Below are 219,427 nucleotides of genomic sequence, written 5' to 3' on the forward strand. Positions count from 1 at the left end.
CCTGCAATTGCCAGGCTGCGACGTGAACGTGACGCGCGCTTTTCCGCGGGTTGTGGACGCTGAACTCATCGCGGATTGCACGGCGGTTGGTTTTGCGATGGACGACCTCGACGTTCCCATTCGCTTCAACGGTGCGCAACGCGACCGCGCGGTCGTCGTCATCGGCAGCGGCGGCGCGGCCTACAACACCATCGAGGAAGTGCAGCGGCAAATCGCCTCGGTCGTCTTCCGACCAGAGGTCAAGAACCGCGGCTGGCCCGAGACGCGTTCCAATTTCAAGATCTTTGAGACCAGCACATTGACGTTGAATGGGTTGCGGAACGTGGTCAGGGAGGTGGTGGCCGCCGCGTCCGAGCCCATCGATCCCACTGAGGCGCCGCTGAAGGCGGCGGCGATGAAGGAGTCCCTGTTCGGCGCGGTCGACGCCGTCTTCGCCAACTTGGTTTCGGCGCGATGGACGGTGAGGCCGAACGACGAGCGGCAGTTCAAGATCTTTCAGGACATCCGCGCGCTGTTGTCCGGCGATCTCGCCCAGCCCATCTACAGTGAGGAGATCGCGCGCGAGCTCGGCCTTTCCGTCCGCACCTTGCATGATGTCGTCCGCCGCTATCGCGGCATGAGCCTGCACCGTTACCTGCGCCTGCGGCGGCTGTGGTTGGTCCGCCAGCGGCTATTGGCGGGCGCCGATAGCGTCAAGGCCGTCGCGCTGGCCTTCGGCTTCTGGCATCTCAGCGATTTCTCCAGAAGCTATCGCGACCGGTTCGGCGAGGCGCCGTCGGAAACGCTGGAGCGCGGACGCAGGCGCTAGCACGACAAATGCGTTGGGGCCGGACTCCGGTTTTGTGCTAGCCTTCAGCCATGAGCAATCGCATCCTCGTCCTCTACGGTTCCTACCGTTCCGACCGCATGGGCATCCGCCTTGCGAATTTTGTCATCAATCGCCTGCGCGAGCGCGGCGAGGATGTCGAGTTCATCGACGCCAAGGCGATCGGCCTGCCGATGCTCGACCGCATGTACAAGGAATATCCCAAGGGCGCCGCGCCCGAGGCGCTGGAGAAGCTGGCCGGGCAGATCCGCGGCGCGGACGGTTTTGTCTTCGTCACCGGAGAATACAATTGGGGCATTCAGCCCGGATTGAAGAACCTGACCGACCATTTCCTCGAAGAATGGTTCTGGCGTCCGGCCGCGATCGTCAGCTACTCCGCCGGCCGCCTGTCCGGCGCGCGCGCCTCGACCGCCTGGCACGGCACGCTGTCGGAAATGGGCATGGTGGTGGTGTCGAGCACCATCGGCGTCGGCCCGATCGCGCAGACGCTGTCGGCGGATTCCGAGCCGATCGGCGAGGGCGGCAAGGCGCTGGAGCGTTCGTTCCCGCGCTTTGCCGACGACCTCGCCTGGTGGATCGAGGCGGCCAAGGCGCAGCGGGCGCGCAAGGCGCCGCCTTATTGAGTTTGCGCGAGCGGCAGCGTCAGGCGGCCCTGACCTCGCCGAGGAAGCGGTCGAACTGTCCGGCGAGATCGCGCGACTGCGTCGAGAGCTGCTCGGCCGCGCCCAGCACTTCCCGTGCGGCAGCTCCCGTGTCGTCGGCGGCGCGCTGCACGCCTGAGATGTTGGTGTTCACTTCCTGGGTGCCGCGGGCGGCTTCCTGCACGCTGCGGGCGATCTCCTTGGTCGCCGAACCCTGTTCCTCGATCGCCGCGGCAATCGCGGTGCCGATCTGGTCGATCTCGGCGATGACGTCGGCGACGTTGCGGATCGCGGCCACGGTCTCGTCGCTCGCAGACTGGATCGCCGTGATCTGCTCGGAGATTTCGGTCGTGGCCTTGGCGGTCTGCCCGGCCAGCGACTTCACTTCGGAGGCGACCACGGCAAAGCCGCGGCCGGCGTCGCCGGCGCGGGCGGCCTCGATGGTCGCGTTCAGCGCCAGCAGATTGGTCTGCTCGGCGATGCTCTGGATCAGGGTGACGACGTCGCCGATCTTCTGCGCGCCCTCGGCGAGCGTACGTGCCGTGTCGCCGGTGCGGCGGGCGTTGTCGACGGCGCGGGCCGCGATCTCGGTGCTTTGTGCGACCTGACGGCCGATCTCGGAGATCGAGGAGGTCAACTCCTCGGTCGCGCTCGCGACCGTCTGCACGTTGCTGGAGGTCTGCTCGGAGGCCGCGGCGACGACCGCGGCCTGGCTGTTGGTCTGGGCCGCGGTCGAGGTCATCGACTGCGCCGTGCTTTCCATGGTGGAGGAGGCTTTCGAAAGCCCGCCGACGAGCTCGGTGACCTTGGCTTCGAACGCGCGGGTGAGCTCGTCGAGCGCCTGCGCGCGGCGCATCTTGCCGTCGTTCTCGGCCTGCTTCTCGGCGGCGAGCCGGTCGGCCCGGATCATGTTGTCCTTGAACACCTGCACGGCCGCGGCCATCGCCCCGATCTCGTCGGAGCGCTCGGCGCCGGGGATCTCCTCGGCAACGTTGCCTTCGGCAAGCCGCGACATCCGCGTGGTCAGGCCGACGATGGGCGCGCAGACGCGGCGGCGCACTGTCACGACGAGGCCGATGCTGGCGATCAGCACGGCGACAAGGCCGAGGAGCGCGACAGTGAAGCTGGTGCGCGCAGCCGAGGAGGCGCCCGCCAGGATCTGCTCCGCATTGTCGTAAAGCGCGTCGCGGACCTCGATGATGGTGCCGAGGCCGCGCTGCGTCGCGGCGTAATAGGTGTCCATGTCGTGTTCGTACTTGCCGCTGATCGCACCGTCCTTCACCAGCTTGAGCTCGCGGCCGAACTCCTCGATATAGACCGCGTTGAACTTCTCCAGCGCAGCGGCGACGTTCGCCGGCGTTGCCGGATTGCCGCGCAATTCCAGCAACGCCATCACGATCTGGTCGTTGCGGCCCTGCGAGCGGCTGATCTCGGCCTTCTCGGTGTCCGTCGCCGGTTTCTTGCCCCCGACGAGGTTCTTGTGCAGGCTGGAGTTGAAGCCGCCGACGTCGCGCAGCGTCATCGCGATGTTGGCATAGCTCGCCTGCCGGTAGGCGTCGCCGTTGAGGATCGCCATGCGGCGGACCTGCTCGTTGAGCAGCGCGGTCACGGCGCCGTTGAGCACGGCGTTGTCGGCGACGATCTTCTTGGCGGCGTCCTTGCGCGCGTCCGCCGGTCCCGCGAGCGCCTTGTCGATGGCCTCGCGCAGCGCGGTGAATTTCGAATTGATGCCGTCGATGTTGTTGCCAGTGGTGGCGCCGTCGTCGAACGGGCCGGGAAGGTCCTTGCGCAACGCGTTCATCCGGTCGCGGGCGCCGTCGGTCTGCTTGCGCAGCTTGTCCTGCTCGGCGAGCAGCGCCGGGTCCACCGTCGCCGGTCCATAGAGGATGTTGGTCGAAAAGCCGCGCTCGGGGTTGAGATAGCGCGGGATGTCGCCGACGGCGCGGACGATCGCGAGCCGCCCCTGTGCTTCGGTGATCCGCTCCATCGTCTGATATTTCGTCACGGCGACGTAGACGGCGAGGCCGCCGCCGACGGTCGAGAGCGAGACGATGGCGGTGGTCAGGAGCGTTCCGATTTTCATGTTCTGTCCGGCAATTGGCGCGGGGAGAATTATTTTCCACGGACGATAGGTCGCCCGTGTTAATCCCGGGTTTACGCTGCTTGCCGCCGCGCGAGCTCAGCTGGACGGCTGATCGAGCTTTGCGAGGATCTCCAGCGTCGCGCCGTCGCGCTCGCCGGCGAAGTACCGGGCAAGCGCTTCATTGAAAATGGGATCATCGGACACCGCGCCGAACAGCGTCATCGAGGAGCGGAATTTGGCGTCGTCAGGCGCGCCGAGGATCGCGTTGATGGTCCGCCCCTGAACGGCGAGCACGAGCCTGGTGCACGCGATCAGGCGCGGGCCAAGGACAGGGTGGGCGAGATAGGCCTCGGCCTCCGCGCGCGAGCCGATGGCGTAGCGCTGCGCCATGGCGCTGAAGCCGAGGCCGGCGACCTGCGGGAAAATGAACCACATCCAGTGGCTCTGCTTCCGGCCCCGGGACAGCTCCCCGGTCACGGTGGGATAGACCGGGTTTTGGGCCTGGACGAACCGGTCTAGATCGAAAGGAGCGGTCATTGGATACCTTGGGGGTGCCTTGACGGCCGTGATTATGCCTAACTTTTGGCTCCCAATGTGGTAGCTGGTATAGAGAGTCTCCGGGTGGGGGTGGGTCTCCCCGGGGGTCGATTTGGGGATCTGATGGTTTCCGACACCGCAAGAGCCGAGAGGCTGTTGTCGCGCCGCCGTATCGGGCGGGCCGAGACGATTCTGCTGTCTCTGGCCGCTGTTGCGCTGTCGCTCGGTGCCGCCGCCTGGGTCGCCGATATGGGCGATTCGACCCCGCTGGTTTCCGCCGCGCTACCGCCGGCCAATGCCCCTTCCTTCGAGGACCGTTTTGCTTCGGCATCTGGCAGCGCGCCCGCCCGCGAGCTCGGCCTGCGGACGCTGGAGCGCTCTGCCCTGAATGCGGTCCAGCTCAAGCTGCGCGATGCCAAGGCGATGCTGGCCCAGAAACTCCAGGGCGACGACTGGCGCTCGACCCTGACCGAAGATGACCGGACGGCGGTTGACGAGAGGCGGCCCTCGGAGCGTGCCGACGCGGTCCCGATGCCGCGTTCGCGGCCGGTGCAGGCGGACTTCTCGGCCCAGATCGCGTCCAGCCAGGCCTATGCCGACACCACCCCCAGGGTCGACAACCGCAACTTCTTCGAAAAATTCACCGACAAGATCAAGCTGGCCTCGCTGACCCCCGGCGATGGCCTGTTCAGCAAGGCGCCGGATCTCGCCGCCCTCGGCTATGATTCGCGCACGGCGGTCTACGACATCTCGGCCAAGGCGCTTTACCTGCCGAGCGGCCTCGCGCTGGAAGCGCATTCGGGCATGGGCGCGCTGATGGACGACCCCCAGCATGTGGACCAGCGCATGGTGGGCGCGACCCCGCCGGCGACCTACGATCTGAAGCCGCGCGAAAAGCTGTTCCACGGCATCCGCGCGCTGCGCTTGACGCCCGCCGAGGGCACCAGCGCGCTCGGCCGCGTCGGCCTTCTCACCCACAGCTACATGCTCGGGCCGCGCGGCGATTCCAACGGCTGCGTCTCGATCAAGGACTATGAGCGCTTCCTCAAGGCCTACGACAACGGCGAGTTCAACCGCCTGGTCGTGGTGCCGAGCCTGAGAGGATCGGCGACCGCGTCACAGCGCGGCAGCACCGACTCCTGATATTTGCCTGCCGCGGCGGGGCTGCCGTTTCCCCTTCGTTAAGCCGTCCTTGTCCAGAAGCAGCCCATGAGTGATCCCCAGAATTCCGAGACCCCGCTGCGTACGACGTTCAAGATCAAGCTGAACGGTGACACGCTGGCGATCGCGACCGTCGGCCAGGCCTATCAATTCCTCACCAACTTCAAGTCGGTCGAGTGGATGGAATTCCGCACGCTGCACGAGGAAGCCATCTCGGCCCTGGAAGGCGCCGCCGGCAACGCCATGCTCGCGGTGCAGGCGACCAACGCCGTGCGCGCGCTGTTCGTCAGCGCGAAGCTGCTCTGAGACAGCCGTTACTCCCCTCCAATCGTCGAACCCGCTCCCGAATGCCTGCGACGAAGGCGTGGCGCGCTTCTGCGCCGAGGAACGGGATCGCATGAATATCGCAGACTTCATTGCCGGCGTTGATCGCGCCCGCGCGGAGCAACCGACGCTCGCAGCGCTCGAGGCATTCGAAAAATCCATCGGCTGCCGCTTGCCGGACGAGTATCGCCAGTTCCTGATGGTCTGCGCCGGCGGCTATTTCCAGGGCTCTGCCGAGTTCAACTGGCCGCAAGGGCACTGGGCCGGCGCGGTCCAGGAGGTGCTGGGATTGCGGCGCGATGAATGCTCGCTGGTCCAGACGCGTCAGACTCCGCAATGGCCGACCGTCGATGAACTCCTCTGGATCATGAGCGACCACGGCGGCAACCCGATCTGCATGACGATCGACAAGGCGCATTTCGGCAAGATCTGGTTCATCGATCACGAGATCGCCGAATACGAGAAGCCCTGGACGCTTGCCGAGGCGATGTCGAACGAATGGGGCTACGTGCTGCCGCTCGCACCGACATTCGGCGATTTCGTCGCCGGAATGTATGAGCAGGCTGAGGCCTCGTGAGAATCTGCTCGTGTCCCGGACAAGCCGCAACGCTTACAGCGCTGCGGCGCAGAGCCGGGACCCAGATGGCCACTCGGCATGGCGGATGGATGGGCCCCGGCTCAGCAGCGCATCGCGCTCGACGATGCTTCGCATCGCGAGGGAGACGCTGCGCTGCGTCCGGGGCACGAGAGGAAGCAGGACGATCAGGGCCTGCCGTCGCCATGCCCATCGTCGTCATCATGGAAGTCGTGGTCGCCGCCCGGCCTGAAGCCGGGGTCGATGCAGGCGAAATTGCCGGCATCGTTGGTCATGCCGCTGCCCTTGTAGGCTGCAATCTTCGGATAGACGCATAGCGGCCTCGTGCCGCTGGCCGGGAAGTTCATGGCAATGCGCGGATCAAAAAGTCCGCCGGTCGGGTAGGGCGAGGTGGCGTTGGTATTGGTCGCGACAATGCGTTCAGGCGCGATGCCTTTCTCGACCCAGTCGGTGATGGCCTTGACCTCGTTCTGCGCGAAGCTCGCGGTGGCCGCACCGCCGCCGCAATGGGCCATGTTCGGCACCATGAACAGCCGCGCGAAGTCGGTCGCGCGCCCGTTCATGCGCCTGTCCATGTTGCGATACCAGCGGGCGATGGCAGCGCCGGAGAAAATGCCGTCATTGACGGAGGAGGAGACGATCAGCTTGCCGCCGCGCGCCCTGAACGGCCGCAGGTCGGTCGAGACCGCGGCCATGAAGTCCATGCTGCTTTCAGGATAGGCTTGCGTCTTCGCGAAGATCTTCGGCGCGTCGGTGTCGAAGTTGAAGCGGAACACGAAGGCTTCCTGGCCGTTCGGCCCGTTGACGGGCGTGACGACGGGCGGGGTCTGGAAGATCATCGGGATCGCGCCCGCGCCGAGCGTCAGGTTGATCGCGGTGTTGACGTTCGGCACCGGCGCGGTGACGACGTTCCATAGTTGCCAGCCCGCGCCGGGCGCGGTGGGCGGCGTCCAGATGCCGGCATCCCAGAACCAGTTCGAATAGAGCCGTTGGCCGCGGGAATTGACCGGCCCGGCATAGATTTTCTTCAGCGCGTCCACCTGTGCGCCGGTCAGGCACGTGCCGCCATACGGCGTGCTGCCGTGCGAACCGGTGCCGCAGGTGTAGCTGGCGAGCGCCGGATACACCTTCTTCGCCGTGCAGGCGTGATAATTGTCGACGATGCCGTCGACCAGCCCGTCGAGCGCGTCGCAGGCGCTCAGGATCGCGGCCGAGGCCACCTGGAGATCCTGCACCGGAAACGTGTCGGGAATGAAGGGCTGTCCGTTGACGTCCTTGCTGGTGGCGAGCGTGCCGAGCACCTGCTCGTTCCAGGCTTCCGCAAGGGCCGCCTGTGGCAGATTGAAGCCGGGATTTTGCGAGATCACGCCGTCGAACAGCCAGGGGAAGCGCTGCGACGCCATCATGGCGTCACGTCCGCCGTTCGAGCAGCCCATGATGTAGGAATAGACGGTGTCGAGGCCGTAGTAATAGGAGATGATCTGCTTCGAGATCGTCGCGGTCTTTTCGATGCCGTTGTAGCCGTAGTCCCGGCGCGCCTGGGCGTCGATCGCGAAATGCGCGGAGCCTCCGGCATTGGCATCGTCGTCCTGATGTCCGCCGACCGGATTGCTGGCGTTGTCTTCATGCCCGCCGTCGTCGGCGGCCACGGCCCAGCCCTGACCGAGCTCGACGCCGGCGGCGCCCTGCGGATCGGCCTGGAGGCTGCCGTCGGTGCCGCCGCCGCCCATCATCTCGAAACGGCCATGCCAGGTATCGGGCAGGTTGAGCGCGAAGCCGATCCCGTAAGTGAAATGATCGGGGTCCTGCGTCGAGACGCGCTTGTTGATGATGCCGATCACGTTGCAGTAGCCCGCCTTCTGGGTCGCGCTCAGGATCTGCGTGTTCGGCAGCGTGAGGCCGGTGAGGGCCGTGCAGGATGCGCGCGGGGCAACACCACTCGGCGGCAGGCCGTGGGCCATTGCCTGCGGGCCGAAAGCCGTCCAGCCGGCAACAATGGTCGAGGCGAGAAGTAACCGTTTCATGTCATGCCCTCCAGCTTGATGATTGTCGAAAGCAGCGGTCGTCCACGCGACATCGTGCGGCGCCGGCCGTTGCGGCAGGCGTCGTCAAGGCTGCAAGCGATGTCGCTGTCGGTCGGGACGTCCTGGTCGTCGGGAGGCCGGGGAGCTTCGCGATGCGGATCGCAGCGCGCGGAACGCAATGCGCCGACGGCCGCAATCGTGTCGCCGCGATGCGCGATGGCATGCGGATCGTCGCCGTTCCCTGATGCAGGCACCGACGTTAGCTCCCCTGAAGCCTGCTCGTGCGACGGCAGGTTTTCTTGATCCTTAGGCAAGCGATGTTGCCGTGTCAACATGACGCAACACGCGAGTCCGCGGTGCAACCTGTCGTAGAAGCTGCATCGGCAAGGCGCGACGCCGCGCGGCTTCTCGATCCCGGTCCGCTGCGATAGACTTGGCGTTCGAATCCCGGACCACCGGGCGGATGCCGCCGCGCCGGCTTGTGAAAGATGGTCGTCGATGGAGCCGGAGAAGGCTGGCGTCAGGAAGCGATCCCCGAAGGGAGCGTCGCGCAGGGCGCAGGTTGCAAAGCCGTCGCGATCCGCCTCGCGTGCCGCGCCGGCCGGAAAGCCCGCCCGGCCAAAGCTGCTTGCCTCGGACGATCTGTCCCGTTCACTCGGCTATCGCATCCGGCGGGCCCAGCTCTGGGTGTTCAGGGATGTCAGCCGGCGGCTGGCCGCCTTCGACATCAGTCCGGCGCAGTTCTCCGTGTTGTCGGTGATCGAAGCCAATCCCGGCGTCAATCAGCTTGCCATCGCGCAATCCTTGTCGATCGAGCGGGCGGGGCTCGGGCGGCTGGTGGATCATCTGGAGCGGCGCGGCCTGGTGCAGCGTTCGGCCTCCGCCGTCAACCGCCGCTACTACGTGCTGTATGTGACCCAGACCGGCGCCGCGCTCCTCGGCCGCTTGCGGCCGTCGATCGCCGAAAGCGAGAAGACCCTCGCCGCCAAGATCGGGCCGCGCGCGTACAAGGAATTGCAGCGAGCGCTGTCGATCTTCCTCCAGGACACTTGATCCGGAACACCTTGAACTCGGCGGCGGGAACGGGCAAACGGTCTGCGAAGACCGTGGCCCAGGCCATCCATTTGAAGCCTTGCTTTAGGGAGAGACCCCATCATGAAACGCCGTACATTCCTCAAGGGTGGCGCGGTCGCCGGCGCGACGACGCTGGTTGCTGCACCTGCGATCGCGCAAGGCGCGCCCGAGATCAAATGGCGCCTGACCTCGAGCTTCCCGAAATCGCTCGACACGATCTACGGCACGGCGCAGACCTTCGCGAAATACGTCGCTGACGCCACCGACAACAAATTCCAGATCCAGACCTTTGCGGCCGGTGAGCTCGTCCCCGGTTTGCAGGCGCTCGACGCCGTCAGCGCGGCCTCCGTCGAGATGGCGCAGACGCCGCTCTACTTCTACATCGGCAAGGAGCCGGCGCTGGCCTATGCCACCGGCGCGCCGTTCGGCATGAACCATCGCCATCAGGAGTCCTGGTGGTATTTCGGCGGCGGCGCCGATCTCGCCAACGAGGCGCTGAAGCCGTTCAAGGCGCATGCGATCCTCTGCGGCAACTCCGGCACCCAGATGGGCGGCTGGTTCCGCAAGGAGATCAAGACCGTCGACGATCTCAAGGGCCTCAAATTCCGCATCGCCGGCATGGGCGGCCATGTGCTGGCGCGCCTCGGCATCGTGCCGCAGCAGCTCGCCGGCGGCGACGTCTATTCGGCCCTGGAGAAGGGCTCGATCGACGCCGCCGAATTCGTCGGTCCCTATGACGACGAGAAGCTCGGCTTCCAGAAGGTGGCCAAATACTACTACTTCCCCGGCTGGTGGGAAGGCGGCGCCATGCTGCACATGATCGTCAATGACGAGAAGTGGGCTTCGCTGCCCAAGCACTACCAGGCCATCGTCAACCAGGCCGCCTCTGCGGCCGGCGCCTGGATGCTCGAGAAGTACGACAGCGTGAACCCGGCGGCGCTGAAGCGGCTGATCGCCAACGGCGCCGAGCTGAAGGCGTTCCCGCAGCCGGTGCTGGAGGCTTGCTACAACGCCACCCAGGAGCACCTGAACGAGCTCGCGGCCAAGAGCGACCTGTTCAAGCGGACCAAGGAGAGCCACGACGCGTATATGAAGGAGCTGCTGTTCTACACGCAGATCGCGGAAAACTTCTACGACAACTATTTGCTCAGCAAGATGCGCAACAAGACCTGATTGCAGCAAGAGGGCGCGGTGTTTTCAGGCGTGATCCGAAGGACACTGTCATTCCGGGGCGCGCCTCTTGGCGGGAGCTAAGATGCGCAATTGCGCATCTGAGAATCCATTTCACCGCGTGTCTTGCCGCCCGATGGATTCCGGGCTCGCGACTTCGTCGCGCCCCGGAATGACGGCGGAGGGAGCGGTCTACGCCGCGCCCAGCCCGAGCTTTGCGTAGATGCGCCGCGCATAGGCACCGAACGCATCCGTTGTCTTGAGCGGAAGGTCGCGCGGGAAGGGCAGGTCGATCGGGAAGTAGTCGGCCATCTTCGCCGGGCCCGCGGTCAGCACGGCGCAATGCGAGGACAGGAACACCGCTTCCTGGATCGAATGCGTGACGAAGATGATGGTCTTGCCGCTCTCGCGCCAGATCCGCAGCATCTCCAGGTTCATCTGCTCGCGCGTCAAGGCGTCCAGCGCGCCGAACGGCTCGTCCATCAGGATCAGCTTGGGATCGTGGATGAAGGCCCGCGCGATGGCGGTGCGCTGCTGCATGCCGCCTGACAGCTGCTGCGGATATTTCTGCTCGTAGCCGGCAAGCCCGACCAGATTGAGCAGATCGCGCGCCCGCTCGCGCGCGGCTTTCATCGGTAGCCCCACGATCTCGGCCGGCAGCAGCACGTTGTCCAGGATCGTGCGCCATTTCAGCAGCAGCGCCTGCTGGAATACCATGCCGATGTCGCGGGTCGGATCGAACGGGCTTCTGGCGCTGCCAATCTTCACGGTGCCGCCGTCGGCGCCGTGCAGGCCGGCCAGAATCTTCATCACCGTGGTCTTGCCGCAGCCGGACGGGCCGACCAGCGAGACCAGCTCGCCTTCCTTCACGTCCATGGTGACGTCGGAGACGGCGAGAAACTCCGCGCCGCCGCTGCGGTAGACTTTCCGGACGCCGCGCAGGCTGATGAAGGGCTCGTCCGTCATGCCAGCCATTTGCTGAGGTTGGCGGCCACGAAGTCATCGTCGCTGAGGTCGGCGTGCTCGCGGCAGACGCGGTCGATCTCCTCCTTTTGGCCGGGGCTGAGGCCCTCGGCAGGATCGAGGCACCACAGCCCCTGCATCAGGTCCTGACGCCGCAGGATCTCGTGGCAGCCGGCGATGCAGCCGTGGAAATTGTTGGCGACGTCGAAGAAGGCGCTGTTGCAATCGGTGACGCGGGCATCGAGCGCGAGCAGGTCGGCCGGCACGCTGTCCTTGTGCCGCGCCGCCTTGCAGCGCTCGAATTGCCCGATCGCGCTCGCCGTCCAGACCGACCAATGGCCGAGCAGTCCGCCCTTGAAATAGGTGCGCGTGGTGACGCCGTTGTCGCGCAGGTCGAACGGCAGCATGAGATCGAGCAGGATATGGTCATCATTGCCGGTGTAGAGCGCGACGCGGTCGAGCGCACCCGCGGCTGCGACGCCGCGCAGCACGTCGAGCGTGCGGTAGCGGTTGAACGGCGCGATCTTGATCGCGATCACATTGTCGATCGAGGCAAAGCGTTGCCAGAATTGGCTCGACAGGATGACGCCGCCGACGGCCGGCTGGAGATAGAAGCCGACCAACGGAATTTCGGCGGCGACCGCGGTGCAGTGCGCGATAATCTCGTCCTCGGAGGCGCTCTTCATCGCGGCGAGGCTGAGCAGGCCGGCGTGATAGCCGATGTCGCGCGCGGTGCGCGCTTCAGTGGTTGCCTGCCTGGTCGGACCGGCAAGTCCCGCGACCATCGCCAGCGGACGCCTGGTCCAGCTCGCCGCGGTCTCGGCGGCGAGCTCCAGCACGGGACGATAGAGGCCGACGTCGCGGATCGCGAACTGCGTCGTATGCACGCCGACCGCAAGGCCGCCGGCGCCGGCGTCGATGTAGTAGCGCGTCAGCGCGCGCTGATGCGTCTTGTCGAGCTTTCGCTCGGCGGTGAGCGCAAGAGGGTGCGCCGGCAGCACGGTGCCGTCGGCGATCAGCCTGCGAACGTCGGCATTGATCTGGCTGTGGTGCATGATGTCCTATCCAAATTCAGGGCCGGCGACGGCGAATGGCATTTCCTCGCCCGCGGCGGTGGCGGGGCCGAAGCGCATGCGCTGGAACGGGCGTTCGACGGTCCAGCCCGAAGCGGTCAATCCCTCCAGGAACGCGCCTTGCGAGGCGACGGCGTCGAGCAGGAGGGGGCGGGTCTCGGATCGCGCGATCGCCTGGACCAGGGCCAGCGCTTCGACGGCATGATCTGCGAACAAGGGACCGATGTGGCGCGCGGTTCTGCCGTCGCGGACCAGCGCGATGCATCCATTCGAAGCGACGATACGCGAGCCGAAGCGCTGTGCGAAGGCGGTCAGGAGGGCGGTCCGGTCGAAACCGGTGACCCGCCGGTCCCGCGCACAAAGCGCGTCAAGCGTCGCGGCCGAAGGCGGTCGCGCCGACGCTTGCGCTGAATTGACCAATTTCAGCCGCCGTAATTGCAGGGTCGGCGTGAAGCCGAGCGGCCCGTACACGGCAGCACCGTCGGGGGTCGCGTCGAGCCAGCTGGTCAGGCCGTTCCTGCGCGCCGTCTCCAGGCAGGCGTCGACGAGGCGCGTCGCAAGGCCACGGCGGCGATGCGTGCCTGATACGAGCACCATGCCGATCCAGGCGTTGCTGCCGGAATAGGGCAGCAGTGCCGCTGTCGCGACCAGCCGCATGCCATCGCGAATGCCGAACACGACGCCGTCGCGCAGGAAAATGCGCCAGTCCTCTTCGGTCTGGTTCCAGTGCGCCTCGACCGACAGCACGAGCCCGGCGATGGCATCGTTCACGCCGAGCTTGATGATGGGCGGGGTGTCAGTAGCGGCCATCGCGCACCTCGTATTTGGTGGGCTTGCCGAGGCTCGGCATGGCGCGGGACACCCAGTCGGCGGTCCAGGCAATCAACTGCTCGGTGTCGACGACCGGCAGGCCGAATAGCTCGACCGCCTGCGAGGTGTCGGTCAGCCACGCCGTGGGCTCCTCCTCGCCGGTCAGCATCGGGGCGCGGCCGAACCTTGCGCCGAATTTCGCCGCGAGATCGCGCACCGCCAGGATCTCGTGGCCGCTGACATTGATCGGCGAGGTCGGCGCCGTGCAATGGGCGAGGCAGCGCAGCGCCTGCGCGGACGCATCGCCCTGCCAGATGAAATTGACATGGCCCAGGCTGACGTCGATCGGCGTGCCGGTGAGGACCTTGGTGGCGATGTCGTGCAGCACGCCATAGCGCATGTCGATCGCGTAATTGAGCCGGAACAGCCGGCCCGGCGTCGAAAACTTGCGCGAAAAATACTCGAACATGCGCTCGCGGCCGACGCAGGACTGGGCGTATTCGCCGGGCGGATTTGGCGCCATGTCCTCGGTCGCGCCTTTGCCGTCGACCGGCACGAAGGGATAGACGCAGCCGGTCGAGAACGCCACGATCCGCGACGACGGAAAGGCCTGCGCGACAAGGGCCGGGACATGCGCGTTCATCGCCCATGTCAGCGACAGATCGCCCTCGGCGCCGAACTTGCGGCCGGCCATGAAGACGATGTTGGGCGCCTTCGGCAGCGCGTTGATCGCGGCCTCGTCGAGCAGGTCGCAATTGATCGTCTCGACGCCGCGCCGATGCAGCCAGTCCTTGACGCCCGCCTCGCTGAAGCGCGCGACGCCGATGACGCGGCGATCCGGCGCGGCGGCTTTGGCGAGCCCCGCCAGCGTCGGGCCCATCTTGCCGGCGACGCCGAGGATCATGATGTCGCCCTCGACCTTGTTGAGGTCGTCGATCAGCGCCTGGGTCGGCCGGCACAGGAGATCGTCGAGCGCGGCGATGTCAGGAATGGTCTTCGGCAGCGTCTGGCGGGTGAGGAGCATCGGTCGGTCCTTGGTCAGTCAGGTTTTCCGTTTTCAGGTCTGCCGTTATCAAGTCTGTCTTGCATCGCCGACCACGAACATGCGCTCGAGGGCGAGCACGAGGCCGTAGAGGGCGACGCCGAGCAGCGTCAGCAGCACCACGGCCATCACCATCGCGGGCGTGTCGAGCGAGGACTGCACCTGGATCATGAGGTAGCCGAGCCCGCGCTCGGAGGCGATGAACTCGCCGACGATGGCGCCGGCGACCGCCAGGATGGCGCCGACCTTCATGCCGGAGAACACGTAAGGCAGCGATCCCGGCAGCTGGATCTTGCGGAACAGCGTCCAGCGCGAGCCGCGCAGCGATTTGACGAGATCGAGCAGATCCGGTTCGACCTCGCGCAGGCCGCGGGCGGTGGTGAGCAGGATCGGGAAGAAGCAGATGCTGAAGGCAATCAGGATGTTCGGCACGATGCCGTAGGAGAACCAGACGATCAGAAGCGGGCCGAGCGCAACCTTCGGGATCATGTTCAGCGTCACGAACAGCGGCAGCAGCACCATGCTGACCAGCGGCGCCCAGCTGAAGATCACCGCGAGGGTGACGCCGACGAATGCGCCGAGTGCGAAGCCGCCGAGGATCTCGATCGCCGTCACCAGCGTGTTGGCGCCCCAGGCGTAGCTCGCGGTTCCCAGCGTCTGCACGGTCGCGAGCGGGGAGGGCAGGATGAATTTCGGCACGTGGAAGGCATCGACCGCGACCTGCCACAGCACGAGCACGGCGAGGTGCACGATCAGGATGATCGCAAAGCTGCGGGCCGGGCCTGCTCCGTCACCTGCCACCTTTCGCCCCCCGTTGTTCGCGGCCTCTCCGTCACGACGGCAAGCCTAACCGTCCCCGGGGCAAGTTTCAACCATCTGGTTGATTATGGCCGGAGCGACTGGAGCACCAGGTCGACGACATGCCTGCGCCGGGCACGGCGCTGGGCGCGGCTCGACAGGTCCTTGCCGAAGATCGCCGACAGCGTCGGCGTGTTGGAGAAGAAGAAGTAGCTGAGGCCCGCGATGGAGATGTAAAGCTGGACGGGGTCGATCCCTTTCCGGAAAAGTCCGCAACGCACGCCCTCATGGAGGATGTGGGAGACGCTTTTCACCAGCGGGGAATGCATCGCCTCCAGTCGCGTGGAACCGCGGACATGGCGGGCGCCGCCGCGGTTCTCGTCGTTCAGAAGCACGATGAAATCAGGGTTTGCCGCCAGGTGGTCGAACGAGGCTTCGATCAGCCGGCGGATCGCCTTGTCGGGCGGCAGGCCTTCCAGATTGAGCCTGCGCTCCTGCTCGCGGATGTCCTCATAGACCCATTCGAGCACGGCGAGGTAGAGCGCGTCCTTGTCGCCGAAGTAGTGGTAGACGAGCTGCTTGTTGACGCCGGCGCGCTCGGCGATCTCGTCGACGCGGGCGCCCGCAAGGCCGTGCCGGGCGAACTCCAGGCGCGCCGCGGTCAGCAGCTTCTTGCGGGTGGCGACCGGGTCGCGCCGCTGCGGCACGGTGTCGCCAGATCGTTTTGCGGGCATTTCCAACCAAACAGTTGACAAGTGGAGGGCGGGCTTGTTGCATTGGTAGCCTCACATGGGGAGAGCGACAAGCCGGGTCGCGGCAATGAGGAGACAAGCGATGAAGCGTTTGCAGGCGGCGGTTGTGACCCTGATGCTCGGCTTGGCGGGCATGCCCGCGAACGCGGGCGAGGCGGTGAACCTGATCCTGAACTGGACGCCCACGGCCGACCATTCGCCCTATTATTACGCGAAGGCGCAGGGCTGGTACGAGAAGGCCGGCATCGACCTCACCATCGAGACCGGCAAGGGCTCCGGCGTCTCCGCCGCCAAGGTCGGCTCGGGCGGCTCGCCGTTCGGCGTCGCCGACCTCGCCACCATGCTGGTGGCGAAGAGCAAGGGCGCCGACACGGTCGCGGTGATGAGCGTCTATGCCAACACCGGCCAGACCTTCTACTGGCTGAAGAGCTACGGCGTGAACGGGGTGAAGGATTTCGCCGGCCACAAGATCGGCAATCCGCCCGGGGACGCCTCGCGCGTGATGTGGCCGGCCTTCGCCAAGGCTGCAGGCCTTGCGCCTGATGCGGTCGGCTTCGTCAATATCGGGCCCACCGCGAAGGTCGCGGCGCTGAAGAGCCACACCGTCGACATCATCAGCGACTTCTACAACGAGCACGATGTGAAGGCGATCGAGTTCGGCCAGGACCTCGGCTATGTCAACTGGAAGGACATCGGGCTCAACCCTTACGGCAACTCGCTGATCGTCAACGGTGCTTACTTGCAGAAGAACCCGAAGGTGGTCGAGGATTTCGTTCGCGTCACGCAGAAGGCTTTTGCGGCCTGCGTCGCCGACGTCACCCCGTGCCTGAAGGCGCTGCTCAACCAGGTCTCCGGCCTCGACAAGGAGAACCAGGAGCGCCAGTGGGAGCGCATCAAGTTCCTGATGACGGACGAGTTCACGACGACGAAGAGCCTCGGCTGGATCGACGGCGAGCGCATGAAGAAGGACTACGAACTGGTCCAGACCTATCTCGGCATGGAGAAGCCGTTCGACGTGACGACGGCGTTCACGACCAAGATGCTGGATCCCGCCATCAAGATGGATGCGAGCAAGGTGAAGAAGTAGGGGGTAGGGGGGCTTCCGTATCGTCGTCCTGGCGAAAGCCAGGACCTCCGCGCGAGCGCTCGCGCTCGTCGCGATTACCCCAAGACGTTGTTTGGCGAAGACTCGTCGTTCGGTACTCCCACCGTCCGTAATCGATGGATTCCGCGGTATGGGTCCTGGCCTTCGCCAGGACGACACCGGAGGTCACGGCGGCTGTCCCGTGCGGACGAGCCGCCCAAGACCCACACCCAACTCACGTAACCCCGCGGAGAAATTAACCAGCCGTTAACCACATCCGCCGCATCGTTAACCATTCAATAACAGGGAACGAGTCGGCCGATGGAGGCTGCAGCAAAAGTCCAACGCCAAATGGTGCGCCTGCGCGGGCGCTCCTACGTGGCCTTCGTGTTCGTGCCGACGGTTCCGATCCTGGACTGGCTCCAGGAGATCGACGCCACCATCGCCCGTTCGCCGGGCTTCTTCGCCGGCCGGCCCGTGGTGATCGACCTGTCCTCGGTCGATCTCAGCCAGTCCGGCATCAATCATCTGCTCACCAGCCTTCAGGACCGCAACATCCGCGTGCTCGGGATCGAGGGCGTGGAGGAGGGCCGGCTGACCCCCATGATGCCGCCGCTGCTTTCGGGCGGGCGCAGCTGCGTGGTCGAGCCGAGCGCGCCGAAGAAGGTCGAGAAGGCGGAGGCCAAGCCAACCTCGCTCCTGCTCGAAAACCCCGTGCGCTCGGGCCAGACCGTGATCTTCCCCGAAGGCGACGTCACCATTCTCGGCTCCGTCGGCTCCGGCGCCGAGGTCGTCGCCGGCGGCTCCATCCACGTCTACGGCGCGCTGCGCGGCCGGGCCATGGCGGGGGTTAACGGGCACACGAGCGCCCGCATCTATTGCCAGAAGATCGAGGCCGAACTGCTTGCAATTGATGGGTTTTACCAGACTGCGGACGACATCGATGCCGCCTTGCGCGGCAAGCCGGCGCAGGCCTGGCTGCAGGGGAATACCATGCGAATTACAGCACTGAACTGACCAGCAAAGGAGACATTTCAGATGAGTAAGGTACTGGTCGTGACATCAGGCAAGGGCGGGGTCGGCAAGACCACGACGACCGCCGCGCTGGGGGCTGCCCTGGCGCAGCGCGGCGACAAGGTCGTCGTCGTCGATTTCGACGTCGGCCTGCGCAATCTCGATCTCGTCATGGGCGCCGAACGCCGCGTGGTGTTCGACCTCATCAACGTGGTGCAGGGGGTGGCAAAGCTGCCGCAGGCGCTGATCCGCGACAAGCGGCTGGAGAATCTCTGGCTGCTGCCGGCCTCGCAGACCCGCGACAAGGACGCGTTGACGGAAGAGGGCGTCGGCAAGGTCATCGACGATTTGCGCGGCCGCTTCGACTGGGTGATCTGCGACAGCCCGGCCGGCATCGAGCGCGGCGCCTCCATGGCGATGCGGTTCGCGGACGAAGCCGTCATCGTCACCAATCCGGAAGTGTCCTCGGTGCGCGATTCCGATCGCATCATCGGCATGCTCGATTCCAAGACGGTGCGGGCCGAGAAGGGCGAGCGGGTCGAGAAGCACATTCTCATCACCCGCTATGATGCCTCCCGCGCGGCGCGCGGCGAGATGTTGACCATCGACGACATCCTCGAAATCCTGGCAACGCCCTTGCTCGGCATCATTCCCGAGAGCCAGGACGTGTTGAAGGCCTCCAACGTCGGCACGCCGGTGACGCTGTCGAACGCGGACGGCGCACCCGCACGGGCCTATATCGATGCGGCGCGGCGGCTGTGCGGCGAGACCGTCGCCATGCAGGTGCCGTCGGAGCGCAAGGGCTTCATGGATCGTCTGCTGCGACGGAGGGCTGCATGAGCATGGGTCTGCTCCGACTTCTCCGCGGCAACAAGGCTTCTGCACCCGTCGCACGCGAACGGTTGCAGATTCTGCTCGCGCATGAACGCGGAATGCGCGGCCAGCCCGACCTGCTCGGCGTGCTGCGTGAGGAAATTCTCGCCGTCGTGTCCAAGCACGTCACGCTGGATCCGACCAAGGTCATCGTGCGGCTCGAGCGCGGCGACGAGGTGTCGACCCTGGAGGTCGATATCGAGGTGCCAAACGATCTCGAGCGCAAGCGCGTGGCGGTCGCGTAGGGGACGCGGCCGACGACATCAGGTTTTGGGGTGGGTGAGAAGGCGGTCCGCCGGGCATGGCGGGCCGCCTTTTATCGTTGCTGGGGTGATCGGAACGAGACCCGCGACTTGATCGTTGTAGGAAATCCGCGGCTCCACCAAGCGTGCATCGCGGTTTCATCACACGGGCGAGCACCCATGATGTCGGAGCTCCAGGTCCACACCGTGGCACGCCAGATGCTCGAACGGCACGGCTTTGCTGCGATTGCGAAGGCCGCCGAGCAGGCCCAGGCCTGCGAGGGCCGCGGCGAGGCCGATGAGGCCAAGGAATGGCGTCACATCGAGGATGCCATGAAGGTCATACGTGGGCCGCACCAGAGCTGACCATGGGGAACGGGAACAGTCAGCGCTCCTCGTGATCGGCTCCCTGTGCCGGGGCGCGATGTTGCGTCTGCGGCTGGCCGCGCTCGTTCGTTTCCTTGCAGGAAAGCTGCTCCCACGAACCGTCGGGCGCCTGCTGATAGGCGCTACAGGACGACGAGGAGGTCGATTTGTCCTCGCCCTTCTGGGCGTCGGTATTCTTCGCAAAGGCCGGGGCGGTCAGCACGGCACTGATCGCGAGGGCGCCGGCGAAGACGAAATGAGCCATCCGCATAGGGATCTCCTGTTCGAAGAAGCCCGCATGCTGGCGAGGATTGTGACGATTATTGGCCGCGGCGGCGGTTCCGCCGCGGTGTGCTTAACGCTCTAGCCGCCCTTGCTACGGATCAGGCCGGCGAGGTTGGTCTTCTGGGCTTCGCACCAGCCGGGCATGCCGAGGCGGCGCTGGTCCATATCGGTCGCCTGCGTCGCCACCGCGACCTCGGCCATCAGCTCGTCGTCCTGCTTCTCGCCCATCTTGCCGCCGGTATGCATCCAGGCGATCGCCTTGCGCACCTTCTCGGTGGTGCCGTCGGGCAGCTGCATCTGCTGCGCCTTCTGCACGAGGTCCTGATAGACGAGATCCGTGTTGGGGCACTCGACCTTGGCGGCGAAGGCCTGCAAGACCATCGTCACATAGGTCGAGCGTGGCGGCGCGTCGCCCGCCTGTGCCGGCGCGGCAAGCAGCAAAAGGCCCGTCATCAGAAAACCATAGCGCATCCTTGGTACCTCCTCGATTTTTTTGGGAGGCTAGCGTCCGGCGCGCCGCTCCGCAATGGCGCCGGGACGCAATTGTCGCGCCTCCGTGCGGTGCGCTAAATTGGCTGCTCCCGGACCCGGAGAGCGACATGAGCCTGTTCAGCGCGCCGTTCGATCCCGCAACCGACACGGCGCTCGTCACCGGCGCGGGCAACGGCATCGGCCGCGCGATCGCGCAGGCGCTGGTCGGCGAGGGCGTCCGGACCGTGTTCGCCGACGTGAGTGCGGAGCGGGTCAGTGCCGCGATCGGCGCGAGCGAGAGGCCTGGACACGCGGTGCCCTGGGTCGGCGATCTTGCGAAGCTCGACGCCTGCGATGCGCTGCTTGCCGCCTCACACGCCGCGCTGGGCGAGGTGACGCATTTCGTGCATAGCGCTTCGCCGCCGCGACGCGAGGCCGATCATGCGCTCGCGGTGGATCGCAGGACCTGGCAGCAGATGCACGCCGTCAACCTCGATGCGGGTTTTCACCTGGCGCGCGAGATCGCCAAGCGGCTGATCGCGGCGAAGCGGCCCGGCTCGTTCCTGTTCCTCACCTCGCTGCATGCAGGCACGCCGCGCAACCTGCCGCATTACTCGACGGCGAAGGCGGGGATGGCGATGCTGGTGAAGGAGCTGGCGAAGACGTTCGGACGCCACAACATTCGCGTCAACGCGCTGGCGCCCGGTGCGATCGCTGCCGGCGGTTTCGTCGCGGATGCCTCGCTGGCGCGGCACATCCCGCTCGGGCGTCTGGGCGAGGCGAAAGACCTCGCACCGATGGCGCTCGCGGTGCTGTCGAACAAGCTCTCCGCTTACGTCACCGGCGCGGCCTTCGTCGTCGACGGCGGATTGTCGCTGACGAACTGGTTCGAGGCGCCGGTGCTGGAGTAGCTTAGCGCTGCCAGGCCGGCACGGGATCGAGCGGCGTGCGATAGAGCTCGTTGTGATCGCGGTCGGTGACGCGCACCGCGCAACCCTTTTGCTGAAGCTCCGGCTTCACCTGCGACAGCTCATTGGCCAGTTGGTGGGCGCGATCGGAGGCGACCTCGATATCCTCGAGGATGATTCCGCCCTGGTTCTTGAACTCTTCACCAACCACAAGATCGAAGTAGTAGTAAGGCATCCGAATTCCCCGGTGTTACGACCCAAGTCTCGACGACAAGTCTGGAAAACAAGTCTTCAACGGAAGTCTCAACACATCCCGGATGGTACCACTGAGTCGATCTTTATCGAATGAATGAAGCGCGCAATCTCTGTGCTTATGGCGCAGAAATGATGTGCAGCATGCAGGCGCGTTAAGATTTTATTAAATATGTCAGCGTGATCATGAGGCATGGAATTGCAACAGAACCGGGCTCCGGGAACCGGCAGTTGCAAGAGAAGGCCGTCGGCATAGATCCCGACGGCCTTTTCTCTCTTGGCCTATTCGTTTGTCGTAAGACGATCGAAGCATCGATCTCCGTAGTCGCCCGGACTCAACGCATCGCATCGAGTCGGACAGCTTGCAGCGACGTTGCGTGACCGATGCTGTGCGATCGCCCGGCGTTGGTCTAGAGCCTTTCCCGTTCCGATGGAATCGGAACGGGAAAGGCTCTAGATTCTTGTTTTGACGCGTTTTCTTTACGCGAACGGGTATCCACTTCGCTCGCAAACGCTCTAGCGCAGCGGCATTGGCGGACGCACGACGGGTCCATCGTCATCGGCAACGGCTTGTGTCGTGGCGGCCGGCGCGACCGGCGGTGGGACCGCGGCAGCCTGTGACGGCGGCGGCGGAGACGCGACCGGTGCGGGCGAATACGCCGGCATGTAGGTCTGCGTCACGGCCGGCTTCGGCTTGCGAACCGGTGGAGCCGGAGGCCGCGGCGGTAGCGCGGAAACGCGCGCGCGTGGATCGACCGGCATCGTCGCAGCCATCGGCTTCGGTGCGGACGGCTTCGCCATCTCGCGCGCCATCTGCTCCTGTCCGGCCTTCAACTCGGCGATGTTGGCCTTGAGTTGCTCGATCTGCTGGGCCATCGCGGCAAGATCCCGCGTCATCGATTGCACCGACTGAGCTGTTTCGGACGGCGCTGCTGCGGGCACGGCCGCAGACGCCGACTGAGTCGCTGCCGGCGTCGGGGATTGGTCGGCTGTTTGATCGGTTGCAGCTTCCGCCGCGGGCGGGGCGGACTGCGCAGCGGCGACCGGCGCCGTCTGTGACGTCGAAGGCATCAGCGACGCCAATACGGGTTTCCAGTCGGCGAGCATTTGCCTCGCCACGTCGCCGTGCCTCTCCCAGGCGATGGTGGCAGCCGCGCTGCCGCCCGCGAACAGAAACGTGAGGAAGGCGCCGCGCAGCCATTTGCCGGCGGAGGATCGCTTCTGCCGGCCGTGACCATCGCCGGCGGTTACGCGCACCGCGGTGTCGACCGAGGGCGCCGCCGGCTGCGGCTCCACAACAGGGCTGAACTTCGGCTCCGGATTGATTCTGGGCCCGGGCGCGAATTTCGGCTCCGGACGCGGCGTGATGTCAGGCGCCAGCGCGGGGGCAGCGCCGACGGGGCGCGAGGCCAGCACGATATCCGGCGAGATCTGAACCGCGTCGTGCGGATCGTTGTCCTTGACCGTGTCCTTCACGATCTCATCGACGATTTGCTTGCTGTTCAGCATCGCGAGCATCGCAGCTCCTTTGAAGCCTTCGTCGTCCGCATTGGCGCGAGCCGATCTGTTGAGGTGAGCCCCATCCCAAGTCTGATGACGCACGAGTCCAGCCGGGTTTGACCAAAGCAAGGCGAGGGGATGGAGATGATGCGACGGTCTTCTGCCGTTTGTGGTGATGGAACTCCGCCGGAAAAACACGCGGACGTGTTCCGCATTGCCTTGTTTTCAGCACGATTTGGGCAATATCTGACGCTGCTGGGGGTGCTGCTATCCGCTATCGGGGGGGCCGGCGGTGCCAAGATCTGTTCTCGCTCTTTTCGTTGTTGCCATGCTGCCGCTCGGCGGCTGCATGCAGACGACGCTTTCGCCATCCACGGATGCGAGCATGACGCCGCGCGACCGGCAGTTGCTCGCGCATACGCCATACGCTCAGGCGAACGTGCCCGAGCAATATCTCCGTCATATCGTCGATTACCAGCGCAAGGAGCAGCCGGGCACGATCCTGGTCGATACCGATGCGCGCTACCTCTATTTCGTGCTGCCCGAGGGCAAGGCGATCCGCTACGGCGTCGCGGTCGGCGAGGAGGCCATGGCCTTCTCGGGCGTCGCGCGCGTCGGCCGCCTGGCGGAATGGCCCGATTGGGTTCCGACAGCGGACATTCAGGCACGGCTTGGGCCGTATCCGGCGCGCGTCGCCGGCGGTCCCGCCAATCCGCTGGGCGCACGCGGCATCTATCTCTTTGTCGGCAACAAGGACACGCTCTACCGCATCCACGGCACCAACCAGCCCGAATATATCGGGCAGGCGATCTCGTCAGGCTGTATCCGGATGCGCAACGAGGACGTGATCGATCTCTACGACCGGGTGAAGCTCAATTCGATGGTCGTGGTGCTGCCGCCCGGGCAGAACGCGCAGGTCGAGACGGGCACGCGCTGGCGCGGGTGACCAGCGCGTCGCGGCGCTGATCGGAGCTGCCGCTCGGGCCCTACTCCCCGGGCCGTGCGATGCGCCATTGCAGCGTCGTGGCGTTGCCGTTGGCATCGCCCGGCGCCTTGTCGGCGGGTGACGTGTAGAGGGGGCGATAGCGGTATGCCCACATCCTGCTGCCGTCGTTGCGGCTGATCACGGTGAAGTCGCCGACGGCCTTGGCGTCGGCCGTTGCGGCAAGCGGAACCCAGCTTTCGGCGCACTTGCCGTTGCAGTTCGACGTCCTGCCGGTGGTGTCGCGCTCGTAATAGTAGAGCGTCATGCCCTTGGGATCGACGAGCTTGGGACCCTGCTTGGTGATGACCACCTTCGCCGGCGCGGTCGTCGCCTCGGGCTTGGGCGGAGGAGGGGTATCGCCGCCGCCATGGCCGTTTGCGAGCGCATGGCCGGTCGAGAGCGCAATGGCCGCGGCCGCAATGAGGAACCTGAACATCCGAAACTCCCGAACGGCAAAGTTAATCGCGCGTTAAGCGCCGAATGGGGCTGACGGTAGCAGCCGAAGGTTAGTTCCTGGTTTCGCGGCGCTGCGACAATTACGGGCATGAATGCGGCTTAGGCCTGCACATCGCGGAGCGGGGCGCGGCTGAGCTCGTTGCCGGCAGCGATCGCCTTGCGCATCAGACGCATCAGCTCCTCGCCTTCCCTGGCGCTGAGGCCGCGCAGCATGATGCGCTGTGCGGACTCGACCGCCGGCGTGATCTTGCGCAGCGTGCGCCGGCCTTCGTCGGTGACCTCGAGCTCGCGGGCGCGGCGGTCGCGGCTCGAGGCGCGGCGCTCCGCCAGCCCCTTCTGCACGAGGCGATCGATCACGCCGGTGATGGTGGTGCGGTCATAGGCGATCAACCCTGCGAGCGTCACCTGGTCGAGCCCCGGATTGGCCTTGATGGTCGCGAGCGCGGCGTATTGCACCGGCGTGAGGTCGAAGCCGGCATCCCCGACCTCGGCCAGGAAGACCGCGACCGCGATCTGCTGGAAGCGGCGCGCCAGATGACCGGGCATGTCGTTGTTGTCTTTCACCGAATTCTCCTGAGGTCACAGGGAGGGCGGGATCCGTTGACAAGTATACTGATAGTCAGCATACTGAGCAATATCGAAGAAGACGTTGACGGGAGAGGTGCTCATGCAATTCCATCTCAATGGATTTCAGCCGGGCGACCCTGAAATCGCCGATCCCGCTGAACGCGTTCAGGCCCCCGGTGCAGCGGGCGGCGTGCCCGACGAGGTCGACGTCCTCATCGTCGGCTGTGGGCCCGCAGGCCTGACGCTCGCGGCCCAGCTTGCCCAATTTCCTGACATCAAGACCTGCATCGTCGAGCAGAAGCCGGGCCGGCTGTCGGTCGGCCAGGCCGACGGCATCGCCTGCCGCACCATGGAGATGTTCCACGCTTTTGGCTTTAGCGAGCGCGTGCTGAAGGAAGCCTATTGGGTCAACGAGACGACGTTCTGGAAGCCGGACGAACGGCGGCCCGAGACCATCGTCCGCAGCGGCCGGGTGCAGGACGTGGAGGACGGGCTGTCGGAATTCCCGCACGTTATCCTCAACCAGGCGCGCATCCATGACGGCTTTCTCGACGTCATGCGCAAATCGCCGGCCAAGCTCGAGCCCTATTACAGCCGCCGCTTGCTCGACCTCCAGGTCGATCCGGCCGCGGGGCCTGCCGACCATGCCGTGACCGTGCGCCTCGAACGCGTCGACGCCGAAAACGAGGGCAAGGTCGAGACGATCAGGGCGCGCTATGTCGTCGGCTGCGACGGCGCGCGCAGCACCGTGCGCAAGTCGATCGGCCGCGAACTGCACGGCGATTCCGCCAACCACGCCTGGGGCGTGATGGACGTGCTGGCGGTGACCGATTTTCCGGACATCCGCTTCAAGGCCCTGATCCAGTCGGCGAAGGACGGCAGCCTGCTGATCATTCCGCGCGAAGGCGGCTACATGGTGCGCATCTATGTCGAGCTCGCCAAGCTCGACGTCGGCGAGCGCGTCGCCAGCCGCAACATCACCGCCGATGACGTGATCGCCAAGGCGCAGCGGATCCTGAAACCGCATACGCTTGACGTGAGGGAGATCGCCTGGTGGTCGGTCTACGAGATCGGCCAGCGCCTGACCGACAAGTTCGACGACGTGCCGGAAGCCGAGACCGCGACCCGCCTGCCGCGCATCTTCATCGCCGGCGATGCCTGCCATACCCACAGCCCGAAGGCGGGGCAGGGTATGAACGTCTCGATGCAGGATGCCTTCAATCTCGGCTGGAAGCTCGCCGCCGTGCTCCGCAAACAGAGTGCGCCAAGCCTGCTGCATTCCTATTCGGCGGAGCGCCAGGCCGTCGCGAAAGAGCTGATCGACTTCGACCGCGAATGGTCGGGGATTCTGGCCTCTGCGGCCAAGGCCGGTGGCGCCGATGCCGCCATGACGCAGGACTATTTTGTCCGGCACGGCCGCTATACGGCCGGCACCGCGACGCATTACACGCCCTCGGTCCTCACGGGGGCTTTGTCCCATCAGCATCTTGCGGAAGGCCTCGTGATCGGCAAGCGCTTCCATTCCGCGCCGGTGATCCGGCTGGCGGACGCAAAGCCCGTTCATCTCGGCCACGCGGCGCAGGCCGACGGACGCTTCCGCATCTATGCATTTTCCGGCGCGGAGAATCCGGCGGCGGCCGGCTCCGCCATTCGTGCATTGTGCAATTTTCTCACCGAGGCAGGGGAATCGCCGGTGAGACGATATACCCCGGGAGGCGCCGACATCGACGCCGTGATCGATCTGCGCGCGGTGTTTCAGCAAGATCATCGCGAGCTTGCGATCGAGGCGATGCCACCGCTGCTGCTGCCGCGCAAAGGCCGCTACGGTTTGCTCGACTACGAAAAGATGTTCTGTCCGGATCTCAAGAGCGGTCACGACGTGTTTGCGATGCGCGGCATCGATCGGAGCGCCGGCTGCATGGTCGTGGTGCGGCCGGATCAATACGTCGCGAACGTGCTGCCGCTCGACGATCTTGCCGGGCTCGCGTCGTACTTTGACGGGCTCATGCTGCCGGTGAACTGACGTTCGCCGCGTTGCGCTCCTCGTGCCGATGAACGGCGGATGAATATTGAACTCCGCGCGCATTCAATCTTTCGGCTGATGCGGCAGCTCTAGGAGGAACGCTCGTTCCTCCTGCGCGTTCCGACTCGCAGAGGAGGAATACGCCATGAGACTCAGAAGCATCTTGGTTGCAGCGTTGCTGCTCGCCCCGACGGCCGCGCTGGCCGCGCCGGGCATCGTCACCGTCTCGACCGGCTTGCGCGCCGGGCCGGGCTCGGGATTCCCCGTGGTCGATCGCATCCCCGAGGGCGCCCGCGTCAACATCCACGGCTGCCTGCGCGGCAATGCCTGGTGCGACGTGAGCTTCTCCGACGATCGCGGCTGGGTGTCGTCGCAATATCTCGAATATCTCTACCGCAATCACTATGTCTATCTCCCCGACTATGTCGACGAGATCGACGTGCCCGTCGTGCCCTTCGTGCTGAGCTCGTACTGGTCGAGCTATTATCAGGGGCGACCCTGGTATCGCCGCCATGCCTACTGGAATAATTACTGGAGCTCGCACGAGCGCTTCGCGACGCGGATGACGATTGATCCGAGTGCGGCCCGTATCGGCCGTGCGGCGACGCGCGATGCGGCGATCGCACTGGGGCGCAATGGCGCGAATGCGAAGGGCGCCGCCGCGATCTCCGGACGCGATGCCGTGACGGCACGGCATGACGCAGCTATCGCCAAGCGCGACGCTGCGGTTGCGGCCGACCGGACTCGCGTCGGGCGAAGCGATCGCCTGGTGAATGCGCGGACGACGGTGCAGCAGAACCGCAACCCGCGCGATGCGCAGGCGCGCATGATGCACGAGCATGCGGCGAGCCGTGCCGCAACGCGCGCGCAGCCGATAACGCATGCGCAGCCGATGGCGCGTGCTCATGAAGCTCCGCGCGTGTCCGCCGCGCCTGCGGCCCGGCCCGCGATGCCGCATGTAGCGCAGCCGAACGTCAGCCATGGCGCGCCGATGAATGCCCATGCGCAGATGCCGGCGCCGCGCGCGGCAGCACCTGCGATGCCGCATCCGGGCGGCGGTGCTCAGCACATCAATGCCGCCCCGCGTGGTGGCGCGCCGGCCGGTGGTCCCGGTGGCGGTCACGAGAAGCACTAACGTCATTGCGAAAGCCCGGCCCTCGCGCCGGGCTTTCTGTTAGTCGGGTTCCCTGCGCGTACAATTTAAGAAAGTTCTTCGCGGGCAGATTTCATCGATCGTAATATGTCTACCCAAAGCTGTAAGCATCCACTCGGGGCAGCGGGGCACGGGAGGATGACGATGAGACAGAGCCAGGCGGAGACGCGCCGCCAAAATGTCGCGAAGCGGTCCATGACGAAAGAGGTCAAGCAGTTGACCGGCTTGATCGCAACACTGCGCGAGTCGCTCGAAAGCATCCACAAGCAGCGGGCGAACGCCAAACTCTCCGGCGCCGAGATGGGTCTTCTCGACGAACGGCGCAACAATCTGCTGCTTACGATCGCGGCCCTGGACGATCGCCTGTCGGCGGTGCAGGGACTGATCGATCTCGGCCGTCCGCACATCATCCGCGTCCATTAGCGGAGTTCGGAGGTGGCGCGATCGGTTCCGTTGCCGATGTGACGGGCCGGCCCCCAGTTGCCGAACGCGGCACGCGTTCGATCCGGTCACCCGGCTGCGGGTGCGCCGGTGCAATGCTGCCTGCGGACGGCACCAAATTGCCATGCTCCCGGCGAATTGCCGCCAAAGCCCGCTGCCACGAGGGAGCGGGTGCAGGGGCAACGCAAGGGGACACGCATTGGCCTACAAAATGATCGCAGAACGCGACAACGAGAAGTACAGTTTCGCCCGCGAGAGCCGCCTGCTCATCGTGGCGAAGGCAAGGGTGTGGGCGAGCGAGGGGTGGCGGGTCGTCATTACCGATCAGGACGGCAAGGCCTACGCGCCGCCCGAATTCGATCAATTGCTGGCGGCGTGACCGCAAGACTGGGCTAGGGGACGACATTTGACTTCGCACTTTCGGCCAGGGCGCGACCTGATCGCGCCCCTGATGATTCTCGCAGCCGCCGCCGCACTGACGGCGACGGTCGCTTCCGCTCAAAATCTCGATGCCGGCAAGTCGGCCGAAAAGCTGTTTGCCGATGGTTGCGCGACCTGCCACCGGAGCCCGCGCGGTCTTGCCAAGGGGCGCTTCAGCCTGACGCTGTCATGGTTCCTGAAGGACCACTACGCAACCAGCTCTGACTCCGCCAAGGCGCTCGCCGCGTATCTGGAGTCCGTCGATGCGCCGCCACCGCGAGCCGCGGCCAAGCCCGGCGCAAAATCCTCCCGATCCGCGCCGCGTCCGCCCAAGCCAGTGACAAGCCAGTAGCCAGCGCCGACAAAAAGGTCGCTATCCGCGCCGATAGGTCTGCGCGATCAGCCGGCCGTGCACGGCGCGCAGCTCGGCGTTCATGCGCGTCTGTCCGGTCGTGACATAGGACAGCCAGGCGCCGTCGGCGGCGAGGCGCACGACATGGAGCTCCGGCGTGCCGTCGGTCGCGCGATGCCGCTTCAGGCGTGCCTTCATCCAGTCGTTCCAGAGCCGGCGCAGTGACGGATCGGTGACGACCACCATGCTCAGCGCCGCCCAGGGCGTGGTGAAGCCGAACGCCTTGCCGATGAACACCGCATTGACATAGGCGCGCGTAAAGCTGCCGCGCGGCTTGGGATCGGTTTCGATTGCGGCGTCGATCTCGGCATCGACGCGGGCGAGCAGATCGGCGAACAGGCCCTCGATCAGCGCCTGCTTGCTGCCGAAGTGATGAAACAGGCCGCCCTTGGTGACGCCGGCCGCCGCCGCCACGGCCTGCACCGTGATGCCGGAGACGCCATGGTCCGTGGCAATGGCCGCAGCGTGGTCGAGCAGGGCGCGCCGCACCTGCTCGGGCTGCTTGGCGCGGCTATAGGCGCTGGCCGGCATCAGTGCACCGTCGTCTCCGAGAACAGGTTGATGATGACGACGCCGGATACGATCAACCCGATGCCGACGAACGCCGCGGCGTCGAGCATCTGGCGGAACAGCACGAAGGAGACGGTGGCGGTCAGGATGATGCCGACCCCGCCCCAGATCGCATAGGCGATGCTCAGGGGGATCACCCGGATCGCGACCGACAGCGCGTAGAACGAGGCGACGTAGAACAGGACCATGGCGAGCGTCGGCCACGGCCGCGTGAACTGTGCGGATTGCTGCAGGAAGGCGGACGCGATGACCTCGGAGATGATGGCGAGGGCAAGCGCGGTGTAGGCATTGAAGGCGGAGGTCATGGCGGGCTCGGGCGTAGCGCAGGAAAGATACCGCGCGGTAGGTATGTTTAGCACGTGGAACATCGCTCTTGCCGGTAGCTGCTATCACATGTGAGTGACGAGGGTGCGACACGGACGCGGACGTGATGTTCCGCGGTCTGTCGCCGATGACGCGAAGCCGCCGCGCGATGAATCGCGCAGCGGCTCAATGGCATCGCGGCGGCTCGACGTGGCGTCAGTTGATCCGCACGGAGAGTTCGACATCCTCGGCAAAGGCCGTGGAGATGTAGCCGCTGCCGGGCATGCGCACGCGCGCGAGATAGTCGGGGCTGTCGTCGGCATTGTCGGCGACGATGATCGCGCCCGGCTTGAGATGGCCCTCGACCAGATCCAGGATCTCAGGGTAGAGCGCCTTGGCGCTGTCGAGCAGCACGAGATCGATCGTGTCAGGGAGATCGGCCTTGAGCGTCTTCAGCGCATCCCCTTCGCGGATTTCGACGAGATCGAGCAGCCCGCCGGCCGAGAGGTTGTCGCGTGCCCGCGCTGCCTTGGACGGCTCGAACTCGCTGGTGATGAGACGGCCGCCGCCATTGTCGCGCAGGCCCGCGGCGAGGTGCAGGGTCGAGATGCCGAAGGAGGTGCCGAACTCGACGATCGTTCTGGCGCGGGAGCTGCGCGCCAGCATGTAGAGCAGGGCGCCGGTCTCGCGGGATACCGCGAGCGGGACGTCCTTCAGGCGTCCGTAGAGGTCGGCGTAATCGGTCTTGCTTCGCATCATCCGCGCCCGGTCGGCGTCGGACAAATCGGCGACGGCTGCGAGCGTTGCGCCCCGTGTTGCCTCGGCCTCGAGGAACAGGCGGTCCAGCAGCGGCGCAAGCGATGTGATGGTTGGGGTGGTCATTCGTTGCCTCCAGGGTTCGCGAAGAAGCGCGTGCTTGCGCGAAGACTGAAATACGACTAATTCGTCGCATTTCCTATTCGCATTCCCCAGGCGCGCCATGGCCGATCGTCGAAGCCGTTCAATTTCCTCGCGAAAGCAGCCGCAACAGGCCCGCTCCACGGGGCTTGTGGCGGCCATTCTGGATGCGGCTGTTCAGGTCCTGGCGAAGGAGGGCGCGCAGCGTTTCACGACGGCGCGGGTGGCCGAGCGGGCCGGGGTGAGCGTCGGATCGCTCTATCAATATTTTCCGAACAAGGCGGCGATCCTGTTCCGCCTCCAGAGCGACGAGTGGCAACGCACGAGCGAGCTCTTGCGCGGCATCCTCGCCGACCGGACGAAGCCGCCATCGGCGCGGCTGCGCGCGCTGGTCCACGCTTTCATTCGCTCCGAGTGCGAGGAGGCTGCGATCCGCACGGCGCTCAGCGACGCCGCGCCGCTCTATCGCGATGCGCCCGAGGCACACGATGCGCGGGCCGCCGGCAAGGGCATCGTCGCGGCCTTCATGCGGGAGGCGCTGCCCAAGACATCGGATGCGACGCGCGCTCTCGCCGGCGAACTGATCACGACGACGCTGAGCGAGGTCGGCAAGCGCTTCTCGGAGACGCCGCGCAGCGCGGCGGAGATCGCGCGCCATGCCGAGGGGCTCGCCGACATGTTCTGCGCCTATCTCGGCGAGCTGGCACGGCGCCGAGATCATTCCTGACATCCGCGTTTGCACCCCAATATCGTTTCGGATTTCGCCGGATGACGAGGTAGCCTCGCAACATCTTTCGTCCAGCCATCGAGCGCCGCGCCATGCATGTCCTCCGTCCCCAATTCCGCATCGAGGAGCAGCGCGCGCTGGAATTCGCTGGGCAGCGCGGCTTCGGCGTGATCGTTGCGGCGGATGAGCGCGGCCCGCGCGCCTCGCACGTGCCGTTCGTGCTGGATCAGCGCGACGGGCAAGTCATCGTGCAGATGCATCTCACCGCAAAGAATCCGCTCGTGCCGCTCGCGGACGGTACCAGGCGTTTCCTGCTGATCGTTGCCGGCGACGATGCCTACATCTCCAACGACTGGTATTCCTCGCGCGACAACGTCTCGACCTGGCTCTACGAGGCGGTGCACCTGTCAGGCGTGGCGCGTCTGCGCGGGCTCGACGAGAACCGCGGGCACGGCGATGCGCTGCTCGCGGTCGCCGAGGCGCGGTTGCCGAAGCAGCCCTGGGACCTCGCGCAGATGGAGCCGGACAAGCGCGAGAGCATGTTGGCTGCGATCCGCGTCATCGATCTCGTGGTGGACCAAATCGAGGGGCAGGCCAAGCTTAACCAGCACAAGAGCGATGCGGACCATGTCGCGGTCTCCGACCACCTGGCGAGGTCGGAGGAGACCGGGCACCGGCGGCTGGCGCGGAAGATGCAGGAGCTGCGGCCGGAGCTTGGGTATGAGAGGCCCTAGACTTGTCGCCCGGATGGAGTGCAGCGAAATCCGGGGGGCTAACCGCGCGGCGCCAGTCCCGGGTTACGCTGCGCTCCATCCGGGCTGCGCTTGCTACCCTTGCCTCGCTCGGCATTTAACCTTACGGACCGCCCCATGCTCGTCATCTCCATTCAAAGCCAGGTGGTCCACGGCCATGTCGGCAACAGCGCGGCCGCCTATGCCATGCAGGCGGAGGGCGTGAACGTCGCGGCGGTGCCGACGACGTTGCTGTCGAACCATCCACGCTATCCGAGCCTGCGCGGGCGGGTGCTGGAGACCGAGCTCGTCGCCGATCTCCTGAAAGGCGTGGAGGAGCGCGATCTCGTCGACGAGGCCGCGGTGCTCGTCACCGGCTATCTCGGTTCGCCCGGCAATGCCGCCGTTGTCGCCGATTTCGTCGAGCGCGCCTTGAACCGCAATTCCAAGCTCGTCTATCTCTGCGATCCCGTGATCGGGGATGACGGCCGCGTCTATGTCGCCGACGGCATTCTGGACGTGGTGCGGCACCGCCTGCTGCCGGCGGCGAACCTGACCACGCCGAACCAGTTCGAGCTCGAGCTGCTCTCGGGCATCACGATCGCGGACGCGCTGGACTTGCGCGCGGCGTGCGTGGCGCTGGCGGGGACCGGCCGCATCGACGTCGTCGCCACCGGTTGCACACTCGCGGATACGCCGGACGGGCAGGTGGAGACGATCCTCTGCGCCGACGGGCAATTGTCGCGCTTTGCGACGCCGCGCCTGTCGATCCGCCCCTATGGCACCGGCGATCTCCTCTCCGGCCTGATCGCGGCGCATCTCGCCAAGGGAAAGGCGATGGAGGCGGCGGTGCGGCTCGCGGTCGAGACCATCTTTGCCGTGCTGGTGCGTACGCAGGAAGCGGGATCAGCCGAGATGCGTCTCGTGCCGCTGCCGACGCGGAAGCCGTAACGGTTCAGGTCGCCCGCTTGCCGGCCGATTGCGCCGACTTCTGCGGCTTCGCCTTCTCACGCGCGGCCTGTGCCTTTGGCGGCTTGGCGCTGGCCATAGCCCGCATCTTCTTCGGCCTGGCGTTGGCGGCTTCCCTGCGGTCCGCCGAGCCGCGCTTCGATACATATTCCGCGCCGTCGACCGGGCCGACATGTGGCGGATCGCGGCCGAGATAGGGCCTGCCGATGCCGAGCGCCTTGCCGTTGGCATCGACCCATTTCCACAGCACCTCGGTCGAGACCCAGCGCTGCGCGCGGTTGTTGCCGGCGGTCGAGACGATGTCGGCGGCCATGCCGTGGCCGTAGCCGCCGCGCGTGCTGCCGCCATGATAGGAGCGGTCTGAGGCGGCCTTCAGGCCGCTCGCGATCGACTGGCGATAGTCGTCGCGAAACGCGCTGGTGATCCCCGGCGAGAGGCCGGCGGCTTCCGCCGCGAGCAGCGTGCGGAACAGCTTGCGCTTAAAACTCTTGTCCATGCCGCCGATGACGTAATCCATCATCGTCATGCCGGCGTGCTCGGCCGCCTTCGGATCCTTCCAGCCGAAGTCCTCGTCGACCAGCTTCGTGAAGCTGCGCATCACCGTGACCATCTTGCCCCTGCGCTTGACGGTGACGGCGCGGCGCTCCTCGACCTTGATCGAATCCTCCTTGGGAGTGCGCTGGTAGAGCGCCCAGAGATAGCGGTCGATGCAGGCATCCATCACGAAGCATTCGTCGAGCACGGCGACGGTGTCGGCGGACGGCGAGGCCTTGCTCTCGGTTGCGGCCGGCCCGGTCGCGATCGCCGCGGGCGACAGCGCGTCGGTCGCCACGATCTCGGTGGGATCGGCGGATGCGAGCTTGACGGGCTCCTGCACCGGTACGGCCTCGCTGACGACGGGCGCCGGCTCGGGCAAGATCTGCGGCGCGGGCGGCGTGCTCGGCAAGATCAGCGCGGGATCGGCCGAAGCGAGCTTGATGGCGGGGGCGGGCACTTCGAGCACTGCTGCTTCAGCGCTTGCCGGCTCGGGGGCTTGAGCCACCGCTGCGGCGATGTCGGCGGTCAGCGCGATGCCATCTTCGATGGTCGCAGCGCGCGGGACGTCGGCGAGGTCGAGGCGGCCGAGATCCTTTGCGCGTGAGACGGTGGCTGCATTGGCGCCGCTGTTCTCGATGAGGGCAGGGGCATAGGCGGACAGAGAGAGCGCCAGCCAGCCGGCCATGACGGCCGAGGGGCATGCGACTGCCACCAGAAGAGACCGCCGATCGTCCATGATCCCTGCCTCCAAACGGTTCTGTTCGAACGCGTCTCGTCGAACAGTCTTGCACAGAAAGGCACGCAGCGCGTCGATTGTTCGGAGGACGGTGTGGCGGCGCAATGGCGCAAATGGCTTGGAACGGGCTTTTCGAGCAGGTGTTGCGAAGATGCAACGCGGGTTCCCTTGCGGTTCCGGGGCTTTGGAGCAGGAAAAAGGCCTGCAAATGCTGCTTTCATTGTCGTCAAATTGAGCCGGCTGAATTCACTCAATCTTGGATTGCGGTCTGGCATTCCTCTCGCACCGGTAACGTCCGGTATTCGCTGGGAAGGACACGAGCTTTGAAATTGAAATGCCTGTTGGCCGACTTTGCCGCCGATGAATCCGGCGCCACCGCGATCGAATACGGCCTGATCGCAGCGGGGATCGCGCTTGCGATCATCGAGATCATCTACGCGCTCGGCACCAATCTCGTTGCGAAGCTGCAAGCGCTGGCGACCGCGTTGAAATAAGTTATCCGTCATGCTGACGCGCGAGGCGTGCGGCGTCCGGCCCGCGCTTCGTGACGATCATGATGCGCCCCCTCTGACAGGGCCGGGTAGGCTCGTCTGTGCGCATCGTCTGGACGCGGTGTTTTCGCTGCAACCTTGCGGCAGCTTGCGCGTTGGTGCGGCCATGACGCATTCCTCGCTTCGTCCCATGGACGCCTTCGACCCCACCGAGCCCGCCATCCTGCACGATCTTCTCTCCGACAGGATCATCACCTGGACCGCCGAACAGGCGGATGATTATCGGCGGGCCAGCCGGCCGCGCGACGATGGAACCGTGGCCTGGAAGGCCTATGTCTTCGACGGCTGGGGCAATGTGCTCGGTGGCTGAGCAGCGCCTATAAAGGCGCCATGTCGCGGCCGGCGGGGATTCGGCCAAGGCCTTGTGCGCATTAAACATATCGCCATGCGCCAAGCGCGTTGTTGCAATGCGGCGGTGTATGTCGCAATGCAGCAAATCAGGTTTAGATGTGCTCCGAAACTTCCTCCTGGAGCATCATCAATGAACAAGAAGACTCTGTCGATCGCAATCGCTGCCCTGACTCTTGCGGGCTCGACTGCCACCTTCGCCGCCGAGCTGCCGGCCTATGAGGCCAACGGTTTCCCGGTCTCCCCGTTGCAGGTTCGCGTGCTCGGTGCCGCGCATGTCGAGCAGCAGGCCTCGGCGCCCGCCACCAGCGTGACGGCGCTTCAGGCCAGCGTTCTGTCGCCGCGCAAGGTGAAGACCGCGACCGTGGGCAGCGCCCGCTAAGCTTCATGCGACAGGCACGGTGCGTGCGCATCGTGCCGCTGTCGCGTGCATGAATTCGCAACCGTCGGGTTTCAGAATTTTCCGCGTCACGTTGGAACCGCGCTCCTGCATGAGCGCGGTTTTTCTTTGCGTGCGCGGATCGAGAAGCCGGCGCCGCAAAAGAATCGCGCGATGGTTCATTGTGTACGGCGGTTCAAGACGAGTGTGATCTCCTTAATACTTGTTTCGGAGATCGCGGCGCCTGATGCGCGCGCCGCATATTGAGCGGCCAATTCTGGAATCATACTGGAGGCCGTTTCATGCCGGTTGCGCAAAAAGCCGTTGTTGCCAGCACCTCGCCGCGTGAGTTTATCATCAGGCATCTCGCGCTGTTCGCGGCCGCCGCGCTGTTCGTGTTCGTGCTGAGCCTGACCTACGGCCTCGATCTCAGCCCCGGGTTTTTCTGATAGTCGCGATTTGGCGACACCCCGGTGCCTGGAAGACGTGTTCATCGCGTGACGCCGAGCGTATCGCCACCGTGGCCGCATCCGCGAGGTGCGCGAATACATGGACACGCGCAAGGGATGGCGGATGGTGTTCGGTGAGGCGGCATGATGAGCTGCTGCGGGAATCTTCGCGTCTCCGCCGCGTGCCAGACCTGCAACCGCGTGGGTTGAGCGGATGAGCGCGCTGACATAAGGCTTGCCGATGGATCAGCGGACGAGCGGCGCTGACGCTCTCATTCAGAAGAACGACGCGGCGCCGGCGCTTCTCGGCGTCGTCTGCGGCCTGTCGGCGGCGCTGTTCTGGGCGCTCGGCTTTGCCGGCACGCGGCACGGGCTGAAGGTCGGCTTCACGCCGGTCGATCTGCTGGTGCATCGCTACGTCTGGTCGGGCATCGTGTTCCTGCCGCTGGTAGCCCGCGCCGGGATCTCCGATCTCTGCGGTATCGGCTGGGGCAGGGGCCTTGCGCTGATGGTGCTTGGCGGCCCCGTGATGTCGCTGATCTCCTACACCGGCTTCCTGTTCGTGCCGCTCGGCCATGGCAGCGTGATCCAGCCGTCCTCCGCGACGCTCGGCGGCCTGCTGCTCGCCGCCATGTTCCTCAAAGAGAAGATCTCCGCCTCGCGCCTTGCCGGTGCCATCGTCATCGTCGGCGGCCTCGGCGTGATCGGCGCCGAATCGATCGGCCATATCGGCGCCGACGGCGTGCAGGGCGATCTGATCTTCGTGCTGACCGGATTGATGTTCGCGGGCTTTGGCGCGCTGCTGCGCCACTGGCGCGTCTCCGCCGTCTCGGCGGCACTCGTCATCAACGTGCTGTCGCTGCTCCTGCTGCCGGCCTATCCCCTGACCGGCGGGCCCGCCCGCGTCGCTGCGATCGGCGTGACGGAGAATGCGATCCAGGCGCTGGCGCAGGGCGTGCTCGCGGGGCCGGCTGCGCTCTATCTTTTCGCCGTCTCGGTCCAGCGGCTCGGCGTCGCCCGCGCGGCGGTGTTCCCGGCCTGCGTGCCGGCGCTGACGCTGCTCACCGGCTGGCTCCTGCTCGGCGAGCCGCCGACGATGTTGCAGACTGCGGGCCTCGTGACGGTGCTGTGCGGGTTTTATCTGGCGCAACGGCAGCGGTGAACGCATCTGCGTAAGCCGAATGGAGCGCAAGCGAAATCCGGGGCTGGACGTGCGGCACTATCCCTGATTGCGCGACGCTCCATCCCGGCTACGCTCCCGGGCAAGCCGTAACTTGACGAGCCCGCCATGACCTTGCTGCTCAACATCGACGTCCCCGACGTCGCCGCCGCCACGAATTTCTATACCGAAGCGTTCGGGCTGACGGTCGGCCGCCGCTTCGGCGCCGACTTCGTCGAGCTGTTGGGCTGGCCGGCGCCGGTGTACCTGCTGACCAAGCAGGCCGGCACGTTGGGCGCCGGCGAGGACCGCCGCCGCTACGAGCGGCACTGGACGCCGCTGCATGTCGACGTCGTCGTTGACGATGTCGATGCCGCCGTCGCGCGCGCGGTGCGCGCCGGTGCCGTGCTCGAAGCGCCCGCGCGCGATGCGCCGTATGGACGGATCGCGATGCTGGCCGATCCGTTCGGGCACGGGTTTTGTCTGCTGGCGTTCAGCGCGAAGGGATATGACGCGCTGCTGGGCGCGTAGCGCTAGGCCTTCTTCACGAACTCCGACTTCAAATTCATCGCGCCGATGCCGTCGATCTTGCAGGCGATGTTGTGGCCGTCGGTGGCATCCTGGAGGCGGATGTTGCGGACCTTGGTGCCGCCCTTGACGACGGAGGAGGAGCCCTTGACCTTGAGGTCCTTCATCACGATGACGCTGTCGCCATCGGTCAGCACGTTGCCATGGGCATCGCGCACGCCCGCCTCCTGCGGCGCATCCGCCGCAGCGCCGGCCGTAGCGCTCCATTCATGGGCGCATTCCGGGCAGACCCAGAGATCGCGGTCCTGATAGGCGTGCTCCGACTGGCAGTTCGGGCATTTCATGGCGTCGGGCATGGCAGGTCTCGTCGCGGGTGGCGTTGCGCGGCGCACCGTAGGGGCGGAACCGGAGAATGCAAGGGAAAGCTGGGGCGTGCGCGGGCAGGCGGCTGCCTACCGGTGCGATGTCACCGAAACAGCGCGACGAAGATGACGTAGAGCCAGCCCAGGATGCCGTGGATGATTGCCCACAAGATCGAATGGTTGTTGGTGTAAGAGATCGCGATGGCGAGCGCCGAGCCGAAGCCGACGCCGTATTTCGCGCCCTCGACGCGGACGCCGTAATAGCGGTTGCCGTTCATGGTGATATCTCCCCGATCGTGGAATGGGCGCAAGCGTATGCGATGTCCGTCATCTTCGCGATGGGCATCGCGTCACCCATCCTGTGAGACCATGATTCCGTCAATGCCGGCCGCCGTGACTTGAGGTGCATCAACCCCATTGCGCGAGCCGCTCACTATCCTTCTCGAGGAAGATCTGCGGAGGGCGCGATGGACGATCTGATCAGACGAAAAATCCAGACCTTGCTGGACCAGCACCGCACCATGCGGATCGCGACGCTGCGGCCGGACGGCTGGCCGCAGGTGACCACCGTCGGCTACGCGAACGAAGGCTTCACCATCTATTTCCTGTGCGGCATCGACAGCCAGAAGGCGCAAAACCTGTCGCGGGACGATCGGGTCTCGCTTGCGATCGATGACGACCCGGCGCAGGTGATGGAGATCACCGGCGTGTCCATGGCGGCGCGGGCCCGAATCCTGACCGATCCGGCCGAAGCCGAGAAGGCGATCGGCCTGCTGATGGCACGCTATCCGGAACAGAAGGCCACCGGCCTCGCCGTGCCGAAACCGTCCGAGGTTCGCCTGATCGCGCTGACGCCGACGGTGATCTCGCTGCTCGACTATTCCAAGGGATTTGGCCACACCGACCTTGTGGCGTGCTGAGGGAGTTGCCCTGCCGGGATCCGCTCTCTTGATGCAGGTCAACCTGGTCTGCTCGCACCGACCTACGCTTCGAGTTACGCAGCAATGGCGAGGTGAAACCATGTCGCGCAGCGTTCGAATCTATATCGGTCTCGGCCTCCTGATCCTGTTGTCGTTGCTGTTTCTGTTCAGCGTCGTCCACACGGCCGCGGGGGCATCGAGGCCTTCCTCACGCACGGCAGAGGAAGGACATCGCCTGGCGCAGGCGTGGTGCCAGACGTGCCACGCCGTGGAGCCGCACATGGCCGGATTCTTCGACCTGGCTCCGAGCTTCCAGGCCATCGCCGACCGGAAAGGAACGACCGCGCTGTCGCTCAAGGTGTTCTGGCGGACCAGCCACCAGAACATGCCCAATCTGGTGATCTCGCCGGAGCAGGCCGAGGCGCTGTCGAGCTACATTCTGAGCCTGAGAGGCGATTGAGCGCGCTCCCGGCAAAAATGTTGAAAACAACCCCATGCACAGTAGAAATTGCCAGCGATTTCAATGGTTCTGAAATGCCGAAGTGAATTTGACCCGTCGGGCAAGACAGGGGTATGATGGCACGGTGGGCAGGTGCGGCGGCTGAGGGCTCGCAGCCCGCCGCGAACCACCACGCGTCCACGAGCCCGCCGCGCGAACCGCAACTAGGACAGGTTGAGCGCCGATGACATCGATTATCGCTGCGTGCCGCGCCCGCAATTGGGAAAAAATGGCAGAGCTGAGGCTGTCAACGGCAGATCGGGTTAGGAGGCCGCTTACCCACGGAATACACTGATCGCCGTTTGGGGTTCGGGGTCATGTATTGGGAGGGACTGATCATGGCAAGTGTTGAACAATTGCGCAGACGGGACGGGGTGAACCTGGTCCAACTCGAGGCGGACATTGCATCGGTCCGCGCGGGAAGCTCGATCGCTTCAATTGCTCTTCCTGATTACGTCGAGCACACCGAGGGGGTCACGCGGGTCGGCGCGCTCAGTGCAGAGGCGGTGGTTCGCGACTACGAGTCCGCTGCAAAGGAGATCGAGGCCATGGGCGCCGAGCTGATCGACGCCGCGCAAAAATGCGAGGCGCTGACAGCCCAGGTCCACGATGCCATTGCCTTCATGCGCGAGACGGCGGCGGGGTATCGTGAAGAGGGGCGGAAGATCTTCAGGCGCATCGAGGAATGCGCGCTGTTCACGGAAGACGTCCGCAGGACCTGCGAAGAGGTCAAGCGCAGGATGAAGGACGTCTCGGTCGGCGAGGCCCCCGATCCGGATGAGGAGCTCGCAATGCCAGAGCGCGAGCTGACCGGGATCGCGTCCAAGGTGTCGGTGTGCGAGGTCCGGTGAGGCGGGCGTAGAGCGTCGTTCGCAGGATGGGTCGAGCGCCTGCGCTCGCCCGTCCTGCGAGCTCGCTAACGGCCTACCAATCCGGATCGCCGTAAGGGTCGGCCATATAGGGCGGCGGCATCCAGGGGCCGCGCGGCGGCGGCCTGGGCCGCCGAGGTGCGGCCGCCTGCACGTGCGGCCGTGCAGGCGCGGCCGTATCGTTGTTCACCACGCTCCGCACGACGGGTTTCGCGGCTGCAGGCGTGGACGAAGCCATCAGTTGCGTTTGTAGCGCCTGGACCTGCGCGGCGAGGCGCGCATTGTCCGCCGCATCCTTCTCCTGAGCCGCCTTGAGCCGTTGAATGGTGTCGGCCTGCTCGCGCAGCGTCTGCTCGTTGCGGCTTTTCAGTTGCTCGAGCTTTCCGTTGATGCTCGCAAGCTCGCTCGTGATGGTCTTGAGCGATTGCGCAAGATCGGACGATGACTGGTCAGGCGGTGTGGCGCCAGGACTCGGAACGCCAGGTGTTGGAGCGCCAGGCGTTGGAGCAGCGCTTTGCGTTTCCTTGCCGGGCGGCGGTGCGGGCACCGGACTGGGTTCATCCGCCGCCGCCAGGTGCAGTGCCGTCGGCCGCGCCGGAGTTTCAACCGCGGCCGTTTGCCGGGGCTGACTGGCCGGCGGAGCCCATCGCGCCATGATCGACTTGCTGATCGACCTGGCCTCATCACGATATTGCGAAGCGAAGGCGGCACCGAGAATGCCGATCGCCAGCACGAGGCCAACCAAAGCGCGCAGCATGGTCCGATCTCCTTTCAGGCCTTGATCGCGAACGTTGCGATCCGGCGCCTTGTCCTTAGGGGGCTCGGCTGCTGTCGTACCGGCGCTGGCTTGCGAGGTCCGCAGGGCCTCGCCGCCGTGTTCCATTCCGGAAACCAGCCGGTCCAGCCGCGCAAGGTCTTCATTGGCACTCTTGATCTGGTCGTAGGCCCGCGCCAGTCCGCCATCGGCGCGCACCTCGCCCGGCTTGTGGGCATCGGGCTTCTGGACATCAGGTTTGGGGTCGTTCGCTTCAGGCATCGATGCGCGCTCCATCCGGTCGGGCGTTCATGGGAGTGCGGCAGTCCGATCGTCGGAAGGATAGGCCTCACATTTGTCCAACACAACGCGCGTGCGAAGGAGAAATTATGGCGGGCCACGGTTGCTGAAACAGCCGTGCTCCCCCGGGATTCCCTGCGACGTGCTATGCTGTCGGGGGAGGAAGCGCCATGAGGGTCCCCACCGCGATACTCGCCCTGCTTCTTTCAAGTCCGGCCGCCGCCCAGGAGTGCCAGACATGCGCGATGGCCGACGCCTGCATGAAGGAGTACGTCAAGACGACGTCGGAGGCGCAAAGGGCGACCAGGCAGGGCATCCGGGATTGGAAGCAGAATCTGGACAAAAAGGCCTCTGCAGAACTGTCCAGCAGGGGCATACTCGCATTGCAAGACGCCATGGAGGCACAAGTTCGGACGGAGCTGGAGCGCCTGAAGGAGTGCCTGGCGAAGATCAGGTAGGGCGGGGCGCAAAGGAGGATCCGATGAAATCGCTTCTGCTGCTCACCGCGAGCGGTCCGCTGCTCATTCTCACCTCGCACCAATCCCTGAACGACCAAAAGCTCCTTGGGGTGCTCAGGCAAAAAGGTATTGGCAAGTTCGTCGCGTTCGAGGTTCCCTTGTCGCTCGCCAGGGAGCGCTACGGCGGGCACTTTCACGCGGTCGAAAGCAATCTGCACGAGACCGATGATTTGAGAGTGCTCGACTTCAACGGCCAGCGGGTCTTTCAGCTCTTTCATTTCGAAGAGCTCGGTTCACCGATGCTGATCGAATCCTCGTGATCCGGTTTTGTCTCGCGGCATGATCCGCTTCGAAAGACCCATCGTCCCGTTGCGGCGGCGAAAGCGATGGGTTGAGCAGGGCTGTTGTCACGATGAACAACCGTTCAGGGGAACGGGCGCTGGTTCATTTCGTTGCATTGGGAGGGCATGTTGAGAGGAGGACGACATGAAAGCAAAGATCATTGCGCTCTCTGCTGCCGCTCTCGTGGCGACGGCGCCAGCCGTGTTTGCTCAGGGTGTGTCGAGCAAGGCGCCAGGTCAGGAGATGCAGCAAATGGGGTCCAAGACAGGCGAGCCGGGCGCTTCCAGCTACGCTCCCGGACATAAGAAGCGTCACGCGATGCGCCACGCGAAGGCCTCGAAGACCACCAGCCCCGCCGCGACGAACGCCGCTCCAGGCCAAACGACCGGCGCGAGCACGCGGCCGACCACCGGCACGAGCACAAAGCGAGCGTACTGAAGTCCAGAGGGGACTGAAGTCCAGGCACTGACGGGACCCAACGGCACGTCGAACGTGGGACAGGTTGGGCCCCCCGGCGAAACCCGTCATGCCGAATGATGGGTATCGCTTCCGCCTTCGCTCGCTGAGCTATGGTGGGACAGGTCCGGCTTCGCTCGCCGAGCCGGGCGTCGGCAAGACAAGTCCGGCTTCGCTGGTCGGGCGAGCGGTGGACGCGGCTTGTTTCGCAACCTGTCAGGCGCCGCAGCTTGCGAACCCGCCTGTTCAGGTGTTGTGAGCGGCAGCCGAGGGCCGCCAGGGCCGAGAGCGTCATTCATGCAAGTCGAATTCGCTTGCCTTGCCTTGAGTCCTTTTGCACTCTCGTCGCAAGGAGGCCAACGCATGAAGAAAATGACCGTCGCGTGCGCTCTTGGAACGGCGCTGGTGCTGTGCAATCTCGGGATATCGGGTGCTGAAGCCCGGGCGCGGAAGGCGCAAGTCGTCCGTGCACCGCAAGAGAGGCTCATCGTCACGGCGCCCGTGCTGAGGCCAACGCCGTGGGATTACAATGTCATTCCCCGCTATCGTTATCGCCCTGAAGACGACCGGGTCGATCCCTACGGCCCGCCGATGGTGTCGTCGTATGTTCGCTATGAGGGGTGGCGGTGGCCGTACTGGTGGTGAATAGTTCGCAGTTCGTAGGATGGGTAGAGCGAAGCGAAACCCATCAATAGCCGTCGCGGAATGATGGGTTTCGCAAGGGCTCTACCCATCCTACGGACTAACCGTCTACGGACTAACCGTCGCCATCCGCCGCCAGCCGCAGAAACTGCCGCTTCATTGCGTTGACCCTCGCGACATAGCCCGCGACAAGGTGATCGCCGCAGCGCTCGCCAGCGATCATCTGAAACTTGCGGCGCGCATAGGCCGTGGCGGGACCTGCGCCGCAGAGATGGATGAAGGCAGCCAGATCCTGCTTCTGCTCGCGACTTGCCTTCACATCGCCCGCGAGACTGAGCACCATGGCCACCTGGCGGTCCAGGTACACCGATGCCAGCTCGATGGCGTGGCTCGGGATCGCGCGGATGTAGAAGGACGTAGACCCGCAGCCGGTCTCCGTGACCGCGTTGCCGTGGACACAGAACCGCGCGGCTTCAGCCAGGGCCGGATCGGTCATCTGGAAGAGGCCGACGGCGCTGGAGGCGGGCCGGTAGATCGCGAGTGGATTGAGGCTCAATCGCCAGCGCCAGTAAGTGCGCGCCACCGGATTGCCAGAACTCTCGACCTGCGCCAGCGCGGCCAGCAATTCGGGCGTGATCGTCGCGGTGGAAAAGGCGCGGAAGAGGGGGGCGTATTGCCGCCAGGTCTCGGCCGGCTCCTTGTCGAGGGAATTGCCGACGAGGACGAACAGCTCGGTCGGCTTGCGGATGACGTGATAGGCGATGTTCAGAAGCGCGAGGGCGGCAAGCAGGATCGCCGCGCTGCTTGCGATGCGAACCGCCCGCGGTGCGCGCGCGAACGTCTTGCGCACCCACCGTGCGGCCCGTCGGACGTTGCGAAGGCGAGGGAGGAGGCTCTTGCTCTTTCTTGGCATGGGTCTTGTGGGGAGCGGGTAGGACGGGTTGAGCCTTGCGTCGCGCAAGTCAGGTACATAGCCGAAATCGGTGTGGTTCTCGCTGATGCCGATGAAGGTAAGCGTGACAGCTTCACTGTCCCGTCATGACCTCGGCAGCCAGATCGCGGCCCGCATTGTTCTAAATCAACAAACCCATTCATTGGCGACTTACGCTGACGAACCGTTCCAGTCCAGGAGGGAGTGTGGTCATGTCGCGCCGAACCATCGTTTCGCTTACCGCATCCGTCATCATTGGCACCGCCTGCATCGTGACTGTTTCGACCGACGCCTTCGCGTATCGAAGAGGCGTTGGGGTTGGTCGCGCTGGTGTCTATCACGGCGGTGTCTATCGCGGTGGCGTCTATCGTGGTGCAGCCGTGCGCCGTGGAGTTGCCGTGGGCGTCGGAGCTGCTGCGGTTGGTGCTGCTGCTTACGGGGCTTACGGAGCCTACGGAGGCTATCGCCGCTGCGGCTACGAACCTTACCCCCCTTGCTACTAGCCGGTCTTGGCGCAGCGGTCACCGAGTAACCGGTTGAGCCGGGCTTGGTGGCGGTGACAGTGCATTCAATCTAAGTTGGTGGGCCGGTTAAGTGCACCGTCACCGTAGTCGCAGACATTCTGGAGCCGACAATCAATAGCGGCCGCCGTTGCCCTTTTGCTGCGTGATCCAATCCGACAATGTTTTCGGTGTCGATTTCGGAGTCCGGCCCAGTGATGCCTTCGGATTGCCGCGGACGCCTTTCGCCGGACTGGCGCGCGGTGCTTCCGTTTCGTTGACGCTCTTCAAGGCAGCAGTCGATGTCTCTGCGGCTTCCTTCTCGAGGCGCAGCTTTTTCAATCGCGCCATCTTGATGCGCTCTGCCTCGACTCCGGGTCCTTCGGACAGCAGCGGCTTGTGTTGAGCAAGCTCGGCCGGGACCAGGACACCGATAATGGTTGTCTCACCGAGCGCCTTGCAGGCTTCGAGCCGATGCAGTCCCTCGACCAGAACGAGGCGGTCTCCGTCGAGCCGAACGGAAATGGGGGCCTGTTGTCCGATGTCCAGAATACTTTCCGCGATCTCCCCGACGATCTCGGGCTTGATAGCTTTCTTCTGCTTCGTGGGAACGAAGATCTTCTCGATCGGGAAGCTCTCCGGTTTGGGCATAACTCGACTCCGCTTCTACCGGGCCCGTCGGAACCCATGCCGGTGGGTTGGGAGTTTAGGAGGGAAGAGCTCGACCGCAAAGGCTATTTCGGCGGTAGAGCATTGATGAGCATCGAAGCCGGAACCAATCTGCGATTACGGCGACAATACACTTAATTGACGCCGCCCACCAAGCGCGAGCCGAAGCCGCAGATCGGCGGGACGGAGCGAGTGAATTTAGTGCACTGTCACCGTAATTTGGATCACGTAGGATGGGTAGAGCGTAGCGAAACCCATCGAAAAAAGTCATACCGCAATTGTGAATTGCTCCACAGACGGCGGCCGTCCAGTCTGTTTATCTGCCGCCAACCGGCCCCTCGTGCGCGCGTTTGGCCTTGCGCATCTGGCGCCTTCGTTCTTCGAAATTTCTGGGTGATCGCTATGGGCGTTTTTTATCGCACGGCCATGCTTTGCAGCTGGTTCATCGAGTCCACCATGAGCGGGTGTACCGAGAGATTTCGCGTGCGCTGAACAAGGCGCACAGAGATTTTCCCGAGGCCCCGCCGGTGACGGACGGGGCTTTTTCATGTTCGCAATCTGCCCATTCCGCCCGGCGGAGCCTTCGCGAGAAGGAGGCAGGGTCATGTGGGAGTATTTTGGACCCGATTTCGCTTTCGACGTGGTGAAAGGAATGGTCGCCGGAATAGCCTCAATGGCATTTCAGGTCGTGGCACCACGAACCTTTCGTGCCGCAAAGCAGTTTCGCGCGTGCTGGGTTGCGAGGAAGGCGGCGAGGCGAGCTGCGAGACGGGCACGCCGCAATGCGGTGGCCAATGATGAGCGGTGAGGAGCGAGTGGCCCGGATGGAGGTTGTGGGGCATCCGGGCTACGCTTGCGGGAACCTCACGCAGATGGAGCGGGCAAAACGCGAGTCAGCGCAAGAGCGATCCGACGCATTAAGCGGATGAGGTTGCTGAAATGAGAAGGGCGGCCTTTCGGCCGCCCTTTGCATATGTCTGGATCTAACGATCCTCGAGACGTTCTACCCCCTCACGAACACCCCGTCGTGCTTCCGCAAGTATCGCACTTCATGCAGGTGCCATTCCGCACCAGCGTGAAGTTGCCGCACTCCGAGCACATCTCGCCTTCGTAGCCCTTGGCCTTGGCTTCCGCGCGGCGCTCGGCCTTGGAGGGCACCAGGGTCTGCGCGGTGCCGGACTTGCTCCACTGGAGGGCTTCGAGCTTCTCCGTCGGAGAGAGGTCGTGGCTCACTTCCTGCTTCAGCGCGACCGCGCCTTCCAGGACGTCGCCGACCCGGGCGCTCGCGCCGTGGGAGGCCAGCGCCGTGACCTTGCTGCCGCCTGATGGCGCGCTGTCGTTGCCTTGCGCGACCGCGGCGGAGCCGCCGCGCATCACGACGAGGTTGTCGGTGCGGGAGCGGGTGAGGCCGCGCGACACGAGCTTGGAGGCGTGGTGGCCCTCGTCCGGCTCCTTGCCTTCCTCTACGCCCTTGCCGAGCGCGTCGAAGTTCGACTCGGTCGGGTCGACATGGGCGAGATCGAAGCGCGACATGTAGCTCACCGCCAGCTCGCGGAAGACGTAGTCGAGGATCGAGGTCGCGTACTTGATGCTGTCGTTGCCCTGCACGGGGCCCGCCGGCTCGAAGCGGGTGAAGGTGAAGGCGTCGACATATTCGTCGAGCGGCACGCCGTACTGGAGACCCAGCGACACCGCGATGGCGAAGTTGTTGATGAAGGAGCGGAGCGCCGCGCCTTCCTTGTGCATGTCGATGAAGATCTCGCCGAGACGGCCGTCGTCATACTCGCCGGTACGGAGATAGACCTTATGCCCGCCGACGACCGCCTTCTGGGTGTAGCCCTTGCGGCGATCCGGCATCTTCTCGCGCTCGCGCATCACGATGATGCGCTCGACCAGCTTCTCGACGATCTTTTCCGAGACCTGGGCGGTGCGCGCCGCCATCGGCTTGTCGTAGAGCGTCTCCACCGCATCGTCCTCGTCCTCATCGTCGGCGATGAGCTGCGAGTTGAGCGGCTGGCTGAGCTTGGAGCCGTCGCGATAGAGCGCGTTGGCCTTCAGCGCGAGCTTCCACGACAGCATGTAGGCGGACTTGCAGTCCTCCACCGTGGCGTCGTTCGGCATGTTGATGGTCTTGGAGATCGCGCCCGAGATGAAGGGCTGGGCGGCTGCCATCATGCGGATGTGGCTCTCGACCGACAGGTAACGCTTGCCGATCTTGCCGCAGGGGTTGGCGCAGTCGAACACCGGATAGTGCTCGGCCTTGAGGTGCGGGGCACCTTCCACCGTCATCGCGCCGCAGATGTGGACGTTGGCCGCCTCGATCTCGCGCTTGGTGAAGCCGACGGCCTGGAGCAGGTCGAAGCCGGGGGCCGCGATCGCCTCGGCGCCGATGCCGAGCTGGTCGCGGATGAAGTCTTCGCCAAAGGTCCACTTGTTGAAGGCGAACTTGATGTCGAAGGCGGTCGGCAGGGCCTTCTCGACTTTGGCGATGGCTTCATCGGTGAAGCCCTTGGCCTTCAGCGTCGAGGCGTTGATGCCCGGCGCGTTCGACAGCGAGCCGTGGCCGACGGCGTAGGCTTCCATCTCCGCGATCTCGCTCTCGCGATAGCCGAGCGCGCGCAGCGCCGCGGGGACCGCGCGGTTGATGATCTTGAAGTAGCCGCCGCCGGCGAGCTTCTTGAACTTCACCAGCGCGAAGTCGGGCTCGATGCCGGTGGTGTCGCAATCCATGACGAGGCCGATCGTGCCGGTCGGCGCGATGACCGTGGTCTGGGCGTTGCGATAGCCGTGCTTCTCGCCGAGCTCGAGCGCCGCATCCCAGGCCGCCTGCGCGTGGCTGACGAGGTCGGCCTGCGGGCAGGCGACGAGGTCGAGCGGCACCGGGTTGACGCTGAGCGCCTCGTAGCCGTTGGACTGGCCGTGGGCGGCGCGGCGGTGGTTGCGGATCACGCGCAGCATGTGCGCGGCGTTCTTCTTGTAGCCGGGGAAGGTGCCGAGCTCGGCGGCGATCTCCGCCGAGGTCTTGTAGGTGATGCCGGTCATGACAGCGGTCAGCGCGCCGCAGAGCGCACGGCCTTCCTTGCTGTCATAGGGCAGGCCCATGGTCATGAGCAGGCCGCCGATGTTGGCGTAGCCGAGGCCGAGCGTGCGGAACTCGTAGGAGAGCTCGGCGATCGCCTTCGACGGGAACTGCGCCATCATCACGGAGATTTCGAGCACGACGGTCCAGAGCCGGCAGAGATGCTCGTAGCCCTCGACGTCGAAGTGCTTGGTGGCGACGTCGTAGAACGTCAGCAGGTTGGCGGAGGCGAGGTTGCACGCCGTGTCGTCCAGGAACATGTATTCCGAGCACGGATTGGAGGCGCGGATGTCGCCGGACGCCTTGCAGGTGTGCCAGTCGTTCATGGTGGTGTTGAAGTGCAGGCCGGGGTCGGCCGACGCCCAGGCGGCGTAGCCGATCTTCTCCCAGAGGTCGCGCGCCTTCAGCGTCTTCGTCACCTTCTTGGAGGTGCGGGCGTTCAGATTCCAGTCGCCGTCCGTTTCCACGGCCCGCAGGAAGTCGTCCTTGAGCGAGACCGAGTTGTTGGAGTTCTGGCCGGAGACGGTGAGATAGGCTTCCGAATCCCAGTCGGTGTCGTAGACGTCGAACTGGATGTCCTTGTAGCCCTGCTTGGCGAACTGGATGACGCGCTTGATGTAGTTGTCGGGCACCAGCGAGCGACGAGCCAGCTTGATTTCCCGGCGCAGGGCAGGGTTCTTCTCAGGGTCGAAGCAGTCGTCGCCCGAACCTTCGCAGTTCACGCAGGCCTTGAGCACCGCCTTGAGGTGCTTCTGGTTGATCTTGGAGCCGGTGACGAGAGCTGCGACCTTCTGCTCCTCCTTCACCTTCCAGTCGATATAGGTCTCGATGTCGGGGTGATCGACGTCGACCACGACCATCTTGGCCGCGCGGCGCGTCGTGCCGCCCGACTTGATCGCGCCGGCGGCGCGGTCGCCGATCTTGAGGAAGCTCATCAGGCCGGACGAGCGGCCGCCGCCGGAGAGCTTCTCGCCTTCGCCGCGCAGGCGCGAGAAGTTGGAGCCGGTGCCGGAGCCGTATTTGAACAGGCGCGCCTCGCGGACCCAGAGGTCCATGATGCCGCCCTCGTTGACGAGGTCGTCACCGACGCCCTGGATGAAGCAGGCGTGCGGCTGCGGATGCTCGTAGGCCGATTTGGACTTGGTCAGCTTGCCGGTGAAGGGGTCGACGTAATAGTGGCCCTGGCCGGGACCGTCGATGCCATAGGCCCAGTGCAGGCCGGTGTTGAACCATTGCGGCGAGTTCGGCGCGACCATCTGCATGGCGAGCATGTAGCGGAGCTCGTCGTAGAAGGCCTGGGCGTCCTCGTCGTTGGTGAAATAGCCGCCCTTCCAGCCCCAATAGGTCCAGCAGCCAGCGAGGCGGTCGAACACCTGCTTGGCGCTGAGCTCGCTGACATAGCGCTCCTTCTCGGGCAGCTGGCTAAGAGCTTCCGTGTCGGGCACGGAGCGCCACAGGAAGGAGGGGACGGATTCCTCCTCGACCTTCTTCAGGCGCGCGGCAACGCCGGCCTTGCGGAAATACTTCTGGGCGAGGACGTCGGAGGCGACCTGCGACCACTCGGTCGGCACCTCGACATTATCAAGCTTGAACACGACCGAGCCGTCGGGATTGCGAATCTCCGACGTGGTCAGCCGGAAATCGATCCCGGCGTAAGGTGACTGTCCCGTGGTGGTGTGCCGCCGCTCAATCCGCATGGTCTTGCCCCGTCCTTATCTTTGACCGAACCGCCTCCGTTCAGGCAGCCGGGTCGACATTTCGCTTCGCGATTCCTCCCGGGCCGTCCGGCCTTAAGGCTTCGCAGTTCAGCCGGTGGATCCGGCCCAGTTTCTCCCGGCGCGGCTTCTCGATGCGTGCATCGATCACCCGCCGGCATGTCCACGCTCATCCGCCCCAACGGGATGCGCGCGACATGCGTTCAACGCCCCACAACGTCACAACTTCTATCGATGCCATCCGAGCCTGTTGCCGGCCCGTTCTGGCGCCCGAAAAGTCCGCTTACCGCGGGCAGACAAGCCCTCATCCCGCTGCCTTTGGCTGGCTTGGCGGAGTGACGATTTGCGAGACCCTTTGGGGGAGTGCCGGCGGGACGCAAACTCACTCGCGCCGAACGGACCGAAAGCTAGGACTCTCCGTTGCGCCCGTCAAGAACTAGTGCGAGTTCCTGAATCAAATACTAAATATGGTGGATTGCGGGGGATAACAGGGGGCAAGCCCGCGCCTGTTGTGGAGGCAAGTATCAGTGAGTCCTCAGGGATTCCCAACTGAAAAAATTTGTGTCCGGTGGTGATCGGAACCCTTCACCCCGCTCTTCACAGGGCAGGTATATTTTTGGCCGGCGGGGTTGCGCCAGCAGGACTCACGTAGCCTTACGGAAGGTGAGGGCAGGCATGCCCGCCGAGGTGGTGGTGGGGGGCGCGAATCCGCGCCAAGCTGACCTCGATTTTGCCGGGTACCCCACATGCTTGATTCGACTCGGCCGGTGCTGCGACCGCGCATCGCCCCGGCCGGCCTGATGTTCCTTGCCATCACCTCGATCGGCTGGGGCTTCAACTGGCCGGTGACGAAATTCCTGCTCGCCGAGCTGCCGCCGCTGACCTTGCGCGGGGTGACCGGCGTGCTCGGGGCTGGTCTGCTAGCCGCCCTTGCCCTGGTCCGCGGCGACAGCCTGAAGGTGCCGCGCGAGATCTGGCCGCGGCTGCTGACCGCCGCCGTCCTCAACGTCACCGGCTGGATGGTGCTGATGGGCCTGGCGCTGCTCTGGCTGCCCGCCAGCGAGGCCGCGCTGATCGCCTACACCATGCCGGTCTGGGCCTCGATCATCGCCTGGCCGGTGCTGGGCGAGCGGCCGACCGTTCTGCGCACGCTGGGGCTGGTGATGGCCTTCGTGGGCCTCGCCTCGATCATGGGCGGCAACGGCATTGCCGCCAGCACGGCGAAGCTGCCAGGCATCATCATGGCGCTGTTCGGCGCGCTCGGCTTTGCCCTGGGCACCGTGTTCTCGAAAAAGTACCCGATCCGCCTGCCGCCGATCACGGCCGCGGCCTGGCAGATCGGGATCGGCTGCCTGCCGATCTCGATCGTCGGTCTGCTGATCGAGACCTCGCATCTGGAGCTGGTGACGCCGGTCGGCTGGTGGCTCCTGGTCTATTCGACCGTGGTGCAGTTCTGCATCGCCTATGTGAGCTGGTTCGCCGCGCTGGCCCGCCTGCCGGCCTCGGTTGCCGCGATCGGGACCATGGCCGTGCCGGTCATCGGCGTCGTGGCCTCGGCGATCGCGCTGCACGAGCCGCTCGGGCCGGGGCAGATCGCGGCGCTGGTCTTCACGCTCGCAGCCGTGGTGCTGGCGACGCGCTAGATTCTTGTTTGACGCGTTTTCTTTACGCGAACCGGTATCCACTTCGCTTGAAAACGCTTTAGCCCGCCATCCCGCCGCCGACCAGCGCCTTCCGGATCATCTCGGCGAGCTGGTTGCGGCGGTAGGGTTTTGTCAGCAGCAGCACGCCGTCGTCGAGCTTGCCGTGGTGGACGATGGCGTTGTCGGTGTAGCCGGAGGTGTAGAGCACCTTCAGGCCCGGCCGCCGCCTGGCCACTTCCTCGGCGAGCTCGCGCCCGCTCATGCCGCCGGGGATGACGACGTCGGTGAAGAGGAGATCGAAGGCCTGCCCGGCCTCGATCAATAGCAGCGCGGCGCGGCTGTCGGGCGCGGCAACCGTCTGGTAGCCGAGGCTCTGCAATTGCGCGGTGACGAAGTTGCGCACCAGCGGATCGTCCTCGACCACGAAAATGATCTCGGCGCCGCCTTCGGCCTGAGGCGCGACGGTCGCGGCCACTTCCGCCATGCCTTCGCCCGGCGGCAGATAGAGCTTGATCGTGGTGCCGTGGCCTTCCTCGCTGTAGATCTTGATGTTGCCGCCGGACTGCTTGACGAAGCCGTAGACCATGGAGAGGCCGAGGCCACTTCCCTTGCCGACCTCCTTGGTGGTGAAGAACGGCTCGAACGCCTTCTCCTGGATGTCCAGCGGCATGCCGGTGCCGGTGTCGCTGACCGCGAGCATGACGTAGGGGCCGGGCACCACGTCCGCATTGGCCTGCGCATAGGCCTCGTCGAGCACGACGCGGTGGGTCTCCAGCAGCAGCTTGCCGCCGTTCGGCATGGCGTCGCGGGCGTTGATCGCCATGTTGAGCACGGCATTGGTGAGCCGGGACGGATCGATGTGCGCGGTCATCGGCCCCTGTTCCAGCACGGTCTCGATCTGGATCTGCTCGCCGAGGGTGGGGCGCAGGAGTTTTGCGATGTCCGTGATCGCGGCGTTGATCTCGACGTTGCGCGGCTGGAGCGGCTGCCGGCGTGCGAAGGCGAGCAGGTGCTGGATCAGCTCGGCGCAGCGCTCGGCGGCATCGTCGATCAGGCGCGCCACGCGCTGGAGCTGGGGCTGCTCCTTCAGGCTCGCCACCAGCGTCTCGGTATTTCCCGAGATCACCGTCAGCATGTTGTTGAAGTCGTGCGCGACACCGCCGGTCAGCTTGCCGATCGCATCCAGCTTCTGCGACTGCTGCAATTGCCGCTCGGTCTCGCGCGAGGTGGTCGCATCGTGATAGACCAGCACGGCGCCCGAGATTTCGCCTTGTCCGTCCCGCATCGGACGGCCGCTGATCATGAGGTGGCGCACCTGATTGCCGCTGTGGGGGCGGACGATCATCTCCAGGTCTTCGAACTCCTCGCCGTGCAGCACACGCACGGAAGGCAGCTCCTCGGCCTTCATCGGTGTGACGCCGTCGCCATGAAAGACGTCCGACAGCACCCGCAGACTGCTCAGGTTCATGCCGGTGCGGTGCAGCAGCATGCGCTCCGCGGCCGGATTGGACAGAAGAACGTTGCTGTCGACGTCGATGACCAGCACCGCCTCCGCCATGCTGCGAAAAGTGCTCTGGAGCACGTTGACGGACAGGCGGAGCTCGTCATGCGCGGTGACCAGATGTTCGGTGCGTTCGGCCACCGCCGCCTCGAGTTGCTCCTTGGCGGCGGTGGTCTCCAGCAGCGTGCTCTTGAGCGCGCCCTCGGTGCGCCGGCTCTCGCGCATCACCATCACCACCAGCAGCAGGATCACGAGCGCGCCGGCGACATCGATGCCGAGCAGCACGATGCCGGTGCGACGCGAATCCTGGGAGCGCGCGGCGAGCAATCGTTCTTGCTCTGCGCTCAGACGGTCGAGATTGCCCATCACCGTGTCCATCAGGCCGCGGCCCTCGGCCTTGCCGTTGAGCGCGGCAATGCCGGCCTGGTCATTCATGGCGCGCAGGCGCATCGCCTCGGCAGCGATCTCGACCCGGCGCAGCGCCAGCGGCTCGGTGCCCTCCAGCAGCGTGACCTGATCGGGGTTGTCGCCCACGCCGCGCTTGAGGTCGGCGAGTGCCGGCGCGATCTGGGCATGCACCGCCTGGAATTCGTCGCTGAAGGCCGGGCTGCGATAGATCTCGTAGCCGCGCGCGGCGCTCTCGGCGCGGCGCATCAGGACGCGCAGATCGGAGATCTTCTTCTGGACCTGGACGGTACGGCTGACCCACGCCGAGTCGGACCGCGACTTGACGTCGAGGCCGATCGAGGCGGCGGTGATGATCAGGAGGATTGCAAGTCCAGCACCGAGAATGACGCGCTGCGTTGGAATCAAGGGGCTTCTTTCTTGTCCTTCGGCTGTGCGCTCTCGCCCGCGAGACATTCCCGGATTGTCGTCAGCAGCGCTTCCGGCGTGAACGGCTTGCGCAGGCAACGCGTTGCGCCGAGCTCCAGCGCCATGCGGAGGAAATCGGGAGAGGGCGAGGCCGACGATGCAAAGGCGTAACCGGACATCGCGATCAGCGGGATCGCCGGCGCGCGCTCGTGAAAGATGCGGATGGATTCGAAGCCGCGCATATGCGGCATGAAGATGTCGACCAGCATCACGTGATACGTCTGCGCTTCCAGCGCAGCCAGTCCCGCTTCACCGCCGTCGGCCAGCGTAACGTCGAAGCCCTGACGTTGGAGAAGGACCTCGATGGTCGCGCCGACCATCGGATCGTCATCTACCACGAGAATACGCGGCATGACCTTTCCCAGTAGATCGAAGTCCCCGCATTGGTGATATCCGCGAATCGTGGGTCGGGTCAATTTTGGATTGGATCAGGGTAGATATGCACGGTGCGGTGAATAAAGGTCCGTTTGCGTCGACTTGTACATATCGTCGCGGGAACAGGTGCACGCGCAACTGGTGAAAGCGGAGCACACGCGAAAACGGCGCCGCATCACTGCGACGCCGTTTCTGTCAAGCATTGTAGTTGCGCTTACGGGCAGGGATGACGCAGGCCGTCATAACCGAGATAGGTGCCCGACGCCGGGTCGTAGGAGCGGTAGCGCTGCGCGCAGTAGCCCGCGGAATCGCCGCCGCTGTCGGGAACGACCGCCACCGACGGCTCGTCGTAGTAGCTGTCGTCGCCGTAGTAGTAGGGATCGTTGTAATACCCGCCGCCATAATAGGCGTATGAGCCGAGGCCGCCGATAGCAGCACCTGCCGCGAAACCGGGCCAGAACCCGCCGCGATGATGATGACGCCAGCCGCCGTTCCAATTGCCGCCACCGCCCTGCCAGTTGCTGCCGGCGGCTGCGAAGTTGCGGCCACCGCCACCGCTGAACGACGGAGCAGTGCCGAGGCCGGGACGCGCCACTGCACCAGCCGCAAAATTGCCGCCGCCACCGCCGATCCGTGGACCGGCGCTGAAGCCGCCCCCGCCCATTCGGGCGCCGCCGCCCCCGCCGCCGAAGTGAGCGCCGCCGCCACCGCCGAAGTGAGCACCGCCCCCGCCGCCGAAATGGCCACCGCCACGGCCCTGCGCGAAGCTCGGTGTCGCCATCGGAAGGACCAGCGCCAGGGCTGCCGCCGCGCCTAGAACTCTCAGACTGTTCATGTTCAAACTCCTTTTCCAGGGAGCAAACCCCTTGAAAGGGCGGAGGTTCCTGGATTCACGCGGGTGTGCGCGTGTGAAGGGGAGATTTTCACGCGGTCGCTGTACCCGGCATGAACGGATCGCGTCAGCTTTGCGGCGGCGCTGCCGCGCTCCGACGTTCGCGTGGGGCACGGCCGCAGCCGCCGAACTGGACATTTCCGTGACCGGATGGCATCAGGACCCGACGAAGCAGGGCCCTTGCCGCATGAAACAGTTCTTCCTCAAGTTTTTCACCTGGTGGAGTGGCCAGACGTTTGGCACCCAGCTCTGGACCAAGCGATACGGCGAACTGGTCGGTCAGGACGAGCAGGGCAATCTCTATTATCGCACCCGCGGCGGGGCGATCGACCCGACGCTCGGCTTCGAGCGGCGCTGGGTGATCTATAACGGCTATGCGGAAGCGAGCCGGATCCCGCCGTCCTGGCACGGCTGGATCCATCACGTCGTCGACGTGCCGCCGACGCAGGACAACTACCAGCCGCGCGAGTGGGAAAAGCCGCACCAGCCGAATCTCACGGGCACGGCCAACGCCTACCGCCCCTCGGGCTCGACGCTCGCCGGCGGCAAGCGGCCGAAGGCGACCGGCGACTATCAGCCCTGGACCCCCGGCTAGGCTTCCAGCCTTCGTCGAATCGACATCTTCGGATTGGATGCAGGCGCATCCGGCTGATCCCGCTGTGGACAACGGGAACAGCGGGGATGCCGGCTGCGCGGCCGTTGTGTTCGCGCCGGCGATGCGGCTCAATGGTCCCATCTTACGGAGATGGGAGACCATCGCGTTCGGTTCGGGCAACAGTTCGCGACTGTCCCGAAATGCAGCGGCCGCCGACCAGGACTCGATCGGGAGATAGGCCCCCGGTCTGGAAGTTCCGAAATCGCCCGATGAAATGTGCAGCCGCCGTAAGACAGGAAAGGCCGCTTGGGAAACCGAGCGGCCTTTTTCTGTTGGGATGAGTTGCGCGTCCGGGACACGAGACTGATTGCGTGGAATCAGATGACCCGTTCAGCCGCGCGTTTGACCGCCTCGAGGCGGCGGGCCTGATTTGCGGCGCCGCGCTCTCTCAGCAGGGCCAGCACCTCGGCGGGCGCGGTGTCGGGCGAGCCGGACGTGAACGGCGGGGCGGGGTTGTATTCGATCTGGAGCTGGATCGCTTCCGCCGTGGTGCGGTCGACCAGGATCGACACCAGCGTCAGCGCGAAATCGATCCCGGCGGTGACGCCGCCGCCGGTGACGCGGTTGCGGTCGATGCAGACGCGCGTCTTGGTCGGCGTTGCGCCGAACTGGCCGAGCATTTCCATCGCGCTCCAATGGGTGGCGGCGCGGTAGCCCTTGAGCAGGCCGGCGGCGCCGAGCACCAGCGCCCCCGTGCAGACCGAGGTGACGTACCTGGCGCCTTCGGCCTGCCTGCGCAGGAAATCCAGCACCTCTTCGTCATTGAGCAGATCGTTGGTGCCGCCGCCGCCGGGCACGCAGATCACGTCGAGCTGCGGGCAGTCGGCGAATGTCGTGGTGGGCGTCAATGTCAGCACGGAATCGCTCGGCACCGGCTCGATCCGCTTCCAGATCAGATGCAGCTTGGCGCCGGGAACGGCGGAGAACACCTGCAAGGGGCCGGTGAAGTCGAGCTGGGTGACGCGCGGAAACACCAGAAGTCCGATCTGGAGCGGGGACGACATTGGGAGATCCTCCAATCATGGGCTTGACGCGGGCACACTGGCATGATGCCCTTCTGTCCAAAATGGCATAATTCCCTCAATTTCGGACATAACCATGATCGGCATTCTGATCTTCCCGGATTTCCAGTTGCTCGATGCGGCGGGCCCGATCTCGGTGTTCGAGGTCGCAGCACGCTGCGCCGGCAAGCCGCTTGCGCTGCGGGTGCTGGCGATGAATGCGGGGCCGGTGCGCAGCTCCTCGGGCGTCGAGATGATGGCGCGTGATTTCAAATCGGCGAACGCCATCACGACACTCGTCATCGCGGGCGGTGCGGGTGTGGCGGATGCCGCGCGCTGCGAGGTCACGCGTGCCTTCGTGCAGCGGCTGGCGCGGCGCGGCGTTCGGGTCGCCAGCGTCTGCTCGGGCGCCTATGTACTCGCCGAAGCGGGTCTGCTCGACGGACGCCGCGCCACCACGCATTGGGGCCGCACACGCGATTTCGTCGCGCGCTATCCCAAGGTGAAGTTCGAGCCGGACCAGATCTTTACCCGCGACGGCAATGTGTGGACGTCGGCAGGCATCACGGCGGGCATCGACCTCGCGCTGGCGATGGTCACGGAGGACCATGGCGAGGAGATCGCGCAGGCGGCCGCGCGCCAGCTCGTGCTCTATCATCGCCGCAGCGGCGGCCAGTCGCAATTCTCATCGCTGCTGGAGTTGAAGGCGCCGAACGGCCGGTTCGGTGCGCTGTTGTCCTGGGCCCGCGAAAATCTCGACGCGCCGCTCACGGTGGAAGAGCTCGCCGATCGCGCCGGCATGAGTGCGCGGCACTTTGCCCGCGCCTTTGCCGCCGAGACCGGCACGACGCCGTCGAAGGCGATCGAGCGGCTGCGGATCGAGGTCGCGCGCGAGCGCGTGCAATCCTCGCGCGAGGCGATCGAGCTCGTTGCGGAGGCGACCGGATTCCGCGACCCCGAACGGATGCGGCGCGCCTTCATCCGCGCGTTCGGCCAGCCGCCCCAGGCGTTGCGGCGCGCGGCGCGGGCGGGGTAGGTGGTGTGCTCGTAAATGTGCCGCGCGCGTGCGTGATAGCGAGGTCCGCGTTGCCACGAAAGCGGACGTCGACAATGCGCAAAGCGAATGTCCGCCTTCAGATGGGCAGGAGTACGATTTCCGAATACAGCCTGTCGAGCTCGCCGTCGGCGATCAACGGGGAACGGAAGCACGTGATCATCGGGAGCATCATGCCTCGTGGTGGGACCGGAAAGATTCGCGCCTCCGCGACGAGCGCCACCGTTCGCTGCCGGCGCAAGATCGCCAGCTTGACGCGCTCGAGATGCCGCAACAACAGAACCGGCGCACTACAATGCAGAATGTCCGAATAGGGGATTTTGAGCGGCAGAAACCGTGCCAGTCGTCCCAATCGACTTGCTGCAAGACGCTGATCGCGGCGCTTCACCACGAGATAGGCGTAATCAGGCCCGTCGACGACGATGAGCTGCAGGCAATCATACGCCGCGTGATCGTCGAAGATTTGCCTTTGGTGGCTGGTCAGTCTCTCGCGGACCACGGCCGGATCGAAGCTGATCATCGGCCGGGTCGAGCCGAACAAGGTCGCGGCCTGTAGCAATGGCGGTATGGCGATGCGCTGCGAGTCCAGCGGTTTGAAACGCTGTGCGATGAGGGCGGCCCAAGACGACGGCTGTGGAGTGAAGCACGTGTATGTGGCGTTCGCGTCATCCAGCATTGATGCGAGCAGCGCCATGCCCCAGCCGCGGTACTGCGCGCGTACAACCCAAGAGGACAGATTGCAGACGAGGACTGCCTCCTCGTTCACCTGCCGCCGGGCAGCAACTGCCCCGATGAATCCAACCAAGGCGTTGCCGTCGAAAAGCATGAAGCCGCGGGTGTGATCCGACCAGCCATGATCGAACAGACGGCGCCATCTCGTGGCATCGATGCCCGCCCCGCGAAACGATTCCTCAAGAAAGCGGCAGACCGGCTCCACGTCCTCCGGACCGAGGGCACGGACGTGCAGGCCCGACCGGCCAAGCTGCTGGGCCGTCATTGCCTCCGCGCCGGAGAGGACCGCGATCAGGCCTTCGATCGACGGCGCCCGCAGAAAGGCCGAAAGTGGCACCGGATGCCCTGCATAGCTCTCGATCTCCAGGAGCAGGCTGACTATGGCCAGCGAGTCCGCGCCGAGGTCCAGAAGATTATCGGACCAGCCGATGGGAGCCAGGTCCAGCACGCGCTGGCAGATCGCCTGCAGGTCTTTCCGCAGCTGCTCAACGTCTGGGAGCACTCCACAGACGGGGGGCGGCTCCCGAGACACACTGGCGGTCGGAGGCGCTCGCAGAACCGGATGGTTGGCAATGGCCTCAAGGCATTCGGCATTCTGCAGGGCGTCGCGATTCCGTACAGGGCGGCCGTTCACCGCATCCCGCGCTGCGATTTCGGACCGCTTGCCGTTAAAGGTGACAGGAAGCGCGTCGACCTGTGCGATACGCGCCGGCACGAAGGCCGGCGAGCCGCAGCGTGCAAGCTCGGAGCGGATGTGCTTGGCGAGAGCGCTGTCGAGCACCACGCCTTCGCGCAACACGAGCAACAAAACCATGCGTGTGCCGCCTGGCTCGTCTTCCGCTTGCTGCTCGACCGCCATCGCCTCGACGATCCCGCCGACGTCATCGAGGATGCGGTAGATCTCCGCGGTCCCTATGCGGATGCCGCGCACGTTGAGGACGCCGTCTGAACGACCATGCAAGCGCCAGCCCCCATGAGGCGTGGCCTCGATCAGATCGCCATGGGTCCAATAGCCGGGGTTCTGAGCAAAGTAGGCGGCGTGGAAGCGGGTGCCGTCGGCATCGCCGTGAAAGCCGAGGGGCCGCGAGGGGAAAGGGTTGGCGCAGACCAATTCGCCTATCTCCGCCTGCGGATCGTCAGGCGGCGGCAGCGAGCGGACATCGAGGCCGAGGCTGCGGCACTGTGCCTCGCCGCGATGGACCGGCAGATTCGGATTGCCAAGGACGAAGCAGCCGATGATGTCCGTGCCGCCTGAGATCGACTGCAGCGGCATCGACGGCTTCACTTTGCTGCTGACCCAGTCGTACTGGCGGGGATAGAGGATCGAGCCGGTCGAGAGCATGGTGCGCAGGGCAGAAAGGTCGAGCACCCGCCCTGGGGAGAAACCCTTCTCCTCGCAGAAGTGCAGATAGGCGGGATTGGTGCCGAACACGGTCACACGTTCCTCGGCAACAATCCGCCAGAACGTGTCCGCCGCTGCGAGCGGCCCGTCGTAGAGGACAATCTCGACGCCGGACGCCAGCGCCGAGAGCTGCCAGTTCCACATCATCCAACCGCAGGAGGTTTGGAAGAACAGCCTGTCGCCGTGGCTGAGATCACAGTGCAACCGGTGCTCCTTCAGATGCTCCAGTAAGGTGCCCCCGGCGCCGTGCTGAATGCATTTTGGCGGGCCCGTGGTGCCCGAAGAGAACATCGTGAACAGCAGATGGTTGAACGGGTGACGAGGCCAGCCTGGCCCAATCTCGCCACCATCATCATCACCGAGCAGATCGGCAAGCCTGTGCAGAGGTGCCGTCCCCTCATCGACGTCCAGCGAGCCATCGTCCAGCGCAATGATCGCCGCGAGGCTCGGCAGGCCGGCCGCCGTTTCGAGGACGCGCTCGGCGACCGGAATTCCCGCATCCCATCGCTCCGCTCGAAGGCAGCCGAAGAGCACCACGGCCTCGAGAGGGGCGAACCGCGCCAGGATAGCGGGTACGCCCATCTCCGGCGCGCAGCTGGCAAAAGTCCCGCCAATCGCGGCGGTCGCCAGACAGGCAATGACCGCCTCGGCATTGTTGCGTGCGATTGCCACGACGTGGTCGCCGCGGCGCACACCGAGCCGCTGCAACGACTTTGCCAATCGATCAACCGCGACGCGCAACGCGCCACGCGTGAACCGGTCGCGGCTGCCGTCAGCGTGGCAGGCTGTCAGGACCGGCTGGCCGGGACTGCCGGCGAGGAGGCACTCGCCGTAGTTGAGACGAAGATCCGGGAAGAAGCGCGCGGTCTCGCAGGCATCGCCGACGCAGACGGGCTCGGCTGCACCGTCCCGCGGCACGTCGGACCACTCAAGGAAGAGACGCCAGAAGCTGTGGAAATCCTCCACCGAGAAGCGGTCCATCGCAGCGTGATCGCTCAGCCGCTGCCCCGTTCGGGCCTCACACCATTGGCCGAAAGCAGTGAGCTGAGAATGTGCGATGCCATGAGCATCGGGACGGAACACGACTTCCTCCAAACCCGCCTCTGGGTGGCACGCGACGACCAAGCCGCAGGCAACGTTGGATAGCGTTCGCATCGCTCGGGGAGAATCATCCTCCGGGGTTATGTGGCGGATTGACGCATGTTGGCGGGAGTACCCCGCCTGAGCGCCAGCGAGCGTAAGCCGCCACTCCTTGATGGCCGCTCTGGGGCACAGGGTGTGAAGTTCCGAGAGTGGGACCGCCTGTCCCGTTCACCCTCGAAAGCAGACATCCCCGGATCTATGAGCACACGCCTAGGTCGGGCTATCTGCAGCTGCCCGGCCGGAGGTACCTGCGTGTGCCGTCAGCCGGCGCGCGATCGGCGTCAGCAGGTAGGGCGCAAGATGAATTGGAAACTGCGTGAGCGCGAAGTAGAGCCAGGTTGTGGCCGGCAGTGCGCCCGCGGTCGCGGCCAGCATCAGCCCGAGATTGCGCTGTGACACCATCAGGCCGATCGCGAAGGCGCGCTCATAGCCGACGCGGCGGAAGATCAGCGTCGTGACGGTGAGCAGGGTGAAATAGACCGCGAAGGCGAGCAGCGCGACACCGATCGTGAACAGGGGGGCGGCGAGGAAGTCGGTTGCGACGTCGCCCATCACCGCCGAGGCGAACACCAGCAGGATGACGATGTTGATGCCGTCGATCGGACGCTTGTGGCGCTGGATCGTCTCGGTGCCGAACAAGCGGCGGATGACGGTCGCGGCCAGCAGCGACGCCGCGAGAATTCCGAGCAGCTTCAGGCCGAGCGTGAGCGGCGAGATGCTGAGCATGCCGCCGAGGAAGAGGCTCGCGAACAACGAGGCCGTGAAAGGCACCAGCGCGGTGGCGGTCACCAGCGCGACCAGGGGAAGCGTCGCATCGAGACCCATGAGCGCTGCGAGCGCCGGGGCGGCCATCATGGGCGAGGCCATGCCCTGCAGCATCAGCGCGAGGAAGAGGCCGGGCGAGCTTCTGTCGAGCCCGCTTACATGTGCGAGCAGCCCGACGATCAGCGGCACGCCGATCGTGGTCCAGGCCGTGGCGGCCGCGACCAGGGCCGGCCGGCGCAGATGTCCGTAGAGCGCCGCCAGGTCGACCCGCATGAAGGAGATGCAGAGCAGAAGGAAGATCGCTTCGGTGACGTAGGGGCGCAGCAGCGCGCCGAGCGGCGGCACCGCAACCGCGATGAAGGCGATGGCCGCCACGGCGCGCGTGCCCTGGTCGCCGAGCCATGTCAGCCCGCGCAGGGGAATGGCGAAGATCGTTTGAAGATTGGAAGCCATGCGCAACGGCGTCGTCAGCCCAATCCCTTCAACCACGCGCCGATCTCGCTGACCGCGACATTGGCCTCTCGCAACAACTTGCCCATGGTGAAGAAGCCATGGAATTGGCCGGGAAAGTGCTTGTAGGTCACGCTGACGCCGGCCTGCTTCAGGCTCGCGGCATATTCGTCGCCTTCGTCGCGCAGGGGATCGGCGCCGGCGGTCAGCACATAGGCCGGCGGCAGGCCGGCAAGGTTTTCCGCGCGCGCAGGCGAGGCGCGCCAGTCGTGGATGTCGGCGGTGCCGTTGAGGTAATGGTCACGGAACCACCGGATCACCGAATGGGTCAGCAGCACGCTGGTCTCGGGCTCGCTGTGGGAGCCGTGCGTCATGGCGAAATCGACGGCCGGGTAGATGAGGATCTGGCCGGCGATCGCGGGGCCGTTGCCATCGCGCGCAGCGAGCGCGACGACCGCGGCGAGATTGCCGCCGGCGCTGTCGCCGCCGATCGAGAGACGGGAGGCGTCGATGCCGAGCTCGCGCGCATTCGCGGCAACCCATTTGGTCGCGGCGATTGCATCATCGGCCGCGGCGGGAAATTTGTGCTCGGGCGCGAGGCGATAGTCGACCGAGATCACGATCAGCGCGGCTTCGACGGCAAGCTGGCGGCAGACGACGTCATGGGAGTCGAGATCGCCGATCACCCAGCCGCCGCCATGGAAGAACACCAGCGCCGGCGACAGGCCGTCGTGCCGGCGCGGGTCCTTCGGCACGTAGATGCGGGCCGGGATGGTGCCGTGCGGCGCCGGGATCGCCAGCGGAGCAACGCGGGCAAGTTCGGGCGGCTCGGGGTTGGTGGCAAAGCGCGCCTGGGCGTAATAGGCGCGCGCTTCCGCTGCGGTCAGGGTCTCGTAGGCGGGGCGGCCGGCCTCCTGGAAGGCCATGTAGACGGCGGCGGCATCGGGATCGAGCACAACGGGCATGGGGGGAGCGACCTTGGGGCTTCTGTTTATCGTTGGACGGCATGTTCGGGGGGCGGGACCTGCCTCGGCCCCCAGGGAAGGGTCGTCCGACTATCCCATTCGGCCGGTGGTCTGGCCAGCCGGGGCCGGGCAGGGCAGGGATGCCGCCCTTTCCCCGCCGTATTCGGCGTGTTAACCGGATGGCCTGCGAGCGGCGGTATCCCCTGTAGAATGTCCAGCAAGCCCGATTCGCTGTTGAAGCCGCGCGAGAAGATGGTTCGAACCCTTACCCTGACAGGTCTTGCGGCGCTTCTTGCCGCCACTGCGCTCACGGCTGCGACGCCCTCACAGGCGCAGATCGGCACGATCTTCTCCGATCCGCCGCCGCTGCGGCCGCCCGGCAGCATTCCGCGCGGACAGCCGCAGCCGCAGGTGCCCGACGACGACGAGGAGGTCCCCGAGCTGCCGCCGCAGGGCCGCGTGCTGCCATCGCGTCCGTTGGCGCCGCCGCCCGGACGTCAGGGCAATGTCATGCCGGGGCCGGTCGAGACCCAGCCTTTGGCGCCGCCGCCAGGCTCCACCGTCGCTCCGCCGAACCAGCCGCCGCCCGTGGCGGTCGCGCCGCCAGGCGCCCCCCAGCCGGGCGCGCCCGGTCAGCGCCAGCCCCAGCAGAAGGGCGGGCCGGGCGGTGCCGTGCCGCAGACGCCGGCGAGCCTGCAGCCGGGCGACGAGGTCGTGACCGAGCCGCCGGCCCAGAAGATCGTGAACAAGAAGGCGACCTTCTCCGGCCTCGACAAGATCACCGGACGTATCATCAATTTCGACGAGGATATCGGCGAGACCGTCCAGTTCGGCGCGCTGCGCGTCAAGACCGATGCCTGCTACACCAGGCCGGCGACGGAAGCCGCCAACACCGACGCCTTCGTCGAGGTCGACGAGATCACCTTGCAGGGCGAGGTGAAGCGGATCTTCTCGGGCTGGATGTACGCGGCAAGCCCCGGCCTGCACGGCGTCGAGCATCCGATCTACGACATCTGGCTGACCGACTGCAAAGAGCCGCAGCAGACCATTGCGACGGCTGCATCGGATCCCGCGACCAAGCCGGCTGCGCCGCCGCCGCCCGCGCAGAAGAAGGCCGCGCCCAAGCAGGCCGTGCAGCAGCGTCCGCCGCAGCCATTGCCGCCGATCCAGCAGCAGCAACCGGCACCGCCGCCGCCCCCGCCACCGGAGCAGCGGCCAGGCCTGTTCGGTATCCCCGGATTCGGCCGCTAAGCCGGCTATCGACTATTGCCGCGAGGCGATGATCTCGAGCGCGCGAGCGCCGGGGATCGCCTCGCCGGGCGAGAGCTTGAGGAAATCGCCGGGCTCGCCCGCCAGCGCCTTGTCGAGCAGCGCGGTGTAGCGCCGCCGCGGAATCTCGACCGCACCGAAGTTCTTCAGATGCTCTGTGACATATTGCGTGTCGAGCAGCTCGAAACCGCCATGGATGAGCCGCGCGACCAGGTGCACCAGCGCGACCTTCGAGGCATCGCGCGCGGTGTGAAACATGCTCTCGCCGAAGAAGGCGCGTCCCAGGCTCACGCCGTAGAGTCCGCCGACGAGGTCGTCGCCCTGCCAGGCCTCGACGCTGTGGCAATGGCCGAGCTCGAACAGGCCGCCATAGAGGTCGCGGATGCGCTTGTTGATCCAGGTGTCCTCGCGCCCGGCCTGCGGCGCGGCGCAGCCGGCAATCGTGGCCTTGAACGCGGTGTTGACGGTCACGCGAAACCCATCCGAGCGCACGGTGCGCGCGAGCCGCGAGGCCACGCGGAATCCGCCGAGCGGGATGACGCCGCGCAATTCCGGCTCGACCCAGAACAGGGTCGGATCGTCGGCGCTCTCGGCCATCGGAAAGATGCCGCAGGCATAGGCGCGCAGCAGCACGGCCGGCGTAATTTCAGACGAAGCGGAGTCGCGCGAAGTCATGGTGCGACAATAGCAGGATCGCAATGCGGTTGCGATGGGGGCGCGGGTCAGCTCGCGGCGGCGCTGTTGCTCTTGCCGGGCGCGACGGGCACGCGGGGGAACCTCAGCAAGATGCGGGTTCCGCTGTGGGCGGGATCGCGCTCGACCGAGGCGTCGAGCTTGGTGGCCATGGCCGCGACGATGCGCTGGCCCATGCCGGTGGAGCGCGGATCGGCCTTGACGTTGTCGCCGACGCCGTCATCGGCAATCGCCAGCAGCAGATTCTCGTCCTGCAGGGTCAGCTCGACATGGATCGGGCCGGCCCCGTCGGGATAGGCGTATTTCACCGCGTTCATCACTAGCTCGTTGACGATGATGCCGACGGCGACCGCGCGGTCCGGATCGATCTCGATCGGCTCGGCCTTCAGCGTCAGGCGCGACATCCGGTTACCTTCGGCCGAACGGCGCAGGTCCTCGAGCAGCGAGTCCAGGTACTGGTTCAGGACGACGCTCTTGAGGTCCTGCGAGGTGTAGAGGCGGCGGTGCACCTGCGCGACCGCGGCGACGCGGCCCATCGCGTTGGTCAGCGCGGCCTTGACCTCTTCCTGCCCGGCGGAGCTCGCCTGAAGATGCAGCAGCGAGGCGATGATCTGGAGCGAATTGCCGACGCGGTGATTGACCTCGCGCAGCAGCATCTCGCGCTCGGCGGCGAGCGCGGCATAGCGGTCGCGCGAGGCGTGGATCTCGGCTTCGGCCTCCTCGCGCGCATTCTGCAATTCGGCCTGGCGCAGCGCGCCCTCCGCCGCGACGTGAAGCAGGGGGATGAAGTCGCCCTTGACGTCCTTGACGAGGTAATCGGCCGCGCCCGCCTTCAGCGCGGTGACCGCGATGCTGGAATCCTGCGAGGCGGTGACGAACACCACGGGTGGGGCGCCCGGGATCGCCATGATCTGCTCCAGCGTCTCGAGGCCGTCGAGACCCGGCATGTACTGGTCGAGCGCAACGACGTCGATGCCGCTTTCGATGCTGTCCTGGGCGCCGGCGCGGCGGATGTGCTCGAGGCCTTCCTCGCCGCTCGCGGCATGAACGACCCTGTAGCCGCGCCGCGTCAGGCCGCGGTCGACCAGGCGCGCGAGCGCGTCGTCGTCGTCGATATACAGCAGTGTCGGCGTTCTCTGGTTCATGTGGCGGCGGGCGGGACCTGGATGACCGAGAAGAACAGCCCGAGTTGCCGGATGGCGTTGGCGAAATTCTCGTAGTTGACGGGTTTGGTGATGTAGACGTTGCAGCCGAGCTCGTAGCAGCGCTTGATCTCCTGGGAGTCGTCTGTGGTCGTGAGGACGACTACGGGCGATGCCTTGAGATGACTGTTTTCCTTGATCTGCTTCAAAATGTCGATCCCGCTCATGTCGGGCAGGTTGAGGTCGAGCAGGATCAGGAGGGCATTTCCCTTCTGGGAAAGCCCGCTGCCGTCGGCGCCGAACAGGTGTCTCATCGCGTCGGTGCCGTTGCCGAACGGGATGATCTCGTTGTTGACGCCGGAGCGACGGATGTTGCGCTCGATCAGCCGGGCGTGCCCCTCGTCGTCCTCGATCATGATGATGGTAACAGGCTGCGTCATCGATCTACGTTCCGGTTGCTGGCGTTCCAGGCGACGGGCAGCGTGATCGTGAATGTGCTGCCCGCGTTCAGTTCCGACGATACCGACATGGTGCCGCCGAGACGGCGCACAAGTGCACGCACATGTGCAAGACCTATGCCCTGTCCGGGCTTGTCCTGGGTTCCCGCGCGCCGGAACAGGTCGAAAATCCGCTGATGATCTTTTGGATCGATGCCGCGGCCGTTGTCGCTGATCTCGAAGATAGCGTAGCCGAGCTTGGTGCGCCCGCGAATTCTGATCTCTCCGGGCTCCCCGCTCTTGAGATATTTGATCGCGTTGTCGATCAGATTGGAGAATATCTGCTCCAGCGCAAGGCGGTCGCTGACGATATTCGGCAGGGGCGCGATGTGGATCTCGGCCTGCGCTTCCACCGCCTGATGCGCCAGTGTCGACACGATGGCCTCGACAAACTCGCGGATGTCGATCTTCTCCGGCTGGAATTCGCGCCGGCCCTCGCGGGTGAGGTTGAGGATCGCCGAGATCAGCCGGTCCATCTTGGCGATCGACGATTTGATGAAGCCGAGCGCCTCGGAGAAGTCCGCTGAAAGCTGCTGGTCGGGGCCTTCGAGCGCGATCTCGCCGGGGGCCAGGGGTGGCCCGTCGGCCGGGACGCGGGTAAGGCTGCCGATGCGGCGGAAAATGTCGCCGCCGAGTTCTTCGAGTTCGCTGGTGAAGCCCATGATGTTGACGAGCGGCGAGCGCAAATCGTGGCTGACGATATAGGCAAAGCGCTGGATTTCGTTGTTGGCTTCGCGCAGGTCTGCCGTACGCTCGTCGACGACGGTCTCCAGGTTGACGTTGGCATCGCGCAGGCGCATTTCGGCCTCGTCACGGGCGCGGGCCGAGCGCCGCACCAGCCAGATCGAGATCAGGGCCAGCACCACGACGAGGCCGGAGCCGATGCCGGTCATCGACGCGGCCAGCGTCTGGCTCTGGTCGGAGTTGGCGGTGCGAATCCGGAACAGTCGTTCCTCTTCGCGGGTCATCGCGTTGGCCAGGTTGCTGATCGTGGTTGTGGTGTTGCCGGCGGCGGCCTCGCGGATCAGCGCCGTGGCCTTGTCGGGTTGACCCTGCTTCACGAAATTCATCTCGCGCGAGAACTGGTCGAGCCGGGTCTCAATCGCCGCGCTCAGCTTCTCGATGCTGTCGCGTTGCGCCGGATTGTCGCCGATCTGCCGCGTGAGCTTGTCGAGCGCCGGAATGATCGCTGCGACGGCCTTCTCGTGATCCGACTGGAAATCCGGTCCCTGCGTCAGGAGAAAGCCGCGGGCGCTGCTCTCGGCGCGTCGGACTTCGAGCAGCAGGGTGTTGATCTGGTTCTCCACCTCGATGGTGTGGACGACCGATTTGCTGTCTTCCCGCGCCTTGTTGACGAGATAGACGGAGCCGGCGCTGATCACGGTCAGCACCAGAAGGCCCGCAGCGAACAGCAGGATCTGCCAAAATGCGCGCCGCCGCTGCGCCTCAGCGGTCACGACGGTCTCGCCCTGTTACGCCGGTGGAGTTCAAAACGCCCCCTTGGAACTGCCCAACCGTCCAGAACGCGATTGGGGCGAGAGGGTTCCACGGGGCGGGAAGACTATTTCGCAGCGGGTTCCGCCTTGCCGGCCAGGTACTGCTCCAGCCAGTGGATGTGGTAGTCGCCGTTGATGATGTCGTCTTCGCGCACCAGCGCGCGGAACAGCGGCAGCGTGGTCTCGATGCCTTCGACCACCATTTCGTCCAGCGCCCGGCGCAGCCGCATCAGGCATTCGGCGCGCGTCTTGCCGTGCACGATCAGCTTGCCGACGAGCGAGTCGTAATAAGGCGGGATCGTGTAGCCTTGGTAGACGGCGGAATCGATCCGGACGCCGAGGCCCCCGGGCGGATGATATTGCAGGATCCGGCCGGGCGAGGGGCGGAAGGTCACCGGATTTTCGGCGTTGATGCGGCATTCGATCGCGTGGCCGATGACCTGGACTTCCTCCTGCCTCGCCGGCAGCTCGCCGCCGGCGGCGATGCGGATCTGCTCCAGCACGAGGTCGATGTCGGTGATGCTCTCGGTGACGGGATGCTCGACCTGGATGCGGGTGTTCATCTCGATGAAGTAGAACTCGCCGTCCTCGAACAGGAACTCGATGGTGCCGACGCCGAGATATTTCATCTCGCGCATTGCTTTCGCGCAGGTCTCGCCGATCTTGGCGCGCGCGGCGGCGGAGAGGACGGGCGAGGGGCCTTCCTCCCAGACCTTCTGGTGGCGGCGCTGCAGCGAGCAATCGCGCTCGCCGAGATGGATTGCGCCGCCGCGGCCGTCGCCGAGGATCTGGATCTCGATATGGCGCGGCTTCTGGAGATATTTTTCGAGGTAGACGGACGCATCGCCGAAGGCGGATTTGGCCTCATTGGCCGCCGTCGACAGCGCCATCAGGAGGTCGGCCTCGCTGTGCGCGACCTTCATGCCGCGGCCACCGCCGCCCGCCGCCGCCTTCACCAGCACCGGGAAGCCGATCTTCCTGGCGATCCCCAGCGCATCGTCGTCGGGACCGACCGCGCCATCGGAGCCGGGCACCACGGGGATGCCGAGTTTCTTGGCGGTTTTCTTGGCCTCGATCTTGTCGCCCATCAGGCGGATATGCTCGGCCTTGGGGCCGATGAAATGCAGATTGTGCTCGGAGAGGATTTCCGCGAAGCGCGCGTTCTCTGACAGGAAGCCGTAGCCGGGATGCACGGCGTCCGCCCCGGTGATCTCGCAGGCCGCGAGCAGCGCGGGCACATTGAGATAGCTGTCCTTGGACGGCGGCGGTCCGATGCACACGCTCTCATCCGACAGGCGCACATGCATGGCGTCGGCGTCGGCGGTGGAGTGCACGGCGACGGTCGCGATCCCGAGCTCCTTGCAGGCCCTGAGGATGCGAAGGGCGATCTCGCCGCGATTGGCTATGAGGATCTTGTCGAACATGGTGTCCTTAAGGGACTGGCGCGCGAAATGCGACGGGGGCAGCTGAGCTGCCCTGGCCGTTACTCAATGATGACGAGCGGCTCACCGAACTCGACCGGCTGGCCGTCCTCGACCAGGATCTGCGTCACCGTGCCGGCGCGCAACGAGGGGATCTGGTTCATGGTCTTCATGGCTTCGATGATCAGCAGCGTCTGACCGACCGAGACCTTGCTGCCGACCTCGATGAACGGCTTGGCGCCGGGCTCCGGCGCCCAGTAGGCGGTGCCGACCATCGGCGAGGTGACGGCGCCGGGATGCTTCGACAGGTCGGCCGCCGCGGCAACAGCGGGCGCGGCCGTGGCCACCGGCAGGCCGGCGGCAGCGGCAGCGACCGGCATCGGCATGGTCGCGGCAACGCTGATGTTGCGGGCGACGCGCAGGCGCAGGCCCGCGCGCTCGATCTCGATCTCGGTGAGGCTGGTCTCATCGAGCAGCAGGGCGAGCTCGCGGACGAGCGCGGAATCCTCGCTGGAAAACTTTGCGGCTGCTTTGTCGTCTGGCTGGCGCGCCATGTTCTTGATCCGAATGTTCTGTGTGGGGAGGGAGCGTCAGGCTTTGGGCTTGAGGCCGAGCTTGGCGGCAAGGCCCTGGATGGCGAGGCGGTAGCCCTCGATGCCGAAACCGCAGAGCGAGGCGAAGGCCGCGCGCGCGGTGTAGGAGTGATGACGGAAGCTCTCGCGGGCGTGGATGTTGGTCACGTGCACTTCGACCGTCGGGATCTGCACAGCGAGCAGCGCATCGTGCAGGGCGATCGAGGTGTGCGAATAGCCGCCGGCATTGATGATGATGCCCTTCATCTTGCGCGCATGCGCTTCGTGGATGAAGTCGATCAACTCGCCCTCGCGGTTGGATTGACGGCAGTCGGCCTTGAGACCGAATGATGCCGCCGTCTCCCGGCACAGCGCCTCGACGTCGGCCAAGGTCGCGTGACCATACTTTTCGGGCTCGCGCGTCCCCAACATGTTGAGGTTCGGCCCGTTGAGAACGAGGATCGTGTCGGTTGCTGGTTCGGCCATTCCAATCCCGCAAGAGGTGTTTCGGCGTGGCGGGGTTATAGGTAACAAAGCGCCCTAGGGGAAGCCTTGAAGGACCTCCCAGAGGCCTTCAGGCACCTCATCCGGGGTGCAAAAACCTGTGCGGAAGCTACGGAAATTGCTTGTTAACCAGTCAAAAGCATGGCTGTCGGCCGAACGCAAAGGGGCGGGCATCGCTGCCCGCCCCTGAGGTTGCCGTCATCCGGCCTTAGACGTCGAGGATCGCGACGATCTCATAGGTATTCGGATCGATGATCACGATCTGCTCGCGGACCAGCACGTAGCGGTAGCTGCGCCACTCCGGATAGATCGACACGACGCGGGACGGCAGGGCATGCAGCTCGATACCCTCGCGCGGCACGCGGGTGCCGACCGCGATCGAGAAGTTCACGTTGGTCACGGGGGCCACGCGCTCCTCGCGGATCACGGACGTGATCTGGGTCCGCTGCTCGGTCGAGAGCTTGGCGGCAGCGCCGGCCTGGCCGACCGTCGTCGAGGACGAGGTCGAGCTCTTGCCCTCGGCCTTCATGTCGGTCGAGGTGCCCGAGCCTGGGCGGTTCTCGGCATTGCTCTTGGTGGACGTGCCGGCCTTGTTGTCCTCAGCCTTCATGTCCTTGTGGTCCTTGGCGCCGGACTTGGTCGTATCCTGGCTCATGCTCTTGGACTTGTCCTGCTGCGACTTGTCCATCTGACCCTGCGCGCGTTCGTCGGTACGCTGGCCCTTGGTCGCGCCGGCCTTGTCCTCGGCGGCGTTCTTGTGCATCGCGCCGCCCGGGCGCTCGTCCTTCATCGCGCCGGGCGACTTGTCTTCCGCGGCCGCACCCGGCTTCGAGGCGCTGGCGCCGCCAGCCTGACCGACGGTGCCCTTTTCCTTCGTCACGGAGTCCTTGCCCGTGGCGCCGCGCTCGGCCGCACCGCCCGACGGCTGTGTTTGCTGCGCGGGCTGCGCGCCGGCGCCGCCGCTCTCGCGGTTCATGGTGCCCTGTGCGTTCGCCAGTCCGGTGCCGGCGACGAGTGCAAGCGCGGCAACAGAGATCATAAAGCGGTTCAACATTTAGATTCTCCTCACGTGTTTATTTGCGTCATTGCCCGCGCCAACAACGAAAGGAGATATCGGTTGTTCCGGAACATCGGCGGTTCCGCGGCATTTGTTTGTTGAACGCCGGATGAATGATTGTGCCGGATCGCGCCATTGTTTGGCGCAGCAAAAAGGCCGGCTTTTCAGCCGGCCTCGTTGCGTGCGTGAGTTGTGAAGCGCGTGATCAGCAGGTTGCCTTGCCGCAGCGGGCAACGCCGATCTTCTCCTTGAGGCCTTCGAGACCGATGGCGCCAATCACGATCTGCTTGCCGATCACGTAGCTCGGCGTGCCGTTCATGCCCATCGCCTCGGCGAGCTTGAAGTTCTCCTCGATGGTGGCGCGCACCTCGGGGCTGGCGAGATCCTTCTCGATTTTCGCGGTGTCGAGTCCGGCCTCCTTGGCCGCCTGCAGCGCGCGTGCCTTGTCGGCCGCGCCGCGGCCGCCGAGCAGCTTCTGGTGGAAGTCGAGATATTTCTTGCCGGTGGGATCCTGCATGCGCACGGCGACGGCGACCTGGGCGGCCTCGACGGAGCCCTGGCTCAGCACGGGAAACTCCTTCAGTACGACCTTCAGCTTCGGATCGCTCTTCATGAGATCGAGCATGTCGCCCATCGCGCGTTTGCAGTAGCCGCAATTGTAGTCGAAGAACTCGACGAAGGTGACGTCGCCCTCCTTGTTGCCGAGCACGACCTGGCGCGGCGAGTTGAAGATCGCGTCCGCGTTCTGCGCGATGCTGGCCTCGTGCTTCTGGGTTTCCGCCGCGGCCTGGCGCTTGCTGAGCTCGGTCATCGCCTCCTCGAGCACCTCGGGATGGGTGACGAGGTAGTTCTTGATGATCGCCTCGATGTCGGTGCGCTGGGCATCGGAGAAGCTGTCGGCCGACGCGGGCGCGGCTGCGCCGAACATGGCGAGCGCAAACAGCGCGGGAGCAAGCAGACGCAGCGAAGGCATAGGCAAATCCTCTTATCCAAAGCAGGTTTCGGAAAACGTCCCGGCGGGCTCAAGGCTCGGTGTCGTGACGTCGTGGTGTCTGGCGTCGTTCTGGCTAGTTGCGCGGCGGCTTGGCTGCCACGATGTCGTCGGCCTTGACCCATCCGGGCGTGCCGACGGCGAAACGGGTTTTCGCGCGCGTGGCGAGCTCGCGGGCGGTCTTGTTGTCGCCGCGCAAGTAGGCGGCCTGCGCCGACGCGAGATCCGCCTCGGCATAATCTCCCTTCCGGCCATAGGCCATCGCGAGCTGGGTATAGCCGAGCGGCGCCTCGGGCTCCCGCGCCACCGCGGCGCGGAGAATCCGAACGGCATCGTCGGTGTAGGCCTTATTATCGGTTCCAACCAGAGCCTGCCCAAGTAACATCTCGATGAGGGGCGAGTTGCTCGATAGCGCGACGGCCTTGCGCAGGGCAGGGATCGCCTCGGCCGGCTTGCCGCTCTCGAGCAGGGCCTGGCCGCGCACCTCGTAGAAGTACGGGTTGTTCGGCTGGACCTGGATCAGTGCGTCGATCTGGGCGAGCGCGCTGCGCAGATCGCCGTGCAGATAGGTGCTGATGGCGCGGGCATAGCGTGCCGGCAAGCTGTCGTTGGTCTGGGGATAGCGACGGTACACCGTCTCCGGCCGCTCCATGAAGGCGGAGATCTTGGCGCGCACCATATCGTGGCGGAGCTGGAGTGCGGGATCGTCCTTCTTGTCCCAATAGGGGCTGGAGCTGGCGAACTCCTGGAGCGAGGCGACGCGTTCGGCGGGCATCGGGTGCGACTGGAGATAGGGATCGGCGCCGCGCGCTGCGAACAGGCTCTCGCTGGTGAAGCGCTTGAACGTCTCGTACATGCCCTTCGGCGACTGCTGGGTCGCGGTCAGGAATTTCACGCCGGCGCGGTCGGCGTTCTCCTCCTGCTGGCGCTGATAGGACAACAGCGTGCGGCGGATCATCTCCTGCGGTCCGGCGATCGCGGCCGCGCCGGCATTGGCGAGGCCGTTGTTGCCGGCGTTGCCGCCGCGGGCGCTGCCTGCGGCGATCGCGCCGGCGCCGAGCAGCATCGCGATGATCATCTGGGTCTGGGCGCTGGCGAGCTGCTCGCGCAGCTTGGACAGATGGCCGCCGGCCAGATGCCCGGTCTCGTGCGCGAGCACGCCGATGATCTGGTTCGGCGTTTCCGATTGGAGGATCGCGCCGTAATTGACGAAGATGCGGCGGCCGTCCGCGACGAACGCGTTGAACGAGCCGTCGTTGATGATCACCATCTGGATGTTCTGCTTCTCCAGACCGGCGGCGCGCAGGATCGGGCGGGTATATTCGCGCAGCAACTGCTCGGTCTCGGTGTCGCGCAGGACCGGCGGGCCCTTCTGCTGTGCCTGCGCCGCCGGGAGCGGCAGCAAAGCGATCGCCGCGGCGGTGACGACGGCGGTGAGGGCGGAGGCCTTTTTGCGCAATGCGATCTGGAGCAACATCAAGCGGTCTTGGTCAAGCGGTCTTGGCAAGAGATCTTGGCAAGCAGTTTCGTGATTGGTTTTGGCGATTGGCGGCGGACCGGATACGCGATATGGCCTATGAGCCTTACCCCTTATGAGCCGTACAATGCGGCCAGTCTGGGGCGCAAGCGCCCCGTTTCCCGGACCGGACGGGCCGGTCCGCCAGCGAAATAGCAGAAATCGATGCACGATGCGACATTGAGGAACCGGTTGGGGCAGTGGCTCGAGCCCTCCCGCCGTAGCGATGTTCCCCCGTTCATGGTCATGGACGTGATGGCCGCGGCGGCCCGAATCGAGGCCGCCGGGGGCCATGTCATCCATATGGAGGTCGGCCAGCCCGCGGCCGGCGCGCCGAAGACCGCGATTGCGGCCGCTCACGCGGCGCTCGAGGCGGGACGGATCGATTATACCTCCGCGCTCGGCATCCCCAGCCTGCGCGAGCGCATCGCGCGGCACTATCGCGATGCCCATGGCTGTGACGTCAGCGCCGAGCGGATCGTGGTGACGACGGGCTCCTCGGGCGGCTTCATCCTCGCCTTCCTGTCGATGTTCGAGCCTGGCGACCGCGTCGCCGTGACGGTGCCGGGCTATCCGCCGTACCGCCACATCCTCACCGCGCTCGGCTGCGAGCCGGTGCTGATCGAGACCACGAACGAGACGCGTCACGCGCTCACCGGCGAGGCGCTGCTTGCCGCCCATCGCAAGGCGCCGCTGAAGGGTGTGCTGGTCGGCAGCCCCGCCAATCCGACGGGAACGATGATGTCCCGCGAGGCGCTGTCCGGCCTGATCGCGGCGGCCGAAGACGCCAAGATCCGCTTCATCTCGGACGAGATCTATCACGGGCTCGACTATGCGTTTCCGGCGGTGACGGCGGCGGCGCTGTCGGACCACGCACTCGTGATCAACTCGTTCTCGAAGTATTTTTGCATGACGGGCTGGCGCGTCGGCTGGATGGTCGTGCCGGAGATCCTGGTGCGGCCGATCGAGCGGCTGCAGCAGAACCTGTCGATTTCGGTGCCGTCGCTGTCGCAGATCGCGGCCGAGGCCGCCTTCGACGGCGCGGCCGAAATGGAGGAGATCAAGCACGGCTATCAGGAAAACCGGCGCATCCTGATCGAGGGATTGCCCAAGGCCGGCCTCACCAGGTTCCTGCCGGCCGACGGCGCCTTCTATCTCTATGCCGATGTCTCGGACTTCACCTCCGACAGTTTCGAGTTCGCCAAGCAGATGCTGGAACAGGCCCATGTCGCGGCAACGCCGGGCCTCGATTTCGATCCCATCCATGGCCGCTCGTTCATCCGGTTCTCTTATGCGCGTTCGGCGGCGGAGATGCGGGAGGCAGTTGACCGGATCGCTCACTGGCTTAAATAGCCGCCAGTTTTCGCCCACCTCCGGAGTTCATCTTGACTGACCGATCCGTCCCGTCCGCTGCTGCACCGCATTCTCCTCTCGCCGCATTGATGTGGCCAACCCGGCCGGGTGAAACCGTGGGTGCACTGCGCGCCTTCGTACTGGTCGCACTCGGCACGGCGCTGCTGGCGCTGTCGGCCAAGGTGAACCTGCCGCTGCCTTACGTGCCCATGACATTGCAGACGCTGGTGGTGCTGATGATCGGTGCCGCCTATGGCTGGCGCCTTGGCAGCGCAACCATGATCGCCTACCTCGCCGAGGGCGCGCTAGGCCTGCCGGTATTCGCAGGTCCCGTGGGTGGAATTGCGCCGCTGGTCGGCCCGACCGCCGGCTATCTGTTCGGCTTCATCGCTGCGGCCTTCGTGACCGGCTGGCTCGCCGAGCGCGGCTGGGATCGCAGCGTGGTGCTGCTGTTTGCCGCGATGGCCGTCGGCCATATCGTCATTCTGGCCGCCGGGTTCGGCTGGCTGGCCTTTGGCCTCGGCCTTGGCGCGTCCAAGGCCTGGCAGGTCGGCCTGGCGCCGTTCATCGCGGCCTCGCTGGTCAAGAACGCGCTGGGCGCGACGCTGATGCCGGCGGCTCGCCGGATTGTCGATCGCCGCGGGTAAAGCGCGCAAGTACGAGCAGTTCCAATTGACAGGGCCGGCCAAGTTGATCTTGGCTGGCCCGGCGTTTCGAGGGGGAGTGAAACAATGACAACGACAACGATGGCGGGGACGCCGGTCGCGCCGGCCGCTGCCAAGCCGTGGTACAAGGTTCTTTACGTCCAAGTGCTGATCGCCATCGTGCTCGGCGCCATCGTCGGCTGGCTCTGGCCGACGGTTGCCACCAACGACTGGATCAAGGCGCTCGGCGACGGCTTCATCAAGCTGATCAAGATGGTGATCGCCCCGATCATCTTCTGCACCGTTGTCTCGGGCATCGCCCACATCCAGGACGCCAAGAAGGTCGGACGCATCGGCGTCAAGGCGCTGGTCTATTTCGAGGTCGTCTCGACCTTCGCCCTGGTGATCGGACTCATTATCGGCAACCTGGTGAGGCCGGGCGCGGGCTTCGGCAATGCGGCGGCAAACGAGGCGGCCGTTGCGACCTACGCCAAGCAGGCAGCCGGCCAGAAGTCCGTCGACTTCGTGCTGCACATCATTCCGGACACCGTGGTCGGCGCCTTTGCCCAAGGCGAGATCCTCCAGGTGCTGCTGTTCTCGGTGCTGTTCGGCTTCGCGATCATGAGCCTCGGTGAGCGCGGCCACACGATCCGCTCGTTCATCGACGATGCCGCGCACGCGGTGTTCGGCGTCATCTCCATCGTGATGCGCGCGGCGCCGATCGGTGCGTTCGGCGCGATGGCCTACACCATCGGCAAGTTCGGCACCGGTGCGATCCTCAATTTGATCGGGCTGATCGCGACCTTCTACGTCACGGCCGCGCTGTTCGTGTTCGTCGTGCTCGGCATCATCGCGCGCCTGGCCGGCTTCTCGATCTTCAAGTTCCTGGCCTACATCAAGGACGAGCTCCTGATCGTGCTCGGCACCTCGTCGTCGGAAAGCGCGCTGCCATCCTTGATGGAGAAGCTGGAACGGCTCGGCTGCTCCAAGTCGGTGGTCGGCCTCGTGGTGCCCACGGGCTACTCGTTCAATCTGGACGGTACCAACATCTACATGACGCTGGCGACGCTGTTCATCGCGCAGGCACTCGGTTTCGATCTCTCCTTCGGTCAGCAGCTCACGATCCTGGTCGTGGCGATGCTGACGTCGAAGGGCGCCTCCGGCATCACCGGCGCGGGCTTCATCACGCTGGCCGCGACGCTTGCCGTGGTCGACCCGCGCCTCGTGCCGGGCATGGCGATCGTGCTCGGCATCGACAAGTTCATGAGCGAATGCCGCGCGCTGACCAATCTCTGCGGCAACGGCGTGGCCTGCGTGATCGTCGCCTGGTGGGAGGGTGAGCTCGACCGCGACAAGCTCAACGCGGGGCTGAGCCGGCAGATCGATCCGACCGACATGGAAACGGCGATCACGACGGACTGATCCGCAGGCTGCCGACGGCGGCGCTGAGCGCCGTCAGGCCTGGAAATAATAGGGCTGGTCGAGATCCTCGATCAGCCCTTTTTCTTGCGGCGCCCAGCCGAGCAGGGCGCGCGTCTTCGCGCTCGAGGCCGGAACGTCGATGGCGGCAAATCGCGCGAACCAGCCGAAATGCTGCTCGGCTTCATCAGTGGATTTCGAGACCACGGGCACGCCGAGCCGTTTGCCGATCACCTCCGCGATCACCTTGAACGGCACGCCGTCCTCGGCGATCGCGTGATAGCGGCGAGCGGATGCACCGTGCTCCAGCGCGAGCCGATAGACGCGTGCGGCGTCGACGCGATGGGCGGCTGGCCAACGGTTCATGCCGTCGCCGATATAGGCTGCGACTCCTTTCTCGCGGGCGATCGCGATCAGGTGCGGCACAAAACCGTGATCACCCTCGCCATGGGTCGTGGGCGGCAACCGCACGATGCCGGCGCGGACGCCGCGTTCCCTGAGATCCTCGGCGGTCGCTTCCGAGACGCGCGGAAAGTGGCGGGCCGCCGCATCGTCCTCGGTCGCGAGCCGCCCGGGCGCAAGCAATGCCACGCCCGACGTGACGATGAGCGGACGCTCGGAGCCCTTCAGCGCCTCGCCGAGCGCGAGGATCGCGCGGCGGTCGAGCTCGCAATTGTCTGCGAATTTCGAGAAGTCGTGGTTGAAGGCGAGGTGGAGCACGCCATCGGAGGCGGCCGCACCGCTGCGCAGGGAGGTGTGGTCCTCCAGCGAGCCGCGATGGACCTCGGCTCCCAATGCGGTGACGGCGGCCGCTCCTTCATCCGTCCGGGCAAGACCGGTGACGCTGTGGCCGGCGGCGATCAGGTCCCGAACGACGGCGGAGCCGACGAAGCCGGTGGCGCCAGTGACGAATACACGCATGAGCAGTCTCCAGGGATCGGAAGAGGGTTGGTGGAGAGGACCATCTACGCTAGGATTATCCGGGTAAAGTAGTGACCTTATCGGGGTATAATAGCTAACAGGATGAGCGAAACCGCTTCGGCCGAAAACCTGCTCGGGGCCTATCTGAAGGATCGCCGCACTCGGCTGGATGCGGCCGCGTTCGGCCTCAGCGGCAGCCGCAGGCGCACGCCCGGGCTGCGGCGTGAGGAGGTGGCGCAGCGCGCCAATATCAGTCCGACCTGGTACACTTGGCTGGAGCAGGGTCGGGGCGGGGCCCCATCGGCCGACGTGCTCGACCGCATCTCCCGCGCCCTGATGCTGACTGATGTCGAGCGCGAGCATCTGTTCCTGATCGGCCTCGGCCGCCCGCCCGAGGTGCGCTACCAGGCGAGCGAAGGCGTCTCACCGCGGCTGCAGCGCGTGCTGGATGCACTCGCATTCAGCCCGGCGCTGGTGCGGACCGCGACCTGGGATGTCGTCGCCTGGAATCGCGCCGCGACCGCCGTGCTGACGGACTATGGCGCGATCCCGCCGGGACAGCGCAATATCCTGCGCTTCATCTTCTGCGATCCGCGCGTGCGTGCCGCGCAGTACGATTGGGACAGTGTGGCCCGCTTCGTGGTGGCGGCGTTTCGGGCGGACGCCGCCCGCGCGGGCGCGGTCTCGCATGTCGCCGATTTCGTCGACGAGCTCTGCCGCACCAGTCCCGAGTTCGCGGCGCTCTGGCGCGACAACGACGTGCGCCATCATGGCGATGGCACCAAGCGGCTGCGGCATCCCGTTCACGGCACCATGTCGTTCGAATATTCGAGCTTCAATGTCGAGGGCCGCTCCGATCTCAGCATGATCGTCTACAATCCGGCGACGCCTGAGGATGCCGACCGCATCAGGACGCTGCTGGCCGAGCGCGCCGACTGATGGAATTGCCGCCTCGCGCGTTGCATCTGGCCGCTGCCGCGCATCTCAGTCGCGCTCGCCCTGCGCGCCGCGACGCCGGCAGCTAGAACCGCTCCGGCCGGTACGGCGTCGGATCGATTGCCGGCGTCTCGCCGCTCATCATCTCGGCGAGCAGGCGCCCGGTCGCAGGGCCCAGCGTAAAGCCCTGGTGGCCGTGGCCGAAATTCATCCAGAGGCCGGGGTGAAGCGGGGCGCGGCCGAGCACCGGCAGCATGTCGGGCGTGCAGGGGCGGGTGCCGAACCACGGATCGGGCTCGACGCGTTTGCCGAGGTCGATCAGCTCCCGCGCAGAGGCTTCGGCGCTGGCGAGCTGCACCGGCGTTGCAAGCGCGTCGGGGCTCGTGAGCTCCGCGCCCGTGGTGATGCGGATGCCCTTGGCCATCGGCCCCATGGCGTAGCCACCGGCCTTGTCGATCAGCGGCAGGTCGAGCGAAGCGCCGCCGCTGTAGTGCATGTGGTAGCCGCGCTTGCGCACCAGCGGAATGCGATAGCCGAATTTGTACAACAGATCGGGCGACCACGGCCCGAGTGTCACGACGGCCGTCGCGGCATCGATGCGTCCCTGATCGGTATTGACCGACCAGCCGGCTGCAGTCTGCTGCAGCGACTGCGCATCACCGAGCACGATCCTGCCGCCGAGACGCTCGAACAGCTCGGCATAGGCTGTGACCAGCGCGCCGGGATCGGACACGGTCCAGGTGTCGAGCCAATGGATCGCGCCCGGAAGATCGTCGCGCAGGACCGGCTCGGCCTTGGCGAGCTCGCTGCCCGAGAGCACACGAAAGTTCACGCCGAACTCGTGCTGGTCTTCTTCGGCTGCCTTGATCGAGAGATCCAATGCAGCGGCGTCGCGATACAGCGCCCGGTAGCCGGCGCGGCGAATGAGATTGTCGGCGTGGGCCTCGCGAATGAGAATGTCGTGCTCTGCCGTCGCATAGGCGATCAGCCTGGCCCAGGCGTCGATCGCCTCACGATGCCGCTTCGGCGCCGAATGCCACCAGTAGCGGAGCAGGGGCTCGATATGGAGATGCAGCGACGACAGGCTGTAGCGCACGTCGTTGGTGCGGCCGGTCGCGATCTTCAGGAGCGAGGCGAGGTCGCGCGGCATCGGATAGGGGCGGACGGCTTCCGCCTGGATCATCCCGGCATTGCCGTAGCTGGTCTCGCGGCCCGGCTCCCTGCGGTCGACGAGCGTGACGGTCCAGCCGCGCTGCCGCAGGTGCAGCGCCGCGCTCACGCCGATCATGCCGCCGCCGAGAACGATCGCGCTTTGCATGGGCAGAATGCTCCTGTCAGGCCGGTTGTGGTACGAGCTTCGGCTGCGTGCTGATGGTTGCCGCGACCACGACCGACAACGCCGTCATCGCCACCAGGAAGCCGAAGGCGGCATCGAACGATCCGGTTCCGGTCACGATGAAGCCGATCGCGACGGGGGCGACGAAGCCCGCGCTCTGGCCGCCGAGATTGACCATGCCGACGCCCGATCCGATCTGGTCGTCGCGGAGCAGTTTGGTCGGAAGCGCAATCACCGAGGCCAGCACGAAGGATTTGAAGAAGTAGACCAGCGACTGGAACGCGATCAGCATCGTGATCGTCTCCGACTTGTACATGGCGTAGAGGAAGATGCCGGTCAATGCGGAGCTGCCGATCAGCAGGTATTTTTCGCGCTCGGAGAAGAACGTCGTCATCACCCAGCCGCCCATCGCGGTCGCGATCGTCGCCATCACGAACGGGATCGGCGCCAGGACGCCGACGGTCTTGAGGTCGAGCCCGCGCTGTTGGAGCAGGTAGAGCGGCATCCAGGAATCCAGGCCCTTGTTGACGCAGCTGAGACCAAACCACACCACCATCAACTGCCACAGCAACGGCTTCTTCATGAGCTCGCGCATCGGCGCGCGGCTTTCGGCCTTCACTGGCGCGCCTGCATCAGCCTTGCCCGGGCGTCCCAGATAGGGGACGAAGACGAAATAAACTACCGCGAAGACGATGCCCGCGATGCCGATGGCGTTGAAGGCATGGCGCCAGCCGAGCCAGAGGATCAGCGGCGCCATGATCAGCGGCGCGACCATGCTGCCGGCGTAGTTGGACGACAGCAGCAGTCCCGACATCTTCGGCCGGCTATCCTTCTTGAACACTTCCGCGACGGCGCGGATGCTCGCCGGCGGAAAGCCGCCCTCGGCGATGCCGAAGATGAAGCGGATCGCGATCAGCGAGGTCAGCGACCAGGCAAGGCTCGTGAACGCCGTGAACAGCGACCACATCACGATGGTGACGATCACCACATATTTCGAGCCGAAGCGGTCGGAGAGCCATCCGCCCGGCACCTGCATCGCGGCATAACCGAGGAAGAATGCGCTGATGACGATGCCGAGATCGGCGGCCTGCAGATTGAAGTCCTTGCCGATCTGCGCCAGCGCCAGCGAGATCGCCGCGCGGTCGATGTAGGAGATGCAGTAGGCGATGTAGAGCAGGACGAAGGCAATGACGCTGGTTTTCCTCGGCAGTTCCGTCATGCTCGTCTCCGTTGCGCCGGCGGTGCATCCAGGGCTGGTGTCGGGTTATTCCCAGGTGAGGAAACCGGGCGCGGCCGACAGCGGCGGCGCTGCGGCGAGCCGCGCCAGGTCGGGCACCGGCCGGCACAATTGCGCATCGCCCGCGAACGCGGCCTCGATGCTCGCGGCGACCGAAAGCACGATGGCGTCGCCGCCGCGCGGGCCGACGATCTGGAGACCGAACGGCAGGCCGGCTTCATCGAGGCCGAGCGGAATGCTGATCGCGGGGTGGCCGGGAAGCGTCACGGCGTAAGCGAGCGCGAGCCAGTGGAAATAGGATTTGGTCGGCACGCCGTCGATCTCGGCGGGATAGAGCTCCGACCAGGGGCGCGGGCTCAGCGTAATGGTCGGACTGATCAGCACATCGCAAGTTTCAAAGAAGGTCTGGTAGGCGCGATAGATCCGCGTCTGCGTCGTGGCGGCGCGCCCATGATCCTCGAGCGTGTAGCTCAGGCCTTCCTCGACATTGGCGCGGACATTCGGGCCGAGCATCTCGGGGCGCTCTTTGTAGTTCTTGCCGTGCATCGCCAGAAACAGGCCGGCGCGCAGAACCGCGAACGCGTCGTCGGCGCCGGAGCAATCCGGCGTCGCCTCGCGGCAGTCGGCGAACAGCGGCGCAAGCCTCGCCACACGATCGCGGAATACGCGACGGATGGCCTGCTCGGTCGGGGCGAAGCCAAAGTCCTCCGTGAAGGCGAGGCGCAGCTTGCCAAGGTCCGCGGGACGCGGTGCGGCCCAGCGTTCGGCGCGACTGCGCACCGGCTCGCCGGGCAGCGTATAGGCCAGGGGATCGCGGACATCGTCGCTCGCCATCACCGACAGCATCAGCGCGGTGTCGGCGACATTGCGCGCCATCGGTCCGTCGGTCGACAGGTTCGACCAGCCGAAGGCGCGCTTCTCGCTGGCCACGAGACCGTAGGACGGGCGCATGCCGACGATGCCGGAGAAGCCGGCCGGATTGCGCAAGGAGCCGCCGGTGTCCGAGCCCGAGGCGAGCGGCGCCATGCCACAGGCGAGCGCCACCGCCGAGCCACCGGAGGAGCCGGCTGCCGAGCGCATGGGATCGAAGGGATTGCCGGTTGCGCCGAACACCGGATTGCGGGTGTTGCCGCCGGCCGCCCATTCCGGCGTGTTGGTCTTGCCGAAGATGATGGCGCCGGCTGCGCGCAGCCGCGCGACCGAGCCCTGGTCGGCGACCGGTACATTGTCGCGCAACAGGGGGCTGCCATAGGTGGAGCGCAGCCCGGCAGTGTCCTGGGTGTCCTTGATCAGCACCGGAAGGCCGTGCAGTGCGCCGCGATCCTCGCCGCGCAGGATGGCGGCTTCGGCCTTTTTCGCGGCGGTACGTGCGCCCGGCTCGTCCAGCGTCACGACGGCATTCACGGCAGGATTGATGGTGGCGATGCGCGACAGGCAGGCCTCCAGCAGCTCGACGGGCGAGATCGCCCGCGCGGCCAGCAGGCGGCGCAGCTCAACGGCGCTGGAATCGCAAAGTCCGGACAATGCCAATCCCCTTTCAAATTATGAAAACAATTTAGCATATCGGAAAGTGAAGGCGACGCACCAATAATCGTCAAAGCGGGGCATTTCGTGCCAAAATGCTGGCGCTGCTGCCCAACGGGTCGTCAAATGGGCCCCTCAAGGGGCGTCTTGGCCGAAAAGATTAGACGGATAGGCCAACAATATTTCCATCGCCGTGGTAGGATTGCTGCATGAGCGAGATAACGACGCCCGAAGGTGCCAATTCCCAGCTCGGCCAATGCCTCAAGGCGGCCCGTCAGGCTCGTGGCCTGACGCTCAAGCAGGTCGCGGAGCGCACCGGCATGGCGCTGTCGACCCTGTCCAAGGTCGAGAACGGCCTGATGTCGCTGACCTACGACAAGCTGCTCCAGCTCACCTCCGGCCTGAAGATGGAGATCGCCGAGCTGTTCAATCCAGCCGTCGCGGCGCCTGTGCAGGGCCGGCCGGTCACCGCGCGGCGGAGCATCAGCCGGGCCGGGCAGGGGCAGGTGATCACCACGAAATTCTACACCTACACCTATCAATGCACCGATCTGATCGGCAAACGCATGGTGCCGATCGTGGCCGAGGTTCGCGCGCGCTCGCTGGAGGAGTTCGGCCCGCTGTTGCGCCATGGCGGCGAGGAGTATTTCCTGGTGACGAGCGGACGCGTCGCCGTCCACACCGAGTTTTACGCGCCTGAGATCCTCGGTGAGGGCGACGGCATCTATCTCGACAGCACCATGGGCCACGCCTACCTCAACGCCGGCGAGGCAGCTTCCGCAAAAGGCGTTTGCCTCTGCACCAGCGAGGCGCCCGATCTCTACGACCAGCTCCGCCAGATCGCCTCGCGCGATGTGGCGCCGCTCGGTAATGACGAGCTGCCCCCATAGCGGATTGGCTAGCGGTGCAACGAAAAACGCCCGGCTTGGCCGGGCGTTTTTTATTCTATGTCCGACTTTATTCGCCGCCGCCGAAACGGCGGGACCACCAGCCGGCGCGGCGTGGGGCGGCCGGCGTTTCGCTTGCCGCTTCCGGTGCGGGCGCAGGTGCCGGCGCGGGCGGCGCGACCGGCTCGCTCGCCTGCGCAACAGGCGCTGCGGGCTCGCTTGGGCTGCTCGACAGGAAGCTCACCTTTTCCCGGACGGTGGAGCGCCGCCGCGCGGCCTTCTCGTCAGCGGGCTCTTCTTCCGCCGTTACGACAGCAGGAGCTGGCTCCGGCTGAGCCGGCACCTCGGCCTGCACTTCGGCACGCGGCTCAGGCGGCGCGATTTGCGGCTCGGCGGTGTGCTCGGCCTGCGCGATCGAAGGCGCAGCCTCGCCGCCAAAGCCGTCGAAATCGGCCACCGCTTCGGTAGCTTCCGATGGTGATTGGGTGCCGAGCTCGTCGCCGATGGAGCCGGCAAGACCTTCCTCGCTGCCCCCACGCCGACGGCGTCCGCCTCTGCGACCACGCCGGCGTCGGCGCTCACCGCCGCCCTGCTGCTCGCCACGGGCTGCCTGTTCCTCGCCTTCCTCGCCGTCCTGCTCGGACTCGGCGTCTTCTTCGGACTCGCCAGCGACCATTGCCGGCTCGGGAAGCGTGGGCGCGCTATCCTCGCGCAACTCGCCGTCGCGCTGGCCACCGCGGCCGCGCCGACGACGGCGGCGCTTGCGGCGCTGACCGTCCTGCTCGGGGGCCGCCTCGCCGGCAGCCTGCTCTTCAGTGAGACCTTCGGTCTCCTCGGACTCGATCTCGGATTCCAGCTCCGGATCGAACTCCTCGTCGTCATAGGCCTCTTCAACCACCGGGGGCGGGCTTGCCGCGGCCTGCGCCGCGAGCAGCGCCTTGGCGGCTTCGAGCGTATGCACCTGCTCGCCGCGATCGATGAGGTAGGCCTGCGGTCCGCTGACGCTCGGGTCGGCGATGACCGCCAGGGTGACCTTGAAGCCGTTTTCGAGGTCGCGCAGATGGCCGCGCTTGTGGTTCAGCACGTAGAGCGCGACGTCGGTGCGGGTACGGACCACGAGATTGTGGGTCGCGCCCTTCATCAGGATCTCTTCGAGGCCGCGCAGCAGCTGGAGCGCAACCGAGGACACCGAGCGGACATGGCCGGTGCCGCCGCAATGCGGGCAGGGATCGGTCGAGGATTCCAGCACGCTGGCACGAATGCGCTGGCGCGACATCTCGAGCAGGCCGAAATGCGAGATGCGTCCGACCTGGATGCGTGCGCGGTCCTGCCTGAGGCAATCGGACAGCTTGCGCTCGACCGCCCGGTTGTTGCGCTTCTCGTCCATGTCGATGAAGTCGATGACGATCAGGCCGGCGAGGTCGCGCAGGCGGAGCTGGCGGGCGACCTCTTCGGCCGCTTCCAGATTGGTCTTGAGCGCGGTGTCCTCGATATGGTGCTCGCGCGTCGATCGCCCGGAGTTGACGTCGATCGAGACCAGCGCCTCGGTCTGGTTGATCACGATGTAGCCGCCGGAGCGCAGCTGCACGGTCGGCGAGAACATCGCGTCCAACTGGCTTTCGACGCCCATGCGCGAGAATAGCGGCTGGCCGTCGCGATACTGCTTCACCGCGCTGACGTTGGCGGGCATCAGCATCTTCATGAAGTCGCGCGCTTCGCGGTAGCCGGATTCGCCGGCAACCGAGATCTCGTCGATCTCCTTGTTGTAGAGGTCGCGCAGCGAGCGCTTGATCAGCGAGCCTTCCTCATAGACGAGGGTCGGGGCCTGCGACTTCAGCGTCAGGTCGCGCACCGTCTCCCACATCCGGATCAGGTATTCGAAGTCGCGCTTGATCTCGGGCTTGGTGCGGGCGGCGCCGGCTGTGCGCAGGATGATGCCCATGCCCTCGGGCACGTCGAGATCCTGCACCACTTCCTTCAGACGCGAGCGGTCCTGGGCGCTGGTGATCTTGCGGCTGATGCCGCCGCCGCGCGCGGTGTTCGGCATCAGCACGGCGTAGCGGCCGGCGAGCGACAGATAGGTCGTCAGCGCCGCGCCCTTGTTGCCGCGCTCTTCCTTGACGACCTGCACCAGCATCACCTGGCGGCGCTTGATGACTTCCTGGATCTTGTACTGGCGGCGCGGACGGAAGGTGCGCTCCGGCACTTCCTCCATCACGTCGTCGCCGCCGACGGATTCGACGACTTCCTCTTCGGCTTCCTCGCCGTCGTCATCCTCGTCGTCGTCGTCCTCGGCCGCCGCGTCAGCGTCGTGATGCGGAGCTTCGGTGCTTTCGCCGGCAGCGTACACGGCATCAGCCGGTTCAGCGGCGGCGGTTACGGCTTCGGCCAGAGCCTCTGCGTGCGCTTCGGAGGTCGCCTCCTGCGGTTCGGCAACGGCCTCGGTCGCGACCACCGGTTCGGCGCCAAAGGCCGCGACAGGCGCGGGCGTCTCGTCGGCATGATCGTGGTCGTGATGATCGTGCCCGCCGTCATGACCATGGTCGTCATGATCGTGAGCGTGATCGGGATGATGGTCGTCGTGCGCGTGTTCATGGTGATCATGATCGTGGTGATCATGTTCGTGGTGATCATGGGCATCGTGCTCGCCGTGATGCTCCGCGTCGGCGTGCAGATGCTCGCCCTCTTGCGGAGCGCCCTCGGCGTGCTCAGGCAGGATCTGGCCCTCGACCGGCTGCGCCGCGGGATCGGCGCCGGCGTCGAGGCCTTCGACGATGTCGCTGCGGACGCGTTCGCCGTGACCGCGGCGGCGGGCGTTGCGGTGACGCGAGCGGCGGCGGCCGTGCGAGCGGTTCTCGCTCTCTTCCTCGGCTTCGCGATGGGCCTGTTCCTCGGCCTCGATCAGCGCCTGCCGGTCGGCAACCGGGATCTGGTAGTAGTCGGGATGGATTTCGCTGAAGGCGAGGAAGCCGTGGCGGTTGCCGCCATATTCGACGAACGCGGCCTGGAGCGAGGGTTCGACCCTGGTGACCTTGGCGAGGTAGATATTCCCGCGCAGTTGCTTGCGTTGCGCGGTCTCGAAATCAAACTCTTCGACGCGATTGCCGCGGACCACGACGACCCGGGTCTCCTCCGGGTGGGTGGCATCGATCAACATCTTGTTGGGCATGTCTTAACTCTTGACGGCGGCGGGCGCGATTCACCGTGGGCGCGTATCGCGCCGCCGGGAGACGCGACGGTCCACCTGATTCGGGGGTGAGGGGAAGGCCGAAACGCCGTCTCTCGCGCCTTGCCGGACCGGAAGCCTCAGGGCCGTGGCGGCGCGCGGGATTATCACTCCGCAGCGTCGCGAATGGTCCTTCAGAATTCGTCGGCACAGTCTGGCGCATCAAGCGTCGGCCCGTATGAAACATTGGGCGGCGGGGCCGCCCCTCAATCAGTTGCTGCTGGCCAGGCATGGCGCGAGCGCGCTCGCCTTGGGGATCACGAACCGCTCCCTTGGGATCAAGGGACCGGGTAATGGGTTACGTCGCTGTCCGAACCGTCCCGGAAAAGTGGTGCCCGGGAACCGTCCGCCGCCGGGGCTTGGCCCGCTCCACCTCGCTGCCGCGCACCGCGCTGGTCTTAGAGGAGAACGGAAAACGCTGGAATTCCCAAACCTTGAGAGTTCCGGCGCTGCACCGGGAGGCTGAATGCGACACAACCGAAAATATCGGCCGTCAGCATTCCGTACATACGAGGAATGGGCCATCCGTGCAAGGGAGCGTCGCACGGCGGTCACAGTCAGCGAGTTTCGCGCGCCTGTCATTAAGGATCGATTAACCCTGTGGTTCTATTGCGTTAAACAAGCTGCTCGGAGGCACGAAATCGGTGGCGAGCCGCGCAAAACAAAGAGTCCTGCTGGGATGGGTGCTTCTGTGCGCCGCGGCATTGCCATATGCTGATTCCTCCCGCCTGAGCGCCGCGGAAAGCCAGCCGCAACCCTCTGTTGCGGTAGCGAATTTTCCAATCGCCTCGGCCGCCCGGCTGGCTGGCGACGGCAAGCAGACCCGCTTCATCCTCGACATCGACCGGACCGTCAGCTTCCGCGCCGTCACGCTCGCCGACCCGTACCGGGTGGTGGTGGACGTGCCCCAGGTCAATTTTCAGCTGCCCGCGGGGACCGGGTCCGGCGGGCGGGGACTGGTCAAGGCCTTCCGCTACGGGCTCGTCATGCCCGGCGGCTCGCGAATCGTGTTCGACCTGACGGGGCCGGCCAAGATCGCCAATTCCTACGTATTGGAGGCGGCCAACGGCCAGCCGGCCCGGCTCGTGCTCGAGCTAGAGGAGGTCGACCGCGCCGCCTTCGTGCAATCGCTCGCCCCGGAAAACCGCCCCGAGCTGCGGCCCGCGATCGCCGATGCGCCGCCCGCCACGGTCCCCGCGACGGCGGGCCCGGAAACGGCGCAGCAGAAGGCCGATGGCCGGCCGATCGTGGTGATCGATCCCGGCCATGGCGGCATCGACAACGGCACGCAGTCGAGCGGCGAGAGCGAGAAGAACCTGGTGCTGGCCTTTGGCCTGGCGCTGCGCGACCGGCTGGAAAAGGCCGGCAAATACCGTGTCGTGATGACGCGCAACGACGACACGTTCATCCCGCTCAATGACCGGGTCAAAGTCGCCCGCAACATCAAGGCGGCGCTGTTCGTCTCGATTCATGCCGATGCGCTGCCGCGCGCCGAGGGGGATGCCCAGGGCGCCACCATCTATACGCTGTCCGACAAGGCGTCCGACGCCGAGGCCCAGCGTCTGGCGGACGCGGAAAACCGCGCGGACGCGATCGCCGGCTTCAATCTCGCGGAGGAGCCCACCGACGTCGCGGACATCCTGATCGATCTGACGCAGCGGGAAACCCGCACGTTTTCAAACCGTTTTGCGCATGTGCTGATGGGCGAAATGAAGTCGACTGTGCGGATGCACAAGCATCCGCTGAAATCGGCCGGTTTCCGGGTGCTGAAGGCACCCGACGTGCCGTCGGTGCTGGTCGAGATCGGTTATGTCTCCAATAAGGGCGATCTCGAGCATCTGGTCTCCGAGGGATGGCGATCCCGTGCCGTGGGCGCGATGGCGCAAGCCATCGACGGGTTCCTGGCCAAGCGGCTGGCGACCGCCGGATCGTCGAATTGACGACCGGGGGGCGTCGAATTGAGAGAATTGACAAAGGGTTTTTCCGTCCCGCCGCAAAAGCCCTAGTTTGGCCACAGCGGGCGATTTATAAAAACGCCGCAGGGGGTTCCGGAATCGGCGAGAATCCCGTTCGGCGAGCGTCTTAGGTCCGGCCCTGACGTAATTGAGTAGGCCGGTGAATGCGCGACGTGAGGTTGGCGCCTGTTTTTGAGCGCCAAGGGGCTGATACTGGGCTGATCCAGAGTTTGAACGGATAAACAGATAATGCGCTTGCTGGTGCGGTTCATGGGCTTCCTGTTCGCCGCGGGAACGGTGGTGTTCCTTGTCGGTGTCGGGGCCGTGGCAGGCCTGATCTGGCATTTCTCCAAGGACTTGCCGGACTACTCTCAGCTTCAGGATTACGAGCCGCCGGTGATGACGCGTGTGCACGCGGTCGACGGGTCGCTGCTCGGCGAGTACGCCAAGGAGCGACGGCTGTATCTGCCGATCCAGGCCGTGCCCAAGCTCGTGATCAACGCGTTCCTCGCGGCCGAGGACAAGAATTTCTATGAGCACGGCGGCATCGACTACACCGGCATGGCGCGCGCAGGTCTGGTCTATATCCAGAACTACGGCTCCAACCGGCGTCCGCAGGGCGCCTCCACCATCACCCAGCAGGTCGCCAAGAACTTCCTTCTGACCAACGAGGTCTCCTTCGCCCGCAAGATCAAGGAAGCCTTGCTGGCGATGCGGATCGAGAAGACCTACTCGAAGGACAAGATCCTCGAGCTGTATCTGAACGAGATCTATCTGGGCCTCGGTGCCTACGGCATCGCGGCCGCCTCGCTGGTCTATTTCGACAAGTCGGTGAACGAGCTGACGGTGGCGGAGGCCTCCTATCTGGCCGCGCTGCCGAAGATGCCGGCGACCCTGCATCCGGTGCGTAACCGCGACCGCGCCATCGAGCGCCGCAACTATGTGATCGACCGCCTCCAGGAGAACGGCTGGATCAAGCAGGCCGACGCCGACAAGGCGCGCAAGGAGCCGCTGGCCGTCACCAACCGGTCCAACGGCGCCCACACCTTCGCCGGCGAATATTTCGCCGAGGAAGTCCGCCGCGACATCTTCGAGCGCTACGGCGAGAAGAAGCTTTACGAGGGCGGTCTGTCTGTCCGCACCACGCTCGATCCGAAGATCCAGGTGATGGCGCGCAAGACCATGGTCGCCGGCCTCGTCAACTATGACGAGCAGCAGGGCTATCGCGGCGCCATGAGCAAGCTCGATATTTCGGGCGATTGGGGCGTGAAGCTCGCCGAGATCAAGTCGCTCTCCGACATCTCGCCGTGGCGCATGGCGGTGGTGCTGGAGACCAGCGACCAGTCGGCGCGCATCGGATTCCAGCCGAGCCGCGAGCTCGGCGGCGCCGTCAGCAAGCAGCGCGAAACCGGCCTGATCACGCTCGACGGCATCAAATGGGCAAGGGCGGCGACCGGCCCTGCGAAGGGCAGGGCGGCAACGGCGGTGTCGCAGGTGCTCCAGCCCGGCGACGTGATCTACGCCGATCCGCTCTACAAGGACGGCAACCCGGTCGAGGGACAGTACCGGCTGCGCCAGATCCCCGAAGTGTCGGGCGCGATGGTGGTGATGGACCCCTGGACCGGCCGCGTGCTCGCGATGGTCGGCGGCTTCTCGTTCGACCAGAGCCAGTTCAACCGCGCCACCCAGGCCTACCGGCAGCCGGGCTCGTCGTTCAAGCCGATCGTCTATTCGGCCGCGCTGGACAACGGCTATACGCCCTCGACCGTGGTGCTCGACGCGCCGATCGAAATCGACCAGGGCCAGGGCGCCGGCGTATGGCGGCCGGAAAACTTCTCCTCGGGCAAGTTCCAGGGGCCGGTGACGCTGCGCAACGCGCTGCGGCAGTCGCTCAACACCGTGACGGTGCGCCTCGCGCAGGACATCGGCATGCCGCTGATCGGCGAATATGCCCGCCGCTTCGGCGTCTATGACGAGCTGCCGAACTATCTCTCCTACGCGCTCGGCGCCGGCGAGACGACAGCGATGCGCATGGTCACGGCGTACTCGATGCTCGCCAATGGCGGTCGCCGCGTGAAGCCGACGCTGATCGACCGTATCCAGGATCGCTACGGCCGCACCATCTTCAAGCACGACCAGCGCGAATGTCGCGGCTGCGACGCGCCGGGCGGCTGGAAGAACCAGAACGAGCCGCAGCTGATCGACCGCCGCGAGCAGGTGCTGGATTCCATGACCGCCTACCAGATCACCGAGCTGATGGAGGGCGTGGTCCAGGCCGGTACCGCGACCGTGGTCAAGGAGGTCGGCAAGCCGATCGCCGGCAAGACCGGTACGACCAACGAGGCCAAGGACGCCTGGTTCGTCGGCTTCTCGCCCGACGTCGCCGTCGCCATCTATATGGGCTACGACAAGCCGCGTGCGCTCGGCAAAGGCAACGCTGCGACCGGCGGCCATCTGGCTGCTCCCATCGCGCGCGATTTCCTCAAGCTCGCGCTCGCCGACAAGCCGGCGGTGCCGTTCAAGGTGCCGGCCGGCATCAAGCTCGTGCGCGTCGTCGCCAAGACCGGCATGCGCGCCGGCCCGGGTGAGACCGGCGGCACCATCCTCGAAGCCTTCAAGCCGGGCACGGCGCCGCCGGACAATTATTCGGTCATCGGCGTTGCCGACGCCGACGGACGCGGCGGCGTGCCGGCGTCGCAGCAGCAGCAGCCGGATTCCGGCTTCTTCATGCGGCCGGGCACCGGCGGGCTGTACTAAGGCTTAGGACAAGGCAGACGTTTGTCGCGGCGGCGGTTGCGCTTTGCAGCCGTCGCCGCTACATCCCGATCTTGAATTGCACGCGGAACCAATTCCGCGAGACACGAGAACGACATGCGCGCCGAAATCGAACGGTTGGTAGAAGAGATCAAGCAGTCAGTCGGGCTGCTGAGGAGGCATCTTTGACGTCGAGAAATCGACGGCGCGCCTCGCTGAGCTGAACAAGCTCGCAGAAGATCCCAACCTCTGGAACGATCCCCAGAAGGCCCAGAAGCTGATGCAGGAGCGGACCTCGCTGGAGGATTCGCTGTCGGGCATCGGCAAGGTCGAGCAGGAGCTCGAAGACGACATCGGCATGATCGAGCTCGGCGAAGCCGAGGGCGATGACGGCGTCGTCGCCGAAGCCGAAGCTGCGCTGAAGGCTCTGAAGAAGGAAGTCGCGCGGCGCGAGCTCGAGGCGCTGCTGTCGGGCGAAGCCGACCGCTTCGATTCCTATCTCGAGGTCCACGCCGGCGCCGGCGGCACCGAAAGCCAGGACTGGGCGCAGATGCTGCTGCGCATGTACACGCGCTGGGCGGAGACGCACGGCTTCAAGGTCGAGTATCTCGAAGAGTCCGAGGGCGAAGAAGCCGGCATCAAGTCGGCGACGATCCAGGTCTCGGGCCACAATGCCTATGGCTGGCTGAAGACCGAGGCGGGCGTGCATCGTCTGGTGCGCATCTCGCCGTTCGATTCCAACGCGCGGCGGCACACGTCGTTCTCCAGCGTGCAGGTGTTCCCGGTCATCGACGACAGCATCAAGATCGACATCAAGGAATCCGACGTCCGCGTCGATACCATGCGGTCGGGCGGCGCCGGCGGCCAGCACGTCAACAAGACCGAATCCGCGGTGCGCCTGACGCATATCCCGACCGGTGTCGCGGTGGTCTGCCAGGCCGGCCGCTCGCAGCACAAGAACCGGGCGCAGGCCTGGGACATGCTGCGCGCGCGGTTGTACGAAATGGAGTTGAAGAAGCGCGAGGAGAAGGCCGCCGCCGACCAGGCCGCCAAGACCGATATCGGCTGGGGCCACCAGATCCGCTCCTACGTGCTGCAGCCCTATCAGATGGTGAAGGATCTGCGCACGGGCGTGCAGACCTCCGACACCTCGGGCGTGCTCAACGGCGAACTCGACGACTTCATGGCCGCGACGCTGGCGCAGCGCGCCTTCGGAACCACCGGCGCTGACATCGAGGATGTGGACTAGCCATGCCCCGCGTCGCCTTCATCGGGCTTGGACGGATGGGCCATGGCATGGCCGGCCGCTATCTCGATGCCGGCTTCACGGTGACGCTGTGGAATCGCAGCAAGACAAAAGCGGAAGACCTGATCGCGCGCGGCGCGCATTGGGCGACCTCGCCTGAGGATGCCGCGATCGATGCCGATGCGGTCGTGACCATGGTCGCCGACGACGAGGCCTCGCGCGCGGTCTGGCTGGGGCCGAAGGGCGCGGCCAAGACGGCGAAGGCCGGCACCATCGCGATCGAATGCTCCACCGTCTCCTATGACCACGCGCGCGAGATGGGCCGCGAACTCAACGCGCGCGGGCTGATCTACATCGATTGTCCCGTGACGGGATTGCCGGATGCCGCGGCCGCCGGAAAGCTGACCTTGCTGGTCGGGGCTGATGCCGCCGACCTCGAACGCGCGCGGCCCTATCTCGAACCGATCGGCTCGACCATCCGCCATTTCGGCGCGGTCGGCTCCGGCACGGTCTACAAGCTCATCAACAATCTGATGGGCGCGATCCAGATTGCCGGACTCGCCGAAGGGCTCGCGATCGCCGAGCAGGCCGGGCTCGACATGACCCTGGTGCTGGAATCGATTCAGGCCGGCGTTGCTGCGAGCCCGCAGGTCCAGCGTCATTCCAAGCGCATGGTCGCCCGCGACTTCAGCGGCGCGACCTTCACCTCGGCGCTGCGGCACAAGGATGCCGCCTACGCCGTGAAGCTCGCCGAGAGCCTGCTCGCCGACAAGCCGCTGGTGGCGCGCGCGGCGGTCGAATCCTATGCGCGGGCGAAAGCTGCGATGCCTGATGACGACGAAGGCAAGATGATCGAGCTGGTGTCGCGGCCGAAGAAGCCGTCTTAGCCGGCCGCATCAATATGGGGCAGCCTCGTTCAGAACGCGGTCTCGGCATTGCCCTCGTCATCGCCGCTGCGATTGCCTGGAGCACCGCGCCGTTCTTCACCCGGCTGCTGCCGTTCGATCCCTGGACCATTCTGTTCTGGCGCGGTGTGTTCGCAGGCAGTCTGATCAGCGTGTTTCTCGTCGCGATGCAGGGCCGCGCCGCCCTGTGGCAATTGGTCGTGCCGGGGAGGGGCAGCCTGCTCGTCGCGTCACTGTCTGCGCTCGGCATGATCTCGTTCATTCCCGCTCTTCAGATGACCAACGTCATGAACGTCGCGGTGCTGATCGCAACCCAGCCCTTCGTCGCCGCCGCGCTGGCATGGCTTTGGCTCGGCGAAGCCGCGACGTGGCGCACGCTGATTGCGAGCCTGATTGCCTTCGCCGGAGTCGTCATCACGGTCGGCGGCGTGCAGGCCGGTGCCGATCTCGGTGGTCTTGCACTGAGTTGCCTCATGGTGCTCGCAATCTCCTCCATGACAGTTGTGATCCGACGTCATCGCCAGACATCGATGGTGGCGGCGGCAGCATTGTCGAATTTCATGGGCAGTCTTGTCAGCCTCCCGTTCGCCCATGACATCGCCCACGTCGGCGGCAACAACCTCGCAATCCTCGCAATGTTCGGCTGCCTTCAGGTCGCGCTCGGCCTGACGTTCTACATGCTCGGCTCGCGCCTGCTGCCGTCGGGGCAGGCCTCCCTGATCGCGACGCTGGAAACGCCGCTGATGCCGTTCTGGATCTGGGTGGCTTTCCGGGAGGTGCCCGCCGTGCATGCGCTCATTGGCGGCGCCCTGGTGATCGGGGCGGTGGTTGCCGATATCGCGGGGGATGCACGCAAACGCCGATCCTCCTGAGCGGCGTCTACTCGGAAATCGGGTGGCAAAGCGCGTCGCGCCATACTAGGCGGAGGTCAACTGCCGATGTGAGACGCCATGCCCCCGAACGACAACCGGATCGATGCGCGAGACTGGTCGCTGCTCGCCGTGCTCTCGATCCTCTGGGGCGGCTCGTTCTTCTTCAACGGCGCGGGCTTGCGGGAATTGCCGCCGCTCACCCTGGTGTTCCTGCGCGTCGCGCTGGGTGCGGCCGTTCTCTTGCCGCTGCTCCATGTTCAAGGCATCAGCTTTCCCAAGGGCACGTTGGGCTGGAAGCCGTTCTTCGTGATCGGGCTGCTCAACAACGTCATCCCGTTCTCGCTGATCGTGATCGGCCAGACCATCATTCCCAGCGGGCTGGCCTCCATCCTGAATGCCACCACGCCGCTGTTCACGGTGACCGTCATGGCGATGGCGGGCGAGGAAGCCCTGCAGATGCGGCGGGTCGCCGGCGTGGTTCTGGGCGTCGTCGGCGTGGTCATCCTGCGCGGATGGGGCATCGAGACGCGGCCGGGGCAGGGGTTCGGCATTCTGCTCTGCCTCGGTGGCGCGTGCAGCTATGGCTTTGCGGCGCTGGCGGCGCGGCGGTTGTTGAAGGACTCAGCTCCGCTGGGAACGGCGACTTTTCAACTGATGGCGTCCACGGTGATGATGGCGGTCGTCGCCGCCGTCATGGAACAGCCATGGCATCTGCCGGCGCCGGGCCTTACAACCTGGCTCGCGGTGCTTGGACTTGCCGGCTTGTCGACGGCGCTCGCCTACATCGTCTTCTTTCAGATCCTGCGCCGCTCGGGCGCGACCAATGTCATGCTGGTGACGCTGCTCATTCCCGTCACCGCCATTCTGCTAGGATGGCTGGTGCTGGGCGAGCCGATCTCCATGCGCGAGATCGCGGGCGCCATCGTCATTGGCAGCGCGTTGCTCGTGATCGACGGGCGCGCTCTAAGGATGTTGCAGCGCGTCGCGTAAGTTCCTGCTCTACCGTTTCACCTCGCGGAAAATCGCGGCGCTTGCCAGCGGCAAGCCACCTTGCGACACTCTCCGCAAAACAAGACTACAAAATACAGGGGAGAGAACGATGCCGGGTCGTCGCAAGAGCCTTGCTGCCCTCGCCATGCTTGCTGCCGGAGTGCTGGCCACGACACCGGCCTCGGCGCAGAAGAAATACGACCCCGGCGCCAGCGACACCGACATCAAGATCGGCAACATCATGCCCTATAGCGGGCCGGCGTCCTCCTATGGCGTGATCGGCAAGACCGAGGCCGCGTTCTTCAGGATGATCAACGACCAGGGCGGCATCAACGGCCGCAAGATCAACTTCATCAGCTATGACGACGCCTATTCGCCGCCGAAGGCGATCGAGCAGGCGCGCAAGCTGGTCGAGAGCGACGAGGTTTTGTTGATCTTCCAGCCGCTCGGCACACCCTCGAACTCCGCGATCATGAAATATATGAACGCCAAGAAGGTGCCGCAGCTCTTCGTCGCGTCCGGCGGCACCAAGTTCGGCGATCCCAGGAACTTTCCCTGGACGATGGGCTTCCAGCCGAATTACCAGAGCGAGGGCCGGATCTACGCCAAATACATCCGCGATAACTTTCCGAACGGCAAGATCGCGGTGTTCTGGCAGAACGACGACGCCGGCAAGGACCAGTTCAAGGGTCTGAAGGACGGGCTCGGCGACAAGGCCGGCATGATCATCGCCGACAAGTCCTATGAGGTCAGCGATCCCTCGATCGACTCGCAGATCGTCGCGCTGCATGATTCCGGCGCGGATATCTTCTTCTCGTGGGCGGCGCCGAAAGGGTCGGCGCAGGCGATCCGCAAGGTCGGCGAGCTCGGCTGGAAGCCAAAATTCTTCCTGGCCAACACCGCGACCTCGGTTGCCTCAGTGCTCAAGCCCGCCGGGCTCGACTATTCCAAGGATATCATCTCGACCGTCTATCTGAAGGACCCGACCGATCCGACCTGGGACAAGGACCCGGCGGTGGTGAAGTGGCGCGAATTCATGGACAAATATTATCCCGATGGCGACAAGGCCAACTCCAACAACATCTACGGCTACGTGCAGGCCGAGGCGATGGCGCAGGTCCTGAAGCAGTGCGGCGACAATCTCACCCGCGAGAACGTCATGAAGCAGGCCGCGAACCTGAAGGATTTCCACACCGACCTGATGCTGCCGGGCATCATGGTCAACACCTCGCCCGATGATTACTTCCCGATCGAGCAGATGCAGTTGATGCGCTTCAACGGGCAGGCCTGGGAGCTGTTCGGCGACGTCATCACCGGCGAAGTCGGCCACGAGCGCAGCCCATAGTCACGGCCGGCTGCGGGCCTGAACCTTTAGGACCATGCCCCCGGCCACGCCGACGCCCAGCACATACATCCATCCCTCGTGGAAATCGAACAGATGCGAGTTCAATAGCGAGCTCGCGATGTTCTGCGCGACGACCGCAAGGCCGATCCAGGCGGCAAGCCCTTCGCCCAGGAACAGGCGAAGCTGCGCGATCCACATCGCGTAGAGCAGGACGACGCCCAAGAGGCCCCATTGCACCGCGACGTTGAGGGTCTGGTTGTGCGGATTGCTGACGATCTCCGCGTCGAGGCTGCTCTCGCCCGTGGCGGCGCGTTCGAACTGACGCTTGATCGCGCCGGTGCCATGGCCGATCAGAGGGGCTTCGGTAAAGGCATGAAGTGACTTGCGCCAATAGGTCAGCCGCTGGGCGGTCGAGGCGCGGCTGATGTCCTCATGGCCGTGGCGATATTCGACGGCGATGTCGGTAATGCGCTGGCGCAGATAGGACGAGGTCGTCCAGGCGAGCGCGCTCGCGGCGACCGCGCCCGCGAGCAGGACCAGCGCTGCCCGCCGGCTCAGATGCTTCCAGGCGAACAGGGCCAGCAGCACCGGGATGTAGAGCAGCGCCGTGCGGGCCGAGGCCACGAACACCATGTTGGTCGCGAACAGCAGGATCAATGCGAGGCAGGCGGTCGCCGCGATCGCGCGCCCGCTGCGCCAGAACGTGAGCGCGGGCAGTGCAAGTGCCAAGGCGCAGAGCGTGAATTCCTGGCTCTGGTCGATGTAGTTCTTGACGGGAACGCCTGCCGACGCCGTCGCGGCGATCTTCCAGGCCGGATTGAGCAGCGCGACCCAGGAGAATGCCGCCAGCAGCGCGCAGGAGGCGAGAAAAGCAAGGCAAACCTGGAAGCCGCGCTCGGACCGGCTGAAATGGTAGAGCAGCGGCGGAATCAGCACGAGCTTTGCGACCGGCTTGATCGCATGCAGCCGGGCGGGCCAGGCGCCGTCCGACCACAGCACGCCGAGGAGTGCGAGCAGCAGGAGTGCGAACGGCAGGGCAAACGGCGGCCGGGTGAGCTCGCGCGCATAGTCGTGCCAGTTGACGGTCGGGGTGACCGCCAGCAGCCACAGCCCGACGAAGATCGAAGGTGCAGTTGTGGACCACGGCAGCGATGCCGCGATCAGGATGACGAGCACATCTGCCGCCCGGAGCAGCGCGGCCGAGTTGCGCCAGCTCTGCCATCCTTTCTGGCCGCCTTGCCGATCGGCAGGCCCGGACCACGCAGCGGATTCGGCCGTCATCCGTACGATGCGAGCGGTGTGGCGACGAGGCTTTCCGTGCGCATCTCGCGCCCGAGGAAATCGCGGGCCTGGGTCTCATAGCCAAAGCGTTCGGCAAGCTCGTGGCGCCTCGCGCGGATCTTGCCGCGCCACTCCTCCTGCCGCGTCAGCACGCGGGTGACGGAGGCGGCGATCGAGTCGGTCGAGAACGGGTCGAAATAATCGGCGAGCTCGCCCGCGACTTCGCGGAACACTGCGATATCCGAGCACAGCACCGGCGTGTTCGCGGCCAGCGCCTCGATGATCGGCACGCCAAAGCCTTCGGCAAGGCTCGGCATGATCAGGCCATGCGCCTCCGCGATCAGGGCGGCCTTCTCGTGCTCGTCGACATAGCCGGCGAAGCGGACGTTCGGCGGGAGGTTGCGCATCCGGCTGATCTCGCCGGCATAGCCGATCACGACGAGATCGGCCTGGGGCACACCACGGAAGGCACGGATGACGGCGGCGACGTTCTTGCGCGGCTCGTTCGAGACGATGACGACGAAGCTCGGCCGCCCCGGACGCCCCGACGGGGCTGGGAGGTGCAGGACATCCGGGGCGTCGAACCGGGTGCGGGGATACACGACCCGCGCCGGTAGGTGCGCAAATTGCGGCAACAGTTCCCTGAACCGCATCATGCTGTAGTTCGAAACGAAGGCGAGCTCGTCGGCCTGGCGCAGGCTGGTGCGGATTCGCGCCAGGAACTGCCGCGTGGCGATGTCGCTGAGCTTGAGATCGGTGAGCGGCAACAGGTCGTGGACGACGCAGATCACCTTGGCGTCCGGCCTGCGCTTGATCGTCACGCGGGTCGGGGTGTCCACGACGATCACGTCGTAGTCGCGCGCATCTATCCGCGGCGGCGGCAGCAGGAAGAAGGCCGAGGAATCCTGATAGTTGAAGAATCCGGGCTCGAGCTGAAAGTCGCCGAACAGTTCGAGGTGGCTCAGATCCGGCGGAATGTATTCGAGCGCGGCGGGCCGGTTCTCGATCAGTCGCGCGTTCAGGCTGCGCAGGCCGATCGCGCGCAGGAGGCAGAGCATATTGTCCCGCGACAGCAACATGCCGCCCCTTTGGCGGAGCCAGTCGAATTTGCGGCGCGTGCCGCTGAGCGTCACCGGCCCGCTCACGTTGATCTCGTCAAGGAAGCGATAAAGCGCCAGCAGCTCGATGTTGCGCGCCTGCGCCGCGAACAGCTTTGTGCGTCGCTCGCGCCGGCACAGTTTGCGGTAGCGCTTCGAGGTCTCGACCAACAGCGTGAGTTCGTGGCCCTCCGAGGCGAGCGAACGCACCAACTCCCGGGTGAAATGGAAGATGCCGCGCTTGTGGTTTGGTTGTCCGAGCGACTCGGAGACGACCAGGATGTTCTGTTTCATGCGCGTTTCTCGCGGAGCTCGAAAGAGTGCGTTGCCGGCGGCTCGACCGTGACGGTCGAGGCGATGCGGCCGTGATCGAGGTTGATGATGCTGGTGCAGGTGCGGCGCAGCAGCGGCTGGTCGTGCGAGGCGATGATTACGATCGCCGCCTGCGACACCATGTGCAGCAGCCGCTCCTGTGCTTTCTCCGCAAAGTGCTCGTCGACCACGCTGAGCCATTCGTCGAGCAGCAGGATGTCGGCCGGAAAGGCCGTCGCGGTCGCAAACAACACCCGCATCAGCATTCCCGAGGAGAACATCCGCAGCGGCAGCCGCTGCATGCGCGCCTCGAGCTCGGTGAAAGCCCAGATATCGTCGATCACGGCGCGGGTCGGCTTGCGGCCGCTGATCCGCAGCAGCAGCGCGATGTTGTCCTCGGCCACGAAATCCAGGTTGACCCCGGCGTTGAGGCCGAGCAGGGGCACGACGTTGCCCTGGAGCGAGACGCTGCCGCTGCTCGGCGGATAGACGCCGGCGATCAGTCGCAGGAGCGTCGACTTGCCGGAGCCGTTGGGACCGGCAAGCCCGATGCGGCTGCCTGCTTCGGCCTTGATCGTGACATTGTCGACGGCGCGGATGATCCGCATCTCGCCCGGCTCGCGGATGATGTGCCCGAGCAGCCGCCGCTTCAGTGAGAAGTCGTAGGCGCCGTAGAGCGGATAGTCGAGACTGACGTTGCGAAGGTTGATCGAGACCATGCGTCAGATCCAGAATGCGGCTTTGCGCAGGTGGACCAGCGTCAGCACGCTCGCAAAGACCAGGAGCGCCAGCGCGACGAGGACGTAGACGATGCTGACCGGATCGACAGCGCCGCCCGCCAGCGGCTCGCGCCACACCGCGAACAGATGCGTCAGCGGATTGAGCCGCATCACCGTCGAGCGGTGGTTGATCATGTCCGACGACCAGATCACGGGCGAAGCGAGAAAGGCGAGCATCAGGGTGGATTCGATGATCGGCTTGAGGTCGCGATAGCGCGTCGCCATGGCGCCGAGAACGAGGCTCAGGGCGAAGGTGCAGGCCACGAACAGCATCAGACCGGGCAGTGCCGCCAGCGCGTGAGAGAGGTCGTGGGGCGAGAGGAGGAGCCACAGCACCAGCGGAACACAGGCGTTGTGGAGTGCGAACAGCGCCTGGCGGAAGGTGCATTGCAGGAGGAAGATGACGGGCGGCAGCGCGCGGTCGCGGATCAGGCTCGCGGAGTTCTGGAGCGCCGTAGTCGCATCGAGTACCACGCCGTTAAGGAAGGTCCAGGCCGTCATCGACAGCGCCAGCATCGGCAGGCGTGTCATCATGTTGCCATTCGACATCTGGCCGATCACCGAGCCGAGCACGGCGACCACGATCGCCATCTGCAGTGACATCCAGAACGGGCCGAGCAGCGAGCGGACGTAGCGGTGCCGCATGTCGGACCAGGCCAGCGCCGCCGCGATCCGGACCGTGTCCAGCCAGCCGGTCGCTTGCGGCGGCTCGGAGATTGCCGATCGCTCCTCGCTCGGGGCGGCGACAGCGTCGCGGTAGACAGTCTCCATGCGCTGCTTGAAGGCCGTGGCCGAATAGCGGGTGAGGGCGCGCGTGCGCGCCGCAAGTCCCATGCTGCGGCGGCGCTCGGGGTTGCGGATCAGGGTGTCGATCGCCTCACCCAGTTTCTCGGCATCGCCGGGCGGAACGGTGATCGCCTCCATGCCGTGGCGGGCGACGTGCGGCACCGCCGTGTCGAGCGCCGTGTTCACGACCGGCCGGCCGGCGGCCATGGCCTCGAGCTGGACAAGGCCGAAGGTCTCGGCATTGGTCACCGACGGCATCACGAAGACGTCGGCCAGGCACATCAGCTTGATGCGTTCGCAATCGTCCACCGAGCCGAGCAGGCGGACGCGGTCACCGAGGCCGAGCTCCTGGATCAGTTGCTCGAGCCGCGGCCGTTCGACACCTTCACCGATGATCCAGGTCTCGAAATTGTGCGCCGCCGCGGCGCGGATCAGCACGTCGAAGCCCTTGTAGGGCACCAGCCGGCCGCAGGCGAGCACAAGCCGGCCGCGATCATTGACATGGTGCGGCTCGATCTTCGGCCAGTCGTAACCCGTGATGTCGATGCCGAACGGCACGACATGGCATTTGTCCTCGAATTCGCGCAGCAGCGGCGTGTTGTCGACCAGCACGTGGTCCGAGACGATGATCGCCTTGGCGCGACGCAGCGTTCGCCGCATCAGGGGTTCGATGAACCAGCGCAGGCCGGCATGGGTGACGATGTCGGCGTGCCAATGCACCACCAGCGGCCGCTTGGCGCCAAATCCGAAGGCGAAGACGAGGTCGGCGAGCGGGAAGGGGGCGTGAAGCGCGAGCAAGTCGTGCTCGGCGATCTTGCGCCATAGCCGCCAGGGATAGGTGGGAGCCGCGGGCAGCGACAGCACGTTGCCGAACGAGCGGACGCGCTCGACCGGAATGTCGTTGACGACGATCTCGCGCCGCTCGGCCGATTGCGAACAGACCAGCACGGCGGAGGCGAAAGCGTCCTTCAGGCTGGCGCAGATGTCGCGGATCACCGTGAGCGTGCCGCCGAACAGGTCGGGATAGTAGATCTTGAAGATGTGCAGCACCGACGGACGGCGCGGGGACTCGCTGATGTGATGCATGGCAGCGGTCAGCCTGCGAGTAGCGCGGCAACGAACGGTGCGGCCAGCACCGAGATGAAGATGACGCCGCGCAGAAGCGCCGGCAGCATCGGTTCGATGACGCCGCGCCCCCGATCGGGGGCCGGCATAGCACGCAGCGAAATGAAATTGCGGACCAAGCGGTCAGCCATGGGTGTGAGTCCCTTTACGTCGCGCCCTCAGTGGCGTCTCGTATATGTGGGAAAATTTACCACGTCAATTGGAGAGTGGAAAAAAGTGGGATTGTGTCCCACGTGATGCATCGGTACAATTCAGACATGAATGCCAAGTCCGGGTCCAAGGCGGCTGACAAGTCGAGCGCGCCACAGCCGAATGCTGCGGGGAAGCTGCACGCTCCGCTGGCGCGGCTGCTGCGCCCGCTCGTGCGGCTGTGCATCCGCAGCGGCATGACCTTTCCGGCGCTGGCGCAATTGCTTCGCGAGCTTTTCGTCAACGTCGCCGAGCACGATTTCGCGCTGGAAGGAAAAGAGCAGACCGACAGCCGCGTCAGCCTGCTCACCGGCATTCACCGCAAGGAGGTGGCGCGGCTGCGCGGCGCCGGCACGCCCGTGCACGAGGCGCCGGCGGCCGTGTCGCTGACGAGCGCCGTGATCGCGCGCTGGCTCGCCGCGCCGGAGTTCACCGACGCGAAAGGCGAGCCGCTCGCGCTGCCGCGTACGGCCGAGGGCGATGCGCCGTCGTTCGAGCAGCTCGTCGCCTCCGTCACCAAGGACGTGCGCCCGCGTGCGGTGCTCGACGAATGGGTCGACCGCAAGCTCGTCACCATCAACGAGGCTGACGAGATCGAGCTGGTCGAGGCCGCCTTCGTTCCGAGCGGCGAGGACGACAGCAAATGGCACTATCTCGGCCGCAACCTGCACGACCACATCGCGGCCGCCGCGCAGAACGTCTCAGGCGCCGCGCCGCGCTTCCTCGAACGCGCAGTGCACTACAACAACATCTCGCCGAAGCTGGCGCGGCGCCTCGAGGCGCGCTCGCGCGAACTCGCCATGGACGCGCTGAAGACCGCCAACCGCGAAGCCAACCGCGCGCTCGCCAAGGACAAGGGCGGCGACGCCCGCTGGAATTTCGGCATCTACATCTATTGCGAGGACGCCGACGAAGAGGGCGAGGCCAAGGAAAACGCTAAGGAAAGCGCCAAGGATAGCGGCAAAGAAGGCGGTTCTTCATGAGCCGGGCGCCGCTCATCTCCCGCCGTCTGCTGCTGACGGGATTCTGGCTCGCCGGCACGGCCATTGCCCACGCGCAGGTCAGGCGCGGCACCGATCAGGGCATCGGCGGCACCGGGATCACGCGAGGCGATGATCACGGCATCGGCGGCACCGGCATCGTCGGCGTGATCCAGCGCTTCGGCAGTATCTACGTCAATGGCGAGCGCATCACCTATGCGAGCGACGTTCCGGTCCGAATCGACGGCGAGGCGGCCAGCGCCAATTCGCTGCGCATCGGCCAGCTTGCGCGCGTGGTCGCGACCCGTCGGGCCGACGGCACGCTGGTCACGCGCAGCATCGCGATCGCGAGCGAGGTCTCGGGTCCGATCGAACAGGTGAAGGGCAACGAGCTGACGGTGCTCGGTCAGAAGATCGTCACCAGCGGCAAGGAGAGCAAGCTCCATGCGGGCGCGCAGGTCGCGGTCTACGGCTTGCGCCGTACCGACGGCGTCATCGTCGCAAGCCTGGTCGAGCCGCGACGCGATGCGGCTGCGCGCGTCACGGGCCTGGTCGAGCGCGGCCCTCATGGTCTGCATATCGGCGGGCTGAGGCTGAACGGTGTCGATCCCTTGCTCGTCGGCCACCGCGTCCAGATCGAAGGCAGCGCAAACCAGGGCGCGATGCAGGCCGCGCGCACCCGTATCGATGATTTTTCGGATCTCGTCGGCGCAAGCCGCCTGTCGATCGAGGCCTATGTGCAGCGGATGGGCGCAAACCTCCAGCTCGGCTCCGGGCTCGTCGCCCGTGACGGCTCGCGTTTCGGGCCCGCGGCCGGCGAAGCCCGCATGGTGGTCAACGGCGCGTTCGATCGCGCGCGCGGCCTTCAGGTCGACTCCGCACAGGCTGTCGGCCAATTCCCGAGATCGCCGCCGCAGGGGCCGGGTGGTGCCGGCAATCCCAACCGGTCGCCCGGCGGCTCTATCATGCATCCGGATCGCGGCGCCGTGACTCCGGGCGGCGGCCAGCCCGGCGCCCCCGGTGCGCCTGCGCCGGGATCGAGCCCCGGTCCGGCGCCCGGCTCTGCACCGACAGGACCGAGCGGTCCGTCAGGCCCCGGCGGTCTTGGCTCGCCCACTGGTCCCATGGGCCCCGGCGGGTCCATGGGACCTGGCGGTGGAACGGGTGGTGGCGGTTTTGGTGGTCCCGGAGGCGGGATGGGCGGTGGCCGGCGCTAAAGGAACCCAGGTGGAGCGCATGGTGCGGCGAGCCGTGCTTCATCATAGGGCGGCGCGCGGCTCGCCGTTCGTTCCGAGTCCGGCCGCATCGAGTTTCACCGCGTCGTCGCCCGTCGCCGCGGAATGGTCGGCCGCAAGCAGAATGTAGAACGCCGGCACCACGAACAGGGTGAACAACGTTCCAATCGAAAGTCCCGAGGCGATGACCAGCCCCATGTTGAAGCGTGAGGCTGCGCCCGCACCGGTAGCGGTGATCAATGGCATCACGCCGATCACCATGGCCGCTGTCGTCATCAGGATCGGGCGCAGCCGGATCGCGGTTGCTTCGATGACCGCATCGCGCTTGGAGCGGCCGGCATGCTGCAGCTCGTTGGCGAACTCGACGATGAGAATGCCGTGCTTGCTGATCAGCCCCATCAGCGTCACGAGGCCGACCTCGGTGTAGATATTGAGGCTCGCGCCCTTGATTCCCAGCATGATGAAGATCAGCGCGCCCGCGATCGACATCGGTACCGAGACCAGGATGATCAGGGGATCACGGAAACTCTCGAACTGCGCCGACAGCGCCAGGAAGATGATGATCAGGGCAAACCCGAAGGTGGCGGCGAATCCGGATGATTCCTGGATGAACTGCCGTGACTGACCGCCATAGTCGATGGTGTAGCCCTTGGGCAGGGTCCGGTCCGCGATCTCCTTCAGCGTCGCGAGCGCTTCGCCGGTGATCACACCGGGCATGGCCACGCCGGAAATGGTGGCGGCATTGACCTGCTGGAAATGGTTCAACGATTGCGGAACGGTGGTCGTCTTGAGCGACGCCACCGTCGACAGCGGAACAGACGTGCCGTCCGAGGTCTTGATGTAGTAGTTCAGCACCTGATCGGCGTTCAGTCGCTGGCGCTGCTCGACCTGGGGAATGACCTTGTAGGAGCGGCCGTCCAGGCCGAAATAGTTGACATACCCGCCGCCCAGCATGTTGCCGAGCGCACCGCCGACGTCACTGAGCTTCAACCCGAGCTGAGCGGTCTTTTCGCGATCGATCAGCACCGTGGTTTGCGGCTGGTCCACCTTCAGGTCGTTGTCGAGGAAGATGAACTTGCCGCTCTTCAGGGCCTCGGCGGTGAACGCTTTCGCGACGCCGTCGAGCCGGTCGAACGGGTCCGTGGTCTGGATCACGAACTGGATCGGAAGGCCGCTCGCCCCGGGCAGCGGCGGCAGCTGGAACGCCACGATCTTGGCGCCGGCAACCCCCGCCATCTCCTGCTGAAGCACCGGCTGCAGTTCCGCCGCAGTCTTGTCGCGTTTGTCCCAGGGTTTCAGGACCCATCCCGCGATCGAGCTGCCGGTGAGATCGAGCTGAAACACGCCCGCCGTTTCGGCATAGGCGGAAATGCGCCGGTAGACCTCGGCGGAATACAGCAGCTTCTGCTGAAGTGTTGCGTTCGGTGCCAGCGTTGACTGCATCAGGATCGCGCCCTGGTCCTCCTCCGGCGCTAACTCGTTCTTTGAGTTCGAATAAAGCCAGTAGATGCTGCTCAAGACCAGGGCAGCGAATACGACCGTGACCGGAATTGTTGTCAGGCTGCCGGCAAGTAGGCGCCGATATCGATGCTGCAACGTCTCCATGCGTGCATCGATGAAGCCGACGATGCGGTCGTTGAGCGTCGGCTTGCCGGTGTTCGCCGGCTTCAGGATGAAGGCGCAGCACATCGGCGTCAGCGTCAACGCAATGACGGCCGACACGGCAACGGCACCGGCAAGGGTGAAGGCGAACTCGGTGAACAGCGCACCGGTCAAGCCGCCCTGGAAGCCGATCGGCACGTAGACCGCGATCAGCACGATGGTCATGGCCACGATCGGACCCGCAAGCTCGCGCGCGGCCATGATCGCCGCCTGCAACGGCTTCGTACCCTCGGCCAGATGCCGGTTGACGTTCTCGACGACGATGATGGCGTCGTCGACCACGAGGCCGATCGCGAGCACCAGCGCCAGCAGCGTCAGGAGGTTGATCGAGAAGCCTAGCGCCAGCAGCATCGTGAAGGTGCCGACCAGCGACAGCGGTATGGCGATCACCGGAATCAGCACCGAACGCCACGATCCGAGAAACAGGAAGACGACCACGGTGACGATCAGAAGCGCTTCGAGCAGGGTATGGATCACCTCGTCGATCGAGCTGTTCACGAAATCGGTGGAGTCGTAGATGATCTCGGAGTTCAGCCCCTCCGGCTGCTGCGCCTTGATGTCGGGATAGACGGCACGGACGCCTTTGATGACGTCGAGAAGGTTGGCGTTTGGCGCCACCTGGATGCCGATATAGACCGCGCGCTTGCCGTTGAAGCCGACCGACGAGTCGTAATCCTCGGAGCCCAGCGTAACGTTCGCCACGTCGGACAGCTTGACGTTGGAAGCGCCGGCCTGCTTGACGACGAGGTCGCGAAACTCCTGCAACGACTTCAGGTTGGTCGCGGCCGTCAAATTGACCTGCACCATCTGGCCCTTGGTGGTGCCGAGCCCGGCGATGTAGTCGTTGCTGGACAGCGCGGTCGATACGTCGGATGCGGTCAGCCCGTAGGCGGCAAGCTTGATCGGATCGAGCCAGGCGCGCAGCGCGAAGGTCTTGTTGCCGAGCAGCTCCGCGGTCTGCACGCCGGATACGGCCTGCAGCTTGGGCTGCACCACGCGGATCAGGTAGTCGGTGATCTGGTTCGGCGCCAGCACGTCGCTGCTGAAGCCGAGATACATGGCGTCGATGGTCTGGCCGACCTTGACCGTCAGCACCGGCTGCTGGACGCCGCTCGGCAGCTGATTGAGCACCGAGTTCACCTTGGTGTTGATCTCGGTCAGCGCCTTGCCGGAGTCGAAGTTCAGCCGCAGGTTGACGGTGATGGTGGAGGTGCTGGGCTGGCTGGTCGACGTCATGTAGTCGATGCCATTGGCCTGGGCGATGGCGTTTTCCAGCGGCGTGGTGATGAACCCGGCAACGACCGCCGGATCGGCGCCGTAGTACGTCGTCGTCACGGTGACGATCGCGTTCTGGGTTCGCGGATATTGCAGGATCGGCAGCGAGGTCATCGACTTCAGACCCAGCACCAGGATCATCAGGCTGACGACGATCGCAAGCACCGGCCGGCGAATGAAGATGTCGGTAAAGGACACGTTCTCGTTCCTCACTGATCGGCAGGTGCCGGATTGGGATCGTTCGCCAGGGGAATGGAGTTGTCGACTTTCAGCAGGGTGCCGTTGCGCAGCTTGACCTGGCCCGCGGTGACGACGGTTGCGCCCTGATCGAGACCCGAGATCACCGCCACCTGATCGCCACGGGTGGCGCCGGTCTTGATGAAGGTCTGGCGGGCTATCAAACCCTGCTTGTCCGGTGCGTCGCTCTTGACGGCGAGGAATACCGACTCTCCATAGGTGTTGTAGACGATGGCGGTCTGCGGCAGCGTGAGATAGCTCGTGGGGTGTCCGACACGGACATCGATCCGCGCGAACATGCCGGGCAGGAGCTTGCGATCCGTATTGTCGAAAATCGCGCGGACCTGAACGTTGCGGCTGGCCTGATCGACCTTGGAATTGAACGCCTGCACCACGCCCTTGAAGCTGCGGTCCGGAAAGGCGTCGATGCGAGCGGTGACCTCCTGTCCGACTTTGACCTGGTCGAGTGCCTGTTGCGGCAGCGTGAAGTCGACAAAGAGCCGGTCGAGCGCCTGTAGCGTGACGATGGTGGTGCCCGCGGTCAGATACTGGCCAACATCGACCTGACGCACGCCGAGACGCCCGGCAAAAGGTGCCTTCAGCGTCTTTTGGTCCATGAGCGCCTGCTGCTGGGCGACCAGCGCCAGCGCGTTGCGCTCGTTCACGACATCGCTGTCGACCGTCGCCTGGCTGACCGCATTGATCTTCAGCTGACCCTGGTCGCGCCGCAACGTGATGGCGTAGCCGTCGGCGGTGGCCTGCAACGACTGCAGCTTGGCGACGTCGTCCTGCTTGCGCAGGTCGAGCAACACGTCACCGGCGCCGACATCCTTGCCGGATTCGAAATGAATGCCGTCCACGATGCCTGACTGTTGCAGCGACAGATCGGCGCCGTTCACCGCGCGAAACGTGCCGATGGCGGTCAATGCGGATTGCCAGTCGCTGAGCTGCGCGGCGGTCGTCGACACCGTCTGCGGGGGATCGGCGAGCGCGGCCATGGCCTGTTTGATCATGCCGGCGCGGAAGCTGACGAACCAGGCGAGGGCGGCGAACACCGCACCGACGACACACAACATGATAATCATGCGCTTCAACATGGCTTCGGGCTTTCGCATCAGTTGGCGGGCGGGGTCGGCTGAGCCGGCAGGGCCCCCGCGGGGGTGAATATCGCGGCAACGCCCGCGGGCTTTACTTCGGAGGCGGGGGACTCATCGACGCGATTCCACCAGCCGCCGCCGAGTGCCTGGTACAGCGAGACGGTGTCGGCATAGCGCGAGGCCTGCGCCTTCACGCGGTTGATGCGCGCGGTCAGCAGCGTCTGTTCGGCGTTGATGACGGAGATGAACGTGGTGGAGCCGGCCTTGAACTGGGCCTGCGACATCTTCAGGCTCTCCGCGGCGGTCTTCTCCGCCTCGATCTGGGCCTTCAGCAGATCAGCATCCGACTGGATGGCGCGGAGCGCGTCGGCGACATTCTGGAACGCGGTGATCACGGTCGAGCGATATTGCGCGCCTTTCTGCTCCAGTGCAGCGACCTTGGACTCCTTGGTGTGGAACAGCGAGCCGGCATCGAAGATCGGGCCGGTGACACTTGCCGCCACGCTCCAGGCCGCCGATTGCGGGCCGTAGAGTCCCGACAGCGCCAGCGCAGAGCTGCCGCCCGAAGCTGACAGCGTCACGTTCGGCAGCATGTTGGCCGTGGCAACACCGACATTCGCGCTGGCCTGATGCATCTGGCTTTCGGCAGCTCGGATGTCCGGACGCTGCCGCACCAGCAGCGACGGTACGCTGACCGGCAGATCGCGCGGCAGGCGCAGGTTTGCCAGCGGCACGGCCTCGCCTCTGTCCTGGCTCGGCAGTCTGCCGAGATACGCCATCAGCTGGTTGCGATTTTGCGCGCGCGACTTTTGCAGCGGCGGCAGCGTCGCAAGCGTCTGCGCCAGCTGGGCCTTCTGAGTCAGGACATCGCTGTTGGCGACGGCGCCGAGGGCAAACTGCTGTTCGAGCAACGCGACCAGCTGACGCTGACCGTCGATCTGTTCCTGGGTCACGCGAATCTGCGCCGCGTAGGACGCATCGCTGATCGCGGTCGTCACGACGTTTGCCGTCAATGAGAGATAGGTCGCCTCGAGCTGGAAGCGCTCATAGTCCGCATTGGCGAGATCCGCCTCGATCCCGCGCGCTTTGCCACCGAAGATGTCCGGCGTGAACGAAACCGGGACCGAGGTCTTGTAGAGGGTGTACAGCGATGACGGTCCGGTCTGCCCGGACTGTGCCAGCGGCACTTGGCTGCGCGTCGCACTGCCTTCCCCGGTGATCGACGGCATCAGGGCGCTGGTGTCTGCCGCCGCAACTTCGCGAGCCTGGCGCAGCGCCGCTTGCGCCGCGGCAAGGTCCGGATGGTTGTCGATTGCTTCCCGGACGAAGGCTTCGATCTGCCGTGAGCGAAACACCTGCCACCAGACCGCCGGCACGTCCGCGCCGTTCACGATCCGCTGTGCCGTTCCGCCAGGCCCGTCTGCGCCCTTGGTCGCGGAGAATCCGCCCGCAGTGTAGCCGCTGACCGGCGGGGCGTCCGGCGCCTCGAAATTCGGGCCGACGGCACAGCCGGCGAGCGCGATCGCGGCTTGGGCTAACGGTATTATGGCGCCTCTACGGAGGAATGTTCTGAACGGCATCCAAGGCTCATATCGAAACTGAACCGTTCAGTACTTGACCGAGCAAGCAGGTGTTGTCAATGGTACTGAACTGTTTAGTTTTGTTGTGTACCGTAAAGAAGTTTTGCTACCTGTGTCGTGCTCAGGGCGTCTCTTTAGTTCTTTCAAGCTGTTGAGACGCAGCCATTGTGCGCGTTGACGCCTACGACACCGATTCGCGAGCCGACGGAGAGTCACCCTTGATCGAAACGATCGCCCATCCTGTTCACGAGAAGGAGAGCGCACCAGCGGGCCGCAAGATGGACATCGTCACCCGAGCGGCGTGGCAGCTTTTTCTCGAGCAGGGCTTTTCCGCAACCAGTATGGACGCCATCGCGAAAGCCGCCGGCGTGTCGAAGGCCACGCTCTACGCGTATTTCCCGAGCAAGGAGGCTTTGTTCGCCTCGCTGATCGTGGCGGAGTGCGAGAGCCTGCAACGCGATTTGCCGGTGCCCAAACTGTCCGCCGGACTGTCTGAGGCGCTGCGGGATTTCGCCAGGCAATACCTCCACACCTTCATCCATCGAAAGGACGTTGCCTTCGTCCGCATCATCGCCAACGAGAGCGGTCGGTTTCCCGTGCTCGCCCGGCTCTTCTATGAAAGCGGACCCGAGGCGACGATTCGGCGGCTCGCTCAATTCCTCGAAGAAGCCAGGGCTGCGAAGGTCTTGGAGTTTGACGATCCGATGGAAGCCGCCAATCAATTCCTGAGCCTGGTCCGCGGCGAACTACCGCTGCTGATTGTACTGGGCCTCAGCGATCTCACGGAGGAGGCGATCGAGCAGGAGATCGAAGCAGGACTCAAATTCTTCCTGAAGGCGTGTCAGCCTCGCGCCTGAAGCGCTCACGAATGTTCAATGAGGGCAGGGGCGCGTTCTAGCCCGCACTGAGACGCACGCCCGCGCGCAGGAACTTCTGCGGGTCGACCGCTTCGCCGTCGATGCGGGTTTCGTAGTGCAGATGTGGACCGGTGGAACGGCCGGTCGAGCCGACGAGACCGACGACCTGGCCGATCTTCACGATCTCGCCGACCTTGACGTTGATCTCGGAGAGATGGCCGTAGCGGGTCGCAAGTCCGTTGCCGTGGTCGACCTCGATCATGCGGCCATAGCCCCCGGACCAGCCGGCCGAGACCACCTTGCCGTTGGCGGTGACGCGGACCGGATCGCCCGTGGCGGCACGGAAGTCGAGGCCGGTATGCATCGCAGGCCGACCCAGGAATGGATCGCTGCGCACGCCGAATCCGGAGGTGAACTCGACCTCGCCGATGACGGGCTTGCGATAGGGCACCAGTGCCAGCGTGCGATTGAGGCGATCCATCTCGGCGCGGGTGACGTTGATGCGATTGAGCTGCTTCTCGAACGGCCCGGCATTGGCCGTCAGCTTGACGGGCACGAACGGCCCACCCATCGCGGTCCGCGGCACGGCGGCTTCGAGACTGGCGAGGTTCAGGCCGAGATCGCTGACCACGCCGCGCATCCGGCGCATGCGCGAATCCATGCCGTCCTCGACGGCGCTGAGCGCCGCCATCTGACGACGCTCGACCTGATCGAGCGAGGTGGTGAGGCGGACCAGGACATTGTCGAAACCCTGGTTCTTGGCGAACTGATTGGCCTGTGGGGCCATGACCGCCGGCGCGCGCGACTCGAGCCGCGCTTCGCGATCCGGCGGCGCCACGAAGATCACGGTGTCGCTGATCGGCGACGGCTTTGGCGTGCCCTGCGTTGTGCTCTGGCCGGCGTCGCCACGCTGCGGGGTCGAACGGGGAATCGAGCCTGTCACGTCAGGCATGGCCCCGAGCGCCGTGGCCCGGGACTCCAGCGCCGTCTGGCGCTTCATGATCTGGTCGAGCTTCTGGTCGAACTGTTCCTGGTCGAGCAGCTGCCGGCTGGTGGTGCGATCGACCTTGGCGCGCAGCTCGGCGATGCGGTCCTCATAGGCGTACTGCATCTCAGCCTGGCGGGCGATCAGCCGGGTCAGGACATCGTCGCGAAAGGCAAAGTAGGTGGCAGTCGCGGCCGACCAGAGTCCGAGCAGCACGACCGTGCCGACCACGATCCAGAACACCACGGGCCCGAAGCGCACCTGCTTGCCGGCATGGACGATGGTGTAAGCGTCGTCGGTCGCGGGCAGGGGAATCGCAATTGCCGCTGCTGCGGCGGCCGGACGGCGATGGAGGGCCCGTCCGTGGTCGTGAGGATGATGTTGGGGGTACTGCGAGTATTGGGCAGAACTTTTCGACATCGGCACTCCCGCGCCGGTCGGATGAGTCCGTACGGCCTAATTGCCGCAGCAATCTGGGCCGGTCATGGTTAATTTTCCGGAAACGGGAGCAGTCGTATTTAAAGGTCTGGTTAAGGACTTGTTGCCGCTTCCAGCACCTGGTCGGCATGGCCGTCGACCCGGACGTTACGCCAGATCCTGGCCACCTTGCCGTCGCTTCCGATCAGCACCGTGGTGCGAAGAATCCCGAGGAAGCTCTTGCCATACATGGATTTTTCGCCCCAGGCGCCATACGCCTCCAGCATCTCGTGCTTCTCGTCCGAGATCAGTGGAATGCCGAGGCTGTGCTTGTCGCGGAATTTCTCCTGGGCCTTTAACGAATCCGCGGAAATACCGATCACGGCCGTCCCGGCCGCGGCGAAGGCGTCGGCCAGGCGCGTGAAGTCGATGGCCTCCCTGGTGCAGCCGGGCGTATCGGCGCGGGGGTAGAAGAACAGGACGAGCTTCCGGCCGGCATAATCCGACAGCGTGACCGCGCCGCCGCCGTCGCGGGGCAGGCGGAAGGCTGGGGCCTTCTGCCCCTCGGCCAGGACCTGCCTGGCCGCAGACGCAGGGGCCGATCTGGAGGAATTTAACTGTTTCGATGCGGCGCCATGCGATGCTGCTTTTGCTATGCTCCCGGTTGATTTGCTCGCCGGTGTCCGCTGTGTTTTCGCGGACTTTGTTTGAGTCGCTGCCCGGGTTTTCGAGGCCTTCTTTTTTGCCGCTGTCGTGCCGGAGGGCGTTTTGGACGATTTCTTTTGGGATTTCTTGGACATACGCCTTCCTTTCGACGCTTTCGGCGGGTCAACCAAAGCGGTATTGCAGCTCTCGTCCGGTGTACCGGACTCGCGCCCTCGGCTGGGCAAGTCTGACGACGCCGGAGTATGGTTACAAGGAATTCCACGCACCACCCCACTGCTCGTTGAACGCGCTCCCGGGGCGAAATGACGAACAGCAGGAATATTCGAGGTATGGCGGCAACGCCGGCGCAGGGGCGTTCGCTCCCGGTCGACGGCTGCGGTCCCGGCGGCGCTCAATCCCACGATGGGCGCCTGTATCGAGAGGCAATGGCAAGGAATAAGTCGCCCCAGGATTACAATCGGGATTTCGATCGGCGCGGCGGTCATTCGGAGCCGCAGGAATGGGACGATGCCGACTGGGACCCGGATCAGGAAGCGGCGGCGGGCTATCGTGCGCGCCGGCTGTTGTCGCGTTCCAATTCGGGCTTCCATCGCTTCGGTGACGGGTTTGGGGCGGTGCGCCGCTGGCTGGCGGCCGATCGCTGGCTGAAGCGGCTGGCTATCGTCGTCGGCGCCCTGGCCGTCATCTTCGTCGGGTGTTTCGGCGCGCTGTGGTGGCGGCTCGGGACCGGTCCGATCAATCTCGACATCGCAACGCCCTGGCTTGCAGCGGCGATCGAGGACAACATCGGCCACGGCAACACCGTGGAGGTCGGCGGCACGCAGATCGAGCGGGCCGGGCGGATTCGTATCGCCGTGCGCATCCGCGACATCGTCGTTCGCGACCACGACCATGCCATCGTCGCCACCGCGCCGAAGGCCGAGGTCAAGCTGTCGGGTGCGGGTCTGCTGATGGGGCACCTGCGCGCCGAAAGCCTCAATCTCGTCGACGCCGAGCTTGCGATCCGCATCGCGCCCGACGGGACCGTCACGGTGTCGGCCGGTGATACCGCAAAACCGCTGGCAACCGGCGTGGCCTCCAAGAAGGATGCCGGCCTGCCGCCGACATTCCCGCGCAACGGTGTCCCGCCGCCGCCGTTCGCGACCGCGCCTGCAAGCCCCGACGCATCCCAGGCGGCACCTCAGGCGACTGCGCAGAGCGGCATTCTCCAGGGCCTCGACTGGCTCGACAGCCTGAGCATGACCGGCCTCGACGGCCAGAACCTCAACGAGATCGGTCTGAAGAACGGCAATCTGATCGTCGACGATCAGCAGCGCGGCAGCAAATGGACGTTCGAGAACATCACGCTCAGCCTGCGCCGGCCGAGCCGCGGCGGCGTCGCGCTCAGCCTCGGCGAGGAGGGCGCGCGTCCATGGTCGCTGCGTGCCACGATCGGTCCCGCCGAGAACGGCGTGCGCTCGGTCGACATCCGCGCCGACAAGGTTTCCACCGCCAACATCCTGCTGGCGCTACGGGTCAAGGATCTCACCTATACCGCCGACCTGCCGCTGACCGGCGAGCTCAAGGGCGAGCTCGGCCGCGACGGCGTGCCGACCTTCTTCCGCGGCAAGATCACGGTCGGCGCGGGCAACATCATCGACACCGACACGCCCGATTATCCGATGGCGATCGACTCGGCCGAGATCAATGTCGAGTGGGACTCCAATCGGCGCGTGCTGGTCGCACCGTTCAAGATTCTCTCGGGTGCGAACCGCCTGACGCTGCTGGCGCATCTGGAGCCGCCCAACGGCAGCATCAACGACTGGCAGCTCGGCTTCAGCGGCGGCTCGATCCTCCTGGGCGGCATCGACAACGAGCCGCCGCTCGTCTTCAACCGCATTGCGATCGGTCTTCGCTTCGATACCGACCACAAGCGCCTCCTGCTGACGCAGGCCGATATCAGCAATGGCGAGATCGGCGTCGCCGGCACCGGCGCCATCGACTATTCCGGCGAGCCGCGGCTCACGCTGGGCTTTGCGGGAACGCCGATGTCGGCTTCCGCGCTCAAGCGGATGTGGCCGACGCTCGTCGTTCCGGAATTGCGCGAATGGGTGATCGAGCGGATCGAGCGCGGCACGCTCCAGCGCATCGAGATCGGCGTCAATTCGCCGACCAGGAACCTTCCACGGAAGGGCCCGCCCATTCCCGACGACGGCCTCTCGGTCAACATCGTGGCGAGCGGCGTCGCGGTCCGCCCGGTGGACGGCATGCCTGTCGTGCACGATGCCGATTTGAAGGCGCGCGTGACCGGGCGCACCGCCACCGTGAGCATCGGGCAGGGCATTGCCGACACGCCCGCCGGCCGCAAGGTCACGATCTCCGACTTCGTCTTCGAGGTGCCGGACATGGCACCCAAACCCTCGCCCTCGCGCACCAGGTTTCGCGTCGACGGACCCGTGCCTGCGGCGGCCGAAATGCTCGCCAATGACCGGCTGAGCGATCTGTCGGCGACCGTCGTCGATCCCAACACCAGCAAGGGAACGTTCTCGGCGAACATCCAGCTCGGCTTGCCGGTCAAGGGCGAGCTGACCAAGGCCGACACCACCTACGCCGTCACCGCCGATCTCAACGGCTTTGCCGCCGACAAGCTGGTGATGAACCAGAAGCTGGAGGCCAACAATCTGAAGATCGTCGCGAGCAACCAGGGCTACCAGGTCAAGGGCGACGTCAAGATCAACGGGCAGGCGGCCTCGCTCGACTATCGCAAGCAGGCCGAGGGCGATGCCGACGTCCGCCTGCAGGCGACGCTGGACGATGCGAGCCGCGCGCGTCTCGGCTTCGATCTCAGCCCGGCCGTCAGTGGCTCGTTGCCGATCAAGCTCTCGGGCAAGATCGCGGGCGGCGCGGACCAGACCACCAAGCTCGGCGTCGAGGCCGACTTGACCTCGGTCAAGCTCGACAACATCCTGCCTGGCTGGGTCAAGCTGCCGGGCAAGTCGGGCAAGGCCAGCTTCAAGGTGGTGCCGACCGCGCAATCGACGCGCTTCGAGGACATCGTCATCGAAGGCGGCGGCGCCTCGATCAAGGGCTCGCTCGAGGTCGACCCGAACGGCGACCTCATGAACGCGAACTTCCCGATCTACGCGCCATCCGACGGCGACAAGGCGTCGTTGAAGGTCGAGCGCAGCCAGGACGGCGTGGTGCGCGGCACGATGCGCGGCGACGTGTTCGACGGCCGCGGTTTCCTGAAGTCGGCGATCTCAGGCAATTCCAAGGACGATGCCAAGAGCAAGATGAAGAACGTCGATTTCGACATCGACGTGAAGCTCGGCGCCGTCGCCGGATTCAACGGCGAGGCGATGCGCAGCGTCGATGCCAAGATGTCGCGGCGCAGCGGCGCCGTCAAAGCCTTCACGCTGAGCGGCAAGATCGGCCGCGATACGCCGGTGGCGGCCGATCTGCGCGGCGGCCGCGCCCAGGGTGCCCGCGAGGTGATCTATCTCCAGACCAACGATGCCGGCGCGCTGCTGCGCTTCACCGACACCACCAACAAGGTCTTCGGCGGCCAGATGGTGGTGGCGATGGAGCCGCCGACGTCAGAGCCTACGACCAGGGAAGGCCTGATCAATGTGCGCGACTTCACGGTCAAGGGAATGGATCAGCTCGATCGCGTGGCGGCGGGCGGTCCCAATGGCGCGCAGAGCGGCGTGTCCTTCACGGCGCTGCGAGCGGAGTTCACCCGGCAGAACGGCGCGCTCACGATCCGCGACGGCGTCGTCAAGGGACCGATGATCGGCGGCACCATCGAAGGCTCGATCGACTATCCCGGCAACCAGGTCTGCATGAGCGGCACCTTCGTGCCGATGTACGGCGTCAACAACATCTTCGGCCAGATCCCGTTGTTCGGCATCTTCCTCGGCGGCGGCAACAACGAGGGATTGATTGGCGTGACCTATGAGGTCGTCGGCACGCCGGCCGCGCCCGTGATGCGCGTCAATCCAATCTCGGCGATGGCGCCCGGCCTGTTCCGCAAGATATTCGAATTCAACACCGGCAAGCAGAACACGCCGTTCGACGAGCAGTTGCCGTCGGCACAATCCGGCGACAGCCCGACGGGGTCAGCAAGACCGCTGTCGAGCGGTTGCAGCCTCGCGCGGCGCTAGCGACAAGCTTGAATAGCTCGTTATGCCCGGGACAAGCCCGGCCATGACGAATGCGGAGGTTTAGGCGTCCGGAAACTTACGCCGCGCGCACGCCTGCCAGGAAGGTGCCGACTTCGCCCGAGAGCTGCTCGGCCTGCTTGGAGAGGCTGCTGGCCGCCGCGAGCACCATGCCGGCGGCGTTGCCGGTCTCGTTCGCCGCGGTGCTGACGCCGCCGATATTGGTGGTGACCTCCTTGGTCGCCTCCGCGGTCTGCGAGACGCTGCGCGCGATCTCGGCGGTGGCGGCGCCTTGCTCCTCGATGGCCGCGCCGATCGAGGTGGCGATCCGGCTGACTTCCTCGATGGTGGCGGTGATGCCGCCGATGGCGTCCACGGCCTCCTTGGTCGCGCCCTGGATCTGGGCGATCTTGTCGCCGATCTCGCGGGTGGCCTCGGCGGTCTGGCTTGCGAGCGACTTCACCTCGGAGGCGACGACGGCAAAGCCGCGGCCGGCTTCACCGGCGCGCGCGGCCTCGATGGTGGCGTTGAGCGCGAGCAGATTGGTCTGCGCCGCGATGCTGGAGATCAGCTCGGCGACATGCTCGATCTGCTGAGCACCGTCCGAGAGTGCGCGGACGATGGTGTCGGTGCGGCGGGCGTTGTCCACGGCGCGGCCGGTGACCTCGGCCGATTGCGCGACCTGGCGGCTGATCTCGGTGATCGAGGAGGAGAGCTCCTCGGCGGCGGCCGCGACGGTCTGGACGCGCTGGCTGGCTTCGGTGGCGGCCGAGCCGACCAATGCGGCGCGGCGGTTGGTGCCTTCGGCGGTGGACGACATCGACTTGGCGGTGGTCTCGAGTTCACCGGAGCCCGAGGCCATCAGGCCGACGAGCTGGCCGACGGACGCATCGAAGCGGTCGGCGAGTGCGATCAGGGCGTCGCGCTTCTCCTGCTCGCTGCGGGTCTTGGCGGCGACCTGCTCGGCCTCGAGGTTGCGCGCCGTGAGCGCGGTCTGCCGGAGCACTTCGAGCGTCTCGGCCATGCGGCCGATCTCGTCGCCGCGGCCGGTCTCCTCGACCGGCTTGTCGATGGCGCCTTCGGAAATCGCCTGCATGCGGTTCTTCTGGCGGTCGAGCGCGCCGAGCACGTCGCGGGCGATCAGCCAGGACAGCGTCGCCATCAGCAGCATCAGGCCGACGCCGATGACGGCGAGCTCCAGCGTCAGCGCGCGCACGTCGGCATCGATATCGTCGACATAGAGGCCGTAGCTGATGGTCACGTTCCAGGGCGCGAACTTGCGCGCGAACACGGTCTTGCGGACCGGCTCGGTCTGGCCGGGGCGGGGATAGAGATAGGAGGTCACGCCGCCCGGCGCGGCCTGGTCGGCAGCCTTGAGGATGGCGTCGGCGATCAGCACGCCATTGGAGTCCTTGGCGCCCGTGATCTTGCCTTCGAGCTGCTGATTGGCGCCGTTCACCATCAGGGACGTGTCCTGATTGTAGACCACCGGATAGCCCTGGCCGCTATTGAAGCTCATGCGACGGCCGCGCTGGTGGAACAGGGCCTTGGCCTCGGCCTGCGTCAGCTTGCCGGCGGTCACCTCGTCCTGGAGCGATTGCGCGTAGTTGTAGAGGAGCTCCACCGCGGTCCGCATCTGCTGGACGCGGTCCTCCATCATGCGGCTCTTGCTGAGAACGGTCGATACCCCGATGATGGCCGTGACAGTGAGCGCCGCGAGGCAGACCATGCTGGCCAGCTTGGTGCGGATCTTCAGATGACTCAGCAGCTTCATCGCAGCCTCTACGGAATGGTTATTATTGCTCGCATCGGTAGCATGAAGTTCTTACCAATCATGAATGGAGGCATGCGGCGGCCTGCCGCGCGGAACGGCATTCGCAGGCTTGTGCGCAACCGTGCAGGCAAACCGCCACGCGCCGGGAGGCACCGGTTCATGCGCTGGAAAAAATCGATCTTGGACTTTGGTGGCTACAGAGCCTGGCAGGACCTGCAATGAATCGATTCGTTCATCGCATCATCATGTCCGTGCTGCTCGTCGCGGCCCTCGTTCTCATCTGGAACGTGCTGGGAGCGCGCTAGGACGGCACCGGCAGATCTGCGGGTGCCGTCCTGCTTGCGGATTGATCCGCGGGCGCGTCAGCGCCGGGCGTAGGCCTCGCCGGATGCGTCGCTCTCCTTGCCCATGACGGCATCGACGCTGATCGAGCCGCCCCCGGCTGCCGAGAGATAGAGGCAGGCGAAGCAGAACAGGATCGCGGCGGTACCGCCATTGAGCAGTGGCAGGAACACCGGCGAGCCGGTCTTGAGCATGTGGCCCATGAAGTAGGCGAAGGCCATTTCGCCCGACAGGATGAACGCCGTGATCCGCGTGAACAGGCCGAGCATCAGGGCCGCGCCGAGCACCAGCTCAAGCGCGCCGGCCGCGTAGATCAGCGGCGGAATGTCGGCGAAGTAGGGAAGCGCCGGAAACTTGAACAGTTTTGCGACGCCGTACTGGAACAGCAGCAGTCCGGTGACGAAACGAAACAGGCTCAGCAGAGCCGGTTGATAGCGAGAGAGATAGTTGAAGTTCATGATTTGCGCCCTTCCATCCACAATTCCCAAGCGACTTGAATCGCATTCGGTTCCACCCTGCAAGCTGTAGGCGCGGAATCCGCGCTGACTTTTTCGTCATGTCGGACAAAACGCCGTAAAGCGCGGCGAGTTCGGATTATTCGCGGGTGGCCATGTCGCGCGAGCCCGTAATTTCCCGGTGGCGCGGAGGGGTGCAGGTTACCTCGGACATACCTACCGCCGCAAGGCGGGGACAACCAGGAATGGAATCATCCCGAGCACCACACTCGCAAGTGCGAAGGCGAGCAACGCGTTGTAGCCGTGGGTCGCGTCGTGGATCAGGCCACCGCTCCAGGAGCCGAACGCCGAGCCCAGCCCGCTGCCGATCGAAATGGTGCCGTAGATCGTGCCGACCCGCTTGCCCTGAAAGATCCGCATCGCGGTCGCGCTGATCAGCGGGCCGCGCGAGCCCATCATGCTGCCGAAGCAGACGACGAATCCGCTGAGCACCAGGATGTTGGGGACGTATTGCAGCAGCCAGAGCAGGGCGATGCCGAGGATCGAGATCGCGTAGCTCAACAGCACGGAAGGCCTGCGCCCGATCAGGCCGTCGAGCGCGGAGACCCCCAACATGCCGAACACAAGCACGACGCCGGAGAAGCCCCAGGCCGTCGCGGCCTGGAGCGGCGGGAAGCCTGCGTCGATCAGATAGGCCACGATCTGCGCGGCGATCGCGTACATGCCGACGGCGGTGAAGAAGAAGGTCGAGAACAGCGCCCAGAAGGCGTGATGGCGCATCGCGCCGAGAAGCGTCCAGCCGTTGTCGATGAAGTCAGGATCGGTCCTCTTCACCACATGCGGCGAGCCCGTGGCGAACAGCCGCCACGGCAGCAGCAGCAGCGGCACCAGCAGGCCCAATGCTGCAAAGCCGAACAGCTGGTAGGTGCCGCGCCAGCCGAGATGGTCGATCAGCAGTTGCGAGGCCGGCAGTAGCGCCAGCACGCCGCCGCCCATGGCCGAATACACCACCGACATCGCGGTCGGGAGGCGCGGCCCGAACCAGCGACCGAGCAGGATCGAGTTCGGCACGATGCCGATGAAGGCGACGCCGATGCCGACACAGAGGCCGATCGAGAGCTGGAACTGCCACAGGTGCTGTGCGTGCGCCGCAACCAGGAATGCCGCGCCGAGCAGCGATAGCCCGAGCGCATAGACGATGCGCGGTCCGGAATGATCGAACAGCCGTCCGACGAAGGGGGCGGTGAGGCCGCTGGCGAGCCATGTGAGCGAATAGACCGAGACGATCTGTGCGCGGTCCCAGCCAAAGCTTTCCGAGATCGGCTTCAGGAATACCGTAAAACTGTCGCCGAGCCCACGGCCCAGCACGGCCAACGTGAAGCAGAGTGCGAGCACGGTGAGTGCGACGCGCACGGCGCCTTCCGGCGTCGCCGCGACGCCATCCTTGCGCGATTCCCTGGGCGTCTTCTGATCCATTGCCGGTCAGGGAGCGCGCTTCGGCGCGCCCTGACAAGCAGCGAAAAGCTCATACGCCTATGCAGGCTTGATGAGGATGTGCTTCTTCTTGCCGAACGACAGCTTGATCACGCCCTCAGGCGTCAGATGGGCCGCCGAGAGCGCCATCTTGTCGTCGGTGACGGGTTCGTCGTTGACGCGCAGGCCGCCGCCCTTGATCTGGCGCCGCGCCTCACCGTTGGAGGCAACGAGGCCCGCCTTGACGAAGGCGTTGAGCACGCCGAAGCCGGCGTCGAGCTCGCCGCGCGGAATTTCCACCGTTGGCAGACTTTCGGCGAGCGCGCCTTCCTCGAAGGTGCGGCGCGCGGTTTCAGCCGCCTCATTCGCTGCGTCACGGCCGTGCAAGAGCGCGGTCGCCTCGGTGGCGAGCACCTTCTTGGCCTCGTTGATCTCCGAGCCGCCGAGCGCCTCGAGCTTGCCGATCTCGCTCATCGGCAGCGTCGTGAACAGCTTCAGGAATTTGCCGACGTCGGCGTCCTCGGTGTTGCGCCAGTACTGCCAGAAGTCGTACGGCGAGAACTGGTCGGCGTTGAGCCACACCGCGCCTTGCGCGGTCTTGCCCATCTTGGCGCCGGAGGCCGTCGTCAGCAGCGGCGTCGTCAGCGCGAACAACTGGTGCGTGCCCATGCGGCGGCCGAGGTCGACGCCCATGATGATGTTGCCCCACTGGTCCGAGCCGCCCATCTGCAATTTGCAGCCGGTGCGCTTGGCGAGCTCGACGAAGTCGTAGGCCTGGCAGACCATGTAGTTGAACTCGATGAAGCTCATCTCCTGCTCGCGCTCGAGGCGCAGCCGGACGGAGTCCATGGTCAGCATGCGGTTGACCGAAAAGTGCCGGCCGACGTCGCGCAGCATCTCGATCCAGTTCAGCTTGGTCAGCCACTCCGCATTGTCGAGCATGATGGCGTCGCTCTTGCCGTCGCCGTAACGCAGCACCTTTGCGAACACGCCGCGGATCGATTCCTTGTTGGCCTCGATCTCGGCGACGGTGCGCATCGCACGCGTCTCGTCCTTGCCGGAGGGATCGCCGACCATGGTGGTGCCGCCGCCCATCAGGGTGATCGGCTTGTTGCCGGACTGCTGGAGCCAGTGCAGCATCATCATGGTCAGGTAGTTGCCGATATGCAGCGAGCGGGCGGTGCAATCGTAGCCGACATAGGCGGTGGCCTCGCCCTTGGCGGCGAGCGCGTCCAGCCCCTCGAAATCGGAGCATTGATGGATGAATCCACGTTCCTGCAGGATATTGAGGAAATCCGATTTAAATGCAGTCATCTGTCGGCGTGCCTGACAATTCTTGGTTTACTGTTTCGGGAGCAATTTAACGGTCTTCCGTGGGAACTCGATGGCTGCCCGCCACTTGGCGCTGTGGCATTATAAGATGTGTCCCTCTGGCACAAGATCGGCATGCCAGAGGGGTATTGAGGACGCTGATCCATGATGTTGACGGCACTCGGTTTGATGAGCGGCACCTCGCTGGACGGGGTCGATGTCGCGCTGATCGAAACCGACGGAAAGCAAGTGAAGGCGTTCGGTCCGTCCGGCTACCGGCCCTACAGCCCGGTCGAGCGCAACCTGCTGCGCCAGGCGCTGAGCGAGGCCGTGCACCTGACGCGGCGCGATGCCCGGCCGGGGATACTGGCCGAGGCCGAACGCGCAGTGACGCAGGCGCATGCCGAAGCCGTCGCCGCCTTCGTGGCCCAGAACCGGATGAGGCCGGAGGACATCGACATCGTCGGCTTTCACGGCCAGACCGTGCTGCATCGGCCCGAGAAGCGGCTGACGGTGCAGATCGGCGACGCGCCGGCGCTGGCCAGGGCGATCCATATCCCCGTGATGCACGACTTCCGCGCCGCCGACGTCGAGGCCGGCGGGCAGGGCGCGCCCTTCGTGCCGGTCTACCACCGGGCGCTGGCGCAATCGCTCGAGCGCGAAGGGCCGATCGTCGTGGTCAATATCGGCGGCGTCTCGAACATCACCTATATCGACGGCAACGACACGTTGATCGCCTGCGATACCGGGCCCGGCAACGCGCTGCTCGACGATTTCATGTACCGCACCATGAACCAGGCGTTCGACACGGAGGGCAAGTTCGCCGCGCTCGGCAAGGCGGATGAGGCCTGGATCGCGCGGGCGCTGGAATTACCGTTCTTCGCGCTGCCGCCGCCAAAATCGCTCGACCGTAACGATTTTGCCGCGCTGAAACTTGGCGACGTGCCGCCGGCCGACGGCGCCGCGACGCTGACAGCTTTCACCGCGGCCGCCATCGCCCGCATCATTCCGCTGCTGCCGCGGCGGCCGCGAAGCTGGATCGTCTGCGGCGGCGGCGCCCGCAACCTCACCATGCTGCGGATGTTGCGGGAGCGGGTGGGGTCGGCCACCGTCGAGGCCGCCGAGGCCCTCGGATGGGCCTCCGACGCCATCGAGGCCCAAGCGTTCGGCTTCCTCGCCGCGCGTGGGCTGAAGGGCCTGCCGCTGTCCTATCCGGCTACCACGGGCGTGCCGATGCCGATGACGGGCGGGGTGATCGCGCGGCCCTGAGGTCCAGGCCTTAAAAACAAGGTCGGTTAATGCAAGTGCATGTATCTTGACGGATAGATGCAAATGCATCTATTGTGGGTGCAGTTGCATCCAACCGCCGGGATTGGCCATGACCGCTTCGCTCAAACTGATCAGCCACAAGCTTTGCCCCTATGTGCAGCGCGCGGTGATCGCGCTCAAAGAGAAGGGCGTGCCGTTCGAGCGCGTCGACATCGATCTCGCCAACAAGCCCGACTGGTTTCTCAAACTGTCGCCGCTCGGCAAGGTGCCGGTGCTGGTGGTGACGACCGACAAGGGCGAGGTCGCGCTGTTCGAGAGCAACGTGATCTGCGAATACATCGAGGAGACGCAAGCGGGCGCGAAGCTGCATCCGGCGGATGCGCTGAGCCGTGCCGAGCACCGCGCCTGGATGGAGTTCGGTTCGGCGATCCTCGGCGATCTCTGGGGGCTGGAGACGACGACCGATCCCGCGACGTTCGAGAGCAAGCGTCAGGCGCTTGCCGCGAAGTTCGCACGGGTTGAGGCTGCGCTCGGCACAGGTCCGTTCTTCGCCGGCGCGCAGTTCAGCCTGGTCGATGCGGTGTTCGCCCCGATCTTCCGCTATTTCGACGTGTTCGACGACCTGACCGAGCTCGGCATCTTCAGGGATGTGCCGAAGGTGCGGGCGTGGCGGACTGAGCTTACGAAGCGTCCGAGCGTGCGGAGCGCGGTCGGAGCGGACTATCCGCAATTGCTCCGCGCCTTCCTCGTGCGCCACGACGCGCACCTGCTCAAGCTCGCGGCCTGAGCCCGCACCGATGTCACCATCATTGGCCTGGCTCATGCTGGTGATCGCCGGCGTGCTCGATGTCGGCTGGGCGATCTCGATGAAATATGCGGAAGGCTACACGCGGCCGGGCTGGAGCATCGCGTCGCTCGCGCTGCTCGCGGCCTTCGTGTTCCTGCTCGGACGCGCGCTGAAGGTGCTCGAGGTCGGCGTCGCCTATTCGGTCTGGACCGGCATTGGTGCTGCCGGCACCTTCGTCATGGGCGTGGTGCTGTTCGGCGAGACCCTGAGTGCAATGAAGATCGCCGGTATCGTGCTGGTGCTGACAGGGATCGCCGCGCTGAAGCTGGCCTAGAGCTCCGCGGCCATCCTCGCCAGCGTCGCGATCGTATTCATGTTACGCGCGGTGCCGGTTTTCGCGGCGGGGATGACGAGCTTCGATGTCCCCATGCCGTCGCCATAGTGGACGTAGATCTCGCGGCAGCCGAGGCGCAGCTCCTCGTTCTTCTGGCCGCGAATCCCGGACAGCGCATCCGCGGGCGGAGCCTTGTCGAGGAAGATCGCAACCGTGCGGTTGGGCGCGGCTTTCGGAAAGGGATTGTCGGTCGCGACTTGCGCCATTTCGGCGGCGCTGCGCACAAGCACGCCAACCGGCGCACCGGCGTAGGCATGGAGGCGCTGTTCGAGTGCGCTCTTGATCGCAGCTTCTGATTTGCGGCTGGTGAAGACGACGTTGCCGCTGGCGATATAGGTGCGCACGGCGGCAAAGCCGAGATCCTCACACATCGCCTTGAGCTCGCTCATCGCCAGCTTGCCGGTGCCGCCGACATTCACGGCACGCAGCAAGGCGACGAACGAGCCCATTTGGGGCCTCAGCGCACGTTCGCCAGACGCATGTCCAGATAGGCCGTGATGGTTTCCATCAGCGGCTCGAGCTTGGCGTCGAAGAAGTGGTTGGCGCCGGGGATGACCTGCTGGTCGATCACGATGCCCTTCTGCGTCTTCAGCTTCTCGACCAGCGTGTTGACGTCCTTGGGCGGCACCACCGCGTCCTTCTCGCCATGCACGATCAGGCCCGAGGACGGGCAGGGCGCGAGGAAGGAGAAGTCATAGAGGTTGGCGGGCGGCGCGATCGAGATGAAGCCCTCGACCTCGGGACGGCGCATCAGGAGCTGCATGCCGATCCAGGCGCCGAAGGAGAAGCCGGCGACCCAGCAGGCACGCGCTTCGGGGTTGATGGTCTGCGCCCAGTCGAGCGCTGCCGCCGCATCCGACAATTCGCCGGTGCCATGGTCGAACGAGCCCTGGCTGCGGCCGACGCCGCGGAAATTGAAGCGCAGCACCGAAAAGCCGCGGTGCGCGAAAGCGTAGTAGCACTGGTACACGATCTGATGGTTCATCGTGCCGTGAAACTGCGGATGCGGATGCAGGATCATCGCGATCGGCGCGTTCTTCTGCTTGGCCGGGTGGTAGCGGCCTTCGAGACGGCCGGCGGGGCCGGCGAAAATAACTTCAGGCATCGATGATCTCTTGGTTGATTCCGTGGAGAAGCGGTCCTTGGCAATCAACCGATTGTGGCCTCATCGACAGTGATGCCGACGAAAGCGCGAATGGAAGGAAGCGGTGGCGCCCTCGGATGATGCGCGAGCGGCGCGCGGTGAACTGACGCGCGCGTTCTAACATGAGGCGTGGGTCAAAAAGCAAGCATCTTCGACATATCGCAATGGGCTCAAGAGCTTAACCTGTCGTCCGCATGTCACGCCAACAGCGGCCGAGATCGAACAAGGTGATGACGAGGAGCGCCATTGCGCCGACAACCAATTGGAATCACGATTGTTTATCGGCTGTCGGGCGCCTCCGGAGGCGATTCACGCAAGGCGGTGCGGTCTCCGAGCGAGGCGACCGCGGGCCGGTAGCGGCGGCTGCCTCCCAGCGTCTGCCCGGTGTCGAAGGTGAGCTCGAAATCCCCTGACGGCTTGAACTCCACGCCACGCACCCGGTCGAGATTGGCGAGCCTTGTCCGGTGAACGCGCACGATGGCGAAGCGGGCGAGGTCGCTTTCGGTCGCGGCGAGCGTGCCGCGGATCAGGCGCTGGGTGCCGTCGGCGAGGCTGTATTCGATGTAATTGCCGGCGGAGGCGACCCACAGGATGTCGCGCGGTGCGACGCGAATACGGCTGGCGCCGTCCCGGAGCCAGATCAAACCGGGGGGCGGCTGCTCCAGTGGAGCGGCAGGCATAAACATCGCCGCGCGCGCGGCCTTCCTCAGCTCTCGTCGGCTTTCGATCAGCCAGAGTGTTGCTCCGAGCAGCGAAGCGGTCACGGCATCCTTGCGGAACTCGTACAGGATCACCGCGAGCGAGAAATGGAAGTCGTAGGCGCTTCCCGCGAGCCCGAGCGCGAGCTTCCGGACCCAGACCATTCCGGTGATGTGGAGGGCCGAGAAGCCGAGCAGGGCGACCGCAGCGATTCCGATGCGTATCGCCAGCCCCCGTGGCTGGCGCATGCGCCGGACGGCCAGCACTAGGATCGGCACCAGCAGCAGGATGACGATGATGCTCGACAGTTCCCAGAACAGTCGCCGGCCAATGTCATAGCTGTCGCCGCGCCAGGCGGCGTCCTGCGCGCCGGAGAGTGCATTGACGATTCCGATGGCGAACGCGACGGCCGCGATCGCACCGAAAATCGTCCAATCGCCGCCGCTGATCCCGCCGCGCCAACCGCTTGTCCCGGGCGCCGACGCCTCGTCCCCGCGCGCCCGGTCCTGATCCCAAACCGTCTCGACGCGCTTCGTTTCGGGGGCATTTTGGCCGTCAGCCATGGCCCGAAAACCGCGTTTGTCGTCCCGTGAAGGAGCAGAACACCATGTCAACACCGCAGCAAATTTCGATCTCGGAACGGCGCATCGATCTGGATTGGGTGCGGATTTTAGCCTTCGGGCTGTTGATCTTCTACCACGTCGGCATGCTCTACGTGTCGTGGGGATTTCACATCAAGAGCCTGCATCGGCTGACCTGGCTCGAGCCCGTAATGCTATTCCTCAATCCCTGGCGGCTGTCGTTGCTGTTCCTGGTCTCCGGGGTCGCCAGCCGCTTCATGCTGGGAAAGTACCGGCTCGCCGCCTTCGCCCGCGCGCGGTCGGCGCGGCTCTTGATCCCGCTGATCTTCGGCGTGCTCGTGATCGTGCCGCCGCAATCCTACCTCCAGATCGTCGAGAGCCTCGGCTATCCAGAAGGCTTCGTCGATTTTTACATCCGGCACTACCTCGCGTTCAGCTCGCAATTCTGTCCGAACCCCTGCATCGTACAGCCGACCTGGAACCATCTCTGGTTCGTGGTCTATCTCTGGATCTACACCATGGTCTTGGTCGGCGTGCTGGCGTTGTGGCCGGCAGCCGCGGATTGGATCGGCGAGAGGGTGGCGGCCGCGCTCGCCGGACCATGGCTGCTGTTGCTGCCGTGCCTGCTGTTTGCAGCTTGGCGGCTGTTTCTCTCGCCAATCTTCCCGTCGACCCATGCGCTGTTCGGCGACTGGTACAATCACGCAGACTATGCGACCGCGTTTCTGATCGGCTTCCTGCTCGCGCGCGAGAACAGCATCTGGCGCGACATCGAGCGGCAACGGTGGGTGGCGCTGACGCTTGCAGCCGCCTGCTTCGCCGCCTCCGCCCTCGTTTATGCCGGCTTGTTCCCGCGGTCGCCGATGCTGAGCTGGTTCGCCGGCTCGGTCTATGGCTGCTACCAATGGCTGGCGATGGCGGCGGTGCTCGGCTTTGCCCGACGCCATTTGACGGCCGACAGCCCCGTGCGCCGCTATCTGACCGATGCGATCTTTCCCTATTACATCGTACATCAGACCGCGATTATCGTGATTGCGCACGCGCTGCGGGACAGCGGGCTGTCAGCCGGAAGCGAGGCCGTGATCGTGATTGCCGGTACCGCGCTCACGTGTTTGGTCAGCTACGAGATCGCGCGCCGGATCGCCTGGCTACGGCCGCTGTTCGGATTGCGAATGGAGTCCCGTTCCGCGGCGGGGATTGCGCGGCAACAGCCGGCCTGATCTGCGACGGCTCGCGATTGGCGCGATGATAAAAGGTGCTAAGAGGGCGCCATGCCAAGCCGCGTCTATCTCGACTGGAATGCGACCACGCCGCTGCGCCCCGAGGCGCGGGCGGCGATGGTCGCTGCCTTCGACCTGATCGGCAATCCGTCCTCGGTTCATGCCGAGGGGCGACAGGCGCGGCGGCTGGTCGAGGAGGCTCGCGTCACGCTTGCCGCGGCGGTGGGGGCGTTGCCGCGGAACGTCGTCTTCACCTCCGCTGGAACCGAGGCCAATGCGCTGGCGCTGTCGCCCGGTCTGCGGGGGCCATCCGGCGGCCCGGTCGAGCGGCTTCTGGTCTCCGCCGTTGAGCATGCCTCGGTGCTGGCGGGTGGCCGGTTCCCGGCGGACAAGGTCGGTCATATCAACGTGACCCGCGCCGGCGTGGTCGATCTCGACCACCTCAGGGCGCTGCTGAAGGACGGCCCGCCGGCGCTGGTCTCGATCATGGCGGCCAACAACGAGACCGGCGCGCTCCAGCCGGTTGCGGAAGCCGCCCGGATCGTTCACGAGGCCGGGGGCCTCCTGCATGTCGACGCGATCCAGGCGCTGGGCAAAATTCCGTTCAATATTAATGCGGTAGGTGCGGACCTTGCGACGTTTTCTGCACACAAGATCGGCGGTCCCAAGGGCATCGGGGCGCTGGTCGAGGCCGAAGGGCTCGCTGGCCTGGAGCCGGTGCTGCGCGGCGGCGGGCAGGAGCTGAACCGGCGCGCGGGAACCGAGAATGTCGCGGGCATTGCCGGCTTCGGCGCGGCCGTGAAGACTGCGCTTCAGGCTTTTCCGGAGGATGCAAAGCGGATGGCAAGCCTCAGAGATCGCTTGGAAAATGGCATCCGGGCGATTGCTGGAGCGACGATCTTCTCTGACGACACCGAGCGGTTACCAAATACCATTCTGTTCACCGCCCACGGCCTGAAGGCCGAAACCGCGGTGATCGGCTTCGACCTCGAAGGCATCGCTGTTTCCTCCGGCTCCGCCTGTTCCTCGGGCAAGGTCCAGCCGTCCCACGTGCTGTCCGCCATGGGATTCGATCCAGCCGTGGCCCAGGGAGCGGTGCGCCTCAGTCTGGGCTGGTCTACAGAACCGGACGACATCAATAGGGCGTTAGAGGCTTGGCGAAAGCTCGGTAATACCCTACTTAGAGACTAAGCGACGAAACACGGCTTGAATGGTTCTAAGCGCGTGCTTTCGGCCAGAAAACATCGTAATACTCGTTCGAGTTTGATCCACCGCGGTCCTTGAAACCGCGAGCGGAGGATAGAATGCCAGCCGTGCAAGAGACGGTCGAGCGCGTGAAGCGCATCGACGTCGATCAGTATCGTTATGGGTTTGAGACCCTGATCGAGTCCGACAAGGCCCCCAAGGGGTTGTCGGAAGAGACCGTCAAGTTCATCTCCGAAAAGAAGAACGAACCCGCCTGGATGCTCCGGTGGCGGCTCGAGGCCTATCGGCGCTGGCTGACCATGACCGAGCCGACCTGGGCGCGCGTCGACTATCCCAAGATCGATTTCCAGGACCTCTATTACTATTCGGCGCCGAAGCCGAAGAAGTCGATCACCTCGCTCGACGAGATCGATCCGGAGATCCTGAAGACCTACGAGAAGCTCGGCATTCCCCTGCGGGAAGTCGCCATGCTCGAAGGCGTCGAGCCGAAGGTGGGCGAGGAAGACCCGGCCCGGCGCAAGATCGCGGTCGATGCGGTGTTCGATTCGGTCTCGGTCGCCACCACCTTCAAGGCGGAGCTGAAGAAGGCCGGCGTGATCTTCATGCCGATCTCGGAGGCGATCCGCGAGCATCCCGAGCTGGTGCAAAAGTATCTCGGCTCGGTGGTTCCGACCTCAGACAATTTCTACGCGACGCTGAACTCGGCGGTGTTCTCCGACGGCTCGTTCGTCTACGTGCCGCCGGGCGTGCGCTGCCCGATGGAGCTGTCGACCTATTTCCGCATCAACGAGCGCAACACCGGCCAGTTCGAGCGCACGCTGATCATCGCCGACAAGGGCTCCTACGTCTCCTATCTCGAGGGCTGCACCGCGCCGCAGCGCGACGAGAACCAGCTGCATGCCGCCGTGGTCGAGCTCGTCGCGCACGATGACGCCGAGATCAAATATTCGACGGTGCAGAACTGGTATCCCGGCAATTCGGAAGGCAAGGGCGGCATCTACAATTTCGTCACCAAGCGTGGCGACTGCCGCGGCGACCGCTCCAAGATCTCCTGGACCCAGGTCGAGACCGGCTCCGCCATCACCTGGAAATATCCGAGCTGCATCCTGCGCGGCGACAATTCCAGCGGCGAATTCTACTCGATCGCGATCTCGAACGGCTTCCAGCAGGTCGATTCGGGCACCAAGATGATCCATCTCGGCAAGAACACATCGAGCCGCATCATCTCCAAGGGCATCGCGGCGGGCAAATCGCAGAACACCTATCGCGGCCTCGTGACCGCGCACCGGAAAGCCACCGGCGCGCGCAACTTCACGGCCTGCGATTCGCTGCTGATCGGCGACAAATGCGGCGCGCACACCGTGCCGTATATCGAGGCGAAGAACTCCTCGGCGACGTTCGAGCACGAGGCCACGACCTCGAAGATCTCCGAGGACGTGCTGTTCTACTGCATCCAGCGCGGCCTTTCGCAAGAGGAAGCCGTCGGCCTCGTCGTCAACGGCTTCGTCAAGGACGTGCTCCAGCAGCTCCCGATGGAGTTCGCGGTGGAAGCGCAGAAGCTGATCTCGATCTCGCTGGAAGGGTCGGTCGGTTAACACCGACCCTCGCGGTGCGCTTCGGCGCTCCATGCATCATTTGAATAGACTGGACACCAAAATGGCTTTGCTTGAAGTGAAAGACCTGCAGGTTCGCGTCGAGGAGCGTGAGATCCTCCACGGGCTGACGCTGACCGTGAACGAAGGCGAGGTGCACGCGATCATGGGGCCGAACGGCTCCGGCAAGTCGACGCTCTCCCACGTCATCGCCGGCAAGCCCGGTTATGAAGTCACCGGCGGCCAGATCCTGTTCAAGGGCGAGGACCTCCTGGAGATGGCCCCGGACGAGCGCGCCGCGAAGGGCGTGTTCCTGGCGTTCCAGTATCCGGTGGAAATCCCCGGCGTCGCCACCATGACCTTCCTGCGCACCGCGCTGAACGCGCAGCGCAAGGCGCGCGGCGAGAGCGAATATTCGACCCCGGACTTCCTGAAGAAGGTCCGCGAAGTCTCGAAGTCGCTGAACATCCCGCAGGACATGCTCAAGCGCGGCGTCAATGTCGGCTTCTCCGGCGGCGAGAAGAAGCGCAACGAGGTGCTTCAGATGGCGCTGTTCGAGCCGAGCCTGTGCATTCTCGACGAGATGGATTCCGGCCTCGACATCGACGCGCTGCGGATTGCGGCCGACGGCGTCAACGCGCTGCGCGCGCCCAAGCGCGCGATGGTCGTCATCACCCATTATCAGCGGCTGCTGAACTACATCGTGCCTGATTTCGTGCACGTGATGTCGAAGGGCCGCGTCGTGAAGAGCGGCGGCAAGGAGCTGGCGCTGGAGCTGGAAGATTCCGGCTACGCCCAGTTCGAGGACGCGTAAGGATTGTTGGAGATGAACGTTGCTGTGGCAAAGACCGGAAACGGCCGCGCGGTGAGCGATCTCTTCGCCAGCGCCGAAGGCCGCCTGCCTGGTTCGCCGGCGGTCGTAGCAGTGCGCCGCGAGGCGTTCGAGACCTATGAGCGTCTCGGCCTGCCGCACCGCCGGATCGAGGAATGGAAATACACCGACCTGCGCGCGCTGGTCGGCGAGGTGTTGCCGCTTGCGGCTGCGCCCGATGCGGCCGCGCTGAAACGCGCTGCGGACGCCGTGAAGGCGCACGCGATCGAAGGCGCGCGCAAGCTGGTGCTGGTCGATGGCGTGTTCGCGGCCGACCTTTCCGACGTCAAGGCGCTTGCCTCCGAGGTAGGCTTCAAGACGCTCCGGGAGACGCTGGAGAAGGATGCCGCTCTCCTGAAGACGGCGTCCACCGACGCCGTGATCGCGCTGAACGCAGCGCTGGCGACCGACGGCGTCGTGCTGTCGATTGCCGATGGCGCGCAGCTGTCCGCGCCGATCCAGATCATTCATATCGCGACTGCGGCTTCCGCTTCGGCCTTCACCCGCTCGCAGGTCGCGGTCGGGAATGGCGCGCGCGCCACCATCATCGAAAGCTTCGTTGCGGCCGGTGCAAAGGCCTACCAGGTCAGCGACGCCGTGATCGTGACGATCGGCGACAACGCCGACGTCGCGCATATCCGCCTGATGGACGACGCGCCTGACGCGGTGAACATCACCTCGCAATTCGTCACCGTCGGCGCCAACACCAAGGTCAATTTCTTCAACATGACCAGCGGCGCCGCCGTCAGCCGCCTCCAGGGCTTCATCACGCTGGCGGGCGAGGGCAGCGATCTCGCGATCAATGGCGTGAACCTGTTGCAGAAGACCGAGCATGGCGACACCACGCTGGTGGTGGACCATGCCGTGCCGAATTGCGTCAGCCGCGAGATCTTCCGCGCCGTGATCGACGACCGCGCCCATTCGGTGTTCCAGGGCCGCATCATCGTCCGTCCCGACGCGCAGAAGACCGACGGCAAGATGATGACGCGGGCGCTGCTGCTCTCGGACGAAGCCGAGGCCGACAACAAGCCCGAGCTCGAGATCTTTGCCGACGACGTCTCCTGCGGCCACGGCGCCACCGCCGGCGCGCTGGACGACAGCCTGCTGTTCTATCTGAAGGCGCGCGGCCTGCCTGAGAAGCAGGCCCAGGCGCTGCTGATCCAGGCCTTCGTGGGCGAGGCGATCGAGCAGATCGCCGATGACGGCTTGCGCGAGCACGTGATCGGCATTGCCGAGCGCTGGCTGGAGCGGCGGTCATGAGCACGCATCCGGCAGTCAGGAACGGCTCCTACGACGTCGCCCGCGTCCGCCAGGATTTCCCGGCGCTGGCCATGCAGGTCTACGGCAAACCGCTGGTCTATCTCGACAACGCCGCCTCCGCGCAGAAGCCGCAAGTCGTGCTCGACCGCATGACGCAGGCCTATACGAGCGAATACGCCAACGTGCATCGCGGCCTGCATTACCTCGCCAACGCCGCGACCGAAGCCTATGAGGGCGGCCGCACCAAGGTCGCGCAGTTCATCAACGCCGGCCGCACCGAAGAGGTGATCTTCACCCGCAACGCGACGGAGGCCATCAACCTGGTCGCCTCGTCCTGGGGCGGGCCGAACATCAATGAGGGCGACGAGATCGTCATCTCGATCATGGAGCACCACTCCAACATCGTGCCCTGGCATTTCCTCAGGGAAAGACAGGGCGCGGTGATCAAATGGTCGCCGGTCGACGACGAGGGCAATTTCCTCATCGAGGAGTTCGAGAAGCTCCTGACGGCGAAGACCAAGCTGGTTGCGATCACGCAGATGTCGAACGCGCTCGGTACCATCGTCCCGATCAAGGACGTCGTGAAGATCGCCCACGCCCGCGGCATCCCCGTGCTGGTCGACGGCAGCCAGGGCGCGGTGCATATGCCCGTCGATGTCCAGGATCTCGGCTGCGACTTCTACGTCTTCACCGGCCACAAGGTCTACGGCCCGACCGGCATCGGCGTGCTCTGGGCCAAGTACGACCATCTCGTCGCGATGCGCCCCTATAACGGCGGCGGCGAGATGATCCGCGAGGTCTCGCGCGATGTCGTCACCTACGGCGATCCCCCGCACAAGTTCGAGGCCGGCACACCCGCGATCGTCGAGGCCGTCGGCCTTGGCGCCGCGATCGACTACGTCAATTCGATCGGCAAGGAGCGCATCGCCGCGCACGAGCACGATCTCGTCACCTACGCCCAGGAGAAGCTGCGCGAGATCAACTCGCTGCGGCTGATCGGCACCGCCCGCGGCAAGGGCCCGGTGATCTCCTTCGAGCTCAAGGGCGCGCATGCCCACGACGTCGCCACCGTGATCGACCGCCAGGGCATCGCGGTGCGCGCCGGCACCCATTGCGTGATGCCGCTTTTAGAGCGGTTCAACGTGACGGCTACATGCCGGGCCTCGTTCGGCATGTATAATACGCGGGAAGAAGTCGATCATCTGGCACAGGCGCTTTTGAAGGCGCGGGATTTGTTCGCATGAGTGACACGGCCGAAATCAAAGCCAATCCGATGGAAACCCGGTCGGCGCTGCCGCCGGAGGAAACCGAGCGGCTGACCACCGAGATCATCGCGGGCCTCAAGACCGTGTTCGATCCGGAGATTCCGGCCGACATCTACGAGCTCGGCCTGATCTACAAGGTCGAGATCAAGGACGACCGCTCCGTCGACGTTCAGATGACGCTGACGACGCCGAACTGCCCCGCTGCCGGCGAGTTGCCGACCATGGTCGAAAATGCGGTCGCCAGCGTCCCCGGCGTCGGCGTGGTCGACGTCAAGGTCGTCTGGGAGCCGCCCTGGACGCCCGAACGCATGAGCGACGAGGCCCGCCTCGTGCTCAACATGTGGTGACGCGTACGTTCTGCTTTTCATTCCTGGCATTGAATTTGCTCCGCAACGGACCACATCACTGACATGACACAGGCAACACCAGCATCCTCCACTCCGAAGCCGCGGCGGCCGCGCCCGCAGGTGATGCGGCTGACGGATGCCGCCGCCCAGCGCATCAGCGAGCTGACCCAGCGCGCCGATTCCGAGATCGTCGGCCTGCGCGTCGGTGTGAAGAACGGCGGCTGCGCCGGTCAGTCCTACACCGTCGAGTACGCCCATGATGTCCGCCCGACCGACGAGGTCGTCGAGGACAAGGGCGTCAAGATCCTGGTCGATCCCAAGGCCGTCCTGTTCCTGCTCGGCACCGAGATGGACTACAAGGCCGACAAGATGCAGGCCCAGTTCGTCTTCAACAACCCCAACCAGGTCTCCGCCTGCGGCTGCGGCGAATCGGTCGAGCTGCGGCCGGCCAAGATCGACGGGTAGGCCCGGCTCTCTCGTTTCACTCCGCCGTCGTCCTGGCGAAAGCCAGGACCCATACCGCGTGATCTCTCGATTGTGGGAAGTGCCGGTGCCGCGTAGCGTGACTTCGAGTCTTCGCTAAACTCCTCCCTGGGGTAATGGGTCCTGGCTCCCGTGCGCAATTGCGCACTAGGCCAGGACGACGATGAGGAGAGGGGGGCCATGGACCGCGAATTCCTGATCGACCTGTTCGCCGATTTCGGCCCCGTCACCATCCGCAAGATGTTCTCCGGCTACGGCATCTCCGCCGACGGCACCAACTTCGCGCTCGCCCTGCGCGCGGGTCTGTTCTTGCGTGCCGACGAAGTGACCATCCCGGACTTCGAGACAGAAGGCTCAAAGCCGTTCCAGTACTCGACCCGCGCCAAGACCGTGACGGTCAACTCCTACTGGGAGCTGCCCGCGCGCTTGTTCGACGATTCCCAGGAGCTTGCGCAATGGGCGAGGGCGGCGCTCGCCGCCGCCCAGCGCGCCAAGGTGAAGAAGCGACCCAAGGGCAAGAAGGCGTCGAAGAAGGTCGCGCCGAAGAAGCCCGTTGCGAGGAAGCGGCCAATCAAGAAAGCGGTTCGTGGGGTGGGCAAAGCGAAGCGTGCCCACCGTTGAGGTGCTGGTGCGGAGAGACATGGTAGGCACGGCGCTGCGCGCCTTTGCCCACCCCTACACGACTTCACTCCACCGCTTTGGTCAGGCCTACCCGCATATCCTTGGCCGTGAAGACGCAGGCGCCATCGGCAAGCATCCGGCCGTCGGCAATTCCGAGCACCAGCTTGCCGCGCCGGACCATGCGCATGGCGACCTCGTAGCGCACGCGTTGCGCGGTCGGTGTGATCTCGCCCGTACATTCCACCTCGCCGACGCCGATGGCGCGGCCTTTGCCCGGTGAGCCCGACCAGCCGAGCCAATAGCCGATCATCTGCCACATGGCGTCGAGCCCGAGAGAGGACGGCATCAGCGGATCGCCGCGAAAGTGGCAGTCGAAGAACCAATGGCCCGGTACAATGTCGAGCTCGCCGACGATATGGCCCTTGCCGAACTCGCCGCCGTCCAGGCTGATCTCGGAGATGCGGTCCATCATCAGCATCGGCGGTGCCGGCAATTGCGCATTGCCGGGACCGAAATAGCCGCCTTCGCTCGACCTCAGCAGCTCGTCCCTGGTGTAGGACGGTTGCGGCGTGTGGAAATCATGAGGGTTGGGCAAGACGACATGTCCTCGCGTCAGGCGCGTTGAGCCAGCGCGGAAGATGTCGCCCGTCAGGAAAGAATGTCAAGCGCGCGCGGTTCAGCGCGGTGCTTCCGTCACGCCACCCGGCTGTGCGTCTCCACCGCGAATTCCGGATCCGCTTCGCAGATCACGCGGTTGCGGCCGTTGCGCTTGGCGGCGTAGAGGCAGGCATCGGCGCGTTCGATCAGCGCGTCGGTGTCGTCGCCCGGCTTGAGCATGGAGACGCCGACGGAGATGGTGACGCGGCCGAGAATCTCGCCGGTGGACTTCTTCTTCAACTCCTTCGCCATCACGGCGCGGCGGATGTGGTCGGCGACCGTGAGGGCCTGGCGCAGCGCGGTGTTGGGCAGCAGGACGGCGAACTCCTCGCCGCCATAGCGCGCGGTGATGTCCTGGCCCTTGATGGTCTGCTTCATGGACAGACCGACCAGGCGCAGCACCTGGTCGCCGGTGAGATGGCCGTAGGAATCGTTGAACGACTTGAAGTGGTCGATGTCGAACAGCAGCAGCGACAGCGGCTCGCCTGATGCGAGCGCACTCTGAACGGCCATGCCGATCATGCGATCGAAATATTTGCGGTTGCCGAGGCCCGTGAGCGGGTCGGTCAGGCTCTCGGCACGGATCGCCTCCAGGCTCTGCTGGAGATTGCTGATCTCGTTCCTGGACAGCGTCAGCCGGTCTTCCAGCGCCTTGTTGGTCTCGCGCATCTCGCTGGTCGAGCGCACCAGCGTCTCGACGATCGCCTTGATCTGCTCGCGGCTCTTGGCCGACGACAGCCTTTCGGTCGCGTCCGACAGGCTGGCGTCGTAGGAGCCGGTCATGCCGAGCGCATCGCCGAGAACCTTCATCACGTCATCGATCTCGCCGATGACGCGCGCGCCGACCTTGTCGATGCGGTCGGTGGTCTTGATGTGGGAGAGATAGGTCTCGTAGATCTGCTCGAGATCGGCTTCGGTCAGCTTGCCGTGGCGGGCCAGCGTCTCGTTGATGATCTTGTTGAGCGGTGCGTTGTAGCCGGTCGCGTAGACGTACCAGATCTCGTAATTGCGGGGAATTGCTGTCTGCCGAAGCGATCGAATCTGACCGAGCGCCACCTCGGCGAACGCTATCGTGCGTTCGTGTTCGTCGAGCACCTTGACCACGGAACATACCCCACGGCGGCCAATGCATCGTCGACCGCAGCAATGCTTAAATTATGTTCGTAGGCTAACGGACGATCGTGAACGACCCGTAAATATACGTTCACGAATGCGTCTGAAAACGTGTGCGGCGCTCTGTCTCAACCAACCTGAAACGCGTCGCGCTTCAGGCGCCGGCGGGGGAGCGGACCGGGCGCAACAGAAACGCCGGAAGGTGGGAATGATCGCCCGGCTCGGTGTCGGCCTCGCGCTGGCGGCGCGGTTCGGGACGGCCGATCGACGGCACATGCGACGCATTGGCCTGCGGGCGCGAGCCGTGACGCGGCTCGGGTGATGGCCTGGCTTCGCGCGGAGGTCTCGGCTCGCGTGCGGGCCTCGCCTCGGGGGCGGGGCGTGCTTCGGCTGAAGGCCGCGCCTCGCGCGGCTCGTGGCTGCGCTCACGGTCGCGGCCGCGTTGCGGCTTGCCGCGTCCGCCGCGTGAACGTTCGCGGCCGCGCTGCTCGCGCGGACGGTCGGTCGCATCGCCGGCTTCTGCGTGGACTTCGTAGTCGCCTTCAGCGCGCGGAATGCTCTGGCCGATCAGCTTTTCGATCGCAACCATCGACTTCTGGTCGAGCGGCGTGACGATCGAGATCGCCGTACCGCTGCGGCCGGCGCGGCCGGTGCGGCCGACGCGATGGACGTAGTCGTCGGGATGGTGAGGGACGTCGAAATTGAAGACGTGGCTGACCTCGGGGATGTCGAGGCCGCGGGCGGCGACGTCGGAGGCGACCAGCAACGGCAGCTCACCCTTGCGGAACTGCTCGAGTGCGGCCATGCGGGCCGGCTGGTCCATGTCGCCGTGCAGCGCGCCGACGCTGAAGCCGTGCTTCTGGAGCGATTTGTGAACGATCGCGACTTCGCGCTTGCGATTGCAGAAGATGATCGCGTTCTTGAGATCCTTCGCCTCGCGCAGCAGGCGGCGGAGCAGTTCGCGCTTTTCATGCGCCTCGCGCCCGGCCGGGACCTGGGACTGCGTGACGGTGACGGCGGTGGTGGCGGGCTTGGAGACTTCGACCTTCTGCGGGTTGTGCAGGAAGGTCTCGGTGATGCGCCGGATTTCCGGCGGCATGGTCGCGGTGAAGAACAGGGTCTGCCGCGTGAACGGGACGAGCTTGCAGATGCGCTCGATGTCGGGAATGAAGCCCATGTCCAGCATGCGGTCGGCTTCGTCGATGACGAGCAGTTCCACGCCGGTGAGCAGCAGGCCGCCGCGCTCGGTGTGGTCGAGCAGGCGGCCCGGGGTTGCGATCAGCACGTCGACACCGCGCGTCAGCTTGGCATCCTGGTCGCCGAACGAGACGCCGCCGATCAGCAGGGCGACGTTGAGCTTCTGGCCGGCGCCGTAGCGATCAAAATTCTCTTTGACCTGTGCCGCGAGCTCGCGGGTTGGCTCCAGGATCAGGGTGCGCGGCATGCGCGCCCGGGCTCTGCCCTTTTCGAGGATGGTGAGCATCGGCAGCACGAAGGCCGCGGTCTTGCCGGTGCCGGTCTGGGCGATGCCGAGGACGTCCTTGCGTGCGAGGACGTGAGGGATCGCCTGTTCCTGAATGGGGGTGGGGGTGGTGTAACCGGTGGCCGCCACTGCGGCGAGGACTTTTTCGGATAGTCCGAGATTTGAAAAGGACATTGAGCCTCTGGTCGAAACCGCCGTTCGGAATCGAGGGTAATAAGGCTGGTCGCGTTCCACCCCGAAACGGCGCGCTCTCTAGGAAGCTGGGGGTGCTGACTCACGCGAACAAAGCGCAAGGCTCAGGAATCGCTCTTCGATCCGAGCTGCGTCGCCCCGGAACATAGGCGGGAATTGGCCAAAGTCAATGGAGCAGGCGCGGGAAGGCCCTAAAAACCCTGAGGTTTTACCCAAATAGCGGGCCCGGCTGGGGTTTTTCGCCTCGGCCATTGGCCGGGCGGAGGCGGCGCCTAATGCCCCTCTGGGACCCGGGCCCGGAAGTCGCCGGGGGCCATGCCATAGGCGGCGTTGAAGACCCGGTAATAGGTCGCCAGGCTCTCGAAGCCGCAGGAGGTCGCGATGTCGGCGATCAACCGCTCCGGCGCCTCGCGCAGCAGGCGGCGGCTTCTCTTCAGGCGCTCGTTGGTCACGGTCTGCGAGAAGCTTTTCTCCGCGGCTTCGAACAGCATGTGCAGGTGACGCACGGAAACGCCGAGCAGGTCGGCCACCATCGACGGCGCCAGGTCCGGGTTTTGCAGGTGGCGCGCGATCAGGCGCCGCGCCTGCGAGAGACGGGCGGTCCGCAGCGCAGCCTGTCCGAGCCGGCTGCCGGGGCGCACGATGCCGCGCTCGATCAGCGCCAGATGGGCCAGCGCTTGAACCAAGGAGGTCTGGACAAGGGAGGTCGCATCGGCAGCACTGTCATCGCCAGCGGCGGCCTCGCCGAGATCGGCAAAGCAGGCCGCGAGCAGGGGCGCCAGCGCATGGTCATTGAAGGTCTTCGGCGTGAGTTCGCGGATGCGCCTGTCCTGCGCCGGGATGCGGCTCACCGGGATCTTCAGGATGCGCAGGTGGAAGCCCCCGGCGCCGAGTGGCGCGGTGCGATAGGGCAGGTCGGTATGGCTGGTGGCGAAGCTGCCATTGGCGATCGCGAAGTCGGATCCGCGCATGCCGCCGAACCAGCCGCCGCTGCCGAGCTGCTGATAGACGCAGATGCTGTCGCCGGGTGTGTAGGCGATGTCCGAGGTGCTGCGCTCGACCGTGTAGTGCGAGGCCTTCAGCTCGACGAGACCGCCAGCGCCGAGCTGGCGCAGTGAGAATTCGCCGAAGAAGTCCGCGCGCCGTTCGCGCTCGAGCTCGGCGGTGACGCCGAACAGGCCCTTGGCGCGCACCTCGCGCCAATAGTCGAAGCGCTCCTGCGGCTCGACCTCGTCAGTGCACCAGCGATACACGATAGCCCCTCGTCCGCGAACGGAATTGCGCCTAAGAGAAAGCAGATTCCAGCTGTTCTTGCCATAGGCCCAGACGATGGAACCGGTGGCTGTGCCGGTTGAACCGCCGCTATGGCTGGACCGACTATGACAACAACGGCCGAAGGTCGACAATGGACTGTACGAGGGGCGCCGGCGGTAAGCCGTCCTGCAACGGGAATTTTTCGATGACGCGTCGGCTTTTCAGAATTCTGGTGACCCTTGGCCTCGCGGCGAGCCTTGGCGGCTTCGCGCTTCCTGCTTGTGCCGAGAAGCGCGTCGCGCTCGTCGTCGGCAACAACGACTACAGGAACGTCCCGAAACTGCTCAAGGCGGTCAACGACGCCCGCACCATGGGCGACACGCTGAAGCAGCTCGGCTTCTCGGTGATGGTCGCGGAGAACCAGAGCCGGCAGCAATTCTCCGAGACGCTGCTCGCGTTCGACCGGGCGATCGAGCCCGGCGACACCGCCTTCTTTTTCTATGCCGGCCACGGTTTCGAGATCGCGGGCCAGAACTACCTGCTGCCGACCGACGTGCCGGCGGCGACGGAAGGGCAGGAAGAGCTGGTGCGCGACGCCTCCATCCTGGCGGACCGCATCGTCGAGCGCCTTCAAAACAAGAAGGCGCGGACCTCGATCCTGGTGTTCGACGCTTGCCGCAACAATCCGTTCGAGCGCAAAGGGACCCGCGCGGTCGCCGGCGGCGGGCTCGCGCCGATGATGCAGCTGCCCGAAGGCGTGTTCTCCGTGTTCTCGGCCGGTCCCCGCCAGACCGCGCTCGATCGCCTCTCCAACGACGACGCCGATCCCAATTCGGTGTTCACGCGCACCTTCGCCAAGGAGCTGCTGCAACCCGGCGAGAACCTCGTGCAGGTGGCGCAGCGCACCCGCCGTCTCGTCAGCGAAATGGCCGACACCGTCAAGCACAGGCAGGTGCCGGTCTATTTCGACCAGATGGTCGACGACGTCTTCTTGAGCGGTATCGCGAAAGACGCGGCTGCGCGGCCGGCCGATCCGCCGGCGCAGAAGCTTGCGGCGCTGCCGCCGGTGTCGGTGCCGCGCGTGCAGAAGGAGGAAACCACCAACGCGCCGATCGCGAGCTTCTCGCGCCACAATGGCGGCTGGAGCGTGGTGTTCTCCTTCGCCGATCCGACGCTCGGCATTTCCTGGCGCATGGCCGGCAATGGCGATTTCCGCGAGACCGGATTCATCGACACGCTCGATCCGCGCACGCGCAAGCGGATGCCGAACCCGTCGATCGAATTGCCGCCGGATGCACAGGCCGGCACCATCGAGGTCCGCTATGTCGATCAGTCGGGCGACATGCAGGGCCCGTTCCCGATCAGGTTCGATCCCGAGGCCGCGCTGATCCGCGACCAGCGCAAGATCCTCGACATGACCGCGACGAGCTGGCTGTCATTCCGCGAGTTCAACGGGCTGCTCGTCTACTACACGCACCTTGTGTCCTACCGCTGCGCCATCCGCGAGGTGCGCATCGGCATCGACACCGCGGTACCCAACCAGGTGCTGAAGATGCCGGGGTGTGACATGCGCGACCCCAGCGCGATCACCGCCGGCATGCCGCTCTACATGAAGCTCGCTCCGGCCACGCAGTTCGTCTCGGTGGAGCTGACCTATCGCGACGGCAGCGTATCGGAGATCAAGAGTTTTCGCGCGGCGAACCGCAGCAACAACTGAGGTGTCGCGCAGGCGGCGTCCGCCGCCGCTACGCGCGGCGCTTCCTGATGCGGCGCTTGATGGACTCGACGGCTTCGATCAAGGGGGGAGCGAGCGAGAAGAGCGCGCCCATCGCGATCGAAATGATGACGTGGCGAAGCAGGAGCTTCTCCGGCTCCTCGAACGGATAGCCGTTCTGGTCGATGGGCACCGGCGCAAGCGTGCCGGTCTGCCGCCGATGCGACTTCCGCGGCGGGATCATGATCACGACGAAAAGCACGTTGATCAGGATCCAGACGCCGAGCAGTATGAGGATAGTCCGCACCGCAATTTCCTGAAAGAAATCGAAATTCGTTGCAACGCTAACGGGCATTCACAGCTGCGGCAAATTAAACTTGCTTGCTGCACCGCACAGAAAACTTAAGTCGTAAATGAGGGGCGGCCTTGAACCCGAGTTCCTCCGTAAAAGTCCGGTGTTGCATCGTCGGCGGCGGACCCGCCGGCATGATGCTCGGCTATCTCCTGGGGCGCGCGGGCATCGACGTCGTGGTGCTGGAGAAGCATGCGGATTTCTTTCGCGACTTTCGCGGCGACACCGTGCATCCATCGACGCTCCAGGTGATGGATGAGCTCGGCCTGATCGACGGTTTCCTGAAGCTGCCGCACCAGCGCTTGCAGAAGATGGACGGCCTGTTCGGCGGTACGCCGGTGCGCATCGCCGATCTGAGCCGGCTGAACACGAAGTACCCGTTCATCGCCTTCATGCCGCAATGGGACTTCCTGAACTTCCTGCGCGAGGCCGGCAAGCGCTTCGCCTCGCTCAGGGTGATGATGAACACGGAAGCCGTCGACCTGATCCGCCGCGGTGAGACGTTCGCCGGCGTGCGGGCAAAGACGCCGGAGGGACCGATCGACATCGAGGCGGATCTCACCATCGCCTGCGACGGCCGGCATTCGACGGTGCGCGAGCGCGCCGGTCTCGAGGTCGTGGAAATCGGCGCACCGATGGACGTGCTGTGGTTTCGCGCCGGCCGCAAGGCGGACGAGACGGAAAGTGTGTTCGCTCGCGTCGAGCCCGGCAAGATGATGATCACCTTCGACCGCGGCGACTATTGGCAATGCGCCTACGTCATCGCCAAGGGGCAGCACGATGCGGTGAAGGCGAGGGGATTGCAGGCGCTGCTCGACGACGTCGTGCGCATGGCGCCGATCCTCCGAAGCGGCATTGCCGACGTGAAGAGCTTCGACGACATCAAGCTGCTCACCGTCGCGATCAACCGCCTGGCGCGCTGGACGCGGCCGGGCCTGCTTCTCATCGGCGACGCCGCGCATGCGATGTCGCCGGTCGGCGGCGTCGGCGTCAATCTCGCCGTGCAGGATGCGGTCGCGACCGCCAACCTGCTCGCGGACAAGCTTCAGCACGGCTGCCCGTCCGAGGATGAGCTCGACGCCGTGCGCCGCCGGCGCGAGTTCCCGGTGAAGATGACGCAAGCCATGCAGGTGATCGTGCAGAACAACATCATCAGCGGCGCCCTGCAGGGCGGCGACCGGCCGTTGAAGGTGCCGCTGATCGTGCGCCTGATCACCGCGCTGCCATGGCTCCAGGGCATCCCGGCGCGCCTGATCGCGCTCGGCGTGCGGCCCGAGCACGTTCAGTCCAAGGCCGCGCCGGCATCGTAGCGCTGTAATCGGGTAGGGATAATTTCGCGTTAAATCGCGCGCGGCGCGTTGCGGGCGTGCAACAGCGCAGACGGATTCAAGCACCGCAACCTGCCAATCCGGCGTCTTAACTTTGTTGATTCAAATTTGAGTAAGACCTGCATGTGAGCGTGCGCCCATCAAAGGACACGGGGTGTACCATGCGTAAAAAATTGATTGCCGCCTTCGCCTGCACGACCGCGCTGGTTTCGACCGGCGCTGCCGCCGCCGATCTCGGTGCGCGCTACACGAAGGCGCCCGCCTATGTCGAGCCGCTGTTCAACTGGACCGGTTTCTATGTCGGCGGCCACATCGGTGGCGCCTGGACCAACGAGCAGTTCATCAACAACGGGACGGGCGCGGCGTTCGGCGATTTGCTCCCGGGAGAGGGTTATCGTCAGCGCGGCTCCGGCATCATGGGCGGCGCCCAGATCGGCTACAACTGGCAGGCCAACAACTATGTGTTCGGCATGGAAGGCACCATCTCCGGCCTCGACAATAAGGGCACCGTCGTGAACACCGCGTTCGCCCCGGCGAACGACGTGTTCTCCTGGCGTGCCAATGTGCTGACGACGGTCGTCGGTCGCGCGGGCTTTGCCGTGCAGAACAACCTCTTCTACATCAAGGGCGGCTACGCGGGCGTCAACAATCGGCTCTCGGTCACCGACCCCGTTGTGACGGCTACAGGCGGCCAGACTCACTGGGCCAATGGCTGGACCGTCGGCGCCGGCTGGGAATACGGCGTCACCCGCAACTGGATCGTCGGCCTCGAGTACAACTACGCGGCCTTCGGCAGCCAGACCTATCAGCTCGGCGGCCTCGCGGGCAACTACACCTTCGATGCCAAGCCGCGCGACATCCAGTGGGCCGTCGTGCGCGCGAGCTACAAGTTCGACGCGCCGGCCATCGCGCGCTACTGAGCAACGAACGACCAAGCAGCAAAAAAGACGATCACTGACAAATTCAAAGCCCCGGCATTGCCGGGGCTCTTTTTTTCGTGCAGCGAGCGTGCGTCTTAGGCCATCACCGAGAACCCGCCGTCAACGGGGATCGCGGTGCCCGTGACGAAGTTCGAGGCGGGTGAGGCGAGGAACACCGCGATGCCGGCGAAGTCGTCGATCTCGCCCCAGCGCCCCGCAGGCGTCCGCGCCAGCACGCGCTCGTGCAGGCCCGACACCTGCTGCCGCGCGCCGCGGGTGAGGTCGGTGTCGATCCAGCCCGGCAGGATGGCGTTGACCTGGATGTTGTCGGGCGCCCAGGCATTGGCGCAGGCGCGCGTGTATTGCACGATGCCGCCCTTGCTCGCCGCGTAAGCCGTCGCGAAGCTGGCGCCGAAGATCGACATCATCGAGCCGATGTTGATCACCTTGCCGTTGCCGGACGCCTTCAGCGCCGGATAGGCCAGCTTCGAGCACACGAAGGCGCTGGTGAGGTTGGTATCGATCACCTTGTTCCACTCGTCGAGCTCGAGCTCGTGCGGCGGCTTGCGGATGCTCATGCCGGCATTGTTGATGAGGATGTCGATGCGGCCGAACTCCTTGACGACGCGGTCGATCATGGCTGCGACCGCCGCCTGGTCGGTCACGTCGGTGGTGACGGCGATTGCCTTCACGCCGCGCTGTCTGAGATCGGCAACGGCGGTGGCCGACTTGGTTTCGTTGCGCCCGACCACGGCGATATTGGCGCCGGCATCGGCGAGCCCGTGCGCGAGGCCGAGCCCGATGCCGCCATTGCCTCCTGTGACGATCGCGACCTTGCCGCGGAGATCGAACCGGCTGGATGTCATGCTTTCACTTCCTGGTTTCTTCTATTGGTTGCTTTGCCAGATCAGGACCAGCCCGAACCCGGCCATGGCAGCACCATGGCCGGCCCATTGCAGCTGGTTGACCATGAAGCTCGATCGCGGCCAGGGAACGGTGCCCGTGCCCTGTCCGATCCAGAGCAGCCCGACGGCGAGGACAAACAGGCCTGCGATCAGCAGAAATCTGCGCATGCATTCCTCCCCGTTGGTCTGGTTCCGCCGCGGCCTAAGGCATGAACGACTGCCGCGGCCACGAAAACTTGGGCGCACAGTAACCGTAGCTGCGGTTCGGATACAACGGCGGCGCTCGCACAAGCGTCCGGCGTAAGCGGGAGCCACGGCGATGCGCGCTGCTCGGGGTAGGGCGATCACCAATACGGACCGGGCGGAGATCGAAGTCAGCTCGCCTGCGCCTGCAAGTCGCTGAAGGCGGTCGTCGGCCGCCGGCATTCCCGCAACGAAAAAGCCCCGGACGATGCCGGGGCTTTGACGTCTGAACTTGCGTTCGGATCAGTACTTGGCGACGACCGGGCCGGTCCAGTTGAAGCGGTAGACCAGCGAGGTCGAAACCGTCTGGTTCCAGCTGTTGGCGCGGATGCTGTTGACCAGCGGAACGTTGCCGGCGTCGAGCAGCTCGGTCTGGGTCTTGGCATTGTAGAAGGCCGAGCGATATTCGGTCTTCATGAACCAGCCGGGCGAGGTGATGCCGAAGATATTCAGGCTGTTCTCGACGCCGCCACCGATGAACCAGCCGTTGCGGTTGTAGCTGGCGAGATGAGCGCCGACGGGCACGCCCGCGAGGTCCGTGAAGTTGGTCTGGCCGAAGTGAGCGCCTGAGTAACCGCCATTGACGTAGGAGAGAACGTTCGGGGCGACCAGCCAGCCGAGGCGAACGCCCGCGGCCCAGGAGTCTTCCAGCTTCTGGTTGCCGGTGATGCCGAAGATCGGATCCTGAATGGTGGCGCGGATGCTGCCGAACTGACCGTCGGCGAACACACCGGCGACCCAAGTGCCGCTGAACTGCCAGTCGTAGCCGAGACCGACGGTGCCGAACCAGCCCGAGCCACCCTGGCGTTGGGTGATCGTCAGCGGGGTGCCCGTGACAGTATCAACCACGCTCTGGTCAGCGTTCGACAGGCCACCGCCGCCACCGCCGAAGATGTAGAAGCCGGTCCAGTTGGCAACCGGAGCCGCCATCGGAGCCTTCACGTAGGGACGCGCCGCGAGATCAGCCGCCGAGGCCGAACCGGTCATCGCCGCAACCGCGGTCAGAGCCAGCAAAATCTTCTTCATGATAAAATCCCCAACCTTGGTCTGTAGCAGGCGCGAGCGCACTGAAGTTCGTGTCATCTGATGCCCGGACTATAGACGCTTTCCGCCGAAATGCTGTTGCGTGGCAGGCACAGTCGCCGGAAAACGCCCGCCGGCCGGCCCCGGGGAGGATGACGTTAGACTTACAAAAAGAGATGTAATTTCAGTGCGTTATGTGGATTCTCGAATTCCTGGCCCGGGTAAGATTTCGTTAGCAAACTCAGCCTTGTCCGAAGCGGAGGTAGTCCTGCCTCGGCCTTGGTGCCGGTGAGTCGCGGGCCGAGTCGCGGGCCGGTGCGCGGCGTGGAGCGGCGGCGTCCGGCATGAAGTGCCGGGACGAGGGCGGTATCGTCTCCACAAATGAAAAAGCCCCGGACTTGAGCCGGGGCTTTTCGACGGGACCGCGCGAGGTCAGACGTCGAGCAGATCCTCGTTCGCGAATTCGGCCTTGTCCGAAATGAAGGCAAACCGCGCCTCGGCTTTGGTGCCCATCAGACGTTCCACCGAATCGGCGGTGGTGTCGCGATCATCCGCCAGCAGGACCACCTTCAGCATGGTCCGCTTGGCCGGATCCATGGTGGTCTCCTTGAGCTGCGCCGGCATCATTTCGCCGAGGCCTTTGAAGCGGTTCACCTCGACCTTGGCGTTGGCGTTGAACTCGCTCTTGATCAGCGCCTCCTTGTGCGCGTCATCGCGGGCGTAGACCGACTTCGAGCCGTGGGTGAGCTTGTAGAGCGGCGGCACCGCGAGGAAGAGGTGGCCCTCGTCGATCAGCCGCGGCATCTGCCGGTAGAAGAAGGTGATCAGCAGCGAGGCGATATGGGCGCCGTCGACGTCGGCGTCGGTCATGATGATGATGCGCTGATAGCGCAGATCCTCTTCGCGATATTGCGCGAGCGTGCCGCAGCCGATCGCCTGCACGAGGTCGGAAAGCTGGGCGTTCGCCGTCAGCTTGTCCTTGCCGGCAGAAGCGACGTTGAGGATCTTGCCGCGCAGCGGCAGCACGGCCTGGGTCTTGCGGTCGCGTGCCTGCTTGGCGCTGCCGCCGGCCGAGTCGCCCTCGACGATGAACAGTTCGGAACCTTCGGTGCCGGCGTCGCTGCAGTCGGCGAGCTTGCCGGGCAGGCGCAGCTTCTTGCCCGCGGTTTTCCGCGCGGTCTCCTTCTCCTGGCGGCGGCGCAGGCGCTCCTCGGCGCGGTCGATCACGAAGTCGAGCAGCTTGTTGGCCTGGTTCGGATTGCCCGACAGCCAATGGTCGAACGGATCCTTCATTGCCTGCTCGACGATGCGTTGCGCTTCGGCGGTAGCGAGCCGATCCTTGGTCTGGCCCTGGAATTCAGGCTCGCGCACGAACACCGAGAGCATCACCGCCGCACCCACCATCACGTCTTCCGACGTGATGGACGAGGCGCGCTTGCCCTGGCCGACGCGCTCGGCGTGATCCTTCAGGCCGCGCAGCAGCGCGCTCCGCAGGCCGGATTCATGCGTGCCGCCATCGGGCGTCGGCACCGTGTTGGTGTAGGACGAGAGGAAGCCGTCGGCATCCGCGGTCCAGGCGACCGCCCATTCGCAGGCGCCATGCGCGCCGTTGCGGCCCGACTTGCCGGAGAAGATGTCGGGATGCACCAGCGTGTCGGCGTGGATCGCGGCGGCGAGATAATCCTTCAGGCCGCCGGGGAAGTGGAAAGTCGCTTCCGCCGGCACGTCGTCGATGCCCTTGAGCAGTTCGGGCGCGCAGTTCCAGCGGATCTCGACGCCGCCGAACAGATAGGCCTTTGAACGCGTCATCTTGAACAGGCGCTGCGGCTTGAACGCGGCCTTGGCGCCGAAGATGTCGGTATCGGGCTTGAAGCGCACGCGCGTGCCGCGGCGGTTGTTGATCTTGCCGAGATCCTCGAGCTTGCCCTTGGGGTGCCCGCGCTCGAACGTCATGCGGTAGAGTTTCTGGCTGCGCGCGACCTCGACCTCGAGAAGGGAGGAGAGGGCGTTCACGACGGAGATGCCGACGCCGTGCAGGCCGCCCGAGGTCTCGTAGACCTTGCTGTCGAACTTGCCGCCCGAATGCAGTGTGCACATGATGACTTCGAGCGCCGACTTCTTCGGAAACTTCGGGTGCGGATCGATCGGGATGCCGCGGCCGTTGTCGGTGACGGTGAGAAAGCCGTCCGCGCTGAGCTCGACGCCGATGAAGGTCGCGTGCCCGGCGAGCGCCTCGTCCATCGAGTTGTCGATGACTTCGGCGAACAGGTGATGCAGCGCCTTCTCGTCAGTTCCGCCGATATACATGCCGGGTCGGCGCCGCACCGGTTCCAGGCCTTCGAGCACCTCGATGTCGGCCGCGGTGTAGTCGGCTTCCGCGCCGCCCGCGCGTGGCGACGCCTTGGCGGCGGCGCGGGGCTTCGGCTCGTTGCCGCCGAAAAAGTCGTCTTTTGCTTTTGGTTTCAACTGCTTGGACATGAATTTTGATGTGTTTTGAGGGCCGCGCGGGCGGCGAATCGGTTCGGGCGACTATGACACGGCTGGCCTGGAAAGGTCACCGCAGGGCCGGCGGGGGCTGGGGTTGGGAGCTAATCCCGGCGATTTTACGCCGCGGGCCGCTCTGTTCCCGGCAATTTGACGGTGAGGTCGACGCTCAGCCGGGTTTTGTGACTTGATGTCACACAAGTCCCTGGCTTACCAGTCTTTTTCACTGAGCAGGACCTTGAGACGGGGCGGGAAGGCTATTCTGGCATGGAGCAGTTTGCGCACGCACTGGCCGACTTCGTGCGTGCTCACGAGGCTTGGGCGGCTCCGATCGTGTTCCTGCTGGCGTTCGGGGAGTCGCTCGCCTTCATCTCGCTGCTCATTCCGGCCTGGGGCGCACTGGTGGCGATCGGCGCGCTGATCGGGGTCAGCGGCATCAGCTTCTATCCGGTGTGGATTGCCGGCGGCCTCGGCGCGGCGCTCGGCGACTGGGTCTCCTACTGGTTCGGCTATCGCTACAAGGAGCATGTCGCGCAGATGTGGCCGCTCTCGCGCTATCCGGAACTTCTGCCCAGGGGTGAGGCCTTCGTGCGGAGCTGGGGCGTGCCCAGCATCTTCATCGGCCGGTTCTTCGGCCCCTTGCGCGCGTCCGTGCCGCTTGCTGCCGGCATTTTCGAGATGCCCTATTGGAGCTTCCAGGCCGCCAATTTCGTCTCGGCGCTGGTCTGGTCGGCGGCGCTGCTGCTGTTCGGCGACGTGATCGCGAAGATCATGGAATGGATCTGGCGCGTGATCTGACGCCTGAACCTTGACGGGAACCGGATCTGGCCCTATAGCCCCGCGCCATGATCAACGCCGCGACCATCCTGTTCGCCCGTCGCCGCCGCCGCTCTTTAGCGGTTTGGGCGGTCGATCGCGTTTGAGATCATCGTCTTTGCCGCTGGACCCGATCCGCGGCATTCTTTCTCCTGTCAGCGCGATCTGATCCGGCGGCCCCCCAAGGAGGCCCAGCAGGAGACCACGATGTACACCCCACCTTTTTTCAAGCAGGACCGCGCCGCGAGCCTGAAATTCGCTGAGGAGCGCGGCTTCGGCACGATGTGCGCCTTCGACGGCCACAGGCCGGTCGCCTCGCCGCTGCCGTTCTACCTGACCTATGCCGCCGACGGCACGCCGCAGGCCGCCTTTCATGTCGCCCGTCACAATCCGCTGCTAAAGCTTGCGGACGGCGCGACCTCCTGGCTGCTCGTGGTCAACGGCCCCGATGCCTATGTATCGCCGGACTGGTACGTCTCGCCGGACCAGGTGCCGACATGGCTCTACCAGTCGGTGCATCTGACCGGGTCGGTGCGGCTGCTGTCGGATGACGAGCTGTCGGTGCAGATCGATACGCTCAGCGACAAGTTCGAGAGCTGGCTCTTGCCGAAGAAGCCGTGGACGTCGGGCAAGATGACGGCGGGCCGGCTCGAGGCAATGAAGAAGGGGATCGTGGGCCTGATCATGACGGTTGAAGAGGTCGAAGGCAGCTTCAAGCTCAACCAGCACAAATCGGACGCTGACTATACGGCGATCGCCAACGCGCTCGGTGCGCAACCCGCCGCCGACGCGAGGGAGATCGCGCAACTGATGCAGGACGTGAGGCCGGAAGCCTTCGCGGCCGAAACCAACAAGCTCGAAAGGAGCGTGCCATGAGCCTTACTGATACCAAACAGGCCCCGAAGGCGGGCGCTGCGACCAAGCCCGCCACCGTCTTCGTCGACGGCGGCTCCGGCACCACCGGGCTCGGCATCAACGAGCGGCTGAAGCTCCAGAGCGATGTCGCGGTGAAGACGATCGCCGACGACAAGCGCAAGGATCCCGCGGTGAAGAAGGCGCTGATGGAGGAGGTCGATCTCGTCATCCTCTGCCTGCCCGACGAGGCCGCCAAGGAGACGGTTGCGCTCATCGACAGCATGGGGCCGTCGGGCCCGAAGGTGCTGGACGCCTCGACCGCCTACCGGGTTGCGCCCGACTGGGCCTACGGCTTTCCGGAACTGACGCCGGATCAGCCCGCCAAGATCAAGGCCGCGAAGAAGGTCTCCAATCCCGGCTGCTATCCGACCGGCGCGATCGCGCTCTTGCGGCCGATCGTCGATGCCGGGCTGTTGCCATCAGACTATCCCGTCACGGTGAACGCGGTGAGCGGCTATTCCGGCGGCGGCAAGTCGATGATCGCGAGCTTCGAAGACGGCAGCGCGCCGTCCTTCGAGCTCTACGGCCTCGGCTTCGAGCACAAGCATCTGCCGGAGATGCAGCTCTATTCGAACCTGACGCGGCGGCCGATCTTCATTCCCTCGGTCGGCAACTACCGGCAGGGCATGCTGGTCTCGGTGCCGCTCCAGCTCGACACGCTGCCGGGCAAGCCCAGCGGTGCCGATCTCCAGGCCGCGCTGGCGAAACGCTACGCCGGCTCGAAATACGTCTCGGTGATGCCGCTCCAGAACGAGGCGAGCAAGGGCGGCCGGCTCGAGCCGGAGGCGCTGAACGAGACCAACATGCTCGAGCTCTACGTCTTCGCCAGCGACAAATATCACCAGGCCGTGCTGGTCGCCCGGCTCGACAATCTCGGCAAGGGTGCCTCGGGCGCGGCCGTGCAGAACATGCGGCTGATGCTGGGCCTGCCGGAGGCGTAGCGGCAAGGCTCTCTCTCCACCGTCGCCGCGAGCGAAGCGAAGCAATCCAGAATCTTTCCGCGGCGACAGTCTGGATTGCTTCGCGCCTCGCCATGACGCCGGGAATGCTCGGCAGCAAGATACGCGGCTGCCGGGGCCCTTCGTGTCGGGCCAAAACTCAGCGCAAAATCACGTCCGCCGGAAACGGCCGAACAGGACGGCCGGCACAGACATTGTCACGCGCCACCACCGCGTCGTGGTGAGACTTTTCGATTTCACCGAGCGAGCGGCTGGAGATGTCGCACGCCTCCTGATGGTCTTGCGCGTAGCCGTGCAGGGAACTCCAGGCGAGCGATGCGCGGATGTAAGCGTTACAGCGGTCCGGCATCAATCCACGGTTCATCGGCTTGGTGGCTTCGATGGCTTCGCTGCGCAGGCGCATCAGTTCGGAGCATTGCGCCTGCACCTCGCCGCCAAATCCGGCGAGCGCGATCATCGCGATGGCTGAAAGAAGGGTCCGCATCCGGAATCCTCGCTTCGGCTGCCTCAGCCCGCGTGACAATATCGCAGATCGCAGGGGCCTGCGCCTGCTTTTCGGATGCTCAAAGCACCTTGAAGATCGCCAGCGCCAGCACGGCCTGCGCGAGGAAGCCGACGGTGAAGGCGAGGGTGCGGAACACCGGGATTCCCATCGCGTAGACGATCAGATGTGCGACGCGCGACCAGAAATAGACCGCGCAAGCGAGCACGGTCCATTTCGACGAATAGTCGATCGCGTTCAGGATCAGCACCAGCGGTGCGAAGATCACGAGATTTTCCACGGCGTTGTCATGCGCGAACATGAGTCGCGTCGCCCAGGGCGATTGCGGCTTGTCGCTGCGGGAGGGGTTTGCCATGGCGCCCGACAGCCCGCGAACCTGGCAGCGGTCGAGGATGTAGGGGACCCACAGGATGCCAGTGAAAATCACCGTCAGTGTCAGCCAGAACAATTCACGCGTCATAACCCGGTCCCCTCATTCATCACTGTGCTGAAGGCGAGCTTATACAAGCGCAGGAGATTCCGCTATGCGCGAACCCTGACATAGCTGCCGGGTGCATCCTCGATCGGGGGGAGCGCCTCGCTGCCGACTGCGCGCGCCGGGACCTCCTCGGGGTCGAGCTCGCCGAGCCATTGCCGCCAGTCGGGCCACCACGAGCCCTTGTGCTCGACCGCGCCCTTCATCCACTCGGCGACGTTGACGTCCTTGATGTTGTCGTTGGTCCAGTACTGGTACTTGTTCGAGGCGGGCGGGTTGACGACACCGGCGATGTGGCCCGAGCCGGACAGCACGTATTTCACCGGGCCGCCGAAGAATTGCGAGCCGTACAGCACCGACTCGGCCGGCGCGATGTGGTCCTCGCGGGTGGCGAGGTTGTAGACGGGCACCTTGACCTTGGAGAGATCGAGCAGCGTGTTGTCGAGCACCATCGTGCCCGTGGACAGCCGGTTCTCCAGATAGCAATTGCGCAGGTAGTAGGAATGGTTCGACGCGGTCATGCGCGTCGCATCCGAATTCCAGTGCAACAGGTCGAACGCGCTCGGCTGCTGGCCCTTCAGGTAATTGCTGACGACGTAGGACCAGATCAAATCGTTGGAGCGCAACATGTTGAAGGCCATCGCCATCTTCGAGCCTTCGAGCACGCCGGCGGTCTTCATGTCGTGCTCGAGCGATGCGATCTGATCCTCATCGACGAACACGAGGAGATCGCCGGCATGGGTGAAGTCCACCTGTGCCGCGAAGAACGTCGCCGAGCTCACGCGCTGGCGGCGCTTCTCGGCGAGCCAGGCCAGCGTGGTCGCGAGCATCGTGCCGCCGACGCAATAGCCGGCGGTGTGCACCTTCATCTCGCCGGTGACCTTCTCGATCACGTCCATCGCGGTGAGCGGGCCTTCCTTCATGTAGTCTTCCCAGCTCTTGTTACCGAGCCGCTTGTCGGGATTGACCCATGAGATCACGAACACGGTGATGCCCTGGTCGACGCACCACTTGATGTAGGATTTCTCCGGCTTGAGATCGAGAATGTAGAACTTGTTGATCCAGGGCGGCACGATCAGGAGCGGGGTGCGCAGCACGTTCTCCGTGGTCGGAGAATACTGGATGAGCTGCATCATCTCGTTCTGGTAGATCACCTTGCCCGGCGTCGTCGCCATGTTGACGCCGACGACGAGATTGTCCGGGTTGGACTGGCGGATCTTCAGCATGCCCTTGCCGGCCGCGATGTCCTCGGCCAGCATCTTCAGGCCGCGCGCCAGATTCTCGCCGCTGCTCGCCACCGTCTCGCGCAGCACTTCCGGATTAGTCAGCACGAAGTTCGAGGGCGACAGCGCGTTGGTGACCTGCTGGACGTAGAACTCGGCCTTGCGGCGGGTCTGCGGGTCGAGCCCCTCGGCGTCACGCACCAGCTCCTGCGCCCATTTGGTCGTGAGCAGATAGAGCTGCATCACAAAATCGAAGAACTGGTTCGACTTCCATTCCGGATCGGCGAAACGCTTGTCGCGCGGCGAGGGTGCAATCGCGGGCGGGGCGTCCTGGCCGGCCATGCGGCGCGCCGCCGCGCCCCAGAGGTCGAGATAGTCCTTGGCGAGCTTGGTCTGGAGATCGGACGAGCGCGAGGTGTCCGACAGCCAGTATTCGGCGACCGATGTGAAGGCCTTGACGACTTCGGCAAGCTCGGCCGGCGGACGGTCCTGCACCTCGCCGCTCTCGCGCGGCTTGAGGAAGGCGGCCAGCGCCTTGCCGCCGCTCTCCATCGCCCGCGCGACATTCATCGCGAAGGCTTCCGCATCGAACTTCGTCTCGGGTTTGGGCGTGTCGGTCGTGGCCATACTCATGGGCAGAACAGTAACGATTCATTCCGTATTCGTCACCGCGAAGCTCGCATGTTTGACGTTAAACACTCTCGAAGATGTGTTGCACTGCGACAAATTTTCTTGGTTCCGTCACAATCGAGCCGCACCGCTCGGTTTGGTAGTGCCGGGGTGTTTTCTCGCTCGGACCATTTGGGCAGCAATGGTTTGAGCTTGGGCGTGGTCTTGGGTAAGGTTGCCCGGGGCCGTGCTTTGGGACGAGTAGGGGATTTTCCCAAGTGTTGGCGTTGAGGGACCTGCAAAAGTCGCTGCTGATCTGCGGCGCGCTGCTGAGCGTGGCGTTCGCGCTGGGCGGCTGCTCGAGTCAGCTCGCGGATATGACGCCTGCGGATGCGCAGGCGCATTCCAGGGAGCCCGGCACCTATTTGCCGGTGCATGATCTGCCGCCGGAGCGCGATCAGGCGGTCATCCCGCCGGACCAGCGCGCCAAGATCGAGGCCGAGCTTGCCGCCGCGCGCGACCGCCAGGCGGTCGCCGCCAAGGATGCCAAATGAGGCGGTGCAAGGTAATCGCTGGCGCGACCGCCTTGGCGTGCTAAAAAGACCTCAGTTCAGCCGAGAGTCAGGGCGAACGACTTCAGCCCCCGTCGTCGGAAGTTGCTCTAAACGTTTGATTTTGAGCAATTTTTGCGAAGGGGGCGAGCGCGTCTCCGAACGGCCGTTCTAGCCTGTCGATTCTGTCCTGACCGGGTGCCCGGAGCCCAGAGAGCCATGGAAGAGTTTTACCGCATCCGCCGCCTTCCGCCTTACGTGTTCGAGCAGGTCAACCGGGCCAAGGCGGCCGCGCGGAACGCCGGCGCCGACATCATCGACCTCGGCATGGGCAATCCGGACCTGCCGGCTCCGCCGCACGTGCTGGAGAAGCTCAAGGAGACGCTCGGCAAGCCGCGCACCGACCGCTACTCGGCCTCCCGAGGCATCCCCGGCCTGCGCCGGGCCCAGGCCGGCTACTACGCCCGCCGCTTCGGCGTGAAGCTCAATCCCGACACCCAGGTGGTGGCGACGCTGGGCTCGAAGGAGGGCTTCGCCAACGTGGCGCAGGCGATCACCGCGCCGGGCGACGTCATCCTGTGCCCCAACCCGAGCTACCCGATTCACGCCTTCGGCTTCCTGATGGCGGGCGGCGTGATCCGCTCGGTACCCTCCGAGCCGACGCCGCAGTTCTTCGAGGCGGTGGAACGGGCGATCGTGCATTCGATCCCCAAGCCCCTGGCGCTCGTCGTCTGCTATCCCTCGAACCCGACCGCCTATGTCGCGAGCCTCGACTTCTACAAGGACCTTGTGGCCTTCGCGAAGAAGCACGAGATCCTGATCCTGTCCGATCTCGCCTATGCCGAGGTCTATTTCGACGAGAACAACCCGCCGCCCTCGGTGCTCCAGGTGCCGGGCGCGATGGACGTCACCGTCGAGTTCACCTCGATGTCGAAGACCTATTCGATGGCCGGCTGGCGCATGGGCTTTGCGGTCGGCAATGAGCGCGTGATCGCGGCGCTCGCCCGCGTCAAATCCTATCTCGATTACGGCGCCTTCACGCCGGTTCAGGTCGCCGCGACCGCGGCGCTGAACGGCCCCGACGATTGCATCAAGGAGATGCGCGACACCTACCGCAAGCGCCGCGATGCGCTGGTGGAGTCGTTCGGCCGCGCCGGCTGGGAGATTCCGCCGCCGGAGGCCTCGATGTTCGCCTGGGTGCCGCTGCCGGAAGCGTTCCGCAGCGTCGGCAGCATGCAGTTCGCGACCCTGATGGTGGAGAAATCCGGCGTCGCGGTGTCGCCCGGCGTCGGCTTCGGCGAGCATGGTGAAGGATATGTCCGCATCGCCATGGTGGAAAACGAGCAACGGATCAGGCAAGCCGCGCGCGGCGTGCGCCGCTTCCTTGAAAGCGGCATCGAAACGTTGCACAACGTCGTTCCGCTCGCCAATCGGCGCTAATTCTCTTCGACAGGTTTTCGATAAGCATCATGGTCGCACCCCTGAAAGTGGGCATAGCGGGGCTCGGCACCGTGGGTGCCGAAGTTGTCCGTTTGATTGAAACGCAGGGACGCGTGCTCGCGGGCCGCAGCGGCCGCGGCATCCGCGTCGTCGCCGTCACCGCGCGCTCGAAGGCCAAGAAGCGCGCTGTCGACCTGCGCGGCGTCGAATGGGTGAAGGATCCGATGGCGCTCGCCACCCATCCGGAGGTCGATTGCTTCGTCGAGCTGATGGGCGGCGCCGGCGATCCCGCGCTCTCCGCGGTCGAGGCTGCGCTCAATGCCGGCAAGTCCGTCGTCACCGCCAACAAGGCGCTGCTGGCCAAGCATGGCCTCAAGCTCGCCAAGGCCGCCGAAAAGCACGGCGGCGCGCTGAATTTCGAGGCAGCGGTCGGCGCCGCGATTCCCGTCATCAAGACGCTGCGCGAGGGCTTGGCGGGAACCGGCATCAACCGCGTCTACGGCATCCTCAACGGCACCTGCAATTACATCCTGACGCGGATGGAGCAGGAGGGCCTGTCGTTTGCCGAATGCCTCAAGGACGCGCAGCGGCTGGGCTATGCCGAGGCCAATCCGTCCTTCGACGTTGACGGCCACGACACCGCGCAAAAACTCGCCATTCTCGCCAGCCTCGCTTTCGGCACGAAAGTTGCTCAAAGCGCGGTGTATGTCGAAGGTATCTCCTCCATCGCGCCGGAAGATCTGCGCGCGGCCGCCGATCTCGGCTACCGCGTCAAGCTGCTCGGCGTTGCCGTTCGCACCGCCAAGGGCATCGAGCAGCGCGTGCACCCGACCATGGTTCCAAAATCCTCCTCGATTGCGCAGGTGATGGGTGTCACCAATGCGGTCACGATCGATGGCGAGGGCATTCCGCCGATCACGCTGGTCGGCCCCGGTGCAGGCGGTGCCGCGACCGCATCCGCCGTTGTCGCCGACATCGCCGACGTCGCGCGCGGCATCCGCGCCAATCCGTTCGGCCGGCCGATCTCGCATTTGCGCGACACCAAAAAGGCGCCGATGGAGCGCCACGAGGGCGGCTACTACATCCGCCTTTTGGCGCGCGATTTCCCGGGCACTGCGGCGGCAATCGCGACCCGGCTGGCAGAACAGAAGATTTCGATCGAGTCGATCGTGCAGCGTCATCCCAATGGCGGCGCTCCGGCGGCAAACGGCAAGGCGGTCCCCGTGCCCGTCATCCTGATCACCTATGCGACGCACGAGGACGCGGTGCGCCGCGCGCTCGCCGCCGTGCAGCGCGACAAGGTGATCAGCGGACGGCCGCAGGTGATCCGGATCGAGAAGAACTAGAGCATGCTCCAGACCCGGTGAGCCGCGCCCGCGCAAAAGTGTGAAGCGGTTTTCCGGAAAGAGCAGGCTCAAGCAATGACACGGTTCGAACGAACTGTGGGTGTTACGAGTTGATGCGGGCGGAGATTTCCGTCCAGAACCGTTTCGAAGGAGTTAGCCGATGTCGACCCATATTTCAGTCCCGCCGCACGCGTTGCTCGAGCGCATCCTCACGCTGGAGATCGTGCGGGTGACCGAGCGGGCGGCGGTGTCTTCGGCGCGGCTGCGCGGCCACGGCAACGAGAAGGCGGCCGACCAGGCCGCCGTGGACGCGATGCGGCGCGAGCTCAACAAGCTGCCGATCGAGGGCACCATCGTGATCGGCGAGGGCGAGCGCGACGAGGCGCCGATGCTGTTCATCGGCGAGAAGGTTGGCATGAATGCCGGCCCGCAGGTGGACATCGCGGTCGACCCGCTCGAAGGCACCACGCTGTGCGCCAAGAACATGCCGGGCTCGATCGCCACCATGGCGATGGCCGACGGCGGCACGCTGCTGCACGCTCCCGACGTCTACATGCAGAAGCTTGCGATCGGACCGGGCTACGACAAGGGCATCGTCGATCTCGATGCGAGCCCGGCTGACAACGTCCGCCGCCTCGCCAAGGCCAAGGGTGTCCAACCGGACGGCATCACCGTTCTCGTGCTCGACCGCCCGCGCCATGCCAGCATCATCGAGAGCGTGCGCTCGACCGGCGCGGCGGTGCGCCTCATCACCGACGGCGACGTCGCCGGCGTGATCCATTGCGCCGATCCCGACAACACCGGCGTCGACATGTATCTCGGCACCGGCGGTGCGCCGGAAGGCGTGCTCGCGGCCGTGGCGCTGCGCTGCATCGGCGGCCAGATGCAGTGCCGCCTCATCCTCGATTCCGACGAGAAGCGCGAGCGCGCCGCCAAGATGGGCGTCAACGATCCCAAGATGATCTACGGCATCGAGGACATGGCGCGCGGCGACTGCCTGTTCGCCGCCACCGGCGTCACCACGGGCTCGCTGCTGTCGGGCGTCAAGTTCCGCAAGGACGGCGTGATCGAGACCGAGACGGTGGTGATGCGCTCCGTCACCGGCACCGTGCGCTACATCAAGGCCGAGCACCGCGAGCTGGCGAAGTTCCACCTGGACTGACGTTGGCCGTCATTCCGGGGCGAACGGGACCGCGCGAAGCGCGGCCCGGAGAACCCGGAATCTCGCGCCGACAACCTCTGGATTCCGGGTTCGCGCTCCGCGCGCCCCGGAATGACAAAGACAAAAGCAAAAAGAGGAAGCGCCCATGTCCGATCTCTCCGCCGTCAAAGCCCTGGTCTTCGACGTGTTCGGCACCGTCGTCGACTGGCGCACCAGCCTGATCACCGACTTCATGTGGTGGAGCAGGCAGCGCGGCATCAGCGCCGACTGGACCGCCCTGGTGGACGGCTGGCGCGGCATGTACATGGCCTCGATGGACGACGTGCGCAAACATCCCGAGCGCGGCTATGTCATGCTCGACGATCTACACCGCCGCTCGCTGGAAAAGCTGGTCGCGCAATTCTCGATCAAGGGCCTCACCGAAGCCGATCTCGATTACCTCACCAAGGGCTGGCATCGCCTGCATCCCTGGCCCGACAGCGTCGCCGGCCTGACGCGGCTGAAGTCGAAATTCGTCATCTCGCCGCTGTCGAACGGCAACGTCGCGCTGCTCACCAACATGGCGAAGTTCGCCGGCCTGCCGTGGGACCTCGTCATGTCGGCCGAGCTGTTCGAGCACTACAAGCCCGATCCCGAGACCTATCTCGGCGCCGCGCGCCTGCTCGGCCTCAAGCCGGGCGAGGTGATGATGGTCGCCGCCCACAACGGCGATCTCGCCGCCGCGCAGAACAACGGCCTGAAGACCGCGTTCGTGGCGCGGCCGACGGAGTACGGGCCGTTGCAGAAGGTCGACTTCGAAGCCACCGGCAACTGGGACATCGTCGCCAAGGATTTCGGCGGGATCGCCGACAGGCTCGGCTGCTGACATCTTGCGCCGAAGCGCCTTGGCCCGCGCACTACTTCGCGATCGGCGTTGTCAACTCGGTATCGGCGGTGTCCACCACGAAGACGGCCAGCAGCTTCGCCGGCTCGGTGTCGCTGGCGTTGGTGCTGACGGCATGGCGATCGCCGGGCTTCTCGGAGAAGTTCTCTCCCTTGTGAAAGACCTTGGCGGGCTCGTCATTGACCTGGCTGCGTATCGCCCCTTCCAGCACCGTGGCATAGATGAACGCGGAGCGTGCGTGGGTGTGGGCCGGTGAGGAGCCTCCGGGACCATACTCGACCAGCACGCCCTTCATGCTCTTGCCGGGAGCATTCGGCAGGACCTGGTCAAACACGACAGTCACCTTGGCCGACTTCGCAGCCGGCTGCGTCTCGGCTGCCTGGGCCGCCAGGACGAATGCGGCGTAAGCCGCCGTTGCGATCAGCAATCTGCGCATGGGATTTCCTTCATTGCCGTGGTTGCAGCGACCTTGGGATCGCGGATCCTCAAGCCGTCGCGAGCCATTTTGCGAGCGGCGTCTTCCCGAGCCGCGCCTCGCCGAGCGGGACCAGCGAGGTGTCCTCGATGGGGGCGCCGTAATATCCTGCCTTGGCGTCTCCCACCACCGGGCGGCTGTCGCCCGATGCTTTCAGGCGGCGCGCGACGAACTCGTTGAAGGGAGCTTTTTCCGGTCCCGCGATATCGATCGTGCCGTTGAGCGGCCGTCCCGTCGCGACCTCCGCGAGGGAAGCAACCACGTCGTCGGATGCGATCGGCTGAAACGACGCCGATGGCACGACGATCTTGCCGTCAATCGCTCCCGCTTCGCCGATGGCCCCGAGGAATTCAAAAAACTGCGTGGCGCGAACGATCGAGTAGGGGACCGGAGATGCCTTGACGATGGTCTCCTGCGCGAGCTTGGCACGAAAATAGGCGATGTCGGGCGAGCGATCGGTTCCCACGATCGACAGCGCGACATGATGCTTGACGGCTGCTGCGGCCTCGGTCGCGGCGAGGTTCTGGCTCGAACGCTGGAAGAATTCCAGCACGGCGGCGGGCTCCCAGGACGGCGCGTTGGCGACGTCGACCACGACATCCGCGCCTGCCAGCGCGGCAGCGAGGCCTTCCCCGGTCACGGCGTTCACGCCTGTTTTTGGAGAGGCCGCTATGACCTCGTGGCCTTGCTGCTTGAGTTTCGACACGAGCTTGGATCCAATCAATCCGCTGCCGCCGATCACGACGATCTTCATGGCATGTCTCCTGAGCATTTTGCGAGCGTGAGCGGCGTCAGGCCAAAGGGGCGTCACGAGCTCTCGTCGACGAAAGTGATGCGAGGGGACTCTTATCCGAGCAGTGAGGCGAGCTCTTGCCTGGAACGGGCCTGCCTTGCCGAAAAATGCTCCAGAAGTGTCGTTGCGACGCGACAGGAACCGGTCAGGGATCATTCACCTCTGTCGGTCAGATCAAGCGAACGGCCCGGGCCACACATGCGCGACCCGGGCTTGGTATCACCGGCTACAACGTCATCTGCATCGGTTCGGGATAGTAGTGGAACCCGTCACCCGCCTTGGCGACGTGGCCGTAGCCGGGCCAGGCGAAGTGATAGGACATCACGGGCGTCTTGTTGGCCGCGAGCATGGTGAGCAGCTTGACGCGCGACTCGGCTGCCTGCTTCGGGTCGGTGTCGTAGGAGAATTCCATCCGCGGCCGCTCCAGCAGCAGCACGGAATGGTGCGAGAGGTCGCCGAGGAAGGCGAAGGACTTGCCGGCCGAGGAGACCATGAAGATGGTGTGGCCGACGGTGTGGCCGGGCGCGGAGATGGCCTGCACGCCGGGCAGGAATTCCTGGCCGTCCCTGAAGAACACGATGCGGTCGCGGACCGGCAGCAGGTTCTTGCGGGCGTGCACGACGAAGTCCTTTGCCGGGCTCCCCATCTTGCCTTCATCGGTCCAGAAGTCGAAATCGGTCTGGGAGATGTAGATCTGCGCGTTCGGAAACAGCGGCTTGTTGTTGGCATCCACGATGCCGCCGATGTGATCGATATGCGCGTGCGAGCAGACCACGGCATCGATGTCCTCCGGCTTGATACCGGCCTCCATCATGCTCTTCTGCTGCCGGCCGGTGGTGGGGCCGAACATCTTGGAGCTGCCCATGCCGGTGTCGAACAGGATGAGCTTGTCGCCGGTGTTCACGATCGGCGAGTTCTGCTCGAGCACGACATTGTCCGGCGACAGGAAATTGTCGGCGAGCATCTTCTTCACCTCTTCCTTGGAAACGCCGGTGAAGGTGCCGGAGGGATCGCCGAGCGGCAGCGGTCCGTCGGAGACGACGGTCACTTCGGCGTCGCCGAGAATGAAGCGGTGCCAATAGGGAGTCTGGGTGCCGAGCTTGGGAGCGCGTGCCATCGCACTGCTGCCGAGCATTGCGCTGGCGCCAAGGCCGGCGCCGAGTGCGAGCAGGGATCGACGTGAGACATCGAGTGTCATTCGTTTCCTCCATTCTTCTTTTGAGCTGCGCGATTGTCTCGCGCGTTGTGTTCGGCCTGAGGCCAGCGGTGGAATGCTGCGCCGGTTCAGACAAGCTAGCAAGTGGAATTGATTTGCGGGTCAGCGCGGCTTGTCAAAGTGCGCGATGCAATTCCGGCGCGCGACAAAAGACACCGGTTGCCGACGTTGCTTTCGTCAGCACGATCCAGCCACGCGGTGCCGCAATGCAATCAATGATTGTGTCGCGATTGTGTCTCCTGACCGCCCGACGCGGCAGGACTGCAAGAATCTTTTCGCGTCACGACGGCACGCGTCCGCATAGGCCGTGTTCGCCATCGGGCTTCACTCGGCTACTCCCCGGCCTAGCCATGGGCAACGCCGAAAGCGCAGGGAATAGGCCGGGCGTGATCTCACGCGATCCGCAGCGCGAGGTCGCTTGCTTCCGTTTCGGCAAAGCCGGCCTGCAGGACCTCTTCGCGCTTGTGGCGGAGATGCGCACGCAGGATGTGGGAGAGGCCGGCGCCGTCGCGCCGCTGCAGCGCGTTCAGGATCGCCTCGTGCTCCTTCACGGCGAACGCCCAGCGCTGCGGCGTCATCGGCGTGACGTAGCGCGCGCGGCGGATGCGCGCCGTCACGGAGGCGTAGAGCCCGGTCAGTGCGGGATTTCCGGCTGCGGCGACGATGGCTTCGTGGATGGCGCGGTTGCCGCGGTAGTACTGGATCAGGTCGCCCTTGCGATAATGCCGAACCATGTCCGTGTGCGCAGCGGCGATCTCGTCGATCTCGGCGTCGCTGATCCGCTCGCAGGCGAGCTCGCCGGCAAGCGCTTCGAGCCCCTGGCAGACTTCGAACAGGTCGCGCATGTCCTTGTCGGTCAGCTTCGCCGCGCGCGAGCCGCGATGAGGCAGGAGCTGCACGAGACCTTCGGCGGCGAGCACCTTGAGCGCTTCCCGCAGCGGCGTGCGCGAGATCTGGAGCCGGTCGCACAGCTCGCGCTCGGGAATCCGCGCGCCCGGCGGGATTTCGCCGTCGAGCAGGATGGCGCGGATGCGGCCGACGACCTCCTCATGAAGCATGGCAGGCGGCTCCAATTTGAATGCAAAAACGCAGTAATCGGTCGAAATATGCAAGTTCCAGCTTGCTAATCGCAGATTCTGCATTCAAAAATGTAAAAAACAAGAGGGCATGAGGAAATGGACCACGCTGCGGAGGCGGACGACCTCGTTTTTGAACGTCAGGACGGCATCGGGCGGATCACCTTCAACCGTCCGCAGGCGCGCAATGCCTTCACCTTCGCCATGTACGAACGGCTCGCGGCGATCTGCGAAGAGGCCGACCGCGATCATTCCCTCAAGGTGCTGGTGCTGCGCGGGGCCGGCGACAAGGCCTTCGCCTCCGGCACCGACATCAACCAGTTCCGCGAGTTCAAGACGCCGCAGGACGCGATCGACTACGAGAACCGCATCGACCGCGTGCTCACCACGCTCGAGCAGTGCCGGGTCCCGACCATCGCCGCGATTAACGGGTTCTGCACCGGCGGCGGGGCGGGCATCGCCGCGGCCTGCGACCTGCGCATCGGCACGAACAGCGCCAAAATCGGATTTCCGATCGCCCGGACGCTCGGCAACTGCCTGTCGATGTCCAATGTCAGCCGTCTCACCGCGCTCATCGGCGCTGCGCGCGTCAAGGATCTGATCTTCACCGCGCGCCTCATTGACGCCGCTGAAGCCGCCAGCGTCGGGCTGCTCGGCGAGGTCGTCGAGGATATCGCGGCCCTGGACAGGCGTGCCGACGAGGTCGCTCGCCTGCTGGCCAGCCACGCGCCGCTGACGCTGACCGCGACCAAGCAGGCGGTGGCGCGCCTGCAAAGGCGGCTGACCCGGGACGAGGGGGAAGACCTCATCCTGATGTGCTACACGAGCCAGGATTTTCGCGAAGGGCTCGATGCTTTCCTCAACAAGCGCGCGCCGCAATGGCGCGGCCAATAGGACGGGCCGATGCAAAGCGATCGATCGCAATCCACCTCTCGCCGTTCGGGACCGCTTGCCGGCCTCAAGGTCATCGATCTCACCCATGTCATGGCGGGGCCGACCTGCACCTTGATGCTCGCCGACATGGGCGCGGACGTCATCAAGATCGAGAAATGGCCGAACGGCGACGACACCCGCCATTCGGTGCCGCCCAAGATCGGCGATGAGGCGGCCTCCTTCCTGATGATGAACCGCAACAAGCGCGGCATCGTGCTGGACCTCAAGACCGATGGCGGCAAGAAGGTGCTGCGGCGGCTGATCGCGGACGCCGACGTGCTGGTCGAGAATTTCGCGCCGGGCGCCATGGAGCGCCTCGGCTTCGGCTATGAAGACCTGCACAAGCAGTATCCATCGCTGATCTACTGCTCGCTGTCCGGCTTCGGCCGCACCGGCCCCTACAAGCACCGCCGCGGTTTTGACCTCGTCGCGCAGGCGATGAGCGGCATCATGAGCTTTACCGGCGAACGCCCGGATGGTCCGCCCGTCAAATGCGGCCCGCCGCTGTCCGACATCACCGCCGGCCTGCTCGCGAGCATGGGTATCCTTGCCGCCTATACGCATCGGCTCAAGACTGGCGAAGGGCAGTGGGTCGAGACCTCGCTTTACGAGGCGGCCCTGGTGCAGACCTACTGGCAGTCCACGATCGCGCTGGCCGCGGGCACCGCGCCGCGCGCGATGGGCTCGGCGCATCCGCTCAACGCGCCGTACCAGGCCTTCGAGGCCTCGGACGGCTGGCTGGTGGTCGGCGGCGCCAACAAGAAGCATTGGCTGTTGATGCTGGAGGCGCTCGGTGCCAGCGAGCTCGCCTCCGATCCGCGCTTCGTCACGGGGGCCGACCGCATGGCGCATCTGAAGGAGCTCGAGGCCGTCCTGAGCGAGCGCTTCCGCACCCGGTCGCGGGTGCATTGGCTTGCGGCACTCGATGAGAAGGGCGTGCCGTGCGGCCCCGTGCACGACATGCTGGAGGCGCTCAGCGATCCGCAGACGCTGGCGCGCGAGATGGTCGTCGAGGTCGAGCATTCCACGCTCGGTCCCGTGAAGACGATCGGGCTTCCGGTCAAGTTTTCGGAGACCCCAGGCAAAGTGCTCTCGGGCGCCCCGGTCTACGGTGAGCATACCCGCGAGGTGCTGGCCGAACATGGGTTCGACCAGAAGCAGATCGAAGCGCTCGAGCAAGAAGGCGCAATCGTTTCAGCCGCAGACAGACGCGAGGAACGCGTCGCCTGACCGGTTCGATACAACAAATAAAACAGAACATAAGAGCTGGAGGAAATCATGGGTCGGACGTCAACACTTCTGCTTTCCGCAGCCGCGACCGTGCTCGCCGGCACGGTCCCGGCGTTTGCGGCCTGGCAACCGCAAAAGCCGATCGAGTTCGTGGCCACCGCCGGACCGGGCGGCGGCACCGACAATCTCGCCCGTGCGGTGCAGAACATCGTCACCAAGTACAAGCTGACGGAGCAGCCCATCGTCGTCGTCAACAAGGGCGGCGGCAGCGGCGCCGAAGGTTATGTCTACGGCAAGGCGTCCGCAGGCGATCCCTACAAGGTGATCTTCGGAACGTCGAACGCCTGGCAGCAGCCGCTCGTCTCCAAGGTCGCCTTCAACTACACCGATCTCACCCCGATCGCGGCGATGGCGCAGGACGAGTTCCTGCTGTGGGTCAAGCAGGATGCGCCCTACAAGACGGCGGGGGACTATCTGAAGGCGGCCGCATCGGGCGAATTCAAGATGGGCGGCGCGCAGTCGAAGGACACCGACGAGGTGCTGACCCGCATGATCGAGAAGGCCGGCAAGGTCAAGCTGACCTACATCCCCTTCAAGAGCGGCGCCGAGACCGCCGTGCAGCTCGCCGGCGGACACCTCGACTCCCACGTCAACAATCCCAGCGAGAGCCTCGGGCAATGGCGTGGCGGCACGCAGCGACCGCTTTGCGTTTTCAGCCCGAAACGGCTGCCGCAGGGTCCCAAGGTCACCGCGACTGAAGGCTGGAGCGACGTTCCGACCTGCGCCGAGCAGGGGCTCGACATCAAGCAATATGAGCAGCCGCGGACGGTGTGGCTGCCCGGCAAGGTCACGCCGGATCAGGCCGCGTTCTATGTCGACCTCATGAAGAAGGTGCAGGCGACGCCGGAATGGAAGGACTACATCGAGAAGACCTCCCAGGTCGACACGTTCCTGACCGGCGCCGAGCTCGACAAGTTCATCAAGGAGGACCTTGAGCACGTCAAGCAGGTTGCGGGCGAGCAGGGCTGGCTGGTCAAGTGAGGCGACCATCGTGCCACAATCTCCACTGTCGTCCCGGCGAACGGCGGGACCCACACCGCGTGATCTATCGTGGAGCGTTGGTGGTGGTACCGACTTGGCTTCCAGGCCTCGTCAAACTTCTCCCTGGGGTTATGGGTCCTGGCTTTCGCCGGGACGACACTTGATGGCTTGGAAGACGCGTGCGTCATTCACTGGCCGTGGCACGCCGCTCGAACGGAGCTCTCGATGATCTCACGCCGCGCGCTTGAGCTTGCGACCGCTATCCTCACCGGCAGCTTTGGTGTGGCCGTCGTCGTCTCCAGCCTCGACAACGGCATCGGCTGGTCGAGCGCGGGCGTGGATGCCGGCACGTTCCCGTTCCTGACCGGAATCATCATCGTGCTCGGAAGCCTCTACAATCTGGTGAGAGGTCTTCTGCCGGCGACGACGCTCGCAAGCGTTCCCATCGCGATCACACCGCTCGAGCTGCGCCGGCTTGCCGGCCTGTTCGTGCCGGCCGCGATCTTCGTTGCCGCGATCCCGCTGGTCGGGATGTACATCGCCTCAAGCCTGTACGTCTTCGCCGTGCTGGCGATCCCGAGGCACCAATCCGTGCCACGCGCGCTGGCGATGGCGGCGGCAACGGCGCTCGCGCTCTACGTCGTGTTCGAGCGCATGTTCCAGGTCAGCCTGCCGCATGGCGCGCTCGCCGCCGCGTTCGGCATCTGACGGAGAGGCCGATGGACAATCTTGGGGAACTCCTGCACGGCTTCACCATCGCGATCACCGTGCCGCATCTGCTGCTGATGGCGGTCGGCGTGCTGCTCGGCATTCTCGTCGGCGTGCTGCCGGGGCTGGGCGCGCCGAACGGGGTGTCGCTGCTCTTGCCGCTGACCTTCGGCATGCAGCCGGTGTCGGCGATCATCCTGCTCTCCAGCATGTACTGGGGCGCGCTGTTCGGCGGCTCGGTGACCTCGATCCTGTTCAACATTCCCGGCGAGCCGTCCTCTGTCGCAACCACCTTCGACGGCTATCCGATGGCGCGCGACGGCCGGCCGACGACGGCACTCGCGACCGCCTTCGGGTCGGCTGCGTTCGGCGCGCTGGTCGGTGTCATCCTGATCACCTTCCTCGCATCCTGGGTGGCGCAGGTCGCGCTCGCCTTCGGGCCAGCGGAATATTTTGCGGTCTATTTCCTGGCCTTTGCAAGTTTCGTCGGCATGGGCGGGGCGGCCCCGATCAAGACCGTCGTGGCGCTCGCGATCGGCTTTGCGATCGCCGCCATCGGCATCGACACCGTCTCGGGCAGCGTCCGGCTGACCATGGGCATCGACGAGCTGGTCAAAGGGGTGAACTTCGTCGTCGCGGTGATGGGTCTGTTCGGCATCGGCGAACTGCTGGTTGCCGTCGAGGAGGAATTCCATGCCCGCGCCGTCTCCTCGAAGATCGATTGGCGCGAGGTGTTTCGCGCAGTCGGCCGCCTGCCGCGGCATAGCGTTGCGCTGCTGCGGAGCGCCGCGATCGGGTGCTGGATGGGGATCACGCCGGGCGGCCCGACCGCCGCATCCTTCATGAGCTACGGCATCGCCCGCCGCTTCTCGCGCCGCGGCCGATATTTCGGCACCGGCGAGGTCGAAGGCATCATCTCGCCGGAGACGGCCGATCATGCCGCGGGCACCAGCGCGCTGCTGCCGATGCTCTCGCTCGGCATTCCAGGCTCGGCGACCGCGGCCGTCATGATGGGCGGGCTCATGATCTGGGGCCTCAATCCAGGGCCGATGCTGTTCGTCGACCAGAAGGATTTTGTCTGGGGCCTGATCGCCTCGATGTATGTCGGCAACATCGTCGCGGTTGCGCTGGTGCTGCTGACCGTTCCGGTCTTCGCCGCCTTGATGCGAATCCCGTTCGTGGTCATCGCGCCCCTGATCGTGATCATCTGCGTCGTCGGCGCCTATTCGGTGTCGAACTCCTATCTCGACGTGGTGATGATGCTCGGCTTCGGAATCGTCGGCTATCTCTTCAAGAAGCTGTTCTATCCGCTGGCGCCGCTGGTGCTCGCGATCGTCATCGGCGACAAGGCCGAGGATGCGTTCCGGCAGTCGATGCTGATGTCGAAGGGATCGCTCGGGATCTTCTTTGCGAACAAGCTGGTGACGTGCCTGATCGTGGCCGGCATCGCGCTGCTGCTGCTTCCGCTCGCGTTGCAGCTCGCGCGTTTGCTGCGCAAGCCCACGCCATCCGACAGGAATGAGACGACAGCTCAGGAGAAGGTGATCATATGACCGCAAAGCCGCTCATTGCACTGGCGATGGGAGATCCCGCCGGCATCAGCCCGGAGCTGACGGCGAAGCTCGTGGTGGAGGGCGACATCCGCGCGAGCTGCCGGCTCGTGGTGATCGGCGACCGCCGCATCTTCGACGAGGGCGCGCACGTTGCGGGCGTCAAGCCGGACCTGACCATGGTGGAGCAGGGGGCCGACCTTCGATCGGCGCAGGGCGACGCGCTGTTTGTCGATCTTCGCCACCTCGATCCCAGGGACGTCGAGCCGAAGACCGCGACGCTTGCCGGCGGAAAATTCGCGCTGACCAATTACCGGCACGCGCTCGAACTCGGCCGCGACGGCCGCGTCGATGCGGTCTGCTTCACCCCCTTCAATAAGCAGGCGATGCGCCTTGCCCGCGCCGAGTATGACGACGAGATCGCGTTTTCCGCGGAGGTGGTCGGCCTCAAGACGCCGGCCAGCGAGTTCAACGTGCTGGACCGGCTCTGGAACGCGCGGGTCACGTCCCACATCCCGCTTAGGGATGTGGCTGCAAAGCTGTCCAGCGAACGCATCCACCGCGCGCTGAAACTGACCGATGCTTGCATGCGCAACGCCGGCTTCGCGCGCCCGCGCATCGCGGTTGCGGGTCTCAATCCTCACGCCGGCGACGGCGGCAATTTCGGCCGCGAGGAGATCGACATGATTGAGCCGGTGGTCGCGGCCGGCCAGCGCGAGGGCATCGCGGCGGAGGGGCCGTTCCCGGCCGACACCGTGTTCCTGCGCGCCAAGGGCGGCGCCTTCGATGCGGTGCTGACGATGTATCATGACCAGGGTCAGATCGCGATGAAGCTGATGGGCTTCGATCGCGGCGTGACCTTGCTCGGCGGCTTTCCATTCCCGATCTGCACGCCCGCGCACGGCACCGCCTACGACATCGCAGGCCAGGGCATCGCATCGATCGGCGCCAGCCGCGCCGCGCTGCTGCTCGCGGCGGAGATGGCCGGGCGCCGTGCTGGGTGATCGACCACGGGCACTAGCTCGTCGGCTGCGCCAGTCGCCCTCGGGAAAAACTAGAAACTTCCGTGGTCGCTCCGAGTTGCCAATTCGGTGAATGTCTCCATCCCGGAGCTGGCACATGGGCGATCGCGGGTCGCGAAGGACGATGATGAGCGCCCGGTCGGTCGATCGCGCCCGGGTATTCTGCATCGTTCTGATCCTTGTTCTGGCGGCAGCACCCGCGTTCGCGGCCGAGATCAGCCCGGCCGTCATCGAGTCCGCCGAGCCATCGAAGAAGACTCTCTCGAACGAAAAGCCGACTCCGGCGGGCGTGCGGTTGCAAGTGCTTCTGGACAGGGCGCATTTCTCGCCCGGCGAGATCGACGGCAGGTTCGGGGAGAATGCGAAGAAGGCGCTACGCGCCTATGCGGAAGCCCGGCAGTTGCCGGGCTCGGAGGCTCCGACGGAGGAGGTTTGGAAGGCGCTGCGGGCGGACGAGCGGCCGGTCACGCTGACCTACACAATCACCGAGCGGGACGTGGCGGGTCCTTTCCTGAACAAGCTGCCGTCGAAGATGGAGGACATGAAGGACATCCCGAAGCTCGGCTTCACCAGTCCGCGCGAAGCCCTGGCCGAGAAATTTCACATGAGCGAGCAGCTCCTGGCGGCGCTCAATCCCGGGCGTCGTTTTGATCGCGCCGGCGACACCATCGTCGTGGTGGACACTGCCAGTGCGGGGGAGGGTGCGCCTGCGAAGGCAGACAGGGTCGAGGTCGACAAGGTCAGGCAGACCGTCAAACTGTTCGACAAGTCGAATGCGCTGATCGGATTTTATCCGGCGACTGTGGGAAGCGAGGACAAGCCGTCGCCCTCAGGCACGCTCAAGGTCACCGAAGTCAGCAAGAATCCGCTCTATCGCTACAATCCCGCCTATCACTTCAAGGGCGTCCGTTCGCGCAAGCCCTTTACCATCAAGCCAGGTCCGAACAATCCGGTTGGAACGGTGTGGATCAACTTGTCCGCCGAAGGCTACGGCATTCACGGCACGCCTTCGCCGGACAAGATTTCCAAAGCGGAATCTCACGGCTGCGTGCGTCTCACCAATTGGGACGCCGAACGCGTCGCTGCGAGCGTCGCGAAAGGCACGCCGGTCGCCTTTGTGGAGGGCGCCAAGTGAGGGGCGCTCACACGGCGGTCGTCGGCCCAAGGCAACGAGCGCGTTTTCGGATTTCGGAATAGTCGCATAATGCCACTGTTTTGCCCGACGCGTCAAAACAGCTTGAGCTGCAGGAAAAACACCAATGAAAACAACGCCCGGCTACTGTGTATGGGGTTGTTTTGCGATTTTTTATCGAGCGGACGGATCCTGGCCTCAGGCTCCGCAGATGATCACGCCATACCAGCCGAGGCCGCGATAGGTCTCGTAGCCGGGTGTCGCATGGAACGCGATCATCGTGCCCGAGCGGTCGTGATAGAAGCCGGAGCGCTGGCCGTTCAGCGACAGCGAGATGCGCTCGCTCAAAATGCCATGGCCGTCGGAGGCCGCGATCACGCGGAAATTGGAGTCGACCAGCAGCACGCGCGCCTTGTCGCTGTCGCCGACGCGCACGCCCTGGACGATGGCGCGGGCCTGCGGCTCCCAGTCGAAATGGATGGCGAGCACGCCGATCGGCGAGCCGTTGGCCTGGCCGCCGGCGCGGACGCTGGCGCAATAGGTCGCGACCTGCGCGTTGCCGAGCAGCGGCTGGTTCTCGACGTCGCCGGCGACATAGTCGTCGCCGGAGCGCAAGGTCCGCGCCTCGCGAAACCATTTGGTGTGGGCGATGTTCTGGCCGACGACGCGAAAGCGGTCGGCGCGGCCATTGGCGATGACGTTGCCGTCGAGGTCGCAGAGCCAGAGGTCGAGATAGACGGTGTAGGCGCCGAGGATGACGCCGAGGCGCTGCGAGGTGTAGGTGACTGCCGCCGGAGCAGGCGAGGCCGCGCAATCGACCACGGCGGAGTCGGTGGCCCACCAGCGCACGTCGCAGGTGCGCTCATAGAGGTTGCGGTCGATCAGTTCGACCGCATTGAGCGACAGGTCGACCATGCGCTCGCCGCGCGAGCGCTGGCTCATGCGGTCGATCGAGGCGACGAGATCCCCGGTGCGTTTCGTCAATTGGGTTTCGAGCTCGCGCGCGATGGTCTCGACCTGTTGGCCGACGCCGCGCACCTCCTGCGCCACCACTGCGAAGCCCGCGCCTTGCGCGCCGGCGCGCGAGCTCTCGATCAGCGCGTTCAGCGCCAGCATCTTCATCTGGTTGGTGATCTGCTGGATCGCCTTGGTCTTGTCGACCGCGATCTGGTTGACCTCCGCGGTGAGGCGGTTGATCAGCGCGGAAATGTCGGAATCATCTTCAGCGGGTTCGGCGGCAATCGGCTTGGCTTTCAGACCCAGCGCAGCAGACATCGGGGAGTTCCCTTGGCAATGAGGCCTGATCTGCAATGAACCCGGAACAATCGCTTACAGATCGAATACGATTCTTTTTCGAGGATTCCGCCTAACGCCTGCTTAATTTGCTGTTCGGTGGAATGCCCAAATGATAGTCACTCCGGCCCGTCGGCTGGCCATCCACCGCTTTGTGCAGCCCGGCCGTTGCAAATCGCCGGGGTTTCCTGGCCAATCCCCTTAAGCCAGTGACCGGGCGCCTCGCGTGTTCGCCCGAACCTCGAGTTCCCAACAGATTGCCGCTCGTCATGACGCCGCCCGCCACCGCCTTGCCCGTCGAAGCGCCCCAGGCGTTCCTGGGGGTGACGCGCTCGCTCACCGACAAGCTCTGGCGCGACCGGCTGGACGCCCGCGGGGCGGCCCAGGCGCTCGCCATTGTGCAGCGGCACCAGTTGCCGGAACTGCTGGCGCGGGTTCTGGCGGGGCGCGGGGTCGATATCGACGCGGTGCCGGACTTCCTGGACCCGACCATCCGCAAGCTCATGCCGGACCCCTTCACGGTGACGGAGATGGAGGCCGCCGCAAAGCGCATCGCCGATGCCGCGGCGAAGGGCGAGAAGGTCGCGATCTTCGGCGACTACGATGTGGATGGCGCGACGTCGGCGGCGCTGCTGGCCTGGCACCTGCGCCATTGCGGGCTCGATCCGCTGATCCACATTCCCGACCGGATCTTCGAGGGCTACGGGCCCAATACCGAAGCCGTGCGCGGGCTGGCCGCGAAGGGCGCCACGCTGCTCGTCACCGTCGATTGCGGCACCACGAGCATCGAGCCGCTGGCTGAGGCCAAGCGCCTCGGCATGTCCGTGGTCGTGATCGATCACCACCAGGCCGGGACGGAGCTGCCGCTGGTCGACGCACTGGTCAATCCGAACCGGCTCGACGATCTCTCGGGCCTTGGCCATCTCGCCGCGGTCGGTCTCGTGCTGGTGACGCTGGTCGCGGTCAATCGCGAATTGCGCCAACGCGGCTTCTGGAATGCGGAGATGCCCGAGCCCGATCTGCTCGGCATGCTGCATCACGTCGCGCTCGGCACGGTCGCCGATGTCGCGCCATTGATCGGACTCAACCGCGCCTTCGTCGCCAAGGGGCTGATCGCGATGCGGCGGCGCGATCATGTCGGCCACACCGCGCTGATGGACGTGGCGCGGCTCAACGGCCCGCCGGAGGCCTGGCATCTCGGCTTCATGCTGGGGCCGCGGGTCAATGCCGGCGGCCGGATCGGCCGCGCCGATCTCGGCGTGCGGCTCTTGCTCGAAGGCGACAGCGTCGAAGCCGCGCGGATCGCGGCTGAACTCGATCGCCTCAACACCGAACGCCGTGTCATCGAGCAGGCCGCGGAAGCGCAAGCCGAGGCCGAGGCGCTGGCCTCGATCGGACTGGAGGACAAGCTCGGCGTCATCGTCACGGCGTCCGAAGGCTGGCACCCCGGCGTGGTTGGCCTCGTCGCTTCCCGTCTGAAGGAGAAGTTTTCGCGGCCCGCCTTTGCGATTGCACTCGAGCCCGGCGGCATCGGCACCGGCTCGGGCCGCTCGATCGCCGGCGTCGACATCGGCAAGGCGGTGCGGCAGGCGGTCTCCGACGGCATCCTGCTCAAAGGCGGCGGCCATGCGATGGCCGCGGGCGTGACGCTGCGCAAGGAGAAGCTCGCCGAATTCCGCGCCTATCTTGAAAATGCGCTGGCGCGCGACGTCGCGGAGGCGCGCCACGTCAACGAGCTCTATATCGACGGCGCCGTCTCTGCGCGCGCAGTGACGACGGAGCTTGCGGCGACGCTCAACCGCGCAGGGCCCTTTGGCAGCGGCAATCCGGAAGCCGTGCTGGCGCTGCCGGCGCATCAGCTCGTCTATGCCGATGAGGTCGGCCAGGCGCATCTGCGTTTGCGCTTCAAGTCCGGCGATGGCGCCATCGTCAACGGGATCGCCTTCCGTTCGGTCGGACAAAAACTCGGCAACGCGTTGGTCGCCAATCGCGGTCAGCAATTGCATGTCGCGGGATCGTTGTCGGTCGACCGCTATCAGGGCGCCGAGCGTGTGCAGTTCCGCGTCATCGACGTCGCGCTACCGGACCAGGGGCCATCCGTGATTAAGTAGCGGCCTCAAACAACAAGAAAAGGGAGTGAACATGGCAGGGCAGGTTGAGGGCAAGGTCGCGCTGGTGACGGGCGGCGCCTCCGGCATCGGCGAGGCGATCGTCGAGCTGTTCGCGCGCGAGGGCGCCACCGTCATCGCAACCGACGTCGACGAGTTGCGCGGCCCCGAGCTCGCCAAGCGCATCACAAAGGCCGGCGGCAAGGCGATCTTCCTGGAGCAGGACGTCAGCAGCGAGGAACGCTGGATCGAGATCGTCGCCGAGATCGCCAAGCGCTACGGCCAGCTCGACATCATGGTCTCCAATGCCGGCATCGGCATTGCCGTGCCCTCGATCGTCGACATGACGCTCGGTGACTGGCGCAAGCAGAACGCGATCAACCTCGACGGCGTGTTTCTCTCGGTCAAGCATTGCCTGCCTTTGATGCGCAAGACCGGCGGCGGCTCGATCGTCATGATGTCCTCGCTCGCGGGCCTGCGTGGTGCGCCCGGGCTGTCGGCCTATTCGCTGACCAAAGGCGGCGTGCGGCTGTTTGCGAAATCGATCGCGATGGAGTGCGCGGCCGTGGGTGATGGCATTCGCGTCAATTCCGTTCATCCCGGCATCATCGACACCCCGATCTGGGGCAAGATCCCGACGGGGGCGACCGGCAACCAGGGCAATGCGCCGATCGATCCGGAAGAACGGGCCCGGGTCGTCACGCCGCTTGCCCGTGCCGGGCAGGCCGCGGAGATTGCCTCCGGCGTGCTGTATCTGGCGTCAGATGCCTCGCGTTACGTTACCGGCAGCGAGCTCGTGATCGACGGCGGTATGAACGCCGGCGGCGTGCCGCGGCGGCAATAAGCCGCCGCGCGGGCTGCGAAGGGCAGGGTGGCGCCCGCGGGGGCTGACGCGCAGGCGTCGGCCCTGTACAAGGCGGGCAGCTCTCGACCGACAAAGGTGTCCTTCGCCATGGCGCACAGCCTTCACTCCTCGTCATCCACGCCGGCGCCATTCCGCTCGAACCGGCCGGACCTCGCCACCGACGCGATCCGCACCGCGCGCGAGGATCTCGCCGCCTGCTTCCGCATGGCCGCGCGCAACGGTTTTGAGGAGGGCATCTGCAACCACTTCTCGGCCGTGGTGCCGGGCCACGACGACCTGTTCCTCGTCAACCCCTACGGCTACGCCTTCCGCGAGCTGACCGCGTCAAAGCTCTTGATATGCGACTTCCACGGCAACGTGCTCGACGGCGAGGGCGTACCCGAGGCGACGGCGTTCTACATCCACGCCGAGATGCACAAGCGCCTGCCGCGCGCCAAGGTCGCGTTCCACACCCACATGCCCTACGCCACCGCGCTGTCGATGACCGAGGGCGATCCCCTGATCTGGGCCGGCCAGACCGCGCTGAAATTCTACGGCCGCACCGCGGTCGACCGCGACTACAACGGCCTTGCGCTCGACAACCGCGAAGGCGCGCGGATCGCATCCGCCGTCGGCGATGCCGACATCGTCTTCATGAAGCATCACGGCGTGATGGTGCTGGCGCCGACCATCGCGGAAGCCTGGGACGATCTCTACTACCTCGAGCGCGCCGCCGAGGTGCAGGTGCTGGCGATGTCGACGGGGCGCAAGGTGTTGCCCGTCGATCCCGCGATTGCGGCCGAGACCTACAAGCAGATGCGCGAGGGCGATTCCGAATCCGCGCGGTTACACCTGGCTGCGATCCGTAGACAGCTTGATGCCGAGGAGCCGCAGTACAGGCACTGAGGCAGGGGGCGCGTCACCCACAGTGTCATTCCGGGGCGCGCCACTTGGCGCGAGCCCGGAATCCATTTTTCTGCGTCGCTTGCTGCACGATGGATTCCGGGTTCGCGCTTCGCGCGCCCCGGAATGACCAGCTCCTACGACCCCTGCCGCAGCCGCGCCAGCACCTTCAGCCCGCCATAGCCGTCCGCCGGCGTGATCCCCGCGCGTTGCTGGAAATCCTTGATCGCCTTCATGGTGTCGTTGCCGACGCGGCCGTCGGTGCCGCCGGTGTCGAACCCGGCCTTGGTCAGCCGCGTCTGCATCTCCTGCACTTCGGCCAGCGTCAGCGCGCGCTCGGAGCCGGGGAAGGGCTGGATGAAAGGCGGTGCGCCGAGGCAGCGGTCGCCGAGATGGCAGATCGCCAGCGCATAGTTCATCGAGGGATTGTAGCTCTTCACCGAGTAGAAATTGGGCCCCAGCAAGAAGGTCGGTCCGCCTGCGACCGGCGTCCAGATCTGTGCGGTCGCGGAGGCTTGCGGAAACGGCTGGCCGTCGGCGCGGGTGACGCCGGCGGCCTGCCATGCCGCATAGGTGCGGCCGCCGCTCATGTCGCCGGATGCGCGCACCTCGTAGCCCCAATGCTCGCCGCGGCGCCACTTGCCGCGATTGACGAGGTACTTTGCCGTCGAGCCCAGCGCGTCGTCGGGCTTGCCGAATGGCGACACCTTGCCGTCGCCGTCATAGTCGATGCCGACATTGAGCCAGACTTCGGGCATCCATTGCGAATGCCCCATCGCATCGGCCCAGGAGCCCTTCATCTCCTCCGGCGTGCTCCAGCCCTTGTCGACGATGCGCAGCGCGTTGATCAGCTCGGTCTCCCAATAGGCCTTGCGGCGCGGCTCGTTCCAGGCGAGCGCGGCGAGCGAGGGAAACACCGGCGTCATGTGGTTCTGCTGCACCAGCGGATCGCCATAAGCGGACTCGACGCCCCACAGCGCCAGCAGCGTGCCGCGCTCGACGCCGAAGTCGCGCTCGATGCGCGCGAGCAGGGCCTCGTTGTTCTTCAGCGCGATCTTGCCGTTGATGATGCGCCAGTCGGAGACGCGGCGGTTGATGTATTGCCAGACCTGCTCGTGGAATTCGGGCTGGTTGCGCATCTGCTTGAACACGCTCATGTCGGGCTCGACCCGCGCCATTGCTCGCTGCCAGGTCGCGGCCGAAATGCCTTTCGCCATTGCGCGTGCGCGAAAAGACTCGCGCCATTCGTCGAAGCCTGGCGGCGTGGCGAGGGCGTAGGTGGGTGACGCGGCGAAGGCTGCCGCGCCGAGCGCGGATTTCAGCAAGGTGCGGCGGGTGGGCGAGGAATCAGCTTGTTTCATGGACACATTGTAGCGGGAAACAAGGCTCCTGTGAGCCGGTTCCTGGAACGTAGGGAACAGGCGCCCCGCCGCACGTTCCCCGATTTTTCGGTCAGCCGCTTTACGGTCGGTTCGCTCTTGTCATGCAGAATGCGCGCATGCGGGAGCTGTTCGACATCATCCGTGCCAATCCCTGGCCGTTCGGCGCAGGGCTGTTCGTCGTGATCCTGATGATCATTGCGGAAAACTTTGGCCGAGGCATTCAGGGCGATGGCGCCGTCGGCGACTTGTCGGATGCCGATGGCGGCGACGGAGGCTTCGGCGACCAGGGCTAGTCCCGGCGCGGTCTAGTCGTCCTGCAAATCGGCCGCGATTCCGGCGAGCCAGCGCCGGACCGTTGTTTCCGCCTTGCTATCCAGATTCCGGGCGATGCGCTTCTCCAGCGCGATTACCCGATCCCGGCAAGCCTTGAGCAGCGTCGCGCCGCGCGGCGTCAGCGTCCATTGCTGGATGCGGCCGTGGACGGGATGAGGCGTCATCGCAATCGCGCCGTCGCGTTCGAGGTTGCGGATGATGACGCCGACCGTCTGCGGCGTCAGGAAGGTGAGGCGGGCGACGTCGGCGCCCGACAGGCCTGGATAGGCGTTCAGCATTGTCAGCACGGCAAATTGCGGCGAGGTCACGCCGAGATCGGCGAGCGTCCGTTCCATCGTCAGGCGGACCGCGGCATGGGCCTGGCGCAGCAGATAGCCGAGATAGCCTTGCTCGCCGCGTTTGCCTTCCCCCGGGGCGGGCACGCGGACCGCACTCCCGTCGGAAGCGGCGGAGGCCTTCCGCGGGCTTTTCGATCTTGTGAAGTCAGCGGCCTTGCGCGGCATATAAGAGCTCTTATACAGTATAAGTACTCTTACAATAACATGAGGTGCACGGCAATGTCACACGCCCGCAGCGAATATGAGGATTTCAAGCGGATCGCGCCCGATGCGTATGATCTGGTGCTGGCGCTGGGCCAGGCTGCGGCCAAGGCCGGCCTCGACAAGCAGCTTCTCGAGCTGGTCAAGTTGCGCGCCTCGCAGATCAACGGCTGCGCCTTCTGCGTGCAGCATCATATCCTGCTCTCGGAGCGCATCGGCGTGCCCGTGGACAAGCTCAATCTGGTCGCGGTCTGGCGCGAGGCACCGATCTACTCGGCGCGCGAGCGTGCGGCATTGGCCTGGACCGAAGCCCTGACCTTCCTGCCCGACGGCGTCAGCGACGAGGTCTACGCGGAAGTGACCAGCGAATTCTCCGAGTCCGAGCTGATGTACCTGACCTCGGCGGTCGCCTCGATCAACGTCTGGAACCGGTTTGGCGCGGCCTATCGCTGGACGCCGGCGAAGCGGCCGGTCGCAACGAATGCCGCCGCATCCTGATTGCCATCAGGGAAAAAGGGGAGGTTGTCATGACAGCAATGAGTCTGGCCACCACGCAACGCCCGGTGCCGTCGCGTTCAATGGCGCTGGCCGTTGTCGGCGGGCTCGCCTGCGCACTCGCGATCGGCAAGGCGCTGCCGCTGACGATGGAGACCGTATCCGGCGCGCTCGCGCCGCTCTGCGCGACAGCCGCGGAGAGTTCGCCGCTCGACAAGGTCGAGCCGATCGGCTCCTATGCATTGCCGAATGTGCCGGGCAAGCGCGTGACCATCGTGCGCGTTTTCTACGGCCCCGGCGGATTTACGCGGCCGCATCGCCACGCGGGCTCGGTGACCGCCTACGTCACCAAGGGCGAGATCCGCTCCCAGCTCGGTGGCGGCCCGGTCGAGACGTTTGGCGTCGGCCAGTCCTTCTTCGAGCCGCCCGGCGCGACGCATCTGGTGTCGACGAATGCCAGCGCCACGCAGCCGGCGGAATTGATCGCGGTGTTCGTGGCGGACGAGGGCGCGCAGCTAACGACGTTTCTGGACTAGTTCGTAGCCCGGGCGAGCGAAGCGACACCCGGGAACAGTTGTCGTGAACATCCCGGATGTCGCTTCGCGCATCCCGACTATACGATCGGCGTGCTCCGCGATCTCGTCAGCCACCATACGACGCCGGATCGGGATTGTCGGACGGGTGCTCGAACGACTTCTTCATCGACACCGGCATCGGCACGTGGAAGTTCAGGCCGCGCGGCGGCACCGGCTCCATGAACCATTTGTTGTAGATCTTCTCGATCTCCGGGCTCTTGTAGAGTTTTGCCGTGGCACGATCGACCACGGCCTTGAACTGTGCGTCGTCCTTGCGCAGCATGATGCCGTAGGGCTCCGGATCGGAGAAGGCGCCGGAGCTGATGGCGTAGAGCGACGGATCCTTCGCTGAGGCGATCATGGCCGCGAGCTGGATGTCGTCCATGACGAAGGCCTCGGCCCGGTCAGTCTCGACCATCAGGAACGCCTCGGGGACGTCCTTTGCATTCATGACGTTGATCCCGAGCGCGCGCGCGGCGTTGGCCTTGTTGAGCTGGGTGATGTTGGTGGTGCCCGCGACCGAGACGACGGCCTTGCCCTTGAGGTCATCGACCTGATCGAGCTTCGAAGCCTTCTTCGACACGAAGCGGCTCGCCGTGAGGAAATGCGTGTTGGTGAACCACACCTGCTTCTGGCGGTCGGCGTTATTGGTCGTCGAGCCGCATTCGAGGTCGATGGTGCCGTTCGCCATCAGTGGAATGCGGTTGGACGAGGTGACGAGGTTCTCGTTGACCGCGAGCTTGTCCAGCTTCAACTCGGCCTTGATCTCCTCGACGATCTTCATGCAGATGTCGATGGCGTAGCCGACGGTCTTCTGCTTCTCGTCGATATAGCTGAAGGGCACTGCACTGTCGCGCACCCCGAGCGTGATCGCGCCGGTCTCCTTGATCTTCTTCAGCGTACCGGTCAATTCCTGCGCATGAGCCGGCACGGCGAATGCGACGGCCACGATGACCGCCGTGGTCAGACAACGCATGTGCTTCCCTTTCTCCAGTTTGCTTGCCGGAAGCCAAGCAATTCTGGGGCCAGAGAAGGCCGGGTCGTTCGGGGAGGTCGGGACGCCGATCCGCTTAAGCCTCGTGCGCCGAAAGGGGCGTCATGAGATCGTCATCGAGGCGCGCCGCGCGGTGAGGCGCGAGTTGCCTCAATTCTCCTCGCTGCTCGAGCCCTCGCGCTGATCCGGCTTGATCACGTCCTCAGGCAGCGCATGTGCCACAGGCTGCGGGCCGCCCGCGATCTCCGGGCCGACCTCGCGGCCGCGGGCACGGATCAGCCGCTCATAGGCGGAGACCAGCGTGACGTAGGGGCTGACCCAGATCCAGCCGTCGCGGGTGAACACCTGGACGTCGAAATGCAGATGCATCGACGTGCCGGCGGGATGGTCGAGATAGTTCGAGACCACGCCGATCTTCTCGCCTTCGGTCACGATGCGGCCGTTGAGCACGCCGTCGGCGTTCATCACCTGCGGGTTCATGTGCATGTAGCGGAAGCGCATGTGCTCGGTGCGGCTGTTGATCTCGAGCGTCGCGGCCTGGTCCTTGGATGCGCGGATCACGATGGCGTCGCGCACGGCGACGACGGCGCGCTGCTTGGGATCGCAGGGGGCGCGACCTTCGCCGGGCGGCGGGCACTCGGCGGCGCGGATGTCCTCGCCCTGGTGGCCGTAACCGCCGCCGCATTGCCCGACTTCGAAGCTGCGGGACTCGCAGAAATTGTCGCGCCAGGGGTAGGCCGTCGGACTCTCGTTCTTGTCGCGCCTGCCGTAGGATTGCGAGCGCACGAAGGCGGGCGCCTTCTCCAGCGGGAAGCGGATCTGCGCATAGGCCATCACGTCCGGATGGCCGCTCTTGTTGCGGTAGCCGGTGTTCGGGATGATGTCGCCGCTCGGCCGGTAGCTGAAATCGGCCGAGCGCCCTGAAGGACGATCGATGATGTCGGAGGCAACGTCCATCAGCGGCCGCATGCGCTGGCCGCCGGCGACGCGCAGCGCCTTCAGGAAGCGTTCGGCAACCGGATAGGCCTCCTTGCAGGCAAGCCGCCGCGGTTTTGCGACACTGTCCAGGCACTGGATGGAGACGACATAGGCGACGCCGAACCGAGTGAAGGCGTAGCGCACATAGCCTTCGCGGATGAACCTGCGCAGGTCCGGATAATGGGCTGCAAGCGGCTTGACCGGCTCACCCTTGCCGCCGGCGGGATCGGCGATGTCATAGAGCAGCGCAGAGCCCGTGATCTGCACCTCGACGGGTCTTGCGAAGACACGCGTCGGCATGCCGTCACCGGCGCCGGGTTCGAGCGAGAAGCTCGCGCTATATCCGGCGGGGCCGGCGTCGAACATATCGACGGGGTTGAAATCAGCCTGATAGCGCGACAGCGACAGGCTCGGCGGCGCGCCGTTGCGCTGGGCCTCGCGATAGGCGCCGGCGTCGAACGGCAGCAGCACGGGCACGGAGCTGCGGGCAATGCCGGTGAAGAATTGGGAGGAGATTGCGTTGAGCTGCACCAGCGCCGGCATCGCGCGCGGATCGTAGCGCGGCACGGAACGGCGAGGCACGAAGATGAAATCGTCCGCGGCCCGGGGGTGGCTGTTGATCTCGGTGCGGAGCTGGTCGAGCGCTGCGCGCCAATCGACGCGCAGGGCCGTGAGCGAGGGGCTGCGGAATTCGTCCGCAGCGAGCGGAGTGGCGGTGAGGAGCGACAGCGACGCCAAAAGAAGCGAGACGAAGCGGAAACTCTTCCTATCCACTGTCTCGCCCCCCGGCGGCACCTGTTCCGATCCTCGATCCCTGGCTTAGTCCTTGGCGCGCTCGGAGTAGGAGCCGTCTTCGGTCATCACCACGATGCGGGTGCCGACGGCGATGTGCGGCGGCACGGTGGTGCGGATGCCGTTGGAAAGCACCGCGGGCTTGTAGGAAGACGAGGCGGTCTGGCCCTTGGTCACCGGCTCGGTCTCCACCACTTCCAGCGTCACGCGCTGCGGCAGCGCGAGCGAGACCACGTTGACGTCGTGGGTCGACAGCTTGACGGTCATGTCTGGCTGAAGATAGGCGGCCGCGTCGCCGACCACGTCCTTGGAGACCTGGACCTGGTCGTAGGTCTCAGGGTTCATGAAGTGGTAGCCGTCACCGTCTTCATAGAGGAAGGTGAAGTTGCGCTCTTCGATCGTCGCCTTTTCGACCTGGTCGGTGGTCTTGTAGCGCTCGGAGATCTTTACCCCGTCCGAGATTCGGCGCATTTCGATCTGGCTGACCGGGGTGCCCTTGCCGGGATGGATGTTCTCGGCGCTCACGACGACATAGAGCTTGCCGTCTTGCTCGATCACGTTGCCCTTGCGAATAGAACTGGCGATGACTCTCAAAGCTGTATTTCCTGCTTGCTTGGCCCGGCTCCGGCCAGGACGTGGTCAAATTGATGGGGGACTTGGGGCCTCAAATCAGACCTCGGCGCCCGTTTCGGGCCGCAACATACTGATTTTGCCGTTGGATGCCAGCACTTTGCTGATGGCTGGGGTGGTCGGTTAATGGCTGGGGACAAGCCGATTTCGCCGTTCTGGTCGCCCGAGCGCCACCTCGACCGGCGGCCGTTCCTCCAGGCGAGGGGAGCCGTGACCGGGGCTTTACGGGGCTTTTTCGCCGAGCAGGGCTTCATGGAGGTCGAAACCTCCGTTCTTCAGGTCTCCCCGGGCAATGAGACCCATCTGCACGCCCCCCGGACCGAGATCGTGCGGCCCGACGGCAGCCGGGCCAGCCGCTACCTGCGGACCTCCCCGGAATTTGCCTGCAAGAAGCTGCTGGCGGCCGGCGAGCCCCGAATCTTCGAGTTCGCCCGGGTGTTCCGTGACCGCGAGCGCGGCGACCTGCATCTGCCCGAATTCACCATGCTGGAATGGTACCGGGCCGGTGCGCCTTATGACGCCATCATGGCCGACACCGTCGTGGTCATCGCCCGCGCGGCGCAGGCGACCGGGATCGGGACCTTCTCCTTCCGCGGCCGGACCGCCGATCCCTTCGCCGAGCCGGAACTCCTGACGGTCGCAGGCGCCTTTGAACGGTTCGCCGGCATCGATCTGCTGTCGACAATCTCGGGTGACGAGGGTAACCGTGCCGCGCTCGCCCAAATGGCTGGCGGCAAGATCCGCGTGGCCGGGGACGACACCTGGTCGGACATCTTCAGCAAGGTTCTGGTCGAGCATGTTGAGCCGCATCTGGGACAGGGGCGTTTGACCATTCTGTTCGAATACCCATCTCCCGAGGCGGCACTGGCGCGCGTGAAGGCCGGCGATCCCAGGGTCGCCGAACGGTTCGAGGTCTATGCCTGCGGCGTCGAACTCGCCAACGGTTTTGGCGAACTGACCGACGCCGAAGAGCAGCGCCGGCGCTTCACCGAATCGATGGCGGAGAAGCAGCGCCGCTATGGCGAAGCCTATCCGCTGGACGAGGACTTTCTGGCCGCGGTCGCCGCAATGCCGGAGGCGAGCGGCGTCGCGCTCGGCTTCGACCGGCTGGTGATGCTGGCCAGCGGCGCAACGCGGATTGATCAGGTGGTGTGGACGCCGCCCGCAAATGAAACGCTGAGTGAAACATGACGAAGACCAATCTTGCACGCACCTTGCGCGAGCCGGCCGAGCTCGTGGCCGAGCACCTCGCGCCTGCCGCGGCGCTGCCCGCACTGGAGCGCGTTGCCGCGCGCTATGCGGTCGCGATCACGCCGGCGCTGGTCGAGCTGATCGACACATCCGATCCTGACGATCCCATCGCCCGCCAGTTCGTGCCGACCGCCGCGGAGCTCGAGATGCAGCCGGGCGAGAGCGCCGATCCGATCGGAGATCACCCGCATTCGCCGGTCCCGGGCATCGTGCACCGCTATCCCGATCGCGTGCTGTTCAAGCTCGTTCACGTCTGCGCGGTCTATTGCCGCTTCTGCTTCCGCCGCGAGATGGTCGGCCCCGGCAAGGACAACGCGCTCTCGGACAGCGCTTATTGTGCTGCCATTGATTACATCCGCGCGCACGACGAGATCTGGGAGGTGATCCTGACCGGCGGCGATCCCCTCATGCTGTCGCCGCGCCGCATGAGCGAGATCATGGCCGATCTCGCCGGCATCGATCACGTCAAGATCATCCGCCTTCACACCCGCGTGCCCGTCGCCGACCCCGCGCGCGTCAGCGACGAGATGGTCGCAGCGCTGAAGGTTGCGGGCGCGACCACCTGGGTTGCGCTGCATGCCAATCATGCACGCGAGCTCACGGAAGGCGCCCGCGCAGCCTGCGCGCGGCTCGTCGATGCCGGGATTCCCATGGTCAGCCAGTCCGTGCTCTTGCGCGGCGTCAATGACAACGTCACGGCCTTGTCGGATTTGATGCGAGCTTTCGTCGAATGCCGGATCAAGCCGTACTATCTGCATCACGGCGATCTCGCACCGGGCACTGCGCATCTGCGCACCACGCTGGCGGAGGGGCAGGAGCTGATGCGGCAGCTGCGCGGACGGGTGTCAGGACTTTGTCAGCCTGACTACGTCATCGACATTCCCGGGGGTGCCGGCAAGTCGCCGGTGGGGCCGAACTATGTGTTGGCGGCACAAAATACCGCACCCGACGCACGTGAAGCGGCGACGGAAACGCGCTATCGTATCGTGGACTATTGCGGGGACGTTCATCTCTATCCGCCCGAGACGTGAGTGGTGACGGAGTGGACGCCGGTTTGAGCATGGAGGAACGGAAATGAAGAGGATCATCGTGGCCGTGTCGCTCGTGATCTTGCTCGGCGGCGCGGCAGTGGCGCAGACCGGCAGCAAGGGATCGACCACCACGTCGGGACCGTCGGCGGGCAATTTGCCGCCTGCACCCGTCGGTCATCGGCAGCCGCGCGCCGGCGACGTGCCGAACGAGAAGAATTTGAGCGACCCGAACGATCCCCTCAGCAAGGAAAACCAGGCGCTCGACAAGAAGATCAAGAGCATCTGCCGCGGCTGCTAGGCCGCGTCGGTGCGGGCAGGGCGCGACAGCTCGCGCCGCCCGCGTTTGCTTTGGCCTTACGCCGAGCGCTCGTGCAGCCCCGCGCGCTGGGCGTTGCGCCGGATTTCGACCGCATCGGCGAGCTGCTCGAGCACAGTTGCCGTGGTCGCCCAGTCGATACAGCCGTCCGTGATGCTCTGGCCGTAGGTGAGCGGCTTGCCCGGAACCACGTCCTGGCGCCCGGCGACGAGATTGCTCTCGATCATCACACCCATGATGCGGCTCTCGCCACCGGAAATCTGGCCGGCAATGTCGGCCATGACCAGCGGCTGGTTCTCCGGCTTCTTGCTCGAATTGGCGTGGCTCGCATCCACCATCACCAGCGGCGCGACGCCGGATTTCGCCAGCTCGTTGCAGGCCGCCGCGACGCTTGCCGCATCGTAGTTCGGCGTGCTGCCGCCGCGCAGGATGATGTGGCAGTCCTCGTTGCCCGCGGTCGAGGCGATCGCCGAGCGGCCGAGCTTGGTCACCGCCATGAAATGATGCGGATGCGAGGCCGACTTCACTGCGTCCGCCGCGATCCGCACATTGCCATCGGTGCCGTTCTTGAAGCCGACCGGGCAGGACAGCCCGGAGGCCAGCTCGCGATGGATCTGGCTCTCGGTCGTGCGCGCGCCGATCGCGGCCCAGGACACGAGGTCGGCGATGTATTGCGGCGTCGTCATGTCCAGGAATTCGGCGCCGGCCGGGAGGCCGAGATTGTTCACCGCTGACAGCACGTTGCGCGCCAGCCGCAGGCCCTTGTTGATGTCGAAGCTGCCGTCGAGATCGGGGTCGTTGATCAGGCCCTTCCAGCCGACGGTGGTGCGCGGCTTCTCGAAATAGACCCGCATTACGATCTCGAGCTGGTCGGCGAGGTCCTCGCGCAGTTTTGTGAGACGCTCAGCGTAGTCGAGCGCGGCCCGGGGATCATGCACCGAGCACGGGCCGACCACCACCAGCAGGCGGTCGTCCTGGCCGGTGAGGATGGCATGGATGGCGTTGCGCGCCGCCATCACCACACGCGTTGCGGTGAGTGTGCGCGGGACCTCTCGCATCACCTCATCCGGCGTGCTCAGCTCTTTCAGTTCACGGATACGAAGATCGTCAGTCGTGCTCAGCACGGCGGGCTCCTGCTTGTTTGAACCTGCCGGCCAATAAAAAAGCCGCCAGGTCTGGCGGCTGTTCGGACGTTTGCTTCAATATTTCAGATTGAGCGCGATCCTCCTGCCGCCAGCGAGCTGTCGTAGCTAAAGTACCAAAAATAGCTGGTGGCAACGGTGATCATGGCAGGCCATATAGCGTGCCATTGGCGGGTTGTCACCCCCCAATCGGCTTGGCGGGCGACGAGACCCCTCAGGTGTTGCTGTTGCGTGCCGCCAGCGCCATGCCGATCAGGGTGGCGCCGCCGAACAGCAGGTTGATACCGACGAGCACGCCGATCGCCCATTCCGCCGAGCTCGGCAGCCCCGTGATCACCATGAACGAGATCGCGATGTCGACGAGACCGGAGATCAGGAGCCACGACCAGCGGCCGCTCAGTTCGCGGCGGTGCTCGAGTGCGTACATGATGGTGGCGACGCCCTCGGCGAGGAAATAGGCGCCGAGCACGATGGTCAACGTCAGCACGGCCTGCATCGGCCGCGCCAGCAGCAGCATACCGGCAAGCACGGCCAGCGCGGCCGAGATTAGCGACCACCAGAAGCCCGGCGTGCTGCGCGCCCAATAGGTCACGATCAGCCCGCCAATGCCGCTGATCAAGAACATCCAGCCGAGGAAGATCGCGATGGCAAGGCTTGCGAGCGGCGGCAGGATCAGTGCGGCGACGCCGAGAACGGCGAGCAGGATGCCCTCGAACAGGAAGGCCTTCCAATGCGCCTTCACAGTCTTGCTCATCGCGGATTGCAGCCGTGAAAGATCTTCAGGCGATGTCATCGGCAGGCTCCGGATCGAAGGGTGTGTGCTCAATCTAGTATGCGCGCAGCGGGCTTGCCATCCCGTGGCTCAACCGCCGCCGTGCGCGGACGAAAAACCTTCGCCGCTGGTGCGAATGCGGTTGCGGCCGAGAATATAGATCGCCGTTGTGACAATCAGAAGCGCGAGGCCGAGCAGGATCGAGACGAAGCCGATCGGGATCAGGGCCAGCGTCAGATTGCGCTCGGGGTTGATCAGCCAGTGGTGGATCGAGGTCAGCACGAAGGCGAGGCCGAGAAAGCCGACGCCGCCGCCGGCCAGCAGCAGCGCCCACATCCGGCGCAACTGGCTGAGCCGCTCCCGCGCAACGTCCGTGCGGGGCGCGTGGTGGCGCGCGACGCGCCGCACCAGGCGGATGGCGAAGGCGATCGAGCTGAAGCCGACCAGGAGGCTCGCGGCGCCCAGCCACATCCGCAGCGTCGGGTCCAGATCCGGCATCCGCTGGAGGGTCAGCAGCGGGAAGTCGAAGGCCGAATGCAGCGCGAGCGGGCCGGCGAAGATCAGCAGGCGGCTGGAGAGACGGGCCCAGTCGCGATGGTGCCGGTTTGCGCCCAGCGCCGTGCCGGCACGGGCGATCGTCAGGTAAGCGCCGGCGATGATGCCGAGCGCGCCGTGGAACGGCACGGTGAGGACGCTGCGCAAGGCGGCGAGCGAGCGCCACATCTCGGCATGCTGGACGAGATAGGCGAGGTTCTCGTAGGCGGCGAAGCCGAGGCCGACCGCGGCGCCATAGACCACGGTGTCCATCGGATTGGCGAAGGTCCGCCGCTTGGTCGAGGAGACCAGCACGATGGCGACCACCTTGACGGCCTCCTCGGGCAGCGCGACGCCGAAGATCGAATGCATCGCCAGCGCCGCCCAGGGATTGTCGGGCGCTGCAACCATCTTGGCGAAGGGGGCGCGGGCGAGGCCGAGCAGCGAGATGCTGGCCGCGCCGAGCAGGAACGCGGTCCAGACCTGGGCCGGTGGTCCCGGGCGCTCTTCGGCGGCAATGACGAGCCACAGCATCAGCAGCGCCGGGGCGATGGCGGCAGTTCCGATGACGGTGGGTAAAGCTTCAATCAGATACATCGGCGCCGAAAATAGGTTCCCTTGATCCGCTTATCTACAATCACCGCTGCGACCATGTGTCATGCGCTTGCTGTCGCCTCGCTTAACGGGCGTGACAGCTCCCGTTCATCCGCACCGCTGGGACCGAATGCAGGGACAATCAATTGCGTAACGGGCCTGTTGGTCATCAACGCGCCTGTTGGTCCTGGATGGTCGCGATCGCATGTCCAGGATCGGGCCGCGATTGGCAAGCCAAATCAAGGAAATGCACCGGTTTCTTCGATTCACGATGCACGTCTCCCGGCGGCGAGTCTGGCAGGCGTGCCGTCCGCCAGAACAACGCGCGGCCGGGTAGATCGGCCTAGTTACGCTTCCTTGTGCGCCGGCGGGGCGATGTGGCGGTACGGCGAGCCCGCACCTGCTCCAGCTGCCAGAAGACGCGCACGAGGCACGAGCCCAGGCAGAACACGATCAACAGCAGCAGGAAGGCTTGATCGACGGCGGCGACATGGATCATGGCGATAGCCAAGCAACGTGCATGCCATGCGTTCCTGCAGCGGCCTGCGCTCGGCGCGACCGCGCCTCCTACCAGGCGTTGCTTGCGGAGGCTCGAATCGGCGCGTTGGCGCAGGGCGATCGGGGCTGCCGCTGCCAGCCTTCAGTGCGTGGTGAACGGCGGCGCCGCCTCGGGGGCGATGTCGAAGGCGCCGAGATGGAATTCCTCCCCGATGGACTCGTCCGGCTCGGCGTGCTGCGCGAGCAGCGTGAACGCGGCCTGCGGGTATTGCTTCCAGATCTCGAGATCGCCGGCGGTGATGGTGAGCCAGCCGAACGTGTACATGTAGCGTCCGGGCTCGGTAACCCGGCCGACCCTGTCCCAGGTGATCTTGTCGACTGCCATTCGGTCCCCCGATCGCAAATCTGCAAATGAGGTCCGGCGCGAGGCACAGACCCTCAAAAGCTGATCCCGCAATGGGGCCGCGATAGGGCAGAGATGCGGAGGCAAGACGGCCCCGGAGGGCCGCCGCCTGCCGGTCAGCGCGTCGAGGCCGCCTGCGCTTCCGACGCCCGCTCCAGCTGCCGGTGCGAGGCGTGGAAGACGTCGTGGACGAGGCCGATCTTCTCCATGCCCAAGATGATCAGGCCGTTGAGATCGATCTCCCACCAGGCGTGCGAGATATAGGCGTCCCGCGGGAAGCGGTGATGGTTGTTGTGAAGGCCCTCGCCGAAGGTGAGGATCGTGGTCACGAACTCGTTGGTCGAGGCGTCGTCGACCTCGAAGCGGCGATAGCCGTAGGCATGGCAGACCGAGCCGGTGAGCTGGCTGACGAGGATCAGCAGATAGGCCCGGAGCAGGCCGGAGAACAGCACGCAGCCGATCATGGTGTGCACGCCGCCGAAAACGTAGCCGATGAAGCCGGGGATGAAGACGGCCGACATCCCGTACCAGACCCAGCGAGTGCGGACGAAGAACATCGCGATCGGATCGGCGAGGATGTCCTTGGCATAGTATTCGTTGTCGGTGGTCGCCTGGTCGAACACCCAGCTGCCCTGGGCGTGCAGGAAGCCCTTGAGCGCGCTGACATAGCGATTGCCGAAGCCGTCGAATTGCGGGCTGTGGGGGTCGCCCACGTCATCGGCATAGAGATGGTGGCGGCGGTGGTTTGCGACCCATTTGGCGATCGAGCCCTGCACCGCCATCTGGGCGATGGCGCAGAAGAAGACGCGCATGATCGGGCCGGTGCGGAAGCTGCGATGGACGAACAGACGGTGCATGCCGGCGCCGATGCCGAATGTCGTCAGCGCGAACATCCAGGCAAACGTAAACAGCTCCACCTTGCCGACGCCCTGCGTGACGGCCCAGATGATGCCCGCGACCGCGCCGACATAGAGGATGCCGAGGAGGAGATAGCTTTCGCGCAGCTTGGCTTTGACGAGCGGTCCCTCGGTCACGACACCGGGGGGAAGCTGCGGCTTGGCGGCGGTGGGCGCGCTCTGAGCGGTCTTTGCCTGGGCGAACTCAGCGTCAGCGATGGACATTCCGGGGCTTCCAATACGTTAGGCCCGCAATGATTGCGGACGTACTGGATCACACCCTATCGCGCAGGGCTTGCCGCCTCCAGCGTTTCGTTAAGAAAGAGTTAAGATGGAGCCAGCCGGTCTCAGGCCGGCTGCGGCACGGGCGAGCGCACGATCAGGCGGACGACGTCGTCCCACTGCTGCTTCTCGGCGAATTTGACCGCAAAGCCGTTGTCGAACTTGCGGATGACGCGCCCGACGCAGGCGCCGACCGCAAGCGGGGTACCGATCGGCGGATCATACTCGCAGGATATCGCGACGCCGGCGGTGGAGACGTCGATGATGAAGCAGGGATGGGTGCTGCCGTCGGCGAGCGTCAGGAAGGTGTGAGAGACCTGCGGAACGAAGCGGGCGTCATTGCGCAGCTCCTGGACGCTGGCGTCCCTCTGCTTCTTCTCCAGCCAGGTCAGCTTCTCCGACATCCAGGCGCGCCGCGCCCGCGTCATGTCGAGTTCCATCAGGAAGCCCGACTTCAGCGTCGCGCTGATCGTGCACTGGAATTCGCCGAAATCCTGGAAGTACGAGGTCACGCGCTCGCCGATCTTGCCGACGACAGGCACGTCCACGATCATGCGGAACGGCGAGACGCGCTTGGTCCGGCAGGCGAAGGTGCGGAGGTTGCCCTCACAATCGTACCAGCGCGGCAGCGAGTAGCTTCCGCTCACGGTGACTTCCACTGCACGCTGCCTGAGGAATTCTGCGATGGACATCCGCGCCAATCGGGTTTCGGAGTATTTCCGTACTTCCACGGTAGCGGTCAAATTCTAAGTAAATGATACCGCCGCTCAGGAGCAGGGGTAAATTTCCGGTAAACGCGTGGCCCGGTCATGCACCGGCGAAAGCGGCATAAGGTCCCGATTATGGGGCACGCAAGTTCACAACACCGTTATTGAGAGCGACGGCTCGGTCGTGGCGTTCAGAGAGAGCCGAGCAGAACGAGACAGGCCAGCACGGCCACGGCAACGAGGAGCCTGGTCGTTTTCCAGGCCAGACTCTCCGCACCGACGTTCAATCCGAACCACGGCAATGCGTGCCGCAGCGCGCGCGTTGCGAATGCTTCGACCATGGCGAGCGCGAGGGCGATGCCGGCAAGGAACGCCCATGACTCGGCCGGGGGGATCCACGGCGCCAGCCAGGCAGGCACCGAGCCTTTGAAGGACGCGAGCAGCGCGAACCATCCGAACAGGTATGCGAAGCTCTTGATGATGTCGGGTCCGAGCGCATCGGGCTCGAGCCGGATGCCGATCGCTGCGAGCGCGCGCTCGATGCGCTCACCGTCGGCGAAGAAGAGAAAGGCGCCGAGGTAGAGCGGAACCCGCGACATGAAGAGGAGGGCCATCAGTCCGAACAGAACCGCGTAGCCGTAGGCGTCGCCGAGAATGTGCATGCCGCTGACGCGCGAGGGCTCCGGCGCGGTCGCGGCCTGGCGCTGCTGAAGCGACCTCGCTCGCGCCATGTGCTCCAGCATCCTGGCGCGGCGGTCCGGTGTGTAGGGCGTCGTGCGCTGCATCCAGGGCGGCAGTGCCGGCGAGGCAATGCTGGATTGGCCGTCCGAGGGGGATTTGCGCTGCTCCATGGGTCCACACCGGTTCCAACAGGATGTTGGTCGGAGGTGAGGGCCGGAGAGGTTCACGGGCAGGGCGGTGAATTTCGCCGCATCGTCCGCGCGCGGATGGCGCTCCCTAGCGGAATCGAACCGCTCTCTCCACCGTGAAAGGGTGGCGTCCTAACCGATAGACGAAGGGAGCAAACGCTAAGCCCCGCCGCTTTTGACGGCACGGCCGCGGCCGCGCGAGTCGTGCCCGGCGGCTTGCAGCGGGCGAACGTATAGTGGCCTTTCGGCCCGTGGGCAAGCCGTTCGGGAACGGTCTTTTGGAACCGTGGACAGCGCCGGCGAGAGGATGATTCGGACCCGATTTCAACGGTTTCTTAGGGCTCCCTGAGGTAGTGCTGGAGCGGGAGATTTCACGCCAATGCCACCGCCCAAGAAGCGCGCAGACCGCAAGCTGCTGTCGCAGCACGCCTGGATCACGCTCGACGGCGGGTTCGCGGCGCGGCATTGCCTGGTCCAGGACATCTCGAGCTCGGGCGCCAAGATCACCCTGGACGAGGACGCAAGCCAGCTTCCGGGGGTGATCCGGCTGGCCTTCGCGCGCGATGCCCGCACCGGGCGGAACTGCCAGGTGGTCTGGCGCCGCGGCAAGTCGGCCGGGATCAAGTTCATCTGACATCCACCTAGTGCGACCCGGATGGCGCGCGGCACCTCGCCGGGCTAGAACGCTCGCATGCGCACACAGCTCCTCATCCTGATCTCGTTGCTGGCCACGTCCGCGGCCGCGGCCGAAGCCTTGCGCCTTCCGGCTGCCGAGCCGCCGCAGGCGGGCAAGACCTTGCCGCTGAAGGGCACGGGCGGGACGGCGAAGGCGGGCGCATGCGCGTCCTATGGCCGTGGCTACCACATGGTCGAGGGCACCGGCACCTGCGTGAAGATCGGCGGCTCGATCAGCGTCGACGCCGCGGTCCGGCGCTAAAGCCGCATGCCGCCGGATCTGTTGCGGCTCGATATCGTCGTCCCCGTGCTGATGTATTGCGCGCTGCTGTGGTGGGTCGGCCGCGGCCTGAGCTGGCCGGCGCGGCTCGCCACTGCTGTCGTGACGCTGGTGCTGATCATCTGCGTGCTGCTCGTCGAGCGCGGCTGGCTCTAGGCGCGGCCGTCAAAACAAAAAGTGCGAAAACAACCCCATGCACAGTAGCCGTCAAGTGCGGCGATGCCGCCGGCCGCGTGCGCCGGAATGACGATTCCCCGCGCGCTCATCGCAGCTTAAGCCGCGCCAGCGGCTCACGACATCGGCGGTGCGACAAACTGGGCAAAGCCGGGGCGTTTGCCGAGCTCGGCGAGCCAGCGCGTCAGGTTCGGCTGCGCCGGCCGGGTGATGCCCTCGACGCCGAGCCAGCGCCGCGCATAGGATCCAACAGCGATGTCGGCGAGCGTGAACTGGTCGCCCTCCATGTAGCGGCGCGTCGAGAGCAGGCGATCGGCGATCGCCCAGACCTCGACGGCGGTATCGGCATCGCGCTGCACCTGGATCATGTCGCGCTCGGCGGGCGCCGTGCGCACGATGCCCCAGAACACCGGACGGTCGACCGGCTGCACCGCCGACAGCGTCCAGTCGAGCCAGCGGTCGACCGAAGCTCGCTGCTTCGGCGCGTCCGGATAGATCGGCGTGCCGCGTCCATGCGCGAGGCAGAGATAGCGCATGATCGAATTGGATTCCCACAGCACGAAGTCGCCCTCGACCAGCGTCGGGATCCGCGCATTCGGGTTCATCGCGAGATACTCGGCCTCGCGGGTCTTGCCGTATTGCATGCCGGCATCGATGCGCTCGTAGGCGAGGCCAAGCTCGGTGAGGCACCACAGCACCTTCTGCACGTTGACCGAGTTGGCGCGGCCCCAGATCGTCAGCTTGGTGTCAGGCATGAAGCTTCTCCCGCGGCGTTTTCAGTTGTGCGGGTGATAGCGGAATTTCCTGTGCCGGACGACGGCGTTTGCGGCGCGCCCCTCATGCAAAAAGCTCCGCCATGGGCAGAGCTTTCATTGCAGGTTGAACCGGCTCGTCAGTGGCCGAAGAACAGCCACAGCAGAAGGATCACCGGGATCGGCACGCCCAGCATCCACAACAACAATCCTCGTCCCATCGCGTCCTCCTCCAATCATCTTGTCGAGGAGTGAACGTGCGCGGCGAGGGCTTGTTCCTATGGAAAAGGCCCTACCAGTGGCCGGTGTTCGGCATCGACGACCACGGCTCCTGCGGCGCTTTCGGCTCGCCCTTCTGCAGCAGCTCGATCGAGTGCAAATCGGGCGAGCGCACGAAGGCCATGTTGCCGTCGCGCGGCGGCCGGTTGATGATGACGCCGGCCTTCATCAGCTTCTCGCAGGTGGCGTAGATGTCGTCGACCTCATAGGCGAGATGGCCGAAGAAGCGATCCTCGCCGTACTTCTCCTCGTCCCAATTGTAGGTGAGCTCGACCAGCGGCGCGCCGCGCGTTTGCGGCTGCTTCTTCAGCGCCTCGAGATCGTCCGACGAGCACAGGAACACCAGCGTGAAGCGCCCCTTGTCGTTCTCGATCCGCCGCACCTCCTTCAGCCCCAGCGCATCCTGGTAGAACTTCAGCGCGACATCGAGATTGCGCACGCGCAGCATGGTGTGAAGGTATCGCATGGTTGTTGCTCCCTTTGACAGTCGGAGGGTTTTGCTTTGGGCCGGGACGGCGGGGGTAGGAGATAGCAGGAAAGTGGGAGGAGGGGCAGGGGGCGGGGGCAAAGTCAGCAGGCTGGCGAAGGCAAATGAATTTGATCCACCGTCACCATAGTCCTCCGGAGTCCAGTAGATGGTATTGGGTCCCCCAATATTATACGAACAACGATACGGTCCCTTTCGCCACCCTCGCGCAAAGAATCACGTGTACCATCAGCAATCAGAGAGAGACCAACGCGGCGCAGCGTTCCATGAGGCCGGGCATATAGTCGTGGCATGGAGTCTGGGTCTAGCTGTCGGCGAGGCCGAAATAGCGATCGGTGGTGACGACGCGAAGGGCACTGCGGAAATCCAAGACGCAGGCCATGCGGACCTCGTAGACCAGCTTGCAGTTTGCGCGGCGGGCTTGGAGGCTCAGAAGCTCTTTGACGCTCCTACACATGAAGGAGCAGGTTGGGGGGACTATGGGAAGATGGTGGAGCTAATGCGAGACCTCGATGAGCAAGAGCAATTGAGGATGATGCATCAAGGGCACGGCCGTGCATCTGATCTCTTGTCCGCACACTGCGCAAAGGTTGAGCGACTTGCTCTGGCATTGTTCGATAAAAAGCGGCTGGACGCGGATGAGATCGCAAGGCTTCTTGCAGACTAATCGTGCGCCACCGTGGCAATACGCTATCGTTGCAAGAGACACAGCAGGTGCTTAGGCGGACGTGAACAGTGAGGCACGATTTCATGGGGCGCTTACAGCAGCCGGGCATGGCGTGGGCCGAGCTTAAAAACAAGCTCCGCGAAGGTATGGTGATTTGGATCACGCTGGGAGGCCTTTCATCTTATGGCTCGCCGTTCAGAATGTATCAGACACATTCTTCTCTGAGACCGAACTGAAGGATCGCGTGCGGTGGTATGGCATCTTGTTAGAAATCGGCTCCATCATGAGCATCGCCTGGGAATTAAATAAGTCGCTCCTGGAGGCGAACCGTACGCCGCTACTTTATGGATTCTTGTGTTGGGTCGGTGAATGGCGATTTATCGGTTTTCGACGCTCGCCTAGGAGCGTCAGCGCCTCTGCAATTCTCAGGGGTGTCGGTTCAATGGCAGCGGTTGGGACAAGTATTATCACTGCCGGCACGCTGGAGGAACGCGTCGCGCATTTGCAGAGAACACTGCAGGAAGTACAAGCCACGCTCGGTAGAGTATCGCTCAAGGTCGATGCTAGCGAACGCGAGTTTCGCAAGTTGTTGGAACAAGAAACTGCGCAGCGGGCACAGGCACTTTCCACACTGCGCGAGAACTTGGAACGTCAAGCGCTTGGCGATATTCGTGTACAAGTCGCCGCGCTTATGGTGCTGATCCTGAGCATATTTTTCGCTAACGCCCCGGATGAATTTGCCGTCGTCTTCAATAGAATTGGGCTCGGCGGCAAGGGGCATTGGTTATGATACCCGAAATGTTGTTGCCGTTCATTTGCCAACGGAGCCGCAGCGATGGGCAGGGTTGCTAGCGAGTGAATTTGATGGACTGGACCGCAATTCCGGCGGTCCCACGCCGTAACAGCTCACGCGCCTACAGCTTCCCGAACTCATCCAGAGTTCTGATGACCAAGGGCATGAACTCATTGCCGCCGCCGTGGCCGGCGTCTTCGAGAATATGCAGCCTGGAGGTCGTCCATCGCTTGTGCAGTTGCCACGCCGTGGACAACGGTCCGCTGACGTCGAAACGGCCATGGATCAGGGCGCCGGGAATGCCGTTCAATCTCGATGCGTCGCGGATCAATTGATCCTCCGCGAGAAATGCGGCGTGGCGCCAATAGTGAGTGACCAGGCGCGCAAATCGCAATCGAAATTCCGCGTCGTCAAATCGGGGATTTGGCCGGTGTCCCGGGGTGAGCGAGACGTGCGCATCCTCCCACTCGCACCATGCCCGGGCGGCCCTGTCGCGAACGGTCTCGTCGGCATCGGCAAGCATGATTGCGTAGGCATCGACGAGCGGCATGCCGCGGAGATGCCGGGGGACAGTCTCGGAAAAGCGCTCCCATTCCCTTGGAAAGATGCGCCCGACATCGTTGGTGATCCATTGCACCTCTGCACGCGATGTCGTCGTCACGAATCCGAGCACCATCGCTTTCACGCGTCGCGGATGCGGTTGTGCGTAGGCGAGGCCAAGCGTGGTGCCCCAGGACAAGCCCAGGACGATCCAGCTTTCGACACCGAGCAGCTCGCGCAGCCTCTCGATGTCTGCGACAAGGTGAGCGGTGGTATTGCTTGCCAGGCTCGAACCCGACTGACTTGCGAGCGGAAGGCTGCGACCGGAGCCACGCTGATCGAACAGCACAGCCCTGTAGACATCAGGATCGAAAAATCGTCTCTGACCAACAGAGCAGCCCGTGCCCGGACCGCCATGCAGGAAAAGCGCCGGCTTGCCCGCGGGATTGCCGCAACATTCCCAGTAGATCTGCTGGCCGTCGCCCACATCCAGCAATCCAGTCTCGTACGGCTCGATAGGCTGGAACTGAGCCATCGCTTTCTCCTGACGCCTTTTGGCAGCCTTTCTCTATGCCGCAATAGCGGGCTTTGGCAGGCCGGATTTATCGGGCGAACGAATTTAGCGCGGCCACCGGATCGCGACGGCGCGGATGAACCCACGGAAAAGCCGGCGCGACCAATGCTCGGCTTCATAAGGTCCTCATCACATGAGCTGGAAGAAGAAATACGCGATCGGTTGCCTGATTGCCCTGTTCGTTTTCACGGCCATGGACTCCTACGATCGCCCCAACAGGGACGTTCGCTTTGGAGCTGTCATCGTGATGGCGGCTGTATGGCCCGTCACAGTGTCCGTCATTTTGGGCGGAGCCGTCGGCGGGATGGTTCGCGATGGCTTGCCCAGCGAGAGCTAGGCAGGCCCTCGGCTCCCGAGAACCGAGGCTTCGACCTGTTCGGCGCCGAGCAACGGCGAACGAACCTGATGCGGCCCGCCGCTGAATTTCTCGCCGTCTGCGCTTAGGCAGCGATCCGCTGCTCGGCAGGCGCCGTCAGGAGCTTGAGCACTTCGGCATGCTCGAGGTCAGGGACCGCGATCGCCGTATGGCTGTAGGTCGCATGGCTGCGTGATTTGGCGATCTTGTCCAGGATCGCTTTGCCCTTGATGACGTGGAGGCCCATGCCCTCTTCGGAAGGGAAGATTGCCAGCACGACGTCATAGGCCGCGATGACGGCTCTGAGCGCCTCGGCCTTGTCTTCGGCGACATCGACAAACACGCGAACATCGGCCGCGAGTTCACGCAGCTCGTGAAAATCCAGCACTGTGAGGATACTCCAACGCAACGATACCAAGGGGAGCTTGGATGCGTTGGGTTACTGAAGTGTCAACAACACGGCTCGAACCACAGGTTTCACGGTGAGGTGTCTTGCTGAGCTGGCTGGATGAGGTGGCTTTGCCGCCGCCCGTGAACGCCGTTTTCGCGCGGGAGCGCTACGTCACTTGCGTTAAGTCACTTGCGCTAAGTCACTTGGCGTAGCCCTGGGACCGGAGCCACGCGATCTTGCGATCGCCGTTGATCCAGTCGTCGGCATCTGCCTTGCTGGTAAATCCGGCGATTTCGCGCTGCTCGTGGTCGGGGTAGTCCGCCAGGATCTTCCAGTCGCCATCGGCGATCCGGACCGCTCTAAACGTCACTTTTGTTTTGGCCATGCGCCACTATGCAACAAATGCTTTCGAAAGAGAACCAGTTAGGGGCTTTCGTGACTTCGGCTAATACGGGCATCGCTGCTGCCTGCTGGCGAACCGGCAGAACCCTCTATGGACATTGCTGAATTCGATTCGGCGCGGGTCGATGCAAGCGCTGTCATCCCGCCGAAACAGGCGGAACCGACGTCAAACTGCGGCTTGCGTTTTCGGCCCCGATGGGTTCTAAGCCCGGTGACTTCCTGACCGCTGGCATGAACACAAAGCGCGCTGCGCGGCTTTGTCGCGTGCCCGGCACGGTTACCCCACAGCCCGCGCGCACCCCATTCAGAAGGACGTTTGACATGGCGAAGATGACCAAGACTCAATTGATCGACGCGATTGCCGAGGGCACGCAGCTTGCGAAGAACGACGTGAAGTCGGTCATCGAGTACATGGCGACGGTCGGCTACAAGGAGCTCAACGAGTCCGGCGAGTTCGTCATTCCCGGTTTCGTGAAGATGTCGGTCGTGAACAAGCCGGCGACCGAAGCCCGCATGGGCGTCAATCCCTTCACCAAGGAGCCGATGCAGTTTGCGGCCAAGCCCGCGAGCAAGTCGGTGAAGGCATCGCCCCTGAAGGTCGCCAAGGACGCCGTCTGATCCTGCCATCGCGCACCGCTTGCGTGCCCAGAGCCCCGTTCCGATGATGTCGGAGCGGGGCTCTTTGTTTTGTCTCTTTGTTTTTGTCTTGGGCGGCGCGATGTCCGCAAAAGCGAAAGCCCCGCCTGGGGGGAGCGGGGCTTTCTGATGGGGATGAAGCCTGGGGGAAGCTTCAGGAATAAGACGCGCCAGCCCAGTAAAAGGTTCAGCCTTCCGAAGAAGAGAAAGAGAAAACCCCGCGCTTTCGCGCGGGGCTTTCCAAACTGACGGCGATGGGATTTCAGCGCCTGGCCGTCAGCCGTAGATCAAACCTGGGGTAGAAAATCCAAAAAGCAACAGCGCCGCCGTGACGGAGTATGTTCGTCAGGCGGCGCTGCCGTATGACTGGGCGCTGAAATCCCCAGCCTCGATGGGTCTTTGCGGCGCCCAAAAGGTTCAAGACGATGGGCGTGGGAAATCGCGCGAGGGGGGCTGGACTTTTTGTTCTCATTTTGTTCCTATGAGCCATCATCTTTTGGAATCCTTTGGGAGGTGACTCATGACCGTCGAAAAGCAGCGCGAAGTGATCAGACTCTGGAACGAGCTCAGGAAGGTCGAGGGGCCGGCCGCAGAAGAACTCCGCATCCAGATTCTCGAATGCTTCTCCGAGAAGGGCAAGGAGAAGCGCGCGGCGTGATGCGCGCGCGGGCGGACGCCGGCCGCGATGGCGCACGAGATCGCCATCGTGGTTGCGGCGGTCTCGATATTTCGCCGCCGAAGATGTCTGCCGGCGAAGACGTGAGCGCACGCGGTTTCATCGATCGTTAGGAATCGATTCTCGCTGATTTTCCCGACTCCGATTCGTTCTTCGAGAACGAAATGGAGTCGGATGCAGAACAAGTTGCGCGTCCTCGATGTCGATGCGAGCGTGCGTGTCAGAACGAGACAGCGTGAAGTCTCGCACAGTGCCGTTCTCGTCTCCCGCGCAGGAGATGAGCGAGGAGAGAGCGACATGGATGCATGCTGGTTGATCGAGATGTTCGCCGAGATCGCGAGAGTGTTCTGGTCCGACCGGCACGCAAGACACCACGCGAGGCTGCGCAGCGACAAGCCATCGGTGCCGCAGGTGCTGCCGCTGCGATCGACGCCGGCCGAGACGACGTGACGAGAAATTTCGCGCGCGACACCACTCGTTAAGAGTTGCTCCGCGCCGATTTCTTCGATTCCGATTCGTTCTTCGAGAACGAAATGCGGGCGAAGCTGGAACAAAGACGGTCGGCGAGGGGCGGGCCTGCCTCGGCGATCGCGCGATGCCTCAAGCGGCTCGCCGAGATCCAAACGGCGCTGCGCCAACTCCTAACGAAAGCTTGCGCGGGAAACGATAACCCTATTCGGTTAGGTTAAAAGCCCAATCGCGTTGCGCTTGCCGCGGGTTGGAGTAGGTGTCTGGCAACGACAAGAAACGACTTTGCCAAGAAGCCACTTTGCCATGACACCTTTTTCAGAGCCGTCCTTTTATCAAGGCGACCGCCACACCTACTGGCGCGTCGCGATCGTCGGCACGCTGTTCTGCCTCGCTTTCGTGCTGATCAGTTTTTCGCTGCGGCAGCAAGCCGAGGACACGCGCGTCGCGGTCAAGGCCGACCGGCTGGTGCGCACGGCGGGCCAGGCGCCGCACACCAACTAGCGCTCGTCACCACCGATCCGGTCGTCGGCCGCTGCGCGCGGGCACGAGGTGCCGCGGCTCGCGAGCGCGACGAAGCCGGCATAGCCGGACAGGTTGAGCAAGACTTCGAGCCACACGGGCATGTCGAACATGTCGAACCTCACTTGCGTGAAGACAACCTCAACTTGCATGCGCGGCGCTTGTTCCCGGCTCGCGCAAAAGAGATCCGCTAGTAAGAAGTCCGCCTAGAGCCGGGAGGAGGGGTCGAGCCGCCGGCCGAGGGTCGCGACGGACTCGGAGGAGGGCTGTTCCCTGAGGAACTCGGCGATGGCCCGCGCCAGCTCGCCGTCGCTCATCGGCGTCGGCGGCGGGCGCAGCGCGCCGACACCGAAACTGCGGACGATCTCGTCGTAATGTCGATCGCCGGATCCGGGAACGAGCCGGCGGATCCGGGCAAGCAAAGCGGATATCGGCAATCCTTCCTCCTCGGCCTTCCGCCCCGCGGGCAGCCGTTGTTCTCTGCTGCCCATTTGCTCCCGTGGAACAAAAACCCCGCCAGCATCGCGGAGGATACTGACGGGGCTTTCGTGCTGGGCCTTCACCGGATAGCGGAGGCTTCGCACTTGCAATTCCAACCGCCGCACGGCGATTTCGTTCCGCCTCGCATCGATTTTTTTGACCGGCTCCGGTTCCGCGCCGCGCGCAACCATCAAACGGCACTCGCGTTGTCACCCCAGACGCGAAGGAGGAGCTCATGAAAAAGACACTGGCAGTTCTGGCCACCGTCGCAGCCGTCGGCGTGACCGCGGTGGCGGCGCCTGCGCCTGCCGAGGCGCGCGGCCGCGGCATCGGCCCGGGCCTCGCGTTCGGTCTTGCCGCCGGCGCGATCACCGCGGGCGCGATCGCCGCGTCCCACCCTTACGGCTATTACGGCCCTGGCTACGGCTATTATGACAGCCCGGGCTACTATTACGGATCTGGCCCGTACGCCTATTATGGCGACGGACCGTATTACTATCGCCGCCACTATTACCGTCACTGGTAACGGCGGGGGTAAGTGAAAAGCCCGGAGCGATGCTCCGGGCTTTTTTCATGCGTGGCGATCAGGCGCGTGCTACGGCCAGAGCGAGGGTCGCTCGACCTTGCGTGCGTTCTCAAGCGTCGACACGAAATACTCTTCGCGCTCGCGCTTGAACTTCTCCTGGGTGGCACGGAAGGCGGCGACACGGGCGGCGATCTCTTCGCGTTCACGGATCTTGCGTTGTTCGTCTTCGGTCATGTCCATCCCCTCTGTTCACACTTGGACGATGTTACTCGGGTTGTTTTTACAGGGTCGTGTTTACGAGTGTCCTCAAGCGCTGCCGCCGCACCGGGCCTTGAGTCGCATAACACATGCATTGGCGCTTCTGATTGGGGCGTCAATGGGGAGGAGGCATTGCAGGATTGTGATATGCGATGGGCGGAAAAAATTGCCGAGCGCACCTGCGTTCGCAGTTGATAACAGCGTCAACAATCTTGTCGCTTGCGCATCTTGCAGCTAGCGCAAGACCAAAGCGGGAGGCGTGCGATTGATTGCATCGGATCTTCGCAGCGGCGTTGAACGTCTCGGCGACATGATCGCCGAGGCGAAGACCATCGTACCGTTCACCGGCGCCGGCATCTCGACCGAATGCGGCATCCCCGACTTCCGCTCGCCGGGCGGCATCTGGACGCGCAACCGTCCGATCCCGTTCGACGAATTCGTTGCGAGCCAAGAGGCGCGCGACGAATCCTGGCGCCGGCGCTTCGCGATGGAGGAGACCTTCGCGGCGGCAAGGCCCGGCCGCGGCCATCGCGCGCTCGCCTCGCTCTACCGCGCCGGCAAGGTCCCCGCGGTCATCACCCAGAACATCGACAATCTGCACCAGGCCTCGGGCTTCGCGCACGAGCACGTGATTGAACTTCACGGAAATACTACTTATGCGCGATGCGTCGGATGCGGGCAGACCTATCAGCTCGACTGGGTGAAGCGCCGATTCGACCAGGACGGCGCTCCAAACTGCACCGTGTGCGACGAGCCGGTGAAGACCGCCACGATCTCGTTCGGCCAGATGATGCCGGAGGAGGAGATGCAGCGCGCAACCGCGCTGTCGCGCGCCTGCGACCTCTTCATCGCGATCGGTTCCTCGCTCGTGGTGTGGCCGGCAGCGGGCTTTCCGATGATGGCGAAGCGCGCGGGTGCACGTTTGGTGATCATCAATCGCGAGCCGACCGAGCAGGACGACATCGCCGACCTCGTCATCCGCCACGACATCGGCGAAACGCTCGGACCCTTTGTCGGCAATTGAGGCGTTAGTTTGATTCGCGGCTGTGCAAGCTGTTCATAGGTTCCGGCGAATCTCTTTTTTGTCTATGCGCCGCAACCGGGAGTGTTATCTTTTGAGTCGAAAGATTCGCGTCGCGTCGAATTGAGAACATTCTCTTAAGACGCGTGATTCGAGCGCCGCCAATGTGGCGGGTTGCATGGCAGTGTGGGGTCCGGGGTTATGGGGTCGTCGGACGGATTTGAGTCCAAAAAGCTTGGAGTTCCCGGACAGGGCACGTCGCCGGGGCGCATGACGCCGGGCGAGCACGGCAGCGGCCGCGAGAGCGGGCTCAGCCCGTTCACCGGCCTTGGCGAGGCCAGCGCCAACCTCGTCGAAGTCCACGGCGTCATCAAATGGTTCGACGCGTCGAAGGGCTACGGCTTCATCGTTCCCGACAATGGCTGGCCGGACGTGCTGCTGCATGTCACCGTGCTTAGACGCGACGGCTTCCAGACCGCCTATGAGGGCGCGCGCATCGTCGTCGAATGCATCCAGCGCGCGAAGGGCTACCAGGCCTTCCGCGTGGTCTCGATGGACGAGTCGACCGCGATCCATCCGGCGCAGATGCTGCCGCCGCGCACCCACGTCACGGTCACCCCGACCAGCGGGCTGGAGCGGGCTCAGGTCAAATGGTTCAACCGGCTGCGCGGCTTCGGCTTCCTGACCTGCGGCGAGGGCACGCCCGACATCTTCGTGCACATGGAGACGCTGCGCCGCTTCGGCATGACCGAATTGCGCCCCGGCCAATATGTCCTGGTCCGCTTCGGGCCCGGTTCCAAGGGCATGATGGCGGCCGAGATCCATCCCGAGACCGGATCGCCCGGACTGCAGTCGCACTAGCGGCGGCAGGATCGCCAATTCCCGCAATCGTGAGCAGAGGCGCGCCGGCTGACCGGCGCGCCTCTGGCTTTTCGGGCGGTCGCCGCGTAGGACTGTTCCATTCCCACGCCCTGAGTGCCATCCCATGAATCTTGATCGAAAGGCTGTCTGGTCCGTTGCGAAGGGCTGGCTTGCCGCCATCCTGGTCATCGCCGGCGTTGTCGTGGCGGGCGGACCTGTCCGAGCCGCGAGCTTCCAGCCGCTCGAGATCGTCACCAAAAGCGGCGTGCAGGTGTTCTCGGTGGAGATGGCAACGACCGAGGAGGAGAAGCAGACCGGCCTGATGTACCGCAAGGAGCTGGCCGACGGCAAAGGCATGCTGTTCGACTTCAATCCCGAGCAGGAAGTGTCGATGTGGATGAAGAATACCTATGTCCCGCTCGACATGATCTTCATCCGCGCCGACGGCCGCATCCTGCGCATTGCCGAGAACACCGAGCCGCTGTCGACCAAGATCATCTCGTCCAAGGGCCCCGCGCGGGCCGTTCTGGAGGTGGTGGCGGGAACGGCGCAGAAATACGGCATCCGCCCCGGCGACCGCGTCGGCCACCCGCTGTTCGGCAGCAAATAGAGCCGTCCGGTGGGGGCCTTCCCGGCCTTGCCGGCGCCTTTAGGACGCTTGCTGGCGCTTTGGGAAGCGTGTATCGACAGGGCTCGCCGGACATTCGGGGTATAGCGCAGCCTGGTAGCGCGGCAGTTTTGGGTACTGCAGGTCGTTGGTTCGAATCCAGCTGCCCCGACCAGTCCCGAGGTCGAACCTCCTTCATTTCCTTCGAAATTTCGACTCGCGGATCCCGGCTCAGAACAGCAGCCAATCGGCGAGGCGCCAGGCGATCCAGGCGAGGGCGCAGATCCAGCCCAGCATCACGATCCCCGCGACGCCGAGTCCGCAGAGTGCGAACAGCGAGTCTCCGGGCTCCGGCGCCTCGGAGAGTTTCTCGGTCGTATCGATCTGGCTCACAGCATCCCCCTTGCCTTGCGGCCCGTTGTTCATTGGTCTCTTCTCGCTCGACGAAATTCACCGACCGGGCTCCAGCTCACACGGACGTGAGACGCGATGACCGTCCGTCCATGGCGGGCGCGCGCTGATCGTTGGCGCTCGCCAGGACCCCGGACGGATGGGAAGAAGCTGCAACGCGCCGCGCGGCGATTGGTTGCGGCCGTCCGGCGCGGAACATGCGTGCCGGATCGAACTTTCTCACGCGGCCAGCGCCTGCTTTGCAGACCCGGCGCGTTCGGCCTGAAGCCCTCGCGCTCGTTGCTTGCGCAGCCCGACTTCCGCGCGATTTTTCAAGGCATTGGCGCGGTCGGCCCGACGCAGAATTACCAAAGATTCATCGAACCTTTGGCTGTCGCCATGGACATATGGATGTTGGGGATTTCAGCGCCCAATGCCTAACGGACGCCGCCAAGCGATAATACTCCGCTTGCGCGGCGTTGCGCTTTTCAAACGTCTTTTTTGCAGGCGTCGCGATCTTCAGACGTCGCGTTCTTCAGAATTGCCCAATCAGCTCGAGGCGTGCCAGCCGGGCGGAAACGGCACGAACGGCCAGACCATCTGGTTGTCGTTGGCGGCCCTTGGCGGTTCGTGAGCCGACGTCCTGACGGCCGGGACAGGCGGCGTCGATCGCACCGCCAAGCGCAGACATGCACACTGCAAATTCATTGTGGTCGCCCCAGCCAGTATGTCTTTTTTCAAAACGTCCGAGTCTTAAACCTTCAAGTCTTCAAAACTTCCGAGTCTTCCTCAAAATCCAAGTCGTCTTTAAATTCCAAGCTCTTTAAAAAAAGCGACGTCAGTTCAAATTCAATCGCGCGTCCCGAAAACGGTGCACTCACTCTCAAATCACGCATGCATTGTAGAAAAACCGGCGCCGGCTTTCAACCAGCCTGGCCACCTGTCCGCGACAGGTAAGGTTGATGGGTTAGGTTAAGAGCGAGCGGTTGTTGCGGCCACTTTGGCGATCGTTATCAGATCAGTGCCGGCTCGCGATGGGCTGCCTGGAATTCGCGCTCACACAAGATCACAGTTCGTCGCGGCGCGCGTATCCTGTGAGTTCTGTGTCATGTCTTTCGATCGCAACTTAAGAACGGCCAGCCCGCAGTCGAGCTGGACCGAAATCTGGCACCTCTGGACCGTGATCGTGCCGCGCCGCTCGATCAACGGGCAGCTCGTTTACGGCAAGGTCTGGCGCCGGCACGACGGCCGCGACTGGATCTACAAGAAATTCACCGAGTTCGACAGCGAAGAAGCGGCCTGAAGCGATGCGATCGTAAATCGTCATCCCGCTTTCAGGTTGGTGCCTGCACGCGCGGAAGCGGCAATTTGAAGTGACGTTTCGCGTAAGCGACGATCTCGTTGTCGGAAGGATGGTCGGCCGTTTCCACTGCGGCAATCCGCTTGGCGACATCTGGCGCGTTGGCGCGGATGTGGCTGGCGAGCTCGGTCTTCGCGTTGGCCGGGCCGATGATCAGGACTTCGCCGGCATCGGCGAGGGCTTTGGTCACCTCAGCGTAGAACGTCTTGTCAGGCGCGGCATGGCCGCTGCCGATCTCATTGGCCTTGTGATGGAGATGACGCGTTGCCAGATGCGGATGCAGCGTGATTTCGTCGGAGCCGCTCAGGCCGAGATGGAAGATCCGGGCCTGCGTGTGGTCGATCCATACAATGGCGTGAAAATGAGAGGGCATGTGCTTGGCCTTGTCCGGGAGGAAGCGCCGACGTCGATGCGGCGGCGCGAGTCGCGGCGACACTAGTTCGGCCGGCGCCGGCCCTGGTTGACGCAGGTCAATCCAATCCCGGACGAACCGACAGCGGCGTCGGAACGGTGCGCCCGGACGAACGGGCGTCCCGGCTCAGGCGGCCTTCGTTGCGGGCGCCGGCTTGGATGGCGGGGGCTTCAGCGGCTTGTCCTGCCGCTTCGACCACGAGATGTAATACGCCACCGTCGTCATGATCGCGATGCCGGCGATGCTGACGAAGAGCTGCGCGAACAGCGAGCCCGAGCTCATCGACAGCTCGAAATGGCCGACGAAGGACAGGAACACGCCGACGCAGAACACCGCGAGCGATTGCTGGCCGCAGACGATCAGGGGATCGAACACCTTCCATTCCAGGCCCGGCCAGTCCTTCGGCACGAAGCGGATCACCAGGATCACGATCACGACGAAATGGATGAAGCGGTACGGCGCAAGGTTGGTCTTGTCGTTGGGGTTGAAGGCCGAGAACAGCCATTCCGGGAACATGCCGCCGATGGCGGGGAAGCGGCCGGCCATGGTCATGACCAGTGCGAACAGGAGATAGCCGAGGCAGAGCCACAGCGTGATCGGCGAATTGATCAGCGTCATCGAGCGCCGCGCCCCGCCCATCGCGCACCAGGCGCCGAACACGAACAGCACCTGCCAGGCATATGGATTGAAGTACCACTGGCCGGCCGGATAGGCGGTCAGGTTCAGGCCGTAATGGCGCGCGGCGAGCCACAGCACGATCGACAGCACCATCGTCAAATCGGGCTTGCGCAGCATGAACCACAGCACCGGCGGGAACAGTCCCATCAGCACGATGTAGAGGGGCAGCACGTCGAGATTGAGCGGCTTGAAGCGCAGGAACAGGCCCTGGCGCAACGTCTCGGTGGCGTTGTCGACGAGGCCGGCGACGTTGAACTCGTTGATCATATCTGAATCGCCGAAGCGCAGCGCCAGATAGCTGATCGAGGCGATGTAGATCACGAACAGGATGATGTGGGCGACGTAGAGCTGCCAGACCCGCTTGGTCAGGCGCGTGGCGCCGACGATGAAGCCGCGCTCCAGCATCATGCGCGCATAGACGAAGGAGGCGGTGTAGCCGGAGATGAAGACGAACAGGTCGGCCGCGTCGGAAAAGCCGTAATTGCGCGTCGTGATCCAGTTCACGACGTTGTCAGGGATGTGGTCGAGGAAGATCGCCCAGTTGGCGACGCCGCGAAACAGGTCGAGCCGTAGGTCTCGGCCTTTTTCAGGGAGCGTGGCGTTGATGTTCAGGAAGGCCATGCGACGGGAGCTCTCGGAGGGGATAGATGCGCTGATGTCGGCGAGGCAGTGCGGCCGGGCTGAATCCCGGCGCGGAAGGCGGGTACGGAATTGTCACGGTGCAGCATAATGACTATACCGTCGGTAAGGGTGACCGGGGGGCCGGAATCACCGATCAGTTCCCGATCGGTGTCTCTATACTATCCCTGAGGTTTCCACCAACTGCCACCCTGACGCATCGAAATCGAACGAAAAGACGAAAAGGCCCGGACCACCCCATGACCGCACGCATTTTCAAGCCCGCCAAGAACGCGATGCAATCCGGCCGGTCCAAGACCCGGGAATGGCAGCTCGACTACGAGCCGGAGCAGCCGCGTGCGGTCGAGCCGCTGATGGGCTGGACCTCGTCCGGCGACATGAAGCAGCAGATCACGCTGCGCTTCGACAGCAAGGAAGAGGCGGTCGCCTATTGCGAGCGCAAGGGCATCGCCTACCAGGTCATCGAGCCCCAGGATTCGATCCGCCGGCCGGTCGCCTATGCCGACAATTTCTCGTTCCGGCGCGGCGAGCCCTGGACGCATTGAGGGGGCAGGTGGCTGCTCCGACTTCATACGACGTGATGTACTCGTCATGCCCGGGCTAGTCCCGGGCATCCACGTTTTGGGCCGCGTGAAAGAGCGTGGATGGCCGGGACATAGGCGAGCGGAAGCGACGCCGTCCTTCAGACGGTTATGCCCGGCCATGACCGTGGGGAGGTATTCCCCCGAACTCGATAGTGCCGCGCGCTTGGCTCTTGGCACCAATTCCGCCTCATGCTTCGCTGGTCCCGGCATCACGGGATCAGGGCGAGGTGGGGGATGGCCGGGCGTGACCAGCTCGACGGCGTCGATCTGAAGATCTTATCCGAGCTGCAGCAGGACGGGCGGGTTCGCAACAACGAGCTGGCGCTGCGCGTCGGCGTGTCCGCGCCCAACTGCCTGCGGCGGTTGAAATCGCTGTTCAGCCGCGGCGTGATCCGGGCGGTGCGCGCCGTCATCGACGAGCGGCTGCTCGGCTATGAGGTGGTGTCGTTCGTCTCGATCCAGCTCGGCAGCCAGGCCCAGCCGGTGCTGGAGGCGTTCGAGGGCTCGATCGCCGCGATCCCGCGCATCCAGCAGTGCTGGCGCATTTCCGGCGACACCGATTATCTGCTGAAATGCGTCGCGCCGAGCGTCGAGAGCATGCGCCAGCAGCTGCTGCATTTCGCCGCGATGCCCGATGTGAAGAACGTCCGCAGCTTTCCGGTGCTGGGCGTCGCGAAGGACGTGCCGCTGCCGTTGCAGGAGGTTGCGGCGGCGGGATAGGAGATCGCTCCGCCGGTGTGAGGCTCACAGAGACTGCGAAGGAGCTGAAATCATGTACATCGCAGGCTTCGTCATTCCGGTGCCGGAGGACAAGATGGAGGCCTATCGCCGATGGGCGGAGAACGGCGCGGCGCTGTTCAGGGAATACGGGTGTCTGGAGATCGTCGAGTCCTGGGAGGACAACGTCCCCAGTGGCACGCACACCGACTTTCGCCGCGCCGTGAATGCGAAGGACGGCGAGAAGATCGTCTTCACCTGGCAGGTCTGGCCCGACAAGGCAACGCTCGAGGCCGCCGAAGCCGGGATGGGCGACGACAAGCGATTTGAGGCTGCGGGCGACATTCCGTTCGATCCGAAGCGTCTGATCCTGGGCTGCTTCAGGCCGATCCACGTCATGGGGCGCCAGGACCGGTAAGGGCGTCATAGTGGAACTATATATCTTAGTAACTCACATAAGTTTGACATGTGATTTGCGAAGCCCTGCAATGCGCCGGATCGTGATTGTCGGTCCCTGCGCGCTGCCTAGATGCAGGGTGTGAGCCTCAGCCTGCATCGCACGCTGGGGATGCTTTTGTGGGACCCTAAGCAGGAAAAGACATCATGACATCGACTTCGAAGACGATCGCAGCGTCTGCTGCGGCGCTGTGTGCGTCTGCGTTTTTTGTTCTGTCGGCACCGGCTGCGAAGGCCGACGATTACTGCATTACCAACGGCGCCCAGGCCGCTCACGGCTGCGGTTATCCGACGATGGAAGCCTGCCGGCAGGCGGCAGGCGGCATCGGCGGCTCGTGCTCGCAGGCCGGCGGCGCGAAGACCACCAACGACGCGCTCGCCTTCCAGCCGAAGCAGACGCAGTCGCGCACCAAGCCTCGTTCGGGCGCGCAAAACTAACGCCTGACATCGAGACCGGATCCGGGACATTGCGGCCTCCGAGAGTGATCTCGGGGGCCGTAACTTATGACATGCAGACAACAATGCGCTTCGGCGCCCATCAGCGATACCTTCCGCGAAACTCGCGCGGTGAGGCGCCGGTCCAGCTTCGGAAGGCGCGGGAAAAACTCTTCTCGTTGCGGAAGCCGGCGATCTCCGCGATCCGCTTGATCGGGGTGCGGCCGCGCATCAACTCCTGCTTGGCGAGCTTGAATTTGGTCTCTTCCTTCAGATCGCGCAGCGAGGTCGCTTCCTCGCGCAGGCGCCGGTGCATGGTGCGGGTGGAGAGCGCAAGCTCGCTTGCGACATCCTCGGCGCCGAGACTGCGTCCGCGCGCATTGCGCAGCACGCGGCGCACGCGCTCGACCAGCAGCCGGTCGCGCCGATAGGGCAGCACGGTCAGCCGCAGCGCGCCCTTGAGCATGCTGTCGAGATCGGCCGGGCTGCGGGTCAGCGGCAGTGAAAGATAGTGCTTGTCGAACACGATACGGGCGCCATCCGCATCAAAGCTCAAATGCCTGCAGAAGATCGTCGGATAGACCGAGACGTGGCCCGGCTCGGAATAGGGAAACTCGGCCGCACGCAGCGCGATCGCGGAATCGACGGCCCAGCAGGAGAAGCCGAGGACATAGCGGAGCAGGGTGACGAGGCAGAATTCGCGCAAGGGGCCGAGATCGCGCTGCTCGCGAAGGGAGATGGTCGCGGTCTCATCACCAAGCGAGAGCTCGAACAGCACGTCCTCGGTCAGCAGGCGATGATGCCGGCACCAGCGCTTTAGCGCGACTTCGAGATTGGGGGCCGTGATCGAGGCGCGGCACAGCATGCCATAGGTTCCCCAAGGCAGCCGGCGCGAGAACCAACCGAGCGCTTCGTCGTCGAGCTCGCGCATGGCGTGGCCGGCCAGCGCCTCGAACTGGGCCGCCGTCACCCGTCCGTCCTGGGATCGAACGAGATCCTCGGTGACCTGGCCCTTACCCAATGCCTCGGCCGGATCCCGCCCGTAAAGGGCATAAGCGGCAACCACGCCGCGGACGAAGGCGGCTGGGGTCATGGCGCGGCGGGGCGTCGCGGTTGCGGCTTGGAACGGCATGAAAAATCCTCGCCAAAGTTGGCGGAAAATGCAACCTTTTCGACCGCCAGGACGCCCGGGCGGGGGTAGGTTCGGACCCGACAAGAATACGGAGGAATCGCCTTGAACATCCCGAGCATCGATTTCGATCTGGGCGAAGACATCAGCATGCTGCGCGACACGCTGCGCGCCTTCGTGGAGGCGGAGATCGCCCCGCGCGCCGCCGAGATCGAGAAGGCCAACCTGTTCCCGGCGGATCTCTGGAAGCGCCTTGGCGACCTCGGCCTGCTCGGCATGACGGCACCGGAGCAATATGGCGGCTCCAACATGGGCTATCTCGCCCATATCGTCGCTATGGAGGAGATTTCGCGCGGGTCGGCAGCCGTGGGCCTGTCCTACGGCGCGCATTCCAACCTCTGCGTCAACCAGATCCGCCGCAACGGCAACGACGCGCAGCGCGAGCGCTATCTGCCAAAACTGATCTCCGGCGAGTATGTCGGCGCGCTGGCGATGTCCGAGCCCGGCGCCGGCTCCGACGTCGTCTCGATGAAGCTGCGTGCCGACAAGCGCGGCGACCGCTACGTGCTCAACGGCTCGAAAATGTGGATCACCAATGGCGGCGACGCGGACGTGCTGGTCGTCTACGCCAAGACCGATCCGGAGGCCGGCCCGCGCGGCATGACTGCCTTCCTCGTCGAGAAGGGCTTCAAGGGATTTACCCACGGCCAGCATCTCGACAAGCTCGGCATGCGCGGCTCCAACACCTATCCCTTGTTCTTCGACGAATGCGAGGTGCCGGAGGAGAACGTGCTCGGCAAGGTGGGCGAGGGCGTCAAGGTGCTGATGTCCGGCCTCGATTATGAGCGCACCGTGCTTTCGGGCGGCCCGCTCGGGATCATGGCGGCCTGCATGGACGCGGTGGTGCCCTACATGCACGAGCGCAAGCAGTTCGGCCAGCCGATCGGCGACTTCCAGCTGATGCAGGGCAAGCTCGCCGACATGTATGCGACCTGGCAGGCCACACGCGCCTATGTCTATGCGGTCGGGCGCGCCTGCGACCGCGCCGACCATGCGCGGACCCTGCGCAAGGATGCCGCGGCTGCGATCCTCTATTCCGCGGAGAAGGCGACGTGGATGGCGGGCGAGGCGATCCAGGCGCTCGGCGGCGTCGGCTACACATCCGAATTTCCGGTCGGACGCCTGTGGCGCGACGCCAAGCTGTACGAGATCGGCGCCGGCACCTCGGAAGTGCGCCGCATGCTGATCGGCCGCGAGCTGATGGCCGAGACGGCGTAGGTCCGGCGCACTTGGAATTGCCGCGGTCCAACCTGGCCGCGGCCTCTCACCAGATCACCAGAAACGCGGGACAACATGCCGCTCCATTCCAGCATCGATCCGTCGTCGTCAGACTTTGCGCGCAATTCCGAGGCCATGCGCTCCCTCGTCGCGGACTTGCGCGAAAAGCTCAGCCAGGTCGCCGGCGGCGGCGGCGAGGCCTCGCGCAACCGCCACACCTCGCGCGGCAAGATGCTGGCGCGCGAGCGCGTTGACCTCTTGATCGATCCCGGGACCTCGTTCCTGGAGCTGTCGCCGCTGGCGGCCTACGGCCTCTATGGCGGCGACGTGCATTCGGCGAGCGTCGTCACCGGGGTGGGGCGCATCTCGGGCCGCGAATGCGTGGTCGTCGCCAACGACGCCACCATCAAGGGCGGCACCTATTATCCGATGACCGTGAAGAAGCATCTGCGCGCGCAGGACATCGCGCGGCAGAACAATCTTCCCTGCGTCTACATGGTCGATTCCGGCGGCGCCTTCCTGCCGCTCCAGGACGAGATCTTTCCGGACGAGCGCCACTTCGGCCGCATCTTCTACAACCAGGCGCAGATGTCGTCGCAAGGCATCCCGCAGGTCGCGATCGTGATGGGGTCCTGCACCGCCGGCGGCGCCTATGTGCCGGCCATGTCGGACGAGAGCATCATCGTGCGCAACCAGGGCACCATCTTCCTCGGCGGCCCGCCGCTGGTGAAGGCGGCGACCGGCGAGGTGGTGACCGCGGAGGAGCTCGGCGGCGCCGACGTGCATTCGCGGCAATCAGGTGTGACCGATCACTACGCGCAGAACGACGCCCACGCGATCGGCATCGCCCGCCGCATCGTCGGCACCTTGAAGCCGTCGAGCCGGCCGAACCTCAACATGCATCCGCCGCGCGATCCGCTGTTCGCGGCCGAGGAGATCTACGGCGTGGTGCCGGTCGATGGCCGCAAGCCGTTCGACGTGCGCGACATCATCGCGCGCGTCGTGGACGGGTCGGAATTCGACGAGTTCAAGAAACTCTACGGCACGACGCTGGTGTGCGGCTTCGCCCATATCTGGGGCTATCCGGTCGGCATCATCGCCAACAACGGCATCCTGTTCAGCGAGAGTTCGTTGAAGGGGGCGCATTTCATCGAGCTATGCTGCCAGCGCGGCATTCCGCTGGTGTTCCTGCAGAACATCACCGGCTTCATGGTCGGCAAGAAGTACGAGGCCGGCGGCATCGCGCGCGACGGCGCCAAGCTCGTGACGGCGGTTGCGACCGCCTCGGTGCCGAAGTTCACCGTCGTGATCGGCGGCTCCTACGGCGCCGGCAATTACGGCATGTGCGGCCGAGCCTACTCACCGCGCTTTCTCTGGATGTGGCCAAACGCGCGCATCTCGGTGATGGGCGGCGAGCAGGCCTCGATGGTGCTGAGCCAGGTCCGGCGCGACAATATCGAGGCCAGGGGCGATAGCTGGTCCAGGGACGAGGAAGACAAATTCCGCGAGCCGATCCGCGCGCAGTATGAGAGCCAAGGGCATCCGTACTACGCGACCGCGCGCCTGTGGGACGACGGCGTGATCGACCCGGCCGACACCAGGCTCGTGCTCGGCCTCGGCCTCTCGGCGGCGTCGAATGCGCCGATCGAGCCCACCAAATTCGGCCTATTCAGGATGTGATGCGATGGACCGCTCAAAGCTCTACCGGCGTTTTCGCACGCTCCTGATCGCCAACCGCGGCGAGATCGCCTGCCGCGTCATCCGCACCGCCCGCGCCATGGGCCTGCGCACGGTCGCGGTCTATTCCGAGGCCGACCGCGACGCGATGCATGTCGCGCTCGCCGACGAGGCCGTGCTGCTCGGCCCCGCGCGGGCGCGTGACAGCTATCTCAATGTCGAGCGTCTGATCGAAGCCGCGCGAAAGACCGGGGCGGAGGCCGTGCATCCCGGCTACGGCTTCCTGTCGGAGAATGCCGAGTTTGCGCATGCCTGCCTCGACGCGGGGCTGGTCTTCGTGGGGCCGACCGCCGGGATGATGACGGCGATGGGCTCGAAGTCCGGCTCGAAAGCGCTGATGGAGAAGGCGGGCGTGCCGCTGGTGCCCGGCTATCACGGCGAGGCCCAGGACGAGGCGACGCTGGCGAAGGCCGCGAACCAGATCGGCTTCCCGATCCTGGTGAAAGCGTCCGCCGGCGGCGGTGGCCGCGGCATGCGGATCGTGCGCTCGGCGGCCGAGCTCGGGCCCGCGATCGTCAGCGCCAAGCGCGAGGCCAAGGCCGCGTTCGGCGACGACCGCATGCTGATCGAGAAATATGTCGACAATCCCCGCCATATCGAGGTGCAGATCATCGGCGACAGCCACGGCAATCTGCTCTCGCTGTTCGAGCGCGAATGCACGCTGCAGCGCCGGCACCAGAAGGTGATCGAGGAAGCGCCGTCGCCGACCCTCAATGCGGCGCAGCGCGAGACGGTCTGCGCCGCGGCGCGGAAGGCGGCGGGCGCGGTGAACTATGTCGGCGCCGGCACCATCGAGTTCGTCTCCGACGGCAAGGACGTGTTCTTCATCGAGATGAACACGCGTCTCCAGGTCGAGCATCCCGTGACCGAACTGATCACCGGAATCGACCTCGTCGAATGGCAGCTGCGCGTCGCCTTCGGCGAGGCGTTGCCGCTGCGGCAGGACGAGATCCGCCTCAACGGCCACGCGGTCGAGGCGCGCGTCTACGCCGAAAATCCGACCAAGAACTTCATGCCCTCGGTCGGAAAGATCTCGACCTGGCGGCTGCCCCCGGAGACCGGCGGCCTGCGCATCGACGCGGGCTATCGCGAGGGCGACAGCGTCTCGCCGTACTACGACGCGATGCTCGCAAAAATGATCGCCTGGGCACCGACCCGGGATGTCGCGATCGAGCGGCTGAACCGCGGACTGGAGGACTCCGACGTCCGCGGCATCGTCACCAACATCCCGTTCCTGTCGGCGCTGATCACGCATCAAAAAGTGCGGGCGAATGCGATCGACACCGGCTTCATCGAGCGCGAGCTGGCGGTGCTGACGCAGGCTACGCCGGCGCCCGGCGAGCTCGAGCTCTGCGCCGCGGTCGCCGCGATCGTGAACGACGAGCGGCAGGCCGCGCAGGCCGAGGCGAATTCGCCCTGGCAGACGTTCGGCTGGATGCCGGTCGGCCGGCGTCAGCGCAGCTTTGCCTTCCGCGTTGGCCACGGGCCTGAGCAGAAGATCACCCTCAACTACGGCAGCGGGCCGTCGACGCTTGTGATCGGCGACCGCGAGCTGGCATTCGCGATCGCGCCGCGCGATGGCGGCTTCGATCTGACGCTCGACGGCGTCAAATCCCAGGTCGCCGCCGTGATCGACGGCCATGAA

224 protein-coding genes and 2 tRNA genes (2 of these 226 only partly in view) are annotated in these 219,427 nt (G+C 65.1%); 118 read left to right on the forward strand and 108 right to left on the reverse strand.

Features of this window, described 5'->3' with window-relative positions:
* Together ACE10W_RS18335 and ACE10W_RS18340 are read left to right on the forward strand one after the other, a co-directional pair.
* Positions 1-808 carry the 3' portion of a helix-turn-helix domain-containing protein gene (locus tag ACE10W_RS18335; RefSeq protein ID WP_271557236.1) on the forward strand. Its footprint begins 140 nt before the window's first position, so the window shows 808 of its 948 coding nt (coding positions 141-948); its start codon lies beyond the left edge, outside the window; it ends in the stop codon at positions 806-808.
* A 50-nt stretch (positions 809-858) separates the two neighbouring features.
* Positions 859-1,449: an NADPH-dependent FMN reductase gene (locus ACE10W_RS18340; protein WP_038966812.1), complete on the forward strand. Its 591-nt coding sequence runs from the start codon at positions 859-861 to the stop codon at positions 1,447-1,449.
* Positions 1,450-1,468: 19 nt separating this feature from the next.
* Here ACE10W_RS18340 and ACE10W_RS18345 read toward each other — a convergent pair whose 3' ends face one another.
* Both ACE10W_RS18345 and ACE10W_RS18350 read right to left on the reverse strand, forming a co-directional pair.
* Entirely contained in the window at positions 1,469-3,550 is a 2,082-nt protein-coding gene (locus tag ACE10W_RS18345) for a methyl-accepting chemotaxis protein (protein WP_028171168.1), read from the reverse strand.
* 96 nt (positions 3,551-3,646) lie between these two features.
* Complete coding sequence (locus ACE10W_RS18350; protein ID WP_028171169.1) at positions 3,647-4,087, reverse strand: DUF1810 domain-containing protein; 441 nt, start codon at positions 4,085-4,087, stop codon at positions 3,647-3,649.
* Between the two features lie 192 nt (positions 4,088-4,279).
* On the opposite strand from ACE10W_RS18350, the gene ACE10W_RS18355 reads away from it, so the two are divergent.
* From ACE10W_RS18355 to ACE10W_RS18365, 3 genes are all read left to right on the forward strand, one after another.
* Entirely contained in the window at positions 4,280-5,230 is a 951-nt protein-coding gene (locus tag ACE10W_RS18355; RefSeq protein ID WP_028171170.1) for a DUF2778 domain-containing protein, read from the forward strand.
* Between the two features lie 66 nt (positions 5,231-5,296).
* A complete protein-coding gene (locus ACE10W_RS18360) occupies positions 5,297-5,554 on the forward strand; it encodes a hypothetical protein (protein ID WP_028171171.1) in 258 nt (85 codons plus the stop codon).
* A 91-nt stretch (positions 5,555-5,645) separates the two neighbouring features.
* Positions 5,646-6,149 carry an SMI1/KNR4 family protein gene (locus ACE10W_RS18365; protein ID WP_028171172.1) on the forward strand — a complete coding sequence of 168 codons (504 nt, stop codon included), beginning with the start codon at positions 5,646-5,648 and terminating at the stop codon, positions 6,147-6,149.
* Positions 6,150-6,334: 185 nt separating this feature from the next.
* Here the strand turns inward: ACE10W_RS18365 and ACE10W_RS18370 are convergent, their stop codons facing one another.
* The gene (locus ACE10W_RS18370; RefSeq protein ID WP_375762659.1) at positions 6,335-8,191 is read right to left on the reverse strand and encodes a tannase/feruloyl esterase family alpha/beta hydrolase; all 1,857 of its coding nucleotides are present in this window, start codon (positions 8,189-8,191) and stop codon (positions 6,335-6,337) included.
* The gene (locus ACE10W_RS18375; RefSeq protein WP_028171174.1) at positions 8,188-8,445 is read right to left on the reverse strand and encodes a hypothetical protein; all 258 of its coding nucleotides are present in this window, start codon (positions 8,443-8,445) and stop codon (positions 8,188-8,190) included. The genes ACE10W_RS18370 and ACE10W_RS18375 overlap by 4 nt, the downstream gene beginning before the upstream one ends.
* Positions 8,446-8,689: 244 nt before the next feature.
* On the opposite strand from ACE10W_RS18375, the gene ACE10W_RS18380 reads away from it, so the two are divergent.
* Both ACE10W_RS18380 and ACE10W_RS18385 read left to right on the forward strand, forming a co-directional pair.
* Positions 8,690-9,244: a MarR family winged helix-turn-helix transcriptional regulator gene (locus ACE10W_RS18380; protein ID WP_375762660.1), complete on the forward strand. Its 555-nt coding sequence runs from the start codon at positions 8,690-8,692 to the stop codon at positions 9,242-9,244.
* A gap of 102 nt (positions 9,245-9,346) precedes the next feature.
* Positions 9,347-10,438, forward strand: coding sequence for a TRAP transporter substrate-binding protein (locus tag ACE10W_RS18385; protein WP_028171176.1), 1,092 nt, complete (start codon positions 9,347-9,349; stop codon positions 10,436-10,438).
* Positions 10,439-10,627: 189 nt separating this feature from the next.
* Here the strand turns inward: ACE10W_RS18385 and ACE10W_RS18390 are convergent, their stop codons facing one another.
* From ACE10W_RS18390 to ACE10W_RS18415, 6 genes are all read right to left on the reverse strand, one after another.
* Positions 10,628-11,410 carry an ABC transporter ATP-binding protein gene (locus ACE10W_RS18390; RefSeq protein WP_211433923.1) on the reverse strand — a complete coding sequence of 261 codons (783 nt, stop codon included), beginning with the start codon at positions 11,408-11,410 and terminating at the stop codon, positions 10,628-10,630.
* Positions 11,398-12,453, reverse strand: coding sequence for a dihydrodipicolinate synthase family protein (locus ACE10W_RS18395; protein ID WP_271557238.1), 1,056 nt, complete (start codon positions 12,451-12,453; stop codon positions 11,398-11,400). Before ACE10W_RS18395 ends, ACE10W_RS18390 begins: the two co-directional genes overlap by 13 nt.
* Positions 12,454-12,459: 6 nt before the next feature.
* Entirely contained in the window at positions 12,460-13,281 is an 822-nt protein-coding gene (locus ACE10W_RS18400) for a GNAT family N-acetyltransferase (protein ID WP_271557239.1), read from the reverse strand.
* Positions 13,268-14,305, reverse strand: coding sequence for an NAD(P)-dependent oxidoreductase (locus ACE10W_RS18405; RefSeq protein ID WP_271557240.1), 1,038 nt, complete (start codon positions 14,303-14,305; stop codon positions 13,268-13,270). Before ACE10W_RS18405 ends, ACE10W_RS18400 begins: the two co-directional genes overlap by 14 nt.
* A 48-nt stretch (positions 14,306-14,353) precedes the next feature.
* The gene (locus ACE10W_RS18410; protein WP_375762661.1) at positions 14,354-15,124 is read right to left on the reverse strand and encodes an ABC transporter permease; all 771 of its coding nucleotides are present in this window, start codon (positions 15,122-15,124) and stop codon (positions 14,354-14,356) included.
* Between the two features lie 83 nt (positions 15,125-15,207).
* Positions 15,208-15,855, reverse strand: a complete 648-nt coding sequence (locus ACE10W_RS18415) for a TetR/AcrR family transcriptional regulator (RefSeq protein WP_011086982.1) — start codon at positions 15,853-15,855, stop codon at positions 15,208-15,210.
* Between the two features lie 100 nt (positions 15,856-15,955).
* Here ACE10W_RS18415 and ACE10W_RS18420 point away from each other — a divergent pair, with 100 nt between their 5' ends.
* From ACE10W_RS18420 to ACE10W_RS18440, 5 genes are all read left to right on the forward strand, one after another.
* Positions 15,956-16,960 (forward strand): ABC transporter substrate-binding protein, encoded by a 1,005-nt coding sequence (locus ACE10W_RS18420; RefSeq protein WP_271557242.1) that lies wholly within the window; start codon positions 15,956-15,958, stop codon positions 16,958-16,960.
* 318 nt (positions 16,961-17,278) lie between these two features.
* Complete coding sequence (minC, locus tag ACE10W_RS18425) at positions 17,279-17,974, forward strand: septum site-determining protein MinC (protein WP_011086984.1); 696 nt, start codon at positions 17,279-17,281, stop codon at positions 17,972-17,974.
* Between the two features lie 21 nt (positions 17,975-17,995).
* Complete coding sequence (minD, locus tag ACE10W_RS18430) at positions 17,996-18,811, forward strand: septum site-determining protein MinD (RefSeq protein WP_011086985.1); 816 nt, start codon at positions 17,996-17,998, stop codon at positions 18,809-18,811.
* Positions 18,808-19,089 (forward strand): cell division topological specificity factor MinE, encoded by a 282-nt coding sequence (minE, locus tag ACE10W_RS18435; protein ID WP_011086986.1) that lies wholly within the window; start codon positions 18,808-18,810, stop codon positions 19,087-19,089. The genes minD and minE overlap by 4 nt, the downstream gene beginning before the upstream one ends.
* A gap of 177 nt (positions 19,090-19,266) precedes the next feature.
* Positions 19,267-19,452, forward strand: coding sequence for a hypothetical protein (locus tag ACE10W_RS18440; RefSeq protein ID WP_028171184.1), 186 nt, complete (start codon positions 19,267-19,269; stop codon positions 19,450-19,452).
* A gap of 19 nt (positions 19,453-19,471) precedes the next feature.
* Here the strand turns inward: ACE10W_RS18440 and ACE10W_RS18445 are convergent, their stop codons facing one another.
* The gene (locus ACE10W_RS18445; protein ID WP_028171185.1) at positions 19,472-19,723 is read right to left on the reverse strand and encodes a hypothetical protein; all 252 of its coding nucleotides are present in this window, start codon (positions 19,721-19,723) and stop codon (positions 19,472-19,474) included.
* A 92-nt stretch (positions 19,724-19,815) separates the two neighbouring features.
* Positions 19,816-20,208, reverse strand: coding sequence for a hypothetical protein (locus ACE10W_RS18450; protein ID WP_011086989.1), 393 nt, complete (start codon positions 20,206-20,208; stop codon positions 19,816-19,818).
* A gap of 128 nt (positions 20,209-20,336) precedes the next feature.
* Between ACE10W_RS18450 and ACE10W_RS18455 the strand changes: the two genes are divergently transcribed.
* On the forward strand, positions 20,337-21,119 hold the full coding sequence (locus ACE10W_RS18455; protein WP_271557243.1) for an SDR family NAD(P)-dependent oxidoreductase: 783 nt from the start codon (positions 20,337-20,339) through the stop codon (positions 21,117-21,119).
* A gap of 1 nt (position 21,120) precedes the next feature.
* On the opposite strand, the gene ACE10W_RS18460 is transcribed toward ACE10W_RS18455, so the two are convergent.
* Positions 21,121-21,351, reverse strand: a complete 231-nt coding sequence (locus tag ACE10W_RS18460; RefSeq protein ID WP_028171187.1) for a DUF6894 family protein — start codon at positions 21,349-21,351, stop codon at positions 21,121-21,123.
* A gap of 533 nt (positions 21,352-21,884) precedes the next feature.
* Complete coding sequence (locus tag ACE10W_RS18465) at positions 21,885-22,886, reverse strand: hypothetical protein (protein WP_271557244.1); 1,002 nt, start codon at positions 22,884-22,886, stop codon at positions 21,885-21,887.
* A gap of 274 nt (positions 22,887-23,160) precedes the next feature.
* On the opposite strand from ACE10W_RS18465, the gene ACE10W_RS18470 reads away from it, so the two are divergent.
* Complete coding sequence (locus ACE10W_RS18470; RefSeq protein WP_011086992.1) at positions 23,161-23,814, forward strand: L,D-transpeptidase; 654 nt, start codon at positions 23,161-23,163, stop codon at positions 23,812-23,814.
* Between the two features lie 40 nt (positions 23,815-23,854).
* On the opposite strand, the gene ACE10W_RS18475 is transcribed toward ACE10W_RS18470, so the two are convergent.
* Together ACE10W_RS18475 and ACE10W_RS18480 are read right to left on the reverse strand one after the other, a co-directional pair.
* Positions 23,855-24,289 (reverse strand): hypothetical protein, encoded by a 435-nt coding sequence (locus ACE10W_RS18475; protein ID WP_271557245.1) that lies wholly within the window; start codon positions 24,287-24,289, stop codon positions 23,855-23,857.
* A 119-nt stretch (positions 24,290-24,408) separates the two neighbouring features.
* Entirely contained in the window at positions 24,409-24,873 is a 465-nt protein-coding gene (locus tag ACE10W_RS18480) for a MarR family winged helix-turn-helix transcriptional regulator (RefSeq protein WP_011086994.1), read from the reverse strand.
* Between the two features lie 103 nt (positions 24,874-24,976).
* Here ACE10W_RS18480 and ACE10W_RS18485 point away from each other — a divergent pair, with 103 nt between their 5' ends.
* From ACE10W_RS18485 to ACE10W_RS18505, 5 genes are all read left to right on the forward strand, one after another.
* A complete protein-coding gene (locus tag ACE10W_RS18485; protein WP_271557246.1) occupies positions 24,977-26,899 on the forward strand; it encodes an FAD-binding monooxygenase in 1,923 nt (640 codons plus the stop codon).
* 145 nt (positions 26,900-27,044) lie between these two features.
* A complete protein-coding gene (locus tag ACE10W_RS18490; protein ID WP_271557247.1) occupies positions 27,045-28,034 on the forward strand; it encodes an SH3 domain-containing protein in 990 nt (329 codons plus the stop codon).
* Positions 28,035-28,196: 162 nt separating this feature from the next.
* Positions 28,197-28,475 carry a hypothetical protein gene (locus ACE10W_RS18495; protein WP_028171192.1) on the forward strand — a complete coding sequence of 93 codons (279 nt, stop codon included), beginning with the start codon at positions 28,197-28,199 and terminating at the stop codon, positions 28,473-28,475.
* Positions 28,476-28,704: 229 nt separating this feature from the next.
* Positions 28,705-28,872 carry a hypothetical protein gene (locus ACE10W_RS18500; RefSeq protein ID WP_178372734.1) on the forward strand — a complete coding sequence of 56 codons (168 nt, stop codon included), beginning with the start codon at positions 28,705-28,707 and terminating at the stop codon, positions 28,870-28,872.
* A gap of 72 nt (positions 28,873-28,944) precedes the next feature.
* Positions 28,945-29,265 carry a hypothetical protein gene (locus ACE10W_RS18505; RefSeq protein WP_011086999.1) on the forward strand — a complete coding sequence of 107 codons (321 nt, stop codon included), beginning with the start codon at positions 28,945-28,947 and terminating at the stop codon, positions 29,263-29,265.
* Positions 29,266-29,286: 21 nt separating this feature from the next.
* Here ACE10W_RS18505 and ACE10W_RS18510 read toward each other — a convergent pair whose 3' ends face one another.
* The 3 genes from ACE10W_RS18510 to ACE10W_RS18520 form a co-directional block, all read right to left on the reverse strand.
* A complete protein-coding gene (locus ACE10W_RS18510; RefSeq protein ID WP_271557248.1) occupies positions 29,287-29,856 on the reverse strand; it encodes a TetR/AcrR family transcriptional regulator in 570 nt (189 codons plus the stop codon).
* On the reverse strand, positions 29,856-30,200 hold the full coding sequence (locus ACE10W_RS18515; protein WP_271557249.1) for a multidrug efflux SMR transporter: 345 nt from the start codon (positions 30,198-30,200) through the stop codon (positions 29,856-29,858). The genes ACE10W_RS18510 and ACE10W_RS18515 overlap by 1 nt, the downstream gene beginning before the upstream one ends.
* A 214-nt stretch (positions 30,201-30,414) precedes the next feature.
* Positions 30,415-31,080 carry an O-methyltransferase gene (locus ACE10W_RS18520; RefSeq protein WP_375762662.1) on the reverse strand — a complete coding sequence of 222 codons (666 nt, stop codon included), beginning with the start codon at positions 31,078-31,080 and terminating at the stop codon, positions 30,415-30,417.
* Positions 31,081-31,177: 97 nt separating this feature from the next.
* Here ACE10W_RS18520 and ACE10W_RS18525 point away from each other — a divergent pair, with 97 nt between their 5' ends.
* The 3 genes from ACE10W_RS18525 (at position 31,178) to pdxY (ending at position 33,504) form a co-directional block, all read left to right on the forward strand.
* Positions 31,178-31,822 (forward strand): TetR family transcriptional regulator, encoded by a 645-nt coding sequence (locus ACE10W_RS18525; protein ID WP_161535098.1) that lies wholly within the window; start codon positions 31,178-31,180, stop codon positions 31,820-31,822.
* 92 nt (positions 31,823-31,914) lie between these two features.
* Positions 31,915-32,556: an FMN-binding negative transcriptional regulator gene (locus ACE10W_RS18530; protein WP_271557251.1), complete on the forward strand. Its 642-nt coding sequence runs from the start codon at positions 31,915-31,917 to the stop codon at positions 32,554-32,556.
* A 135-nt stretch (positions 32,557-32,691) separates the two neighbouring features.
* Positions 32,692-33,504 (forward strand): pyridoxal kinase, encoded by an 813-nt coding sequence (pdxY, locus tag ACE10W_RS18535; protein WP_271557252.1) that lies wholly within the window; start codon positions 32,692-32,694, stop codon positions 33,502-33,504.
* Between the two features lie 4 nt (positions 33,505-33,508).
* Here the strand turns inward: pdxY and ACE10W_RS18540 are convergent, their stop codons facing one another.
* The gene (locus ACE10W_RS18540; protein WP_271557253.1) at positions 33,509-34,795 is read right to left on the reverse strand and encodes a hypothetical protein; all 1,287 of its coding nucleotides are present in this window, start codon (positions 34,793-34,795) and stop codon (positions 33,509-33,511) included.
* 329 nt (positions 34,796-35,124) lie between these two features.
* Between ACE10W_RS18540 and ACE10W_RS18545 the strand changes: the two genes are divergently transcribed.
* The 6 genes from ACE10W_RS18545 (at position 35,125) to ACE10W_RS18570 (ending at position 38,212) form a co-directional block, all read left to right on the forward strand.
* Positions 35,125-35,289 carry a Flp family type IVb pilin gene (locus ACE10W_RS18545; RefSeq protein ID WP_202633019.1) on the forward strand — a complete coding sequence of 55 codons (165 nt, stop codon included), beginning with the start codon at positions 35,125-35,127 and terminating at the stop codon, positions 35,287-35,289.
* Between the two features lie 163 nt (positions 35,290-35,452).
* The gene (locus ACE10W_RS18550; RefSeq protein WP_028171201.1) at positions 35,453-35,656 is read left to right on the forward strand and encodes a hypothetical protein; all 204 of its coding nucleotides are present in this window, start codon (positions 35,453-35,455) and stop codon (positions 35,654-35,656) included.
* Positions 35,657-35,827: 171 nt separating this feature from the next.
* Entirely contained in the window at positions 35,828-36,076 is a 249-nt protein-coding gene (locus ACE10W_RS18555) for a hypothetical protein (protein WP_271557254.1), read from the forward strand.
* 299 nt (positions 36,077-36,375) lie between these two features.
* Entirely contained in the window at positions 36,376-36,522 is a 147-nt protein-coding gene (locus ACE10W_RS18560; protein WP_171901264.1) for a hypothetical protein, read from the forward strand.
* Between the two features lie 241 nt (positions 36,523-36,763).
* On the forward strand, positions 36,764-37,684 hold the full coding sequence (locus ACE10W_RS18565; protein WP_271557257.1) for a DMT family transporter: 921 nt from the start codon (positions 36,764-36,766) through the stop codon (positions 37,682-37,684).
* A gap of 126 nt (positions 37,685-37,810) precedes the next feature.
* Positions 37,811-38,212 (forward strand): VOC family protein, encoded by a 402-nt coding sequence (locus ACE10W_RS18570; RefSeq protein WP_271557258.1) that lies wholly within the window; start codon positions 37,811-37,813, stop codon positions 38,210-38,212.
* A gap of 2 nt (positions 38,213-38,214) precedes the next feature.
* On the opposite strand, the gene ACE10W_RS18575 is transcribed toward ACE10W_RS18570, so the two are convergent.
* The gene (locus ACE10W_RS18575; protein ID WP_028171207.1) at positions 38,215-38,565 is read right to left on the reverse strand and encodes a zinc ribbon domain-containing protein YjdM; all 351 of its coding nucleotides are present in this window, start codon (positions 38,563-38,565) and stop codon (positions 38,215-38,217) included.
* A gap of 110 nt (positions 38,566-38,675) precedes the next feature.
* The gene (locus ACE10W_RS18580; RefSeq protein WP_018644642.1) at positions 38,676-38,849 is read right to left on the reverse strand and encodes a hypothetical protein; all 174 of its coding nucleotides are present in this window, start codon (positions 38,847-38,849) and stop codon (positions 38,676-38,678) included.
* 189 nt (positions 38,850-39,038) lie between these two features.
* Here ACE10W_RS18580 and ACE10W_RS18585 point away from each other — a divergent pair, with 189 nt between their 5' ends.
* From ACE10W_RS18585 to ACE10W_RS18595, 3 genes are all read left to right on the forward strand, one after another.
* Positions 39,039-39,491, forward strand: a complete 453-nt coding sequence (locus tag ACE10W_RS18585; protein WP_011087013.1) for a pyridoxamine 5'-phosphate oxidase family protein — start codon at positions 39,039-39,041, stop codon at positions 39,489-39,491.
* Between the two features lie 100 nt (positions 39,492-39,591).
* Positions 39,592-39,951: a cytochrome c gene (locus ACE10W_RS18590; RefSeq protein ID WP_246740263.1), complete on the forward strand. Its 360-nt coding sequence runs from the start codon at positions 39,592-39,594 to the stop codon at positions 39,949-39,951.
* A 377-nt stretch (positions 39,952-40,328) separates the two neighbouring features.
* A complete protein-coding gene (locus ACE10W_RS18595) occupies positions 40,329-40,841 on the forward strand; it encodes a hypothetical protein (protein ID WP_271557261.1) in 513 nt (170 codons plus the stop codon).
* Between the two features lie 73 nt (positions 40,842-40,914).
* On the opposite strand, the gene ACE10W_RS18600 is transcribed toward ACE10W_RS18595, so the two are convergent.
* Complete coding sequence (locus tag ACE10W_RS18600) at positions 40,915-41,910, reverse strand: hypothetical protein (protein WP_375762663.1); 996 nt, start codon at positions 41,908-41,910, stop codon at positions 40,915-40,917.
* A 173-nt stretch (positions 41,911-42,083) separates the two neighbouring features.
* On the opposite strand from ACE10W_RS18600, the gene ACE10W_RS18605 reads away from it, so the two are divergent.
* The 4 genes from ACE10W_RS18605 (at position 42,084) to ACE10W_RS18620 (ending at position 43,814) form a co-directional block, all read left to right on the forward strand.
* Positions 42,084-42,371 carry a hypothetical protein gene (locus ACE10W_RS18605; RefSeq protein WP_011087017.1) on the forward strand — a complete coding sequence of 96 codons (288 nt, stop codon included), beginning with the start codon at positions 42,084-42,086 and terminating at the stop codon, positions 42,369-42,371.
* A 23-nt stretch (positions 42,372-42,394) separates the two neighbouring features.
* Positions 42,395-42,691 (forward strand): hypothetical protein, encoded by a 297-nt coding sequence (locus ACE10W_RS18610; protein ID WP_028171212.1) that lies wholly within the window; start codon positions 42,395-42,397, stop codon positions 42,689-42,691.
* Positions 42,692-42,857: 166 nt separating this feature from the next.
* Positions 42,858-43,151: a hypothetical protein gene (locus ACE10W_RS18615; RefSeq protein WP_060911814.1), complete on the forward strand. Its 294-nt coding sequence runs from the start codon at positions 42,858-42,860 to the stop codon at positions 43,149-43,151.
* 381 nt (positions 43,152-43,532) lie between these two features.
* On the forward strand, positions 43,533-43,814 hold the full coding sequence (locus tag ACE10W_RS18620) for a hypothetical protein (protein ID WP_028171213.1): 282 nt from the start codon (positions 43,533-43,535) through the stop codon (positions 43,812-43,814).
* Between the two features lie 112 nt (positions 43,815-43,926).
* Here ACE10W_RS18620 and ACE10W_RS18625 read toward each other — a convergent pair whose 3' ends face one another.
* The 3 genes from ACE10W_RS18625 to ACE10W_RS18635 all read right to left on the reverse strand — a co-directional run bounded on the left by ACE10W_RS18625 (position 43,927) and on the right by ACE10W_RS18635 (position 50,687).
* The gene (locus ACE10W_RS18625) at positions 43,927-44,724 is read right to left on the reverse strand and encodes a transglycosylase SLT domain-containing protein (RefSeq protein WP_271557269.1); all 798 of its coding nucleotides are present in this window, start codon (positions 44,722-44,724) and stop codon (positions 43,927-43,929) included.
* A gap of 653 nt (positions 44,725-45,377) precedes the next feature.
* Positions 45,378-45,893, reverse strand: coding sequence for a ParB N-terminal domain-containing protein (locus ACE10W_RS18630; RefSeq protein ID WP_271557271.1), 516 nt, complete (start codon positions 45,891-45,893; stop codon positions 45,378-45,380).
* Between the two features lie 1,029 nt (positions 45,894-46,922).
* Complete coding sequence (locus ACE10W_RS18635; RefSeq protein WP_375762664.1) at positions 46,923-50,687, reverse strand: vitamin B12-dependent ribonucleotide reductase; 3,765 nt, start codon at positions 50,685-50,687, stop codon at positions 46,923-46,925.
* A gap of 764 nt (positions 50,688-51,451) precedes the next feature.
* Here ACE10W_RS18635 and ACE10W_RS18640 point away from each other — a divergent pair.
* Positions 51,452-52,348 (forward strand): DMT family transporter, encoded by an 897-nt coding sequence (locus ACE10W_RS18640; RefSeq protein ID WP_161535081.1) that lies wholly within the window; start codon positions 51,452-51,454, stop codon positions 52,346-52,348.
* A gap of 58 nt (positions 52,349-52,406) precedes the next feature.
* Here ACE10W_RS18640 and ACE10W_RS18645 read toward each other — a convergent pair whose 3' ends face one another.
* The 3 genes from ACE10W_RS18645 to ACE10W_RS18655 all read right to left on the reverse strand — a co-directional run bounded on the left by ACE10W_RS18645 (position 52,407) and on the right by ACE10W_RS18655 (position 55,932).
* Positions 52,407-54,662 carry a CHASE3 domain-containing protein gene (locus ACE10W_RS18645; protein ID WP_271557275.1) on the reverse strand — a complete coding sequence of 752 codons (2,256 nt, stop codon included), beginning with the start codon at positions 54,660-54,662 and terminating at the stop codon, positions 52,407-52,409.
* Positions 54,659-55,075 carry a response regulator gene (locus ACE10W_RS18650; RefSeq protein ID WP_011087050.1) on the reverse strand — a complete coding sequence of 139 codons (417 nt, stop codon included), beginning with the start codon at positions 55,073-55,075 and terminating at the stop codon, positions 54,659-54,661. Before ACE10W_RS18650 ends, ACE10W_RS18645 begins: the two co-directional genes overlap by 4 nt.
* Positions 55,076-55,311: 236 nt before the next feature.
* Complete coding sequence (locus ACE10W_RS18655) at positions 55,312-55,932, reverse strand: BA14K family protein (RefSeq protein WP_028171220.1); 621 nt, start codon at positions 55,930-55,932, stop codon at positions 55,312-55,314.
* A gap of 244 nt (positions 55,933-56,176) precedes the next feature.
* Here ACE10W_RS18655 and ACE10W_RS18660 point away from each other — a divergent pair, with 244 nt between their 5' ends.
* Positions 56,177-56,584: an NADH:ubiquinone oxidoreductase subunit NDUFA12 gene (locus ACE10W_RS18660; RefSeq protein ID WP_011087052.1), complete on the forward strand. Its 408-nt coding sequence runs from the start codon at positions 56,177-56,179 to the stop codon at positions 56,582-56,584.
* 377 nt (positions 56,585-56,961) lie between these two features.
* Here ACE10W_RS18660 and ACE10W_RS18665 read toward each other — a convergent pair whose 3' ends face one another.
* Complete coding sequence (locus ACE10W_RS18665) at positions 56,962-57,648, reverse strand: DJ-1/PfpI family protein (RefSeq protein ID WP_011087053.1); 687 nt, start codon at positions 57,646-57,648, stop codon at positions 56,962-56,964.
* 94 nt (positions 57,649-57,742) lie between these two features.
* Here ACE10W_RS18665 and ACE10W_RS18670 point away from each other — a divergent pair, with 94 nt between their 5' ends.
* The gene (locus ACE10W_RS18670; protein WP_011087054.1) at positions 57,743-58,681 is read left to right on the forward strand and encodes a GlxA family transcriptional regulator; all 939 of its coding nucleotides are present in this window, start codon (positions 57,743-57,745) and stop codon (positions 58,679-58,681) included.
* A 97-nt stretch (positions 58,682-58,778) separates the two neighbouring features.
* On the opposite strand, the gene ACE10W_RS18675 is transcribed toward ACE10W_RS18670, so the two are convergent.
* The 3 genes from ACE10W_RS18675 to ACE10W_RS18685 all read right to left on the reverse strand — a co-directional run bounded on the left by ACE10W_RS18675 (position 58,779) and on the right by ACE10W_RS18685 (position 64,156).
* A complete protein-coding gene (locus ACE10W_RS18675) occupies positions 58,779-61,916 on the reverse strand; it encodes an acetoacetate--CoA ligase (RefSeq protein ID WP_375762665.1) in 3,138 nt (1,045 codons plus the stop codon).
* Positions 61,917-62,186: 270 nt separating this feature from the next.
* A complete protein-coding gene (locus ACE10W_RS18680) occupies positions 62,187-63,194 on the reverse strand; it encodes a Na+-dependent transporter (protein ID WP_028171222.1) in 1,008 nt (335 codons plus the stop codon).
* Between the two features lie 14 nt (positions 63,195-63,208).
* Complete coding sequence (locus ACE10W_RS18685) at positions 63,209-64,156, reverse strand: alpha/beta hydrolase (protein WP_271557280.1); 948 nt, start codon at positions 64,154-64,156, stop codon at positions 63,209-63,211.
* Positions 64,157-64,366: 210 nt separating this feature from the next.
* Between ACE10W_RS18685 and ACE10W_RS18690 the strand changes: the two genes are divergently transcribed.
* Positions 64,367-65,407 carry a DUF2155 domain-containing protein gene (locus tag ACE10W_RS18690; protein ID WP_375762666.1) on the forward strand — a complete coding sequence of 347 codons (1,041 nt, stop codon included), beginning with the start codon at positions 64,367-64,369 and terminating at the stop codon, positions 65,405-65,407.
* 12 nt (positions 65,408-65,419) lie between these two features.
* Here the strand turns inward: ACE10W_RS18690 and aat are convergent, their stop codons facing one another.
* From aat to ACE10W_RS18740, 10 genes are all read right to left on the reverse strand, one after another.
* Complete coding sequence (gene aat, locus ACE10W_RS18695; protein WP_028171225.1) at positions 65,420-66,100, reverse strand: leucyl/phenylalanyl-tRNA--protein transferase; 681 nt, start codon at positions 66,098-66,100, stop codon at positions 65,420-65,422.
* A gap of 47 nt (positions 66,101-66,147) precedes the next feature.
* Positions 66,148-67,263 carry a sensor histidine kinase gene (locus ACE10W_RS18700; RefSeq protein ID WP_271557281.1) on the reverse strand — a complete coding sequence of 372 codons (1,116 nt, stop codon included), beginning with the start codon at positions 67,261-67,263 and terminating at the stop codon, positions 66,148-66,150.
* Positions 67,260-67,700, reverse strand: a complete 441-nt coding sequence (locus ACE10W_RS18705; RefSeq protein WP_011087061.1) for a response regulator — start codon at positions 67,698-67,700, stop codon at positions 67,260-67,262. Before ACE10W_RS18705 ends, ACE10W_RS18700 begins: the two co-directional genes overlap by 4 nt.
* Complete coding sequence (locus ACE10W_RS18710; RefSeq protein WP_028171227.1) at positions 67,697-69,214, reverse strand: CHASE3 domain-containing protein; 1,518 nt, start codon at positions 69,212-69,214, stop codon at positions 67,697-67,699. The genes ACE10W_RS18705 and ACE10W_RS18710 overlap by 4 nt, the downstream gene beginning before the upstream one ends.
* A gap of 104 nt (positions 69,215-69,318) precedes the next feature.
* Positions 69,319-70,677: an acetyl-CoA carboxylase biotin carboxylase subunit gene (gene accC, locus ACE10W_RS18715; protein WP_011087063.1), complete on the reverse strand. Its 1,359-nt coding sequence runs from the start codon at positions 70,675-70,677 to the stop codon at positions 69,319-69,321.
* Between the two features lie 59 nt (positions 70,678-70,736).
* On the reverse strand, positions 70,737-71,228 hold the full coding sequence (gene accB / locus ACE10W_RS18720; protein ID WP_028171229.1) for an acetyl-CoA carboxylase biotin carboxyl carrier protein: 492 nt from the start codon (positions 71,226-71,228) through the stop codon (positions 70,737-70,739).
* Positions 71,229-71,264: 36 nt separating this feature from the next.
* Positions 71,265-71,732: a type II 3-dehydroquinate dehydratase gene (aroQ, locus tag ACE10W_RS18725; protein WP_011087065.1), complete on the reverse strand. Its 468-nt coding sequence runs from the start codon at positions 71,730-71,732 to the stop codon at positions 71,265-71,267.
* 226 nt (positions 71,733-71,958) lie between these two features.
* Positions 71,959-72,804 carry a DUF1236 domain-containing protein gene (locus ACE10W_RS18730; protein ID WP_271557287.1) on the reverse strand — a complete coding sequence of 282 codons (846 nt, stop codon included), beginning with the start codon at positions 72,802-72,804 and terminating at the stop codon, positions 71,959-71,961.
* A gap of 208 nt (positions 72,805-73,012) precedes the next feature.
* Entirely contained in the window at positions 73,013-73,780 is a 768-nt protein-coding gene (locus ACE10W_RS18735; RefSeq protein WP_011087067.1) for a DsbA family protein, read from the reverse strand.
* Positions 73,781-73,874: 94 nt separating this feature from the next.
* Positions 73,875-75,275, reverse strand: a complete 1,401-nt coding sequence (locus ACE10W_RS18740; protein ID WP_011087068.1) for a M48 family metalloprotease — start codon at positions 75,273-75,275, stop codon at positions 73,875-73,877.
* 204 nt (positions 75,276-75,479) lie between these two features.
* Here ACE10W_RS18740 and ACE10W_RS18745 point away from each other — a divergent pair, with 204 nt between their 5' ends.
* From ACE10W_RS18745 to ACE10W_RS18755, 3 genes are all read left to right on the forward strand, one after another.
* Positions 75,480-76,667 (forward strand): pyridoxal phosphate-dependent aminotransferase, encoded by a 1,188-nt coding sequence (locus ACE10W_RS18745; RefSeq protein ID WP_028171231.1) that lies wholly within the window; start codon positions 75,480-75,482, stop codon positions 76,665-76,667.
* A gap of 89 nt (positions 76,668-76,756) precedes the next feature.
* Positions 76,757-77,314, forward strand: a complete 558-nt coding sequence (locus tag ACE10W_RS18750; RefSeq protein ID WP_011087070.1) for a biotin transporter BioY — start codon at positions 76,757-76,759, stop codon at positions 77,312-77,314.
* An 84-nt stretch (positions 77,315-77,398) separates the two neighbouring features.
* Positions 77,399-78,733, forward strand: coding sequence for a dicarboxylate/amino acid:cation symporter (locus ACE10W_RS18755; RefSeq protein WP_011087071.1), 1,335 nt, complete (start codon positions 77,399-77,401; stop codon positions 78,731-78,733).
* Positions 78,734-78,766: 33 nt separating this feature from the next.
* Here the strand turns inward: ACE10W_RS18755 and ACE10W_RS18760 are convergent, their stop codons facing one another.
* Positions 78,767-79,651, reverse strand: coding sequence for an SDR family oxidoreductase (locus ACE10W_RS18760; protein WP_271557290.1), 885 nt, complete (start codon positions 79,649-79,651; stop codon positions 78,767-78,769).
* Positions 79,652-79,753: 102 nt separating this feature from the next.
* On the opposite strand from ACE10W_RS18760, the gene ACE10W_RS18765 reads away from it, so the two are divergent.
* Positions 79,754-80,590 carry a helix-turn-helix transcriptional regulator gene (locus ACE10W_RS18765; protein ID WP_271557292.1) on the forward strand — a complete coding sequence of 279 codons (837 nt, stop codon included), beginning with the start codon at positions 79,754-79,756 and terminating at the stop codon, positions 80,588-80,590.
* Positions 80,591-80,672: 82 nt separating this feature from the next.
* On the opposite strand, the gene ACE10W_RS18770 is transcribed toward ACE10W_RS18765, so the two are convergent.
* Genes ACE10W_RS18770 through ACE10W_RS18780 form a run of 3 tightly spaced genes read right to left on the reverse strand, consistent with a single transcriptional unit; the run spans position 80,673 to position 84,684 of the window.
* Complete coding sequence (locus tag ACE10W_RS18770) at positions 80,673-81,905, reverse strand: FAD-binding oxidoreductase (RefSeq protein ID WP_271557294.1); 1,233 nt, start codon at positions 81,903-81,905, stop codon at positions 80,673-80,675.
* 16 nt (positions 81,906-81,921) lie between these two features.
* Positions 81,922-83,142 (reverse strand): MFS transporter, encoded by a 1,221-nt coding sequence (locus tag ACE10W_RS18775; RefSeq protein ID WP_271557296.1) that lies wholly within the window; start codon positions 83,140-83,142, stop codon positions 81,922-81,924.
* A 45-nt stretch (positions 83,143-83,187) separates the two neighbouring features.
* Positions 83,188-84,684, reverse strand: coding sequence for an amidase (locus ACE10W_RS18780; protein WP_271557298.1), 1,497 nt, complete (start codon positions 84,682-84,684; stop codon positions 83,188-83,190).
* Between the two features lie 209 nt (positions 84,685-84,893).
* Here ACE10W_RS18780 and ACE10W_RS18785 point away from each other — a divergent pair, with 209 nt between their 5' ends.
* Positions 84,894-85,574 (forward strand): helix-turn-helix domain-containing protein, encoded by a 681-nt coding sequence (locus ACE10W_RS18785; protein WP_028171236.1) that lies wholly within the window; start codon positions 84,894-84,896, stop codon positions 85,572-85,574.
* Positions 85,575-85,641: 67 nt separating this feature from the next.
* Here ACE10W_RS18785 and ACE10W_RS18790 read toward each other — a convergent pair whose 3' ends face one another.
* Complete coding sequence (locus ACE10W_RS18790; RefSeq protein WP_271557299.1) at positions 85,642-87,921, reverse strand: ribonuclease E/G; 2,280 nt, start codon at positions 87,919-87,921, stop codon at positions 85,642-85,644.
* Here ACE10W_RS18790 and ACE10W_RS18795 point away from each other — a divergent pair.
* The 8 genes from ACE10W_RS18795 to ACE10W_RS18830 all read left to right on the forward strand — a co-directional run bounded on the left by ACE10W_RS18795 (position 87,886) and on the right by ACE10W_RS18830 (position 98,864).
* The gene (locus tag ACE10W_RS18795; RefSeq protein WP_271557301.1) at positions 87,886-88,830 is read left to right on the forward strand and encodes a hypothetical protein; all 945 of its coding nucleotides are present in this window, start codon (positions 87,886-87,888) and stop codon (positions 88,828-88,830) included. The genes ACE10W_RS18790 and ACE10W_RS18795 overlap by 36 nt on opposite strands.
* Positions 88,831-89,441: 611 nt before the next feature.
* Positions 89,442-90,737, forward strand: a complete 1,296-nt coding sequence (locus ACE10W_RS18800; RefSeq protein WP_271557303.1) for an N-acetylmuramoyl-L-alanine amidase — start codon at positions 89,442-89,444, stop codon at positions 90,735-90,737.
* A 264-nt stretch (positions 90,738-91,001) separates the two neighbouring features.
* The gene (locus tag ACE10W_RS18805) at positions 91,002-93,509 is read left to right on the forward strand and encodes a penicillin-binding protein 1A (RefSeq protein WP_161535066.1); all 2,508 of its coding nucleotides are present in this window, start codon (positions 91,002-91,004) and stop codon (positions 93,507-93,509) included.
* A gap of 114 nt (positions 93,510-93,623) precedes the next feature.
* Positions 93,624-94,755 (forward strand): peptide chain release factor 2 gene (gene prfB / locus ACE10W_RS18810; RefSeq protein WP_122975474.1). Its coding sequence is split into 2 segments (ribosomal slippage): positions 93,624-93,692 and positions 93,694-94,755, totalling 1,131 coding nucleotides; the frame shifts between segments, so codons are not numbered across the junction.
* Positions 94,756-94,757: 2 nt separating this feature from the next.
* Positions 94,758-95,639: an NAD(P)-dependent oxidoreductase gene (locus ACE10W_RS18815; RefSeq protein ID WP_011087082.1), complete on the forward strand. Its 882-nt coding sequence runs from the start codon at positions 94,758-94,760 to the stop codon at positions 95,637-95,639.
* A 14-nt stretch (positions 95,640-95,653) separates the two neighbouring features.
* Positions 95,654-96,529: a DMT family transporter gene (locus tag ACE10W_RS18820; protein ID WP_271557307.1), complete on the forward strand. Its 876-nt coding sequence runs from the start codon at positions 95,654-95,656 to the stop codon at positions 96,527-96,529.
* A 78-nt stretch (positions 96,530-96,607) separates the two neighbouring features.
* Positions 96,608-97,519 (forward strand): DMT family transporter, encoded by a 912-nt coding sequence (locus tag ACE10W_RS18825; protein WP_271557309.1) that lies wholly within the window; start codon positions 96,608-96,610, stop codon positions 97,517-97,519.
* A gap of 109 nt (positions 97,520-97,628) precedes the next feature.
* A complete protein-coding gene (locus ACE10W_RS18830) occupies positions 97,629-98,864 on the forward strand; it encodes an ABC transporter substrate-binding protein (RefSeq protein WP_304553161.1) in 1,236 nt (411 codons plus the stop codon).
* Here the strand turns inward: ACE10W_RS18830 and ACE10W_RS18835 are convergent, their stop codons facing one another.
* From ACE10W_RS18835 to ACE10W_RS18855, 5 genes are read right to left on the reverse strand one after another with little or no spacing between them, the layout of a single operon-like run.
* A complete protein-coding gene (locus tag ACE10W_RS18835) occupies positions 98,865-100,145 on the reverse strand; it encodes an O-antigen ligase (protein WP_271557311.1) in 1,281 nt (426 codons plus the stop codon). It abuts the gene before it with no gap.
* Entirely contained in the window at positions 100,142-101,536 is a 1,395-nt protein-coding gene (locus ACE10W_RS18840) for a glycosyltransferase family 1 protein (protein WP_271557313.1), read from the reverse strand. Before ACE10W_RS18840 ends, ACE10W_RS18835 begins: the two co-directional genes overlap by 4 nt.
* Positions 101,533-102,273, reverse strand: coding sequence for an ABC transporter ATP-binding protein (locus ACE10W_RS18845; protein WP_271557314.1), 741 nt, complete (start codon positions 102,271-102,273; stop codon positions 101,533-101,535). Before ACE10W_RS18845 ends, ACE10W_RS18840 begins: the two co-directional genes overlap by 4 nt.
* A 3-nt stretch (positions 102,274-102,276) precedes the next feature.
* Positions 102,277-104,205 carry a glycosyltransferase gene (locus tag ACE10W_RS18850; protein WP_375762667.1) on the reverse strand — a complete coding sequence of 643 codons (1,929 nt, stop codon included), beginning with the start codon at positions 104,203-104,205 and terminating at the stop codon, positions 102,277-102,279.
* A gap of 8 nt (positions 104,206-104,213) precedes the next feature.
* A complete protein-coding gene (locus ACE10W_RS18855) occupies positions 104,214-104,375 on the reverse strand; it encodes a hypothetical protein (protein WP_165448155.1) in 162 nt (53 codons plus the stop codon).
* Between the two features lie 126 nt (positions 104,376-104,501).
* Between ACE10W_RS18855 and ACE10W_RS18860 the strand changes: the two genes are divergently transcribed.
* Together ACE10W_RS18860 and ACE10W_RS18865 are read left to right on the forward strand one after the other, a co-directional pair.
* Positions 104,502-105,416 (forward strand): DUF6502 family protein, encoded by a 915-nt coding sequence (locus ACE10W_RS18860; protein WP_271557317.1) that lies wholly within the window; start codon positions 104,502-104,504, stop codon positions 105,414-105,416.
* Positions 105,413-106,630: a DUF5666 domain-containing protein gene (locus ACE10W_RS18865; protein WP_271557319.1), complete on the forward strand. Its 1,218-nt coding sequence runs from the start codon at positions 105,413-105,415 to the stop codon at positions 106,628-106,630. Before ACE10W_RS18860 ends, ACE10W_RS18865 begins: the two co-directional genes overlap by 4 nt.
* A 42-nt stretch (positions 106,631-106,672) precedes the next feature.
* Here the strand turns inward: ACE10W_RS18865 and ACE10W_RS18870 are convergent, their stop codons facing one another.
* From ACE10W_RS18870 to ACE10W_RS18880, 3 genes are read right to left on the reverse strand one after another with little or no spacing between them, the layout of a single operon-like run.
* Entirely contained in the window at positions 106,673-109,783 is a 3,111-nt protein-coding gene (locus tag ACE10W_RS18870; RefSeq protein ID WP_039185124.1) for an efflux RND transporter permease subunit, read from the reverse strand.
* 11 nt (positions 109,784-109,794) lie between these two features.
* On the reverse strand, positions 109,795-110,919 hold the full coding sequence (locus ACE10W_RS18875; RefSeq protein WP_028171251.1) for an efflux RND transporter periplasmic adaptor subunit: 1,125 nt from the start codon (positions 110,917-110,919) through the stop codon (positions 109,795-109,797).
* A gap of 17 nt (positions 110,920-110,936) precedes the next feature.
* Complete coding sequence (locus tag ACE10W_RS18880; RefSeq protein ID WP_011087094.1) at positions 110,937-112,499, reverse strand: efflux transporter outer membrane subunit; 1,563 nt, start codon at positions 112,497-112,499, stop codon at positions 110,937-110,939.
* Positions 112,500-112,717: 218 nt separating this feature from the next.
* On the opposite strand from ACE10W_RS18880, the gene ACE10W_RS18885 reads away from it, so the two are divergent.
* Positions 112,718-113,356 (forward strand): TetR/AcrR family transcriptional regulator, encoded by a 639-nt coding sequence (locus tag ACE10W_RS18885; RefSeq protein ID WP_375762668.1) that lies wholly within the window; start codon positions 112,718-112,720, stop codon positions 113,354-113,356.
* 37 nt (positions 113,357-113,393) lie between these two features.
* Here the strand turns inward: ACE10W_RS18885 and ACE10W_RS18890 are convergent, their stop codons facing one another.
* Together ACE10W_RS18890 and ACE10W_RS18895 are read right to left on the reverse strand one after the other, a co-directional pair.
* Positions 113,394-114,761, reverse strand: a complete 1,368-nt coding sequence (locus ACE10W_RS18890; protein ID WP_271557323.1) for a M23 family metallopeptidase — start codon at positions 114,759-114,761, stop codon at positions 113,394-113,396.
* Positions 114,762-114,871: 110 nt separating this feature from the next.
* Positions 114,872-115,558: a peroxiredoxin gene (locus ACE10W_RS18895; protein WP_271557923.1), complete on the reverse strand. Its 687-nt coding sequence runs from the start codon at positions 115,556-115,558 to the stop codon at positions 114,872-114,874.
* A gap of 195 nt (positions 115,559-115,753) precedes the next feature.
* Between ACE10W_RS18895 and ACE10W_RS18900 the strand changes: the two genes are divergently transcribed.
* A complete protein-coding gene (locus ACE10W_RS18900; RefSeq protein WP_028171255.1) occupies positions 115,754-119,566 on the forward strand; it encodes a DUF3971 domain-containing protein in 3,813 nt (1,270 codons plus the stop codon).
* 76 nt (positions 119,567-119,642) lie between these two features.
* On the opposite strand, the gene ACE10W_RS18905 is transcribed toward ACE10W_RS18900, so the two are convergent.
* Positions 119,643-121,337: a methyl-accepting chemotaxis protein gene (locus ACE10W_RS18905; protein WP_271557326.1), complete on the reverse strand. Its 1,695-nt coding sequence runs from the start codon at positions 121,335-121,337 to the stop codon at positions 119,643-119,645.
* Between ACE10W_RS18905 and ACE10W_RS18910 the strand changes: the two genes are divergently transcribed.
* Positions 121,320-121,559, forward strand: coding sequence for a hypothetical protein (locus ACE10W_RS18910; protein ID WP_133415017.1), 240 nt, complete (start codon positions 121,320-121,322; stop codon positions 121,557-121,559). The two genes, ACE10W_RS18905 and ACE10W_RS18910, sit on opposite strands and share 18 nt — an antisense overlap.
* Positions 121,560-121,699: 140 nt before the next feature.
* On the opposite strand, the gene ACE10W_RS18915 is transcribed toward ACE10W_RS18910, so the two are convergent.
* The 3 genes from ACE10W_RS18915 to tyrS all read right to left on the reverse strand — a co-directional run bounded on the left by ACE10W_RS18915 (position 121,700) and on the right by tyrS (position 124,921).
* Entirely contained in the window at positions 121,700-122,137 is a 438-nt protein-coding gene (locus ACE10W_RS18915; RefSeq protein WP_271557328.1) for a DoxX family protein, read from the reverse strand.
* A gap of 213 nt (positions 122,138-122,350) precedes the next feature.
* A complete protein-coding gene (locus ACE10W_RS18920) occupies positions 122,351-123,610 on the reverse strand; it encodes an MFS transporter (RefSeq protein WP_271557329.1) in 1,260 nt (419 codons plus the stop codon).
* A 57-nt stretch (positions 123,611-123,667) separates the two neighbouring features.
* Positions 123,668-124,921 (reverse strand): tyrosine--tRNA ligase, encoded by a 1,254-nt coding sequence (gene tyrS / locus ACE10W_RS18925; RefSeq protein ID WP_271557331.1) that lies wholly within the window; start codon positions 124,919-124,921, stop codon positions 123,668-123,670.
* A gap of 162 nt (positions 124,922-125,083) precedes the next feature.
* Between tyrS and ACE10W_RS18930 the strand changes: the two genes are divergently transcribed.
* The 3 genes from ACE10W_RS18930 to ACE10W_RS18940 all read left to right on the forward strand — a co-directional run bounded on the left by ACE10W_RS18930 (position 125,084) and on the right by ACE10W_RS18940 (position 127,308).
* Positions 125,084-126,187 (forward strand): anhydro-N-acetylmuramic acid kinase, encoded by a 1,104-nt coding sequence (locus ACE10W_RS18930; RefSeq protein WP_060911847.1) that lies wholly within the window; start codon positions 125,084-125,086, stop codon positions 126,185-126,187.
* Between the two features lie 109 nt (positions 126,188-126,296).
* A complete protein-coding gene (locus ACE10W_RS18935; protein ID WP_161535047.1) occupies positions 126,297-126,974 on the forward strand; it encodes a glutathione S-transferase family protein in 678 nt (225 codons plus the stop codon).
* 10 nt (positions 126,975-126,984) lie between these two features.
* Positions 126,985-127,308 carry a multidrug efflux SMR transporter gene (locus tag ACE10W_RS18940; protein ID WP_011087106.1) on the forward strand — a complete coding sequence of 108 codons (324 nt, stop codon included), beginning with the start codon at positions 126,985-126,987 and terminating at the stop codon, positions 127,306-127,308.
* On the opposite strand, the gene ACE10W_RS18945 is transcribed toward ACE10W_RS18940, so the two are convergent.
* The 3 genes from ACE10W_RS18945 to ACE10W_RS18955 all read right to left on the reverse strand — a co-directional run bounded on the left by ACE10W_RS18945 (position 127,305) and on the right by ACE10W_RS18955 (position 129,774).
* Positions 127,305-127,817 (reverse strand): DUF1697 domain-containing protein, encoded by a 513-nt coding sequence (locus tag ACE10W_RS18945; protein WP_271557339.1) that lies wholly within the window; start codon positions 127,815-127,817, stop codon positions 127,305-127,307. The two genes, ACE10W_RS18940 and ACE10W_RS18945, sit on opposite strands and share 4 nt — an antisense overlap.
* Before the next feature lie 8 nt (positions 127,818-127,825).
* Complete coding sequence (locus ACE10W_RS18950; RefSeq protein ID WP_008143006.1) at positions 127,826-128,473, reverse strand: alpha/beta hydrolase; 648 nt, start codon at positions 128,471-128,473, stop codon at positions 127,826-127,828.
* A gap of 317 nt (positions 128,474-128,790) precedes the next feature.
* Positions 128,791-129,774 (reverse strand): LytTR family DNA-binding domain-containing protein, encoded by a 984-nt coding sequence (locus ACE10W_RS18955; protein ID WP_375762669.1) that lies wholly within the window; start codon positions 129,772-129,774, stop codon positions 128,791-128,793.
* A 44-nt stretch (positions 129,775-129,818) separates the two neighbouring features.
* Between ACE10W_RS18955 and ACE10W_RS18960 the strand changes: the two genes are divergently transcribed.
* The 9 genes from ACE10W_RS18960 to ACE10W_RS19000 all read left to right on the forward strand — a co-directional run bounded on the left by ACE10W_RS18960 (position 129,819) and on the right by ACE10W_RS19000 (position 138,657).
* Complete coding sequence (locus tag ACE10W_RS18960; RefSeq protein ID WP_271557346.1) at positions 129,819-131,012, forward strand: acyltransferase family protein; 1,194 nt, start codon at positions 129,819-129,821, stop codon at positions 131,010-131,012.
* A 51-nt stretch (positions 131,013-131,063) separates the two neighbouring features.
* Positions 131,064-132,203, forward strand: coding sequence for a cysteine desulfurase family protein (locus ACE10W_RS18965; protein ID WP_271557348.1), 1,140 nt, complete (start codon positions 131,064-131,066; stop codon positions 132,201-132,203).
* A gap of 113 nt (positions 132,204-132,316) precedes the next feature.
* Complete coding sequence (gene sufB / locus ACE10W_RS18970) at positions 132,317-133,813, forward strand: Fe-S cluster assembly protein SufB (protein ID WP_271557350.1); 1,497 nt, start codon at positions 132,317-132,319, stop codon at positions 133,811-133,813.
* Between the two features lie 61 nt (positions 133,814-133,874).
* Complete coding sequence (gene sufC / locus ACE10W_RS18975) at positions 133,875-134,624, forward strand: Fe-S cluster assembly ATPase SufC (protein WP_028171266.1); 750 nt, start codon at positions 133,875-133,877, stop codon at positions 134,622-134,624.
* 12 nt (positions 134,625-134,636) lie between these two features.
* Complete coding sequence (sufD, locus tag ACE10W_RS18980) at positions 134,637-135,941, forward strand: Fe-S cluster assembly protein SufD (protein ID WP_271557355.1); 1,305 nt, start codon at positions 134,637-134,639, stop codon at positions 135,939-135,941.
* Positions 135,938-137,185, forward strand: coding sequence for a cysteine desulfurase (locus ACE10W_RS18985; RefSeq protein ID WP_375762670.1), 1,248 nt, complete (start codon positions 135,938-135,940; stop codon positions 137,183-137,185). Before sufD ends, ACE10W_RS18985 begins: the two co-directional genes overlap by 4 nt.
* A complete protein-coding gene (locus ACE10W_RS18990) occupies positions 137,182-137,553 on the forward strand; it encodes an SUF system Fe-S cluster assembly protein (protein WP_011087115.1) in 372 nt (123 codons plus the stop codon). The genes ACE10W_RS18985 and ACE10W_RS18990 overlap by 4 nt, the downstream gene beginning before the upstream one ends.
* 123 nt (positions 137,554-137,676) lie before the next feature.
* Positions 137,677-138,018, forward strand: coding sequence for an iron-sulfur cluster assembly accessory protein (locus tag ACE10W_RS18995; RefSeq protein WP_014495548.1), 342 nt, complete (start codon positions 137,677-137,679; stop codon positions 138,016-138,018).
* A 198-nt stretch (positions 138,019-138,216) separates the two neighbouring features.
* Positions 138,217-138,657, forward strand: a complete 441-nt coding sequence (locus tag ACE10W_RS19000) for a TfoX/Sxy family protein (protein WP_271557359.1) — start codon at positions 138,217-138,219, stop codon at positions 138,655-138,657.
* A gap of 64 nt (positions 138,658-138,721) precedes the next feature.
* On the opposite strand, the gene fabA is transcribed toward ACE10W_RS19000, so the two are convergent.
* From fabA to ACE10W_RS19020, 4 genes are all read right to left on the reverse strand, one after another.
* Positions 138,722-139,252, reverse strand: coding sequence for a bifunctional 3-hydroxydecanoyl-ACP dehydratase/trans-2-decenoyl-ACP isomerase (gene fabA, locus ACE10W_RS19005; RefSeq protein ID WP_271557361.1), 531 nt, complete (start codon positions 139,250-139,252; stop codon positions 138,722-138,724).
* Positions 139,253-139,350: 98 nt separating this feature from the next.
* Positions 139,351-140,418, reverse strand: a complete 1,068-nt coding sequence (locus ACE10W_RS19010) for a GGDEF domain-containing protein (protein WP_375762671.1) — start codon at positions 140,416-140,418, stop codon at positions 139,351-139,353.
* 163 nt (positions 140,419-140,581) lie between these two features.
* The gene (locus ACE10W_RS19015; RefSeq protein ID WP_038967106.1) at positions 140,582-142,084 is read right to left on the reverse strand and encodes a DEAD/DEAH box helicase; all 1,503 of its coding nucleotides are present in this window, start codon (positions 142,082-142,084) and stop codon (positions 140,582-140,584) included.
* A gap of 290 nt (positions 142,085-142,374) precedes the next feature.
* A complete protein-coding gene (locus tag ACE10W_RS19020) occupies positions 142,375-143,355 on the reverse strand; it encodes a helix-turn-helix domain-containing protein (protein WP_271557366.1) in 981 nt (326 codons plus the stop codon).
* A 206-nt stretch (positions 143,356-143,561) separates the two neighbouring features.
* Between ACE10W_RS19020 and ACE10W_RS19025 the strand changes: the two genes are divergently transcribed.
* Positions 143,562-145,073 (forward strand): caspase domain-containing protein, encoded by a 1,512-nt coding sequence (locus tag ACE10W_RS19025; RefSeq protein WP_375762672.1) that lies wholly within the window; start codon positions 143,562-143,564, stop codon positions 145,071-145,073.
* Positions 145,074-145,101: 28 nt separating this feature from the next.
* Here the strand turns inward: ACE10W_RS19025 and ACE10W_RS19030 are convergent, their stop codons facing one another.
* Positions 145,102-145,377 carry a hypothetical protein gene (locus tag ACE10W_RS19030; protein WP_028171274.1) on the reverse strand — a complete coding sequence of 92 codons (276 nt, stop codon included), beginning with the start codon at positions 145,375-145,377 and terminating at the stop codon, positions 145,102-145,104.
* Between the two features lie 179 nt (positions 145,378-145,556).
* On the opposite strand from ACE10W_RS19030, the gene ACE10W_RS19035 reads away from it, so the two are divergent.
* Positions 145,557-146,732, forward strand: coding sequence for an FAD-dependent oxidoreductase (locus tag ACE10W_RS19035; protein ID WP_011087123.1), 1,176 nt, complete (start codon positions 145,557-145,559; stop codon positions 146,730-146,732).
* A gap of 179 nt (positions 146,733-146,911) precedes the next feature.
* Positions 146,912-147,670, forward strand: a complete 759-nt coding sequence (locus tag ACE10W_RS19040) for an outer membrane protein (protein WP_271557372.1) — start codon at positions 146,912-146,914, stop codon at positions 147,668-147,670.
* A 95-nt stretch (positions 147,671-147,765) separates the two neighbouring features.
* Here the strand turns inward: ACE10W_RS19040 and ACE10W_RS19045 are convergent, their stop codons facing one another.
* From ACE10W_RS19045 to parE, 4 genes are all read right to left on the reverse strand, one after another.
* Positions 147,766-148,536, reverse strand: a complete 771-nt coding sequence (locus ACE10W_RS19045) for an SDR family NAD(P)-dependent oxidoreductase (protein WP_060911855.1) — start codon at positions 148,534-148,536, stop codon at positions 147,766-147,768.
* A 21-nt stretch (positions 148,537-148,557) separates the two neighbouring features.
* Positions 148,558-148,743: a hypothetical protein gene (locus ACE10W_RS19050; RefSeq protein ID WP_375762673.1), complete on the reverse strand. Its 186-nt coding sequence runs from the start codon at positions 148,741-148,743 to the stop codon at positions 148,558-148,560.
* A 318-nt stretch (positions 148,744-149,061) separates the two neighbouring features.
* Positions 149,062-149,844: an outer membrane protein gene (locus ACE10W_RS19055; protein WP_038967111.1), complete on the reverse strand. Its 783-nt coding sequence runs from the start codon at positions 149,842-149,844 to the stop codon at positions 149,062-149,064.
* 429 nt (positions 149,845-150,273) lie between these two features.
* Positions 150,274-152,319, reverse strand: a complete 2,046-nt coding sequence (gene parE, locus ACE10W_RS19060) for a DNA topoisomerase IV subunit B (RefSeq protein ID WP_011087127.1) — start codon at positions 152,317-152,319, stop codon at positions 150,274-150,276.
* Positions 152,320-152,592: 273 nt separating this feature from the next.
* On the opposite strand from parE, the gene ACE10W_RS19065 reads away from it, so the two are divergent.
* The 3 genes from ACE10W_RS19065 (at position 152,593) to argC (ending at position 154,997) form a co-directional block, all read left to right on the forward strand.
* Positions 152,593-153,123, forward strand: coding sequence for a DedA family protein (locus tag ACE10W_RS19065; protein WP_011087128.1), 531 nt, complete (start codon positions 152,593-152,595; stop codon positions 153,121-153,123).
* Between the two features lie 225 nt (positions 153,124-153,348).
* Entirely contained in the window at positions 153,349-154,017 is a 669-nt protein-coding gene (locus ACE10W_RS19070) for an FMN-binding negative transcriptional regulator (RefSeq protein ID WP_271557377.1), read from the forward strand.
* The gene (argC, locus tag ACE10W_RS19075) at positions 154,014-154,997 is read left to right on the forward strand and encodes an N-acetyl-gamma-glutamyl-phosphate reductase (RefSeq protein ID WP_271557379.1); all 984 of its coding nucleotides are present in this window, start codon (positions 154,014-154,016) and stop codon (positions 154,995-154,997) included. The genes ACE10W_RS19070 and argC overlap by 4 nt, the downstream gene beginning before the upstream one ends.
* 157 nt (positions 154,998-155,154) lie before the next feature.
* Here argC and ACE10W_RS19080 read toward each other — a convergent pair whose 3' ends face one another.
* The 3 genes from ACE10W_RS19080 to ACE10W_RS19090 form a co-directional block, all read right to left on the reverse strand.
* Positions 155,155-155,499: a hypothetical protein gene (locus tag ACE10W_RS19080; protein WP_271557382.1), complete on the reverse strand. Its 345-nt coding sequence runs from the start codon at positions 155,497-155,499 to the stop codon at positions 155,155-155,157.
* A 79-nt stretch (positions 155,500-155,578) separates the two neighbouring features.
* Positions 155,579-155,977, reverse strand: a complete 399-nt coding sequence (locus tag ACE10W_RS19085; protein WP_011087131.1) for an MAPEG family protein — start codon at positions 155,975-155,977, stop codon at positions 155,579-155,581.
* A 62-nt stretch (positions 155,978-156,039) separates the two neighbouring features.
* Complete coding sequence (locus ACE10W_RS19090; RefSeq protein ID WP_271557383.1) at positions 156,040-157,848, reverse strand: alpha/beta hydrolase; 1,809 nt, start codon at positions 157,846-157,848, stop codon at positions 156,040-156,042.
* 254 nt (positions 157,849-158,102) lie between these two features.
* Between ACE10W_RS19090 and ACE10W_RS19095 the strand changes: the two genes are divergently transcribed.
* From ACE10W_RS19095 to ACE10W_RS19115, 5 genes are all read left to right on the forward strand, one after another.
* On the forward strand, positions 158,103-158,378 hold the full coding sequence (locus tag ACE10W_RS19095) for a hypothetical protein (RefSeq protein WP_028171283.1): 276 nt from the start codon (positions 158,103-158,105) through the stop codon (positions 158,376-158,378).
* Positions 158,379-158,594: 216 nt separating this feature from the next.
* Positions 158,595-159,815 carry an LL-diaminopimelate aminotransferase gene (locus tag ACE10W_RS19100; protein WP_028171284.1) on the forward strand — a complete coding sequence of 407 codons (1,221 nt, stop codon included), beginning with the start codon at positions 158,595-158,597 and terminating at the stop codon, positions 159,813-159,815.
* 29 nt (positions 159,816-159,844) lie between these two features.
* Positions 159,845-161,161 (forward strand): homoserine dehydrogenase, encoded by a 1,317-nt coding sequence (locus ACE10W_RS19105; protein WP_271557385.1) that lies wholly within the window; start codon positions 159,845-159,847, stop codon positions 161,159-161,161.
* A gap of 160 nt (positions 161,162-161,321) precedes the next feature.
* Entirely contained in the window at positions 161,322-162,323 is a 1,002-nt protein-coding gene (glpX, locus tag ACE10W_RS19110) for a class II fructose-bisphosphatase (RefSeq protein ID WP_027542637.1), read from the forward strand.
* A gap of 145 nt (positions 162,324-162,468) precedes the next feature.
* Positions 162,469-163,188 (forward strand): haloacid dehalogenase type II, encoded by a 720-nt coding sequence (locus ACE10W_RS19115; protein ID WP_028171285.1) that lies wholly within the window; start codon positions 162,469-162,471, stop codon positions 163,186-163,188.
* A gap of 31 nt (positions 163,189-163,219) precedes the next feature.
* Here the strand turns inward: ACE10W_RS19115 and ACE10W_RS19120 are convergent, their stop codons facing one another.
* The 4 genes from ACE10W_RS19120 to ACE10W_RS19135 form a co-directional block, all read right to left on the reverse strand.
* The gene (locus tag ACE10W_RS19120; protein WP_011087137.1) at positions 163,220-163,642 is read right to left on the reverse strand and encodes a cupin domain-containing protein; all 423 of its coding nucleotides are present in this window, start codon (positions 163,640-163,642) and stop codon (positions 163,220-163,222) included.
* Between the two features lie 49 nt (positions 163,643-163,691).
* Positions 163,692-164,435: an SDR family oxidoreductase gene (locus ACE10W_RS19125; protein ID WP_271557388.1), complete on the reverse strand. Its 744-nt coding sequence runs from the start codon at positions 164,433-164,435 to the stop codon at positions 163,692-163,694.
* A 265-nt stretch (positions 164,436-164,700) separates the two neighbouring features.
* The gene (locus ACE10W_RS19130; protein ID WP_011087139.1) at positions 164,701-165,672 is read right to left on the reverse strand and encodes an MBL fold metallo-hydrolase; all 972 of its coding nucleotides are present in this window, start codon (positions 165,670-165,672) and stop codon (positions 164,701-164,703) included.
* 410 nt (positions 165,673-166,082) lie between these two features.
* Entirely contained in the window at positions 166,083-166,748 is a 666-nt protein-coding gene (locus tag ACE10W_RS19135) for a GntR family transcriptional regulator (protein ID WP_375762674.1), read from the reverse strand.
* A 117-nt stretch (positions 166,749-166,865) separates the two neighbouring features.
* On the opposite strand from ACE10W_RS19135, the gene ACE10W_RS19140 reads away from it, so the two are divergent.
* The 7 genes from ACE10W_RS19140 (at position 166,866) to ACE10W_RS19170 (ending at position 174,385) form a co-directional block, all read left to right on the forward strand.
* Complete coding sequence (locus ACE10W_RS19140; RefSeq protein ID WP_060911862.1) at positions 166,866-167,660, forward strand: enoyl-CoA hydratase/isomerase family protein; 795 nt, start codon at positions 166,866-166,868, stop codon at positions 167,658-167,660.
* Positions 167,661-167,669: 9 nt separating this feature from the next.
* Positions 167,670-168,929, forward strand: coding sequence for a CaiB/BaiF CoA-transferase family protein (locus ACE10W_RS19145; RefSeq protein WP_271557393.1), 1,260 nt, complete (start codon positions 167,670-167,672; stop codon positions 168,927-168,929).
* Between the two features lie 48 nt (positions 168,930-168,977).
* Positions 168,978-169,970, forward strand: coding sequence for a tripartite tricarboxylate transporter substrate binding protein (locus ACE10W_RS19150; RefSeq protein ID WP_271557394.1), 993 nt, complete (start codon positions 168,978-168,980; stop codon positions 169,968-169,970).
* A 225-nt stretch (positions 169,971-170,195) separates the two neighbouring features.
* Complete coding sequence (locus ACE10W_RS19155; protein ID WP_028171291.1) at positions 170,196-170,678, forward strand: tripartite tricarboxylate transporter TctB family protein; 483 nt, start codon at positions 170,196-170,198, stop codon at positions 170,676-170,678.
* An 11-nt stretch (positions 170,679-170,689) separates the two neighbouring features.
* A complete protein-coding gene (locus ACE10W_RS19160) occupies positions 170,690-172,231 on the forward strand; it encodes a tripartite tricarboxylate transporter permease (RefSeq protein WP_271557398.1) in 1,542 nt (513 codons plus the stop codon).
* On the forward strand, positions 172,228-173,232 hold the full coding sequence (locus ACE10W_RS19165; RefSeq protein ID WP_271557400.1) for a 4-hydroxythreonine-4-phosphate dehydrogenase PdxA: 1,005 nt from the start codon (positions 172,228-172,230) through the stop codon (positions 173,230-173,232). The genes ACE10W_RS19160 and ACE10W_RS19165 overlap by 4 nt, the downstream gene beginning before the upstream one ends.
* A 145-nt stretch (positions 173,233-173,377) precedes the next feature.
* Positions 173,378-174,385 (forward strand): L,D-transpeptidase family protein, encoded by a 1,008-nt coding sequence (locus ACE10W_RS19170; RefSeq protein WP_375762675.1) that lies wholly within the window; start codon positions 173,378-173,380, stop codon positions 174,383-174,385.
* Between the two features lie 195 nt (positions 174,386-174,580).
* On the opposite strand, the gene ACE10W_RS19175 is transcribed toward ACE10W_RS19170, so the two are convergent.
* On the reverse strand, positions 174,581-175,657 hold the full coding sequence (locus ACE10W_RS19175; protein ID WP_271557404.1) for a methyl-accepting chemotaxis protein: 1,077 nt from the start codon (positions 175,655-175,657) through the stop codon (positions 174,581-174,583).
* A gap of 287 nt (positions 175,658-175,944) precedes the next feature.
* Between ACE10W_RS19175 and recJ the strand changes: the two genes are divergently transcribed.
* The 3 genes from recJ to ACE10W_RS19190 all read left to right on the forward strand — a co-directional run bounded on the left by recJ (position 175,945) and on the right by ACE10W_RS19190 (position 179,533).
* The gene (gene recJ / locus ACE10W_RS19180) at positions 175,945-177,786 is read left to right on the forward strand and encodes a single-stranded-DNA-specific exonuclease RecJ (RefSeq protein ID WP_271557406.1); all 1,842 of its coding nucleotides are present in this window, start codon (positions 175,945-175,947) and stop codon (positions 177,784-177,786) included.
* A gap of 31 nt (positions 177,787-177,817) precedes the next feature.
* Entirely contained in the window at positions 177,818-178,627 is an 810-nt protein-coding gene (locus ACE10W_RS19185) for an SDR family NAD(P)-dependent oxidoreductase (RefSeq protein ID WP_271557408.1), read from the forward strand.
* Positions 178,628-178,735: 108 nt separating this feature from the next.
* A complete protein-coding gene (locus ACE10W_RS19190) occupies positions 178,736-179,533 on the forward strand; it encodes an aldolase (RefSeq protein ID WP_271557410.1) in 798 nt (265 codons plus the stop codon).
* A gap of 134 nt (positions 179,534-179,667) precedes the next feature.
* Here the strand turns inward: ACE10W_RS19190 and ACE10W_RS19195 are convergent, their stop codons facing one another.
* Entirely contained in the window at positions 179,668-180,891 is a 1,224-nt protein-coding gene (locus ACE10W_RS19195) for a lytic murein transglycosylase (RefSeq protein WP_375762676.1), read from the reverse strand.
* 137 nt (positions 180,892-181,028) lie between these two features.
* Here ACE10W_RS19195 and ACE10W_RS19200 point away from each other — a divergent pair, with 137 nt between their 5' ends.
* On the forward strand, positions 181,029-181,205 hold the full coding sequence (locus ACE10W_RS19200) for a hypothetical protein (RefSeq protein ID WP_166466011.1): 177 nt from the start codon (positions 181,029-181,031) through the stop codon (positions 181,203-181,205).
* Between the two features lie 12 nt (positions 181,206-181,217).
* Here the strand turns inward: ACE10W_RS19200 and ACE10W_RS19205 are convergent, their stop codons facing one another.
* Positions 181,218-181,748 (reverse strand): MarR family winged helix-turn-helix transcriptional regulator, encoded by a 531-nt coding sequence (locus ACE10W_RS19205; protein WP_161535019.1) that lies wholly within the window; start codon positions 181,746-181,748, stop codon positions 181,218-181,220.
* 54 nt (positions 181,749-181,802) lie between these two features.
* On the opposite strand from ACE10W_RS19205, the gene ACE10W_RS19210 reads away from it, so the two are divergent.
* Positions 181,803-182,282 (forward strand): carboxymuconolactone decarboxylase family protein, encoded by a 480-nt coding sequence (locus tag ACE10W_RS19210; RefSeq protein WP_028171301.1) that lies wholly within the window; start codon positions 181,803-181,805, stop codon positions 182,280-182,282.
* A 29-nt stretch (positions 182,283-182,311) separates the two neighbouring features.
* Positions 182,312-182,815, forward strand: coding sequence for a cupin domain-containing protein (locus ACE10W_RS19215; protein WP_375762677.1), 504 nt, complete (start codon positions 182,312-182,314; stop codon positions 182,813-182,815).
* A 106-nt stretch (positions 182,816-182,921) separates the two neighbouring features.
* On the opposite strand, the gene ACE10W_RS19220 is transcribed toward ACE10W_RS19215, so the two are convergent.
* The 3 genes from ACE10W_RS19220 to efp form a co-directional block, all read right to left on the reverse strand.
* A complete protein-coding gene (locus tag ACE10W_RS19220; protein ID WP_011087156.1) occupies positions 182,922-183,830 on the reverse strand; it encodes an amino acid ABC transporter substrate-binding protein in 909 nt (302 codons plus the stop codon).
* A gap of 168 nt (positions 183,831-183,998) precedes the next feature.
* Positions 183,999-185,621, reverse strand: a complete 1,623-nt coding sequence (locus tag ACE10W_RS19225) for a peptidoglycan DD-metalloendopeptidase family protein (RefSeq protein WP_011087157.1) — start codon at positions 185,619-185,621, stop codon at positions 183,999-184,001.
* 24 nt (positions 185,622-185,645) lie between these two features.
* A complete protein-coding gene (gene efp, locus ACE10W_RS19230; protein WP_011087158.1) occupies positions 185,646-186,212 on the reverse strand; it encodes an elongation factor P in 567 nt (188 codons plus the stop codon).
* A 162-nt stretch (positions 186,213-186,374) separates the two neighbouring features.
* On the opposite strand from efp, the gene epmA reads away from it, so the two are divergent.
* Genes epmA through ACE10W_RS19245 form a run of 3 tightly spaced genes read left to right on the forward strand, consistent with a single transcriptional unit; the run spans position 186,375 to position 188,828 of the window.
* Entirely contained in the window at positions 186,375-187,439 is a 1,065-nt protein-coding gene (gene epmA, locus ACE10W_RS19235) for an EF-P lysine aminoacylase EpmA (protein WP_028171304.1), read from the forward strand.
* Entirely contained in the window at positions 187,436-188,530 is a 1,095-nt protein-coding gene (locus ACE10W_RS19240; protein ID WP_161535017.1) for a lysine-2,3-aminomutase-like protein, read from the forward strand. Before epmA ends, ACE10W_RS19240 begins: the two co-directional genes overlap by 4 nt.
* Before the next feature lie 43 nt (positions 188,531-188,573).
* A complete protein-coding gene (locus ACE10W_RS19245) occupies positions 188,574-188,828 on the forward strand; it encodes a hypothetical protein (RefSeq protein WP_028171306.1) in 255 nt (84 codons plus the stop codon).
* Positions 188,829-188,884: 56 nt separating this feature from the next.
* On the opposite strand, the gene ACE10W_RS19250 is transcribed toward ACE10W_RS19245, so the two are convergent.
* The 9 genes from ACE10W_RS19250 to ACE10W_RS19290 form a co-directional block, all read right to left on the reverse strand.
* Positions 188,885-189,970 (reverse strand): 3-deoxy-7-phosphoheptulonate synthase, encoded by a 1,086-nt coding sequence (locus ACE10W_RS19250; protein WP_011087161.1) that lies wholly within the window; start codon positions 189,968-189,970, stop codon positions 188,885-188,887.
* 232 nt (positions 189,971-190,202) lie between these two features.
* A complete protein-coding gene (locus tag ACE10W_RS19255) occupies positions 190,203-190,781 on the reverse strand; it encodes an HdeD family acid-resistance protein (RefSeq protein WP_011087162.1) in 579 nt (192 codons plus the stop codon).
* Positions 190,782-190,850: 69 nt separating this feature from the next.
* Positions 190,851-191,891, reverse strand: coding sequence for a PrsW family glutamic-type intramembrane protease (locus ACE10W_RS19260; RefSeq protein ID WP_011087163.1), 1,041 nt, complete (start codon positions 191,889-191,891; stop codon positions 190,851-190,853).
* A gap of 340 nt (positions 191,892-192,231) precedes the next feature.
* Complete coding sequence (locus tag ACE10W_RS19265) at positions 192,232-192,387, reverse strand: hypothetical protein (protein ID WP_271557424.1); 156 nt, start codon at positions 192,385-192,387, stop codon at positions 192,232-192,234.
* A gap of 141 nt (positions 192,388-192,528) precedes the next feature.
* Positions 192,529-192,771 carry a hypothetical protein gene (locus ACE10W_RS19270; protein WP_038967122.1) on the reverse strand — a complete coding sequence of 81 codons (243 nt, stop codon included), beginning with the start codon at positions 192,769-192,771 and terminating at the stop codon, positions 192,529-192,531.
* Positions 192,772-192,905: 134 nt separating this feature from the next.
* The gene (locus ACE10W_RS19275) at positions 192,906-193,910 is read right to left on the reverse strand and encodes an acyl-CoA desaturase (protein ID WP_011087165.1); all 1,005 of its coding nucleotides are present in this window, start codon (positions 193,908-193,910) and stop codon (positions 192,906-192,908) included.
* 122 nt (positions 193,911-194,032) lie between these two features.
* A complete protein-coding gene (locus ACE10W_RS19280; protein ID WP_271557428.1) occupies positions 194,033-194,659 on the reverse strand; it encodes a PilZ domain-containing protein in 627 nt (208 codons plus the stop codon).
* Between the two features lie 206 nt (positions 194,660-194,865).
* Positions 194,866-195,525, reverse strand: a complete 660-nt coding sequence (locus ACE10W_RS19285) for a hypothetical protein (RefSeq protein ID WP_271557430.1) — start codon at positions 195,523-195,525, stop codon at positions 194,866-194,868.
* Positions 195,526-195,622: 97 nt separating this feature from the next.
* Positions 195,623-195,697: transfer RNA gene (locus tag ACE10W_RS19290), tRNA-Glu, on the reverse strand.
* 225 nt (positions 195,698-195,922) lie between these two features.
* Between ACE10W_RS19290 and ACE10W_RS19295 the strand changes: the two genes are divergently transcribed.
* Genes ACE10W_RS19295 through ACE10W_RS19305 form a run of 3 tightly spaced genes read left to right on the forward strand, consistent with a single transcriptional unit; the run spans position 195,923 to position 196,654 of the window.
* Positions 195,923-196,177 (forward strand): PilZ domain-containing protein, encoded by a 255-nt coding sequence (locus ACE10W_RS19295; RefSeq protein WP_028171312.1) that lies wholly within the window; start codon positions 195,923-195,925, stop codon positions 196,175-196,177.
* A gap of 57 nt (positions 196,178-196,234) precedes the next feature.
* A complete protein-coding gene (locus tag ACE10W_RS19300; RefSeq protein ID WP_271557432.1) occupies positions 196,235-196,480 on the forward strand; it encodes a porin in 246 nt (81 codons plus the stop codon).
* Between the two features lie 6 nt (positions 196,481-196,486).
* Entirely contained in the window at positions 196,487-196,654 is a 168-nt protein-coding gene (locus ACE10W_RS19305; RefSeq protein WP_011087169.1) for a hypothetical protein, read from the forward strand.
* A gap of 134 nt (positions 196,655-196,788) precedes the next feature.
* Here the strand turns inward: ACE10W_RS19305 and ACE10W_RS19310 are convergent, their stop codons facing one another.
* Both ACE10W_RS19310 and ACE10W_RS19315 read right to left on the reverse strand, forming a co-directional pair.
* Entirely contained in the window at positions 196,789-197,427 is a 639-nt protein-coding gene (locus ACE10W_RS19310; protein WP_271557433.1) for a glutathione S-transferase family protein, read from the reverse strand.
* A 289-nt stretch (positions 197,428-197,716) separates the two neighbouring features.
* Positions 197,717-198,169, reverse strand: coding sequence for a VOC family protein (locus tag ACE10W_RS19315; RefSeq protein ID WP_271557435.1), 453 nt, complete (start codon positions 198,167-198,169; stop codon positions 197,717-197,719).
* A 971-nt stretch (positions 198,170-199,140) separates the two neighbouring features.
* On the opposite strand from ACE10W_RS19315, the gene ACE10W_RS19320 reads away from it, so the two are divergent.
* Complete coding sequence (locus ACE10W_RS19320) at positions 199,141-199,647, forward strand: hypothetical protein (RefSeq protein ID WP_271557439.1); 507 nt, start codon at positions 199,141-199,143, stop codon at positions 199,645-199,647.
* A 124-nt stretch (positions 199,648-199,771) separates the two neighbouring features.
* Here the strand turns inward: ACE10W_RS19320 and pip are convergent, their stop codons facing one another.
* The gene (gene pip / locus ACE10W_RS19325) at positions 199,772-200,725 is read right to left on the reverse strand and encodes a prolyl aminopeptidase (protein ID WP_271557440.1); all 954 of its coding nucleotides are present in this window, start codon (positions 200,723-200,725) and stop codon (positions 199,772-199,774) included.
* A 172-nt stretch (positions 200,726-200,897) separates the two neighbouring features.
* Here pip and ACE10W_RS19330 point away from each other — a divergent pair, with 172 nt between their 5' ends.
* Complete coding sequence (locus tag ACE10W_RS19330) at positions 200,898-201,101, forward strand: hypothetical protein (RefSeq protein ID WP_028171322.1); 204 nt, start codon at positions 200,898-200,900, stop codon at positions 201,099-201,101.
* A gap of 103 nt (positions 201,102-201,204) precedes the next feature.
* Here the strand turns inward: ACE10W_RS19330 and ACE10W_RS19335 are convergent, their stop codons facing one another.
* Together ACE10W_RS19335 and ACE10W_RS19340 are read right to left on the reverse strand one after the other, a co-directional pair.
* Entirely contained in the window at positions 201,205-201,507 is a 303-nt protein-coding gene (locus ACE10W_RS19335; RefSeq protein ID WP_028171323.1) for a hypothetical protein, read from the reverse strand.
* Positions 201,508-201,709: 202 nt separating this feature from the next.
* Positions 201,710-201,895: a hypothetical protein gene (locus ACE10W_RS19340; protein WP_271557441.1), complete on the reverse strand. Its 186-nt coding sequence runs from the start codon at positions 201,893-201,895 to the stop codon at positions 201,710-201,712.
* A gap of 338 nt (positions 201,896-202,233) precedes the next feature.
* On the opposite strand from ACE10W_RS19340, the gene ACE10W_RS19345 reads away from it, so the two are divergent.
* From ACE10W_RS19345 to ACE10W_RS19360, 4 genes are all read left to right on the forward strand, one after another.
* Entirely contained in the window at positions 202,234-202,530 is a 297-nt protein-coding gene (locus ACE10W_RS19345) for an HU family DNA-binding protein (protein ID WP_027542683.1), read from the forward strand.
* Between the two features lie 538 nt (positions 202,531-203,068).
* Positions 203,069-203,206, forward strand: coding sequence for a hypothetical protein (locus ACE10W_RS19350; protein WP_165448157.1), 138 nt, complete (start codon positions 203,069-203,071; stop codon positions 203,204-203,206).
* Between the two features lie 315 nt (positions 203,207-203,521).
* On the forward strand, positions 203,522-203,674 hold the full coding sequence (locus tag ACE10W_RS19355; protein ID WP_271557442.1) for a hypothetical protein: 153 nt from the start codon (positions 203,522-203,524) through the stop codon (positions 203,672-203,674).
* A gap of 324 nt (positions 203,675-203,998) precedes the next feature.
* Positions 203,999-204,196 carry a hypothetical protein gene (locus ACE10W_RS19360; protein ID WP_271557444.1) on the forward strand — a complete coding sequence of 66 codons (198 nt, stop codon included), beginning with the start codon at positions 203,999-204,001 and terminating at the stop codon, positions 204,194-204,196.
* Here ACE10W_RS19360 and ACE10W_RS19365 read toward each other — a convergent pair.
* Positions 204,193-204,366 carry a hypothetical protein gene (locus ACE10W_RS19365; protein WP_074076975.1) on the reverse strand — a complete coding sequence of 58 codons (174 nt, stop codon included), beginning with the start codon at positions 204,364-204,366 and terminating at the stop codon, positions 204,193-204,195. The genes ACE10W_RS19360 and ACE10W_RS19365 overlap by 4 nt on opposite strands.
* Before the next feature lie 54 nt (positions 204,367-204,420).
* Entirely contained in the window at positions 204,421-204,885 is a 465-nt protein-coding gene (locus ACE10W_RS19370) for a hypothetical protein (protein WP_271557446.1), read from the reverse strand.
* Positions 204,886-204,929: 44 nt separating this feature from the next.
* On the opposite strand from ACE10W_RS19370, the gene ACE10W_RS19375 reads away from it, so the two are divergent.
* Positions 204,930-205,220, forward strand: coding sequence for a hypothetical protein (locus ACE10W_RS19375; RefSeq protein ID WP_011087180.1), 291 nt, complete (start codon positions 204,930-204,932; stop codon positions 205,218-205,220).
* A 69-nt stretch (positions 205,221-205,289) separates the two neighbouring features.
* On the opposite strand, the gene ACE10W_RS19380 is transcribed toward ACE10W_RS19375, so the two are convergent.
* Positions 205,290-205,454, reverse strand: a complete 165-nt coding sequence (locus ACE10W_RS19380) for a hypothetical protein (protein WP_164933808.1) — start codon at positions 205,452-205,454, stop codon at positions 205,290-205,292.
* Positions 205,455-205,743: 289 nt separating this feature from the next.
* Between ACE10W_RS19380 and ACE10W_RS19385 the strand changes: the two genes are divergently transcribed.
* From ACE10W_RS19385 to ACE10W_RS19400, 4 genes are all read left to right on the forward strand, one after another.
* A complete protein-coding gene (locus tag ACE10W_RS19385) occupies positions 205,744-206,502 on the forward strand; it encodes an NAD-dependent protein deacetylase (RefSeq protein ID WP_161535003.1) in 759 nt (252 codons plus the stop codon).
* A gap of 198 nt (positions 206,503-206,700) precedes the next feature.
* Positions 206,701-207,360: a cold-shock protein gene (locus ACE10W_RS19390; protein ID WP_027542689.1), complete on the forward strand. Its 660-nt coding sequence runs from the start codon at positions 206,701-206,703 to the stop codon at positions 207,358-207,360.
* Positions 207,361-207,484: 124 nt separating this feature from the next.
* On the forward strand, positions 207,485-207,970 hold the full coding sequence (locus ACE10W_RS19395; protein ID WP_271557451.1) for a DUF192 domain-containing protein: 486 nt from the start codon (positions 207,485-207,487) through the stop codon (positions 207,968-207,970).
* A gap of 95 nt (positions 207,971-208,065) precedes the next feature.
* Positions 208,066-208,142: transfer RNA gene (locus ACE10W_RS19400), tRNA-Pro, on the forward strand.
* Between the two features lie 56 nt (positions 208,143-208,198).
* Here ACE10W_RS19400 and ACE10W_RS19405 read toward each other — a convergent pair.
* Positions 208,199-208,393, reverse strand: a complete 195-nt coding sequence (locus ACE10W_RS19405; protein WP_231166472.1) for an RNA-binding protein — start codon at positions 208,391-208,393, stop codon at positions 208,199-208,201.
* A gap of 1,072 nt (positions 208,394-209,465) precedes the next feature.
* On the opposite strand from ACE10W_RS19405, the gene ACE10W_RS19410 reads away from it, so the two are divergent.
* Entirely contained in the window at positions 209,466-209,660 is a 195-nt protein-coding gene (locus tag ACE10W_RS19410) for a hypothetical protein (RefSeq protein ID WP_271557458.1), read from the forward strand.
* A 31-nt stretch (positions 209,661-209,691) separates the two neighbouring features.
* Here the strand turns inward: ACE10W_RS19410 and ACE10W_RS19415 are convergent, their stop codons facing one another.
* Both ACE10W_RS19415 and ACE10W_RS19420 read right to left on the reverse strand, forming a co-directional pair.
* Positions 209,692-210,090 carry a hypothetical protein gene (locus ACE10W_RS19415; RefSeq protein ID WP_028171331.1) on the reverse strand — a complete coding sequence of 133 codons (399 nt, stop codon included), beginning with the start codon at positions 210,088-210,090 and terminating at the stop codon, positions 209,692-209,694.
* Positions 210,091-210,255: 165 nt separating this feature from the next.
* Positions 210,256-211,428: an OpgC domain-containing protein gene (locus tag ACE10W_RS19420; RefSeq protein WP_271557460.1), complete on the reverse strand. Its 1,173-nt coding sequence runs from the start codon at positions 211,426-211,428 to the stop codon at positions 210,256-210,258.
* Between the two features lie 257 nt (positions 211,429-211,685).
* Here ACE10W_RS19420 and ACE10W_RS19425 point away from each other — a divergent pair, with 257 nt between their 5' ends.
* The 4 genes from ACE10W_RS19425 (at position 211,686) to ACE10W_RS19440 (ending at position 213,641) form a co-directional block, all read left to right on the forward strand.
* Positions 211,686-211,991: an ETC complex I subunit gene (locus ACE10W_RS19425; RefSeq protein ID WP_028171332.1), complete on the forward strand. Its 306-nt coding sequence runs from the start codon at positions 211,686-211,688 to the stop codon at positions 211,989-211,991.
* 273 nt (positions 211,992-212,264) lie between these two features.
* Positions 212,265-212,750 carry an Lrp/AsnC family transcriptional regulator gene (locus tag ACE10W_RS19430; protein WP_161535001.1) on the forward strand — a complete coding sequence of 162 codons (486 nt, stop codon included), beginning with the start codon at positions 212,265-212,267 and terminating at the stop codon, positions 212,748-212,750.
* Positions 212,751-212,802: 52 nt separating this feature from the next.
* Positions 212,803-213,165, forward strand: coding sequence for a DUF1428 domain-containing protein (locus ACE10W_RS19435; RefSeq protein ID WP_271557463.1), 363 nt, complete (start codon positions 212,803-212,805; stop codon positions 213,163-213,165).
* Positions 213,166-213,350: 185 nt separating this feature from the next.
* Complete coding sequence (locus ACE10W_RS19440) at positions 213,351-213,641, forward strand: DUF3551 domain-containing protein (protein ID WP_161534999.1); 291 nt, start codon at positions 213,351-213,353, stop codon at positions 213,639-213,641.
* A gap of 100 nt (positions 213,642-213,741) precedes the next feature.
* Here ACE10W_RS19440 and ACE10W_RS19445 read toward each other — a convergent pair whose 3' ends face one another.
* The gene (locus tag ACE10W_RS19445) at positions 213,742-214,770 is read right to left on the reverse strand and encodes an AraC family transcriptional regulator (protein WP_271557466.1); all 1,029 of its coding nucleotides are present in this window, start codon (positions 214,768-214,770) and stop codon (positions 213,742-213,744) included.
* A gap of 102 nt (positions 214,771-214,872) precedes the next feature.
* On the opposite strand from ACE10W_RS19445, the gene ACE10W_RS19450 reads away from it, so the two are divergent.
* From ACE10W_RS19450 to ACE10W_RS19460, 3 genes are all read left to right on the forward strand, one after another.
* Positions 214,873-216,045 (forward strand): isovaleryl-CoA dehydrogenase, encoded by a 1,173-nt coding sequence (locus tag ACE10W_RS19450; RefSeq protein ID WP_028171337.1) that lies wholly within the window; start codon positions 214,873-214,875, stop codon positions 216,043-216,045.
* A 75-nt stretch (positions 216,046-216,120) separates the two neighbouring features.
* Positions 216,121-217,725 carry a carboxyl transferase domain-containing protein gene (locus ACE10W_RS19455; protein ID WP_271557468.1) on the forward strand — a complete coding sequence of 535 codons (1,605 nt, stop codon included), beginning with the start codon at positions 216,121-216,123 and terminating at the stop codon, positions 217,723-217,725.
* Between the two features lie 4 nt (positions 217,726-217,729).
* Positions 217,730-219,427, forward strand: the 5' portion of a protein-coding gene (locus ACE10W_RS19460) for an acetyl/propionyl/methylcrotonyl-CoA carboxylase subunit alpha (RefSeq protein ID WP_375762678.1). It continues 306 nt past the right edge of the window; only the first 1,698 of its 2,004 coding nucleotides appear in the window; its start codon is at positions 217,730-217,732; the stop codon falls past the right edge of the window.

This window comes from Bradyrhizobium sp. B025, from assembly GCF_042257955.1.
Classification (GTDB): Bacteria; Pseudomonadota; Alphaproteobacteria; order Rhizobiales; family Xanthobacteraceae; genus Bradyrhizobium; species Bradyrhizobium diazoefficiens.

Excerpts from the sequence above, each read along its gene's own strand:
- ACE10W_RS18940 (WP_011087106.1), top strand. The coding sequence starts at position 126,985 with ATGTCACCATCATTGGCCTGGCTCATGCTGGTGATCGCCGGCGTGCTC.
- ACE10W_RS18525 (WP_161535098.1), top strand. The coding sequence starts at position 31,178 with ATGGCCGATCGTCGAAGCCGTTCAATTTCCTCGCGAAAGCAGCCGCAA.
- ACE10W_RS18450 (WP_011086989.1), bottom strand. The coding sequence starts at position 20,208 with ATGCGCTATGGTTTTCTGATGACGGGCCTTTTGCTGCTTGCCGCGCCG.
- ACE10W_RS18590 (WP_246740263.1), top strand. The coding sequence starts at position 39,592 with ATGTCGCGCAGCGTTCGAATCTATATCGGTCTCGGCCTCCTGATCCTG.
- ACE10W_RS18985 (WP_375762670.1), top strand. The coding sequence starts at position 135,938 with ATGAGCACGCATCCGGCAGTCAGGAACGGCTCCTACGACGTCGCCCGC.
- ACE10W_RS19135 (WP_375762674.1), bottom strand. The coding sequence starts at position 166,748 with ATGCTTCATGAGGAGGTCGTCGGCCGCATCCGCGCCATCCTGCTCGAC.
- ACE10W_RS19340 (WP_271557441.1), bottom strand. The coding sequence starts at position 201,895 with ATGGCCAAAACAAAAGTGACGTTTAGAGCGGTCCGGATCGCCGATGGC.
- ACE10W_RS19345 (WP_027542683.1), top strand. The coding sequence starts at position 202,234 with ATGGCGAAGATGACCAAGACTCAATTGATCGACGCGATTGCCGAGGGC.
- ACE10W_RS18895 (WP_271557923.1), bottom strand. The coding sequence starts at position 115,558 with ATGTCCAAGAAATCCCAAAAGAAATCGTCCAAAACGCCCTCCGGCACG.
- ACE10W_RS19365 (WP_074076975.1), bottom strand. The coding sequence starts at position 204,366 with ATGCAAGTTGAGGTTGTCTTCACGCAAGTGAGGTTCGACATGTTCGAC.
- ACE10W_RS18530 (WP_271557251.1), top strand. The coding sequence starts at position 31,915 with ATGCATGTCCTCCGTCCCCAATTCCGCATCGAGGAGCAGCGCGCGCTG.
- ACE10W_RS18420 (WP_271557242.1), top strand. The coding sequence starts at position 15,956 with ATGAAGCGTTTGCAGGCGGCGGTTGTGACCCTGATGCTCGGCTTGGCG.
- ACE10W_RS18910 (WP_133415017.1), top strand. The coding sequence starts at position 121,320 with ATGACTCAGCAGCTTCATCGCAGCCTCTACGGAATGGTTATTATTGCT.
- ACE10W_RS18770 (WP_271557294.1), bottom strand. The coding sequence starts at position 81,905 with ATGCAAAGCGCGATCGTTCTCGGCGGCGGCATGATCGGCGTGAGCGCG.
- ACE10W_RS19040 (WP_271557372.1), top strand. The coding sequence starts at position 146,912 with ATGCGTAAAAAATTGATTGCCGCCTTCGCCTGCACGACCGCGCTGGTT.
- ACE10W_RS18730 (WP_271557287.1), bottom strand. The coding sequence starts at position 72,804 with ATGTTGAACCGCTTTATGATCTCTGTTGCCGCGCTTGCACTCGTCGCC.
- ACE10W_RS19140 (WP_060911862.1), top strand. The coding sequence starts at position 166,866 with ATGGACCACGCTGCGGAGGCGGACGACCTCGTTTTTGAACGTCAGGAC.
- ACE10W_RS19210 (WP_028171301.1), top strand. The coding sequence starts at position 181,803 with ATGTCACACGCCCGCAGCGAATATGAGGATTTCAAGCGGATCGCGCCC.
- ACE10W_RS18705 (WP_011087061.1), bottom strand. The coding sequence starts at position 67,700 with ATGACGCAGCCTGTTACCATCATCATGATCGAGGACGACGAGGGGCAC.
- ACE10W_RS18865 (WP_271557319.1), top strand. The coding sequence starts at position 105,413 with ATGAGCCGGGCGCCGCTCATCTCCCGCCGTCTGCTGCTGACGGGATTC.
- ACE10W_RS18755 (WP_011087071.1), top strand. The coding sequence starts at position 77,399 with ATGACAACGACAACGATGGCGGGGACGCCGGTCGCGCCGGCCGCTGCC.
- ACE10W_RS18950 (WP_008143006.1), bottom strand. The coding sequence starts at position 128,473 with ATGCCTGAAGTTATTTTCGCCGGCCCCGCCGGCCGTCTCGAAGGCCGC.
- ACE10W_RS18490 (WP_271557247.1), top strand. The coding sequence starts at position 27,045 with ATGAGACTCAGAAGCATCTTGGTTGCAGCGTTGCTGCTCGCCCCGACG.
- ACE10W_RS18945 (WP_271557339.1), bottom strand. The coding sequence starts at position 127,817 with ATGGGCTCGTTCGTCGCCTTGCTGCGTGCCGTGAATGTCGGCGGCACC.
- ACE10W_RS18820 (WP_271557307.1), top strand. The coding sequence starts at position 95,654 with ATGGGGCAGCCTCGTTCAGAACGCGGTCTCGGCATTGCCCTCGTCATC.
- ACE10W_RS19150 (WP_271557394.1), top strand. The coding sequence starts at position 168,978 with ATGGGTCGGACGTCAACACTTCTGCTTTCCGCAGCCGCGACCGTGCTC.
- ACE10W_RS19205 (WP_161535019.1), bottom strand. The coding sequence starts at position 181,748 with ATGCCGCGCAAGGCCGCTGACTTCACAAGATCGAAAAGCCCGCGGAAG.
- ACE10W_RS18595 (WP_271557261.1), top strand. The coding sequence starts at position 40,329 with ATGGCAAGTGTTGAACAATTGCGCAGACGGGACGGGGTGAACCTGGTC.
- ACE10W_RS18460 (WP_028171187.1), bottom strand. The coding sequence starts at position 21,351 with ATGCCTTACTACTACTTCGATCTTGTGGTTGGTGAAGAGTTCAAGAAC.
- ACE10W_RS18855 (WP_165448155.1), bottom strand. The coding sequence starts at position 104,375 with ATGGCTGACCGCTTGGTCCGCAATTTCATTTCGCTGCGTGCTATGCCG.
- ACE10W_RS18400 (WP_271557239.1), bottom strand. The coding sequence starts at position 13,281 with ATGGCCGCTACTGACACCCCGCCCATCATCAAGCTCGGCGTGAACGAT.
- ACE10W_RS19455 (WP_271557468.1), top strand. The coding sequence starts at position 216,121 with ATGCCGCTCCATTCCAGCATCGATCCGTCGTCGTCAGACTTTGCGCGC.
- parE (WP_011087127.1), bottom strand. The coding sequence starts at position 152,319 with ATGTCCAAGCAGTTGAAACCAAAAGCAAAAGACGACTTTTTCGGCGGC.
- ACE10W_RS18350 (WP_028171169.1), bottom strand. The coding sequence starts at position 4,087 with ATGACCGCTCCTTTCGATCTAGACCGGTTCGTCCAGGCCCAAAACCCG.
- ACE10W_RS18740 (WP_011087068.1), bottom strand. The coding sequence starts at position 75,275 with ATGTTGCTCCAGATCGCATTGCGCAAAAAGGCCTCCGCCCTCACCGCC.
- ACE10W_RS18815 (WP_011087082.1), top strand. The coding sequence starts at position 94,758 with ATGCCCCGCGTCGCCTTCATCGGGCTTGGACGGATGGGCCATGGCATG.
- ACE10W_RS18390 (WP_211433923.1), bottom strand. The coding sequence starts at position 11,410 with ATGGCTGGCATGACGGACGAGCCCTTCATCAGCCTGCGCGGCGTCCGG.
- ACE10W_RS18750 (WP_011087070.1), top strand. The coding sequence starts at position 76,757 with ATGTGGCCAACCCGGCCGGGTGAAACCGTGGGTGCACTGCGCGCCTTC.
- ACE10W_RS19305 (WP_011087169.1), top strand. The coding sequence starts at position 196,487 with ATGCCGCCGGATCTGTTGCGGCTCGATATCGTCGTCCCCGTGCTGATG.
- ACE10W_RS19165 (WP_271557400.1), top strand. The coding sequence starts at position 172,228 with ATGACCGCAAAGCCGCTCATTGCACTGGCGATGGGAGATCCCGCCGGC.
- ACE10W_RS19155 (WP_028171291.1), top strand. The coding sequence starts at position 170,196 with ATGATCTCACGCCGCGCGCTTGAGCTTGCGACCGCTATCCTCACCGGC.
- ACE10W_RS19370 (WP_271557446.1), bottom strand. The coding sequence starts at position 204,885 with ATGGTTGCGCGCGGCGCGGAACCGGAGCCGGTCAAAAAAATCGATGCG.
- ACE10W_RS18890 (WP_271557323.1), bottom strand. The coding sequence starts at position 114,761 with ATGTCGAAAAGTTCTGCCCAATACTCGCAGTACCCCCAACATCATCCT.
- ACE10W_RS19390 (WP_027542689.1), top strand. The coding sequence starts at position 206,701 with ATGGGGTCGTCGGACGGATTTGAGTCCAAAAAGCTTGGAGTTCCCGGA.
- ACE10W_RS18345 (WP_028171168.1), bottom strand. The coding sequence starts at position 3,550 with ATGAAAATCGGAACGCTCCTGACCACCGCCATCGTCTCGCTCTCGACC.
- ACE10W_RS18840 (WP_271557313.1), bottom strand. The coding sequence starts at position 101,536 with ATGAAACAGAACATCCTGGTCGTCTCCGAGTCGCTCGGACAACCAAAC.
- ACE10W_RS18610 (WP_028171212.1), top strand. The coding sequence starts at position 42,395 with ATGAAATCGCTTCTGCTGCTCACCGCGAGCGGTCCGCTGCTCATTCTC.
- ACE10W_RS18570 (WP_271557258.1), top strand. The coding sequence starts at position 37,811 with ATGACCTTGCTGCTCAACATCGACGTCCCCGACGTCGCCGCCGCCACG.
- ACE10W_RS18360 (WP_028171171.1), top strand. The coding sequence starts at position 5,297 with ATGAGTGATCCCCAGAATTCCGAGACCCCGCTGCGTACGACGTTCAAG.
- ACE10W_RS18495 (WP_028171192.1), top strand. The coding sequence starts at position 28,197 with ATGAGACAGAGCCAGGCGGAGACGCGCCGCCAAAATGTCGCGAAGCGG.
- ACE10W_RS18365 (WP_028171172.1), top strand. The coding sequence starts at position 5,646 with ATGAATATCGCAGACTTCATTGCCGGCGTTGATCGCGCCCGCGCGGAG.
- ACE10W_RS18650 (WP_011087050.1), bottom strand. The coding sequence starts at position 55,075 with ATGCCGCGTATTCTCGTGGTAGATGACGATCCGATGGTCGGCGCGACC.
- ACE10W_RS19275 (WP_011087165.1), bottom strand. The coding sequence starts at position 193,910 with ATGTCCATCGCTGACGCTGAGTTCGCCCAGGCAAAGACCGCTCAGAGC.
- recJ (WP_271557406.1), top strand. The coding sequence starts at position 175,945 with ATGACGCCGCCCGCCACCGCCTTGCCCGTCGAAGCGCCCCAGGCGTTC.
- pdxY (WP_271557252.1), top strand. The coding sequence starts at position 32,692 with ATGCTCGTCATCTCCATTCAAAGCCAGGTGGTCCACGGCCATGTCGGC.
- ACE10W_RS18415 (WP_011086982.1), bottom strand. The coding sequence starts at position 15,855 with ATGCCCGCAAAACGATCTGGCGACACCGTGCCGCAGCGGCGCGACCCG.
- ACE10W_RS18560 (WP_171901264.1), top strand. The coding sequence starts at position 36,376 with ATGCCGGTTGCGCAAAAAGCCGTTGTTGCCAGCACCTCGCCGCGTGAG.
- ACE10W_RS19115 (WP_028171285.1), top strand. The coding sequence starts at position 162,469 with ATGTCCGATCTCTCCGCCGTCAAAGCCCTGGTCTTCGACGTGTTCGGC.
- ACE10W_RS18845 (WP_271557314.1), bottom strand. The coding sequence starts at position 102,273 with ATGGTCTCGATCAACCTTCGCAACGTCAGTCTCGACTATCCGCTCTAC.
- ACE10W_RS19240 (WP_161535017.1), top strand. The coding sequence starts at position 187,436 with ATGACGAAGACCAATCTTGCACGCACCTTGCGCGAGCCGGCCGAGCTC.
- ACE10W_RS18735 (WP_011087067.1), bottom strand. The coding sequence starts at position 73,780 with ATGCCTTCGCTGCGTCTGCTTGCTCCCGCGCTGTTTGCGCTCGCCATG.
- ACE10W_RS19055 (WP_038967111.1), bottom strand. The coding sequence starts at position 149,844 with ATGAAGAAGATTTTGCTGGCTCTGACCGCGGTTGCGGCGATGACCGGT.
- ACE10W_RS19160 (WP_271557398.1), top strand. The coding sequence starts at position 170,690 with ATGGACAATCTTGGGGAACTCCTGCACGGCTTCACCATCGCGATCACC.
- ACE10W_RS19265 (WP_271557424.1), bottom strand. The coding sequence starts at position 192,387 with ATGATCCATGTCGCCGCCGTCGATCAAGCCTTCCTGCTGCTGTTGATC.
- ACE10W_RS18990 (WP_011087115.1), top strand. The coding sequence starts at position 137,182 with ATGAGTGACACGGCCGAAATCAAAGCCAATCCGATGGAAACCCGGTCG.
- ACE10W_RS18905 (WP_271557326.1), bottom strand. The coding sequence starts at position 121,337 with ATGAAGCTGCTGAGTCATCTGAAGATCCGCACCAAGCTGGCCAGCATG.
- ACE10W_RS19175 (WP_271557404.1), bottom strand. The coding sequence starts at position 175,657 with ATGTCTGCTGCGCTGGGTCTGAAAGCCAAGCCGATTGCCGCCGAACCC.
- ACE10W_RS18805 (WP_161535066.1), top strand. The coding sequence starts at position 91,002 with ATGCGCTTGCTGGTGCGGTTCATGGGCTTCCTGTTCGCCGCGGGAACG.
- ACE10W_RS19380 (WP_164933808.1), bottom strand. The coding sequence starts at position 205,454 with ATGACCGAAGACGAACAACGCAAGATCCGTGAACGCGAAGAGATCGCC.
- ACE10W_RS19270 (WP_038967122.1), bottom strand. The coding sequence starts at position 192,771 with ATGGCAGTCGACAAGATCACCTGGGACAGGGTCGGCCGGGTTACCGAG.
- ACE10W_RS19190 (WP_271557410.1), top strand. The coding sequence starts at position 178,736 with ATGGCGCACAGCCTTCACTCCTCGTCATCCACGCCGGCGCCATTCCGC.
- sufD (WP_271557355.1), top strand. The coding sequence starts at position 134,637 with ATGAACGTTGCTGTGGCAAAGACCGGAAACGGCCGCGCGGTGAGCGAT.
- ACE10W_RS19050 (WP_375762673.1), bottom strand. The coding sequence starts at position 148,743 with ATGCGCAGATTTCTGCTGATCGCAGGCCTGTTTGTCCTCGCCGTCGGG.
- ACE10W_RS18580 (WP_018644642.1), bottom strand. The coding sequence starts at position 38,849 with ATGAACGGCAACCGCTATTACGGCGTCCGCGTCGAGGGCGCGAAATAC.
- minC (WP_011086984.1), top strand. The coding sequence starts at position 17,279 with ATGGAGGCTGCAGCAAAAGTCCAACGCCAAATGGTGCGCCTGCGCGGG.
- ACE10W_RS19280 (WP_271557428.1), bottom strand. The coding sequence starts at position 194,659 with ATGTCCATCGCAGAATTCCTCAGGCAGCGTGCAGTGGAAGTCACCGTG.
- ACE10W_RS19025 (WP_375762672.1), top strand. The coding sequence starts at position 143,562 with ATGACGCGTCGGCTTTTCAGAATTCTGGTGACCCTTGGCCTCGCGGCG.
- accC (WP_011087063.1), bottom strand. The coding sequence starts at position 70,677 with ATGTTCGACAAGATCCTCATAGCCAATCGCGGCGAGATCGCCCTTCGC.
- ACE10W_RS19200 (WP_166466011.1), top strand. The coding sequence starts at position 181,029 with ATGCGGGAGCTGTTCGACATCATCCGTGCCAATCCCTGGCCGTTCGGC.
- ACE10W_RS18640 (WP_161535081.1), top strand. The coding sequence starts at position 51,452 with ATGCTTGATTCGACTCGGCCGGTGCTGCGACCGCGCATCGCCCCGGCC.
- ACE10W_RS19295 (WP_028171312.1), top strand. The coding sequence starts at position 195,923 with ATGCCACCGCCCAAGAAGCGCGCAGACCGCAAGCTGCTGTCGCAGCAC.
- ACE10W_RS19015 (WP_038967106.1), bottom strand. The coding sequence starts at position 142,084 with ATGTCCTTTTCAAATCTCGGACTATCCGAAAAAGTCCTCGCCGCAGTG.
- ACE10W_RS18385 (WP_028171176.1), top strand. The coding sequence starts at position 9,347 with ATGAAACGCCGTACATTCCTCAAGGGTGGCGCGGTCGCCGGCGCGACG.
- ACE10W_RS18370 (WP_375762659.1), bottom strand. The coding sequence starts at position 8,191 with ATGAAACGGTTACTTCTCGCCTCGACCATTGTTGCCGGCTGGACGGCT.
- ACE10W_RS18690 (WP_375762666.1), top strand. The coding sequence starts at position 64,367 with ATGTCCAGCAAGCCCGATTCGCTGTTGAAGCCGCGCGAGAAGATGGTT.
- ACE10W_RS18960 (WP_271557346.1), top strand. The coding sequence starts at position 129,819 with ATGTCAACACCGCAGCAAATTTCGATCTCGGAACGGCGCATCGATCTG.
- ACE10W_RS18615 (WP_060911814.1), top strand. The coding sequence starts at position 42,858 with ATGAAAGCAAAGATCATTGCGCTCTCTGCTGCCGCTCTCGTGGCGACG.
- ACE10W_RS19445 (WP_271557466.1), bottom strand. The coding sequence starts at position 214,770 with ATGCCGTTCCAAGCCGCAACCGCGACGCCCCGCCGCGCCATGACCCCA.
- ACE10W_RS18520 (WP_375762662.1), bottom strand. The coding sequence starts at position 31,080 with ATGACCACCCCAACCATCACATCGCTTGCGCCGCTGCTGGACCGCCTG.
- ACE10W_RS18915 (WP_271557328.1), bottom strand. The coding sequence starts at position 122,137 with ATGAACTTCAACTATCTCTCTCGCTATCAACCGGCTCTGCTGAGCCTG.
- ACE10W_RS18380 (WP_375762660.1), top strand. The coding sequence starts at position 8,690 with ATGGAGCCGGAGAAGGCTGGCGTCAGGAAGCGATCCCCGAAGGGAGCG.
- aat (WP_028171225.1), bottom strand. The coding sequence starts at position 66,100 with ATGACTTCGCGCGACTCCGCTTCGTCTGAAATTACGCCGGCCGTGCTG.
- pip (WP_271557440.1), bottom strand. The coding sequence starts at position 200,725 with ATGGCTCAGTTCCAGCCTATCGAGCCGTACGAGACTGGATTGCTGGAT.
- ACE10W_RS19375 (WP_011087180.1), top strand. The coding sequence starts at position 204,930 with ATGAAAAAGACACTGGCAGTTCTGGCCACCGTCGCAGCCGTCGGCGTG.
- ACE10W_RS19350 (WP_165448157.1), top strand. The coding sequence starts at position 203,069 with ATGACCGTCGAAAAGCAGCGCGAAGTGATCAGACTCTGGAACGAGCTC.
- ACE10W_RS18635 (WP_375762664.1), bottom strand. The coding sequence starts at position 50,687 with ATGCGGATTGAGCGGCGGCACACCACCACGGGACAGTCACCTTACGCC.
- ACE10W_RS19090 (WP_271557383.1), bottom strand. The coding sequence starts at position 157,848 with ATGAGTATGGCCACGACCGACACGCCCAAACCCGAGACGAAGTTCGAT.
- ACE10W_RS19355 (WP_271557442.1), top strand. The coding sequence starts at position 203,522 with ATGGATGCATGCTGGTTGATCGAGATGTTCGCCGAGATCGCGAGAGTG.
- ACE10W_RS18955 (WP_375762669.1), bottom strand. The coding sequence starts at position 129,774 with ATGGCTGACGGCCAAAATGCCCCCGAAACGAAGCGCGTCGAGACGGTT.
- ACE10W_RS18515 (WP_271557249.1), bottom strand. The coding sequence starts at position 30,200 with ATGACCTCCGCCTTCAATGCCTACACCGCGCTTGCCCTCGCCATCATC.
- epmA (WP_028171304.1), top strand. The coding sequence starts at position 186,375 with ATGGCTGGGGACAAGCCGATTTCGCCGTTCTGGTCGCCCGAGCGCCAC.
- ACE10W_RS18665 (WP_011087053.1), bottom strand. The coding sequence starts at position 57,648 with ATGTCGTCCCCGCTCCAGATCGGACTTCTGGTGTTTCCGCGCGTCACC.
- ACE10W_RS19220 (WP_011087156.1), bottom strand. The coding sequence starts at position 183,830 with ATGCGTTGTCTGACCACGGCGGTCATCGTGGCCGTCGCATTCGCCGTG.
- ACE10W_RS18965 (WP_271557348.1), top strand. The coding sequence starts at position 131,064 with ATGCCAAGCCGCGTCTATCTCGACTGGAATGCGACCACGCCGCTGCGC.
- ACE10W_RS18540 (WP_271557253.1), bottom strand. The coding sequence starts at position 34,795 with ATGGACGATCGGCGGTCTCTTCTGGTGGCAGTCGCATGCCCCTCGGCC.
- ACE10W_RS19320 (WP_271557439.1), top strand. The coding sequence starts at position 199,141 with ATGAGCATCGCCTGGGAATTAAATAAGTCGCTCCTGGAGGCGAACCGT.
- ACE10W_RS19410 (WP_271557458.1), top strand. The coding sequence starts at position 209,466 with ATGTCTTTCGATCGCAACTTAAGAACGGCCAGCCCGCAGTCGAGCTGG.
- ACE10W_RS18660 (WP_011087052.1), top strand. The coding sequence starts at position 56,177 with ATGAAACAGTTCTTCCTCAAGTTTTTCACCTGGTGGAGTGGCCAGACG.
- ACE10W_RS19255 (WP_011087162.1), bottom strand. The coding sequence starts at position 190,781 with ATGACATCGCCTGAAGATCTTTCACGGCTGCAATCCGCGATGAGCAAG.
- sufB (WP_271557350.1), top strand. The coding sequence starts at position 132,317 with ATGCCAGCCGTGCAAGAGACGGTCGAGCGCGTGAAGCGCATCGACGTC.
- ACE10W_RS19080 (WP_271557382.1), bottom strand. The coding sequence starts at position 155,499 with ATGCGGACCCTTCTTTCAGCCATCGCGATGATCGCGCTCGCCGGATTT.
- ACE10W_RS18605 (WP_011087017.1), top strand. The coding sequence starts at position 42,084 with ATGAGGGTCCCCACCGCGATACTCGCCCTGCTTCTTTCAAGTCCGGCC.
- sufC (WP_028171266.1), top strand. The coding sequence starts at position 133,875 with ATGGCTTTGCTTGAAGTGAAAGACCTGCAGGTTCGCGTCGAGGAGCGT.
- ACE10W_RS18880 (WP_011087094.1), bottom strand. The coding sequence starts at position 112,499 with ATGCCGTTCAGAACATTCCTCCGTAGAGGCGCCATAATACCGTTAGCC.
- ACE10W_RS19300 (WP_271557432.1), top strand. The coding sequence starts at position 196,235 with ATGCGCACACAGCTCCTCATCCTGATCTCGTTGCTGGCCACGTCCGCG.
- ACE10W_RS18825 (WP_271557309.1), top strand. The coding sequence starts at position 96,608 with ATGCCCCCGAACGACAACCGGATCGATGCGCGAGACTGGTCGCTGCTC.
- ACE10W_RS18930 (WP_060911847.1), top strand. The coding sequence starts at position 125,084 with ATGATGTTGACGGCACTCGGTTTGATGAGCGGCACCTCGCTGGACGGG.
- ACE10W_RS19130 (WP_011087139.1), bottom strand. The coding sequence starts at position 165,672 with ATGACACTCGATGTCTCACGTCGATCCCTGCTCGCACTCGGCGCCGGC.
- ACE10W_RS19430 (WP_161535001.1), top strand. The coding sequence starts at position 212,265 with ATGGCCGGGCGTGACCAGCTCGACGGCGTCGATCTGAAGATCTTATCC.
- ACE10W_RS18505 (WP_011086999.1), top strand. The coding sequence starts at position 28,945 with ATGATTCTCGCAGCCGCCGCCGCACTGACGGCGACGGTCGCTTCCGCT.
- ACE10W_RS19045 (WP_060911855.1), bottom strand. The coding sequence starts at position 148,536 with ATGACATCCAGCCGGTTCGATCTCCGCGGCAAGGTCGCGATCGTCACA.
- ACE10W_RS18860 (WP_271557317.1), top strand. The coding sequence starts at position 104,502 with ATGAATGCCAAGTCCGGGTCCAAGGCGGCTGACAAGTCGAGCGCGCCA.
- ACE10W_RS19330 (WP_028171322.1), top strand. The coding sequence starts at position 200,898 with ATGAGCTGGAAGAAGAAATACGCGATCGGTTGCCTGATTGCCCTGTTC.
- ACE10W_RS18485 (WP_271557246.1), top strand. The coding sequence starts at position 24,977 with ATGCAATTCCATCTCAATGGATTTCAGCCGGGCGACCCTGAAATCGCC.
- ACE10W_RS19435 (WP_271557463.1), top strand. The coding sequence starts at position 212,803 with ATGTACATCGCAGGCTTCGTCATTCCGGTGCCGGAGGACAAGATGGAG.
- ACE10W_RS18935 (WP_161535047.1), top strand. The coding sequence starts at position 126,297 with ATGACCGCTTCGCTCAAACTGATCAGCCACAAGCTTTGCCCCTATGTG.
- ACE10W_RS18395 (WP_271557238.1), bottom strand. The coding sequence starts at position 12,453 with ATGCACCACAGCCAGATCAATGCCGACGTTCGCAGGCTGATCGCCGAC.
- ACE10W_RS19125 (WP_271557388.1), bottom strand. The coding sequence starts at position 164,435 with ATGAAGATCGTCGTGATCGGCGGCAGCGGATTGATTGGATCCAAGCTC.
- minD (WP_011086985.1), top strand. The coding sequence starts at position 17,996 with ATGAGTAAGGTACTGGTCGTGACATCAGGCAAGGGCGGGGTCGGCAAG.
- ACE10W_RS18995 (WP_014495548.1), top strand. The coding sequence starts at position 137,677 with ATGCGGCTGACGGATGCCGCCGCCCAGCGCATCAGCGAGCTGACCCAG.
- ACE10W_RS19035 (WP_011087123.1), top strand. The coding sequence starts at position 145,557 with ATGATGCTCGGCTATCTCCTGGGGCGCGCGGGCATCGACGTCGTGGTG.
- ACE10W_RS18445 (WP_028171185.1), bottom strand. The coding sequence starts at position 19,723 with ATGCGGATGGCTCATTTCGTCTTCGCCGGCGCCCTCGCGATCAGTGCC.
- ACE10W_RS18340 (WP_038966812.1), top strand. The coding sequence starts at position 859 with ATGAGCAATCGCATCCTCGTCCTCTACGGTTCCTACCGTTCCGACCGC.
- ACE10W_RS18785 (WP_028171236.1), top strand. The coding sequence starts at position 84,894 with ATGAGCGAGATAACGACGCCCGAAGGTGCCAATTCCCAGCTCGGCCAA.
- ACE10W_RS19145 (WP_271557393.1), top strand. The coding sequence starts at position 167,670 with ATGCAAAGCGATCGATCGCAATCCACCTCTCGCCGTTCGGGACCGCTT.
- ACE10W_RS18700 (WP_271557281.1), bottom strand. The coding sequence starts at position 67,263 with ATGAACCAGAGAACGCCGACACTGCTGTATATCGACGACGACGACGCG.
- ACE10W_RS19395 (WP_271557451.1), top strand. The coding sequence starts at position 207,485 with ATGAATCTTGATCGAAAGGCTGTCTGGTCCGTTGCGAAGGGCTGGCTT.
- ACE10W_RS18795 (WP_271557301.1), top strand. The coding sequence starts at position 87,886 with ATGCGGAGCTTCGGTGCTTTCGCCGGCAGCGTACACGGCATCAGCCGG.
- ACE10W_RS18555 (WP_271557254.1), top strand. The coding sequence starts at position 35,828 with ATGAACAAGAAGACTCTGTCGATCGCAATCGCTGCCCTGACTCTTGCG.
- ACE10W_RS18405 (WP_271557240.1), bottom strand. The coding sequence starts at position 14,305 with ATGCTCCTCACCCGCCAGACGCTGCCGAAGACCATTCCTGACATCGCC.
- accB (WP_028171229.1), bottom strand. The coding sequence starts at position 71,228 with ATGGCGCGCCAGCCAGACGACAAAGCAGCCGCAAAGTTTTCCAGCGAG.
- ACE10W_RS18620 (WP_028171213.1), top strand. The coding sequence starts at position 43,533 with ATGAAGAAAATGACCGTCGCGTGCGCTCTTGGAACGGCGCTGGTGCTG.
- ACE10W_RS18680 (WP_028171222.1), bottom strand. The coding sequence starts at position 63,194 with ATGGCTTCCAATCTTCAAACGATCTTCGCCATTCCCCTGCGCGGGCTG.
- ACE10W_RS19170 (WP_375762675.1), top strand. The coding sequence starts at position 173,378 with ATGAGCGCCCGGTCGGTCGATCGCGCCCGGGTATTCTGCATCGTTCTG.
- ACE10W_RS18475 (WP_271557245.1), bottom strand. The coding sequence starts at position 24,289 with ATGTTCAGGTTCCTCATTGCGGCCGCGGCCATTGCGCTCTCGACCGGC.
- ACE10W_RS18500 (WP_178372734.1), top strand. The coding sequence starts at position 28,705 with ATGATCGCAGAACGCGACAACGAGAAGTACAGTTTCGCCCGCGAGAGC.
- ACE10W_RS19310 (WP_271557433.1), bottom strand. The coding sequence starts at position 197,427 with ATGCCTGACACCAAGCTGACGATCTGGGGCCGCGCCAACTCGGTCAAC.
- ACE10W_RS19070 (WP_271557377.1), top strand. The coding sequence starts at position 153,349 with ATGTACACCCCACCTTTTTTCAAGCAGGACCGCGCCGCGAGCCTGAAA.
- ACE10W_RS19000 (WP_271557359.1), top strand. The coding sequence starts at position 138,217 with ATGGACCGCGAATTCCTGATCGACCTGTTCGCCGATTTCGGCCCCGTC.
- glpX (WP_027542637.1), top strand. The coding sequence starts at position 161,322 with ATGTCGACCCATATTTCAGTCCCGCCGCACGCGTTGCTCGAGCGCATC.
- ACE10W_RS18585 (WP_011087013.1), top strand. The coding sequence starts at position 39,039 with ATGGACGATCTGATCAGACGAAAAATCCAGACCTTGCTGGACCAGCAC.
- ACE10W_RS19100 (WP_028171284.1), top strand. The coding sequence starts at position 158,595 with ATGGAAGAGTTTTACCGCATCCGCCGCCTTCCGCCTTACGTGTTCGAG.
- ACE10W_RS19315 (WP_271557435.1), bottom strand. The coding sequence starts at position 198,169 with ATGCGATACCTTCACACCATGCTGCGCGTGCGCAATCTCGATGTCGCG.
- ACE10W_RS18465 (WP_271557244.1), bottom strand. The coding sequence starts at position 22,886 with ATGCTCGCGATGCTGAACAGCAAGCAAATCGTCGATGAGATCGTGAAG.
- ACE10W_RS18440 (WP_028171184.1), top strand. The coding sequence starts at position 19,267 with ATGATGTCGGAGCTCCAGGTCCACACCGTGGCACGCCAGATGCTCGAA.
- ACE10W_RS19085 (WP_011087131.1), bottom strand. The coding sequence starts at position 155,977 with ATGACGCGTGAATTGTTCTGGCTGACACTGACGGTGATTTTCACTGGC.
- ACE10W_RS18510 (WP_271557248.1), bottom strand. The coding sequence starts at position 29,856 with ATGCCGGCCAGCGCCTATAGCCGCGCCAAGCAGCCCGAGCAGGTGCGG.
- ACE10W_RS19105 (WP_271557385.1), top strand. The coding sequence starts at position 159,845 with ATGGTCGCACCCCTGAAAGTGGGCATAGCGGGGCTCGGCACCGTGGGT.
- ACE10W_RS19195 (WP_375762676.1), bottom strand. The coding sequence starts at position 180,891 with ATGAAACAAGCTGATTCCTCGCCCACCCGCCGCACCTTGCTGAAATCC.
- ACE10W_RS19420 (WP_271557460.1), bottom strand. The coding sequence starts at position 211,428 with ATGGCCTTCCTGAACATCAACGCCACGCTCCCTGAAAAAGGCCGAGAC.
- ACE10W_RS18600 (WP_375762663.1), bottom strand. The coding sequence starts at position 41,910 with ATGGAGCGCGCATCGATGCCTGAAGCGAACGACCCCAAACCTGATGTC.
- ACE10W_RS19440 (WP_161534999.1), top strand. The coding sequence starts at position 213,351 with ATGACATCGACTTCGAAGACGATCGCAGCGTCTGCTGCGGCGCTGTGT.
- ACE10W_RS18875 (WP_028171251.1), bottom strand. The coding sequence starts at position 110,919 with ATGTTGAAGCGCATGATTATCATGTTGTGTGTCGTCGGTGCGGTGTTC.
- ACE10W_RS19260 (WP_011087163.1), bottom strand. The coding sequence starts at position 191,891 with ATGTATCTGATTGAAGCTTTACCCACCGTCATCGGAACTGCCGCCATC.
- ACE10W_RS18765 (WP_271557292.1), top strand. The coding sequence starts at position 79,754 with ATGAGCGAAACCGCTTCGGCCGAAAACCTGCTCGGGGCCTATCTGAAG.
- ACE10W_RS18455 (WP_271557243.1), top strand. The coding sequence starts at position 20,337 with ATGAGCCTGTTCAGCGCGCCGTTCGATCCCGCAACCGACACGGCGCTC.
- ACE10W_RS18830 (WP_304553161.1), top strand. The coding sequence starts at position 97,629 with ATGCCGGGTCGTCGCAAGAGCCTTGCTGCCCTCGCCATGCTTGCTGCC.
- ACE10W_RS19425 (WP_028171332.1), top strand. The coding sequence starts at position 211,686 with ATGACCGCACGCATTTTCAAGCCCGCCAAGAACGCGATGCAATCCGGC.
- ACE10W_RS18775 (WP_271557296.1), bottom strand. The coding sequence starts at position 83,142 with ATGACGGAACTGCCGAGGAAAACCAGCGTCATTGCCTTCGTCCTGCTC.
- ACE10W_RS19245 (WP_028171306.1), top strand. The coding sequence starts at position 188,574 with ATGAAGAGGATCATCGTGGCCGTGTCGCTCGTGATCTTGCTCGGCGGC.
- ACE10W_RS18745 (WP_028171231.1), top strand. The coding sequence starts at position 75,480 with ATGCACGATGCGACATTGAGGAACCGGTTGGGGCAGTGGCTCGAGCCC.
- ACE10W_RS19285 (WP_271557430.1), bottom strand. The coding sequence starts at position 195,525 with ATGGAGCAGCGCAAATCCCCCTCGGACGGCCAATCCAGCATTGCCTCG.
- ACE10W_RS19215 (WP_375762677.1), top strand. The coding sequence starts at position 182,312 with ATGACAGCAATGAGTCTGGCCACCACGCAACGCCCGGTGCCGTCGCGT.
- ACE10W_RS19405 (WP_231166472.1), bottom strand. The coding sequence starts at position 208,393 with ATGAACAACGGGCCGCAAGGCAAGGGGGATGCTGTGAGCCAGATCGAT.
- ACE10W_RS19065 (WP_011087128.1), top strand. The coding sequence starts at position 152,593 with ATGGAGCAGTTTGCGCACGCACTGGCCGACTTCGTGCGTGCTCACGAG.
- argC (WP_271557379.1), top strand. The coding sequence starts at position 154,014 with ATGAGCCTTACTGATACCAAACAGGCCCCGAAGGCGGGCGCTGCGACC.
- ACE10W_RS19415 (WP_028171331.1), bottom strand. The coding sequence starts at position 210,090 with ATGCCCTCTCATTTTCACGCCATTGTATGGATCGACCACACGCAGGCC.
- ACE10W_RS18575 (WP_028171207.1), bottom strand. The coding sequence starts at position 38,565 with ATGCCCGACGCCATGAAATGCCCGAACTGCCAGTCGGAGCACGCCTAT.
- ACE10W_RS18920 (WP_271557329.1), bottom strand. The coding sequence starts at position 123,610 with ATGGATCAGAAGACGCCCAGGGAATCGCGCAAGGATGGCGTCGCGGCG.
- ACE10W_RS18565 (WP_271557257.1), top strand. The coding sequence starts at position 36,764 with ATGGATCAGCGGACGAGCGGCGCTGACGCTCTCATTCAGAAGAACGAC.
- ACE10W_RS18625 (WP_271557269.1), bottom strand. The coding sequence starts at position 44,724 with ATGCCAAGAAAGAGCAAGAGCCTCCTCCCTCGCCTTCGCAACGTCCGA.
- ACE10W_RS18655 (WP_028171220.1), bottom strand. The coding sequence starts at position 55,932 with ATGAACAGTCTGAGAGTTCTAGGCGCGGCGGCAGCCCTGGCGCTGGTC.
- aroQ (WP_011087065.1), bottom strand. The coding sequence starts at position 71,732 with ATGGCCGAACCAGCAACCGACACGATCCTCGTTCTCAACGGGCCGAAC.
- ACE10W_RS18850 (WP_375762667.1), bottom strand. The coding sequence starts at position 104,205 with ATGCATCACATCAGCGAGTCCCCGCGCCGTCCGTCGGTGCTGCACATC.
- ACE10W_RS19360 (WP_271557444.1), top strand. The coding sequence starts at position 203,999 with ATGACACCTTTTTCAGAGCCGTCCTTTTATCAAGGCGACCGCCACACC.
- ACE10W_RS18550 (WP_028171201.1), top strand. The coding sequence starts at position 35,453 with ATGACGCATTCCTCGCTTCGTCCCATGGACGCCTTCGACCCCACCGAG.
- ACE10W_RS18685 (WP_271557280.1), bottom strand. The coding sequence starts at position 64,156 with ATGCCCGTTGTGCTCGATCCCGATGCCGCCGCCGTCTACATGGCCTTC.
- ACE10W_RS18630 (WP_271557271.1), bottom strand. The coding sequence starts at position 45,893 with ATGCCCAAACCGGAGAGCTTCCCGATCGAGAAGATCTTCGTTCCCACG.
- minE (WP_011086986.1), top strand. The coding sequence starts at position 18,808 with ATGAGCATGGGTCTGCTCCGACTTCTCCGCGGCAACAAGGCTTCTGCA.
- ACE10W_RS18835 (WP_271557311.1), bottom strand. The coding sequence starts at position 100,145 with ATGACGGCCGAATCCGCTGCGTGGTCCGGGCCTGCCGATCGGCAAGGC.
- ACE10W_RS19185 (WP_271557408.1), top strand. The coding sequence starts at position 177,818 with ATGGCAGGGCAGGTTGAGGGCAAGGTCGCGCTGGTGACGGGCGGCGCC.
- ACE10W_RS18670 (WP_011087054.1), top strand. The coding sequence starts at position 57,743 with ATGATCGGCATTCTGATCTTCCCGGATTTCCAGTTGCTCGATGCGGCG.
- ACE10W_RS19120 (WP_011087137.1), bottom strand. The coding sequence starts at position 163,642 with ATGCGCAGATTGCTGATCGCAACGGCGGCTTACGCCGCATTCGTCCTG.
- ACE10W_RS18900 (WP_028171255.1), top strand. The coding sequence starts at position 115,754 with ATGGCGGCAACGCCGGCGCAGGGGCGTTCGCTCCCGGTCGACGGCTGC.
- ACE10W_RS18760 (WP_271557290.1), bottom strand. The coding sequence starts at position 79,651 with ATGCGTGTATTCGTCACTGGCGCCACCGGCTTCGTCGGCTCCGCCGTC.
- tyrS (WP_271557331.1), bottom strand. The coding sequence starts at position 124,921 with ATGACTGCATTTAAATCGGATTTCCTCAATATCCTGCAGGAACGTGGA.